We start from the raw sequence: 230,686 nt of genomic DNA on the forward strand, positions 1-230,686 counted from the left end.
CTATAGCCCCGGAGAACCATGGTTTGAAAAAATGGTACTCAGTCAGCAGGAACAAATACAGAAAAAGCATCGCCGAGAATTAGGCTGGTTTATTCTAAGCGCTATGTTGATCCTGAGCGCCGTAATTTTTACCTTGGTGGAAGTGCCTCAGCTGTTCATAATTCTTCAAGTGGCTGCAGTAGCGGTGACGGTAATATACAGTTATAAAGGAGCCCGGAAGCAGGTGGATGGCAGATGAATAGCGATTTGACACAAACAGAGACGGTTTTAATGCTTATTTTTGTTCCAGCTATTCTGCTGTCTCAAAGTATTTTTCTTTTTACAAATGCCCGCAAACACGGCCATAATTATTGGCTATGGGGAATTCTTGGATTAATTCAGGCTCCCGTCCCACTGCTCGTTTATTTGATCTTTGCACGGAAAATTCTTCGGAGGGACTCCGATGAACTTTAATGATGAGTCAAAATTTAGAAAAATTAGAATTGACATGACTGCTTGTATGGTGATACCCTTACAAAAGGGAATGGAAAATTAATCTAAATAGGAGGGTTACTGTTATGAACATTGTCAAAATTGCAAGATACGAAAAACTTAATAAACGTAACCTGTCCTTTAAACGATACTGAGTTTTTAATTGTTTTTACTCTGTTCATTCAAAGGCACCGGTTGCGTATTTCACGTGACGTGTGCCTTTTTCTGTCTTTATCAGTTGACTTAAGACATATCGCATGCCGCGGTATGTCTTTTTTTGTTTTCAAGATTCCAGGTCTTAAAGACAGGCAGAGAATGAACTTAACTCTTAATCCAGACCCTTGATAATTTGATCCAGAGGAGGAAAAAAGATGGTATGTGTAAATGTGAAAAAATTAGTAAATGGTGAAAAGCTGGAAAGCGGTTAGTGAAGATTATTGAATAGAAAGGGAGTGTTGGAATGTTATCGGTTTTATCGAAGTTAAGCTGGTTTTTTAAAGAAAACTGGAAGCGTTACAGCGTTGCGATCTCCTTATTGATTTTTGCCGGAGTACTGGATGTGCTTCCGCCAAAGATTGTGGGAATGGCAATCGATTCAATTCAGCTCGGAACGATGACTCAAACCGTCATCTGGAAATATCTAGGCGGACTGTTGCTTGTTACGGTCATATCCTATCTGATCACTTATGTATGGATGTATCAGTTATTTGGCGGGGCATTCCTGATTGAAAGGAAACTCAGGAGCCGCTTTATGAAGCATCTTTTAAAAATGGCTCCGGCATTTTTTGAAAAGAACAGGACCGGTGACTTGATGGCTAGGGCGACAAATGATTTGAAAGCAATATCAGTCACAGCCGGTTTTGGAATCCTGACGATAGTGGACTCAACCTTTTTTATGCTGACGATCCTATTCATGATGGGATTTTTCATCAGCTGGGAGCTCACGCTTGTTTCCATTATCCCTCTGCCGATTATGGCAGTTATGATCAACATTTACGGAAAAAAGATTCATGCGAAATTCACTGCTGCCCAGGATGCTTTTGGGGAGTTGAATGACAGGGTGCTTGAATCGGTTTCAGGAGTGAGAGTCATTCGAGCCTATGTACAGGAAAAGGCGGATGAAGGACGGTTCCATGAACTGACGGAGGATGTATACAGCAAGAATATCGAGGTAGCAAAAATTGATTCCTTGTTCGAGCCGACGATTAAGATTCTTGTAGGTTTAAGCTATTTGATCGGCTTAGGATATGGCGCATATTTAGTATTCCAGCAGAAACTGACTTTGGGTGAGCTAGTCAGCTTTAACGTTTATCTTGGGATGCTCATCTGGCCAATGTTCGCAATCGGAGAGCTTATAAACGTCATGCAGCGCGGTAATGCTTCATTGGACCGCCTGAACGAAACTTTGGCTTATAAAGAGGATGTTGCCGATCCAGTAAAGCCTGTTGAAGGCAACGAGCCTGAATACATTCAGATGTCAGATCTGACCTTTAAGTATCCCTCATCAAAGGTCAATAATCTCGATAATATAAAACTGCATTTAAATCGCGGCGAAACGCTCGGGATTGTCGGCAAGACAGGAAGCGGGAAGACCACTTTAATCAAACAGCTGCTAAGGGAGTACCCTGAGGGCAGCGGAAATCTCCTCGTTTCAGGAGTGCCAATCCAGGAACATAGCCTGAGGCAGACACGCAGCTGGATGGGATATGTTCCCCAAGAGAACATTCTTTTCTCCAGGACTGTAAAAGAGAATATCCTGTTCGGCAACCCATTAGCGACAGATCAGGAGCTCCAGGAAATTATTGATCATGCAGCTTTCCGTAAGGACCTTGAGCTGCTCCCTGAAGGCCTGGAGACACTAGTTGGCGAGAAAGGTGTAGCACTGTCGGGCGGGCAAAAGCAGCGGATTTCGATTGCCCGCGCATTAATCAAGGATCCTGAAATATTGATTCTTGATGACTCACTGTCAGCGGTAGACGCGAAGACCGAGAAAAAAATCATTGATAATATCCGCAGGGAGCGGAACGCAAAAACAACGATCATTACGACACACAGAATGTCTGCAGTTGAGCATGCTGATCAAATTGTCGTCCTTGAAGACGGCCAAATCGTTGAGGAAGGTACGCATCAGCAATTAATGGCTCAGAACGGCTGGTACTGTGAGCAATATATCAGGCAGCAGGCTGAAGCAGTCGAAGAGGAGGTGCACTCCATATGAGTACTGGAAAAAGATTGTTTCAATATGCTTTAAATTATAAAAAAATCATCATCATTGCCTTGGCGATGCTAACGGTAGCCGTTGTCGCAGATCTGGCAGGTCCGTTTATCGCCAAGAAGCTGATTGATGATCATATATTGGGAATTGAATCGGTATGGTATGAAACCGAACCTGGAACGGAATCAGTTGAATATAAAGGCAGCTATTACTCAAAGAATGGATTGGCTGAAGATGCTCAGACTGATGAAGCAGCAAGGATTTTTCAAGTAGGCCGAAATTTCGTGTTCGTAAAGGGTCAGATTGAGTTCGATGGAAAACGCAGCTATGAAAATGGGGTTTTATCGATTAACAAAGGCTCCCAGGCTGCCCAATATGAAGCTGAGGTACTTTCTGGAGATGATTTGCTTGATTTTTACAAACCTGAAATTCCGAACATCTTTAAGCTTCTTGCATTTTACTTTGGGTTGCTGGTGATTGCTTCAATCTTCCAGTATGGGCAGAAATTTTACTTGCAAAAATCAGCGAATCGAATTATCCAAAAGCTGCGCGAGGATGTGTTCAGGCAGATCCAGCGGCTTCCAATCCAGTATTTCGATAATCTTCCGGCCGGGAAGGTTGTTGCCCGTATTACAAATGACACAGAGGCAATCCGTGAATTATATGTAACCGTACTCTCGACATTCTTTACGAGTTTAATCTATATTACTGGTATTTATATTGCTCTATTTATTTTAAATGCGAAGCTTGCGGCCATTTGCTTGGTGTTATTGCCAATCCTGTTTATTTGGGCGAAGCTTTACCGCAAATACGCATCTAAATACAACCATGTTATTCGTTCGCGTGTCAGTGACATAAATGGCATGATCAACGAATCAATCCAGGGTATGAGCATTATCCAGGCTTTCAGCAGGGAAAAGGAAACAAAGCAGGAATTTGAAACTCTTAATAATGAGCATTTCACATTCCAAAATAAATTATTGAATCTTAATTCAACGACTTCGCATAACCTTGTCCAGGTATTGAGAAACCTTGTATTTGTAGCCTTCATCTGGTACTTTGGGGCGCAGGCCATGCAGCCGTCTTCGGTGATTTCCTTAGGGGTACTTTACGCATTTGTTGATTATATCAACCGCTTGTTTAATCCAATCCAGGGAATCGTCAATCAGCTTGCAAACCTGGAACAGGCACTTGTTGCGGGAGAGCGGGTATTTAATCTTATGGATGAGGTGGGAATCGACGTTTCTGAGAAGGAGATTCCACGCTACAAAGGGAACGTCATTTTTGATCATGTTTCCTTCGGATATAAAGAAGGAGAATACGTACTCAAGGATCTATGCTTTGAAGCGAAGCAAGGTGAGACGGTCGCATTAGTCGGCCATACGGGCTCTGGTAAAAGCTCGATCATGAATCTGCTATTCAGGTTTTATGATCCACAAGAAGGCAAAATCCTCATCGATGGGATGGATATTGCCGAGATGCCGAGACAAACGCTTCGTAAGCATATGGGGATTGTCCTCCAAGATCCTTTTTTGTTCACAGGGACGATTGCCTCCAATGTCAGCCTCGATCATCCTGAAATTTCAAGGGAAACTGTCGAAAAGGCACTTGCAAGCGTTGGAGCTGACCGGGTGCTGAAAAATCTCGAAAAGGGCTTCGATGAGCCAGTGATCGAAAAGGGAAGCACATTATCAAGCGGACAGCGGCAGCTCGTTTCTTTTGCAAGGGCACTTGCGTTCGATCCAGCCATATTGATTCTCGATGAAGCGACGTCCAGCATCGACACTGAAACAGAAACGATTATCCAGGAAGCCATGGATATCCTTAAAGAAGGAAGAACCACCTTTATCATTGCCCACAGGCTATCCACTATCCGGAATGCTGACCAGATTCTCGTTCTCGACCGCGGCCGTATCGTGGAAAAGGGCAATCATGACCAATTGATGGAACTGAAAGGAAAGTACTATCAAATGTATCAGCTTCAGCTTGGAAACAAGGTGAAGGCAGGATAGTGAAATTTGCCGCACTCACTTGGTTGGGTGCGGCGTTTTTATTAATCAGCTGAAGAAGACTAGTGTAATGGCCCCCCATCCATATTCACATCATTGTCACAAAAAGTTACGAATTCTCTTTCTGGATTTCTGTGATCATGTGGTAATTTAAAAATAAATGAACAATATCAATCAGGGGGGATAAACATGGAGGACTTAACGGTAACATTAAGCATCGCAAGCATCATGATCCTGGGCTATTATATTGGTTATGCAATTTACCATAAGGCATAACGATCAGCGATAAGAGAAATAATGAATGGCGGAAGCAGTTCACATACTGCTTCCGCTTTTTAAATGTATAAGAAAGTATAAAATTCACTTCGAGAAATGTCCAGCTCCAGCGCCTAGCCCCTCGAGTCACTTGTCTAGTTTCGCCTCCTAGAAACTCCGAAACTTCAACTCCGCCGGCAGAAGCAAAAAGCGCTTCTTTGTCGGAGTCTCCAGTTTCTGCGTTTCTGGGCAGTCGGCTACACATTTCGGTTTCGGTCCGCCCAATGAAGTCAAAGAACGACTTCACCGGTCGGCCCTTCGACAGACACGATGTCTTAGTGCCGACGTTGCCACAGGACGTGGCGGTTTTAGTCGGCCAGCGCTTGTCGGGGCTGACCAAGGCGCTTGCGCTTTTCTTAATGCACTTTTCTGGGAAAAGAACAGAAAAAACGTTATCCTAAAGGCGGAAATGTTTTAAAAGTTTTGATAAGTATAATAATGAGGTTGAGGAGGGATCGTTTTGTCAGATTATCGTATTGAAAAAGACACAATTGGTGAAATCGAAGTACCATCAGATAAATATTGGGGAGCACAAACCCAGAGGAGCAAGCAGAATTTTAAGATTGGTACCGAAAAAATGCCGCTTGAGGTCATCTATGCTTTTGCGGAAGTCAAGAAGGCTGCTGCGAGAGTGAACGCAAATGCAGGCAAGCTGCCTGAGGCAAAAGGAAAGGCAATCGAGGCTGCTTGTGACGAAATCCTTGAAGGCAAATTTGACGCTCATTTTCCGCTTGTTGTCTGGCAGACAGGCAGCGGAACTCAATCCAATATGAATGTTAATGAAGTGGTCGCTAGAAGAGCGAATGAATTGTTGGAACAATGGAAGTCAGACGAAAAGGTTCATCCTAATGATGATGTGAACATGTCACAGAGCTCGAATGATACGTTCCCAACCGCAATGCATATTGCCGCTGTAAAAGAAGTGACAGGCGCAGTCCTGCCTGCACTTGAATTATTTAGAAATACATTAAGGAAAAAAGAACAAGATTTTAATAATGTGATAAAAATAGGCAGGACACATCTGCAGGATGCAACTCCATTGACTTTGGGGCAGGAGATCAGTGGCTGGAGGGCGATGCTTGACAAGAATGCACGCATGATTTCTGAAGGGCTGAAGTATGTCCGTGATTTAGCAATTGGCGGAACAGCTGTAGGGACAGGAATCAATGCTTCCAAAGATTTTGGCATCCAAATGGCAAAGCAGCTTTCTGAACAAACGAATGAGACATTCCATTCGGCACCAAATAAGTTCCAGGCATTGACATCACACGACGAACTCGTATTTTTGCATGGAGCCCTTAAAGCATTGGCAGCAGATTTATTGAAAATTGCAAACGATGTCAGGTGGCTTGCAAGCGGACCAAGGAGCGGAATTGGAGAACTATCCATTCCTGCTAACGAACCGGGAAGCTCCATTATGCCAGGGAAAGTCAACCCAACTCAAAGTGAAGCTCTTACAATGGTAGCGACACAGGTATTTGGCAACGATGCCACGATTGGTTTTGCGGCGAGCCAGGGCAATTTTGAATTGAATGTATTTAAACCGGTCATCATTTATAACTTTCTTCAAAGTGCCAGGCTGTTAGCAGATGGAATGAGGTCGTTCAATGACAACTGTGCAGAAGGAATCGAAGCGAATCTTGAAGTGATTGCAGGGCATGTGGAACGGTCACTGATGCTTGTTACAGCATTGAATCCGCATATTGGCTATGAAAAAGCAGCACAGATTGCCAAGCAAGCCTTTAAGGAAAATTTGACTTTGAAAGAAGCAGCTATAAAAAGCGGTTATTTGTCATCAGAGGAATACGATGAATGGGTCAAACCGGAGAATATGATATAACAGTTTGGATGACATATACCAGTAAACAAATTAAGAGGCCCCCTTTATGAAAGGGGGCCAAAGCCATTCTATTTTATTGTTTACTGCAATTTAGCGTTGGAAACCGCCAAGTTGTTGCTCAGCCATTTGCACAAGGCGCTTAGTGATTTCTCCACCAACTGAACCGTTAGCGCGTGAAGTAGTTTCTCCACCAAGCTGTACGCCAAATTCTGTTGCGATTTCGTACTTCATTTGATCAAGAGCTTGTTGAACACCAGGAACGACTAATTGATTAGAGTTGTTGCTTCTAGCCATTATTGTTTCCTCCTTCGTGTTTATCAAAGTTGTATTTTTGGGTTAGTTTGGAATTGAACCAATCATGACTGCTGTCATGCCGCCTGGTTTAACCCATGTAAGGAAGAGTTGGCTGGGTTAGCCGGAGTTGCACCGGCGCGCACGATTTGCTGCCTTCTAAGGCTTAACCCAATGTTCAGTTGCCTGGTGTTAACGGTTTTAGTTGCTGCTTGTGTTGCTGCGTTGTTTTTGTTGCTGTTTTATTAATAACTAGTATGTTTTGTTTGAAAAAGTTTATTCGTGTCTAATATCAGGTAATTAATTCCAATATTTATCACCGGATAATGAACTTTTAACTACAAAGGCTTGTTCTTGTAAATTGCGACCTGAGAAAGGTCGGGTACATGGATTTCCTAAATAGATGATTTCGTAACCATTAACCTTTTTAGATTATGAATAGATCTTCCAACATAAACTATCGATAGCAGAATGCAGAAAGGACTGAAGGAAATGGGGATGTGCCCGCTTTGCAACGGATTCAGCAGCCTTTCTCCTGCTTGTCCCGATTGTGGTCGAAGCATGGAGAACAAAGGCAGAGAAGCAGACTATTATGATGATTACAGCCCGTATATGCCCATAGACCAAATGAAGCTTGAAGATGGATATCCGGCTGATTTTGCAAAAGAGGAGTGCCCGCATCTTTTCAAATGTTCCCATTGCGGAAACGGCAAAGTATTTTTGATAAAAGAATAGGCTCTGGAAAATGGAAAAAGCAACCCCAGCATAAAGTTGGGGTTGCTTTTATAAATGTCCTATTATGGACGAATTCTAGATTCTGTATCTGCATCAAAGAAGTGAACCTTGTTCATGTCAAATGCTAGTTCAATGACCTGGCCTGGAGTAACATCAGTGCGGGAATCAACACGTGCCACGAAGTCCTGGCCTTCGAATTGTGAATAAATCATTGTTTCAGCACCTGTAAGTTCAGATACTTCTACAGTTGCTTTTACAGTTGCGCCTTGAGATGCATCAATGAAAACTGGCTCATCATGAAGGTCTTCTGGTCTTACACCCATGATGATATCTTTTCCGACATAACCTTGAGAGCGAAGAACTTTCATTTTTCCTTCAGGAATTGCGATTGATGATTTATTAACGGTGAATTTGCCTTCTTCAAGTTTCCCAGTAAAGAAGTTCATAGAAGGTGATCCGATGAAACCGCCAACGAAGACGTTTTCTGGATTTTCGTAAACTTCTTTCGGAGCTCCAACCTGCTGGATAATTCCATCCTTCATGACTACAAGACGTGTCGCCATTGTCATTGCTTCAGTCTGGTCATGCGTAACATAAATCGTTGTTGTGTTCAAACGGCGGTGAAGCTTTGCAATTTCAGCACGCATTTGTACACGAAGCTTTGCATCAAGGTTTGATAAAGGTTCGTCCATCAAGAATACCTTAGCATCACGTACGATAGCGCGGCCCAAAGCAACACGCTGGCGCTGTCCGCCAGAAAGTGCCTTTGGCTTACGGTCTAAGTAAGGCTCAAGACCAAGGATTTTAGCTGCCTCTTTAACTCGGCGTTCGATCTCGTCCTTAGGGAACTTGCGGAGCTTCAATCCGAAAGCCATGTTATCATATACAGTCATATGAGGATAAAGCGCGTAGTTCTGGAAAACCATCGCGATATCGCGATCTTTAGGAGGAACGTCATTCACGCGCTTTCCATCGATATAGAAATCGCCTTTAGAAATTTCTTCTAGTCCGGCAATCATACGTAGAGTAGTGGATTTACCGCAGCCAGATGGTCCAACGAAAACGATGAATTCTTTGTCCTGGATATGAAGGTTGAAATCTTCTACTGCTGTTACTTTGTTATCATAAATTTTATAAATGTGATCTAATTTTAACTCGGCCATTTTTTAAAGCCTCCCTGAGTGTTTGTCTACAATACACAGTTTAGCGGAAAGGCTTACAAACAATCATCGGCAGGATGCACAAAAATAATGTAAGCCCTTTTATGCAATGTGTTCAAATGGCCTTGTTTAACAGAGCCTTTTGTTAAAATATCATAGTTTACCGCATTTCTTCATAAAGGCAGGCAAGGTAGACCATTACAGCAGTGTCGAAATCTTTTAATTGAACGCCGGTTTTTTCCATAAACTTGTCCATCCTATATTGCAATGTATTGCGGTGGACATAAAGTTTTTTTGCAGCAAGGGAAGCATTTGAATTGCTTTCCAGAAATACTTTGATGGTGGACATCAATTCTCTGTCTTCTTCAAAGGCTTCAAGTACAGAAGTCTCAAGGATTGCTTTAAGCTCTGCCGGCATAGTTGAAGCAAGCAAGATCGGGAATATTTTTTCAAAAGTATATACATGAGTCCTGGTATTGTGATTCATAGCTTGCGTGAATAGCTGCTTTTCAATCGTGAAAAATTCTCGAAGCTTTGCAGTGGGTTTATTGAACTTACCCATATAAAAAGACAATTTAATAAAAAAGTCACTTTCAAATGTGGAAGATATGGATTCAAGCTCATCCGCTGTTTCTGAAACTTCTTTTCTTTCTTCTACCAAAAATCCATATGAATCCTGCAGCCAGATGACGATATAATCGGGGAAAAAACCATGCAATGCTTCGGAGATTTCCTCATGGTCCATCTCCTTTGTGTGAAATTGGAACTGGATGAACCTTACTTCATCTGAGTTGGTTAAAGGGAGATTTCCCTCGTGAAAAAGGAACTGGTGCCAATTACGAGCAGCACCGGATAGACCGGATTTATTTTTCTCTTCAACAAAATGAAAAAGAATGCTTAGAAGTTCATGCTGACTGGCGGACAAATCTGTTTTAGGGATGCCGAACCAAAGTGTGTCATCCTGATTTTCCTTAAACCAATAGTAATTTGATGAATCATCAGCTGGGGGAAAATCCTGCGTGACAGAATTCGGGAAATGGGCTAATATTTTATTAATCATATAAGTATCCTCAGGTTTAAATTGATAAAAGATGAATTTTCTTTTATTATAACAGGAGTAGTGATCAATTGTTAAATAGCCATTGAGCTGTTTCTGGTAGAAAAAAGGAAAAAATATTGGTATAATAGATACAATACGGGGTACCGTAAGAGGAAGAGGTGTACAAAAATGGAATACACAGCAGAAATGAAAAATCGCTTAAAGCGTTTAGAAGGCCAAGTGCGTGGAGTTATCCGGATGATGGAAGAAGAAAACCATTGTAAGGACGTTGTAACCCAACTGTCAGCAGTTCGATCTGCAGTTGACCGTGCAATTGGATTTATCGTTGCAAAGAATCTTGAATCTTGTATTACTGAAGCAGCAAACGAAGGCAAAGATGCCGATGAAGCTATAAAAGAAGCAGTAAACATGATTGTAAAAAGCAGATAAGACACCAGCATCCTGAGGATGCGGTGTCTTTTTTTTGTCCGGATGAGAGAAGAACATACCCTATACATTTGGAGGGTCTTCAGGATACAAGTCACAGCTTTCCTCGATATTGGCCGCACTCTCCACACGGAAAACGTGTCCTCCGGCCATCCCTTCATTGATCATCCGGTCGACATCGACATATGCCTTGTCCCGTCCTTCATGTTGTAAATCATCTGCGAACTGTTTATCACGTGGGTCTTTCATAAGGACCTCCTTCTAGCTTTTACGGTTAGAATTCCGAAAAGTCAGGATAAACATACATCATCTGCAGCAACTTATTTATCATATACATGGAACAGCATAAGCTCATGGATTTGGGCCTTTAAGGCGTCCGCAGACTCCCCCGGTGGAATACTGGAAGTCCATTCAATTTCCCCATTTGGATGGTAAATGCCTGTGTATTTCTGCTTCTTGAAATAAAATGAGAAATGCCAGCCAGGCATCTCCTTATTCTCAAACAATGGTTTGAACTGAAAGTGTGTAATCACAAATAATCCCCCTGAAAAATTCCTTGTAGCTCTATTATATAATACCAGCAATACAATAGCGCACAAAAGCATCACCGCAGCGGGGGTCTGACCCCCACCGATTCACCGCGTTACAGTGATGGGGGTCAGACCCCCGCTGGTTTACCGCGTTACAGCGGAGGGGAATTGAAGCTTGTTTTGCGGAAGAAGAGGTTAACGAGTGCGGTGATGCGTTTTTGTTCTATGTGGGGTTCGTCGAAGCTCATTGGTTTGGAGTTTACTTCATATATTACGTATTCACCACTTTCGGAAATCCCAGCGTCAAGGGAGAATTCCCCAAAGTAGCCGAGTTCATCTGTTAGCAGCTGTCCAATTTGTTTAACTGCCCATGAAAAGAATTGATCATGTTTTTCGTTTCTGAGATTCATATAGGGCAGTATAACTCCTCCATTTGGCAGGTGAGTCGTCAAGTCCTGCTTCTGGGACTGACGGATCCCAATCCCGGTTACTTCATAGCCTTCCGGTCCATCATGGGCATGAACCCTGAAATCAAACCTTTTGCCGTCAATTGCGGCAGCGGAAATTTCCTTTTGGGCGATATATTCATGCTTAATTAGCTGCCGGCCTTTCACTTTCCAGAATTCCTTCATGCTTGGATAAATATGCTGGTAAGAATGGCTTAAAAATTCAATTTTTCCGCCACTGCACTCCCGGATACGAAAGATGCCAATGCCTTTTGAGGATGATGCTGGCTTCAAATAGAGTCCAGGATGCTTTTCAAGAAATGCTGCTAATTGGATCATCGATTTAATAGCGATGCTTTCTGGCATTAAATCCCGCAATTGTGAATGCCTTGAAAATAAGGAGTACAACTTATTCTTATTAATAAAAGCTGGATTAAAAAAAGGAATTCCCAGGGCAGAAAGGTATTTAACGGCGTCAGTGAATGCAGGCTGCTGCTCTGCATGGCGGAAAGGAATCCGGTTGAAAACAAGGTGGGGCAGGGGAGTCTTGATTGGGATCCACTTCTGCTGATCAGGTAAATAAGTGACGCCTGTGATTGCATCCTTTGCCAGTGTTTCAGAAGGAAAGATAACAACCATTCCATTCCTACTTGAAACTTCAGCCTGGAGGGCGTGAAATAAGGGTCCATTGCCTGACAGAGCCAGTTTCTTGCTCATGGCAGTCATAATGCCAATCAATGGCCCGGCGTTCCCATTCAAGTTATTTAAAAGAAAACGGTGGCTATTTTCTGGCAGGGAGCCTGATGAAGCAGGAACCTTCATTTTATTAAAGCCAAAGCTGATATTCTCTTCAGCTCTGGCTTCATGTGTCCACTCCTTTGATTCTGAATTAAAGCGGAGAATCATTTGAAAATTTCCTCTGGGGCCGTTATTGCTTTCTCAGCCAGGAAAATGCCGAATGAAAGAGACAGCTTGCGTGTCAGCAAATCAAAGTTCTTCAGCTTTGGATGCTTAAAAATGGATCTGCCAGGCTTTGAATTCGCCTCAAAGAGCCATACCTTACCGGATTTATCAATCCCGAGGTCAAAGCCGATTTCCCCGATGATTCCTTCCATATTCTTTTCCAAAATCGAACTAAGAAGCAGGGACGCCTCAGCCAGCCTCTTTTCATATATCTCTCGTTCTTCTTTATTTTCAAATAGTTCATCAAGAGATTTTACGACCCCGCCATTGTTTACATGTGTAGTGACGCTTCCTTGACCGGCAATTTTTGCGGCGATGGCGGCTACCTGCCACTGTCCGTATTCATCCTTATTTGTATGGACCCGAAAATCGATCAGCCGTTTCTCAGATCTGAGCAGGCTTATTCCCTGCTGAACGATCATGTGCGAAAGATTTCGTTTATGAAAAACCTTTTTCATCAACTTTTCAAGGCTGTCAAATTTCGTTAATTTGTTTATGCCTTCCTGATCGCGATACCGGCAATAATAGTCTCCAGTCAGTTTATCAAACAGAATTTGATGGATTCCGAGGCCAAGACTGCCATTTGCAGGTTTCACATATACATTGCCATAGTTTGAGAGCATGCGTTCAATGATCGAAAAAGAAGAGAATTGATGGGTTTCAGGCAGATATTCAACCGCTCTTTCATCTTGCTGCAGTCTCTCGAACACATCAAGCTTGCTGAAGAAACCTGGATTATACCAGGGAATCAAATAATCAGTCTGCATTCTCGCCTTCAAGCTGCGAAGCTGAGACATTCTTTCAGTCCTCCGGTTTGGCAAACGGTCGTAAACAACGTTAGGGAAGGGAATCTTCATTGTCTTCCAGCCATCATCTACAAAAAAATAGCCATTAATCAATCCATTTTCCCACTCAATATGCTCTTCACCAAAGACGAAGGGAAGGGCTCCAACCATTTTGTTGACGGAAAGGAGCTTTGCAAAGAACATCGATCTTTCCCCAATGGGCCGTAATGGATAAGGTGTAAAACCCGAGGTAAGGATTCCGATTAACGGCCCGATGAACAGAGTTTGCTGGTCGATAAACACATGCAAGGGAGAAGTAAGGGCTGGCATGGATAATTCCTTCTGGATATCATTGCTCAATACGATAACATTTCGACCCTTTGGGTGAGGAGCGCACGTAACATCCAGCACTTTATTTCCGAATGCGACCTTACTGATGTTTTTACCGTTAGGCAGATCATCCGGGATAAAAACAATTTGCTTGGAATGATGGATGATCTCAATTGGATATCGTTTTCTCATGAGTGCTGTTCCTCTCTTTCTGTCAGATTCTTATTAAGAAAATAGGCATAATCTAACGGAGCTTTATAAAGAATTTCCTTCATTTCCGGATTTGTTGCTGCTATTATTTTTCTTCCAGGCTTTGAATTTGTATCAAGCACCCACAGGGCAAGATCCTGCGAAAGGCCGATATCTACTCCAAGCTCAAAAAGTTTTGGGAAAGAGGCTTCAAGGATTTCGGGAAGTTTGGATAGGATGTCATCAAGTTCATGTAAAATGAATTTTTTTGTCTTGATGCTGAGCGATTCTGCAAAGTCATCGAAAGCTAAAATCTCACCGCCAGCGCTTAAGTTAGAGATAATGCCGGCTTCGCTTCCACGGCGGATTCCTTTTCCTCTTACTGTCCATGTACCTGTCATATCCTTTTGCAAGAGGATCCTGATGTCGAATGGGCAGTTTTGCGAATCTGTCAATGCAAGATAAGGCTGCATAAGATATTCCTTCTTGTTGAACAGACGGTTCAGCCAATCCTCTGTTTCACTCTCGGTTTGAAAATATTTCTGTACCATTTTCCCGCTGAAATCGGCTGCGGCAATGAATTCGCGGCCATCTTTTTCTATGCTGTAAATCCCTGAGCCGCCGGAACCAAATGCGGGCTTAAGAATGGATTTTTTCCATTTTTTCAGCTGGCTGACCACCATTTTTCCGTCTGTCGCTTTAAAGGTTTCAGGAATATACGGAGAGAGGCTGGATGTCGACAATGCCTCATAAATCGCCCACTTATTTGGAAGGCCGCTTCCGAGGAAGGTTTTATCCGACCGGCTCTTCAGCCATCTGACAATAGCCATTGATTGTTTGGAAAGAAGGTCATCGGAATAAAAACAACGGTCATATAAAATTTCGGGAATAGGGAACTCTTCCTTGACCCATTTATCTTGTTTATTGTCAAAGCGTTCTCCTATTGCCAATTGGCTTAAGGGTTGGATGCTCGTGGGAGCAAACCTGTAGCAGGTAAAAAGAGAAGGGTTCGCTTGCCGGGCAATCTCTGTAAAATAAGAAAGCTCACTATTTAAGTTCAGTGACATCATTCCAAATGAAATCATACTCATACTCCTCCTGGACTTTAAGATTTAAAAAGTCCATAGCAATGTTCAATGATGGCTTTCGTCGAGGGCCGGATTTTCGTTCCGCGCTCTTCAAAATTTTTAGAAGGCTTAGAATTGGCTTCGATTAGCCAAAGGTTTCCTTTAATATCGATTCCAATATCAATCCCGAGCTCTGCGGTCAACCCTTCGGCATGCTGACTGATGGCTTCAGCAGTTTCAAGAGCCAGTTCTTTCATCAGCGCAAGCTGCTGTCTTGCCTGTTCCTTGCCAAATATCAAAGATAGAGTGTGGGCTGGACGCATTACCTCGCCGCCCCTTGCGATATTTGAAACAAAGTAATGTTCAGCTGATACCCTTGCGACGATGGATGTGACCTTCCAGAAATGCTGATCATTTTTATGGCATAGGACCCGGAAGTCCATTCTTCTCCCATTTAGTTCAGAAAGCTGAATCCCCTGTTGGATAATGTACTGCTGCTTTTCCACTCTGTTGGATAAAGCTCGGGCTAAACTTTTAACCTTTGTGAATGCAGAGAGTTCTTTTGGCTGCACAGGAGAAAAAGAAGCATGGATAAGGCCATCATCTTTTACCAGCCGGATTATTTGGCGGCCCTGGCTTCCATGCACAGGTTTTATATATAGCTCATCATGTTGGTTTAGCATATTTTCTAGTACCGGTTCCGTAAACAAATGTGTTTCTGGAATATAAGGATGCAAGTGCTCTTCCTTCATTAAAAATTCATGAATTTCCCATTTTGAAAGAAAACGGTGATTAAATATACTTATTCCCAGTGAGTCCAATTTATTTAAAAATCCCTTAAATCCCTTGCTATATTCCGTACGCCGTGAAGAAATCCGATTGTAGATCACATTTGGGAAGGGAAGAGATCCTTTTTTCCAATCATCCTCATCGTCATCATAATAAAATCCCTCAACTCCTTCATCAGAAAAGCCTTTAAGTGAAAAGACATAAAAGCTTCCTCCCAGCTCGGATACCTCCTGATGAAGCTCTTCGCAGAAAGAGTGGACTTTGCCGAAGTCTGGTCCATGTTCTTCTTTTATTTCAGTCAGCAAAGCGATGACAGGGCTCATTTTTTGGCCTTGGTTTTTTGCTGGCGTCATAGATTCTCCTCAATTTCTGTGAGGCTCTTTTCATAAAAAATGCAGCATTGCTTTCCGCTGCTTCATCATGATCCGCATTGCGAAAACAGCCTCCTTTAAAATAGGCAAACACACATAATGCATATTATGAATATGGTCAGTTAATGGTGATTTTTAGGGGTGAATAAGCAAGATTCCCGGGATTTCGAACTTCTCGCAATTGATTGCATAGTTTGTTATAGTGTAGTGGAGCGTTTAACGTAGAAGGAGTGATTTAAATGGCAGTGAATACTTACGATGCAGCCTATGATTTAGAAAAGGCAATCAGGAACAGTGCAGAATATACGAACTTGAAAAATCTTTATGATGCAGTGAACAGCGATGAATCAGCAAGAAAAATGTTTGAAAGCTTCCGCAATATTCAAATGCAGCTTCAGGAAAAACAAATGATGGGTCAGGAAATTACCCAAGAAGAAGTGGAACAGGCTCAAAAGACAGTTGCATTAGTGCAGCAGCACGAAAAAATTTCTCAGCTGATGGAAGCGGAACAAAGGATGAGCATGGTTATTGCTGAACTTAACCAGATCATCATGAAGCCTTTGGAAGAGCTTTATGGCAACCCAAACCAGCAATAAATAGAATGAATGAACAGGCTCCCGGCAGAAGTGCCGGGAGTTTTTTGTGCAGGATTAAAGATTCACTTCGATATTTGTCCAGCTCCAGCGCTTGTCGGACTTGCACAGGATGTGCTGACGGCGGCGTTGCCACAGTACGTGGCAACGCCGCCGTTCCTTTTATAAGGCGCTTACGCTTTTCTATTTTAAACCAGCAAGAAAATCATGCATCTTGCATTTGTTCTATTCCTTCGGTTTCTATCATACAAGTTAAATAAGGACAAAAACACCGAAGAAATGGGGGCATACAAATGTTATACCGTCTTCTCGCGCTTAACGTAGATGGCACGATTCTTCAATCAAATGGAAGGCTCCATAAATCAACCAGAGATGCAATCGAATACGTACAGCAAAAAGGAGTCTATGTGACTCTAGTGACTTCCAGGAGTTTTCCATCTGCTAAAAAGGTGGCAAAAGCGCTGAAAATAAATTCCCTGCTTGTAACTCATTTAGGATCCTACATTTCTGCTGACCTGCGAAGTGAACCGCTTCTAGCAAAACGAATCCCGGAGGATGTTACCTTCCAGCTAGTCAGATTCCTGGAAAGCTTTCCTTGTCAAATCCGCATTGTGCACGAAAAATTTTCGCTGGCAAACAAATATAAACTGAATCATAATTTGCTGGCAAAAACGGTGTTCACTACTGGTGACCCAATTTTTTATTCTCAGCAATTTACGGATTCAATCAGTGAAACATTAGTAAGCGAACCAATCTCTCCTCCGAAAATCGAAGTCTATTTCGAATACGAAGAGGACTTGACCGATGCCCAAAAGGCGATTAAGGGAATGTTCTCTGAAGTTTCGCTCTCAAAATTGAACGACTATAGGCTTGATGTAATGCCTGAGGGCGTTTCTAAATTAAGCGGCCTAATCCATCTCGGCGAACACCTTGGCATCCCGTTAAAAGAAATGGTGGCAATCGGTGATGGTGAGGATGATATGGAAATGATCGAGGCATGCGGACTCGGGGTTGCAATGAATAATGCACCTGTCGAGGTGAAAAAAGCGGCAGATTGGGTAACACGATCCAATAACCAGCATGGTGTAAGCTATATGGTGAAGGAACATTTCCGCAAACAGCAGCCGATTGAATTTCTTCGTAAAATGAACATAATAAAGATGTAACATAGGAAAGCATGCCTTGATTTGAGCATAGGGCATGCTTCTTTTTATATTCAAAACCTTAATTATTTGAATAATCACATAGGAAACTCAGCCTAATCAAATAAATTGGTAGCTTTTGTACTGTCTTGACCTATTAAACAAGATTCTATTACACTAAGTGAAGCATGTTTAACGAAAAGGTGATCATAAATGAAAATTTATATAATAGGAATTGAGGATGACAGGTTTCAACGCCCTTTATCTTTGATTGCGAATTTATTCTTTGAAGAATCTGATGTGACTTTAGGAGAAGCTGAAACAGATGCAGACGCTAAAATCCAGTTTGCAGTAACATACGGTAATCTCTCATCAGTTAAAGCATCTTTGACAACGCGGGAAGGGGCAGTATTTTTAGCGGATGCGGAAAAAGAAATCCCTGAGGGACTATGTGAAAAGGAAGCATTCAAGCTGCTGAAAAATGTAGTGTCCAGAGCTTATTTAACAGTTCTTCAGGATTGGACTGGGATCGTCCAAAAATGGGGAATTCTCACCGGGGTAAGACCGACAAAGCTTTTGCATAAGAAGCTGCATGAAGGGATAGAACAGCAAGCTGCCCACCACGAGCTAAAAGAACAATATCTTATTTCCAATGAAAAAATCGAACTCATGCAGCAAATCGTAGACCGCCAGCTCTCCGTCATTCCTGATTTTTACGATCTGAAAAATGAGGTCAGCATTTATATCGGAATCCCATTCTGCCCAACGAAATGTGCATATTGTACATTCCCGGCATATGCAATTAACGGCAGGCAGGGGTCGGTTGATTCATTCCTGGGCGGACTTCACTATGAAATAAGGAAGATTGGCGACTGGCTGAAGGGAAATAATATCAAAATTACGACAGTCTATTATGGAGGCGGTACTCCGACCTCAATTACCGCAGAAGAAATGGATATGCTTTATGAAGAGGTCCACGCATCCTTCCCGGATGTGGGGGAAATCAGGGAAGTTACCGTAGAAGCGGGGCGCCCTGACACGATCACACCTGAGAAATTGGAAGTGCTGAAGAAATGGAATATTGACCGCATCAGCATCAATCCGCAGTCATACATCCAGGAAACATTAAAGGCAATTGGACGCCACCACACCGTGGAAGAAACAGTCGAGAAGTTTCACCTGGCACGCGAAATGGGAATGAACAATATCAATATGGACTTGATCATCGGCCTGCCAGGCGAAGGGACGAAAGAGTTTGCCCATACCCTGGCAGAATCAGAAAAGTTGATGCCCGAGTCATTGACTGTCCACACTCTTTCATTTAAAAGAGCTTCTGAAATGACAAAAAATAAAAACAAATATAAAGTAGCAGACCGAAGTGAAATTGAAAAGATGATGGGAATGGCGGAAGCCTGGACAAAGCAGCATAACTATGTTCCATATTATCTATACCGCCAGAAAAATATTCTTGGCAACCTTGAGAATGTTGGATATTCCTTACCTGGGCAGGAAAGCCTGTACAACATCATTATCATGGAAGAGCAGCAGACGATTATCGGCCTGGGCTGCGGTGCATCAAGCAAATTCATCGATCCAGAGACCGGCGTCATCACCCAATTTTCAAATCCAAAAGATCCGAAGTCCTATAATGACAGCTTCGCAGAATACGCAGATAAAAAAATCGAGATCCTTGATTCATTGTTTAATAAGGCTTTGTTGTAGACCACAGTTTCATCAGCCGGAATCAGAGAGATGAATACCCATGCTCCCGACATTATCGGGAGCATTTTTATTTTCGCATAGTGTGTTGGTATTGAAGGATTGGGAAAAGATCAGTGGGGCCTTTCTTTCTGTCTGAAATACTACTATACGGCAATAATATGTCGATACATGTAAAAGGGACAAAATATGCTAATCACACATTTCCACTCGTATAGGTATTTAAGTATGTTGTGATTAAAAAATCAAAATAATTAGAAAAATAGTTTTTAAATATAGTTTTTCCCTATATAATAGAATGTGAATTGAAGTAATTTTAGGAGGGGTTGCAGGGTGACGATTGAATCTTCCACTGAAACTGTCAAGCTGATGATTGATGGCCGGGTAGCGGTTCTCGAGCTAAACAGACCAGAGGCACTGAATGCGCTTGATGTTGAAATGATTAGGGGAGTCAGCGCCAATTTAAAAGAAATCTGTAAATCAGATGAAGTTGACATCGTCGTGATAAAGGGAGCCGGGCGTGCGTTTTCTGCTGGCGGGGATATTAAGACGATGCTTTCGAATACAAATGAAAGCGATTTCTACCACGTAATGGATTATATTCATGACTTGATTGTAACCTTGTACAGCATGCCAAAAGTGACTGTAAGCGCGATTACTGGTGCTGCTGCCGGACTTGGTTTCAGTCTCGCACTAGCTACGGATTACATAATTGCCGAGCCATCAAGTAAAATCGCAATGAATTTCATAGGGATTGGATTGATTCCTGACGGCGGAGGACACTTTTTCATGGAAGAACGTCTCGGGGAATCCAAGGCAAAGCAGCTGATATGGGACGGAAAGACACTCTCCGCGAATGAAGCATATCGACTTGGCCTGGTTGATGAGGTTCCGGATGGGGATTTTACTGGGGCAGTCGAAGCAAAGGTACAGGAATGGCTTGGTAAACCGATTCAGGCAATGATCAAAACGAAAAAAATTCTTGCCGAGAAAAACAGGCCATCATTATTGAAAATTCTTGAACTTGAAAAATATGGCCAGTATAAAATGCGTCAGACCGAGGATCACCAAGAAGGAATCAAAGCATTTTTGGAAAAAAGGAAACCCGACTTCAAGGGGAAATAAGAGGTTCTCAGATAAAGTGGGATTACTTAAAATAAATAAAATAGCATATGACCAAAAAAGCAAAGAGGAATGATTCCTCTTTGCTTTTTTTAGCTAACTTATGGACGGAATAAAATCAGTTTTCCTCTTGGAGATGTGCAGCGGTGTGTTTTTTCGCTCAGATTTTTTTCTTCAAGCATTCTTGTGCCCATTTCTTTTGCTTCGTCATCGTTTGCTGCCTGGAAGGACTCGTCGATCAATTTTTCTCCATTTGGTTCAAAGGCTGTCAGCTTGTAAGTTTCCATAACAATTCCCCTTTGTTAAAAGATTCAGATGATTTACTATTATTTTTGCATAATTTTTTTAATTATGCAAAATAAAATACACCTGAAAATATGAAACTATTTCCATTCATTTGACGTAATAAGTTATGGGAAAAGGAGGAGAATACAAAGAGATTCGGCGGATTCACTGCAGTAAACAGTCTGTCACTTACTATACCAGAAAAAGAAATGTTCGGATTCCTTGGTGCAAACGGAGCGGGGAAGACAACAACTTTCAGGATGATCCTTGGACTGCTTGATGCATCTGAAGGCAAGATTACGTGGGACGGATCGCCGATAAATTATAGCACGAGCAGCATGATCGGCTATTTACCGGAAGAAAGAGGATTATATCCGAAGCTAAAAGTACGCGACCAAATCGTCTATCTTGCAAGGTTGAGAGGAATGCAAAAGCAAGCAGCGTTACAAGAGCTGGAATATTGGCTGAATCGTTTCAAGGTTCCTGAGTACGCGGATAAAAAGGTAGAAGAGCTGTCCAAAGGGAACCAGCAAAAAATCCAATTCATTGCAGCCGTCATTCATAAACCAAAGCTCTTGATCCTTGATGAACCGTTCAGCGGCCTGGATCCTGTGAATGTGGAACTGTTAAAAGAGGCGGTGGTTGGACTGAAAAATGCAGGAACAACTATCGTGTTTGCAAGCCATAGGATGGAGCATGTAGAGGAAATGTGCGAGCACATTTGTATCATGCATAAAGGCAGCCCTGTTGTGCATGGTTCCTTAAAGGAAATTAAACGTTCCTTTGGGAAAAAGAATTTAGTGATTCATGCTGATTTTGAAACAGCTTTCCTTAAAGATTTTCCAGGCGTGACGAAAGCGAAGCAGACTACGGAGGGAATCCATCTGCAAATTGAGGGAGAGCAAATTGCTGAAGGAGTTTTACAGGAAATCGTCGGCAAGGGGTTTATCCGCAAATTCGTCTTAGAGGAACCTAGCTTGAATGATATTTTTATAGAAAAAGTAGGTGATTCTTATGAATAACTTTTTCATCATATTATTCCATACCTATTTGAGCAAATTGAAAACGAAATCTTTTCTTGTGACGACAATCATTACAGCTGTCATCATGCTGGCTTTAACCAATATGACGAACATTATAGATTTTTTCAATAAAGATGGATCAGTCGAAAAAATAGCAGTAATCGATGAAACGGGGCAGGTCTTTGTGCCGCTGAAAGAGCAGATGAAGGCGGCAGATAATGATATTGTCCTTGAAGAATATAAAGGAAATGCAAATCAGGCAAAAAAAGCAGTCGAGGATGGGAGCTTTAAAGGGTTGCTGGAGATATCGCTTAACAAGGAAGGTCTCCCAGCTGCTTCTTATAAAGCAATGAGCATTGCAGATTCTGCAATTGCTGCAGATCTTCAGGCATCTCTGCAGCAAATCAAAACGATGATGGCCTCAACCCAGATTAACATCGCTCCGGAGCAGCTTGAAAAATTATATGCACCAGTCGATTTTGAAAAATCTGCGATAGAAAAAGGCGCGAAGACAGAAGAGGAACTGAACCAGGCAAGGGGTCTTGTATATGTACTGTTGTTCATCATTTATTTTGCTGTCATTTTGTATGCGAATATGATTGCAATGGAAGTTGCAACCGAAAAGTCTTCCCGTGTGATGGAAATCCTCATTTCCAGTGTTTCGCCAATCAAGCAAATGTTCGCGAAGATTATTGGTGTCGGTCTCTTAAGCTTAACTCAGCTGGCGGTTCTCCTGCTTGTTGGGTACTTTTCAATCAAACAAAATCTCGAAACCATGAAAGGCGGCTTCTTTGATTTCTTTGGTTTTGAAAATGTTCCTGCCAGCACCATCGCATATGCTGTCATCTTTTTTATCTTAGGGTATTTCCTTTATGCTACCATGGCGGCATTCCTTGGGTCCCTTGTCAGCCGGATTGAGGACGTTCAGCAAATGATCACACCGATGACCTTGCTGGTTGTGGCCGGTTTCATGATGGCTATGTTTGGCTTGGGCCAACCGGAGGCTCCGTTTATAAAATATACTTCCTTCATACCGTTCTTCTCACCAATGCTTATGTTCTTGCGTGTAGGTATGCTGAATATCCCATTCTGGGAAGTTGCCTTGTCCATTGCAATCCTTGTCGCAACAATCGGTTTCTTAGCTGTATTTGGAGCAAGGGTTTACCGTGGCGGAGTTCTCATGTATGGAAAATCCAATTCCTTTAAGGATATTAAAAAGGCGCTGCAGCTGACGAAAAATGAATAAATATGTAAAAGAAAATCCGCAATTCCAAGAATTGCGGATTTCTTATAGAAGGAACTAGCATATGGATTGTTGAATAGAAACTCTATATAAATGAAGGAGTGTGATTGTGATGAGGCAGATCATTGCCCTTGGCGGTGGAGGTTTTTCAATGGAGCCAGACAACCCCTTGCTGGATTTGTATATTTTAGCTCAAACAAAAAAACAAAGTCCGAAAGTGTGTTTTGTTCCAACTGCAAGCGGGGATTCTGAAAATTATATTTCGAGGTTTTATAATTCCTTTGAGTCACATAATTGTGTACCATCCCATTTGTCATTATTCAGTCCGCCTTCACGGGATTTAGAAGACTTTGTCATGGATAAAGATGTCATTTACGTTGGTGGCGGCAATACCAAAAACCTTATTGCCCTCTGGAAGGATTGGAGTCTTGACATCATCCTCAAAAAAGCATGGCAGGACGGGATTATGATGTCGGGAATTAGTGCTGGCTCGATCTGCTGGTTTGAAGCAGGCGTTACTGACTCCTTTGGCGATGGGCTTGAGCCTTTAAAAAGCCTTGGATTTTTAAAAGGAAGCAATTGTCCTCATTATGATGGTGAGGAAGACCGCCGGCCAACATACCAGCGATTGGTTTCTGCTGGACAGCTTCCTGGGGGTTTCGCTGCAGATGACGGAGCGGCTTTACATTTTATCGACGGTGAACTTTCCAAGGCCGTAAGTTCAAGGCGAGATGCAAAGGCTTATCAGGTGCAACTAAAAGAGGGAAGTATAAAAGAAGAGGCATTGTTTACAGAGTATCTTGGATAGCTTACAGAGAATGGCTGCAGCCCAAATAAACGGAGCTGCAGCTTTTTTTCTAAACAAGGCGATAAGAACGTGCATTCGTATTTTTAGAGTGTTAAAATAAATAGGTAAAGATTGTTTGTGTAAATTTAATCGTTTTAATTTATAGACATAATTTACAAGAAAAAGTAAAATGCTTAGACGAAAAATGGACTGGAAAGGAAATTTCTTATGAAACAGATCAAGTTTTTACATACTGCTGATCTTCATCTTGATAGTCCGATGGTGGGACTGAGGCATCTGCCGAAAGCCATTTTTCATCGGCTTCAGGAAAGTACCTTTAAAGCATTAAAAAATATAACGGATGCTGCTATCAAACACGAGGTGGATTTTGTAGTGATAGCTGGCGATCTGTATGACAGTGAAGACAGAAGCATCCGTGCACAGGCTGTATTAAGGAATGAAATGAACAGATTGGCGGAAAAAGGGGTAAAAGTATATGCCATCCATGGAAACCATGATCACCTTGGGGGCCATTCGGTTGAAATTGAATTTCCTGATAATGTTTTCTTTTTCAAAGACCAATTTTCAATGGCGCCATTTAGTAAAATGGATGGTACGCGGGTCCATTTGTATGGCTTCAGTTATCCTGAACGGCATGTCATGGAGAGATGGATAGAGAAGTATGAAAGGATTGCTGGTGCGGATTTTCATATCGGATTGCTGCACGGCAACAATGAGGGAGCAAGTGAGCATGGAAATTATGCTCCTTTCCGCTTATCCGAACTTTTGGACAAGGGCTACGATTACTGGGCACTCGGTCATATCCATAAAAGAGCAATATTAGCTGAATATCCTTATGTTGTGTATCCTGGTAATCCGCAAGGACGTAACAGGAAAGAACAGGGAGACAAAGGTGCATATATAGTAAGCCTGACTGAAAGCGGTTCTGAAGTGTCATTTGTTGAAACGGCTGACGTCATATGGGAAGAAATCATGATAGATGGAAAGAATGCGGAAAGCTTCAATGATGTTTATCAGCAATGTCTTTCTTCACTGGATGAAAAAAGAAAAGAAGGGAAAGGCGTTCTCCTGGCAATCCACATTGAACATCTTGATCATGGCTTAATGGAAGTGAAGGACAAGATTGATAGCGGCGAACTGCTCGAACTTTTACAGGATGAAGAAAAAGAGGAGGAATCCTTTGTCTGGGTTCACAGGCTTGCCTATAAAGAACAAATCGCTGCCAACCGTGGTGAGCTTTTAAAGCAAAGTGATTTTTACCAGGATCTGTTCGATACGATTGAAAAGTATGAGGACATGAGTGATGCGCTATCTCCTTTATTCCAGCACAGCCAGGCGCGAAGACATCTTTCAGGACTGGAAGAAAGTGAAAAGGAGCAGCTTGTGCTGGATGCAGAAAAAATTCTGCTTCAATTGCTGATGAAGAATTAAGGGAAGGAGGAAGCGAAATGCGAATCATCGATTTACATATCTATGGGTATGGCAAGCTGGAAAATTATCAAATTACTTCAATGGATCGATTTCATGTATTCTATGGCGAAAATGAAGCAGGTAAGTCCACGATTATGTCGTTTATACATAGCATCCTTTTTGGCTTTCCGGCCCGACAAAGCACTGAATTGCGCTATGAACCAAAAAATCATTCCAAATATGGCGGCAAGATAAAAGCTTTTTTTCCTGAGAAGGGAATTGCAGTAATCGAGAGAGTAAAGGGCAAGGCGGCAGGCGATGTTACAGTGTCGCTCGAGGATGGAACGGTCGGCGGTGAAGAGCTGCTGAAAGATCTGATGCAAAGAATGGATAAAAGCATTTACCAGGCAATCTTCTCCTTCAATGTCCATGGACTGCAGAATATCCAGGCTATAAAGGGAGAAGAGCTTGGAAAGTATTTATTTTCCGCAGGTACACTGGGTACAGATAAGCTGTTTAATGCTGAAACCGCATTGCTAAAAGAAATGGAGATCCGATTCAAACCCAGTGGGAAGAAACCTTTAATAAATGAAAAGCTGAAAGAGATAAAGGAAGTACAGTCAGCCTTAAAACAGGCAGAATATCAGAATGAGCGCTATTCTGAGCTATTAAGCGAGAAAGAAGCGATTGAAAGGAAAATAGCGCAGCTTGAGACAGAAATAATAGAATGCGAGCAAAGAAACGCTAAGCTGAAAGAATACAAACGAAATGAGCAAATGGTGATCGAGGAAGCTGCTTTGCAAAGAAAGCTTGAAGAGTATGGGCCAGTTAATTTTCCGGAAGACGGGCTGCTCCGCTATGAGAAGATTGATCAGCAGCTTAAGCCAATCGAGGCAAGAATGTTATGGATCAAGGAAAAAATGATGACTCTTATAAATGAAGCAGAGTCATCAAAACCTGATTCTGCATTACTCGAGCAGGAAACCGAGATTGAATCCATACTCGAACGTCTGCCTTTACTTGACCAGTTAAAGCAGGAAAAACGGCTACTTGAATGGAAAATTGAGGAGCTTACGGAAGAAATCAGTCAAATAAATGATAATTTATACACTGATTTCAATGAAGAAACGATTCAAGGAATAAATACAAGTGTTTTTATAAAAGAGGAATTCGAGAACATCCAGCGTAGCCAGCAAAGATTAACAGACAAAAGGCTGGAGCTTGAATCTGGGTTTGAAGAAGAAAAAAACGCCCTCGTTGAATTGGAGGGTACCCTGTCAGCGGTGGAGAATGAACTCTTGCCAGAAGCGAAGAGGGTTCAGTTAACAGAAGAGTTGGCGGTTCTCGAGAACAAACAGCAGATCCAGCTTGAATTAAGTCAGGTGAAAGATCAGATACTGGCCCATAAAAACAGAGTGAAAAATGAAGAGATTATAAGGACGAGCCAGAAGAAAAAAGATCGCTACCAGCTTCTGCTGTTTGGAGTTATTTTTCTTAGCATCTTGTTATGGGGGGCCATCAACAGCCAATGGCTGCTGTCAGCAGTTGGAATAACGGGATTGTTATTCCTCCTTATCATTCATTTCAAACCTGAGGCCCATAAGGTCACAGCATCTGGAGATGAAATTCTTACCGAGCTTTTAAACCGAGAGCGAACTTTGACAGAGATGCTGAACAAGCAGCCCGATGGTCATCATTTTTCTATAAAAAGCCAGCTTCTCAAGGATGAGGAACTGAGACACCGCCATCGTGAATTGCTCGTGAAGATCGAGCAGCAGCAGATGAGATATGAAAAAGTCATCGAGCAATTTGAAAGATGGGAAATGGAAGAAGCTGGATTTAAAGTTAAAAAAACAGCATTAATCGAACAGCTGGGATTAAGTTCAGCCTCCGGACACGGAAAGTTATTCGATGCATATCAATTAGTCGAGAAGCAAAAACAAAATTTCCGCGAAAGAAAGAGAACAGAGGAAAAGCTGCAATCTATATCAGGGACTTTAGAGGAGTTTGAAAAAGCCCTTAAAATGTTGGGAGAACGTTTCCTGCAGAGTGCTAATATGTCTACTATCGAGACGGCAGCTTTAATGAAAAAGAAATTGCGGGAAGCCATCGACCTAAAAGCAAAATATCATGAACTTACCGTGAAATTGGATGAGCTTGAAGAGGAAGTTGCTGTGCTTGAAAAGGATCAGCAGGTACTTACAGAAGAGAAGCTGAGCTTGTTTGCCCAGGCTAAAGCCGATGATGAGGATGAGTTCCGCATCCAGGCTAAAAAGCATGAACAAATGAAAAGTTGGTCAGTAAGACTGGCTGATGTGAATCACCAGCTGGCGGTATCTGGCATAACTTCTCAAGATAGGGAACAGATATTAACTGGTAATGCACTTGAGGACCAGATTAGTGAAAATGTTCAGCTGACTGAACAGCGCAAGAAAGAGTTATCCTCTCAATTTGACAGTCTTGCCAATGTCAAACATAGCATGAATGTACTGGAGGAAGGCGGACTTTACAGTGAATTGCTACATAAATACAAACAAATGAAGCATGATTTTGTAGAGGATGCAAAAGAATGGGCAAAGTATGCGATTGCCAGGGATTTGCTTTCGAGGACAATCAATCGCTTTAAAGACGAGCGGATGCCTAGGATGCTCGCGCAAGCTGAAAGCTTCCTTTCTGTTTTGACAGACGGAAGCTATGTAAGGATCATTCCTCAGTTATCAGGGAGCGGTTTTTTAATTGAGAGAAATGACCATATCCTTTTTGAAGCGAATGAACTCAGTCAAGCAACTGCAGAACAAGTTTATGTAGCGGTCAGGCTTGCCTTGGCCTCCGTCCATTATGATCGATATCCATTTCCGATTATTATTGACGACAGCTTTGTTAATTTCGATCATAAAAGAACTGAGCGTATTATTGGTTTACTTAGGGAAATGCCCAATAATCAAATCCTGTTCTTCACGTGCCATCGTCACTTGCTTGATTATTTTAAGAATGATGAGATTCTGAATTTGGAAGAAAAAAGTCCAAACATAGTTTAGAAATGCCATGTTTTGAGTATCAGAGACTATAGACTCTGTATGTTATAATGTTGCAGAGAGGAGAGGTCGGTTAGAGATGAATAAAGGTATATTAAATCATGAAACAGGTGACCAGGTAGAGTTGTTTTTGCTCATAAAGCACTCGTCAAAGGGAATTGCCAGCAATGGAAAACCATTTTTGACACTCATCCTGCAGGATCAAAGCGGGGAGATTGAAGCAAAGCTTTGGGATGTGTCCGAAGGAGATGAAAGCATCTACTCCGCCGAAAATATCGTGAAAGTATTAGGAGATATTCAGAATTACCGAGGCCGTAATCAATTAAAAATAAGGCAAATCCGGCCTGCTTCTGCAGCTGACTCTGTTAAACTTTCTGATTTCCTTGAAACAGCCCCAGTCAGCCAGGATGAAATGTCCAGTAAGCTTACACAATATATTTTTGACATGAAAAATCCCAATATCCAGCGCATCACAAGACATTTATTAAAAAAGCATCAACAAGCATTCATGGAATACCCGGCTGCCACTAAAAATCATCATGAATTTGTTTCAGGGCTGGCGTACCATGTAGTTTCGATGCTGGACCTTGCTAAGTCGATAGCGTCCCTGTATCCAAGCCTGGATAAAGACCTTTTATATGCAGGAGTCATCCTTCATGATTTAGGAAAAGTTTTCGAGCTCTCTGGGCCGATTTCAACAACTTATACCGTGGAAGGAAATCTGCTTGGGCACATTTCCATCATGGTCACTGAGATAGGCAAAGCAGCTGACGAGTTGGGTATTGCTGGAGAAGAAGTTGTGATCCTGCAGCATATGGTTTTATCCCATCACGGCAAAGCTGAATGGGGAAGCCCAAAACCACCGCTGATTAAAGAAGCAGAAATTCTGCATTATATTGATAACCTGGATGCAAAAATGAACATGCTTGACCGTGCACTTGCACGAGTAAAGCCTGGAGAATTTTCAGAAAGAGTATTCGCGCTCGATAACCGTTCATTTTATAAGCCAGTGTTCCATAAATAAGCAAATTAAAAAAGCCTTCCATTGGAATGGCTTTTTTTGTATGCTCTGTTAAAGCTGAATGTTGATTTTTAATACCCTTTAGATTCTAGTGGAAGGCTTCCGAAAATGCTAACTCCCATTTTCATCGTGTGTGGGCAAATCCGAGGAAGCTATTCAGTGTCCTGCGGCCTCAGCGCCAGCCTCGTGAAAAAGCGAAGTGCATTTACCGAAAATCAACAGCCTTGTTAACGGAGCCTTTTTGTATGTAATATAGGATCAAATAATTTTTTCTTGAAATGGCATATTTACTAGCCTGATACATATTTATACAGTAAGAGTCAATTTGGACAACCTGTAAATAATGGAGGGTGTAAAAAATGTCAATTCCAATTTGGGTAATAGCGGTCGCAGCAGGTATCGTATTCAGTGCTTTTATGGCGGTGAAAACAGGGAAGGAAGAAAGGGAAAAAGAATTGGAAAGCATTGAACGTGAAGGCGAGCTTTATATGAAGAGGCTTGAACAAGAAAGAGAACAGCGAGAAAAATCGCTTGAAGCATAAAAGAACGCTGGCTCCATATTTGGAGCCAGCGTTCTTTTTAATTGATCAAATATGACGATCTGATTTTCGTTATTGCTGAGTTGGTGCTTCTGGGAATTCAGCGGCACCTTTAAGATCTTTATCCTTTATTTCAACATCAGCAGCTTTAAGCTCACGCTTCATGACTTCTTGAATTTTATTAGCGTCTACCTGGGCAAGCTTAAGATCATATTCCAACTTGTCCTTCATTTTATCGTACGATTCTTTTTCTTTCTTTTCTGTTACTTTAATGATGTGGTAGCCAAACTGTGATTTTACAGGTTCGCTGACCTGGCCAGCTTCAAGTTTGTAAGCTGCTTCTTCAAATGCAGGATCCATTTTTCCAGGGCCGAAGAATCCAAGGTCGCCGCCATTAGCAGCAGAACCAGGATCTTGTGAATATTCTTTAGCAAGATCTTCAAACTTCGCTCCGCCATCAAGCTTTTTCTTTACTTCCTGTGCAGTCTTTTCATCTTTAACTAGAATGTGGCTAGCTTTGATTTCAGGTTTGTAGTTTTCATAACTCTTTTTTACGTCTTTTTCAGATACTTTAACGTCTTTTAGTGCTGCTTTTTCCATGAGCATTTGGTCTTTAAGAACTTTCTTTAATTCATTCTCATCTTTAAGCTGGTTCTGTTGAAGAACTAATTCAAAGTTATCTCCAAGCTCTTTTTTCAATTCAGCAACCTTTGCGTCTACCTCTTTATCAGTTACTTTATAGTTTTTAGCAAGTACTTTTTGGTACAACAACTCCTGTAGTGCCTGCTCTCCGTACTTATCCTTCATTGATTCATAAAGCTCATCTTTTGTAATATTTCCAGCTTTTGTTTCAACGAGTACTTCAGAAGAACTTTCATTATCGCCGTTGCATGCGCTTAATCCAATTACTCCGGCTGCAACCGTGAGGGTAAGTAACAATTTTTTCATGGTGAACAACTCCTAAACAGAAATTTCTAGTGGGCATATCTTAATCCACAAACTCTACTATAACATAATTTCAATTTTCTACAAAAATTATAACCGGGATTTTTTTTACTGCGTCCTGAAACATGGGCAAACATCCAGACCGTCTCCGCACTTGTGCATAGGATGTAGGGAAGAGAAATAAAGGAGGTAATTTTTTATGGGCCAGTGTAATTCGGGATTTGCTTTAATCGTTGTCTTGTTCATTTTGTTGATTATCGTCGGTGCTTCTTTCTGTTAATTAACAAAATGCTAAAAAGCAGGATAACTGCCTAAGCGGAAATAAACTTTGTGAATAAGATATTCTAGACACTTTGGAAGGAGGTGTTAATATGGGTGCAGGTCACGGTAGCGGTTTTGCATTAATTGTCGTGTTATTCATTCTGTTAATCATTGTAGGTGCAGCTTGGCTTTAATTCGTAAATAGAATATGGGGGACAGTCGGCCCCCATATTTTGAAAAGCTGAGTTTATGCCCAGGATTGTAAATTAGGAAGGAGGATTCCCTATGTCAGGAGGACACAGTGGCTTTGGCAGCGGCTTCGCACTAGTTGTTGTCTTGTTCATTCTTTTGATTATCATCGGTGCATCTTGGCTGTAAGCTTGATGCAATCTTAAAAAATAATGGAGGCTGGCACTCGGTAACGAATCTCAGCCATAAATAAAAAGCGGTGAGGGCAGCCTCACCGCTTAATTTATGTTTTCACGCATACAAAACTTCAATAAAAGAAGAAATTAACAAGATTGTAACTAAAATATTGATCGTTCTGAAAATTTTAGCATGTTTGTCTTCTGGAATTTCCTTTTGGATACAGAGGGAGTCGGTTAATTTATTAATAAAGAAAAGGATGGAAAATGCAAAAAGAACAAACACAAACAAAATGGAGATCATCGAAGAATCCCCCCTTATCAATCTTTTTATCTTAAATACAATAACAAATAATTTAAGAAAAAGATAGTTTTTTATCATGCTTGAGTCAGCAAATTCAATATTCTTCAAATAGCTGTCTTGTAATTGCAGCATCAGGTGCACTCGGGTAGTATAAAGTTATAAGAGGATTGAAGGGGAAGGCAAAATGGATTACGGAAAAATCATAGAAAAACTTAATATGCTCGAATTCCATCAAAAATTGCTCTTGAAAATGGTTACTGGCTCAAAGGAACATTTTTACCGGCTGATTATTGAAAGAGGATTAACCCAGCAGGAAGTAGCAAATATTCTTGAGGCTTGTGAGAAAATGAGCATGCAACTGGAAGAACAAAAAGCGGAGGGATTTATGTATTTTCATCCGCTTTATAAGAAGTTTTCAACTGTTGTCCAGCCGAAACTGCAGCCAGAGGAAGTAATCAAAGCTTGTGAGTCACAGGGGTTATTCCTTCCTCTTATGTCGGAGTTAAGAAAGTATATTGGAAATTAAGCGTACTCCTTTTCGGCTGGATCTATTTTCTTGAGTGTGCCATCTGCATCGGTAAATTTGTTGTCTATATTTGAAAAAGACTTTTCGAAGATTTCCATAAAATCATCTCCGTAGATATTTCTGACGATAGCCATAATTTCGATGATATCCGGAAATTTCCCGTAGAGCTCCTTCAAAGGCATGGCGCCAGAAAAGACAGCGTTTTTATCAGGTTCATAGTTTTCCATTAAGGCCAGTAAAATAGCTTCGCCCTGTTCTGTTAACTGGATGTAAGTGTTCCTCTTATCGCTTTCCTTCTTCGAGAACTTTAAATATCCCCGTTCCTCAAGCTTTTTCGAGAAATTGAAGGCTGTGGAAACATGCATAACCCCGAATTTTGCCACATCTGAAATTGATGCTCCATTCAAGTGATAAGCAATCCATAATATATGGTGCTCATTAATATTAAGGTCGAATGGTTTGATCCATTGCTGCCAATCTTTCTCAACCGACTTCCAAAGCGCTTTGCTTAACTGTGCAATTCTCTGGCTAAACATCATTGCTTCTTTCATTGAATAGTTTTTATCTGCCATTCTCATATTCACCTACTTTATTATTCTTTCTATTTTCATTATGCCAATAAAACAAAAATTAATAAAGATATAAATTTACAAAATTTTTTGAATTTGTTAAATTCCATCTAAAGTCGGGTTGTTTTAGAGGAAATTTTTATTTGTCATAATAAAAACGCCATTTGCATAATATATCTTTCTGTATGTAAAAGGAAAATCCTTCCCAGTTGGAAAAAATAATAAATTGGGAAGGATCTTCAGGATTTATTTTGGATTTGAAGCAGCTAGTTCTGTTTCAAGCTCCTTGATTGTTTCTTCAAGCTCCATGACATCTTTCTGAAGCTCATTTTTATTTACTTCAGTATGAAGCTGCCATTTATATATTGCAGTTTTAACATCTGTTACGAATGATTGGATAACTGTTTTCCCTTCCTTAGAAGCATAAGCAACCGAATCCTTCAGCTCTATTGCGGCATCCTTCACATCTTTAATTGAGCCGATAAATTCATCTTTGTTAGCCTTAAGGATTCCCCGTGTTTGATATCCGGGATTGGGGGCTGTAAGAAGGGTAGCTACTCCGGCTGCAACTCCTCCAACCAAGAATCCCATTAATAATGATTTTGTATTCATATTTTTCCACCTCGTTAGTCTTTCTTAATATGTTCTTCAAAAGGATGGAGATTCCTTTTTTCCTCTCTTCTTGTTTATTTAATTTCCTAAAATTGATTAATTAAACCGTTTTGTGCCTCATAGCCTTAAATTAACCGGCATAAAGATAATTAAGGGAATGCGGTTCAGGAAGGAGAGGAGAGGAATGGGGATTTTTATCAGTGTGGTATTTCTCGTCAGCTTTGCTATGTTTGCCGGGGCAATCCATAACCTCCTTGCATTAAATAAACCGAGAATGTATCCTCCAAAGGTGCTGTTGCGAAAAAGAGCACGTTCACTTGCAGGCGGAGGAGCAGTCTTATTATTAATAGGGATTATCTTTTATTCATTTCATTAGAATGTTTATTTGTGCTCATTCATCTATAAAAAACATTCGTAAAAGAACCAATCATCGCAAAACAATAGGGAAGGGATCTTAATAAAGAATTTAAGATAACAACGATAAATAAATAAAGCCCCTGTTCTGTTGGGAACAGGGGCTTTTCACATTAATTTACTTCTGCAAGTTTAGCTCTCTTGAAAATGCTTGTGGCAACTGGATAAAGGATCGCCATGAATACTGTATTGAATGCCGCTGCTGGAAGCACTACCGCTGCAAATAATGCGGTGAACGGTCCAGGAAGTCCAACCAGATAGTAGGCAGAACCAAGGAAAACGATTCCGGAAACAATGGTGCCTACGGCTGTTAAGGCAGCTACAGTATAAATAGAAGTTTGATAACGTTTCATCAACAACAGGATTCCGAAAAAGACAAACGCTGTTACAGGTTTATCGATTATGTTTGGAACCATGCCGCCAGGGAAAGTAGTTGTCAATCCAGATATAAGTCCAGTCACAGCTCCAACTAATAAAACACTTTTTTTGTCAGGGAATAAAATAATTCCCAGGAACATCATGGTGAGCATCATATCCGGCTTCATTCCTAGGAAAAAACCAGGCACAATCGCGTGCAAAACTGCCCCCATTCCCACTAAAAGTGACAATGCTACAAGATTCTTCGTATTCAATTCTCATCTCTCCTCTGCTATTCTAGCTAACTAGTACTTCTCCTGCAGTGCTCTCGTGCCTGCAGCGAAAAGCTTGGTACAATTATAACACAAATGCAATTACAGTAAAGCAAAAAGATAATTCACCACTTTAAAGCGCTGGGGGTCAGACCCCCAGTGAGGTAATGCGTTAATGTGTCATAAGTGGCGATAGGCTAATTTCTTTGTCTGAAGCTGTTCATGAAGTTTGCCAATTTTTCTACATGGTCGAGTGGGACAGCGTTATAAATAGACGCGCGGCAGCCGCCTACAGACCGGTGTCCGGCGAGTCCGATAAATCCTGTTTCAGCCGCTTCATGCAGGAAGGAAGTTGTTAAATCATCATTTTCTAAAGTGAAAGTGACATTCATAAGAGAACGGCTGTCTTTTTCAGCATGGCCTTTATAAAATCCATCACTATTGTCTATGGCATCGTATAGCAGTCCGGCTTTCTTCTTGTTCAGTTTTTCAAGCTCGGTCACTCCTCCTAAAGATTCCGCCCATTCAAGGACTAGCATCAGAAAGTAAACAGACAAAGTTGGCGGAGTGTTATAAAGTGACTTTGAAGTAGCGTGAACCTGATAATTCAGCATGGCAGGCAGGTTCTTGCCGGAACGCTTCAGCAGATCTTTATGGATAATGACGACAGTGACACCTGATGGACCAAGATTTTTCTGTGCACCGGCATAAATCAGCCCATAGGATGAAATCGTAAGTGGCCTGCTCAGTATATCACTGGACATATCCGCGATAAGCGGTACTGACAAACCGTCAGGAATGGAATGCCACTGTGTTCCAAAAATTGTATTGTTCGTAGTAATGTGCAAATAAGCAGCATCGTCTTTTAAGTTGATTTCATGAATAGTGGGGATTGATTTGTAGCTTTTTTCCTTTGAAGAGGCTGCCACTTCAGCTTTTCCAATTTTCAGTGCTTCTTCGTATGCTTTTTCTGACCATGTCCCCGTAAGGACATAGTCCGCCGTACTCCCGCTTTCAAGAAGATTCATCGGAATCATGGAAAACTGCAGGCTGGCACCTCCCTGTAAAAATAGGATTTCATAATCAGCAGGAATGTCTAAAAGCTTGCTAAGCAATTTTTTAGTGCGGTCATTGATCTCTTCAAATTCTTTGCTGCGGTGGCTTAATTCCATGACTGCCATGCCGCTGCCCTGGTAATTCATCATCTCCTTTTCTGCCTTAGCCAATACAGCTTCAGGCAATGCAGCAGGTCCAGCATTAAAGTTAAATGCACGCTTCAACTTAATCCCCCCAAATTCAAAATACGGTACTTCACTAAAGAGTTAAAGTTATACTCATGCTACCAGAAATAGAATCAGATTTCTAATGTTTTCAGAAAAATTAAAATAAAATGCATGAATGCTAATTTTGGCTATTGCAGCACAAAATCACCATGGTTGAGGAAATGAGCAGCAAGGAAGACTGTTGAAGCAAAAATTGGTTTCATCTCAGGGGAAATAAGCAACAACGAAAAGGCTAGAGAAGCAGGGAATTGATTTGACCGAGGAAAAAATAATCATCAAAGAAGGTTCTTGGTCAAAGGGAGTTGAAAAAGAAAAAACTTCCGCAAAGCGGAAGTTTAGATGTTGCTGTTAATTTCAGCAGCGATTTTCTTGTAATCGTCAGAAGTATATTCTTCCTGATGAGTCTTCCAGACAGCCCCAAAACCATCGCCTTTTCCATAGCGTGGAATCAAATGCATGTGGAAGTGAAAGACAGATTGCCCGGCAGCTTCACCATTATTTTGGAGTACATTCAATCCAATTGGATCATAAGCGGCTTTGATAGCATTTGCCACTTTTGGTACGGCGGAGAATACATTAGCTGCAATTTCATCACTTAAGGCAAATACGTTTTCTTTATGTACTTTGGGAATGACTAGCGTATGTCCCTTTGTTACCTGACTGATATCAAGGAAGGCGAGTACATTTTCATCCTCATATACCTTAGCCGAAGGAATTTCTCCATTGATAATTTTGCAAAAAATACAATCACTCATCATATTCATCCTTCCTAAATAATAAATGGTTCCTGCTCGAGCACTTAGCCGCTTGCGTCTGTCCAAACTAACATGCGGCTTATCAAGTTTCTCAAGTTTTTCGGACATGTTTATGGTATTTTATCATATTTTGCCAAAGAATTTAAAGAAATGGCGTTGTAAAAGCTCACTATTGTTATAAAACCTGTTGATTGTAGTGGAAGGCGCGTACTCCTACGAAAATGTTAACGCATTTCCATCGTGCGTGGACTGTTTCGAGGAAGCTATTCAGTGTCCTGCGGACGCAGCTGGACAGGTGAGACCCCACAGAGCCTGCAACGAGGAGGCTCAGCGCCAGCCCCGCGGAAAGCGAAGCGCCTGGAACGAAAATCAACAGCATTGTTTAACAGAGCAAAAAAATAAGAAGGACAGGATCCGCATGGAATCCTGTCCCTGAAGGGGAACTAACTACTGTTCATTTACGTTCTCAGCAGGCATACCTTTGATAAACACCTCATTTAAAATTCAATTTGAATTTAGATAAATGATGGGTTATTCAATACCTGGTTCAATCGGACCATCCCCTGTCTGCTTTAGTAGGTTTCACAACTTATAAAGCGGAGAAGTGATCTGCGACACACACCTCATTTCAAAATGTGGAGTGATGTTACTGAACGGCTGGGTTAACATTTACGTAGCGCAATGCAACCATCCCCTTATTTGAACGTTGAAATCAGTGTGTTTTATAAATCGAACAATATGTCTTTTACAGACACCTCATTTCGATTGATTACTTGTTGCCCCTTCAAAGATTATGATGCCCGGATTAACAGGGAATATGCAAAAAAAGTTTTAAGAAATGTTGCAGGTTTTCCTAAACCTTTTGGATTTGTTAAAATATATGTACAGGAAATACGATTGGAAGGGCGTTTGCGATGTCATTATTGGAAATCAATCAGGTAACCGGGGGATATACTAGGAATCCGGTTTTAAAAAATGTAAGCTTTACGGTGAATCCAAACGAAATTGTGGGATTGATCGGACTGAACGGAGCGGGGAAAAGTACAACGATTAAACATGTAATCGGTCTTATGGAGCCGCACCAGGGTGACATTAAGATAAATGGAAAAACGTTCATTGAAAATCGAGAGGAATACAGAAGACAATTTACGTTCGTTCCAGAGACACCCATTCTATACGATGAGTTGACTTTAGAAGAACATCTTAAAATGACTGCAATGGCCTACGGACTTGAGGAAAAAGTATACAAACAGCGAATCGAAGCACTTTTGAAAGAATTTAGAATGAGCAAGAGGCTTAAATGGTTTCCTGCTCATTTCTCAAAAGGCATGAAACAAAAGGTAATGATCATGTGCGCATTCCTTGTTCAGCCATCTCTTTATATAGTAGATGAACCTTTTGTAGGCCTTGACCCGCTTGGAATTCAGTCTCTACTTGATCTAATGAATCGAATGAAAGAAAGCGGTGCAGGCATTTTGATGTCCACCCACATCCTGGCAACTGCGGAAAGATATTGTGACCGTTTTGTCATTCTCCATAATGGTGAGGTGAGGGCGTTGGGAACACTCGATGAGCTGCGCGGCCAATTTTCCATGCCAGGTGCCACGTTGGACGACCTGTATATCCAGCTGACGAAGGAAGAAGACTATGTTTAATCCGCAGACTTTATGGCAGGAACGCTTCACCTCATTCACAAAAGAGACGGGAAGTTATCTACGGTATATTTTTAATGGACACCTTGTAGTGGTCCTTCTGTTTCTGATTGGATCGGCAGCATTTTATTATCAAGAGTGGATTAAGACTCTAGAGCAAGACTTTCCGGCAGCTTGGATTATGGCTATTGTGCTGGCTGTAGTACTCACCTACAGTCCAATCCAGACATTTTTGACAGAGGCTGATAAGATTTTCTTGCTGCCGCTTGAAACACGGCTTGCGGATTATTTTAAAAAATCGATCGTGTTTAGCCTTAGTTTACAGTCCTATCTATTACTGATTATTCTCGCTGTACTCATGCCGCTGCATGTAAAAGTCCATGGAGCCAGCTTTAAATCCTTTTTCATTCTGTTAGGTATACTTGTACTTCTAAAATGGATCAATTTACTGATTCGATGGCGAGTGCAATATAATATTGAGAAAAGCGTGAAAATCACAGATAGCCTGGTACGCTTCTGTATCAATGCTGTTCTCTTGTACTTCATCTTTTCAGGGGCACAGTTGATTTTCGCAGCCATTCCTGCCATTATGCTGATCTTGCTATATGTTTACTACAAAAAACAGACGAGCAGCAAGGGGCTGAAGTGGGAACAGCTGATAGAAGATGAAGAAAGACGGATGAATTCCTTTTACCGGCTTGCGAATTTATTTACAGATGTCCCTAAATTGAGGGATCGTACAAAACGACGCAGATGGCTGGACTGGCTGTTCAAGACAATTCCATATCGACAGGATTTGACCTTCAGCCATCTTTATTTAAGGACCTTTGCAAGGGGTGGGGATTATTTTGGTTTGCTCGTTCGGCTGACTGCAATTGGCGGAGCGGCGCTTTACTTTTTCACATACGGCCCGGGTCAAATATTAATTGCCATCCTATTCTTATACTTAACAGGCTTTCAGCTTCTTCCATTATGGAGTCATCATCAAAATAAGCTATGGATTAATTTGTATCCAGTACCGGAAGCAGCCAGGAAAAAATCATTTACCAGTTTGTTGATGAAAATAATGATTTTTCAATCTGCAGTTTTTGCAGGAATTGTTCTGCTTAAAGGTGAAGGGCTGTTTGGGGCTATAATATTAGCTGCTGGTAGTGCTTTTTCAATATTCTTTGTCTTTGTTTACATTCAAAGCAAGCTGCTTAAGGCTTAGCCTGCCTGCGGTTCTTTATAAAAATTAGGTAGCTTTTTTAAAAGGGTAAAATCAAATAACATACTAACTCAAAATCCATTTCATTCATGCATCGGCACTTATGAAATGGATTTTTTTTGAAACTATTTATTATTTCAGGCGTAGAATCAACTAGGGGGTAGTAACGTTGAATGAATATGAGCTGAAGGTGTACGAAGATGTACTCGAGTGGAAACGGAAATTAAAAAGACGTTCAGGTTTTATAGCGCGTGCTTCAAAGAAAGCACAAACTAAAGTCAACCAGATGATTCCGGAAAAAGTCCATTACATTCTCACAGAAAGCATTAAAAATATGGTGAAGGCAACGCTCGCTGGCTCAAATATCACCACAAAAAAACAGCAGGGGGCAGGTCTGACACTGGCAGAAAAGGATGGACTTCTCCAGAAAAGGCTGGCTGGATTTCGAAAAACAGCTGCTGTTGAAGGGGCTGGTACGGGTGCTGGTGGTATTTTGCTGGGAATGGCGGACTTTCCTCTGCTTTTATCGATTAAAATGAAATTTTTGTTTGATGCAGCATCTATATATGGTTATGATCCATCAACATATGAAGAAAGATTGTTCATTCTCTATGTATTCCAGCTAGCCTTCTCAAGTGATGAAAAACGAAAGGAAACACTTGAGAGGATTGAAAACTGGGAGGAAAAGAAAGCTCAGCTCGTTGAAGTCGATTGGCAGGAGTTCCAGCAGGAGTACAGAGATTATATTGATTTGGTAAAAATGCTGCAAATGATTCCTGGCATCGGGGCTGTAGTAGGTGCCTATGCCAATTATAATCTTCTTGATCAACTTGGAGAAACCGCGATGAATGCCTATCGATTGAGGATATTAAAAACACCCCCGCAGATGTAACGTGCAGGGGTGTTTGCATTTAGGCCAAAGTTTCGTGCTTTTCCTGGCGAGCTTTTTCATATGTTTGGTAGTGAATCGCAGCAGAGCATAATGTCTTAGCTGCAATCAACATGGCTTTTTCATCAAAATCGAACATTGGATGATGATGAGGGTAGGCTTCATCTGTATGCGGTTTTGCTCCGGTGAAGAAGAAGGTGCCTTTTACATGCTGCAAATAGTAGGCAAAGTCTTCACCGCCCATTTGCGGTTCCGTTTCTTCAATTTTTTTCACCTCAGGCACCTTGGAAGCACAATCAATCAGGAATTCGGTTTCCGCAGCATGGTTTACAACTGGAGGATAGCCTCTGTGAAAGACGTAATCATAGGAACAGTCCATTGAGAGGCACGTTCCGTTGATGATTTTTTCTATTTCAGCCGCGATGAACTCTCTGGTACTTTCATTAAAACTCCGGACTGTACCAATGAGCTTTGCTTTATCGGCAATCACGTTAAAAGCATTGTCAGCCATGAAGGAGCCAACGCTTACAACTGCAGAATCAACAGGGTTTACACGTCTGCTCACGATTTGCTGAAGATTCGTCACTAGTTGCGAACCAGCAAGGATGGCATCTTTCGTTTTATGCGGCTGGGCACCATGTCCGCCTTTGCCCTGGATGGCGATTTCGAATCGGTCAGCTGCAGCCATGATTGGCCCAATTCGGTATTGAATTGTTCCAGTCGTTTCTGTAGCCCATAAATGTGTGCCAAAAATAACATCTACACCTTCCAGGCAGCCATCCTCAATCATTGAAATAGCCCCTCCAGGAGCATATTCCTCAGCATGCTGATGAATCATTACATATGTACCATGCAGGTTTTCCCGAGACTCGTGCAGAACTTTGGCGAGCACCAATAATGCGGCAGTATGTCCATCATGGCCACATGCATGCATCACACCTGGAACGAGTGACTTGTAAGGGACATCCTTTTCGTCTTGAATTGGCAATGCATCAAAGTCAGCTCTTAGTGCTACAGTTTTCCCGGGCTTTGAGCCATGAATCTTAGCAACGACTCCGTTCCCTCCGACATTTCCGCGTACTTCAACGCCCAGTTTTTCGTAGTAAGATTGAATATAGTTTGCTGTGTTCACTTCCTGAAAAGACAATTCTGGATGCTGGTGCATAAAGCGGCGGATTTCCACCATTTCAGGATATAAATTCTCGATTTGGCTAAACAGCTGATCCTGCACTTGATTCATCTCCTCCACGTAAAAAAAAGTTATTTGATAATTTAAATAATTATAGCATTTATATCATCTTAATATAAAGCTATTCACTCATTCAGCAAAAAGAAGCTTCCCGATTGGAAGCTTCATATATAAACAGAGTCACTTGACTCCAGTATTTTAAATGAGGAACATCGCAACAATGGTGGTAACGATCAGGCCAATGGTGACCGGAAGCAGGTTCCTTCTGGCTAATTCAAATGGATCGACCCCGCAAATAGCTGCTGCAGGAATCAGGGCCCATGGGACGAGGGTGCCTCCGCCAACCCATATGGCAGCAATTTGGCCTAGAGCTGTAAGGGTCGCAGCTCCTGCACCTATTGCAGTCGAGAAAATGGAGGCAACAGATCCGGCGAGTGAAATCCCGGAGAAACCAGAACCATCAAGTCCCGTGATCGCGCCGACAGCAGTCAGTGTAACAGCCCCCACTTCAGCGTTCAATGGAACGATGTGAGCTAAAGCCACTCCTAAATCATTTACGATCCCTTGTGAAGTTTTAGGGAGAAATTCTCCAATGATTTTGGTAAATCCGGAATCTCCAAGATAGAAGAAGGCAGCAATCGGAATGACGGGTCCAAAAACCTTGAAGCCAAATTGGAACCCCTCAATAAGATAGCTAGTGGTTTTTTCAAGGCCATTGTTTTTGTGGGCTGCAAGCGAAATGAGCAGCAGGATGAAAATGGACGTACCTCCAATAAGTGCAGTGGCGTCACCTCCTTGAAGGTCGAGGATGGACATAGCTGCTACATCTGCAGCAAACAGTAGTGGGATCAGCAATGCGAAAAACTTTTTGGCGCCAGCAGAAAGCAGATTAGGATCACTTGTATTTACAATCTCTGATTCTATTGTTTCTCCACTCTTGAGTTTGCCGTTCTTCATATCTCTTTTTAATAAATAGAAAGCTGTAATGGTGGTCACCACACCCATTACAATAACGAGCGGGATACTTGCTTGCACGACAGAGCCGACCGGAATGCCAGCTGCATCGGCAGTCAATTTTGGTGCAGCCTGGATGACGAAATCGCCGGAAAGCGCTATGCCATGACCGAATAGGTTCATTGCAACGGCTACACCGAGTGCGGGCAGACCAACCCTTACTGCTACTGGCAGCAGGACCGCACCCATTAAGGCAACAGCAGGTGATGGCCAGAAAAACCAGGAAATCACCATCATTAAAATACCAATCGTCCAATAAGCAAGTGCAGGTGTCCGAATCAGTTTGGCGAAAGGTGAGATCATCGCATCGTTTATTCCTGTCACCGTCAATGTGCGGCTCATGGCCACAATAATCGAAATGACAAGAATAGTGGGCAATAGCTCGGTTATTGCATATATGAAGCTATTGAAAATACTGCTAACCGATCCGCTTAAGGATCCTGTCGCAACAACGGCTAATAAAAAAATTCCGATGATGGATATGAATGATGTATCTCGTTTCATGACCATAAATCCAATGATCAAGAAAATAAATAAAACATATATCCAATGAAGTGCTGTTAACTCTATAGCCATACAACCATTCTCCTTTCTCAGTATAAGTAATGGAATTTGCCTCTCTTCTTAATGGGCAAATTCCCTAATTGAGTACTACAGGATATGATGAACAATTAAAGTTGTGAGAAGGATGGAATATTATTTTTTTTCAGTCTCTAGACGGAGGACAACACTGTCTCAGGCGGGGCGAAAAACAGCCATTCATCCTTTAAAATAAAGAATGAGTTTTGATTATTTGAGTTTAACAGGGAGCCAAAATAAAAAGGAAAAGAGGGATTTTTTCCTTCGAAAAAGAATAAGAGATTAGGATAGGAAGAAAGAAGGGAATGCAGTTGCAAAATCGTTCAATGAATCAGGTGGCGTTTGCCGTATTATTATCTGGTCTAGGTATTATTCTTTTATTGGTTAATATTGGTGTCATTTCCTTGGAAATAAAAGAGCTATTTGTCGTTTCCTATCCTTTTGTATTGTTTGTGTACGGCTGTGTTGAATTAATAAATTCCCTGATGCGTAAAAAACGGCATTTTGGCTGGAGTTCATTTCTTCTTATTTTTTCTGGGCTGCTGATTCTCGATCGATTAGGTATGTTAGCATTCCAATTTCTTGATGTTTGGAAGCTGTGGCCAGTATTGTTGACCTATTTTGGAATTAGTATGCTTTTTAATAAGAACAAAATGAAAGTCAGTTTTAATACAGATTTTCCTTTAGAAAAAGAGGATGAAGATACTGCGGGGTATCATGATTCTGCTTCTATAAAAAGAATCAAGGGAATATCGGTTGGGGATGTAAATTTCAAGAAGCAAAACTGGGCAGTAGAGCCAATCGATTTGTTCAATATGGTCGGGGATTATTTTATGGATTTCAGCAAGGGATTCATACCTGAAAAGGAAACACCAGTCAAAGTGAAGGGCTGGATTGGTGATGTAAAAATGATCATTCCAGAAGATGTCCCGGTAATGATCTATGCTGCTGTGAACGTTGGAGAATGCAAGGTTTTTGATTATGCACCAGATCAAATAAAACATGTGATCACATATAAGTCCGATAACTATGATGAAGCTGTAAGGAAATTGAAAATAACCGTAGAGCTCAAGGTAGGGTCGATTCGAATTGACCGGGTATAGGAGGAAGAATATGAAGCAAATGTCCAGTATCCGGTTTTGGTTTATCCAGACTTTTTTGATGATGGCCTTCATCTCTTCACTCGTTCTTTTTATAGGAATGCAAATCTACTTATATATAGAACCACATAGCGGACTGACAACAAAAATGACTTTTTGGCTGTGGCTTTATTGTTTCATTATATTGGCTTCTGCCGGTCTGTACTTCGGACTTAGAGGAAGTTATTTAATTAAAGGCAGGCTTGGGGATATCTTATTATTCGTCACGACACTTCGAAGAGGGAAATTCAGTGAAAGAATTATTACCTATGAAAAGGATGAAATAGGATTAATCTCTGAAGAGCTCAATCAGCTATCGGAACATTTTCAAGAACAGGTTCAATCTCTGCAGAGACTTGCCGAGGAGAAAACAGAGCTTTCACAAACAGCTAGGGCGGCTGCAATTATGGAAGAAAGACAGCGCCTTGCAAGGGATCTTCATGATGTAGTAAGCCAGCAGCTGTTTGCGCTAAGTATGATGTCTTCAGCCTCACTGCGATTATTTGAACAAAATCCGGAGAAGGCAAAGCAGCAATTGGAGCAAATATCAGAGATTGCAGTTAAAGCTCAGGGAGAAATGCGTGCTTTGCTCCTCCATTTACGGCCAGTCCAATTGAGTGGGGAGAGTCTTTGCGATGGCATTGTCAAGCTGATTCAGGAGCTTAAGCAAAAAACAAGCCTGAATTTTGAAGCAAGCGTCGATGAAATTGAAAATCTATCCAAAGCTGGAGAAGAGCATATTTTTCGGATTGTGCAGGAAGCTCTTTCAAACATTCTTAGGCATGCAGATGCCTCTAAGGTAAAGCTGGTACTGTCTGAAGAAGATCGCTATATTCATTTATTCATTGGCGACAATGGGAAAGGTTTTAACATCCATAACGAACGGATGGCGTCTTATGGGTTAAAGACAATGCGAGAACGATGTGAACAAATCGGCGGTACATATAACATCAGGTCAAAAGAAAAAGAAGGAACATATATTGATATTCGGATACCGGCTATGAGGAGGGAAGAGTAGTGGGGAAAATAAGAGTTGCTGTAGTAGATGATCATGAGATGGTGCGCAAAGGCATATTATCCTATTTAGCGACAGAACCGGAAATCGAGATTGTCGGGGAAGCAGACAGCGGCAAAAAAGCCGTAGCACTTGTAAAAGAAACATTGCCGGATGTAGTATTAATGGATCTCTTAATGGAAAGTGGTACTGGTATCGACGCGACGAGGGAAATCTTGAGCTTCTGCCCTGAATGCAAAGTCATCATCATTACAAGCTTTTATGACGACGAGCAGGTCTTTCCAGCCATTGAAGCTGGTGCTTTCAGTTATATGCTGAAAACTGCTACAGCGGCTGAAATTATCAGCGCGATTGAGAAAGCTGCAAAAGGTGAACCTGTGATTGAGCCAAAGGTAGCGAACCGGATGATGAACAGGCTAAGAAGCCAGGATCGAAAACCACACAGTGAACTGACAGAACGCGAGCTTGATGTGCTGAAGTGTATTGGAGAAGGGATGACAAACCAGCAAATCAGTGAAGAACTTTATATAGGAGTAAAAACCGTAAAGACTCATGTCTCAAATATACTTGGTAAACTAGGGATTTCAGACAGAACACAGGCTGCCGTATATGCGAATAGGAATGGGTTAGTGAAGAATCCATAGTAAATGGGAGGCAGCTTACGCCTCCCATTTACTATTCTCCAATATAATACTTCGAGACATACGAAGCGCTTTCGAAAATGTGCGGTTTTGCGTTATCGATGCCGGCTTCTGTTCCGCGGTTTTTGTGAGCATGATCATATGCCTTCGATTTTTGCCAATTTTCGAATGCTCCTTCATTTTCCCATACAGTTAAAATAATATAAGTATTAGATGACACTGGGCGAAGGACACGAATGGCTTTAAAACCTGGTTCGTTCTCAATCAGCCTCGGCCTGTTTAAAAAGCGGTTCTCGAATAGAGGGCGTCCTTCGTCAGTAACCGGTATATTGTTGAAAACGGAGAAACCAGGCTGGTCAAGTGAACCAGCGGTATCAATCACTTCATATTTTCTTGGCTCATTGAACAAGCTTGCTCCATTTGTCTCGTGGACAAGGATGGCTGATTCACTATTGTTCATTAAAACAAGAGTCTCTTCAGGATGCTGCTCTTTCAATTTCGTCAAATAATCTGCTGTGCCAGAAGCTATATACACATTCATCTTTTTTCACCTCATTAATAAAATACATTCAATATTGTAATTATACTAATTTGAAGGAACTAAACCTAATTATGAATGCTTTTTTAAATTTGGCTCCGTTATAGCTAAAAGTTGTCATTTAAACTCTGTTGATTGTAGTGGTAGGGCGCGTAGAATCCTCCGGGCGTAGCTGGTCAGGTGAGACCCCGCAGGAGTGAAAGTGACGAGGAGGCTCAGCGCCCCGCGGAAAGCGAAGCGCCTGGAACGAAAATCAACAGCCTTGTTTAACAGAGCCTTAAATTTATCTTTATTAAAATGGTCTGTTGACTTCAGCTCCAATCAACAGATGCTTGAAATCAACAGCAGAATATAAAAAAACGAACATATTAATAACCTAAAACAATAAATTCGTCAATTTTTCGACATTTTCGAGCGTCTTCTATGAAATTGGCTATTAAAAAGGATATAGTGTATATAGCGAAAAAATGGTGTTTTTTATTTTAATCTATTTATATTACAATGGAAGACAGACATTACTGAAAGGTGGACTTCCCCTAATGAGCAAAACAATCAACGATACATTTCTAAAAGCAGCCAGAGGAGAGCAAACAGATTATGTTCCTGTCTGGTATATGAGGCAGGCTGGCAGATCACAGCCTGAATATAGAGCAATCAAAGAAAAGTATTCACTATTTGAAATCACACACCAGCCTGAGCTTTGCGCTTATGTTACGCGGCTGCCAGTTGAACAATATGGCGTGGACGCGGCGATTCTTTATAAGGATATCATGACACCTCTTCCTGCTATGGGAGTAGATGTAGAAATTAAAACAGGAATAGGTCCAGTTATTGCTAACCCGGTCACATCACTTGCTGATGTTGAAAATTTAGGCCAAATCAATCCTGAATCAGATATTCCTTACGTTCTCGATACCATCAAGCTGCTAACACAGGAACAATTATCTGTACCTTTGATTGGTTTCTCAGGTGCTCCGTTTACATTAGCAAGCTATATGATTGAAGGCGGTCCTTCGAAGAATTATAACAAGACAAAAGCTTTCATGTACGCACAGCCTGAAGCTTGGTTCGCTCTAATGGACAAGCTAGGCGATATGGTGATTACATATGTGAAATCCCAAATCAAAGCAGGGGTAAAAGCAATCCAGATCTTTGATTCATGGGTAGGTGCGCTTAACGTCCATGATTATCGCACATTTATTAAACCAGTAATGAACAGGATTTTCTCCTCTTTAAAGGAAGAAAATGTACCTCTTATCATGTTTGGGGTAGGTGCAAGTCATCTCGCTTTAGAGTGGAATGACCTTCCGCTTGATGTAGTAGGTCTTGATTGGCGTTTACAAATTAGCGAAGCCCGTGAGCTTGGAATCCAGAAAACAGTCATGGGAAATCTTGATCCTGCAATTCTGCTTGCTCCATGGGAAGTAATTGAAGAAAGAGCAAAAGCAATCCTAGATCAGGGAATGACACAGCCTGGCTATATTTTTAACCTCGGACATGGAGTTTTCCCTTCAGTGAACCCAGAGACGTTGAAAAAGTTGACCGCTTTTGTACATGAGTATTCTGCCTCAAAGCTTAGCAGATAGGCTCATGTCTGCTGCAGAGCATTGCAATTGGTAAAATAGTCTTGTTTTTGGCAGAATAAAAGCTTAGAGACAGTAAAAAGAGGTGCAATCATGACAAAGAAAAAGATGGGTTTGCTAGTTATGGCATATGGAACACCCTACAAAGAAGAAGATATTGAACGATACTATACACATATTCGCCACGGCAGGACGCCGTCGCCTGAGATGCTTGAAGATTTGCGTGATCGCTATGAAGCAATCGGGGGCATTTCACCTCTTGCGAAAATTACGATTGAGCAAGGTGAGAAGCTTGAGCAGCATTTAAACAGTTTACAGGATGAGATTGAATTTAAAATGTATCTTGGCCTCAAGCATATCGAGCCTTTTATCGAGGACGCAGTCAAGCAAATGCATGAAGATGGCATAGAAGAGGCTGTAAGCATCGTGTTGGCTCCCCACTTCTCAACATTCAGCGTGAAATCATACAATGGACGAGCAAAGGAAGAAGCTTCAAAGCTTGGTGGACCGGAAATCGTATCTGTCGAGAGCTGGTATGACGAGCCTAAATTTATTAAATACTGGTCTGACCGTGTGGAGAAAACATTCGTCGACATGCCTGCAGATGAGCGTGAAAATGCAGTATTGATTGTTTCTGCCCACAGTCTTCCGGAGAAAATCCTTCAGATGGGCGATCCATACCCGGATCAGCTGCAAAAGACTGCAGACATGATTGCCCAAAAAGCAAATGTTAAGAACTACGAGGTAGGCTGGCAGAGTGCTGGGAATACTCCTGAACCCTGGCTTGGGCCTGATGTGCAGGATCTTACCCGGGATCTGGCCGAAGCACATGATTATAAAGCATTTGTTTATGTGCCTGCGGGATTTGTATCCGACCATCTGGAAGTCCTGTATGACAACGATTACGAATGTAAAAAAGTCACGGACGAAATCGGAGCTAGCTATTACAGGCCTCCAATGCCGAACGCAGAGCCTGAATTTATTGACGCGATGGCAGATGTGATTTTAAAGAAGCTGTCTACTTCACGCTAATACTATAAAAAGAAGGCGATTTACCGTGACAGAAATGAAAAAAGTCGTAATTGTCGGAGGCGGCATAACTGGTCTGACTGCTGCGTATTATTTGCAAAAGCATGCCCGGGAAAGCCAGCTTCCCCTTGATGTAAAGTTAGTCGAAGCCTCGCACCGAGTCGGCGGAAAAATGCAGACCTATCTTAAAGATGGCTTTGTCATTGAAAGGGGCCCTGATTCTTTTCTTGAAAGGAAGGCGAGTGCAGGTCGGCTGGTTCGCGAAGTTGGACTGGGCGATCAGCTTGTTAACAACAGCACAGGGAAATCCTATGTTTTGGTTAAGGACAAGCTTCACCCTATGCCTGGCGGCGCTGTTATGGGAATCCCGACTCAAATCGCTCCTTTCATTACAACAGGCCTATTTTCATGGCCAGGAAAGTTCAGAGCAGCGGGAGACTTTTTTATGCCTCCTTCCAAGGTCCAAGGTGACCAGTCATTAGGCGAGTTTTTCCGTCGCAGACTTGGTGATGAAGTTGTAGAAAATCTGATTGAGCCTTTGCTTTCAGGGATATACGCAGGAGATATTGATAACATGAGTCTTTTATCAACATTCCCTCAGTTTTACCAAGTGGAGCAAAAATACGGCAGTCTGATTCTTGGTACAAGGAAAACCACTCCTTCTCCAAAAAAGAAAACAGCTGGAGACGGGCAGGAAAAGAAAAAAGGAATGTTCCTGACAGTGAAAACTGGGCTGCAATCCTTCGTCGACGCGATAGAAGCGAAACTTGAACCAGGTTCAGTTTTAAAGGGCATCAGGGTTGATAAAGTCAGCAAGCAGGATAATGGCTACCGTTTGAGATTGAGCAGCGGAGAAACACTTGATGCAGACAGCATCCTCGTTTCGGCGCCACATGAAGCTGCCTTGCATATGTTTTCAGATCATGACCATATATTTGAGCCGTTTCGTGATATGCCATCAACCTCAGTGGCTACTGTAGCAATGGCGTTCCCTGAGAGTGTGATTAAGGAAGACATCGATGGAACAGGATTTGTTGTCTCAAGGAACAGTGATTATACGATTACAGCCTGTACGTGGACACACAAGAAGTGGCCTCATACAACTCCTGAAGGAAAGGTCTTGCTCCGGCTGTATGTTGGCAGACCGGGAGACGAAGCAGTCGTTGAACTTTCCGATGATGAAATCATCAAAATCGCCCTTGACGATTTAAACAAAACCATGGATATTCAGGCACAACCTGATTTTGCGGTCGTATCCCGCTGGAAAGAAGCGATGCCGCAGTATACAGTTGGCCACAAGAGAAGAGTAGAAAAACTGAAAATCGATCTTGAAAATGAGCTTCCAGGTGTTTTTATAGGAGGCAGCTCCTATGAAGGTGTTGGTCTTCCAGACTGCATTGACCAGGGTGAAGCAGCTATAGAAAAAATACTGAAATTTTTAAAACTTGGATCTTAAAAACCCTTTTAGGGTTTTTTCTTTTTGGCTGTTTTCGTAAACATTGCTGTTTTTTGAGGCTGTTCATGAGCATTCGTATGTAAAAAGTGGAGTGAATGGTTCTCGGAGCGCTTCTTATGCTTATTCTTTTTACGATTTTTGTTCATTCAGGTACTCAAGAGGTCTTATTGGTTTCACCTTTTACCATTTTTTGTGCTATTCAGGTACCCAAGAGGCCATATTGGAGTCCTATTTTACCATTTTTTGTGCTATTCAGGTAACCAAGACGTCTTTTCGGAGCCCACTTATTCCAGTTTTTGCTCCTTAAGTTATCCAACAGGCCATCTGTCCCGCTGGAGCCTAGCACTTACCGCTCTAGTCATCGATTTGTTTATAAATAAAACAGCAAGTACCTCCTTTTTTGAACTTGTTCACGAATCAAAATGGCTTTTATTTCACGCTCATAACTATGGAAATCAATAGAAACCTAAAACTCCACAAGCTAAGAAACAAAACAACTATATTTATGTTGTAAAGCAAAATCATTTGTGATAAAGTATCTATTGAACGAATTGACCAATTCTCTCATTTGGTCATTTTTAATTCGTAGAGAGGTGTAATCATGGCAATCGACCGAAAACAGCAAATCATTGATTCAGCATCCAACTCATTTTCTCTCTATGGCTATAAGGCTACAACCATTGACCAGGTTGCCAAAATGGCCAATGTTGGAAAAGGAACGATATATACCTTTTTCAAGAACAAGGAGGAACTTTTCGATGAGATCGTGAACAGGCTCATCAAGGAAATGAAGCGGGTTGCAGACGAATCAGTAGATCCGTCTCATTCATTTTACGAAAACGTTCATCGGGCGTTGTATAAGCTCCTTGAGTTCCGTAAAGAACACCAGTTGACGATCAAGCTTTCGCAGGAAGCGAGAGATCTAGGGACACCGGCAGTATTGGAAGTGATGGCAAAAATGGAAACAGCCATTATCAACTATATTAAGGATAAGGTCATACTGGCTGTTCAAAAAAAGGAGATTAAAGAGTGCGATCCTGAAATGACGGCGTTTATCATGATGAAACTCTATATTGCCTTAATATTTGACTGGGAGAAAAAACACAAACCGCTTGAAAAGGAAGACATCTCACAGCTGTTTGAGTTTTACATTTTCAAAGGATTGTCTATATAGGATAGTCCTTGTTTTATGGAGTCAATTGACCAAATGAACAAAATGGTCATTTATTACAAAAGGGAGGACAACTATGAAAAACAAACTATTAAAACAGGAATTTTTAGCGATACTTCGCAATAAGAAGCTGCTAATCCCAATTTTAGCTGTGATTTTTATCCCGGTTCTATACAGCGGAATGTTCCTCTGGGCGTTTTGGGATCCTTATGAACATCTTTCTGATTTGCCAGTTGCTATTGTCAATGAGGATTCAGGTGCAATGATCGAAGGAGAAAAATTGGAGCTTGGGGATAATTTAGTTGAGAAACTGCAGGAAAGCAAAGACTTTAGTTTTGATTTTGTAGATAAAGCAGACGGGGAAAAAGGGTTAAAAGAGCAAGAGTATTATATGCTCATTAAAATTCCGGAAAATTTCTCCGAAAATGCTACTACATTGCTGGACGACACGCCAAAAAAACTTGAACTCATTTACATGCCGAATGAAAGCTTTAACTTTCTTTCTGCTCAAATTGGTGAAACGGCAGCAGAAAGAATTAAGGCCTCTGTATCTGAGAAGGTGTCTGAAACCTATGCAGAAACAATGTTTGATAAAATAGGTGATCTGGCTGACGGATTGGACAAAGCAAGTGAAGGCGCATCAGAATTAAAGGATGGTGCAGGGGAATTAAAGAATGGTTCAAATGAACTCTATGAAAATCTATCTCTTCTTGCCGGGAAATCTGTTGAGTTCAACAACGGCATGCTTTCAGCGAAGTCAGGTGTCAAAGAGGTTGCTAATGGAGCAAACTCCCTTGCATCCGGACTGGGACAGCTGGAAGATGGGCATAAGAAGCTAGAAGCCGCATCTGGAGAAATCCTTTCGGGTGAAAAAGAATTGTCTGCAGGTGCATCAAAGTTAGCTGCCGGTTTACAGCAAGCAAACAGCAAGCTTCCTGCGATGGAAGACGGCACATCTAAGCTTAAACAGGGTTCTGAGCAGCTGTCGCAAAATATGCAAGCCTGGAAAAAGGGCTCAGATAATGCTGCTGCAGGAGCAAATGAGCTGCACTCTGGCATTCAGGAGCTGCAGAAACAAATGCAAATGATGCAGCCGCTTTTAGCTGAATATCCAGATAAGCAGAAACAGCTTGCAGAAGCATTGCAAAAATTGGAAGCAGGAAGTGCCCAGCTTGCTCAAGGCACAGGTACTCTTTCAGAATCAGCTGGTGCCCTTGCAGGTGGAGCACAGCAGCTAAATGGCGGTCTGGGTCAATTATCTCAGGGGCAATCACAGTTGCGTAAAGGCTTTGAAGAACTTTCATCAGGAGGAGCCCAGCTTGAAAATGGAGCGAATAAACTAGCTGCTGGTCAGGAACAGTTTAATTCTGGAATGAGCATGTTTGGTGAAAAGCTTGCCGAGGCTAAAGCTGGTTCAGAAAAACTTGCAGCTGGTTCGACCAAACTTGCTGGGGGAATGGATCAGCTTGCAACAGGATCATCTGCAATGGCAGATGGAGCTGGTAAGCTGTCATCTGGTGCCGAGAGACTTGCTGAAGGGAACGGGAAAGTAGCAGAAGGTACAACGGAACTCGCGGATAAGCTTAAAGAAGGTGCAGAAAAAGCGAAAGTCAACCCTTCGGATGATACGTATAATATGCTTGCAGCACCTGTTAAACTGGAGAATGAGAAAATTAACCAAGTTCCAAACTATGGCACAGGTTTCGCACCTTACTTTTTATCTTTAGGACTTTTCGTCGGTGCATTGCTGCTGTCAATCGTCTTTCCGCTAAGAGAACCTGCAGGTGTGCCATCAAGCGGCTTCAGCTGGTTCAGAAGTAAGTTTGTGATTTTAGCTGGAATTGGGGTTATTCAGGCATTGATTGCTGATGCCATATTGCTTGAAGGCTTGGGTCTGGAGGTTAAAAGCCTTCCACTGTTCCTGATCTTTTCTATAATAACAAGTTTGACATTTATCACCCTTGTTCAATTCCTTGTTACTATATTGGGGGATCCTGGACGATTTGTGGCAATTGTCATCTTAATACTTCAGCTTACAACAAGTGCGGGTACATTCCCTTTGGAATTGATACCAGGATTCTTGCAGAAGTTTAATGCATTCTTGCCAATGACGTATTCAGTACAAGGTTTCAAATCCGTCATTTCAAGCGGGGATCTAAGCTTTATGTGGCAAAATGCTGAAATCCTCGGAGCATATATTGTAGCATTATCGATTGGAACGTGGATATACTTCCAACTTATGCATAAGAGGCGCTTTGCCGTTTCTGCAGAAAAGTAGACGTTTTTATAGCAATTAAAAAAGGCCAGCCGTTCAAAATGAACGAGCTGGCCTTTCATTTGCTGTCAAAACTCTGAAAGGGATTGTATTACACCGAAAAAACATAGGTGAAATATAGTTTTATCGTTTCCCAGGATGCATGCATCCATCGCACTTGTTTCCATAACATTCGTGCTGTTCTTTTATTGGTTCTCCACACTCCATGCATTGTTTCTGAGGTAAATTTCGAAAGAATTCAACGATATTTTCAATCATGCTGTTCGCCTCCAATATTTAAAGTGTTTTGATACAGTGGTGATGTTATTTAAATTGTATTATAACAGATTGGAATCGTCAATGATTGTTTTCTGAAAAATACCGTTTAAATGAAAAAATGGGCAAAATGAAGTATAGTGAAATCAAACATGGGATTAAAGGAGGAATATCTTTGAAGCTCACAATAGTAGGGTGCTGGGGCGGATACCCTAAGGTTAACGAGGCAAGCACGGGGTATTTTTTGGAGCATGATGGCTTTAAGCTTATGATAGATTTTGGCAGCGGGGTCCTCGCGAAGCTGCAAAACTTTGTACAGCCGGAAGAGCTGGACGCGCTTGTACTGTCGCACTATCATCCTGATCATGTAGCGGATATAGGTGTGCTGCAGCACGCAAGACTTATTCAGGGGTTTTTAGGTAAAAAATCGCCGCTGCTGCCAATATACGGCCATACACAGGACAAGCAGGAATTCGCAAAGCTTACATATAAAAACATCACAAAAGGTGTAGCTTTTGACCCTGAGAAAAAGCTCGAAATTGGTCCTTTTACAATAACCTTCTTGACCGCGGTTCACCCTGTACCATGCTATGCAATGAGAATTGAAGCAGGTGGGAAAGTTCTTGTTTACACGGCCGACACCTCTTACAAGGAAGAATTCATTTCCTTTGCGTCAGGGGCAGATTTGCTGCTTTCAGAGTGTAATTTTTATGGCAGCCAGGATGGCAAGGGAGCAGGGCATATGAACAGTTACGATAATGGAAGGCTTGCTCAGGAAGCAGGGGTTAAACAGCTCATTCTGACCCACCTCCCTCATTACGGTGAGCTGGAACAACTTGTTAATGAAGCATTGACCATATATCAAGGTCCAATATCACTGGCAAAAGAAGGACTGGAATTCACATTATAAAAGGAGAATCAACGATGCTATTTATCGATAATAAGGGAATAACAGATCCAAGAATTAACTTGGCGATAGAAGAATACGCCTTGAAAAATCTCGATATAAACGAAACATATCTTTTATTTTATATAAACGAGCCGTCCATCATCATCGGCAAAAACCAGAACACGATCGAAGAAATCAATACAGAGTATGTCGAGAAGAATGGCATTCACGTTGTCCGCCGGCTATCAGGCGGTGGAGCTGTATATCATGATTTAGGTAACCTGAATTTCAGCTTCATTACGAAGGATGACGGTGAGAGCTTTCATAACTTCAGGAAGTTTACAGAGCCAGTCGTCAATGCATTGAGAAAATTAGGTGTGGACGCTGAATTAAGCGGCAGGAATGACCTTCTCGCCGAAGGAAGAAAAATTTCAGGAAATGCCCAGTTCTCTACAAGGGGACGAATGTTCAGCCACGGAACCTTATTATTCGATTCAGAAATCGAGAGTGTTGTTTCAGCCCTTAACGTGAAAAAAGATAAAATCGAATCAAAAGGCATTAAATCCATTCGGAGCCGTGTGGCAAACATTTCTGAGTTTCTTTCTGAAACAGTGACAATTGAAGAGTTCCGCAGTCTTCTATTAAAAAATATTTTTGAAGAGATGGAGGAAATTCCGGAGTATGTCCTAACAGAAGAGGACTGGGAGAATATCCATGAACTTTCAAAAGAAAGATATCAGAACTGGGACTGGAATTATGGAAAGTCACCAAAATTCAATCTTCAGCATTCTCATCGTTTCCCTGTCGGCCAAATCGATGTGCGCTTTGAGGTGAACAAAGGAATCATTGAAAACTGCAAAATATATGGGGATTTCTTTGGTGTCGGCGATGTGGGCGAAATTGAGGATAAGCTCACAGGCCAAAAATATGAGAAATCACAAATAGCGGCAGCTTTAGAAGAGATCGATATAAAACATTATTTCGGAAATATTTCTAAGGAAGATTTTATTAACTTAATTTATTAGCAGGTCGTAACGCGATGTCTTTGACACCGCGTTTTTTAATTATTTTTAGTTAGATTGCTGAAAATGTCAGCACATTTTTCTTGAATACATAATTTTCTTTCAATATAATATATTTAGAAAACTTTTTACAAGTTTGGTGATAGTACATCACCACAAAGGGGGAAGGGAGTTAATGAATCTTTCATCACAGCTTCATCACACTGCCTCTGTGCTTGGCGAAAAGCCAGCATATTTTTTCATGGATAAGGCAAGTACATATGCTGAACTCGATGCCACTGTTACCAAGTTTGCTTCGGGCCTTGAAAAATTAGGGGTGAAAAAAGGCGATCATATCGCACTGCTGTTAGGAAACTCTCCACATTTTATCATCAGCTTGTACGGAGCTCTCCGGCTCGGTGCAACAGTCATTCCCATCAATCCTATTTATACTGCAGATGAAATTGGTTATATACTGAACAACGGGGATGTTAAAGCCGTTATTGGACTGGATCTGATGCTCCCTTTGGCTGAAAAAATGCATCAGCACCTGCCAAAGGTAGAAAATTTCATCATTTGCGAAACTGGCCAGAGCCAAATGTCAGAAGAAGAAATATCCAAGTTGTCATTAGGGTCAAAAATGAAACCGTTTACACATGTCGTCGCTTCTGGTGATCAAGGATATAAAGGGCCAGAGCTTAATGAAGACGATGTCGCCATCATTCTTTATACCTCTGGAACAACAGGAAAACCAAAGGGTGCCATGCTTACACACAAGAACCTTTACAGCAATGCGAAAGATGTAAGCGATTACCTGGAAATGAATGAAGATGATCGCGTCATTACTGCGTTGCCAATGTTCCATGTATTTTGTTTGACAGTTGCCTTGAATGCACCATTAATGAATGGAGGAACCTTGTTAATCGTTCCTCGCTTCAGTCCTGCAGAGGTTTTTAGAATCGCAAAGAAATATGAGGCAAGTGTATTTGCTGGTGTACCAACGATGTACAATTTCCTATTCCAGTATCCTGAAGGAAGCCCGGATGATTTAAAATCTTTGAGACTGTGCATTTCTGGGGGAGCATCACTTCCTGTAGCATTGCTGCATAACTTCGAAAGAAAATTCAACGTGATGGTCTCCGAAGGGTATGGACTGTCTGAAGCTTCACCAGTGACATGTTTCAATCCTCTTGACCGCCCTCGCAAGGCTGGTTCGATTGGCACTTCGATTATTAATGTAGAAAACAAGGTAGTAAATGAACTAGGGGAAGAAGTTGCTCCTGGCGAAGTTGGCGAATTGATTGTTCGTGGACCCAATGTTATGGCAGGATACTACAAAATGCCTGAAGAGACGGCTGCAACAATCAAGGATGGCTGGCTTTTTACTGGCGACCTTGCACGCATGGACGACGAAGGCTATTTTTATATCGTCGACCGCAAAAAAGATATGATCATTGTCGGTGGGTATAATGTGTATCCTCGTGAAGTCGAAGAAGCATTGTATAACCATCCTGATGTTGTCGAGGTTGCCGTTCTTGGGGTACCTGACCCTAATTTGGGTGAAGCAGTCAGATGCTACGTTGTCAGCAAGAATCCAGACCTGACAGAAGACCAGCTGCTCGAATATTGCCGTGAGCATATGGCTAAATACAAAGTGCCAAGTGCAATCGAGTTCCTGGAAGAACTCCCTAAGAATACAACCGGCAAAATTTTAAGAAGAGCATTGAAAAATCAAGTTTTACAGGGTAAATAAATTTGAAAGAGGCAGGCTTCCTAGCTGGCCTCTTTTTTAAAGAGGATTTTTTTATATTTATCAAGAATGAGAATTAAGGAAGGAGTGGTGTAATTTGAAAAATATCCATTTTGAATTAAAAGGATATACAGCGATTGTTACTTTAAATCGCCCTGATGCACTCAACGCATTTGATTATGAGACCCTGGAAGAACTTCAAAAGACAGTTGAAGAAATCAGGACTAGCCTTAAAGCAAGAGTGATTATTTTTACCGGTGCCGGCGAGAAAGCATTCAGTGTGGGAGCGGATCTAAAAGAGCGCAGGACTTTGGCTCAGGAAGATGTAAAGCGGAATATTTATAAAATTGGTGAAGTATTCACTGCAATTGACCAGCTGCCGCAGCCTACCATCGCAGCAATCAATGGATTCGCGTTTGGAGGAGGTATGGAACTAGCCCTTGCGTGTGATTTCCGTATTGCCGCTGCAGGGACTCTCATGGGTTTGACAGAAACAAGTCTGGGCATTATTCCAGGCGCAGGCGGGACACAGCGTCTGCCAAGGCTAGTCGGCCAGGCAAAAGCCTTAGAATTGATTTTGACTGCCCGCCGAATTAGCGCTCAGGAAGCATTGCAATTTGGGCTTGTCACCTCTGTAGCAGAAAAGGAAAACTTGCTGGATGAATGCTTTAAATGGGCAGAAATGATGCACGCAAATGGGCCGGTTGCATTACAACAGGCAAAATTCGCTATCAAGCAAGGGATGAATGCTGATTTACAGACTGGATTGCAAATTGAACGAAAAGCGTATGAAGTGACGATTCCAACTGAAGACCGCCTTGAGGCTTTAGCTGCTTTTAGTGAGAAGAGGAAGCCAGTTTTTAAAGGAAAGTGATGAAACACGGCTTTGGCCGTGTTTTTTGTTTCGGGTAAAGAAATACTTTTCCATGCTAATGGAAGTATGTATAATATATTTTAATGGTGTAAAGGATTTTAAATTGAATAAAAGTATAATAGTTTCTGAGGGAGGGGAGCGAGTGGAAAGTACATTAGCAGTTAAGCAGGCAACGGAGTTTAAAAAAGGAATCCAATCAGGCATCAGCATTGCGATAGGCTATATGCCGATTGCGCTTACCTTCGGTTTGATTGCCAAGACGACAGGATTATCATTGGGTGAAACATTGATGATGAGTCTTCTAGTGTTTGCAGGTGCAGCTCAATACATATCATTAAGCCTTCTGGCGCAGGGAATTGGGATTTTCGAAATTGTCCTTACTACTTTTATAGTAAATATCCGTCATTTTCTTATGTCTGCCTCACTGAACGAAAAGGCGGACGAAGACAGTATCCCTGCGAGAATGGCCTATTCATTCGGCATTACCGATGAAACCTTTTCGGTGGCTGCGACTCGCGAAGGGACTGTAAATGCAGGATACATGTTCGGTTTGAACCTTACCGCATATTCAAGCTGGGTAATCTTTTCAGGATTGGGTTTCCTTATAGGTACAGGGCTGCCGCAAACCCTGCAGGAAAGCATGTCGGTTGCTCTTTATGCAATGTTTGTCGGACTTTTAGTGCCGTCGATGAAGAAGAATGTGAAGGTTGTTTTTCTAGCCGTTCTGGCGGCGTGCTTCAACTCCATTTTCACCATGACTGAATTGATGTCCACAGGCTGGGCAATTGTATTGGCTACCCTGCTGTCTGCAATTCTAGTAGAAATAGTGGAAACAGTTAAGCTTGGCAGGAGGGCAGATGCAGATGAGTAGAGAGATGATGATCATGATTATCGGCATGGCGGTCGTAACCTACCTTCCAAGAATGCTGCCGTTTGTCATGTTCAAAGGGAAGGAACTTCCGCCATTTTTACAGGGAGTATTGAAAAATGTTCCCTATGCCACGCTAGGTGCCTTGATTTTCCCGGCGATACTTTTTATCCAGGAAGATATCTGGTACGGTGTCATCGGAGCAGCATCTGCGTTTATTGCCGCTTACCTGGGTGCAAATGTAATCGTCGTAGTTATCGGCTCTATTTCCGTTTTGACTCTATATTCTTATTTTTTCTAGATCTGCTTTGTTGCAGGTCTATTTTTTTGTTTTTTGACAGGTTTAAGCTAATTCAGCCGGCAAGGATTTCATATTAAAGACCGTATTCTATTAAACATCTTTCCTCGAAGATCTTGCGGCACTTTTGTAGGTAACTAGGATTCTTGCGAAAACTCTAGTGAATTTTACGAAACTCCCCAAAATTTTGTGAACTTGAATATCTGGGCAGTACTTTTTGATGATGGTTAAACCACAAAAAAACACGCGAAAAAAACGAAATGTTGACAAGGTCAGAGAATACATTATAATTAACTTTATTAATTCCGACTAAACTTATTTGTTTTATTTGATTGGGGTGATTTAATTGTTCATTTCTATAAATAATGTTCATAAACAATACGCAGATAAAGATAATCACCAGATTGATATTTTGAAAGGTATTGATCTTGGAGTAAATAAAGGTGAATTTGTTTCAATTCTTGGTCCTTCTGGCTGCGGGAAATCTACACTTCTTTCGATTGTTGCCGGGCTGACACCAGCAACCAGCGGAGAAATTCTGATCGATGGAAAGCAGGTAGAAAAGCCAGGGAAGGATAGGGGAATGGTTTTTCAGCAGGCGGCTTTGTTTCCATGGCTGAATGTGCTTGAGAATGTCATTTTTCCATTTAAAAGAGAACTTCCAAAAAAACAGGCAGAAGCACAAGCAAAAAAATATCTGCAAATGGTCCAGCTAGGAAACTATACAGGGCATTATCCACACGAGCTGTCTGGCGGGATGCAGCAGCGTGTCGCGATCGCCAGAGCACTTGCGATGAATCCGGATATTCTCTTGATGGATGAACCGTTTGGCGCGCTTGATGAACAGACGCGTACTCGGCTCCATGACCAGTTAGAGACAATCTGGACAGAAACGCAAAAAACAATTTTATTTGTAACCCACAGCATCTCTGAATCCATCAAACTATCAGACCGGATTATTGTGATGGGGACGAAGCCTGGTATCATCCTTCAGGATATTAAAGTGGACATCCCAAGGCCGCGTCATCAGCACAAAAAAGCAATGGTGGAGCTGGAAGAATACATCATGGGATTCCTGAAGAAGGAAATCGACAAAGTGGTCAGAGAGGAACTTGCACATGAATCCAACCATTAAAAGAATCATATTTTTCGCAGCAATCATCGCATTTTGGTATACCGGTTCAAAACTGGAGTGGTGGCTGCCAATTATTTTGCCGTCTCCGGAAAAAGTGCTTGAGGCGTTAGTGACTGGATTCCAGGATAAGACATTGGTATACGATTTGGTCGCCAGTTTTAAACGTCTGGCAATTGGGCTCGGGATATCTCTTGTGATTGGATCAGCACTGGGAGTCCTGCTCGCGAGATCGAAATCAGCTGATGAGACAATAGGTACTGTCGTGCTTGCACTTCAAAGCGTGCCAAGTATCGTCTGGCTGCCACTGGCCATCATGTGGTTCGGCATGAATGAAAAAGCCGTTATATTCGTTGTTGTACTTGGAGGAACATTTGTGATGACTCTCAATCTCAGGATGGGCATCAAGAATGTTTCACCACTATATATAAAAGCAGCCAGGACAATGGGGTCCACCGGCTGGGATTTATTTCGAAGAGTTATTTTTCCTGCATCTATTCCATATGCAGTTACAGGCGCAAGGCTAGCATGGGCTTTTGCCTGGCGCGCGCTGATGGCAGGTGAGCTTTTGAGCACCGGACCGGGGCTTGGCTACACGCTTCGCTATGCTTCGGATTTCGGAAACATGGCTCTGGTAATTGGTGTCATGATCATCATTGGGGTTATTGGAACAATTGTAGACCAGATCATTTTCCAGCGTATCGAAAAATCTGTGCTTCAACGCTGGGGACTGGAATCATAAAAATAAGGGGGAAATCTTATGAAAAAAGCTATTTTAGCAGTAACATTCTTGTTCACTTTTGCGATGCTGCTCTCAGGATGCGGTTCAGGCGGGGCATCGAAAACATCGGCTGGCAAAGAAAAAATCGTCATTGGCTACTTTCCGAACATCAATCATGTGCCTGCGATGGTCGCAAAGGATAAAGGTTTTTATCAGCAGCAGCTTGGCGACGGCACTACAATCGAGTATAAAACTTTCGCTGAAGGCGGCTCGTTCATGACGGCGCTTAAAACCGGCGAAATTGATGCGGGACTTGTAGGTCCTGCTCCTGCGATGAACAATTATACAACAGGCGCTGATGTGAAAATCATCGCTGGAGCGTCGACTGGCGGCACGGTCGTTTTAGCAAGAAAAGGAGTCAGCATCGACTCTGTTGAAGACTTTGCGGGTAAAACATTCATTACTCCAGGCGTTGGCTGCACACATGACGTTCAATATGAAACATATCTTGAGGAAGCAGGCATTACATCGGAGCGCATCGGCGGAACGATGAAGCATCTTACAGGACAGCCTGCACAATATGCTGCCATGCTGAAATCAGGAAAAATCGACATCGCTGTAGCTCCTGAACCATGGGCAGCTGTGATTGAAAAACAAACCGGAGCAGAAGTAGTTATAGGCTGGGATGAAGTAGCATATGGCGAAACACTGCCAGCTTCTGTCATGGTCACTTCAGGTAAAATGATTAAGGAAAACCCTGAAACGGTTCAAAAAATTATTGATGCTCATAAGCAAGCCGTCAAATTCATTAATGAACATCCTGAGGAAGCACAGCAAATCACAATTAAAGACATCAAAGAAACAACAAAACAGGAGCTTGAATCGGACGTAGTAAAGCTAGCCTGGGAGCGAATTGGCTTCACTTATGAAGTAGATGAGAAAACAATCCAGGAATTCTCGGATTCCTCATATGCCTTAAAATTCTTAAAGGATAAACCAGACTTTAAGGCATTGATCGATAAAACTTTTATCAATTAGTCTGTTAAGGTCACGTCTAATTTTTAGCACCTGTTGATTGGAGCGGAGGGCACTCGACTCCTGCGGGCTCACCTGACGCCCCGCGGAAAGCGAGTGACCGGAGCGGAAATCAACAGACTAATTTAACATCACCATTAATAAATTTATTGAGGGTACCAAGATGTTGCATCTTGGTACCCTTTTTCTATGTACGGTTAAATCCGACAATAACTTGTTCTATTTTTAAAGCAGCGGACTAAAATAGTTATTGAAGGGTTGTACGTAAAGGGGGAATAGCTATGGCGAGAAAAATGGGCTTTTATGGAGTAATCGCCTATGTGCTCTACGGATTTGCGGTATACTGGTACCTTTTTTATTTTGCAGATACAAATCTTCCATTTGAATTTGAAGGCTCCCGGGCAGATCCGGCGACTTTTCTGAATGGCAGGGAATTGATGCTCAGCGAGGAATATTCAAAAATCAGGAACTTATTATTCTTTCTTTCTACACCATTTGAATGGCTGTTTTACTTTTTGATTTTGCTATTAGGTCTCTCCATGGCCTTTAAAAAATGGGGAGAACAAACATCCAAGAATAAATACGGCCAAACGGCCATCTACTTGATCTGGCTTTCGTTCTTTGCGTTCGTGGCAACATTCCCGCTTAGCTATATCAGCTTTACACTTTCAAAGACCTATAATATTTCAACCCAGACTTTTGCTTCGTGGATGAAGGATGAATTGATCGATTTCTGGATCAATTATGCAATGATGTTCGTAATCGTTGTGGTCCTGTACTGGCTGATGAATAAAAGCAAAAGGTTCTGGTGGCTGTTCGCATGGCTGCTGTCAGTGCCGTTCACACTTTTCATTATGTTCCTCCAGCCGGTCGTGATTGATCCGCTGTATAACGACTTTTACCCGCTAAAAAACAAGGAGCTCGAAACGAAAATCCTTGATCTTGCAGAGCAGGCGAACATCCCGGCGCAGCATGTGTTTGAAGTGAATATGGCTGAAAAAACGAATGCTCTTAATGCATATGTTACTGGTATCGGTTCTAATTCCCGCATCGTCCTGTGGGATACGACCCTGAATCGGCTGAATGATGACCAAATTCTGTTCATCATGGCACATGAAATGGCCCACTATGTAGAAAAACATATATATATCGGTATTGGCGGATATCTGCTCCTATCTCTCTTCGGCCTGTATGCTGTTTCACGATTGATGAAATGGGCAATCGCGCGCTGGGGGCGAGAATTTAAAATTACGGATCCCGGTGATCTCAAATCGCTGCCACTCTTCCTTATGTTCCTGTCGATGATGATGTTTGCAGCAAGCCCGGTTTCAAACCTTGTTTCACGCTATCAGGAAACTCGCGCTGATAAATATGCGATTGAAATGACTGATAATACAGACGCAGCGATTTCATCCTTCCAAGAGCTGACAAAAGCAGGGCTTAGCCAGGTTAATCCTCCATTTATGGTGAAGATTTTCAGGTACGGACACCCGACTATGCTTGAAAGAATATCCCGTCTTGAGGATTATGAAGTGCAAAAGCGGAATGAACAAGAGTGAAGATGAAACAAAACAGCCCCTGAAAGAAATTTTCAGGGGCTGTTTTGTATTGAAGGATGTGTTAAAGGACAAAGTTGGTTATAGCACATGTTGATTGGAGCGGAAAATCAACAGCAAAGTTTAACACAGCCTTATTGTAAAATAATAAAAACCCCCTTTATGGGGGATTTCACTCATCTACGTTCCAAATTGTTTGTTAAGATCCTTCAACTCTTCTGTTAGGGTTAGAAATAAAATTTGGTCACGTTCATCTATTGCTTTATCGATTTTAGACAGCAATTTTTCTTTTTTCGTGTTTAATTGGATTTCAGAAATTAGCATGTCAACATACAGGTCCAGAACAAAAGATTCCTTGGCTTTTATGCGTTTCATCACACTGGCCTTCATGATTTCAGAATACGATTTTTCTTTCACTGACCTCACCTCTTAGACCTTTTTTATATTATATGGAGGAAAGAAAAGATAATCAACTAAATTTTTATAATTTTTAGAAAATTTTTCTCGCGTCATTAATTGTGGCTAAAAAAGGAATTTTTTCTAAGAGGAAAGAAAATTTTAGCCATTATGCTACAATAGGGTATATGGTATTTTAGGAGATGAAGGAATGACAATCAACCAAAAGAATTTAGTAGAAGAGTACGAAATAAATCCTTTTACAATGATCATTCTCCCTGAAGAATACGGAAGCAAGACATACAGCAAGGTAATAGAATTGGAAGAGGAGTATTTGTCTCCATTCAGGCCGATTGAAATCGTGAAAAAAAGCTGTAAATATTTTGGGTCCAGTTATGAAGGGAGAAAAGAAGGAACCCGGCAGCTGACAGGGATTACCCATAAAATCCCCATCATTATTGACCCCATAAGCTCCATTTATTTTATGCCCACAAATTCACCTGCAAATCCTGACTGTATATGGGTGTCACACGAACATGTTTTATTCCATAAAAAGGTGGATTCCCATAGCACACAGGTTATCTTCAGAAATAAAAAATCCATTACCTTGCCAGTATCTCACCATTCATTTGAAAACCAGCTTCTGCGAACATCCTTGCTGCGCACAAAATTTATGCAGCGGATGAAAGAAACTGAACGGAAAGCCCTTTACTTGCTTCATGGTTCGAAATACGGCGAGTTGCAAGGCTATCATCATGCCAGTTTGGTAAGTGAGGTTTTCAAGGACAATTAATAAATATTTAATGTTTTTGGGATTCACCGGCATTTTTTAGTTTCCTCGAAAAGGTGCGAGTATGATATACGGAAACAGCAAGCAGTGCGTCATTTGCCTGCTGCTAATAAAGACTGTAAGAAGCAATAGCCTATTTATATAAGATGAAAATTAGGGGAATCCGATGATCAGCCGGATTCCCTTTAGCTTTTTTCCAGGGGAGGATCGGCTTGTTTGAAGCGCTTGAATAAATAATAAAGCATCAATTCCTGGACCTTGTTGCGGATGCGGGGATTAAAATAATTGTGGTGTTCTTCGTAGCCTTGATAAATGAAAAGGAACATCGTAAATGCATCATCACGCTTTACTTCCTCAACCTTAAGGTTATGCTTTTTTAAATAGCTTTTTACTTTAGCGAGTTCTTTCTGGACTGCCTTCATTGTTTCTTCAATTAGCTCCAAATAGGGCTTCTTTAATTTGAATGGACTTTTTTCAACGACAGAAAGATCCCGGTTCAGCACGACAAGCACCATCGGCAAATAAATGGCCTGTTCCATGATATCGCGTTCTTGTTCAGGAATCCTTGTCATTTTGCTTTGCTCCTTTTTGAATAAAATAGAACGTTTGTTCGTTATAATCGTACTGGATTTTTTAGCGGATTTCAAGAGTGTAAAAAAAATTTCCTGTTCCTTATCATAATTTCCAAACGATATATAAAAATTTCAAGGTACTGATCCATTCATTTAAAGTGTAAAAGAATTTTTATTAAGAAGAAGGAAATATATTTCTGTTATCGAAATAAAGATAGATAAATAAATTATTTGGGAAGGGTGGCTGCTTAGATGGGAGAAAAAAGATTTCTCAAAGCAGAAGATTTATACGAATTGAAGTCCGTAACAGATCCTCAACTTTCACCTGATGGCAGGAAGTGTGTATTTGTTCAGACAGAGATGGTGGAAAAAAAGAATGACTATGTGTCTAATTTATACATAATCGATATTGAAAAAGGCGGAGAAGCGAAGCAATGGACATATGGGGAGTACCGAAACCATTCACCTAGATGGTCACCTGACGGATCACAGATTGCGTTCGTTTCCAATAGAGCAGGGAAAAATCAAGTTTATGTTCTCGATGCAGCTGGTGGAGAGGCAAGGCAAGCCACCAGCTTAAAAAATGGTGCAAGCGGGCCTGTATGGTCACCAGATGGTTCTAAACTAGCCTGTTCTGTTTTCCTCAAACCAGAAGAAGATTTACTGGAGAAGGAAGAAGAGAAGAAGGATGAAAAGAAACTCGAGCCTTTTGTGGCAGAGGAAATGAAGTATAAGTCAGATGCTGCGGGTTTCTGGGATGGAAAGTATAAGCAGACAGCAATTATAAGTCTTGTGGATGGCAAAGCAGAGCTCATTACAAAGAGAGAAGCAGACTACCACCTGCAGTGCTGGTCACCTGACGGCAAAATAATTGTACTGTCAGCGGATGAAACGGCAGAGCGCGATTTTTCATTTAAAAGCGATTTATTGCTGGTGGAGGTGGAAACTGGCAAAACCACAAAAATAACGAATGGTAAAGGATACTATGGCAGTGCCGCTTTTTCACCTGATGGAAAATACCTTGGTTATATCGGCCATGAAAGAGAGTTTGAAAATGCAACCCTGCCTCAATTGTGGGTACAAGAATTAGCAACAGGCAATATCCAATGCATCACCGAGAATATGGATATCCTTGTAGGAGATGCAGTTGCAGCGGATTTTCAGCAAGGTGCATACAGCCCAGCCTTTTTATGGGGAGAAGACAGCGAGAGTTTTTATTTCCTTGCAAGCGATCAGGGCAATACGGTCCTCTATTTTGGGAATTTAGCTGGTGAAATTTATCCTGCCTTGCTGGATCAGCAGCATGTATATGGATATACACTTGATCGAAAAAATCAAAGAATCGTGGCTGCAATCAGCAATCCGGTTCTGCCAGGTGAGCTATTCCAGCTAGAGGTAACAACAGGAGATATGAAGCAGCTCACTTCAGTGAATGAAAAGTTCCTTGATGAAGTTACCCTATCGAAGCCTGAGCCAATTTCGTTTGCTGCGGGTGACGGAACTCCGCTTCATGGCTGGATCATGAAGCCGGCTCGCAGTGAAGATGGAAAGAAATATCCTCTTATTTTGGAAATACACGGCGGACCACACGCTCTCTATGCAAATACTTATTTTAATGAATTCCAGGTTCTTGCTTCAGAAGGATTCGGAGTTCTCTACATCAATCCGCGCGGAAGCCATGGGTACGGGCAGCAATTTGTTAATGCCGTCCGCGGCGATTATGGCGGCGGAGATTACCAGGATGTAATGGATGCAGTTGACTATGTGCTGGAAAATTATGATTTCATTGACAGTGAAAGACTTGGTGTAACCGGTGGAAGCTATGGCGGCTTCATGACAAACTGGATTGTCGGCCATACGGACCGATTCAAAGCTGCCGTCACCCAACGTTCAATCTCGAATTGGATTAGTTTTTATGGGGTAAGCGACATCGGATACTATTTTACAGAGTGGCAAATAAAAGCAGATCTAAATGATATTGATACATTATGGAAGCATTCACCACTTGCATATGCTGATAAAATTAATACTCCTTTATTGATCCTTCACAGCGAAAAAGATTACCGCTGCCCGATTGAGCAGGCGGAACAGCTGTTTATCGCATTGAAGAGACAGGGGAAGAAAACAAAATTCATCCGCTTCCCTGAATCAAACCACGAACTGTCCAGAAGCGGAAAGCCGAACCTGAGGCTTAACCGATTAGCCTATATAGTTGAATGGTTCAATGACCATCTAAAGTAATCGATAAGGACCCGAGCCCAAAATAATAAAAAACGACTCTGTTAAAGCTGAATGCTGATTATTATAACCTGTTGATTGTAGTGGAAGGCGCGCAGACTCCTGCGGGCGCAGCTGGACAGGTGAGACCCCGCAGGAGCGAAGCGACGAGGAGGCTCAGCGCCAGCCCCGCGGAAAGCGAAGCGCCTGGAACGAAAATCAACAGACTTGTTTAACAGGGCCTATACGTTTGAAACCCACAGTCATCCTTACTGTGGGTTTTATTTTTTTGAAATTTTCTTCGGAGAAGTTTAAGGTTATAGAGAAAGAAGGAAAATAAGATCATCAGTAACTATTTTAGAAAAAAATAAGTCAGTTAAATTAAAATCTATTTTTGGAAGGAATTTTAACATGAGATATGAAAGAACCCAGCGTAATAAAAAGAAGAAAAGAATCAGATGGTCAGGGGTCTTTTTCTTGCTGTTTCTTCTCATTGGTGCTTTGGCTGTCTATTCTTATTTTCAATATAGAGCAGGTGTAAGTGATTCAGCCAAGACAGCGGAGCAAAATAAGCAGGAATATGAATTCAATGGTAAACGAGACCAAAATGGCGCCACCAATATTCTCTTGCTTGGCAGCGATGCCAGAGGTAAAGAGAAGTCGCGTGCAGATACAATTATGATTGCAAGCTATAATCCGGATAAGGGCACCTATAAGCTGACGTCCATTATGAGGGATACGTATATCAGCATTCCGGGCTATGGTGACAATAAGATTAATGCCGCATTTGCTTTAGGCGGACCTGAATTGCTTAGGCAAACTATTAAGGAGAACTTCGATATTGATCTCCAGTACTATGCAATCGTCGATTTTGAAGGATTTGTCCGTGTGGTGGATGAAGCTTTCCCAGACGGTGTTGAAGTAAACGTTGAAAAGAGGATGTCAGAAAACATTGGAGTCACTCTAGAGCCAGGATTACAGAAGCTAGATGGGAAGCATTTATTAGGTTATGTGCGGTTCCGTCATGATGCAGTCGGAGATTTTGGGCGTGTAGAACGTCAGCAAAGCGTCATAAAGGAAGTGGGCAAACAGTTCGCCAGCTTTCAAACTCTGCCTAAGCTTCCGAAGCTTGTTGGTGTAGTAATGCCATTTGTGAATACAAATATGGATACAGGGGACATCCTGTTTATGGGAAAAGGTTTCCTATCAAAGGACAATCGTAATATCGATACGATGAGAATCCCGGTTGAAGGATCTTACGAAAATCAAAGAGTTGAGGGTGCAGGTGCCGTACTGGCGATCAACCTTGAAGAAAACAGGCAAGCGCTTCAGGAATTTTTAGCAAAATAAATGTATGATGTTAGAAAGTTCTCATTCATTCGTTTGAGGTGTACAATAATTTCAATGAGGTATTTATGAAATAAGATTGTTTGGTGAAGCTCTGCAGTGATGGAAAGCAAGCCAAAGAATGAATGGCATAAGGCTGAGCTTTTTTAGCCTGCAGAGCTATTGGACAAGGAGACTTCAATGGATTTTGAATTATTAAAAGAATGGTTTACAATCGAAAATATTATGGACCTTCTCAGGCAATATCGGTCATTTGGACCTATCCCTGGAATATTGCTCCCAATGCTGGAAGCATTTCTTCCTTTTTTGCCATTGTTTTTATTTGTCATGGCCAATGCGAATGCTTTTGGCCTTTGGCTCGGTTTTCTATTTTCCTGGATTGGCGCGGTGCTGGGTGCTCTGATTGTCTTTTTGATTTTTAGGAATTATGGACAGGGTCGGGCACTGCGCTTTTTACAGCGTCATTCAAAGGTTCAAAAGGGGATGAACTGGATTGAGCGCCATGGGTTTGGCCCGATTTTCCTCATGCTATGCTTTCCGTTCACGCCATCTGCTCTCGTAAATATTGTTGCGGGCCTGTCAAAAATAAGCATGGCTCAGTATATGCTGGCCGTTATCGCTGGCAAGATGGTGATGATTTTCACGATAAGTTTTGTCGGATATGACCTGCGCTCTTTAATCACAAACCCATTCAGGACTGCCGTTGTCCTTGTAATCATCGCTATTCTCTGGTATATCGGGAAAAGAATTGAGGTGAAAATGAATATGAGTGTGGGAAAAGATGATAAAGTACGATAATCAAATCCGTTTTTTTAGAAGTGCCTGAAGCGGAAATCTACAGAATAATTTGAAACGAGTATAATCATAGATAACTGTTTTCTGTAAATAATCTCGTTCCCCTATATTTTCGTATAGGTCTTTATAAAGTTATTTGATAGCAAAAATAAAGTAAGTTCCTTTCCAAGTAATAGTAAAGGCATAGGGAAACAGGAGTTAAAGAAAAACAGCAAATGATGGTGGTGAGGAAGCGTATGAAAGAGAGCGTTAAAAAAGAGGGAATCGAGTGGATCAAAGCTTTTGCTTTGGGGATTATCATTTTCGCATTTATCAGGATTTTCTTTTTTTCAAATTATGTAGTCGAAGGGGAATCAATGCTTCCGACCCTGGAGGAAGGCAATAAGGTTGTGGTCAATAAATTCGGAGATGATGTTGATGAACTTGAACGTTTTGACGTCATTGTCTTTCATGCAAATGAAAAAGAAGACTTTGTAAAGCGAGTCATTGGCCTTCCGGGAGAGAAAATTGAATACCGGGAGGATCGGCTGTATGTCGATGGAAAGAAGGTATACGAACCCTTCTTGAAGCAGTACAGGGAAGAATCACTTGGCGGCTATCTAACGGGGGACTTTACGCTGGAAGACTTGACAGGCGTGAAAAGAGTGCCGGAAGGAAAGCTTTTTGTCCTTGGTGATAACAGGCTAGGCAGCTGGGACAGCAGACAATTTGGGTTCATTTCTGTAGATCAGGTTGTAGGGAAGGTTAATTTGCGGTACTGGCCCCTGGAAGAGATGGCCGTAACATTTTAATAAAATCTTTTCTGCTTTTAGAAAAGACTGGAAAAATAAAATGGAAGGACTCGGCAGATTTCGAGTCTTTTTTTATTCCCCTTATGTTAGAATAGTATTAATTTTAAGAAAACGAGGCGGAGATTATATGCAGGGGACATTGCCATTAATCAAAACAAAGCTGATTGTTCCTACCCTACAGGAGCAATGGATTCGTCGCGCGAAATTTTCGAAAAAAATGAAAGCGATTACTGAAAAACCACTGACGATCATTCAGGCTGGTGCCGGCTATGGAAAAAGCACCGCATTAGCAATGTTTGTCAAGGATGAAAACCAAACCTGCTGCTGGTATACGATCTCCTCATCGGATGATGATATTCTTCCATTCCTTTCTTACCTGACTGCCTCCATTCAAACGGTCTTTCCTGCCTTCGGCAATGAACTGTCTTCTTACATAAAAAATATGGATCGATACATAAGAGAAGAAGAACTAAGCATGCTTTGCTCCATCTTCATCAATGAAATCCTGCAAATTGAAGAACCAATCACCGTTATTCTGGATGACTTTCATGCGATTGAGCATTCCTATCATATCAATATTTGGATTGAAAAGCTGCTGGAGCATATCCCGGGACATTTACACCTGGTACTATCCACAAGAACAAAGCCGGGATGGAAAATCCTCGCTAAAATGAAAGTGAAAAATGAACTGAATGAGCTTTCAAAAACAGATTTGGTTTTTGGCAAAGACGAAATCGAGTTATTATTATCCGAATATTATGAGCTTGAAATTACGGATGATCAAATTGAACATCTTTATAACATAACGGAAGGATGGGTAATTGCTGTAGGAATGATCGCGCAGCAAATCCCGCATTTGCAAAGTCTGGATCAACTCTTTACAGAGCCTTCAAAATCGCTGGAGGATTTATTCCATTACCTTGTGCACGAGGTGTTCTCGAAACAGCCGCCGATGATCCAGCAATTTCTGGAGCAAACCTGCATCTTTGAAGAAATCAGTCCAGATGTATGCGATAGCGTTCTTGGATTGAATGGCTCATTACAGATGCTTCAGCAGCTGACCGCGAAAAATTTGTTCATCCATCAGGTTGGAGATAATCAATTCCGTTACCATGCCTTGTTTCGGGAATTTCTGGAGGACAGGCTCATGCTCAGCCAGCCAGAGAATTATCGAAGACTGATGCTGAACAGCGCCCGTTATTTTGAAAAAAATGGACAGTGGGAAGAGGCTTTATTTTGCTATGAAAAAATCGGGCAATATGATGCAGCCGCTGCCATCATGGATGAGCAGGGCATGCAGCTGCTGGAAAGGGGAAAGCTCAAAAACTTGAATGAGCGTCTTTCTAAAATTCCTCAGCAGGAAAAAATGCGCTACTGCACCCTGCTATTCTTGGAAGGGGAAGTATATCGCTATCGGTCCCTATATAAACAAGCTGAAACAAGCTATGACCTGGCTATCGAAACGGCCGACAAAACCGGTGATATGGAATGGAAAAGCAAGGCGCTTGAAGGGAAGGCCAAAATATATCTTGATACGATTCAGCCTTTAAAAGCAGAGCGTATCCTCGCGCAAGCAATTGAACTTCGTGAAAAGGCATTGCCAGAAGGATCAGCAGAGGAAACTGGCAGGCTTTACCGGATGCTTGCAGAAAATCTGATAAATTCTGGCCAGGCATTGAAAGCTGAAAGATGGATTGAGCGTGCAAGGGCAATTGGGGTCCCGATTGAGGATGGCAATCTTGAAGCAAGACTTTACTTGAGAACAGGCCGTTTTGAGGAAATGCGAAGAATTTTGGCGTCAGTGAAGGAAGTTCATCACTCAGTTGATAAGCAGCTTCTGCCACAATCACATAGGGAGACAGACCTGCTATTGGCTTTGATCGAGGCGTTTACAGGCAATGGGCTCCAGGCAAAAGCATTATCTCAATCAGGAATACAGCATGGTATCAAAGTCCAAGCTCCATTTGTAGAAGCCTGCGGATGGATCAGGATGGGCCATGCTGTCCAGTTGATTGATCAATATGATTTGCAGCTCGCAGAAAAGTGCTATGAAACGGCGCTTGAGATTATGGGACGGTTAAATATGGAGAGGGGAAAAGCAGAACCTTTAATGGGTCTGTGCATTCTCTATGGAAGCAGGCGCGAATATGAACGTGCGGCTGAGGCGGGCAGGAAGGCGCTGCTTGAAACCGAACAGGTAAAAGACACCTGGCTGTCTTCGTTGATTACGCTTTGTATGGCAATAGCTGCGATTCATAATAACAAGTTCCAGGAGGCACGGGAGGAACTGCGAAAAGCAGAGGAACTTTTTGGCCAGTGCGGGGATGAATTTGGGAAAATGCTTTTGTCGTTTTGGAAATCTTTTTACTTCTATATGTTAAAAGAAGAGGACGGATTCAAGTCTGCCTTCACGAAATTTTTAAAATTGATGAAATCAGGTGAATATGAATTTTTCATCAAAAAAAGGACAACTTTTGGCCCGAGGGACCTGCAAGTTTTTGCTCCAATGCTGATCGATGCTGTGAAACAGTCACTTATGCCGTCGTATGCTGAAAAGCTGCTGGAGGATATGAACCTGCCCCGTTTAAGCGCGCATCCAGGCTATTCATTGAAGGTTCAGGCGCTAGGCCAATTCAGAGTTTGGCTCGGAGACCGGGAAGTGGAGGACAGAGATTGGCAAAGAGGTAAAGCAAAAGAATTGTTTCAGTTATTCTTGACGAAGCGCAGCCAATTTCTTATGAAGGAAGACATCTTCCAGATTCTATGGCCGGAACATCTTGAAAAGAATGCAGACAGAGATTTCAAAGTTGCCTTAAATGCTTTGAATAATGTACTGGAGCCTGCCCGCAAAGCAAGGTCTGCCCCATTCTTTATCATTAGGGAAGGAACTGGATATGGCATTAATCCTCAGGCGGTACTCGATTTGGATTCACAATTATTTGAAGAATGGGCAGAGGCAGGATTAGAGGAAATAAATTTAGAAAAATCAATAGAAGATCTTGAAAGAGCATTGTTTTTGTATAACGGAGACTTCTTGCCGGAAAGAAGGTACGAGGACTGGTGCATCAATGAACGTGAACGACTTCTCGTATACTTTTTGCGAAGTGCAGAGAAACTGGCGCAGTTGAATGTAAGAATGGAAAACTATGATTCTGCGATTCACTGGTGCCAGAAAATCCTTCATAAAGACCGGACATGGGAAGAAGCGTACCGACTATTGATGTTTTGCTATTACCGTAAAAACAATCGCCCTCAGGCAATCAAATGGTACAAGAAATGCTGCGAGGTCCTTGAGCAGGAATTAGGCGTGACGCCGCTTGAGCCCACCAGGCATATGTATGACATGATTATTCAGGGCAATAATGTCTAGAAAGGAATGACGATATTGGAAAAAAGACAAATTCATAGTTCATTAAAAGTGTTGGTAGTTTCAGATATTGAAAGAGCAAAGAACTACTATTCCGAGGTGATAGGCTGTGAAGTGACAGACTGGTGGGTGCTGAGAGATGGCTTTACGGGACTTGCAATAAAGCTGTTCGAGGCCCGGGATCCAAAAGATGTCAAGCCAAATCCTCCCTCAGCAGGAATGGAACATGGTATTGACCTGTATTGCTATGCAGAGAATTGGCAGGCACTGGATGAGCTTTACAGCGAGTTCAAAGCTAAAGGAGCAAAGATTGTCATTGAGCCATGGGTGGATGAAAGCAATGGCCCATGGAAGGAGTTTGCCCTCACAGACCTAGATGGATATTGCATCGCTTTTGGAGGTACAGACGGGAACTAATCTTTGTTTAGACAACTGTCACTATTCGATTAAAGTAGCTTTTGATGATCAGCCATCGTGCAGGATATGTCTCTGCAAAATCGTCAATTGAGTTCCTTGAATACATCAGCAGACAATCCAACTGTCTTTTATGAAGTCTTAAATCATAAAGAAGTGCGTGCGGGATGGTGTAATGGGTGTATAGCTGATATGGATTTAATTTAACTGGCTCCATGCGGGCTGCTTCAATGTAATTCAGCAATGCCTGCTTCTGGATTTCGATACTTTCTTCACGTGAAAAATCATTTATATGAATCTGCTCATTTATATAATAGATCCCCTTCATAAAATAAATCCCCTCCCAGGCTTTTGGCAACTAAGTACAGTTATTGCCATTTTCATGGGAGGGGATACTTTATTATTCTATATTTTCTGCCAGTGATATCTGCAATAGTTTTAATGCTTCTCTTTTTGAGAGCGGAGCCAGGGTATGATTGTTAACAAAATCGATCGTAAACTCAGGATTGGTTTTACCATATTCTCTTAATGCCCAGCCAATTGCTTTATTAATGAAAAACTCCTTTGATCCCAATGATCTTTCAATGATAGAAGAAAGCAAATCCTCATTTGTTTTCTCCTTATATCCCAGTTGAAATAATATAGCCGAACGGATCAACCAGACATTTCCTGACTCAAGCCAGGTATCAATTGTTCCAAGTTTCTCAGGATACATGGAAAAATACTTCCCTGCATGGTGTTTAGCAATATGGTCTACAGTATCCCACCAGGATTTTGTGGTAATCATGAATTCAATCATACCGAGATCGCTTGTCCGTATGTTTTTAATCATTTTATCCATGATGTAAAGTCCGGCCATCTGCATTTCTCTTTCCTCAAACGACCATAAAGCTTTGATTGTCTCCACTAATTCATCTTGGTCAGGGAGACCGTTCTTTCCGATGTATTCTTTAACTAAACCTCTTGAAAGAGGAGCGCGCAAACCGAAGAATTCAAACTGGTATCGCATATATTTGCTCAGCCTTACAGCCTCCTCTTCGTTTCTATGCTCTTGCAAGACAAGTCTCAGTTTTTCTTCATATCCAGTCCCCGTCACGTAAATACCTCCGCTTATTAATTATGTCCTTATTATATTTCATCCGCCTTCTAAGGTTAAGAGGATTATGTTTTTAGGGATGTAACTCATTTGTAACTTCCTTTTTTTAAGATGAAGTCAAAGCTTGGTGAGCTTTTAGTTAACCATTTTAAAGGGGGAAAGGATATGAAAGCTTCAAAACGGAATTTTGCTTTATCTTTTATGCTGATTTTAGTTCTGCTGTTCGCGAGTGCCTGCTCTGGATCATCGGGGACAGAGAAAACAGCCGGTTCAGGTGAAAAGGATAAAAAAGAGGAACCAAAGAATACTGAACCAATCAAAATTGGTGTTCTTGCCTCTCAGACAGGCGGCCTGGAGGCATACGGAAAACAAACTCTTCGCGGCTTCGAGCTTGGGCTTGAATATGCGACAAATGGCACGAACGAAGTTGCTGGCCGCAAAATCGAATTCATTGTGGAAGATACTGAAACAAAACCAGAAGTAGCAGTCCAAAAAGCGACAAAGCTTCTTGAAGAAGATGAAGTGGATTTCCTTGTCGGATCTTCTAGTTCGGGTGATACATTGGCCGTGCTGCCCCTGGCGGAAGAATATGAAAAAATCATGGTTGTCGAGCCTGCCGTTGCAGACAGCATCACTGGCTCTGAATTCAATGAATACATTTTCCGTACTGCACGTAATTCTTCGCAAGATGCAGTAGCAGGTGCTGCGGCAATTGCAAAAAAAGGCGTGAAAATCGCAACGCTGGCTCCTGATTACTCATTTGGACGTGATGGAGTCGCAGCATTTAAGGAAGCTGCGGAAAAATTGGGTGCTGAAATCGTTCATGAAGAATATGCAGATCCTGCTGCTACAGATTTTACTTCTAATATTCAAAAAATCATTGACCAGAAGCCTGATTACCTATTTGTCGTTTGGGCTGGGGCTAACTCTCCTTGGAACCAGATTGCTGACATGAAGGTACAGGAAAAAGGCATCAAGATTTCAACAGGTGCTCCTGATATCGCAGCTCTTGCAACAATGCAGCCGCTAGTAGGCATGGAAGGCTTCACGGTTTACTACCACGACCTTCCTCAAAATGACATTAACAAATGGCTTGTTGATGAGCATAAAAAGCGCTTCAACGGCGAGCTTCCTGACTTATTCACTCCGGGTGGTATGAGTGCGGCGATCGCGATTGTCGAAGCTCTTAAGAAAACAGAGGGTGACACAGATTCCAAGAAATTGATCAAAACAATGGAAGGCATGAGCTTTGAATCTCCAAAAGGCAAGATGACATTCCGTGCAGAAGACCATCAGGCACTTCAACCCCTATACGCTATCAAGCTTGAAAAGAAGGATGGAGTGGACTATCCAGTACCTGTCCTGATTCGTGAGCTTTCACCGGAAGAAACGGCTCCTCCAATCCGCAACTAAACACTCATAATGAACTTCGGGACTTTTCACCGGAGTTCATTATGCTTTTATTTTATAAGGGTGGTGAATAAAGTGGCTGCAATTTTAGAAACAAAAGACTTGAGTATCACGTTTGGAGGGCATACGGCAGTCGACTCTGTCAGTATCTCGGTCCCGCAAAATCATTTCAAATCCATTATTGGTCCGAACGGGGCGGGCAAGACGACTTTCTTTAACTTGCTGAGCGGGCAGCTTATGCCAACAAAAGGACAGGTCATGTATAAAGGCAGCGAAATCACGAAGCTTTCCCCAACGAAAAGGACGAGAGCAGGAATCGGGCGGTCCTTCCAGATCACCAATGTATTCCCTAATTTGACAGTGATGGAAAATGTCCGCCTGGCGGTCCAGTCACATGCCGGAGTCCGCTACCAGATGATCAGGCATTTCAAAGCGTTCAATAAATTTGAAGAGGAAGCAGCAGAGTGGCTGAAGCTTGTTTTACTTGAAGACAAAAAGGATGCCCTGGCAAGGAACCTTGCCCACGGTGAAAAAAGGAAGCTGGAAATCGCGATGCTTCTTGCCTTGAATACGGAAGTACTGCTCCTTGATGAACCGACTGCAGGGATGTCGCTCGAAGAAGTACCGGCCATTCTGGAAGTCATCCGCAAAATTAAACAAAGAGGCGACCGCACCATCATCTTGATCGAACACAAAATGGATATGATCATGGACCTATCAGATTCCATTATGGTGCTATTCAACGGGACCCTGCTTGCTGATGGCACTCCTGATGAAATCATGAAAAATGAAACAGTCCAGTCTGCTTATTTAGGAGGTTTGCATAGTGAGCACGCTGCTAAAACTTGACCAGGTTGAAACATATATCGGCCAGTACCATATCCTTCAAGGCGTCTCCTTTGAAGTGCCAAAGGGTGAAGTAACGGTCCTGCTGGGAAGGAACGGTGCCGGAAAAACGACTACTTTAAGGACGATCATGGGCTTGAACCAGGCATCAAAAGGCTTAATTCAATACAAAGGTGAAGAAATAAAGGGCTTGCCAACCTATACGATTGCCAATAAAGGCATCGGCTATGTTCCCGAGGATCAGGGGATTTTTGCTGAATTAACGGTTGAAGAGAATATGAAAGTGGCTGTTAAAAAGGATAATGATGAAACCCGCCAAAGGCTTGATTATATTCTTGAGCTGTTTCCAGATCTGAAACGGTTTTGGAAAAAGCCCGGCGGTCTCCTGAGCGGCGGGCAGAAGCAGATGCTGTCCATCGCACGTGCTTATGTCAACGACAATGAGCTGCTCTTGATTGATGAACCAAGCAAAGGGCTTGCGCCGATCGTCGTTGAAAAGGTGATGGAATCCATTCAGCAAATGAAGGAAAAGACAACGATCATTCTGGTAGAACAAAACTTCATGATGGCCAGTACAATTGGCGACAGCTTTTACATTGTCGATGATGGCCGGACTGTTTCAAATGGGCCTATGAAAATCCTGCGTGAAGATGAAGAAATGAGAAGGAAATATCTCGGGATTGCTTAGGAAGGGAGGAAGAAATAGTGGATGTCCTTATTAGTTTAAGTCTTAATGGCCTTGCGACAGGAATGCTGATCTTTCTGCTGGCTGCAGGCCTGACCTTGATTTTCGGCTTGATGGATGTGCTGAATTTTGCCCATGGCGGACTGTTTGCCTGGGGAGCCTACAGTGGCATCTGGATCTACACCTCGACGGGAAGCTTTCTTATCGGCATTCTCGGCGCCATTTTAACAGGTATGATTCTTGGGATCATTACGGAACGCTGGATCATTAAACCTGTTTATGGAAATCATGTACAGCAGATTTTAATCACGCTCGGCTTGATGCTGGTATTATCTGAAATGTTAAAAGTAGTCTGGGGACCAAACCAGATCTCTGCTGCTACACCTGATTATCTTTCAGGAAGCTGGGAGGTTGGCAATGTCATTATTATTAAATATCGTGCATTTATCATAGCAGTAGGATTTGCGGTATTCCTGGCAGTGCAATTCCTGCTTAAAAAGACAAAAATCGGTTTGGTCGTTCGCGCAGGTGTCATGAACAAGGAAATGGTCCAATCACTTGGAATCAACATCCAAAGGGTCTTCATGTTTGTGTTCATGATCGGGGCAGGCATGGCGGCACTTGGCGGAATGCTTCTCGGACCATATTCTGGCGTCATTCATGCAGATATGGGCATGGAATTTGCCATCCTCGCGTTCATCGTTGTGGTCATCGGCGGGATGGGCAGCTTCTCTGGATCGGTTATGGCAGCTATTTTAGTCGGCTTGTCAGGTTCCTTCATGGCTTATTATGTGCCTGATCTTGCTCTTGCTGCAAATATGCTGCTGATGGCCGTAGTGCTAATCTTCAGGCCTCAGGGCTTGTTCGGGGCAAAGGGGTGAGTTGCAGTGACAAAAATGCTTTCTAACCGTATGAATATTTTTTATCTGATCATCGCTGTGTTTTTAGCCGTACTACCGTTTGTCTATGATTCACGAAGCATGCTGATTCTGCTTTCCCAGGTGTTCATTTTTGCTGTGCTGGCGATGAGCTATGACATCCTGCTCGGCTATACTGGCATTGTCTCGTTTGGCCATGCGATGTTCTTCGGAATCGGTGCTTACACGGTCGGTGTATTCATGAAACGATTCGAGCCAGAAACAAGCTATTTCCTGCTTGCTGTTCTTGTGACGATTTTATTGACCGCCCTGGTAAGTTATTTTGTCGGCCTGCTGACATTAAGACTTAAGAGCCACTTCTATGCGATGCTGACAATGGCGTTTGCAGGCTTGTTCCTGGTGCTCGCTGAAAAATGGCGGACTGTCACTTACGGCAATGATGGTTTCACCTTCAGGGTACCGGACTTCTTAAAAGACCGTACTGAATTTTATCTGATTTGCCTTGCCTCGATGGTGATTGTTTTTATCCTCCTCAGAAGATTTACCAATTCGCCTCTAGGAAGGGTATTGCAGGCAATCAGAGAGAATGAGCAGCGCACTGAATCGCTTGGCTACAGTGTTCTGCAGTATAAAATCATTGCGAGTGTCGTTTCGGGTGTACTAGCTGGAATCGCTGGGATTTTATATGCGGTGTCACTCAGATTTGTAAATACCAGTGTATTTACGATGGATATTACGCTTGACGCATTGTTAATGACAATCATTGGCGGAGTCGGAACGCTGGTTGGCGCGATCATCGGTGCGGGCATAATTGAGTTCTCGCATCACTGGCTGACCGAGCTGGCAAAGGTCCACTGGATTTTTGAAAGATGGATTATTTTCTTTGGCATCATTTATATTCTCGCAGTCATGTTCTTCCCGATGGGTATCGTTGGTTCCTTGCAAAAGCTGAAGTTCAGCCGGAAAAAGAAGGAGGCTGTCCCGGTTAAATCAGAAGCTGTAAGCCAGGGCGACTCATGATGGAGATGAAGCAGGTCACATCATTCGTGCTCCGTTTCCAGCTGGCGGACATCGAAATGGACAGCGGCAAAAAATGCTGGAGAGTGAAAGTCACCCATGTCCAGGATGAAAAAGAAGCATTGTTTGATTCCATGGAATCGGCAATGGAGTTTATTAAAAAGATTGTTGGAGAAGGATAGATTCGCTGGATAGAAAGTGCTGAAGGGCTTTTTAAAAAGATACAAAGGAGAACAAAGGCTTATTGATGTTCCAATAAGAGCCATTGGAACAATGAAATGGAGAAAAAAGCTTTCTTGATGTTCCAATAAGGGTCATTGGAACAATGATAGGAAGAAAAAAGCTTTTGTGATGTTCCAATAAGGGTCATTGGAACAATGAAATGGAGAAAAAAGCTTTTGTGATGTTCCAATACGGGTCATTGGAACAATGAGGGGGAGAAAAAAGCTTTTGTGATGTTCCAATAAGGGTCATTGGAACAATGAAATGGAGAAAAAAGCTTTTGTGATGTTCCAATACGGGTCATTGGAACAATGAGGGGGAGAAAAAAGCTTTTGTGATGTTCCAACAAGGGCCATTGGAACAATGATAGGAAAAAAAAAGCTTTCTTGATGTTCCAATAAGTGTCATTGGAACAATGATGGAGAGAAAAAAGCTTTTGTGATGTTCCAATAAGGGTCATTGGAACAATGATAGGAAGAAAAAGGCTTTCTTGATGTTCCAACAAGGGCCATTGGAACAATGATAGGAAGAAAAAAGCTTTTGTGATGTTCCAATGAGGGTCATAGGAACAATGATAGGAAGAAAAAAGCTTTCTTGATGTTGCAACAAGAGTCATTGGAAAAAAGAAGGGGAGAAATTGACACTCCTAATGTGCCAATAAGATTTAAAGTTTAGGCAGTAACACCCAACATTTTTTTTCATTCAAAATGAAGTAAGCTAGCAATGACACTCCATCTTAGACAGTGTCCACTATTTTCACGGGGGGAAGAGCAGTGCAAATAGGAATTGTAAGTACGGGGATCTATCTTCCCGAAACATATATATCAGGTGCGGAAATTGCAAAATTGGCAGGAATTCCAGAAGCAGTTGTGGAAGAGAAAATGGGAATCAAGAAAAAGCCTGTTCCGGGACCGGAGGACCATACTTGTGAAATGGGAATCAAGGCAGCGAGAATCGCAATGGAGAAAGCAGCCATTGACCCATTAGACATAGACCTGGTCATCTATATTGGCGAGGAATACAAGGAGTATCCTTTATGGACAGCAGGCATCAAGCTTCAGGAAGAAATCGGCGCTAAAAATGCTTGGGCCTTTGATACCGCTTTAAGGTGCGGGACGACGGTGATGGCCTTAAAATTGGCTAAAGGGATGATGCTCTCGGATCCTGAAATCAATACAGTGCTGCTTGCTGGCGGCTACCGAAACGGCGACTTCATAAATTATGAGAATCCAAGGACACGGTTCATGTATAACCTTGGCGCCGGAGGAGGGGCAATTTTATTAAAAAAAGGCCACGGAGAGAACCTCCTGCTTGAAACAGAAATGATTACAGATGGTTCTTTTTCCGAGGATGTGGTCGTCGTTGCAGGCGGAACGAAAAACCCGATTTCTGCTGAAAATCTTGAACGTGGATTGTACCAGCTTGATGTATTGGATCCTCAAGGGATGAAAGAGCGCTTGGAGCAAAAGTCGATGGTTAACTTCCTGAAGGTGATAAGGGGATCTGTTGAAAAGAGTGGATTTTCTGAAGGAGAAATCGCTTATATAGGGATGCTTCATATGAAAAGGTCAGCACACGACTATGTTTTGCGCGAGCTTGGCTTAGAAGACTCGAAATCTATTTATCTGGAAGAGTATGGCCATATCGGCCAGATTGATCAGATTCTGTCGCTGGAGTTAGCCGAAAGTTCAGGAAAGCTGAGGGACGGCGATATTGCAGTTCTTGTCAGTGCCGGAATTGGCTATGCATGGGGAGCAACAACCATACGCTGGGGAAAGGGTGAGTAGCAATGGAAAAAACGGAAGCTCAGGCAGTCGAAATGAAAAAGGTGGATTTGCAAAACGGAGAGACAATCGCATACCGGGAACGGGAAGGCGGCGTGAAAAACGTCTTGTTGATTCACGGAAACATGACTTCATCAAAGCACTGGGATTTGCTGATTGAAAAGTTGGATCCTGCTTATAAAATTTACGCACTCGACATGAGAGGTTTTGGTGAATCAAGCTACCACAAACCAAATATGTCGATCAAGGATTTTTCGGATGATGTAAAATTGTTTGTCGATGAGATTGGCTTGAAGGATTTTTCAATCATAGGATGGTCCACGGGCGGGGCTGTTGGGATGCAATTTGCTGCCGATTATCCTGGTTATTGTGAGAAGCTTATCTTGCTTGCATCTGCCTCAACCCGCGGCTATCCTTTTTTTGGCACTAGCCCGGAAGGTCTGCCGGATGTTAATAATCGGATAGCCTTTTTTGAAGATGTAAAAACGGACGTTGGCAAGACAGTCGCGGTCCAAACTGCGTACGACCAGCAGAATAGAGAGTTTTTAAAGGCGATGTGGAATATGCTGATCTACACGAATCGCCAGCCGGATGAAGAGCATTATGAAGAATATGTTGACGATATGCTGACACAGCGCAATCTAGCGGAAATCTATCATTCTCTCAATACTTTTAACATTAGTGCCGTAAATAACGGGCTAACGGAAGGTACGAATCAGGTGAAGGACATCCAGATACCTGTCCTTGTGCTGCGGGGTGACCGTGATTTGGTCGTCACACAGCGGATGACAGAAGAGATTGTCGAGGATTTTGAAGGCCGTGCCACATTTGTGGAATTAAAGGATTGCGGACATTCCCCGCTGGTGGATGATTTAGCGCAGCTTCAACAGCATATCGAAGAATTTTTAGCAGAATAGGAAGGTGAGCTTATGAGATTGAAAGATAAGGTTGCGATCATTACAGGAGCTGCTAATGGGATTGGGCTGGCAGCGGCGAAGACCTTTGCAAAAGAAGGAGCAAAAGTGGCATTAGCAGACTTTGATGAGGCAACAGGAACACAGCGGGCAGCTGAGCTGTCTGACGAAGGATACGAGGTCGCATTTTTTCAGGTGAACGTTGCGGACAAAAGCAGTGTGGATGCCATGGTTCAAAACGTTCTTGGCCAGTTTGGGAAAATTGATATCCTGGTCAATAATGCTGGCATTACAAGAGATGGCATGCTGCACAAGCTGGCGGTGGAAGACTTCCAGAAGGTCGTCGACGTAAACCTGACCGGGGTATTCAATTGTGCCCAGGCAGTAGTTCCTGCATTGGTCCAGCAAGGCTCAGGCAAAATCATTAATACCTCTTCCGTTTCAGGGGTATATGGCAATGTTGGACAGACCAACTATGCTGCAACAAAAGCCGGTGTAGTCGGGATGACCAAAACATGGGCAAAGGAACTCGGCCGCAAGGGAATAAACGTAAATGCAGTAGCCCCGGGGTTTATCGAAACCGGTATGACCGCCAAAGTTCCGGAAAAAGTGCTGGATCAAATGAAGATGATGGTTCCGTTAGGAAGACTGGGTTTGCCTGAAGACATCGCGAACGCTTATCTATTCCTTGCTTCAGAGGAATCCAATTATGTAAACGGAACAACCCTTCATGTAGATGGCGGGATTATGATGTAGATGGTGAAAAAGCGCACTCGTGGCGCTTTTTTTTTTTGGGATGTGGAGGGATGAATTAGGTTCAACTGGTATTAAAAGGTGAGGATACAATCGTTCCAACTCATTTTAAAGGAGGTACATCTGCTCAACCGGCGAAAAAAATCAATACAACCGTAGAAAAAACTGCTTCAACCGTTGATAAAAGTGCCGCGACCGTTAATAAAAGTGCTGCAACCGTTAATAAGTGCCTCAACCTTTGAAAAAGTCATTTCACCTAGAAAAATTGTATCCTCACAACTAAAATAAGTGTTTTAAAGGGTACAGAATGATATAAAATCCCCATAATATCAATAATTTTTCCCGCTAATCTTGAATCTTTTACAAAATGACACAATTACAAACTGAAATTCAAGTAATTAAATACAGCCGTTTCTGAATTCCAAAAAACCTGTTCAAATCCAAAAACTTATTATGGATAATTTTTATAAGATTAACTTTCTATTAAAAGTGGTAAATGATATTAAAAAAGAATGAGGTGCTCTACATGGAGGAACAAAAACAAACTTACTACTTTAACATAGAAAGCGGCGAGGTATTGGATCAGCCTGCTGAGCCCGAGGGCCATTTTACCCTTATTGCCACTGGGGAGGAAATTAAAGATTTTCGTGAGTACCTGGTTGAGAACTACAAGGCGGATTGGGAAACCTTCGGAAATGCTCATGTTCCTTTCAGAGACCCTGATCGTGAAAATGCGGAATATGATATGACAATGAAGGAAATTTATGCAATGGTTTACAAGCTTGGTGATGCTGAGGCGAAGAACCATGTTAGAAATATGGGCATATTGGATGAACAGCAGCTGAATAGATAATGAAACTAGAAGCCACAGCCCCGTGCTGTGACTTTACTTATAAAGTTTAATCCAATTAAAAACACCTTCACCAATTCCATTCATTCAATCACTCTCTGTCCGTTTGTAACTAACCTGTAACTCTTCTTTTCTAAAATGAATTTATCATGAACGAGAGAGGGAGATTGCGGTGAGGTGGGAGCTCGATTGGCTGGAAACGAGAGCGAGAATGACACCGGCGGCTCAAGCAATTGGTGAGGCTGAATCGGATCGTGCCTGGACCTTTAGGGAGGTCAATGATCGGGCAAAAGCTATTGCCATGTGGCTGCAGGAAAAAGGTGTCCAAAAGGGAGACAGGGTTGCGCTGCTCGCGCCAAACGGAATCAGTTACTTTGATTTGCTGTTTGCCTGTGGCAAGATCGGCGCTATTTTCGTGCCGCTTAATTGGAGATTGTCCGTCGATGAACTTACTTATATAATTAGTGATTCGGATCCGCAGTTTCTTGCGTTCCATTCCAACTTTACCAATGAGGTTACGATGATATGGCAGCATGAGGAGCGCAGCCTTCCGATAGATGGAATACAGTATGAGTTGTTGATTGACCAATACGCTGGCCGTCTGAACAATTCAAAGTTTCAGAACATCGGAGTGGACGAGGAAGACCCGCTGGCGATGATCTATACTGGCGGAACGACCGGAAAACCGAAAGGGGCAGTCCTGTCACACCGGGCGATCATTTGGAATGGGATTTCCACGATTACCAGCTGGAACCTGACGAATGAAGACAAGACGGTGACTTATTTGCCGTTGTTCCATACAGGCGGACTTAACGCGCTTTCGATTCCTATACTGATGGCTGGTGGACAAATGATTATTGCGAGGGAATTTGTCCCGGAACAAGCCATTGAAAATTTAATAAAATTCAAGTGTACAATCGTCCTGTTTGTACCGACAATGTATCATATGCTCGTGAAATCCGAACTCTTTTACAAAGCTGAGTTCAAGGATATGAAAGTATTTTTGTCAGGGGGTGCGCCTTGTCCGCTAGATATCTACGAGACTTTCAAGCGGAAGAGGATGGCGTTCAAGGAAGGCTACGGCTTGACGGAAGCTGGGCCAAATAACTTTTTTATTGATCCGGAAGAGGCTGAAGTAAAACGAGGGTCTGTCGGCAAGCCGATGCTCTTTCATGATGTCAGAATCATAAACGAAGAAGGCTTTGAAACAATTCCCGGCGAGGTCGGGGAACTGGCGATAAAAGGGAATCACGCTTTTTCCTACTATTGGAATAATAAAGAAGCAACGGAAGACACATTAAGAGATGGCTGGTTATATACTGGTGACCTGGCTAAAAAGGATGAGGACGGCTATTTCTATATTGTCGGCCGGAAAAAAGAAATGATCATTACCGGCGGAGAAAATGTTTTTCCGCTTGAAATCGAGCACTGGCTATGTTCACATCCATCGATTCAGGAGGCAGCTATAATTGGGATGCCCGATGATAAATGGGGTGAGGTTGTCACAGCCTTTATTGTACGTGAGGAGAAAAGCGACCTTGAAGAGGCAGAGGTCAAAGATTATTGCAGACAAAAACTCGGCGGCTACAAAGTCCCAAAGCATATCCATTTCATTGCTCAAATGCCAAAAACACATGTTGGTAAAATCGATAAGAAACTGCTGAAAAGTAATGCCTTGGCTAAAAACGCTGAAAAGCAGAAACCTGTCATTTAAATCTGATTCCGGAATATATTTGGAATTTCCGGAATATATGGCCGTTATTTCGGAATAAATTAAAAAATTCCGGAATATATGGGGTGAGTTTCGGAATATATCCGTAGAGTTCGGAATATCCAACCGAAACAGCATTTCGATAGACGGATAGGTCGGCAGTTAAATGAAAAGGCATTTCAATTGGCATCAGCTGATTGAAATGCCTTTTCTTCTTTTATGAAAAAGCACAGGACGATGTTAAATAAAAACAATGATGATAGCAGCAGCATGACCCCTTTGAATGATAACAGAGCTGCCACTAGCGGTGCGAGGCTTGCACCGCTCAATAGGATGAAAGAATAGAGCGAAAGTGCTTTGGCCCGCTGTCTGCTGCCATAAAAACCAATCAAGGTTATGGCTGTCGGTATCACAAGTGAGATGGAGGAAACGAAAAAAATGGAAAAAACGACTAAGTGAAGCGTGGAATGAAGCAACAGCAGAAGGAACGCACTTGTGGCACCAATTGCCAGGCCGACAATCAATGTCCGCAATTCTCCCCATCGATCCATCATTTTCCCGGTAAAAAGCGATAAGGAAGCACCAATCAAGCCAACTAACCGGATCATCATCAGGTCAGAGGGCGGGCCGGCAAAGGACCTGCCGATTGAATCGTAAAATGCAATGATTGAAAATAGAAGCGAAAACGTAATGATATAGCATTTCAATAAGCGCGAATCGGATAATAAGTTGAAAAAAACCCTCCATAGCGGTCTGCTTTCCACTTCTTGTCTTGGAGATTCTTTTAGCAAAAAGAAACCAATCACAAACAGGACAAAATAGACACCAGAGAAAAATAGATAAACACTGTTCCAGGAATACAGACTTGCAAGAAAAGCGCTGGCGACCTGTCCGAAGATGCCGGCGATTAAAAAGCCTGTATTGATCAAAACGACAAGAATTGTCCTTTGTTTGAAGGTGAATAAATCATAAGTATAAGCGAATGCGACAGAAGCAAAGGTTGCAAGAGTCAGTCCCTGCAGCGAGCGAGTAACCCAGAGGCTGATCGAGCCGGTGGAAAAGCCGACAGCAAGAGTTGTCAGCGCAGATGCCAACAGTCCATAGACGAGGATTTTCCTGCGGCCAGTAAAGTCAGAAACCGGTCCAAAGGAAAGAAGCCCGCATGCATAGAAAAAGGTAAACAACCCGCCAGCTAAGACGACGTGGGATTCATCAATGGCAAGATTGTCCGCCAGGATGGAATAGATCGGGATTAACGTATAAATATTGCTTGCAACCATAATTGCACTTATCGTAAGAAGGATAGACACTTTTTGAAAAAAGGTAATGGATTTCATCATGATCACCTGCCAACATTACTATATGCTTTTGCCCATCGGATTGCAGGTTGTTTGGGAAAAATTAACGGACTCTTTGCTTCCAAAACAAGGGGGAAAAAAGGTATAATTAAATTATATACAGAACAATTGTTTGGCAGCAGGAATACATTCAAAGGCGCATGAATCGAAGCGCCTTTTTCAATTTTTATATAAAGAAAATTTCTATGCTATCATCAGCTTAAGAGACTTTTATTTTCATAGGGAGAAAGGGGAAGTCAGATGTCTGTACGTTTGGTATTAGGGCGCTCAGGGAGCGGGAAAACCGAGCTGATCATTCAGGAAATTAAGGACAGGCTTATTGCTGATCCGCAGGGAGACCCAGTCATCTATCTTGTTCCTGAACAAATGTCGTTCTTGTCAGAATATCGGTTATCAACCGATCCAGAGCTCGGGGGAATGATCAGGGCGCAGGTGTACAGCTTTCCTCGTCTTGCCTGGAGGGTGCTTCAGGAAACAGGCGGTTTTACACGCCAGCATTTGGATAGTGTCGGAATCAGCATGATGATCCGCAAGATAATTGAGGATAAGAAAGATGAACTGAAGATCTTTCAAAAAGCAGCTGACAAAAATGGCTTTGTCCAGCAAATGGAACAAATGCTGATCGAGTTTAAGCGTTATGCAGTCAAGCCGGAAGAGCTGGCCGGAAAAATGGCAGGTCATTCTGATGCCAATAAGGCACTTGGCGATAAAATCCATGACTTGGAACTTGTTTACAGGCAATTTGAAGATGAACTTTTTGGCAAATACATTGACTCAGAGGATTACTTTAGGCTCCTTGCCGAAAAAGTGCCTGCATCTGAGTATTTAAAGAATGCAGAAGTATATATAGATGGTTTTTACAGTTTCACTCCGCTTGAACTGATGATTATTGATCAATTAATTGGTACATGTAAAAGGGTAACCGTCACCTTGCCAGTTGATGAGAATTATAAAGATGGACAGCCAGATGAGCTGGACTTGTTCAGGGTTACCGGTGAAACATGTCATAACTTGCATGAATTAATCAAGACAAAAGGCTATGTCCTGGAAGAAGAAGTTATTTTGACAGAACAGAAGCGATGGCATGAGGAGTCTTTGAAGCATCTCGAGAAGGAATTTGATTCCAGGCCAGCCACAAGGTTTAACGGCGAGGCGGCGATCCATATTGCCCAGGCAGCCAACAGAAGGGCAGAAATGGAAGGTGTAGCCCGGAAAATTCGCGGACTTGCAAGAGAAAAAGGCTATCGATACCGGGATATCGCTGTACTTATGAGAGGAAACGAATATCGGGAAGTGCTCGAAACGATTTTCGATGACTATGGACTTCCTTACTTTATCGACCAGAAAAGAAATATGCTGAACCATCCGCTGGTTGAGCTTGTTCGTTCAAGTCTGGAAACGGTTTTAGGGAACTGGCGTTATGAACCGATTTTCAGGGCGGTTAAAACGGACCTGTTATTTCCGTCTGGAGCAGATATTCATAAAATGCGCGAACAGATGGACGTGCTTGAGAACTATGTTCTTGCGTATGGAATACAGGGTGAAAAATGGACGAAAAAGGATCGATGGAAATACAGGCGGATCAGAGGCCTTGAATATGACGGTGCTGTACAGACTGATGCTGAAAAGCAGACTGAACAGGAGCTAAATGACCTGAGGTTGCTGATAACAGCGCCGCTGATGAGGATGGCCCGGAGACTGAAGAGAGCTGACACCGGACGTAAACTGTCTGAAGCGGTGTATTTGTTCATGGAGGAGCTTGATATTCCAGCTAAGCTTGAACTATGGAGGATGGCTTCTGAACAGGAAGGAAGGCTCGTCGAAGCAAGGGAGCATGAACAGGCGTGGAATGCTGTTATTGACCTGCTCGATCAGTTTGTGGAAATGCTCGGAGACAGCAAGGTTGCCCCTAAGCAGTTCGTCACAATCCTTGATGCTGGTTTTGAATCACTGAAGTTTTCACTGATTCCTCCAGCGATTGACCAGGTTCTTGTCGCTGACATTGAAAAAACGAGGCTTGCCGATATCAAGGTGGCGTTTGTCATTGGTGTTAACGAAGGCGTCCTTCCTGCCAAGATGTCCGAAGATGGCATATTTGGCGATGATGACCGCGATCTTCTGCATTCAAAGGGAGTTAAGCTTGCTCCGGGAAGCCGGACGAAATTGCTCGATGAGAATTTCATTGCCTATAAGGCATTTGTTACGCCATCAGAGCTTCTTTATATCAGCTATCCAATTGCCAATGAAGAAGGAAAAGCTCTAATGCCATCCTCTTTTATCAAGAGGATCTCAGACCTTTTCCCTGAGCATCAAAATCACTACTTTATGCCTGACCCTTCGGAATTGCCGGAGCAGGAACAGCTTGAATACGCGGCGGGAGAAAATGTGGCATTATCTTACCTGACTTCCCAGCTGCAGCTTAAAAAGCGGAATTACCCTGTCTACGATTTCTGGTGGGATGTATACGATTATTATATGAACGACCATCGCTGGGCGGATACTGCCCGTAAAGTTCTCTCCAGTCTCTTTTATGAAAACAGGACGAAGCAGCTTTCCGAAGATGTCACCAAGGAGCTGTATGGAGAGCAAATTGAAGCGAGCGTATCCAGGATGGAGCTTTTCAATAGCTGTCCATTCTCGCACTATGTCCAGCATGGACTGAAGCTTCGCGACAGACAGATTTTCAGGCTCGAGGCACCGGATATCGGAGACTTGTTCCATGCAGCATTGAAGGAAATTGCCGAAACGGTCATGGAGCAAAACCTTAGCTGGGCAAGCCTTACAAGAGTACAGGCTGAAGCACTCGCCAGGGATGCGGTTCAGAAGCTGGCGCCGAAATTACAGAACGAGATTCTTCTGAGCTCGAACAGGCACCATTATATCAAGCAAAAGCTGCAAAATATCATTAGCCGCGCTTCACTCGTGTTAAGTGAGCATGCAAAAGTCAGCGGGTTCTCCCCTGTTGGGCTGGAGCTTGGCTTTGGCCGTCAGGGAAAGCTGCCACCGCTTGCGTTTTCACTGAAGAATGGCACAAGGATGGAACTGATGGGCCGTATCGACCGTGTCGATAAAGCTGAGGATGACCATGGTGTGTATCTAAGGGTTGTCGACTATAAATCGAGCGTGAAGGATGTCAATTTGACCGAAGTTTATTATGGAGTGGCATTGCAAATGCTCACCTATCTGGACATCATCATCACCCACTCGCCATTATTGGTGGGAAGGCCGGCAGACCCGGCTGGAGTCCTTTACTTTCATGTCCATAATCCAATTGTCAATGCTTCTAAAATGCTGACTCTTGATGAAATTGAAGAAGAAATTCTAAAGCGTTTTAAAATGAATGGTTTGCTGCTTAACGATGAAAATGTCATCAGGCTGATGGATAAAAGCATTGATACAGGCAGCTCCCAAATCATTTCGGCTGGGTTTAAAAAGGACGGAAGCCTTCTGAAAAGCTCGAAGGTTGCGAGCAAAGAAGACTTTGATCATTTGAGGCAGTTTGTACGTAATAAGTATGTTGAAACAGGAAACGGAATCGTCAGCGGGATTGTTGATGTTTCTCCATATAAGCTCAAAGACCGCGCACCGTGTACATTCTGTTCATTTAAGCCTGTCTGCCAGTTTGACCAGACAGTGGAATCCAATGAGTTCAGGAAGCTTCCAGTTATCAAAAAGGAAGATTTGCTTGAAGCATTGCGACAGGATGATAGCCTGAAGGTGAATGATGGTCTTATATTAAATACCGAAAGATTAGAAGATATAAAGAAACAAGATATTCTTGCATCAATTGGGGAGGAGGAAGAGGATCTTGGTTAATATGAATATACCGCCAGTACCGGAAGGAGCAACCTGGACGGAAGACCAGTGGAAGGCGATTATGGCATCTGGACAGGATATCCTGGTTGCAGCTGCGGCTGGATCTGGAAAAACAGCTGTTTTAGTTGAGCGGATCATCAAAAAAATTACATCCGACAACGATCCGATTGATGTAGACGAGTTGCTCGTTGTTACGTTCACCAATGCTTCAGCCGCGGAAATGCGCCATAGAATTGGCGAGGCTTTGGAGAAAGCGATTGACGCCAATCCAAGTTCGAGTCATTTAAAAACGCAGCTAAGCCTGCTGAATCGTGCTTCCATTTCAACACTACATTCCTTTTGCCTTGATGTAATCAGAAAGTATTATTATCTGATTGATGTTGATCCTGGCTTCAGGATTGCGGATGAGACCGAGGGGCAGCTTTTACGAGACGAAGTAATAGAGGATTTGTTCGAAGAAGAATACGGAAAGGCAGACAATCAGCCGTTTTTCAACCTCGTTGATGCGTTCACTAATGACCGTAGTGACGAAGGATTGAAGGATATTATTGCAGACCTTTTTGATTTTTCCAGGTCCAACCCCTCACCCGATGTGTATCTCGATTCGATCGTTTCTATGTATGATGCTGCAGGCAGCTCGTCAATAGAGGATCTGCCATTTATGAAGGTTCTCATGAACGATATCGAGCTTCAGCTTCAGGGAGCAAAGCAGCTTCTTGAACAAGGATTGGAGATTGCAAGAATGCCAGGGGGCCCTGCACCGAGAGCTGTTAATTTTACAGATGATCTGCATGTGGTTGATACGTTATTGAAGGCGAAAGACCTTTCATGGTCTGAGCTTTATGACGCGATGCAGCTGGCTAAATTTGACCGGGCTAAGACATGCAAGGGTGATGATTATGATAAGCAGCTGGTGGACAAGGCTGGAAAGCTTAGGGACAGGGCGAAGAAAATCGTTCAGGATATGAAAAGCGAATTATTTGCAAGGAAGCCTGAGAGCTTCCAGAAGGACATGCAGGAAATGAAACCATTGATCGCTGTCCTGATTGATCTGGTAAAGGAATTTTCGCGCCGTTTTGGAGAAGTGAAGCAGGAACGCGGACTTGTCGATTTTTCCGATCTTGAGCACTATACTTTGGATATCCTAACTGCACAGCCTGATACAGAGAGCGCAGAGCCAATCGTTGCGGCTGTTCCATCAGAAGCAGCACTTGCATATCGCAGAAAATTCAAGGAAGTGCTAGTGGATGAGTATCAGGATACCAATATGGTACAGGAAGCGATCCTCCAGTTGGTGACATCAGATGGTGAAGAGTCAGGAAACATGTTCATGGTAGGTGATGTGAAGCAGTCAATTTACCGCTTCCGCCTTGCTGAGCCGAACTTGTTTTTAGGTAAATACAACAGATTCACTGAAGATGGAGAGCAGACTGGCTTGAAAATTGACCTGGCCAAAAACTTCAGGAGCCGTGCTGAAGTCCTAGACGGCACCAATTATCTTTTCAAGCAGATCATGGGCATCAAGGTTGGCGAGATTCATTACGATGAAAATGCCGAACTCAAAAAGGGAGCTCCCTACACTGAGGATGAGTCATACCCTGTTGAACTTCTTCTGATTGATAAAGGTGATGCCGGTTCAGCTGAAAGCGAAGCAGCAGAAGAAAATGAAGCAGCTTCGACGGAATTTGACGCGGATGACCTAGAACAATCACAGCTGGAAGCAAGACTCATGGCGAAGCATATAAAAGAGATGGTTGAGGAGCGCAGGGGTGTCTATAATCCCAAGACTAAGACTTCTAAGCCTGTGAATTACCGGGACATTGTTATCCTGCTCCGCTCAATGACATGGGCTCCGCAAATCATGGAGGAGTTTAAGCAGCAAGGTATTCCGATTTACGCTAATCTATCGACTGGTTATTTCCAGGCGACAGAAGTGGCGATTATGCTTTCACTTTTAAAAGTGATTGACAACCCATATCAGGATATACCGCTTGCCGCTGTACTCAGGTCTCCGATTGTTGGCTTGAATGAAGAGGAACTGGCAGTCATTAGGATCAGCCAGAAGCGAGGAACATTCTATGAGGCGTTGACAACTTTTTGCCAAAAAGAACCAGCAGCCGAACATGAGAGCTTGCATGAAAAGACAAGAAGTTTCTTTGAACGTTTAAAGAACTGGAGAACAGCAGCCCGGCAAGGATCTGTTTCCGATTTAATCTGGCAGCTTTACAGAGAAACCAGATTTTTTAATTTTGCCGGAGGAATGCCAGGCGGGAAGCAGCGCCAGGCAAACCTGCGCGCGCTTTACGACAGGGCAAGGCAATACGAAGCAACAACCTTCCGGGGGCTGTTCCGCTTTTTGCGCTTCATTGAACGGATGCGTGAACGCGGTGATGACCTTGGTGCAGCCAGGGCGCTTGGGGAGCAGGAGGACGTTGTCCGGATCATGACGATCCACAGCAGCAAGGGCCTTGAGTTTCCAGTTGTATTCGTCGCCGGTTTGGCGAGGAATTTCAACACGATGGACTTGAAGAAATTTTACATGCTTGATAAGGAATTTGGCTTTGCCGCTAAATATATAAATCCTGAAAAACGTATTTCTTACCCTTCGCTCCCTCAGCTTGCATTTAGGCGTAAGCACAAGATGGAAATGCTCGCTGAAGAAATGAGGGTGCTTTACGTTGCTTTGACCAGGGCAAAGGAAAAGCTTTATTTAATCAGTTCTGTAAAGGATGCTGAAAAAACAATCAGCAAATGGCAGGATGAAGCAAGCCATCCTGAATGGCTCCTTAATGAATATCTAAGAGCGTCAGCGTCAGGCTATATTGACTGGATCGGCCCAGCGCTCATCCGTCATAGGGATTGTGATTCATTAAGAGGCAGCGAAGCAAGTACAATGGCTGGAGATAAAATCAGCGGCCATCCATCACGCTGGAAAATCGAAACGATAACCGCTGAGGAAGTGGCAACCTATGCTGATGAGAAGACTGAAGAGCATGAAAGCTTGATGGACATGGTAGCAGAAGGGAAGCCGGTAAAGATCGATTCTGCTTTATCAGAAGAGGTACGCAATCAGCTTTCATGGAATTATCATTTCAGGGAAGCAGCGACACACCGTTCGAAGCAATCCGTCACAGAACTCAAACGAAATCATGAAACAAGGGATGAAGAAAGCGGCACCCAAATGATCCGCCGTTTTACAAAGCCAATCCTGAACAGGCCAAGATTCATGCAGGAAAAGAAATTAACACCTGCAGAACGCGGTACTGCGATGCATATGGTCATGCAGCATATCGACCTTACCAAACCTGTTAACGACCTTACACTCGATCTGCAGCTGGAAAAAATGGTAGAGTGTGAGCTTCTTTTCCCAGAACAAAGAGAGGCTATCGAGAAAAAATGGATTCTTGCCTTTTTCGAAACGGAAATTGGCAGGCGACTATTGAATGCTCAGAAAGTAAGCAGAGAAGTGCCGTTTTATCTTGCACTGCCAGCAAATGAAGTGTACCCTGACTGGCAAGGGGAAAATGAGCCGATTTTTATCCAGGGAGTCGTCGATTGCATTTTCCAGGACGATAAAGGGACGGTGCTGCTCGACTTCAAGACAGACGGCATCCATGACCGCTACAAAGGCGGCTTCGACCAGGCAAAATCTATATTAGAAGAACGATATCGCATTCAAATCAGCTTATATGCGAAAGCGATCGAACAAGTATGGAAACAGCCAGTAAATGAGAAATATTTATATTTCTTCGATGGCGGCCATCTTTTAGAGCTTGAATAGGAATAATATATGTATTACGGCGTTCCTCCGTAAAAAATAGTAAAAACCGGTCTGATGCGTACAATAATCCAGACCGGTTTTTTGTTTTCGGAAAGGAGAATCAAATGGCAAAACAAAAGCAGATGGGGAAATGTGAACTTTGCTGCAGAGATGATGTGGAAGTAACAATCCACCACTTGACACCTAAAGAACTGGGCGGGACTTTTATGCCGACGGCAAAACTCTGCATTCCTTGCCATAAACAGATTCATGCACTGTTTACGAATGAGGAGCTTGCTGCCAGCTTGAATACCATTGAGCTGCTCCGCATGCACCCGGATATACATAAGTTTTTAAAATGGATAAAAAAGCAGCCTTCAACAAGGCTGCCTAAAATTTCAAAATCAAATGGGCGAAAACATAAAAAGCGTTAGTTATTTCCCACTGTCGGCTGGTCAAAAAGGTTAGCGTCAAGAACATTACTGGAACTTATGCCGTTATTGGTGACGATTAATCCGCCTGTATTGAATCCGCCCTGGCCTGCTGTTGTCTTGGAGTTGCTTTTTGGTGAGATAAACAGGGAGTCGCCGAACTGTACAGTGCCGCCGCTGACAGTAACAATTTGAACAGGACCTATAATTGCTGGCATTTAAAACATCCTTTTCTTCTTGTATATTTACGTTCAGATCGTAAACTTTGTTGCTTTAATACTCCACTTAATATTCCGCGCAAAGGATAGCCATCTTTTTAGAAAAGAGCCTTTTCATAAAACAAGATCGGTGCAACCTTTATCTATCCATATGATTGATATAGTTGTTTAGTTCTTCCCGTGGCAATAACTGACGGATATGCTTTACCCTGGCTTCCATTGAAATATGGCAGCTGTTTCCTAGGTGGACAACAGAGGAAGAGGCGGCGCCAATAATCTCGATATTCCTTACTTTCAGAACTGGGTTGAGATTTTGGGTTGAACTAGTGAAGATTTCATCGACAGGAGTGAATGGGATTGCCTCAGAGAAAATGGAAAAGGCTGAGAAACTCCCTTCGTTATCATAAAAAATTTCCGCCTCTCGCTGGACTGCTATCGCTTTTGAATTGGCCTGGATTTGCTGGGAATCGCCGATTTGAAAAATGGATGAAAAGATAATCGAATCGACTTTTATGCGATCGACACATGCTGTTCTTTGAAACATATCGTCACTCCACTGAAAGCGGAACAAATGGTCCGATGACCAGCGATTCTGCTGGAGTATCAAATGTTGCTGCCAGCTGGATTATTTCCGCATCCCCGACCATCAGCAAAGAGGAGCTTGATACACCTATAACCCTGATGTCGCCGACGCAGATGTCCCGGTTATATACTTGAAAATTCATTATGAACTTCCTTCCTTTACATTGTCAGGCAGATTTTTCAGGAATAGGAATACTCCGTTCTGGATTTCCTGTTTAAGCAGCTCAATCACATTTGCATTGATCTCAGGGCTTAATTCTTCTCCCCGATTGGTGGAGGAAAGTTCTTTTAAGTGATAAGCTACTCTGCCAGACAACTGTTTTTTAATATCATCTTTAATAAATGTAAAATATGAATCATCAACGGCTATTCCCAGATTGGTTTGTGCATCACGATAAATCTGCTCGAGGTCAGTTTCTAAATATTGATACAGTGTGTTTTCAAGCTCGATTGTCCGCTTGAATAACTGTTTAGGAGGAATCGGTACGTTCATGGCTTTCTGATCGACAGAAAAATCGTCGATTTCGTTCAGATCTGTTGGATTCAAGCCAATATTCAATGTTCCTTCTAGTGTTTCAACCTTCAACTGGTCAAATTTATACTCGATATTTCCGATTTGAACCGGAGGTCTTTCTTTAAGGCTTGCAATTTCCTGTTGCATATCCAAGACCATTTTCTCCAACTTGCCTATTTTTTTGCTTTGATGCTCCACAAATACATGCAGCCTTTTTATATATTGATAGAATTCCGCATCCAAACGAATCACCTCGAATCAAACCAGTTTATTTGTAAAAGGCTCTTTTCGTAATCTTTGTTGCTTTCTCAACAAAAGTAAAAACCGGCGCCTCGGTTTTTACGAGATTAATTAGAATTTAGTTCAGAATTCTCCTTCTTAAAGAGCCCCGATAACTTTAAAAATGCGGATACAAGTACTTGTTCGAAAAGCAACAATCAATGCGAAAACAGCCTTTTATAAATACTGATCCCAGTTATCAACTTTCTCGTACAGGGGCCTGTAAAGGTACAGCAGGTGTACCAAGCAAATCTGAGCTGCTAATAACACCCGGGTGCTGCGCCTGTGGTGCCGGTCCGGTAAAACCTCCTGTATTGTACAGATAAGAAGCAGGCTTGATAATTCCGGCGCTTCCAATTTGCAGAACAGAGGAATTGGTGATTCCATCAATTTTTAAAAGGTTGATGTGAATCGATTGTTGTATATAGAAATTCATCCTGATCCCCCGCATTAAGCATTTAAATAATTTCCCTGATCCACGCCATCTTGATCAAAGGTATTCGTAGAGCTTTGATTATTATATAGAGTCAATCCATCTCCGGTATTGAATGAGCCAGCACCTGAAAATGTTTTTGCGCTGGAAACCGGACTGATTCTGTAAACATCGCCAATATTGAAAACAGCGCTGTTGCCCAGAGAGACTACCTGTACGACTCCGACGATTGCCGGCATGAGCAACACCCTTTCCTGGATTTCTTTATATCGTATGTGCCTAGGTAAAGATTGTGATTAAAATGCCCATATTAGATCCTGGAAAAGGGTGTTATACAACAGACAAAAAGTTATATAACAGAAAAGCGGATGTGTTAATATATTTATATATTTAGAATTTTAATTTTATTCTCGGGAGGTAAGAATATGAATGTTCCATTGCTTTTAAACGAGTTCTTAGACCGCGCAGTTTCGCTTTACGGTGACAAAAAGGCAATTTTTTCAGAGGACAGGTCGTTTACATATGCCGAACTGAATGAAAGAGTGAACAGGCTATCGGACGGGCTTCGGAAGCTTGGAGCGGGAAAGGGTGACAGAATCGCTTATCTGGCGCCAAACTCAATCGAAATGCTTGAAGGCTTTTATGGTGTGTTCCAGATAGGCGGGGTGATGGTTCCATTAAACATACGCCTGAAGCCGGAAGATTATTTGTTTATTTTGAATCACAGTGAATCGAAGATATTATTTGTTGACCAGGATTTATACCATTTGGTCCAGCCAATCAAAGACCAGCTGCAAACTGTGGAGCACATCATCATCCATTATAAAGAAGAAAACGTGAAGGATCTGGGTTACGATGAATGGCTTGCCGAGCAATCTCCAGGAACTTTTACACGTGAGGAGCTTGATGAAAATGATGTCTGCAGCCTTCTATATACAAGTGGAACGACTGGGAATCCAAAAGGTGTAATGCTGACACACCGGAACAATTACCTTCATGCTCTCAGCACCATGCACCATTTAAGGGTGAGTGATGAAGATGTGCTCCTTCATGTTCTGCCGATGTTCCATGTAAATGGCTGGGGGTCACCGTTTTATTATACGGCGAATGGAGCTTCACAGATTTGCCTGCGCAAAACAACTCCTGAAACTATTTTTAACGCATTGGCAAACAACAAGGTTAGCGTAATGCATATGGCTCCGACCGTGCTGAATTCACTTCTCCAGTTCTATGAAAAAAATGTGCCAAGCATTGAACAGTCTGTCCGCGTTGTGATCGCAGGATCTGCACCGCCACCAGCATTCGTGACCAGGGTGGAAAAAGAACTGGGATGGGAATTCATCCAGGTATATGGGATGACGGAATCCTCCCCGTTAAGCACAATTTCAACTGTAAGGTCACATCTTAAGCAGCTGCCATTACATGAACAGTACCGGATGAAAGCGAAAGCTGGAATTTCAATGATTACCTGCAAGGTAAAAGTCGTGAATGATTTCGGGGAAGAGGTCGCACATGACGGCACGGAGATTGGTGAAGTAATCACCAGAAGCAATGGTGTCATGAAAGGCTACTGGAAAAATGAAGAAGCAACGATGGAAACCATCCGCAATGGCTGGCTTCACACAGGCGATATGGCAACGGTCGATCAGTACGGAAACATTGATATCGTCGACCGTAAAAAAGACGTGATCATCAGCGGCGGTGAAAATATTTCATCCATTGAAGTTGAAGGAGTATTATATGATCATCCTGCAGTTCTTGAAGCAGCAGTCATTGCCGTGCCGCATGAAAAATGGGGTGAGACCCCACATGCTTATGTAGTGCTAAGAGAAAACGAGAAGGCTGCCGAGGAGGATCTTGTTGCTTTCTCACGTGAAAAACTTGCCCATTTTAAAGCCATTACAGGAGTTACCTTTGTAAAAGAACTGCCGAAGACAGCATCCGGCAAAATCCAAAAGGTTCATTTGAGAAATGAATATTGGGAAGTGAAAGGCAAGAGTGGAAGGCTTGAAAATTAATAGGTTTACAAGGATTGCTCTAAAAGCTGAGCAGTCCTTCTTTTTGTTTTGGCATGCAGGGTTTTGTATGATATACATAGAATAGATGTAAACTTTTGGATGGAATGAGGGGAAGTATGGAGTTAAAAGCTCAGCCTGCGGGAAACAGGATTGTTTCAATTGACAGGATGAGAGGATTTTCATTATTAGGAATTTTCCTGGTGAATATGATTTCCTTTCATTCGCCATATTTTTATATCGATCCTGAAAAGTGGTGGCATGGAACACTTAATTTATTTACCTACAGGTTCATAGATATTTTTGTGCAGGCAAGCTTCTATCCCTTGTTTGCGATGCTGTTTGGATATGGCCTGGTTATTTTGCGGGAACGTACTCTTGAGAAGGGGGTTCGCTTTAACCTGCTTGCCATAAGGAGACTTTCGATTCTATTATTCATGGGATTGATTCATGCTTTCTTAATTTGGGAGGGTGATATTTTAATTACCTATGCTGTATGTGGTTTTGTCTTTCTCCTTTTCATTGGCTGGGATGCAAGAAGATTGCTATTGTCCGGATTAATATTGTATGTAGTTCCAAACTTGCTGCTGCTGTGCTTACTTGGCATGTCAATGGTTGCAAGTCCAGATGAGCCGTTTACTATGTATAACAAAGAAGCGGCAAACCAGGCGCTGATTGCCTATCAAACTGGCAGTTTCACTGAAGTTACCGAGCAAAGGATGACAGAATGGTTTAAAAATAATGATTTGATGGGATTCATTTTTTACCTTATCACGATTCTTCCTTTATTTATGATTGGTGCTGGAGCAGCAAAACTCAGGTTATTTGAAAATGTGGAAAGCAAGCGGCATATGATGGCCTATTCTGCCATAGCACTGACTATAACTGGGGTGCTCATAAAATCACTGCCATTCCTTAAAGGCAGAACCTTGATGACTGATTACGCCCAGGATGCTTTTGGTGGTGCAATGCTCGCAATGGCGTATGCACTCATCATGGCACTTGCCTCGGAGAAAAGAATTTTGGATGCAGTCCTTGCTCCACTGGAGGCAGCAGGCAGGCTTTCCATCAGCAATTATTTATTTCAATCAATCGTCGCTACGCTGATTTTTTACAGTTATGGGTTTGGTTATTATGGGAAGGTTTCCATTTTTGCAGGCTCAGCCCTCGCTTTGAGTATTTACGCTTTTCAGCTAGCCGCCAGCACCTGGTATATAAAGAGGTATTATTATGGGCCGGTGGAATGGATATGGAGGAGCGCCACGTATATGAAGACTCAGCGGTTTAAAAAGGAAAATGCCTCATGAAAAAAGTGATAATAATTGGAAGCGGTGGTGCGGGAAAATCCACTCTTGCACGGAAGCTTGGAGATGTGCATAAAAAAGCACCCGCTATAATCGAGTCATTAAAACAGTACAAGGAGCAGGGAAAAATAATTTTTCATTTTACTGCTCCTGCTGAAACCGAAGCATTTATCTCAGCATTAGCTAAAAAAGGAAAATAAGGGGGACCAAACATGAAATTCAGTACTTTTAAAAATGAAACAGGAATTTTTATCGGTATTGTCAATGAAGGAGAAAATCGTATTCTTCCACTGGTTGAAGCGGCGGGAAGAATTGGTGGGGCAGTCTCGTTGCCAGAATCGATGCTGGAGGCCATTGCACTCGGTGACTCGTTTTATGAGGAAGCAAGGAAGGTCGTCGATTGGGTAAATGAAAATAACCTTGAAGAGGAACTTTATACACCGATTGAATCTGTAACCTTACTCGCACCGATTCCAAAGCCAGCGAAAAATATTTTCTGTGTCGGAAAGAATTATGCGGAGCACGCGATTGAGATGGGAAGCAAGGATGATATTCCGGAGCATGTCATGGTGTTCACAAAAGCTCCAACATCTGTCATTGGCCACAAAGCAACAATCCTTGATCATAAGGAAGTGACTGAGCAGTTGGATTATGAAGGTGAGCTTGCTGTAGTCATCGGTAAGCAGGGGATAGGAATTAAACGGGAAGACGCGCTCGATTATGTCTTCGGATATACGATCATAAATGATGTAACAGCAAGAGACCTGCAGGCGCGCCATAAGCAATTTTTCATTGGGAAGAGTCTTGACACTACCTGCCCGATGGGACCATGGATTGTCCATAAGTCAGCAATCGGGAATCCGAACAATCTTAATATCCAAACGCTGGTGAATGGAGAAGTCAGGCAGGATTCAAACACGGAAAATTTCATCTTTCCGGTCGAAGAAATCATTTCAGTCCTGTCACAGGGCATGACGCTGGAGCCTGGAGATATCATCGCTACCGGAACGCCAGCGGGAGTGGGCAAAGGCTTTAAACCTCCACGCTTCCTCAAATCAGGGGATTCGATTGAAGTTTCTGTTGAAGGAATCGGTACATTGAGCAATGTTGTCCAAGGCTAACTTTCTTACAGGCTGTCAATTAGTCATATCAACACGTTATATTTAGGATTTTCCCTTTGTATATGGTATGATATTTTAGAATTTGACGATAGGAGGACGTGTAAAATGATACATGCCCATATGACTGCTTGGTTTTTAGCGCTTATTTTATTTTTTGTTTCAATAGGTCTACATAAAAGCGGTAAAGAAAAAGGCTCAAAGATTGTCCACATGATTCTAAGGGTGGTTTACCTGCTGATTCTATTGACCGGCTTTATGCTCTTGTTCAGCATCAACATTACTATTATGTACGTGTTGAAGGCAGCAGTAGGGCTTTGGGTTATTTCCATGCTGGAAATGATCTTGATCCGTACGAAGAAGAACGAAAAAGCTTCAATTTTATGGATCCAGTTCGTTGTTGCATTGCTTCTTGTATTATATTTGGGATTATCGCTTCCACTTGGAACAGACTTGTTCTAATAATCGATTTTGTCGAAAAAAGCTGCTGATAAGTTGGCAGCTTTTTCTTTTTTTGTCATATCTTCGCCCATTGAAATATGGTATTTTAAGAGATAGGGATATTGGAGAAATAAGATTATTGGAGATTGCAATGGCTACGACAAAAAGCTGCGTTTATCAAAACGAAGAACAACTTAATAGCTACATCGAGAGAAATTCATTGCTAGACTGCCCAAATTTGCTTGTGCAAATTTTTTTCAGGCAGGAAGATGAACAAGCTTTTCAAGCTCTGCAGGATTTGATAAAGGTTAGGCTTCCTCAGGCTGCAATAATGAACTGCGAAGCGGGCGAAAATTTGCCTGTAGAAAAACAAATTGTTGTTTCCTTTACCATGTTTAGTAAGCAAGAACTGGAATTAATTTTATTAAAACAAAATCAATATACAACTTTGACCACTTTAGTTGAAACCTCACAACAAGATATTCTCCATCTGAATGAAAGTTTGAAAATTTCCGAGCAATATTATCGGTCGCTGTTCGACAACAATGGCGACTTTGTTTATTCAACTGATTTAAATGGGAACTTCACAAGCGTCAACCAATCGTTTTTAAAAACATTCGGTTTCAGTGAAGCTGAGCTTATTGGCAAACCGGCATTGAGTTTTATCAACCAGGAAGATGTTCCGCGAGCTAAAATGCATTTCGTCCAGGCTTTAAGGGGAAGGGACCAGACTTATACAATCGAAATCCCAATTAAGAGCGGAGAAACGCAGATTTTTCAGGTGAAAAATATTCCGATTACAGTTAATGGTAAATGTGTCGGAACATATGGGATCGGGCGGAATATAACCGATCAGAAAAAAACAGAAGAAAAAATAATCCAGCTCGCCTACTATGATCATGATACCGGCTTGCCGAACAGGATGAGGTTCACCGAACAGCTTGAGGAAAGGCTCCGCCGGGCCAAGAAAAAAAGGAACTCCTCGCAGTGCTTGTAATAGATATTGATCGTTTCAAAATCATCAACGACAGTCTCGGGCATTACGCTGGAGATATTGTCCTGAAGGAAATAGCAGCCAGGATTCAGAATTACCTTCCGAAAGGATCGTATTTGGGAAGATTCAGCGGCGATAAATTTACCCTGCTTCTTACAAAGAATGTGAGCATTGAACAGACTACCAGGTTAGCTATTGATCTGCAAAAAATCATCTCAAAACCATTGTATTACCAGAACCAGGAATTCATCGTCACCGCAAGCATCGGAATAAGTTCATTCCCTGGGGACGGACTGGATGAGAATATTTTATTGAAGAATGCTGATATTGCGATGAACCGTTCAAAAAATCAAGGCGGAAATAAGATTACGTTTTTTTCGACAGGGATGAACGACCAGGCAATCATTCGCCTTGAATTGGAAAGCTACCTGAGAAAGGCACTCCAAAAGAATGAGTTTTATTTATGCTATCAGCCGTTAATGGATTTGAAATCAGGGGAAATTACTTGCACAGAAGCGCTGATCCGCTGGCAGCATCCACACCTTGGATTGGTTTCACCTTCACAATTCATCCCGCTGGCTGAAGAAACGGGATTGATTGAGGAAATTGGAGCTTGGGTGCTGACAACCGCATGCATCCAGACAAAAGAATGGCAAGGCTCAGGATATCCAAAGCTGGGGGTCTCGGTAAATGTGTCAGCCCACCAATTTCAACAGCATGCATTTATCGGACAGGTGATTAAAGCACTCGAGATATCCCAGCTTGAACCAGAGTATCTATCACTAGAGCTGACAGAAAGCGCGATGCTGAAGGACATAGCCTATAGCATTTCGGTTATGAAGGCATTGCAGGATTTAGGGGTGAAAGTTTCAATTGATGACTTTGGCACAGGTTATTCCTCATTAAGCTATTTGCGAAATCTGCCGATAGATACATTGAAAATTGACCAGTCTTTTATTAATAATCTTCATGATGATCCTTCTGACATTGCAATCGTCAAAGCAATCATCACAATGGGCCAGGGCCTTGACGTGAAAATTGTGGCAGAAGGCGTTGAAACCCATGAACAAATGAATATTCTGCGAGATATGGACTGTCATTATGCTCAGGGATACTATATCCAAAAACCGCTTGAATCTGCGGATTTTGAAACAGGCTTCCGTACCGCTGAAAGTGTTATCTATTCTTCCTAATGACAGAGAAAGCCTGCACATTGTGTGCAGGCTTTCTTTGCGTTTTAACTCTGGCAACTGTTGAGTTTCATCCTCGATTCGTTTTTTATGAGATTTTTTCGATGACAGCCCGTTTGCCATTGTTCATGGTGATTTCAAACCGGTCATTGTGTTTTTCATGATAATCGAAATGATGCTGAACACTGCAAATCAACTCTTCATTGTCCAGGATTAAGAAATTCACACCTGACTTCCCGTTTTCATTATCGAGGAAAGTCAGATGGTTATAACAATAAATGCAGTCATAGATCGAAAAATTGAGGGAATTCAATGTGTTGATAAATTGGATGAATGCCTCATCATTTAACTCATCTAACAGCCTCTCAAAGGAATAAATCAGCTGTTTCCTGATTCTGATCACTTCCTGGTCCTGCAAGTAAAATTGTTCATTCCCAGTTTGGATACAGACATTGTCTAATAAAAAGCCCTTGCACCATTTATTGTTGCGCAGAACCTCAACTTCCTGATGGACGAATTCTTCAACCAGTGCAGCCTCTTCTGTTTCATCATCAAAAAAAACCCACTGATTATTGATATATTCTACTGTCCCGTTGTTAAAAGCCCTGGGCTGGAATTCAATAAGATTGGTTCGTTGCTGTCGGTTCATCTGGATCCTCCGTAATTTAGCGCAGATTAATGGGCAGACGACTCCTATATAAAGCTGTTCGAAACAGCAATAGGAAAAGGCGATTAATTGCCCGTAAAGGTCCGATTGGTTCATCTATCCATTCAAAGGAAGAATACTATTCCCTGATGAAAGATTAACTTTATCGCTCACCATCTTTGTAGACAGATTTTGGTGAATTTATAACATGATTTAAAAAGATAGGTAAATTAACCAGTTGCCATGTATTTGCATAAGATGAGTAATGCTTAAGCAATCCTTAGACTTCGGAAAGGATAATTGGCTTAAACACCATCGAGAAAAGTTCCGCTGAAAGGATGATAAAAATGTGTGGAATAACCGGTTGGGTAGACTATAGAAAAAATTTGGAATCAGAGCGAGAAACCATGGCAAAAATGGCGGAAACTTTAAGTAAAAGAGGTCCCGACGATACAAATGTGTGGACTTCCAAACATGCAGCACTCGGACATAAAAGGCTTGTGGTTGTGGACCCTGAAGGCGGAAAACAGCCAATGACAAGATCAAAGGATGAAAACCGGTATACGATTTGCTATAACGGAGAGCTATACAATACAGAAGACCTTAGAAAAGCGCTGTTATTGATAGGATATTCTTTTAACGGCCATTCTGATACAGAGGTTTTACTCACTTCTTACATGGAATGGAAGGAAAATTGCCTGGAACATTTAAACGGGATTTTCGCATTCGCCGTTTGGGACCAGCAGGAGGAAAAGCTTTTCATTGGCCGGGACCGACTTGGAGTCAAGCCGCTATTTTTCCGTGAGACAGCGTCCGGTCTTATGTTTGCTTCTGAGCAAAAGGCTCTGCTGGCACATCCTGAAGTAAAGGCAGAGGTAGACAGAGAGGGGCTTTGCGAAGTTTTCGGGCTTGGACCGTCGCGTTCACCTGGAGCAGGGATTTTCAAAAATATGAAGGAGCTACGGCCTGGCCACGGTCTTATTTTTTCGAAAAATGGGCTTAAGACTTGGAGATACTGGAATGTCAAAAGTGAAGTCCATACAGACACTCTTGATGAGACCTCAGAAAAGGTAAGGGATTTGTTCACCGATGCTGTGACACGCCAGCTCGTTTCAGATGTTCCGCTTTGCACCTTTCTTTCAGGCGGTTTGGATTCAAGTGCGATTACCGCGATTGCTGCAAACCGCTATAAAACAGAAGGAAAGGGCAGCCTGCATACTTACTCGATTGATTACGAAGGAAATGATCTGTATTTCAAGGAAAATGAATTTCAGCCAAACGCGGATGCATTCTGGATCAATAAAATGTCCGAAACCTTCCAGACTACCCATCATAGCAGCATCATTACCCAGCATGACCTGGCTGGATATTTAACTGAAGCAGTCCATGTCCGTGACCTGCCTGGGATGGCAGATATTGATTCTTCACTTCTATGGTTTTGCCGGGAGATCAAACAAGATTTCACTGTAAGTCTGTCAGGGGAATGTGCCGATGAAATCTTTGGAGGATACCCTTGGTTCCACAGGCAAGAAGATTTAAACAGGCCAGGATTCCCCTGGATGAGATCGATTAATGAACGTCAAAATATGCTAAGGGATCACTGGCGGAAAAAACTGAATCTTGAAGACTATATGATGGGTAAATATTCGGAAACCATTGCAGAGGTGCCAGTATTGGATGGAGAACGGCCAGAGGATGCGAAGCGGCGCCAATTATTCTATCTGAATATCATTTGGTTCATGACGACATTGCTTGATCGTAAGGATCGGATGAGTATGGGGGCAAGTCTTGAAGTGAGGGTGCCATTTGCTGATCACCGTCTTGTTGAATATGTATGGAATATCCCTTGGGAAATGAAAATGCATGGCAACAGGGAAAAAGGCATTTTGAGGAAAGCACTCGAAGGAGTACTGCCAGATGAAGTATTATACCGTAAGAAAAGTCCTTACCCAAAAACGCATCATCCAGGGTATACCCAGGCTGTTCAAAGCATGCTTTCAGAGTTCATGGCTGATCCCAACAGTGCGCTCCACGAATTTTTCAATAAGAGCACATTAAGAGCCATGATTGAAACAGAAGGAGCATCCTTCAAGGTTCCATGGTTCGGCCAGCTGATGACAGGACCTCAGCTACTGGCACAGCTTGCACAGATTCATATTTGGTTTAGGGATTATAATATTAATATCGCAGACTAAAAAAGCAAGCCCTTAGATGGGGCTTGCTTAAATCATTTTTCAGCATAGACAGGCTTCGTTTCAGGGACAAATGACTTCTTAACCCAGACCTTTGATTTCCAGCGCCAGAGCATAAACAGCCCGCGAAGCCATTCATCGGCTATGAAGGCGATCCAGATGCCGACAAGGCCTAGTTCAAGATAGATTCCAAGGAAGTAAGAAAGTGTCACGCTGACTCCCCACATCGACAGAATTCCCATATAGACAGGGAATTTCACATCGCCTGCTGCACGAAGTGAGCTGATGAGGACTAGGTTGAACGACCTTCCTGGTTCCAAAATGATAGTTAACAGGATCAGAGTGGTTCCGACCTCTATGATACTCATATTTTCGGTGAAGATTCCTAGCAGGTCCTTAGCAAAAATAGAAACGACACCCGCTGCTGCGATTGAAATCATAATCGCCAGCTTCAAACTTTTGAGAGCACGCTTATAAGCATTATCAATTTCTTTGGCGCCTACCATATGGCCAATCAGAATCTGGGTGCCCTGGCTTATGGCAATGCTGAAGAGGAACACGAACATCATGACATTCTGTGTATATACCTTGGTGGTCAATGCCTGGGTGCCGAGAGTTGCGATAAAATACGTAATCAGCATTTGCGACCCATTGTAGCTTAGGTGCTCCCCTGCAGAAGGGATACCGATATTAAGAAGATTCTTAAGATGATTTTTTGGAAAACGGAACAGCATTGACATCGGCAGTGTGCCAGGGATTCTTCTCATCATCACATAAAAGGCAGCGATTAATCCAATGATCCTGCTGACAGAAGTCGAAATGGCCACACCCTCAACGCCAAGGACAGGAATTCCGAACGTACCGAAAATGAATATATAGTTCCCGATGACATTCAGGATGTTCATTCCGATCGTTACGTACATGATATCGCGCGTATATCCATAGCTGCGGACAATACTGCCTACTGTCATAATCAGTGATTGTATAAAAGAAAAACCGCCGACAATCCTTAAATAGGCGTTTGCCTCATCAAATAATTCTGGCGGAAGGTCCATTAATCTCAGCAATGGCTCACTAAAGATGAACACCCCTGCACTAAGCAGTAATCCAAATACTAGATTTGTCCCTATGGAGACTACAGAAACTTCACGTGCCTGGTCATCTCTTTTTGCCCCAAGGTTCTGGGCAACCAATATGGCTGTTCCGGTAGCGATGAATCCGAACATAACAATAACCATTGAAAGAATCTGATTGGAAACCCCGACAGCAGCAACTGAATTGTCCGAATACTGGGATAGCATCAGCGTATCCGCATTTCCCATCAGCATATAAAGCATAATTTCAATAAATAAAGGCCAGGTTATAGCGAACAATGATAATTTAGCAGTTTTTTTCATTTGATATGCATCTCCAAGTTGTAATTCCTTAATTATACAGACTATGGGAGTAATTTGAAGTGAAATATTTTATTTTTTTAGGGAATGATTTTCTAGCTTATCAGAATAAATTTCCCTAAACCGATAGATAAATGAAAGAATCCGGTGAATTTTGCTGAAAATCTTAATTTCTCGATAGTGAATTTGAGACTATGTAATGACAAAAGATAATTTCCTGATGAAACCTGCAGTTAATTCGCAAGAATCAAGCTAAGTGCCGCGAGAATAAAGGTCAATTCCGCAAGAATCAGGCTATGTCCTGCGATAATTACAGGTCAATTTTGCAAAAATCAAGTTAAATCCCGCGAGAATGCAGGTCAATTCCGCGAAAATCATGCTCAATTCCGCAAGAATTTGTCGAAATCCAGCAACTTGGATAAAAAGTAACTTTAAGTATAAAACTCCAATCCACGCCTGACCAACAATCTGGCTGAACGCTACGCACTACCGGCTAGAGACAGGCCCCCCAGTTTAATAGCGTTGCAGTCCGATTCAATTTCGCGAAGTTGAGTTTACATACGGCAACTAGGAAATAAAATAAGTTATAGTGAAAAATTTTTCATGGCTTAAATTAAACAGCAATCATGACCTGAAGTCTCTTATTCAACATTTAAGGGATTAAAATTAAAATAAACCCCTCTTCCGAAATATCGAAAGAGGGGTGTGTACTGCTAGAATTGGAATAATGCAAATCCACTGCCAGCAATCGTAGCAGCCAAGTCATCACTTTCTGCAGCGTATTCTTCACCAGTATAGATATTAGTGATCTTTTTACCTTTTAAATTAAATGGAAGAGGGTAGCTTGCTTCTTCGCTGCTCATGTTAACAACAACTAAGATTGTTGTTGCTCCATCTGATTTTGTATAAGCGAAGCAGCTTTCATGGTAATCGGATGGAATGAAATGCAATTCGCCTTCATTGGCTAAAAGCGGATTTTCTTTGCGAAGCTGAATCATCTTCTGGACATGGCTGAACATGTCTTTGTTCTGTTCCTCTTCATTCCACTTCATGCACTCGCGACAGCCTGGATCCTGAGCACCGCTCATGCCGATTTCATCGCCATAATAGATACAAGGAGTTCCAATGAATGAGAGCAGAACGGTAAAGATTTGTTTTACTTTATCAATATCTCCGCCGCATTCGGTCAGGATGCGTGGTGTATCGTGGCTGCCAATCAGGTTGAAGGCAACTTCATTGACGTTTTTCGGATACATATGGTTGACTGCAGTCATATTTTCAATGAATTCTTTTACCGAAATTTTGTTGCGGGCAAATAAATTCAAAATATTAGTCGTAAAAGGATAGTTCATGACCGCATCGAATTGGTCGCCGCGCAGCCAAGGCATGGAGTCATGCCAGATTTCACCCAGGATGTACAGTTCAGGCTTGATTGCTTTAACCTCTGTACGGAATTTCCTCCAAAAAGAATGATCCACCTCATTGGCAACATCAAGTCTCCAGCCATCAATATCGAATTCGCGGACCCAATAGCGCCCGACCTCCAATAAATACTCGATGACTTCAGGATTCTCGGTGTTCAATTTTGGCATTGATTTTTCAAAAGCAAACGTATCATAATTTGGCCGCGGCTCCATTACAAGCGGGAATTCGCGAGTGTGGAACCAGTCTTTGTAAGGAGAATTCTCTCCTTTTTCCAGAACATCCTGGAACTGAGGGAAGTAGAATCCGCTGTGGTTGAAAACAGCATCTAGCATGACTTTAATTCCGTGTTCATGGCAAACCTTGATCAGTCGCTTCAAGGTCTCTTTGTCGCCGAATTGAGGGTCCAATTCCATATAAGCAATTGTGTCATATTTATGGTTCGAATGAGCTTTGAAAATAGGCGTAAAATAAATACCGGTAATTCCGAGGCTTGCGAGGTAGTCAATATGCTGGATTACTCCTTCAATATCTCCGCCAAAGAAATTATCTCTTTCAGGTGGAGCACTTCCCCAAGGTAATGCGCCTTCTGGATCGATTGATGGGTCACCATTTCCAAAACGTTCAGGGAAAATTTGATACCAAACGGTGTCTTTAACCCAGGAAGGAGCACGGAATACATCAATGTTATTTAAATAAGGAAAAGCGTAATAATAACCTGTATCATCAACTGGTGCTTCATCATAGAAGCCTTTTTCAGTCAAACAAACGGATTCATTTCCGTCATTTAAAATGAATCCGTAACGCATTCTGCGGTATGGAGGCTTGATGGAGACAAACCAATAATCAAACAGCTGGTCAGACCCACTCTTGACCATTGGAACGGTATTTGTATTCCATTTATTATCTGACCAGTCATAAGGATCCCCGTTAAGAAGGGAAACTTCTTTTATATCTTCTTTTTTTGTGCGGATTCGGATATGTAGCTCTTCATTAGTGCAAGCGTATGCATAATTGTCTTTGGGACGGTGATAAATAGCTTCTTTTAACAAAAGGGAACCATTCCTTTCTTTTTTAAATCAAGGTTAAAACAAGGGTAGAACACCGATTTTGAAATGTCAATTATAAAAAAGCTGATTCACAAAAAATTAACGAAAGATGCTGATTGGGAAAAAATTTTTTAAAAACTAGTTGTCAAACTCGGCTAAGTCTTTATAATAAGAAGTAGGTTGTGCAATCGTTTTCATAGACTTGCAAACAACATTACAAACGTTTGCACAGTAATTGGGCGTTCTGCGCAATTAAAAAAGTATAAACATTTTTAGGAGGGGTATACACATGAAAAAGGCATTATCGATTTTCATGATGCTGATCTTGATGGTTGGCGCTCTTGCTGCTTGTGGACCTAAAGAAGAAGAGAAGACAGGTTCTGACAATGGCGAGAAGAAAACAGAAGATGCTTCTAAACCAGAGAAGCTTGTAGTTTGGGAAGATAAAGATAAGTCTGGCTGGCTTGAAAAGGTAGCTGCTGACTTCGAAAAAGAAAACGGTATCAAAATTGAGTTCAAAGAAGTAGAAATGGCTACAAAAATGAAAGAACAGCTACGTCTTGATGGTCCTGCTGGAACTGGCCCGGACATCATCACATTACCGCATGACCAGATCGGTGAACTTGCTGTTCAAGGGCACATTGCTGAACTTAATGTAAGTGACGATGTTAAAAAGACTTTCTCTGAGTCTTCTATCGCTGCACAAACTTTCGATGGTAAATTATACGGACTTCCAAAGTCTGCTGAAACTCCAGTGTTTATCTATAACAAAGCTCTTATGACTGAAGTTCCTGCTACAATGGAAGATTTATACGAATTCGCAAAAGCTAACACTAAAGATGGCAAGTACGGTTTCCTAGCTCTTTGGGATAACTTCTACTTCGCTCACGCACCAATCGCTGGTAACGGCGGATATGTGTTTGGGGATAAAGACGGAGCTCTTAACCCGCAAGATCTTGGCTTGAACAACGAAGGTGCTGTAAAAGGTACTGAGTATATCCAGAAGTGGTATGCTGAAAAGCTTTTCCCTAACGGAATCGTTGGTGAAAACGGCGGATCTGCTATGGATGGACTATTCAATGAAGGTAAAGTTGCATCTGTAATGAACGGACCATGGGCATTCGGCGGCATGAAAGATGCTGGCATCGATTTCGGTGTTGCACCATTCCCTAAATTCGCTGATGGCACTCCAATGAAAACTTTCATGGGAGTTAAAGGATGGCATGTATCTTCTTACTCTAAGAACCAAGAATGGGCAACTAAGTTCATTGAATTCATGACTAACGATGAAAATGCTAAATACCGTTTCGAACAAACTGCTGAAGTACCTACAAACGTTGCATTAGTTGACGATCCAGCTATTGCTGAAAACGAAGGTGCTAAAGCTGTTGCTCTTCAAACTCAAGATGCAGTTCCAATGCCAAACATTCCTGAAATGGGAGAAGTTTGGGGACCAATGGCAAGCGCATTGCAAACTGTTGTAACAGGCAAAGCTGAGCCAAAAGCTGCACTTGATGGTGCTGTGAAGCAAATCGAGCAGAACATCAAGCAAAACCACTCTAAATAATATAGTATACAGCAGTACCTCCCAAGGGGAGGTACTGCTGTATTTTACAAGTGAAAATACCAATTTGGTCCATTAAGAGAAAAGTCACAAAGTTTCCGAAAAGTGCATTAAAAAAGTCTTTCATTGAGCAAACGTTTGCGCTAAAATAGATTTATATTATCAGATGCTTCATGAGAGTGAAAACAGATAGAAACTGAGCATATATATAAATGTATTCGTTCTCATAAAGCATCTGATGCTTTTTAAAAACATAGAAAGAGAAAGGGGAATATAGGATGAAAGAGCAATCCTATCAAACCAACCACCGCAGAATAGCAACAGCCCTTTCGATCGTTCCAGGGCTTGGACAGCTGTACAACAAACAATATTTAAAAGGGATCATTTTTCTTATTTTAACAGGGGCATTCTTCGGAGTTTTCTCTGACCTGCTAAACATGGGATTGTGGGGGATTTTTACACTTGGTGAACAAACACCTCGTGACCATTCAATCTTCTTGCTTGTAAAAGGGATACTGGCTGTCATTGTCCTCGTTTTTGGAATCGGTTTCTATCTATTTAACTTGAATGATGCATATAAGACCGGTTTAAAAAGGGACATGGGCTTAAATCTTAGTACCCTGAAGGAGCAATACAATAACCTTGTGGACAATGGATTCCCATATCTGATTATGTCACCAGGATTCCTCTTGCTCATTTTCGTTGTTGTATTTCCAATCATATTTGTGGTCTTGCTTGCCTTTACAAACTATGACCTTTACCATTCTCCGCCTGCGAAGCTCGTAGACTGGGTAGGTCTTAAGAACTTTTTCGACCTGTTCCAATTGGAATCATGGCGTCAAACATTTTTCTCCGTACTTTCTTGGACTATCATCTGGACATTTGTTGCAACAACATTCCAGGTTGCACTTGGTATGTTCCTGGCGATCCTTGTTAATCAAAAGGATGTAAAAGGGAAAGCAATCATCCGGACTGTGTTCATTCTTCCCTGGGCAGTTCCAGCATTCGTTTCCATTCTTGTCTTTGCTGGGATGTTCAATGAATCATTCGGTGCCATCAACCGTGATATCCTTGGATTCTTTGGAATTGATCCAATTCCTTGGATGACTGAAGCAATGTATACAAAAATCGCATTGATCTTGATCCAGACATGGCTTGGATTCCCGTTCATTTTTGCAATGACGACAGGCGTACTCCAATCCATCCCTGAAGAACTTTATGAAGCAGCAACTGTGGATGGAGCAACAAACTTCCAAAAGTTCAAAAGCATTACATTGCCGCTCGTTCTATTTGCGACAGCGCCAATCCTGATTACCCAATATACTTTTAACTTCAATAACTTTAATATAATTTATCTCTTTAATGGCGGGGGTCCTGCAGTTCCAGGCGGAAACGCCGGAGGAACGGATATCCTGATTTCGTGGATTTACAAACTCACCATGACATCTGCACAATATTCTAAAGCTGCCGCTATCACCATGCTGTTGTCACTGATCGTTATCGGTGTAGCTTTATGGCAGTTCAAGAGAACGAAATCATTCCAAGAAGAGGATATGATGTAATATGAGTATAAAAAGACAGAAGTATATCAGATTGACACTAACGTATCTTGTGATTTTGGCAATGTTTGCGATCATTATCTATCCTCTTCTTTGGATTGTTGGTTCTTCCTTCAATCCAGGGCAGAGTTTATCGGGTTCAAACATCATCCCTGAAAATGCAACGCTGTCTCATTATAAAGAGCTATTCGACACTAGTAAGAGCAACTATTTATACTGGTACTGGAACTCACTGAAGGTAAGCGTCTTGACAATGGTATTCACTGTAATTTTGGTCAGCTTGACTGCTTATTCTTTCTCACGCTACCGTTTCATTGGACGTAAAAACAGTTTGATGACGTTCTTGATTCTGCAAATGATTCCTAACTTTGCAGCATTGATTGCAATTTTCATTTTAGCGTTGCTTACAGGCTTATTGGATTCTCATATTGGTTTGATCCTTGTATACGTCGGCGGAGCCATTCCTATGAATACCTGGCTGATGAAGGGGTATCTTGACACAATTCCGAAGGAGCTTGATGAGTCAGCGAAAATGGATGGCGCAGGCCATTTAAGAATCTTTTTCCAAATTGTTATGCCGCTTGCGACACCAATCATTGCAGTCATTGCATTGTTCTCATTCATCGCTCCATTTGGCGACTTTATCCTTGCTACTGTGTTGTTAAGGACAGAAAGCAAGTATACTTTGGCTGTAGGATTATACGATTTGGTAGCAAAGCAATTCGGTGCGGAATTCACCACTTTCGCGGCTGGTGCTGTTTTAATTGCAGTTCCCATCGCACTATTGTTCCTGTCATTCCAGAAATACTTTGTATCAGGTTTGACGGCTGGCGGAACAAAAGGATAATCTATTAGGGCACACACTTTTAAGCAAAGGCCATATTTGGCCTTTGCTTAAATTATGAGGAGGAACAAGGATGAAAAAAAGATTAACAACCTTCATCTTATTTATGTTTCTTCTTTTTTCCGCCCTACCTGTAGGAGCCGTTGAAAAAGAAGGACGCAAGTGGCAGGATGAAACAATCTACTTTTTAATGGTGGACCGTTTTAATAACGGTGACAATAGTAATGATTTCGACGTGGATATGCAGGATCCAAAAGCGTACCATGGTGGAGACTTTCAAGGGATTATCGATCGACTGGATTACATAAAAGATATGGGTTTCACCGCTATCTGGCTGACACCAGTTTTTGATAATGCCGATAAAGGCTACCATGGTTATTGGATCAAAGATTTCTATAAGACAGAAGAACATTTTGGAAGCGTTGACAAGTTCAAAGAACTAGTAAAGGAAGCCCATAAGCGTGACATCAAGATTATCCTTGATTTTGTCGTTAACCATGTGGCTCCTGATCATGAATGGGTTAATGATCCAGCTAAGAAAAACTGGTTCCATGAGAAGCAGGATATTATTGACTGGAACGACCAGAACCAGATGGAAAATAACTGGCTGTATGGTTTGCCTGACCTGGCACAGGAAAATCCGGAAACGAGAAAATATTTGCTTGATGCAGCGAAGTGGTGGATTGAAGAAACAGATATCGATGGTTACAGGCTCGATACAGTCCGCCATGTTCCAGTTGATTTTTGGTCAGAGTTTTCGAAGGAAGTAAAAAGTGTCAAGAAAGATTTCTATTTAATTGGGGAGGTGTGGTCATCCGATCCGAATTACATTGCGAAATATGACAAGGCAGGTATAGACGGTTTTGTCGATTACCCGTTGAATGACCATCTCCGAACGGCGTTTGCAAAGCCTGACCAGACTTTGGACTGGCTTTTTACAACCGCAAAAAGAAACGAAGTAATCTATGAAAATCCTGAACTGATGGGTAACTTCATGGATAATCATGATACAGCGAGGTTTACACAGGACGCTGTCCAGAACAGGCAGCATCCGGGTACAAGATGGAAAATGGCTTTATCTTATTTGTATACGGCTCCGGGAATTCCAATTGTTTATTATGGAAGTGAAATTGCCATGAATGGCGGGGATGACCCAGACAATCGCAGGCAAATGAGCTTTAGAGCAGATAAAGAGTTAATCGATTACATCACCAAAATTGGCGAACTTCGAAACCAGCTGCCATCGCTGACGCGCGGTGATTTTGAAATGCTATATGAAAAGAAAGGCATGGCTGTATTTAAGCGTACTTATAAAGACGAAACCTCAGTCATTGCGATCAATAATACATCCAATACTCAGAATATCACCCTGACAGCAGACCAACTTGCAGATGACAAGGAGTTAAGAGGCCTGCTTGCAAATGACTTAGTCAGAAGCAAGGATGGAGAATACAAGCTGTCAATCGATCGTGAAAAAGCTGAGATTTACGTACTGGCAGAAAAGACTGGATTGAATATTCCGTATATGGTTGCGATGGGCACTGTATATGCAGCCTTCATTATCTTCTTTTTTATGCTATTAAGAAGGGCGAGAAGGAAGAACTCCTAAAAATAAGGAGGTTTAAGCAAAATGCTAGAGGATACAAGTTTTGCAATCCGCCCTGATCAAGGGATGAACGAAGAAAAAAACCCTTTTCAAGACATAGGCAATGCAAAAAATATCAGTAAGACAGAGAATGAAATTAAGATTTCTGCTGATAATGGAGAACTTGCCGTCGTATTTTACAGGGATGACATCGTCAGGTTTGTATTCCAGCCTTTAAAAGAAGTAATGCTGGACAGCAGTCCTGCGATAGTGCTGGCACCAGAAAAAAGCGAAGTAAAGCTAAACGATGAAAAAAATGCATTCAGATTGGAAGCACCAAAATTAACGGTACTTATAACAAAAACACCGATCAGAATTACGGTTATGGATTCACAAAGGCGGGTCCTATTCGAGCAAAAGGAAAAAGGCATTGGTTTTAAGCCAACTGGTGAAGTAATTTGTCATAGCACCCGTAACCATGAAGATCATTATTATGGTCTTGGTGAGAAAACCGGCTATCTCGATAAGCGCGGCGAAAAGCTGACGATGTGGAATACAGATGTATATGCTCCTCATAACCCGGAAACCGATGCGTTATATCAATCCCATCCATACTTCATGGTATTGAGGAATGGGGCAGCCCAGGGGATCCATTTTGACAATACTTTCAAATCTACTTTCGACTTCCGTTCCGAAGCAGATGTGTATTCATTTGGTGCTGAAGGAGGAATCGTTGATTTTTATGTAATGGCCGGTCCTGGACCCAAAGATGTCCTAGAGCAATATACAGCGTTAACGGGCAGGGCGCCGATTCCGCCGAAATGGGCAATCGGCTATCACCAGTCAAGGTACAGCTATGAATCAGAACAAGAGGTGCGCGAGCTGGCAGCGATTTTCAAAGAGAAGGAAATTCCTTTGGATGCCGTTTATCTTGATATCCATTACATGAACGGATACAGAGTCTTTACGTTTGACCGAGAAAGATTCCCTGAACCAGAAAATCTTGTACGTGATTTAAAAGAACAAGGCATCAGGATCATTCCAATAGTTGATCCTGGTGTCAAGGAAGATCCTGAGTATCCCATTTACCAGGAGGGCATATACGGAGACCATTTCTGTAAATACATTGAAGGCAGCCTCTATTTTGGGGATGTCTGGCCTGGCAATAGTGCATTTCCTGATTTCACGAGCAGCAAAGCACGTGAATGGTGGGGCGAAAAGCATAAATATTATACTGATCTGGGCATCGAAGGAATTTGGAACGATATGAATGAGCCATCTGTTTTCAACGAGTCAAAAACCATGGATCTGAAAGTTATGCACAATAATGACGGCAATCCTAAGACACATCGTGAACTCCATAATGTATACGGTTTGTTAATGGGCGAGGCAACATATGACGGAATGAAAAAGCAGCTTGGCGGCAAGCGTCCATTTTTGCTGACCAGGTCAGGATTTTCAGGTGTCCAGAGATATGCGGCTGTTTGGACGGGTGATAATCGCAGTTTCTGGGAGCACTTGCAATTATCAATTCCAATGGTAATGAACCTGGGCTTGTCAGGTATTCCATTTGCAGGACCGGATGTAGGCGGCTTTGCGCATGATTCGAACGGAGAGCTTTTGGCAAGGTGGAGCCAGGTTGGCGCTTTCACGCCATATTTTCGGAATCACAGTGCCATTGGAACACTTCGCCAGGAGCCATGGTCATTCGGTGAAAAATATGAACAAATCATAAAAAAATATATCGAGCTTCGCTATCAATGGCTGCCTCAGCTTTATACTCTATTTGCCGAAGCTTGGCAAAAAGGTTTACCAGTGATGAGACCGTTAATGCTCGAATATCCAGAAGACGAAAATACATTCAATCTTTCCGATCAGTTCATGCTTGGGAACAATATCATCGTAGCCCCAATCATGCAGCCATCAGCTGAACATCGTGCTGTGTATCTTCCCGAAGGTGAGTGGGTTGATTACTGGACTGACGAAGTGTATGCTGGCGGAAATCACCATTTAGTCCATGCTCCACTTGAAGTTTTGCCGATTTTTATTAAAAAAGGCACGGTCATTGCATTAGGTGAAGTGAGGCATTCAACTGCAGCAGCAGACTCAAAAAGAATCTTACATTACTACTATCAGCCAGATAGTACTTCAACCTTCAAAATGTATGATGATGACGGTACAACTTTTGCTTATGAGAGCGGTGAGTATTGCCTGAAAACTTTTGAGATCAAGGCTATGAATAGAGAGATTTCTTTAAAGATTTCAACCGAGGGAAGATATGAGCCTGAGTGGCAGGAAGTCGATATCATCCTTCACGATGCGCCAGAACTTACCACCGTTGATGTTAATGGGGAAATGAAGAACGTCGAAAAAAATACGGAAAAAACCTGTACAATTCATTTATAATAAAGATAAGGATTTTTTCTGGCCAGAGGGAGGGGATCTTATGGCTGTCACAATAAAAGATGTTGCAAAGGTTGCCAATGTTGCACCTTCAACTGTCTCGCGTGTAATCGCCAACAGTCCAAGAATTAGCGAAAAAACGAAAGAAAGAGTCAGAGAGGTAATGGACCAGCTTGGGTATCATCCAAACTTTATTGCCAGAAGCCTTGCAAGCCAATCGACACGGGCAATCGGGCTGGTTATGCCTAGCTCTACAGATGTCGTTTTCCAAAATCCATTCTTTCCGACTGTATTGTCCGGCTTAAGTGAGGGCGCACATTCAAAGCAATACGCCTTGCATATGACAACAGGGAAAACAGAAGATGAAATATTCGACGGGGTCGTTGCGATGGTCCAGGGAGGAAGAGTGGATGGAGTCGTCCTCCTCTATTCTAAGGTTGAGGACAGAGTCATTGCCTACCTAAGGGAGAGGGATTTTCCGTTTGTAGTAATCGGCAAACCCTTTAAGGATGACGAGAATATCAGCTATGTCGATAACGATAACTTTAAGGCAGGCAAAGAAGTTACAGAGCATTTAATCCAGCTTGGCCATGACCGGATAGGCTTTATCGGTGGTAACCTTGATTTAGTCGTTACCGTTGAACGATTGTTAGGTTATGAAAAAGCTTTGAGGAACTCTGGAATATCCCTTATCGATGAGTATATCGTCAATGACGAGTTCCTGCGAGAAAGCGGGCAGGATGCTGTTAAGGTATTGCTGTCGCTAGAGAAGCCGCCAACCGCGATGGTCGTTGCCGATGATCTGATGGCACTGGGAGTATTGAATAAATTAGATGAATTGGGCATTTCTGTCCCTGATGATATTTCGATTGTCAGCTTTAACAATGTATTGATAGCCGAAATGGCTCGTCCACCGTTAACATCGGTAGACATTAATATTTTTGACCTTGGATATCAGGCGACCAAAAGCCTGATCCAAAAGATTGAAAATCCAGGTGAACCGATAAAAAGGATTATCGTTCCATTTAAAATCGTACCGAGATTTTCATGCGGGCAACCTAAAGACCATAAGCAAATATCTGTGTAACAAAGAAGCAAAGCAGCGATGCTTTGCTTCTTTTATTACAGTTTCACTTTTACCCGTTTACGATTGTGCCGCCGTTAACATGGATCGTTTGACCGCTGACATATGTGGAGTCATCACTTGCCAGATAGACGTAGGCAGGTGCAAGTTCATATGGCTGGCCAGCGCGTCCCATTGGAGCGTTCGTCCCAAATTTAGCCACTTCCTCTGCTGTGAAGGTGGAGGGAATTAGCGGTGTCCAGATAGGGCCAGGTGCAACGCTGTTAACACGGATGCCCTTAGAGGCAAGTGACATGGCTAGGGATCGAGTAAATGTTACAATCGCCCCTTTAGTCGCAGAGTAGTCAATTAATGTCTCATGGCCTTTATAAGCTGTTATGGATGATGTATTAATAATGGTACTTCCGTTCTGAAGGTTAGGAAGTACAGCCTTAGTTAAATAAAACATCGAAAAAATATTGGTCTGGAATGTTTTCTCAAGCTGAGCTGCCGAGATGTCTAAAAGGCTTTTCTGCGGATGCTGCTCAGCTGCATTATTGACAAGGATATCAATCTTCCCGAATTCATCGATTGTTTTCTTGGCGGCTTCATTACAGAATGATTCATCTCCCACATCCCCAGCAATCAACAGGCATTTGCGGCCTTCTGCTTCAATAAGCTCCTTTGTCGTTTGTGCATCATTATTCTCTTCAAGGTACACGATGGCCACATCGGCACCTTCCTTGGCAAAGTAAATCGCCACAGATTTCCCGATTCCGCTGTCGCCCCCTGTGATTAAGGCTACTTTGTCCGTTAATTTTCCTGAACCCTTATAATTGTCATCAACTGATTTTGGTTCTGGTTTCATTTCTGGTTCAGTGCCCGGCTGATGGTTCTGATGTTGCGGCGGGAATCCTTGTTTGTTAAATTCATTTGGCATAATTAAATTCACTCCTGGTTTTTAGTTTCAACACTTATTAAATTCCTTTAAAATCCAGAGAAAAAACATGGAAATTAATTCATTAGGGAATGAAGGAGCCAAAAGGTGTTCGGAATATACTCTTTCCGAACACCTTTTTGGTCACATTCTTCTATTTTGGTTAGAGGTGAGATGGGGCTGTTGATTTCCGTTCCAGGCGCTTCGCTTTCCGCGGGGCGTCAGGTGAGCCTCCTCGTCGCTTTGCTCCTGCGGGGTCTCACCTTGGCCGCTGCGCCCGCAGGAGTCTTCGCGCCTTCCACTCCAATCAACAGGAATTCAAGACTTAATGTGGACGGATAAATAATGAAGAATTTCTTGAGAATTTCCACACATTTTAATACAGACTAAGGGCTCCCAAGTAAGGGGGCCCTTGCATTTTACATAGTGGTTTTCTTGAAAATAGAATATGTCTTGTATCCGCCTGTCAGGTTCTTAACCTTGAAGCCATTTTGCTGCAGGATACGGGATGCAAGGTATCCTCTTAGTCCAACCTGGCAAGTGATCAGGATCGTTTCATCCTTTGGAAGCTCGTCAAGGCGGCCGCGAAGATCATCAAGCGGAATGTTTTTTGAACCTTCAATTTTTCCAGCTGCATGTTCTTTTTCAGTTCGGACGTCAATCATGATTGCGCCGTCCTTGATTAAATCATCAACATCATAATGCTGGACAGTTTCAATTGTGCCATCCACAATGTTGGATGCTACATAACCGGCCATGTTCACAGGGTCTTTAGCAGAAGAGAATGGCGGTGCATATGCAAGCTCAAGCTCTTGAAGATCGTACACACTCAAACCGCCCTTGATGGCAGTTGCGATAACATCGATACGCTTATCAATGCCATCTTTCCCGACTGCCTGCGCACCATAGATTTTGCCAGTTTCTTTATCAAAAATGACTTTAAGAGACATTTGCTCGGCGCCTGGGTAGTAGCCAGCGTGTGACATTGGGTGGATATGAACAGCTTCATACGGAATATCAAGTCTTCTCAATAGCTTTTCACTGTTACCAGTTGTTGCAGCGGTCAATTCGAAAACCTTAACAATGGAAGTGCCGAGCGTACCAGGGTAGGCAATCTTACGTCCATTGATATGGTGACCGACTATATGCGCCTGGCGGTTAGCAGGCCATGCAAGCGGGATCATAGTTGGCTGACCATTGATAAAGTCAATGACCTCGATTGCGTCACCCATGGCATAAATAGACTCATCAGAAGTCTGAAGGTATTCGTTCACTTTTATGCCGCCGCGCTCTCCAACTTCTAGTCCAGCTTCAAGTGCAAGCTTATTTTCTGGACGTACACCAATTGAAAGGATGATCAATTCTGCATCAAGCACCTTACCGCTCTCAAGAACAACCTTAGTACCATTTTCCTGGACATCGGTAATGCCATCTCCAAGTATTAATTCCACACCATTTTTTCTTAACTCATCCTCAACAATCGCAGCCATTTCAGGATCGACCGGTCCCATGACCTGTGGCAATTTTTCAACGAGGGTAACATTCACGCCTGCATGGACTAGGTTCTCTGCCATTTCCAATCCGATGAAGCCGCCTCCGATGACGACTGCGTTCTTTGGATTGTTTTCCTCAAGGTATTTCTTGATTTTATCCATATCCGGAATGTTTCTTAATGTGAAAACATTGTTGCTCTTCAGGCCTTCGATTGGAGGAACGATTGGTTTTGCACCTGGTGATAAAACAAGGACATGATAGCTTTCAGTGTATTCCTCACCAGTTTGAACATGCTTCACAGAAACAGTCTTATCTTCACGGTTAATAGCTGTAACTTCAGAAAAATTACGGATATCCAAATTGTAACGCGCATTCATTCCTTCGACTGTCTGAAGCAATAATTTATTTCTATCTTCGATCACGTCGCTTATATGGTATGGAAGACCGCAGTTTGCAAAAGAAATGAATTCTCCTCTTTCAAATAAAACGATTTCAGCTTGCTCATCTAATCTTCTAAGTTTAGTTGCTGTGGTTGCCCCACCTGCTACGCCGCCAACAATTATGATTTTTTTCCCCATTTTATTATCATCCTTTCGGTTGGAAAGTTTATTTTTATACCCATACTGGTATATTAACTCGAGATTAACGGAAAACCAATAGTGCTTTGTGAAGGATTTGTGAAAGTTTTAGCTTGATTAAAACAAAAAGCAGACAAATGTCACAAAGAGCTATATATTTTAATACTAACTGATAAAGAAAAGGAAATTGTCTAGGGTTTGTGAAAGAATGATGAAGGGCTTTAGTATAAGTATGTTAAAGGTAATGGTTGATTTTGCAGCGCTGTTGATTGAAGCAGCAGGGTTCCTCGAGCGGAATTCAACAGTCGTATTCAACACAGCAAAGGACAGAGTTAATTAAAAAAACAGCGGACAATGTCAATGTCCGCTGATGTTTTCATCCTATTTAGTTTTAACATTTAGCTTAACGATAATTCACGAATTGCACGTCAACAGTTAGATCGGCTTCTCTGACTGCAGCAATGATTTTCTGCAAGTCGTCACGATTTTTCCCAGTTACGCGAACCTGGTCATCTTGTACCTGGCTCTTTACCTTTACTCCACTATTTTTAATGATCGTGTTAATCTTCTTCGCGTTTTCCTTGTCAATTCCCTGGACAAGCTTTGCTCTTTGGCGGACAGTTCCCCCTGAAGCACGCTCAACTTTTCCGTAATCAAGATTCTTCACAGGAATCCCGCGCTTAATCATTTTGCTGAATAGCACATCCTTTAGCTGGTCAAGCTTAAATTCATCATCGGACACAAGAACAAGCTCTTCCTTATCCAGTGAAATATCGCTCTTACTTCCTTTAAAATCATAACGAGTCTGTATTTCCTTCATTGCAATAGTAATCGCATTGGTGACTTCAGTCATTTCAACTTTGGATACAATATCAAATGAGCTCTCTTTAGACATAACTACCTCCAGAAAAACATTTTAATTATGTCTCCATTATAGTAAAATATAGCAGTTCAAACAACTTTGCGTAAATAGGGTATACTTATGTAAAAAGTTTAATGATAAAAATATACTTCGAAAATAAGTAAATCTCTGCAACCGTGAGAGATTAATATCAATAAACATTCTTATGAAAAATTTTAATGCAGGAGGAAATATATGTCCTTGAATGATTATACAGGCCAGACATTGGAGCTGACTGTGGCAAGAATTGCTGAATATGGATACTTTTTAACCGATGGGGAAGAAGATGTGCTTCTCCACTCCAATGATACAGATCAAACATTTGACGAAGGTGATGTAGTACAAGTCTTTCTTTTTGTGGACTCAAGAGGAAGGCTTACCGCAACTACCACTATACCTAAGGTTTCCGTAGGAACTTACGACTGGGTGCCGGTTGTAGACGTAAAAGACGGTATTGGAGTTTTCCTTGATATCGGCATAAGCAAAGATATATTGCTTGGCGAGGAAGATTTGCCGGTTGTAAAATCGGTTTGGCCGCAAAAAGGGGACTTGCTCTATATCACCCTTCGTGTGAACCGGAACAACATGATTTACGCACGTATGGCTACAGATCCTGTCATCCAGGATATCTCCATCAAAGCAACCATGAGCGATTTCAATAAAAACGTCCATGGTTATATTTACCGTACTGCAAGGGTTGGAAGCTGGATTATTACCGCAGAAGGCTTCAAAGGCTTCATCCATGAATCACAGCGCCGGACAGAACCACGCATCGGTGAAAAGGTAGAAGGAAGGATCATCGATGTAAAAGAAGATGGTTCGGTCAACATCTCATTTCTGCCGCGCAAGCAAGAAGCGCTAGATGAAGATTCCCAAAGAGTAATGGATTATTTAGAGCTGCGTAATGGCGCCATGCCATATCATGATAAGAGCATGGCTGAAGACATTCAGGAGCGTTTTGGAATGAGCAAAGGCTCTTTCAAACGAGCTCTTGGAAGGCTTATGAAAGAAGATAAGATCTATCAGGAAGATAACTGGACATATAAAAAACAAAAATAGAGCCGGATGGCTCTATTTTTTATACCCTTATATATGGTCTGTTTTCTTTGAATACTCATTCTTACCTGCTTTGCGGTTCTTCTCTCGCATCATATTCTTTTCATGGCGAAGGGCATTGTTGTCCTTTGCCTTTTTATCGTTATCGGAAGTATGCGGCATACATAAAAACTCCTTTCAGATTTAGGATTCATTTTATTTTTCCTAAAACCTGAAAGGAGTATGTAAGATTATGATGGCTGTTTATTTAAAAAGAAAATGGCAAGGGTACCTGGTCCTGTGTGTGAGCCTACCGCCGCTCCAATCGAAGTAATCACAACATCTTTCGGATTTAGTTCCTGAATAATCATATCTTTCATTTCCGTTGCAGTTTCCTCGTCATCCGCATTGCTTATTCCGACAATCTGGTTTTCAAGGCCGTCACCGCGTTCTTTCATCAGCTCAACGATTCTTCTATGTAATTTCTTTTTTCCGCGGAGCTTTTCGATTGGCACAAGCTTCCCGTCTTCAACATTCAATAATGGTTTGATGTTGAGAAGTCCGCCAACAAATGCAGAGGCTTTCGAAACGCGTCCACCCTTCGCAAGATGGTCAAGATCATCTACAGAAAATAGATGTTCCATATGCTGGCTGCGGAAATGGATATCCTTCAAGATGTATTCCTTTGAAAAATTCTCGTTCGCCATCCTTGCTGCCTCCATAACCAAAAGGCCTTGTCCGAGCGAAGCACATTTTGAATCAATGATTGTTAAATTCAGGTCAGGATATTCTTCCTTCACCTGCTCAGCAATCATTACAGCTGTCTGGTATGTTCCTGATAATTCAGAAGAAAATGCTATGTATATACCTTCTTGGTTATTTTTAGCTAATTCAGTAAACACTTCTTTAAAACCTGCAGGGGAAGCCTGTGAGGTTTTAGGAAGATTGCCAGCACGAATGGCATCGTACACTTGTTTAGGCTGAATTGTTTTAAGGTCCTCGTATTCAGTACCGTCAATTTGGACCTTTAAAGGAAATAGTATGACCCCATTTTCTTCATAAAAATGGAATGGCAAATCACATGCACTGTCAGCCATGATTTTTACTGACATAAACCTTTCACCTGCTTTCAACCTTAATATGATAATAGTTTATCGGTAATATCATAAAAAGACAATTAAATGTAGTGATTTTCGGCAAAATAGGGGTAGAGGAATAACAGAAAAAATAAAGGGGGATTTTCATGGTCTGGATGGAAACGAAAAAAATCATCATCGTAGTGATTGGTGCATTGCTTAATGCGATGTCACTAAACTTTTTCTTAATCCCGGCAAATGTTTATGCAAGCGGCTTTACAGGAATTGCACAGCTCGTATCAAGCATTCTGGGTGAATACGCACCATTTAATATTTCGACAGGGGTTCTTCTCTTGCTCTTGAATATACCAGTGACCATCCTCGGATGGATGAAAGTAGGGAGATCGTTTACCCTGTATAGTTTTATTTCTGTGGTCCTTTCCTCCTTTTTCCTGGAAGTTCTTCCGGTAAAAGAAGTTTCAACAGATATTTTACTGAACGCCGTTTTTGGCGGAGTGATAGCCGCTTTTGGTGTAGGGCTTACGTTGAAATGGGGAGCGTCAACAGGGGGGATGGACATTATTGCCATGGTCCTTTCCCGTATGAATGACCGTCCCGTTGGTACATATTTCTTTACGTTAAACGGCATCATTATATTGACAGCAGGATATATTTTTGGCTGGGAAAATGCTCTTTATACTTTAGTGGCTTTATATGTATCGACTCGTGTCATTGATGCAATCCATACTCGCCATGAAAAATTGACAGCCATGATCATTACAAAAAAATCAGATGAATTAAAGAAAGCCATTCACGATAAATTAGTACGAGGCATTACATTACTGCCTGCTAAAGGAGCTTTCTCAGGCGAACAAAAAGAAATGCTTATTATCGTCATAACAAGATATGAGATGTACGACCTTGAGAGAATTATCAAGGATGTCGATCCGCAAGCCTTTACGAATATTGTCCAGACGACGGGAATATTCGGGTTTTTCAGAAAGGAGTAACTTTAGAGAAGGAGTGTAAGTGAATGAGGAAAATCAGCTTGCTTATCATGTTGCTTTTGATTGCCGTGGCGCCAGCACTTGCTATTGGAGAGGAAAAACAAACAGTTAACCAGAGTGATTTCAATTTTTTTATTGACCCTGTGGCAGGACCGGAAATGGCGGAGTTTGAATTGTATTTAAGGAATGATGGAAATGAACCAATTTCGTTCGAGTTTCCTACATCTCAGAAATATGAAATCACAGTAGTCAATGAAAACAAGAAAAAGGTGTATCAATACTCAGATGGAAAAGCCTTTGCACAGGCATTTGAAACATTGACACTGCAGCCTCAGCAAAGCATCAAATGGAGAGAGACTTGGGATTATACAACTGAAGGGACAAGAGTGAAAGAAGGCGACTATACCGTCGCAGCAAAGCTCAAAGCGGTCAGTCTAGACGGCAGGCCAATATCCGTTCAAAGAATGCTTACTGATACAAAAAAAATGTATGTTCCTGGAGAGAACCCTGTATTTAAGGGAGTGCAGGCAGAAGGGAGTAAGGGGGATTATAAAATAACCGGAGAAGCAAGACCAACGAGCGGTAAGTTTTACTACACTGTTGAGGATGGCCATAATGAACTGATAAGTGAAGCTGAAATAGTTCCAGGATCAAAATATCCGCAATGGAAGCCCTTTGAGATCGGTGTGTCCATCTCCATGGAAAAGCTGCCTCAAAACGGCTCAGTCATTTTGAATCTTTATGAACGAAGCAAAGATGGTAAGATCATTCACGCTTACCCTGTCCTATTGGAGAGATTCAACAACAATAAATAGAAGGCCCTTGGTACACCGGTTGGGCCCGGTGGGAGAAAATGTTGTATAAAACACATTTGAGAATTTACAATTGCCTTTTTAGGTAAGTAAGAGGTGTTATTGGTACCGTCTTTTTCAAAATTATGTTTATTTAGGGAGTCAAGAGGGCTTGTTGGCGTATTCTTTTTCCAATTTATGTTTATTTAGAGACCCAAGAGGTCTTATTGGCGCCGCTTTTTTCCAATTTATGTTTATTTTGAGACCCAAGAGGTCTTTTTGGCGTCGTTTTTTTCCAATTTATGTTTATTTTGAAATCCAAGAGTCCTTATAGATGCCCTCTTTTTCCAATTTATGTTCATTCAGGAAAGCAAGAGGCCTTATTGGCAAACTCTTTTTCCATTTTTTGTTTTTTTACAAGTATCCAAGGGCGGGCCTTATTGGTGGATCAATTTAAGGTGTCCTTTTTATAGTCCACATTATGAAGTACCATAGGAGACTCGACCCTCAGCGGAAAGCGAACATTTCGTCGAGGAAGTCGACTGATATCTCTCATGAGCAAACCATGGCGCCTGGATGATGAAAAAGATCTCTAGATCGGATCAAACCATCTCTAACATGCCCACAGGAGTCCTGCACTTATCTCTCTAGTCATCGATTTGTTAATAAAAGTTTAAAAAGAAAAGCTGGCGGAAAATAATCCGCCAGCTTTTCTTTTACTTGCTTTCAATCGAATTCAGCTCGTCCTGAAATGACCGAAGCTGCTCTTTTTCAGCCATAGTCGTGTTGGCATAGGCTGATGACAGAGCGTTTTTAGCGGTAGAGATCGCCGATGTCTGTTCCGCAGGCTGTGCTGTTTTTGCTAATTGTACAGCATTTCTTGCTTCCTGAAAAAGCCTGTTTCCCATTTATATTCCTCCTAACGAGGACTCTTTAACATTGGCCATTTTTTGCGCTTCAGCTTCGGCATATGTGGTGTGGTAAGGGATTCGTTGACTATGCTTGGAAACAGTATCTGCACCTTGCTGAACAAAACGTTTGGATTTATTGCTTTTACCCATCGTTTACCCCTCCATATACGAGCGAATTGAAACAGGCTCTAAGCCGCTTCAAGACTAGTATGCTCCTTAAGGAATCGAATCAATCGAAAACCAGTTTGAAGGTGCAAATTGGCAGCGGCAATTTAAGGTCAGGGTAATACTTCTATATTAAAGGGCTTTTAAATTTAGAAGATCGTTCAAGTAAACACCGATTCCATCTTCTTCGTTTGTAAGGGTGATATCATTTGCGATATTTTTCACCACGTCAATCGCATTGCCCATAGCTATCCCGCGTCCTGCGTATTCAAGCATTTCTAAATCATTGTCTTCATCCCCGAAAGCAATGATCCTATCAGCAGGGATTTGGAAATAATCAGAAGCTTTCTTTAAGCCTACAGCTTTATTCAAACCGTATTTAACAATTTCAACAACATGGAATGGAGCAGCCCAGCTTCTGTGATCAATGACTTCAGCATGCACCTCAGTTAAGTGTGCACGAATTTTTTTTACATCTTCTTCTTCAGAATGGATCAGCATACTTGTAGGGGATGTCTTTAAGTATCTTCTAAGGTCTCCAGTTGTGATATTCGGATTCCCCAAATTGAATATATCCATCAATTTTTCATCGTGGTAATGAACGTATACATCGTCAATTACCTCAGCGATGATATTGTGGTATTTAAAATCATCAAGCGCTTCAACGATATCCTTCGCCACATCAATTGACAGAGGGGAATGGTGTACACCCCACTTTGTATCAAGCGGATGATGGATGAAAGCTCCATTGAAGTTTACGATCGGTGTATCAAGTTCAAGCTCATGGTAGTACATTTCACTTGAACGGAATGGCCTTCCCGTAGCAATCATGACAATATGGCCAGCATCACGCGCTTTTTGGATTACTCGTTTATTTGTTTCGGAAATTCTTTTATCGTCTGTTAGTAAAGTACCGTCTAGGTCTAATGCGATTAAATGTTTTTCAGCCATAAAAACTCCTTCTTCCAACTGTTTTAGATACTTATTCCAGTGCCTGGCCGGATTTTCTCCGGCCACGCTCACTCAGGCGCTAACACTTTTCTTAATGATATGCGTTTGAGTGGCTCTTTTTTCTTAAGAGTTCTACAATACATATATTGGATTGGTTATAAATTTATCTTATAACCACTATGCTAACCATTTTACATATAAATTGTAAAAAAATCATTTTTCTAATTTTACAGAGCGGTAAATTCGCTTTAAGGATAACTGCAGAATTTCCGTTCAAGCATATCCAGGGGGGTTCAACGTTGATTTTAGTGGAAAAAAAACGCATTAAAGATATTCCCGTTCTCCATATAGTAAAACAAAAGCAATTTTCAGACAGAATACCTTTGATTATTTTTCTTCATGGCTTTACAAGCACGAAGGAAAGGAATATGCATGCAGCATACCTTTTTGCTGAAAAAGGCTTCAGGGTCGTGATGCCGGAAGCAAAATACCATGGGGAGCGAGCAAAGGGATTCTGTGAGATGGAGCTTGGCTTCCGTTTTTGGGAAATTGTCCTTACCTCAATTGAAGAGCTTTCAATTATTAAGGACAACCTAGCTGAAGAAGGTCTAGTGGATCCAACGAGAATCGGAGTTGCCGGAACATCCATGGGAGCCATCACAACACTTGGTGCCTTAGCGAAATATGATTGGATAAAAGCCGCAGTCAGCTTGATGGGCAATCCGTCGTATGAACAATTTGCACTCTGGCAGCTGAATGAAATGGAAAAACGAAATGTTGAGTTAGGCATATCCAAAGATGAAATTTCGGCATTATTAAATCAGCTTAAACAATATGATTTGAGCCTTCAGCCGGAAAAATTAAATAAGCGTCCCGTGTTGTTCTGGCATGGAAAGCTGGATAAAGTGGTACCGTATCATAGTGCATATCATTTTTATGAGCAAAACAGGAAAAGCTACGAAGGTACATCAGGAGTGTTTGAATTCATAACAGATGAAAAGGCAGGCCACGCAGTTTCGAACGCAGGCGTTGTCGCAGCGGCGAACTGGTTTGAAAAGCATATATAATTGCCTTTACACTTTAAATGAATCTGAATCATTGTTATGATAGAAATAGGCTGTTTTCCCATAGGATTTTGTTTTCTGTAACAGGCTTTTTTAGCTTACTTAACGTTTTTTGGACGCTTTTCGACAAGCTCCTGGCCCAGTAATATAAAAGCAGCAAAATTTTACGAAAAGAGCTTAGTACAAGCATTGCAAAGGAGTGTTCACCAATGGATCAAGATTTAAAAGATAGCATTATGGGTGCGCTTGAAATGGTCGTTGACCCTGAACTTGGCGTCGATATCGTTAATTTAGGGCTCGTATATGATGTTGATTTGAACGATGCTGGCCTGGCAACTGTAACAATGACCTTGACTTCGATGGGTTGCCCTCTTGCCGGCACAATCGTCGAACAAGTAAAGCTGGCACTCGCAGACCTTCCTGAGATAAAAGAAACAGAAGTAAATATCGTGTTCAACCCGCCTTGGTCAAAGGACAGGATGTCACGCTACGCGAAAATCGCGCTTGGTGTCAGAGACTAAGACTCAAGTTTAAAATGCATGTTAAAAAAGCAGCAGGGAGCTCCCTTGCTGCTTTTTTGCATTCATGAATGCCTGAGCGATAACAACTCAAAGGTGAAAAATCACATCGAGTTGTTATGAGAGGGGTTCCGAAGACAACTCTCAGATGAAAAATCACATCGAGTTGTTATGAGAGGGGTTCCGAAGACAACTCATAGGTGAAAAATCGGAACGAGTTGTTATGAGAGGGGTTCCGAAGACAACTCACAGGTGAAAAATCGGAGCAAGTTGTTATGAGAGGGGTTCCGAAGACAACTCATAGGTGAAAAATCAGAACGAGTTGTTAAGAGAATGATTCCGATAACAATTCAAAGGCCGAAATCTCAACGAATTGGTATGAGAGGTGTTCCGCTAACATTTCAAAGGTGAAAATCGCAACGTGTTTTTTTGGAAGTCTCCACAGGTCTGTCAGTCACAAAATTGTCATACAAAACATCAACTCAGCCGCTTTTAAGTGAGGTAGTTCACTTAATCAAGTTGCAAATACTTCTATACTTCTTTTATAGAGAAGTACTGAAGGAGGCGCCAAATGATGTTTTCAAGAGATTTTAACAAAAACCCATTCATTGTAATTTGGGAACTGACCAGAGCTTGTCAGCTGAAATGCCTTCACTGCCGTGCTGAGGCACAATATAGAAGAGATCCGCGTGAATTGTCCTTTGAGGAAGGCAAAGCGCTGATTGATCAAATATACGAAATGAATAATCCAATGCTTGTTTTTACTGGTGGAGACCCTCTAATGAGAGAGGACGTTTTTGATATCGCAGCTTATGCGGTTAAAAAAGGTGTCCGTGTTTCAATGACGCCAAGTGCAACGCCGAATGTTACGAAGGAAGCGATCGAAAAAGCCAAAGATGTAGGATTGTCACGCTGGGCATTCAGTATTGACGGTCCAAATGCTGAAGTTCATGACCATTTCAGAGGAACAGCAGGGTCATTTGATTTAACTATGGAAAGAATCAAGTACTTGCATGAACTGGAAATACCTATTCAAATTAATACCGTTATATCACGCTATAATATTGATTATTTAGATGAAATGGCAAAAATGGTTGAGGAACTGGATTGTGTTTTGTGGAGTGTGTTTTTCTTGGTGCCTACAGGGCGGGGGCAGGAAAAAGACATGATTTCACCTGTTGAGCACGAGAAGGTATTTACCTGGCTGTATGATTTAAGCAAACGAGTGAAGTTCGATATAAAAACAACAGCTGCCCAGCATTACCGCAGGGTCGTAATCCAGCAAAAAATGCGGGAAGCAAAAGACCATACAGAAGAAATCGATTATCTCACTGCATTGACCAAAGAAGGACTGACAGGTTCGATTGATGGCCTTGGCAGGGCGCCAAAAGGGGTCAATGACGGAAATGGCTTTGTATTTATCTCTCATACTGGGGACGTCTATCCTAGCGGCCTTTTGCCAGTAAAAGCTGGTAACGTCAGGGAGCAGCCGCTTGCTGAAATATACAGGGATTCCCCTGTTTTCAAGTCATTAAGGAATCCAGATGAATACAAAGGGAAATGCGGAGTATGTGAATTCAGGCATGTTTGTGGCGGATCCCGTTCACGCGCCTATGCTATGACCGGAGACTATCTGGAAAGTGAACCATTCTGCGTTTACATTCCTAAAGCCCTGAGAAAACAGAAACAAAGTTAGATAAGAGCTCCTGCGTCATGTCTAAGGAGCTTAGTCAATAGGCTGTGTTAAGGTTATTGTTGATTTTGAATCTTTGTAGCAGAAATAAGACCCATCCATTAAAAAAAACGAGTGAAGCTAGAAGCCTCACTCGTTTTCTTATTCAAATTGTAAATGAATATCAATCTATACTGCAAAACACTGCCGGACAGTTTTCACAGCCGATTTCCTGACGTAAATAGTCAACGTCGTGTACAAGGATTTTCCCTTTTTTGATTGAAATGATTTCTTCACGCTTAAGCTCATTCAGGATTCGATTCGTGCTTTCACGAGAAGTGCCGCAGAAGTTCGCCAGCTCCTGGTTTGTTAACGGAAGGTCGATGAGGATGCCATTATCTTTTTGCAAACCGTAACTGTTTGTCATACGAATCAGTGTCGAGAACAATGCACCTTTTTTTCCGTTCAGTACAAGGTCGCGGAACTTCGTTTGTGTTTTGCGGAAATGGTCGCTCATCCATTTCATGAATTCGAATGCAAGCGATGGATTCTGGAATATTTCCTTTTCAATGACATCTTTTCTGATGGCTGCAATCTTGGCATCTTCTATGATAAGGGCACTAAGAAGATATTTTGGAGCATCCGTAAATAAAGTCAATTCGCCGCAAATATCGTTTTCTCCGCAAATTCTAAGGGCGAGCTCACGGCCATCTTGTGTGACCTTACTGATTTGGACCTTACCTCCGAGAATCAAATAAAGTTCCTCTGCTTCCATGCCTTCCTGGAACAGATATGATCCCTTTTTAACTTGGATCGTCCTGTCAGCAAACTGGAGCAATTCTTTGATTTCAATCGAATGAGTTACTTTATGTGCATGTAGCATGGTCATCACCCTTTTCATTTTTTGAGAGGTAAAACTAATGTCTGGCTCACGTGTCAAAGTATTTATTGTCACAATAATAACACCGGCATAGTGTTAACTAAATACAGGAACGGTAAGTGTCAAAATGTCGTCACATTCTAGGACCTTTTTGTTCACATTTTCGAAACAAATTGCTCTAATTTTATTATATCGATTAACAAAGGCAGATAATTTACATGTTTGAAGACATCTGTGACGGTTTATTGAACATAGAAATAGGTGTGAAGTTCGTCACATCTAAAAGCTTGTGAATTTTTTACGATTTACCCATAGAAAGCTGCTATGACAATTTCAAAGCCATTAGGGAAATAAATTAGTAAGCTCAAAGGGGAGAAAAAATAATGAAAACACAAAAAGTTCAGCTTCCATTGCAAACACTCAGTCTTATAGCGGGGTTCATGGTATGGGTAATCTTATCCTCATTAATGCCATTTATAAAAGAGGATATTAAAATGTCTGCAAACCAGATTGCTATGGCGACAGCAATTCCTGTTGTTCTAGGTTCTGTATTAAGGATTCCTATTGGATACTGGACAAACAAGTATGGTGCCCGGAAATTATTCTTTATCAGCTTTACATTGCTGCTTTTCCCAGTCTATTTCATCAGTCTTGCTGATTCGTATACGGATTTGCTGATTGGCGGATTGTTTGCAGGAATCGGTGGAGCTGTTTTCTCAGTAGGTGTTACATCACTGCCAAAATATTATCCTAAAGAACGCCACGGCTTCGTCAACGGTATTTATGGAGTTGGTAACCTGGGGACTGCGATCTCAACTTTCTCAGCTCCAGTTCTCGCCTCCCAGTTCGGATGGCAGACAACGGTCAAGTTGTATTTGATCCTGGTGCTTTCCTTTGCATTGCTGAACTTCGTGCTTGGGGATAAGAAGGAACCTAAAGTAGTCACTCCTCTAGGAGAACAAATAAAGAGCGTCTATAAAAATCAAAAGCTATGGGCATTGAGCTTATTTTACTTCCTGACCTTTGGATCTTTTGTAGCCTTTACAATCTATTTGCCTAATTTCCTTGTCACCCATTTTGATCTTGAAAAAGTGGATGCTGGCCTAAGGACAGCTGGCTTTATCGCACTTGCAACATTTTTCAGGCCGATTGGAGGATGGCTGGGAGATAAATTCAATTCTTTCATCATTTTGATGTTTGTTTTTGCCGGTTTGACGATTTCAGGAATCTTGCTATCATTCATGCCATCTCTGACACTTTATACGATCGGCTGCCTGGCAGTAGCCATCTGTGCAGGAATAGGAAATGGAACAATCTTCAAGCTTGTCCCGCTCTATTTTTCCAAACAGGCAGGAATCGTGAATGGTATCGTTTCTGCAATGGGAGGATTGGGAGGCTTCTTCCCTCCGCTGATGCTCGCATTCTTGTTCAACCTGACTGGACACTATGCAATTGGATTCATGGCATTATCACAAATAGCACTGGCAAGCTTGATCATCGTATTCTGGATGTATTACCAGGACAAATTAAGCCTGGCAAAAAATATCATTGACCATACGATTGAAGGTGTCATGATCACGGATGTAAAAGGAAATATCGAACAAGTCAATCCAGCCTTCACTACGGTGACAGGCTATACCCCGGAAGAAATTATCGGGAAGAATCCGCGCATTCTTCGTTCAGGTGAGCATGAAGAGGACTTCTACAATGATATGTGGCAAGCGATCAAAGAGAATGGCTTCTGGCAGGGAGAAATCTGGAACAAGAAAAAGAATGGCACGATTTATCCTGAGTGGCTGACAATCAGTCCTGTAAAAAATGAAGCAGGAGAAATAAAGAATTTTGTCGGCATGTTCAGTGAGCTAACTGTGAAAAACAAATAATAAAGCTCGTTTAAAAACTGCATTAAATGGCTTAATGCAGTTTTTTCCATTCCCTATAAATTGACAACATCATGACAATTAAGGGTAAAAAACACTACCCAGGCAGTTTTTATGTTGTAATATATATATATAAAGAAAATCTACTATTTAAATAGAGGACTAATAATGTTAGTGTGAGAATATTAGATGAATTGCATTTGTAGCTGATACCGATCACTTATCCTACTTCTCTAATTGGAGTTGACGCATATGGTAAAAAACATAATCAAAGACCAGTTAAATAGACCACTTCGAGATTTGCGTATTTCAGTAATAGATCGCTGCAATTTCCGCTGCCAGTACTGCATGCCTGCAGAAATATTCGGGCCAGACTTTGCTTTTTTACCTAAAAGTGAGCTTTTGACTTATGAAGAAATTGAACGAGTGGCAAAATTGTTCATTGAACTTGGGGTTGAAAAAATCAGGCTTACTGGCGGAGAGCCTCTGCTTCGGAAGGATCTCCCGATTCTCGTCCAAAAACTGAATGAGATTGAGGGCCTAAAAGATATTGCCTTAACGACAAACGGAGTTCTACTGCCAAAATATGCAAAGCAGTTGAGAGCTGCTGGGCTGAAGAGAGTCAATGTCAGCCTCGACAGCTTGAAGGATGAGCTTTTTGGAGAAATCAACGGCCGCAATGTGGGCGTTGGCCCTGTGCTCGAAGGCATAAAAGCAGCTAAAGAAGCTGGCTTAGGTGTGAAAATCAATACTGTCATTAAAAAAGGGCTCAATGATTCTGAAATTCTCCCTATGGCTGAATTCTGCAAAAAGGAAGGCATTGAGTTACGCTACATCGAATTCATGGATGTTGGCAGCACCAATGGCTGGAAAATGGATGATGTCATCACAAAGAAGCAAATGTTTGACATTATAAGCGAGCATTATGAATTGGAGAGAGTAGACCCTGATTATTACGGGGAAGTTGCAAAGAAATACCGCTACAAAGGTACTGATATCAATGTAGGATTCATTTCATCGGTTTCAGAGTCCTTCTGTTCAAACTGCACAAGATCGCGTCTATCAGCAAACGGACAATTGTTCACTTGCCTCTTCAATGGAAATGGCCATGATATCCGTGATTTCATGCGAGATGGTGCTACTGATGAAGAACTTCGGGCACGCATAACAGATATCTGGAACCATCGTACGGACAGATACTCTGATGAACGGACAGCGGAAACAGTTGCAAACAGAAAGAAAATTGAAATGTCTTATATAGGCGGCTAAGACTCCTTCGGGGGTCTTTTTCTTTTTATACGGGGATTATTGTTTGTGGTAATAGCTATCTGGCAAAGGAAAATCTCTTTATGTGCCATATGATGTCTCATAGGACAAAGTCCTTCATAAGCCATTTGAAGTCATAAGCCTTAATTGAATAAATTAATCCGCATCCGCTTTTCTCAAAGCTAATAATGGGCATACTATGTTTCCAAACAACCTGACTATGGGTATATACAGAATCTAATATATCTTATTTATGATTTGGAGAATGCCTGAATGCTTAAAAGAAGAATAGAATTTTTATTTGTATTTATTTTGATTGCCTGCATTTATATCGTTTTTTTTACTGACTTAAGCCAAATAGTCAAGAGTGGAGCTATAATCGTTTATGCCATCATTATCTTAATCAGCATCTATTCGCTGGTGCTGGAAAACCGATCTGCTCAGCACACACTGATGTGGATGTATGTCTTGATCCTATTTCCTGTCGTAGGTTATTTCTTTTACTTGTTTTCCGGACAGCTATACTTAAAGGGTTATTTATACAAAAGTAAGCGAACTCGGGATCGGGATGAATGGGAAAAAATAATGAGAAAGGAAGAGTCCCGTGACTTATCCTTCTTGATCGATAGTCAGCAATGCTTTGCACAGTATGCCAAGAATGCATCGTTCACACCCATTACTACAGGATCAAAAGCAAAGATCCTTAAAAATGGGGACGAAACTTTTTCGGAAATTAAGAAGAAGCTGAAGGAAGCTGAAAAATTTATTCACATTGAATATTATATTTTCAGGTCTGACCGGCTGGGACAAGAAATCATTGAGATTCTTATAGAAAAAGCGCAGCAGGGAGTTGAAGTACTGTTCATGTTCGATGCGGCCGGCAGCATGAAATTTGCCGCAAAAGACCTGAAGGAAATGTTAGATGCCGGAATCAAAGCACAGCCATTTTCTCCACTAAAGTATGGATTTTTCAATCAGAAATTCAACTTCCGAAATCACCGGAAAATTGTGATCATTGATGGTGAAATTGGTTTTGTAGGTGGCTTGAACGTCGGTGTAGAATACCTTGGCGAGGACGAAAACTTTGGGTTCTGGCGTGACACCCATATGGTGCTGACGGGTGAAGCAGTATATACACTTCACAACGTGTTCCTGCTCGACTGGGAATATGTCAGCGGAGAGAGAGTTATTGAGAATTATCCTGCCGTTAAAAATCAGGATAATGAAGATGTACTGGATGGCGCGATCCAGGTTGTAGCGAGCGGACCTGATACCCAACAAGGAATCATGAGCGATTTTTATTATACAATGATGTCGTGTGCAACAAAGTCCATTTGGATAGCGACGCCATATTTCGTTCCAGATGAGGCGATCCGCACTGCACTAAGAGTTGCGGCTGCAAAGGGAATAGAAGTTAGGATCATGGTTCCTGAAATCAATGACAGCTACTTGACTCAGTACGCTAGCCGATCTTATTTTTCGGAATTATTAAGGAGCGGTGCAGAAATCTATTCTTATAAGAAAGGCTTTCTGCATCAAAAGGTGATTATCGTAGATGGAAATATTGCGTCTATAGGAACAGCAAATATGGATATGAGGAGCTTCCACCTGAACTTTGAGGTGAATGTTTTCCTTTTTGGCACAAGCTCGATCAGGGATCTTGTCGCCCATTATGAAGAAGATATGCTTGAATCAGAAAAAATCAGTCCAGTTCAATATTATAAACGTGGTTTTATGGAAAGATCGAAGGAGTCTTTTGCAAGGCTTTTTTCGGGAGTGTTATAGGAAAAGACCTCATCACATCCTGATGAGGTCTTTTCACAATTAGGCAATATACCGCGGGAACAAGATATTGTTTTCGAGATGCACGTGCATGAATGTATGTGCTTCAAGTGCTTCCAGCCGCTTGTATACTAAACGATAAGTTCCGCAAGCATCAATAGGCGGAGTGAAATCGGATGTTATTTCGCGCAATTCTTTAAGGATTGAGCCTGCATGATCATGTTCTTTTTCAAGTTCAGTGATTTCAGAAATCATCTCTTTGCGCTTATCGGTGGCGGCTGAATCCAGCTGCAGCAGCATCGGGAACACTGTTGCCTCTTCCTTGGCGGTATGCTCAAGTAATTCCTTTTTAAACTCATAAAAGAGTTCATATACCTTTAAAAGTTCTTCATGACGATCTCCATGTACCTTTGAAACCTTGGTTACATATGGGCTAAGCAGGGTAAGCTCTTCCTGGAGTTCGCGATGATATTTATTTTTAATATGGTCAATCAGGATTTCAGAATCAGTTTCTGTCCAAACCTCCATATTATCTGCAGTTCCGTTATGTTTTTTATATAGATCTTCAAGCTCCACCATGATCGTCGAAACATTAAGGTTCTGTTCGGCAGCTGCTTCTGCTAGTGGGCGATTGCCGCCACAGCAAAAATCGAGACGGTTCTTCTTGAATAAATCACTTGATTGAGGGAACAAATTAACAATATCTTTAACTAATGAATTTTGATTAAAAGGCATTTTCATGTAAAAAACCTCCATATATTTATTATTACTGTTTCCAAACTCATCATATAGGAATTGGATTAACTACCTGGTGATGTGCATCACACTTCACAAAAAATCTACATATTTATAGGGAATTTTAAAAGTGTATACTGTGAGGTTTGTTATATTTTCATTTTTCCATTACTCTTATAATGAAAAGCGTAATGTTTAGGCCTTTTAAATAAAGCTGTTGATTTTCGTTCCAGGCGCTTCGCTTTCCGCGGGGCTGGCGCTGAGCCTCCTCGTCGCTTCACTCCTGCGGGGTCTCACCTGACCAGCTAAGCCCGCAGGAGTCTTCGCGACTTCCACTACAATCAACAGGTTTCATACAACAACATTGAACTTTAATAGAACCAATGTTAAAAAACTTTTTTCACAATGTTTTGTAGTAAGTACACTTAGATGATTAATGGCACTTATTTTTAGGACTTTTAAGTTCCTGTTAAGTAAAATACAAGCTACACGAAAGAGCCAAGATAAGTTTTAACCTGCAATAGGAGCTGATTATATATGTTAGAGAAAAGAAACCCTATTCCAATTGGAGAGGCTGTAAAGAGAGTAATGGAGCATAAGAAAAATGGCTCTACTGAGTACGTTTCGATTAATGAAAGCTACGGTCGCTATCTGTCTGAGGATCTAAAAGCAACAAGTGACGTTCCGCATTTTGACAGGGCACCGTATGATGGATATGCTATACGTTCGATTGACACACAGAATGCTTCTCAATCCCAGGCCGTTGAGTTTGAGGTCGTTGACCATATTGGAGCAGGCATGCTAACTGATAAAGAGCTTGGGCCCTTTCAGGCAGTGAGAATCATGACAGGAGCGCAAATGCCAGTTGGTGCTGATGCGGTTGTCATGTTTGAATTGACAAAAGAAGTCGAGCGAGACGGAAAAAAGTATATGGAAACAAAGCGCAAGCATAAGAAAGGTGATAATGTCTCCTACCGTGGCGAAGATGCAAAGGAGGGGGAAGTGCTTGTCAAAAAAGGCACTTTTATCAACCCAGGGATCCAGGCAATGCTAGCGACATTCGGATATGCAAAAGTGCCTGTGGCAAAAAAACCTGTGATAGGGCTTTATGCAACAGGAACCGAGCTTCTGGAGGTTGATGAACCTCTAGAGCCTGGAAAAATCCGAAATAGCAATTCCTATATGATCTCGGCTCAAATCCTGCGTGCAGGAGCAGAAGTGAAATACTTTGGACAGCTGCCTGATGATTTCGATACATGCTTCGAAGCGGTCAGTAAGGCAATTGAAGAAGTGGATTTATTCATCACCACTGGTGGTGTTTCTGTGGGAGATTATGATTATCTGCCTGAAATTTATGCCAAGATCGGTGCCGAGGTTCTTTTCAATAAAGTAGCGATGAGACCAGGAAGCGTTACAACAGTAGCTCAGATGGACGGAAAGCTGTTATTTGGACTATCTGGAAATCCATCTGCCTGTTATGTAGGCTTTGAACTGTTTGCGCGCCCAATTATCAGGACAATGCTATTTTCCCAGCTGCCGCATTTAAGAAAGGAATTAGCCATTCTTGACGCTAATTTCCCAAAAGCAAATCCGTTCACAAGGTTTGTCAGAAGCGCATTGACAATCCAGGATGGAAAGCTCGTTGTAACTCCGAGCGGTCTCGATAAGTCAAATATCATCATGAGTTTAGCAGGCGCGAACTCGCTGATGATCCTTCCTGGCGGCACAAGAGGCTTTGAGCAGGGGATGGAAGTTGATGTTCTTATGCTCGAAGATCACACAGGCAGTGAGTGGCCTTGGTAAAACCGATCATTTTCCAGATTGCAGGATATCAGGACAGCGGCAAGACGACATTAAGTCTAAAGCTGATAGAACATTTATCTGCATCCGGGCTGAAAATTGCTACTATCAAGCACCATGGTCACGGCGGTAAGCCAGAGGTGGATGAAACAAAGGATTCAGGGCGCCATATTGCAGCAGGTGCAACTGTCTCCCTCGTTGAAGGAGACGGCAGGATCCTTATCCAGGCAGAACAAAAACAGTGGTCTCTTTTGGAAGAAATCGAGATGCTTTCTTTCTTTAAACCTGAAGTGATTCTAATTGAAGGATACAAAAACGAGAAGTATCCAAAGGCAGTCATTCTAAGAGACAAGGGAGATCTCGAGCTTCTTGACATACTGCCTGGTATTAAAGTCATTTTTTATCGTGATGCAAGTATGGCAAGGCATCTCATAGACCAAGACATCCCATCATTTGATACGAGTGATGAATCTGGTTTTACCTGGCTAACCAATTATATTAAAGCCGATTTCACATAGATTATGAAATGTAACTTTATGTAACAGCGTAAAACATTCAATATGATACAGAGAGACTGAACCTTTTTGGTTCAGCTTTTTTTGTGTTCGCAGGAAAACAAGAAGAACATTTTTTTTGACAGTTCAATGACATTCGATAAATGGAAAAGTGATATGTGATAAGCTTCACTTATTTGATGTTGAAATTACTCTATATTTAAGTCAGGAAAGAACAAGGGAGTGTTGATTCATGAAGTTATTTATGCCAAAACAGCACGGAGCCTGGGCTATGTTGATCATCCCTTTCTGGCTGGGAGCAGCGGCAAGTGAAGTAATCTGGCAGCATGTCCCGTTTTTCATAGGCTGGGTATTATTATATTTAGCAACATATCCACTGTTATTGATGTTTAAAAAGAAGAAAATTCCCTTTTATCGCAAGTGGGTTCTTATTTATATGATTCCAGCCCTGGTGTTTTTGATGATTCCGTTATTTACAACGCCATCTATTGCTTATTTTGGATTTTCGATGATTCCATTCTTCATCCTCAATGCTTATTTTTCAGCAAAAAATAAAGATCGGGCACTAATGAATGACCTCAGTGCAATTATTGTCTTTTCGATAGCTGGGCTGGCCAGCAGTTATCTGCCTGGCGCTGTGATTAACGAAAAAGCAGTCCTTGTATTTGCAGCTTCCATTTTATTTTTTACAGGCAGTACACTATATGTAAAAACGATGATTCGTGAAAAGAAGAATCATAGCTTTAAATGGATATCATGGACCTATCATCTCCTTGTACCTGCTTTATGGCTGGCTGCAGGAGAGGAGGCTGTTGCAGTGGCAGCAGTCCCAAGCTTAATTAGGGCGATTGTATTATTTGGAAAACCAGTATCCGTTACGAAAGTAGGTATTTATGAAATAATAAATGCTGGATTGTTTTTCACTATCATGATGTTTTCATTTTAAATAGAAAAGCAGAAGCTGCCTGGAAATGCTGGCAGCTTCTGCTTTTTTGCTTTGGCTCTGTTAAACTTGTCTGTTGATTTCCGCTCCAGGCACTCGCTTTCCGCGGGGCGTCAGGTGAGCCTCCTCGCCGCTTCGCTCCTGCGGGGTCTCACCTTGGCCGCTAATCCCGCAGGAGTCGAGTGCCCTCCGCTCCAATCAACAGGTGTTAAAATCAGCAATGTCTTTTAAAATAGCCTTGCCTAAAAATATCAATAAAAACTATACATAAATAACATCATTATTCAATATTACAAACTTCAACAGGGCAGCTTTCACAGTCTATTTCTCTTTTGAGCCGATTCAATGCATGAACAGTGATGTAGCCCTTATCAATGGAAATGCTATTATTTCTTCTTAACTCGCTCAGCAGTCGGTTGACTACCTCCCGGGATGTGCCGCAAAAATTGGCGAGCTCCTGGTTTGTCAAGGAAACATCGATTTTTATTCCTTCGTCCGTCACCACACCATAGCTGTTTGCCATCCGTATTAATGTCGAATATAAAGCACCTTTCTTTCCATGCAGAACAAGGTCCCGAAACCTTGTTTGTGATTTTCGGTGCTGTAATGAAAGCCATTTTACCAATTCCAGCGCGAGCGCATTATCCTTCGCAATTTCATTCTCCAGATTATCCTTCTGGATTACTGCGACAGTTCCACTCTCGGAGGCTTTCGCAGTAAGTAAATGGCTTGATGCAGGGCTGAACAATGATAGCTCTCCAACCAATTCACCGGCTGAGCACATTCTGATTGTCAGTTCACGACCGTCAGCAACCATCTTGCTGATCTGGAATTTGCCGCTTTGAATAATATACAGCTCACTTGCGTTATTTCCTTCCTCAAAAAGAAATGAGCCTTTTTCAATTTTTTTGATCCTGTGAACCTTTTCGAATACTTTATTCAGCTTTGGTGACATGATTGTTGCAGCCTGCATGTTAATACCACCTCATGTACGGCAGGTCATTTATACTCCTGTCCGTATAAATAATTAATATAATTATATTGTAAAGCATATTAAGCCAGCAATAAAATTGCGAATTGTTCACATATTGTTAATAAATTTGTTGCGTTTTGAAAAGTGAATTCTTATAATAAAAAGAACATAATTAATATTTATAAATATTTTTGGTTATTTATACATTACTGGAAGGAGGAGAAAAGTGAAAGCAGCTATCATCGGTACAACAGGATATGGGGGAGGAGAGTTGATTCGCCTCCTGGCAAATCATCCCCATTTCACAATCCATTCTGTCCACACGACGAGAGATGAAAAACCAGTATCCGAAGAATATCCGCACTTAACAGGAATTTTTGATAAAGTCCTTACAAAAATTGATATTGAAAAAATCGCTGAGGAAGCGGATGTTGTATTTCTGGCAACACCTTCAAAGGTTTCTGGGAAGCTTGTTGATTCATTTTTCGATACCAAAATTAAGATAATTGATTTATCTGGAGATATGAGACTGAAAAAAGGAGATTCATATAAAACCTGGTATGGTCATGATCCGGTAAAGGACTCGATTCTAGCTGAGGCCGTTTATGGTCTAAGTGAATGGCATAAAGATGAGATCAAAGATGCGAGACTTTTGGCGAACCCTGGCTGCTATCCGACTGCAGCGCTTCTGGGGCTTGCACCTGTTCTCGAGGAAAAATTAATTGATCCGTCGAGCATCATTATCGATGCTAAATCAGGTGTGTCGGGTGCTGGAAGATCTCCCTCAATGGGTACGCTATACGCTGAATTGAATGAAAATTTTAAAATTTATAAAGTCAACGAGCATCAGCATATTCCCGAAATTGAACAGCAGCTTAGCAAGTGGAATGGCGGGCAGGTAACGATTACATTCAGCACACACTTAATTCCTATCACAAGAGGGATCATGGCGACCATGTATGTTCAGCTAAGGAATGAAGTTGATACAGAAAGATTGCTAGATTTATATGAACAAACCTATCATGCACACCCGTTTATCAGAATCAGGAAAGCTGGTGTTTTTCCGGCAGTAAAAGAAGTGAAAGGCTCGAATTTTTGTGACATAGGCCTGCACGCGGATCGGCGGACCGGGAGGCTGACAATCGTTTCTGTCATCGATAATTTAATGAAAGGGGCTGCAGGCCAGGCTGTCCAGAATGCCAACCTTATGTTTGGTATTGATGAAACGGCAGGTCTTGGATTGATACCCCTGTACCCATAAAGGAGGATAACATGTACCAGGCATTAACTGACCAGAACTTAATTAAAGAAATGACAGAAGGCGGCATCCTTAGTCCAAAAGGTTTCCTCTGCGGCGGTGTCCATGCGGGACTTCGTTATAACAAGCTTGATTTAGGTATGATTGTGAGCGAAATACCGGGTAATTGTGCGGCTGTATACACTACGAGTCACTTTCAGGCCGCTCCTCTGCTGGTAACACAGGAAAGCATCGCACAGGAAGGTGTTCTCCAGGCGCTCGTTGTCAATAGTGCTTGTGCGAATGCATGTACAGGCGAACAAGGATATCAGGATGCATTAAAGATGAGGTCATTGGCCGCTTTAAAACTAGGTATCCCTGAACATCATGTAGCTGTTGCTTCCACCGGTGTCATCGGTGAATTTTTACAGATGGAAAAAATAGAAGCTGGAATTGACAAGCTCGATTTAGGGAAGTCAGCTGGTGATGCAGAAGCCTTTCAAACAGCAATTCTAACGACGGATACTGTCATGAAGCAATGCTGTTATTCTGCTGTGATTGATGGAAGGACAGTAATTATTGGCGGCGCTGCTAAGGGATCGGGAATGATTCATCCGAACATGGCAACAATGCTTGGTTTTCTGACAACAGATGCAGCGATAGAGAGCGAACATCTTACCTTGGCATTAAAAGAAGTAACGAATACTACCTTTAACCAAATAACGGTAGATGGAGATGTATCAACAAATGATATGGTGCTTGTGCTCGCGAACGGTGCTGCGGGGAATGCTCCGTTAAGCCCTGAGCATCCAGAGTGGCCAGTTTTTCTTGAACTGTTAAAAGAAAGCTGCGCCAGCCTTGCAAAACAAATTGCTAAGGACGGGGAAGGAGCAACGAAATTAATCGAGGTATCTGTAAAAGGCGCGCAGACAAATGAAGATGCCTGTACAATCGCAAAGAAGATTGCCGGCTCAAACCTTGTCAAAACAGCGGTGTATGGTGCAGATGCGAATTGGGGAAGGATTATCGGTGCAATTGGCCAAAGCCAGGCAGCTGTAAATCCAAAAACAGTCGATATCGCTCTTGGCCCAATCAAAATGCTTAAACTCAGCACTCCGATTGCTTTTAACGAGGAAGATGCGAAGGAATACTTAATGAATGATAAAGTGCAAATTTTTGTTGACCTACAAATTGGTGACGGCACTGGCATGGCATGGGGCTGCGACCTTTCATATGATTATGTGAAAATAAATGCAAGTTATCGCACATAAAGGGGCGAATTCTTTGAGGATAATTGTCATTAAATGCGGCGGAAGTGTATTGGATGAGCTGACTGATGATTTTTTTTCTAGCTTAAGAGAGTTGATGGAGAACGGCTTTTCCCCAGTAATTGTCCATGGCGGTGGGCCAGCGATCAACTCAATGCTGGACTTGTTTGGGATAACAGCACAATTCAAAGATGGTTTGCGGGTGACTTGTGAAAAAACAATGGGAATCGTTGAAATGGTTTTATCTGGTCAAACAAACCGGCAGCTTTGTGGAATGCTGATTAAAAATGGCTTCAATGCACTTGGCATTAACGGTAGCGATGGGGATTGCCTCCAGGGAGATTATCTTGATAAAAACGCATTAGGTTATGTCGGGACTATTTCCGAAGTAAACAATGAATTAATCATGATGACAATTGAAAACGGCTATATACCGGTTATCACTCCGATCGCATCTGCCAAAGATGGCTTCAAGCTGAACATCAATGGCGACTATGCCGCGGCCTCCATTGCGAAGGTTTTAAAGGCCGAACGCTGTGCATTTGTAACAAATGTAGAAGGAATTCTTATCGAAGGTGAGATTGTCAGTGACGTGACTGAACAAGAAGTAGAAGACTATATTGCTGATGGCCAAATTTATGGCGGGATGGTGCCTAAGGTGATGTCAGCCTTATCTGCAATGGCTGCCGGGGTAGAAAAAGTAATGATCATTTCTGGCAAAAAGCAATTTTATAAAAATAGCAGCTGGCACGGGACATCGATTGCCGCAAAAGAGAGGGTTTTAAAATGAGCTATTTATTCCCGACTTATCAGAGATGGGAAATCGAGCCTGAAAGAGCATCAGGTGCTTGGATCTATGGAAAGGATGGGTGTGAATACCTTGATTTCACTTCAGGTATCGGTGTATGCAATTTAGGGCATCGACCTGAGTCTGTAGAGACTGCAGTAAAAAAACAGCTGGAATCATTTTGGCATGTTTCTAATCTCTTCCCTCAAAGCATACAAGAAGTAGCAGCGGAAAAACTGGCAGAAGCTGCGGGATTGGATTGTGTATTCTTTGCTAACAGTGGCGCTGAAGCGAATGAAGCAGCAATTAAACTAGCGAGAAAGGCTACAGGGCGAACGAAAATTATTTCCTTCCTGCAATCATTTCACGGCAGGACATTCGCAGGGATGGCTGCAACTGGCCAGGAAAAAATCAAACAGGGATTCGGCAGCATGCTCGAAACATTTGTGCACCTTCAATTCAATGATCTTGAAGCTTTCCAAAACGAAATTGGGCAGGACACAGCAGCGGTCATGATTGAAATTATCCAGGGAGAAGGCGGAATTCACGTCGCTGAGCCCGAGTTCCTTAAAGAAATAGAAAAAGCATGTATGCAAAATGGTGCTTTGCTGATCATTGATGAAATCCAGACAGGAATCGGGCGAACAGGGAAGCCATTTGCGTTTCAGCATTTTGGGATTAAACCAGATATTATCACTGTTGCCAAAGGCCTTGGAAGTGGACTCCCAATTGGAGCTGCCGTTGGAAAAGCTGAGCTGAAGGAATTCTTCGGTCCAGGGAGTCACGGTTCAACATTTGGAGGAAACCCTGTAAGCTCGGCTGCAGCATCTGCGACGATGGAAATCATTTTTAACGATGAATTTTTACTAGGAGCAGCGGCCAAAGGGGAGTTATTATTTGAATTGCTCGATAAAAGACTTGGCCATTTGGAGAGTGTAAATGAAATCAGGGGCCTTGGACTGATGGCAGGAATTGAAATGTCAGCAGAGGTTCAGCCAATCCTGGCTGCTTTAAGAAAATCGGGACTGATTGCGCTGCCAGCTGGAGAGAAAGTGATCCGTTTGCTTCCACCGCTTAATGTAAGTCAGGAAGAGATTGAAAGGGCTGTTCATATAATAGAAGAAACTATAAACATACATTGCATTACAGCGTAAAGGCTGTATATTTTTTAAAAAATAAATGTATAAAAATGAAATTAAATAAATAATTATTCAACTGGAGAGGTGTCAGATGAAAGGATATCTGCAACTGGCTGACGGCAAGACATTTCAGGGTCACTTGCACGGAGAGCTGGCTGAAGAAGGGATTGCAGGAGAGATTGTGTTTTTTACCGGGATGACCGGGTACCAGGAGGTTTTGACAGATCCTTCATATAAAAATCAAATCATTGTTTTTACGTACCCGCTTATCGGCAACTATGGGATAAATGATGAGGACTTTGAGAGCAAGAGACCGCATGCAGCTGGTGTCGTTGTATATGAAGCGGCAAGCTCCGCCTACCATTATGAAGCTAAGCATTCATTCTTGGAATATTTAAAGAAATGGGAAGTACCGGTACTTGAACATGTTGATACAAGAGAACTTGTAAAAAGCATCCGTCAGAATGGCACAATGCCAGCGGTTCTATCAAATAAGCCTGCAGTTGATTTAAGCTGTGACATGATTGCAGGCCTGAAAGTAAAGGAAGTATCATCCATTAAACCTAAAACAATTGGCTCGGGTGATACGCACATTGTTTTGATTGATTATGGTTTTAAGAAATCGATCGCTGAATACTTAGTAAAGCAAAATTGTCTTGTAACAATTGTTCCATATCACTACACCTTTAAACAAATTGCGGCCCTCCAGCCCGATGGCGTTCTATTATCAAATGGGCCTGGAGACCCGAAAGAATTAGCTGGCAAGCTGCCAGAAATAAAAAAAGTGATTGAGTATTATCCAACCTTAGGGATCTGCCTTGGTCATCAGCTGGCAGCGCTTGCGCTTGGTGGGGATACAAAGAAGATGTTATTTGGGCATCGCGGAGCAAACCAGCCTGTTTATGATGTGACAGCAGACAAGGTATTCATGTCATCACAGAACCATAGCTATGCTGTTGATCAGCACAGTATTGCCAAAACAGGGTTGAAGGTACGTTTTTACAATAAAAATGATCAATCAATCGAGGGACTTTACCATGAAAAACTGTCTCTACTGACCGTGCAGTTCCATCCTGAAGCAAGTCCTGGACCAGAGGACAGTACATTTATTTTTGAAGAATTCATCCAAACAGTCAAATACAAAAAGAAGAGAGAAGTCAGCTATGCCTAAAGATACTAGTATTAAATCAGTTTTAGTAATTGGTTCTGGTCCGATTATCATAGGCCAGGCCGCCGAGTTCGACTATGCAGGAACACAGGCCTGCATAGCACTTAAGGAGGAAGGATACAGGGTTATTCTTGTCAACAACAATCCTGCCACAGTTATGACCGACCATGTCTTTGCAGATGCTGTTTACTTTGAGCCAATGACAGTGGAAGGTGTAGAAAAGGTTATAGCACTAGAAAAGCCTGATGGTATCCTAGGAACACTAGGGGGTCAGGCAGGCTTGAATTTGGTGTTCAAGTTGAGTGAGCAAGGAATTCTTGGAAAATACAAGGTAAAAGTGCTTGGAACTTCAGTTGCGAGCATCAAGCAGGGAGAAGATCGAGAGGCTTTTCGCAGTTTGATGCATGAACTGAATGAGCCAGTTCCTGAAAGTGAGGTTGTTCAGCAGGTTGAGGAAGCTATCATATTTGCAGAGAAAATCGGCTTTCCGTTAATTGTCCGCCCTGCATATACGCTCGGAGGCACCGGAGGAGGAATCGCATCCTCAATGGCCGAATTAATATCACTTGTCACCGGCGGGCTGAATGAAAGCCCGATTACTCAATGCCTGATTGAACGGAGCATTGCAGGTTTTAAAGAAGTCGAGTATGAAATGATGCGGGATGCTGCTGGCACATGTATTGCGATTTGCAATATGGAAAATATTGATCCAGTGGGCATCCATACTGGTGATTCAATCGTTGTTGCTCCTTCCCAAACACTGACAGACAGGGAATATCAGATGCTGAGAACATCAGCTGTTAAAATTATATCTGCCTTAGGGATCATTGGCGGCTGCAACATCCAGTTTGCACTTGATCCTGAAAGCAAGAATTATTATTTGATTGAAGTGAACCCAAGGGTAAGCAGGTCTTCAGCACTCGCTTCAAAAGCGACAGGCTACCCAATTGCCAGAATGGCAGCGAAATTAGCTGTTGGCTATAACCTGGCGGAAATCATGAATCCTGTCACCGGTAATACTTATGCAAGCTATGAACCAGCCTTGGACTATGTTGTCGTAAAAATACCGAAATGGCCGTTTGAACAATTTCCCCAAATCGACAGGACATTGGGCACACAGATGAAGGCAACTGGAGAAGCGATGGCTATTGATCGAAGTTTTGAGCGTGCCTTTATTAAAGCAGTCAAATCACTGAATATCAAAACGCTGGATCTTAAGCTTCCTGCCATCTCACAATATACAGTTGGGCAGCTCTTTGATTTGGCAGCAAAACAGACCGACCAGCGGATTTTTGCGCTTCTTGAATTGCTTCGACGTGACGAGGACATTCATTTGCTGCACCAAAAAACAAATATTGATCTATTTTTCCTCGCTAAATTCAAGGCGATGATTGATATGGAAAAGATGATTGAAGGACTAAGCAGCGAACAGGTTACAGCCTCTGAGTTGAGACACATTAAAGAAAAAGGATTCAGCGATGAATTTTTAGCCAAAGAATGGAAGGTTACTGAGGAAAAGATTAGATTACTAAGAAAAAGTCATGGTGTAACACCAGTATATAAAATGGTCGATACATGTGCCGCTGAATTTGAATCTTCTTCAAATTATTTCTATTCCAGTTATTTTGGAGAAAATGAAGCACCTGCCGCAAGCAGCAGACGCAAGGTGTTAGTCATTGGCAGCGGGCCAATCAGCATCGGACAGGGAATTGAATTTGACTATTGCTCCGTACATGGGGTATTTGCCTTAAACGAAGAAGATGTAGAAACAATTATGATAAACAATAATCCGGAAACTGTAAGTACAGACTTTGCAATCTCAGACAGATTGTACTTTGAACCATTGATGATTGAAGATATTTTAAATGTCATCGAGAATGAGGGAATCCAAGAAGTGATCGTCCAGCTCGGCGGACAAACAGCTTTGAACCTGGCAAAGGGGCTTGAAGAAGCAGGTGTCCATCTGCTGGGAACGAGTTCTAAAACAATTGACTTATTTGAAGACCGGAACCAATTTTATCAGCTGCTTGATCAGTTGGATATCCCAAGAGTTAAAGGAGAAACAGCAGCGAATAAAACTGAGCTTCTGAGTGCTGTTGAACAATTGGGTTACCCTGTATTGATTCGTCCTTCTTATGTAATCGGCGGACTGAACATGGTGGTGATCGGTAATCGTCAAGAGCTATGCAATGCCATTGAGGCAGGGAAAATTCAGTATCCAATCCTAGTAGACCAATATCTTGAAGCAAAAGAGGCGGAGCTTGATCTTGCTTCAGATGGAGAACATGTTCTTATTCCAGCAATTATCGAACATATTGAAAAAACGGGTGTGCACTCAGGTGATAGCTTCTGTATGATCCCTGCCCGGAGCTTTTCAGCTGAAACAAAACAGCTGATGGCAGAATACGCAAAGAAAATCGTGACAGAAATTAACTATAAAGGATTAATGAACATCCAATTTATTGTGAATGGAAATGAAGTATTTCTGCTTGAAATCAATCCGCGTTCCAGCAGGACGATGCCAATAGTAAGCAAGATAGCCGGAGTGGAATTAGTGAAAAAAGCGACAAAAATATTGCTCGGGAAATACTTTTTGTCGAAAGACGAATTGCTGCTTGATTCTGATGCTCAGTTTAGTTGTGTAAAACATCCTGTTTTTTCAAACTTTGCTTTGAAGGGACTGGATTCCAAGACAGGTCCACAGATGATTTCCACTGGGGAAGGAATCAGTATCGCCTCATCAACGGAGGAGGCATTGAGCAAAAGTTTCCATTCCATTAATGGAAAACCTCTCAAAGGAGCAATCGCATTTGCAGATAAGTGTGATTTAGTGGAAGTAAGCAATCAATTCGATTCACCTGCTTTGGAAATGGTGGAGTATGATCAATGTGCTGATCACCAAAAAATCGTTGCGTTATTTTGTCCAGGGGAATCAGCTGGAGATACAGCATTAAGGGAATGGGCAATCAAAAACAGAAAAATCGTGCTGACACAAAAAGAGACATTGAAGGCACTTTTAAATAGCTCCTCAATTGAGAGCTGGGAGGTAAAGTCTTTGGGTGCATGGCATATAGAAACCAGTGAGGAAGTGATCGCAAAATGACCACAATTCAGCAGCTAGACGTTGATTTAAAAGGAAAAGATTTATTGACATTGGCAGACTTGGCTTCAGAGGAAATCATTGGCTTGATTGAAAAAGCGGTTGAACTTAAAGAAAAGACATTGAAAAAACAATTTGACCACCCATTGAAAGGCAAAATTCTAGGAATGATTTTCGATAAATCATCCACACGAACAAGAGTGTCATTTGAAGTAGGTATGATCCAGCTTGGCGGCAGTGCGCTTTACCTTAATGGAAATGACCTGCAGCTTGGTCGTGGAGAAACGATCGCTGATACTGCACAGGTGCTTTCTCAATATCTCGATGGCATTATGATCAGAACTTTTTCGCATAGTTCTGTAGAGGAGCTTGCCGAACATGCCGCAATCCCTGTCATTAACGGATTGACCGATCTTTATCATCCATGCCAGGCGCTCGCCGATTTACTGACTGTTTATGAAAAGAAGGGGAAGCTGGCAGGACTGAAGCTCGCTTATATCGGTGATGGCAACAATATGGCTCATTCATTGATGATTGCCTGTACAAAAGTCGGCATGGATGTATCCATTGCTGCACCGAAAGAGTATTTTCCCGACTCTGCTGTAACGGCAAAGTGTGAAAAGTTTGCAGAAATCAGTGGTGCGAAGCTGGTTATAACCGATTCGCCAACAGAAGCTGTAAAGGATGCTGATATCATCTACACAGATGTATGGACCAGTATGGGGCAGGAAGCTGAAAATGAACAAAGGCTTAAAGCTTTTCACGATTATCAGGTAAATGAGGATTTGCTTGATTTGGCAAAAAAGGATTACCTCTTTATGCATTGTCTGCCCGCGCACCGCGGAGAAGAAGTAAGTGCAGAAGTGATTGATGGTCCTCATTCTGTCGTATTCGACCAGGCAGGAAATCGACTGCATGCCCAAAAGGCGCTGCTTGTGGAAATTCTAAAGGATTAACTCGTGATTAACCAATCAAATGATTATAGATTAGGCTAAAAAGAACCGGCTGCAGTAGCAGCCGGTTTTGCTTGTCGAAAAAGATACAGTTCACAGATTAGTTATTGAAAACTTGTTGATTGTAGTGGAAGGCGCGTAGACTCCTCCGAAAATGCTAACACATTTCCATCGTGCGTGGGCAGGTTCGATGAAGCAAATCAATGTCCTGCGGGCTCAAGCTGGACAGGTGAGACCCCGCAGGAGCGAAGTGACGAGGAAGCTCAGCGCCAACCCCGCGGAAAGCGAAGCGCCTGGAACGGAAATCAACAGACCTGTTATACTTCCCACACAAGATGAAAAAACTGAAGACAAGCTCGCTTTAATCGAGTTTGTCTTCAGTCTGAACCGGCTGCAGCATAGCAGCCGGTTTTTAGCGTGAATTATGAAAAGAAAATAACAAGCGCCCCAACTATGAAACAGTAAATAGCAAAATATTTCAGGTTTCCTCGAGCCATAATATTCATGAACCATTTTAATGAAAAATATGATGCGATTAAAGATGCAAAAAATGCGAGCACATATGGAAGCGCCAATTCTTTCAAATAAGGATCTTTCACAATATCCGAAAATCCAAGAATCATTCCACCGACACTGACAGGTATATAAAGCAGGAAGGAATACCTTAATGCTGTTTCCTGTTTCATGCCAAGGCCCATAGCTGCTACGATTGTTGCACCCGACCGGCTTATGCCTGGAATTAGTGCGACTGCCTGAGCAAGTCCGACAATGATAGCATCACGGTAGCTCAGTTCACCATCACTTTTACGGCCCCGCATGTTCCGGATTATCCATAAAGCAAGTCCAGTCACTAAAAGAGTAATGCCTACTGTCTTGATCGATGCCAGGTTATCTTCGATAAAATCTCCGAATAGGATACCAATTACTCCTGCTGGAATGGTGCCGACGATCAAATAAATGATGAACATAAAATCTGATTTTGCTTCCGGGTCTTTGCTTTTAAGGTATGCTAATCCGTTAACAATTAAACGCTTGATGTCATCTTTATAAATTAGCAAAACGGCAAGTAATGACGCTGTATTGGCCAGAAGCGCAAAGCTCATCCCTTGAATTTCAAGACCAAAGAAATGTTCAGCAATCTCGAGGTGTCCGCTGGAGGAAACAGGAATAGGTTCCGTGATGCCCTGGAACAGGCCCAGAAATATGTATTTAATTAAGTCAAAAAGATTTTCCATACCAAATAAAGCTCCTCCAAAATATTTATTTTCTCTTTGGCTCTGTTAACGCTCACTGTTGTTTTTAAAACCTGTTGATTGTAGTGGAAGGCGAAGCGCCTGGAACGAAAATTAACAGCCGTGTGTAACAGAGCCTTCTCTTTAATAATTCAATACAAACTAATGTAACGTATATTTCATGTTAATTAAAGGATAAAGGCCTTCCAGATGTTTTTATAAATACTTTATGGTAATAAGCAGATAATAAAATAGCCGGAATACTTATTTTAAAGGAGGAAGGCAAAATGGGACAGAATCGTCAATTTCGCCCTGGACAAAAGGCGCCAAATAATGGAGTTTATATTGAAATCGGCGAGACAGGAAGCAATGTGAATAATCCCCAGAAGCTTAAGCTCAGTGCAGGAGATCGTTTTCCAGAAACCTCAAACCACAACCGCCTCTGGACTTACCAGAGAAAACCTTGAGGCATCAAAAGTGAAATGATTATCGTAAAGCCATCCAATACGGATGGCTTTACTTATTGGGAATTTTTATTATAATATAATTAAAGGTCAAAAATGGTCAAAGGAGTGGTTGTGTTGGATTTAAACAAAATGACAGAAAGCTTACAAAATGCATTTATATCGGCCCAAACCCTGGCTGTACAACATAACCATCAGGAAGTTGATGATCTGCATGTATTTCTATCCTTGCTTGGACAGGAAAACAATTTAGGTGCAACATTGCTTTCTGGTATGGGCATTGAAATGGGAAAGCTTAACAATGATTTAAAGATAGCATTGGATAAAAAGCCCCAGGTATCCGGCAGTGGTGTGGAACAGGGGAAATTATATATTACGGCAGCACTTCAAAAGGTTTTGGCTCAAGCCGAAAAGGAAATGGCACTGTTAGATGATGAATTTTTATCAGTAGAGCATGTTCTGCTTGCTGCTATCGATACTGCTTCCTCAGAAGCAGGTTCTGTCCTCAGAAAGCTAGGATTATCAAGAGCAAATTTATTACCGAGAATTCAAGAGGTTAGGGGGAACCAGAGAGTGACTTCACAAAATCCAGAGGCTACCTATGAAGTATTAAAGAAATATGGTCGTGATCTTGTAGAAGAAGTCAGAATTGGGAAGGTCGATCCTGTAATCGGCCGTGATGGGGAGATTCGCAATGTCATCCGCATTCTCTCAAGAAAGACGAAGAACAACCCGGTTTTGATCGGCGAGCCCGGTGTAGGTAAGACAGCAATTGTAGAAGGTCTTGCACAGAGAATCGTTCGGAAGGATGTTCCTGAAGGTCTAAAGGATAAGACAATATTTGCACTTGATATGAGTGCCTTGATTGCCGGTGCCAAATTCCGCGGTGAGTTTGAGGAGCGGTTAAAGGCTGTATTGAATGAAGTGAAAAAAAGCGAAGGGAAAATCCTTCTGTTTATTGATGAACTTCATACGATTGTCGGTGCCGGCAAAACGGAAGGTGCAATGGACGCAGGAAATATGTTAAAACCGATGCTCGCCCGCGGGGAGCTCCATTGTATTGGAGCTACGACTCTGGATGAACACCGGAAGTATATTGAAAAGGACCCAGCGCTTGAACGAAGGTTCCAGCAAGTATTAGTACAGGAGCCAGACGTTGAGGATACAGTTTCGATTTTAAGAGGATTGAAGGAAAGATTTGAAATCCACCATGGGGTGAATATCCATGACCGGGCACTTGTTGCGGCAGCGACCTTGTCTGATCGATATATCACCGACCGTTTCCTGCCTGACAAGGCCATTGACCTCGTCGATGAAGCCTGTGCAATGATCCGGACTGAGATTGACTCAATGCCCACTGAGCTTGATGAAGTGACAAGGAGAGTCATGCAGCTTGAAATAGAAGAAGCGGCCCTTACAAAGGAAAAGGATGATGCCAGCCGTGATCGGCTTGAAGGACTTCAGGCAGAACTGGCCAACCTTCGCGAAAAAGCAAATGAAATGAAGGCAAGATGGCTGATGGAAAAGGAAGGAATCCAGAGGGTTCAAGAAAAACGCGAACTTTTGGAAAAGCTTCGCCGTGAACTGGAAAAAGCAGAAAACGATTATGACTTAAACAAGGCTGCTGAATTAAGGCATGGAAGCATTCCTTCTCTTGAAAAAGAACTGAAGGAGCTTGAAACGGAAGTAAGTGCAAATGCTGGAGAAAGACTCCTTAGAGAAGAAGTGACAGAGGAAGAGATAGCGTCCATCGTTGCTCGCTGGACTGGCATTCCGGTCATGAAGCTGGTCGAAGGCGAGAGGGAGAAGCTGCTTAAGCTCGAAAGCGTCCTTCATCAGCGTGTGGTTGGACAGGAGGAAGCTGTATCACTTGTATCAGATGCCGTTCTAAGGGCAAGAGCTGGAATCAAGGATCCAAACAGGCCGATTGGTTCGTTCATTTTCCTAGGACCTACAGGCGTCGGAAAAACAGAGCTAGCCAAAACGCTTGCCCAGTCTTTATTTGACAGTGAGGAACATATTATCCGCATTGATATGTCAGAGTATATGGAAAAGCATGCAGTATCCCGATTGATCGGTGCGCCACCCGGATATGTAGGTTATGAAGAAGGCGGCCAGCTTACAGAAGCTGTAAGAAGGAATCCTTATTCTGTCATCCTGCTTGACGAAATAGAAAAAGCACATCCTGAAGTCTTCAATATCCTGCTACAAATGCTTGATGATGGCCGCATCACGGATTCACAGGGAAGAACAGTAGATTTCAAAAATACAGTTATTATTATGACTTCGAATATTGGTTCTCATTTTCTTTTGGAGCGTCACGAGGGGCAGGAGGAGATTACTTCAGAAACACGAGAGCGGGTCATGAACCAATTACGGAGTCATTTCCGTCCAGAATTTTTAAATCGTGTGGATGAGATCATATTATTTAAACCTCTGTCATTAAAAGAAATTAAATTAATCGTTGAAAAGCTGATTATCACATTGCAGGAGAGGCTGGCTGACCAGCAAGTCCATCTTACCATCAGTGATGAGGCAAAAGAATATCTGGCAGCAAACGGATTTGATCCTGTCTATGGAGCACGCCCACTGAAACGCTTCATCCAAAGAGGTGTCGAAACAAAGCTTGCAAAAGAAATTATTGCTGGAAGGATCAAAGAAAAAAGCTTCGTGGAAATAACCGTGGAAAATGATGAAATACAGCTCCAGGTCAATTAAATGAGTGGCTGGATTTAGAATTAATATAAGCAAAGAGAAAATAAAAAAAGTCATCCCTATGTGGATGACTTTTTTATGTAGTAAACTTAGTGTAGACCATGCTTTTCTTCAGGTTCATTTGGAAGAATGGCAGGAAGAATAAAAATGACGATCGTTACAATAACGGCAAGGATAGTGCCAGCAGTAAAGTCAAATGGTACACCACTCATAGAACCGACTACATAGTTCAACATTTGAACTAAAAGGAATGTCCAGAAAAAAGTCCAAAAATATCGCAAATTTTTCACCTCTTACATTTTTAAATCTTTTCTCATCTTACCATAAGCCATTTCAATTATAAATCAATTTTAATAAAATTAAAAAGCGTTTTCACAAATTAAATTCACCATTTTGATCACCTCTTCACGCAACAGGATGAAAAAGATGGAAAAATGGGCAAACTCCCGTTCAATTCTTATTAAATATCATACTGTATTATGAATAATCTGTAGGAAGGAGTGGGTAGTATGGAGAGCCGGAACTTTAAACTGGATACCGAGTGGAGCATGATTCATTATCCTGAAAAGCCAAACGGTTTCGGTATCCTGGTAGTGGGAGATGAAAGGCATTTTGTGAACAATAAAGGCAGTTTCTGGACGCAGAATGAAGGCAAACGTTCACTGTTGAACATGTGGAAACGTGAGGGATATACCGTGTTTTATTCGAATTTATATGGCAGGCACTGGGGCAGCGAAAAAGCTGTGGATTTGGCAATGAGCCTATGCTGCCATATCATTCGTAATGAGATTCTCAACAACTCTTTCCACGTTGTGGCGGAGGGAATGGGTGCCCTTGTTGCTTTGAAACTGTTCTCTCAGTCTGATATGAAGATCAGGTCACTAGTTTTGATAAATCCAGTTTTCTCTTTAACTGTTCATTTGGAACAGGAAAAAGAGAATAAGTTCTTTTACAAAAAGCTGATTGCTGAACTGGAAAAAGCATACGAAATGGACATATTTCAACTGATGGAGAAGCTGAAAGACGAAGAAGTGGCGTCAAAACTTAAGCCTGGCGTGCCAGTGAAAATCATCCATGTTTTATCTGGAAACAGAGCATATAAGCAATCAAAAATCCTCAAAAATTTATCAGATAAATGGGAGAAAGAAAGACTGCCAGTGTCCATCAGTTATGTACTCCCAGAAAAAAAACTTCAAGTTGGCAGCCAGACAGTCCAGTTTTTCACAAAACATGAGCAAGTCCTATAATTCCCTGCAAATATTTTTCAAATGAGATTCATAGGATACAAAAGAGTATTGCAAGGAGGAATCAAAATGGAAAGAGCAGCTATTCTTGGTGTGTATGATTTTATCGGCTACAGCCTGTGCAAATATATGCTGAATGATGGGGTAGAAATAGCAGGAGTCCATATAGCAAGCAAACATGATAAGTATTTTACCGAAGAAAAGAGAATGGAAATAGGCAGGAATGCCAACTTTTCAGAAATCAGTTTTAAAGAATGGCAAGCTACACGGACAAATGAACATATGATCATTTCATTATATGAGCAATTTAATCAAGATTGGATGATTGAACAATACTTGAATGGCATTATAACCAAACTTGAAAATATGGACTATTCCAATCAGACCCTCATTCTTATCCTGCCTGCACACTTAGCATTGAAACATGAAAAATTAACGGATTCCCAGTTGGAATTGTTGAGATTTATTGAAAAAGTGAATATTTCAATCCTCGAAATTTACTTGCCGACAATATATGGACCCTGGCAGCCTGAAGAATACTTTTTTCAGCAATCCCTAAATTATTTAGAAGGAGAAAGCAGCATTCCAGTGATAGCGAAGTGGGAATGGATACATGACGCACTTTACATTGAAGATGCTGTTGAAACTATTATGGAGTTAGCTGAGTCAGGCAAGGACGGCAAATATTTTTTTGCAAGCGGAAAAACGAATCTTTGGCGCAGTTGTGCAAATGAATTGCTTGGGAAGCAAACAGAGCTTTTACTGAGAAAAGCTGATAGAACTCCAGAAATCAATGAGTTGATCAAAGTGAAGATTTTGAAAAATAATGAGAAAATCAGCATGGGATTAAAAAAGCAGAAGGAGCAATATTTCAGGATCATGGAAAGCAAGGGATAAGTGATTTTAATAAATCACTTTTCATAGCTATACTCCTCGGAGTAAAATGGTAAAAGATTCTTTTATCGGTTCCATTTTAATTTGGCTGGTGCTGTATTGTTATAGGTTTACACTGTGCCGCAAAAAGGAGATGCATCGGATGCTGAAACGTTTCGGGCTCATATTGTTAAGCCTGCTTTTGCTCGGAGGATGCGGACAACCTCTTGCAACAGGGAAGGTAGAGAAGGTTGGCCTGTTAGTGCCTGAAACTATTAATGATCAGGTGTGGGGAACGAAGGGATACAGAGGGCTGCTGCAAATCCAAACCAGCCTGGGGGTTGATGTCTTCTTCAAAGAAGGCATGAATTCTCCTGAGATTGTCGAAGAGGCTGTTAAGGAGTTTGACAGGCAAGGTGTCAATCTCATCTATGGGCATGGAAATGAATTCGCTGCCTATTTTAATAAAATTTCTGGGAAATATCCTGAAATCCATTTCATCAGCTTCAATGGAGATGCCAGAAATGAAAATACGACCAGCCTTAATTTTGACGCTTATGCCATGGGTTTCTTTGGAGGAATGGTTGCGAGTCATATGTCTGAAACAGGAAAAGTGGGGATTGTTGCCGCGTATGAATGGCAGCCTGAAGTGGAAGGATTTTATGATGGGGCGATTTTTGAAAACGGAAATATGAAAGTTGATATCCGTTTTGTAGGGCACTGGGATGACCAAAAAAAAGCTCTAGATGTCCTGGACGATGTATTGGCTAAGGGTTCTGATGTTATTTACCCTGCTGGTGATGGCTTTAATGTGCCAGTGATTGAAAAAGTGAAGGAAAAGGGTTTATATGTAATAGGATACATATCTGACCAATCCGATTTTGGGGAGTCAACCGTTTTGACAAGTACGGTCCAGCATGTAGATGATTTGTATGAATTGACGGCAGAGAAGTTCAATAAGGGAGAGCTTAAATCCGGCAATCTAACCTTCGATTTTCAGGATGGTGTCATCTCACTTGGAAAGTTCAGCCCTAACGTTGATCCTGCTTATCGCAAGAAATTGAATGGGATGATCAATGAGTATAAAGAAACAGGCAAATTACCTAACCAATAATTTTGACTAGAGGAGACAATAATCATGCAAAATAACGACAAAACAATGGAATTTATGCAAATTGCTATGAAATATCTGCCTGAAGCTCAGCAGCAGCTTGAAGCCGCTGGTATTGAGATGACAATGGATAACCTGCAGCCTTTTTTCACACTGTTCACTAAAGTGATGAATGAAGCATATGAGCTTGGGAAAGCCGATGCAGCAAAAGAATAATTTCTATGGAAAATAGCTGAGGCTCATTGCCTCAGCTTTTATTTTTGTCTATGAGGTGATCAAAAAAGGGACGTACTTTACCAAAAAGAGGCTTCAATTCTTTTGCAGACGTAATCAGTGTGTCGACATGATATAGAACTTCACCTAAATCAATCTGGCTGAGCAGGCCGCTTTCAGTTGATTGGCTATCTCTCGCTTTCGTTTCTTCCCCCGTTGAATTCCCAAACATGAAATGACGGAAATCACTATCTGGTTCATTCTCAGCATCAACCGATTGATCCCGCAGGTTTTTGCCATTTTCTCCCAACATAAAATCGAAGGCATCCCGGGTTCGTTCATCCCCCATTGTATTCGCCCCTTTCTATTTAATACTCAGTGTTAGTTTATGAAGTAAATGGTTACATGGACTAGGTCATATGCGGAATTCTTAATTTACAGTTGCAGGATAAGAGCCTTTTCTGATAAAATTAGTACCAAGTCATAATAATTGATAATAATACTTGAGAGATAATAGAAATAAATCAGGTTAAAAAGGAGATGGATCCCATGAATGCAGGGATAATAGGGGTTGGACGGTACTTACCGGATAATATTGTGACAAACCTTGATCTGGAAAAAAGAATGGATACTTCAGATGAGTGGATTCGTTCAAGAACAGGGATTGAAGCAAGAAGGATTGCCGGAGATGATATGGATACGTCCGATATGGCTTATCGTGCCGCTAAAGAAGCAATTGATAAAGCAGGGATTTCGGCAGAGGATATTGATTTGATCCTTGTAGCTACAGTCACTCCTGACCAGCCGTTCCCAACCGTTTCTTGTATGCTCCAGGACCAACTGGGAGCGAAGAAAGCGGCGGCAATGGATTTAAGTGCTGCATGTGCGGGTTTCATGTATGGGATGGTCACAGGGAAACAATTTATTGAAGCAGGTACTTATAAATATGTTTTAATAGTAGGCGTGGAAAAACTTTCTAAAATCACCGACTGGCAGGACCGGAATACCGCTGTGCTATTTGGTGATGGAGCAGGCGCAGTAGTAATGGGCCCTGTAGGAGATGGCAAAGGAGTTCTTTCCTTCGAGCTGGGATCCGACGGTTCAGGTGGCAAGCATCTTTATCAAGAAGAGTATATCGTCATGAATGGCAGGGAAGTATTTAAATTCGCCGTTCGGCAAATGGGAGAAAGCAGCATCAATGTCCTTGAAAAAGCTGGGCTGTCTAAAGAGGATGTTGATTTCCTGATTCCTCATCAGGCAAATATCAGAATAATGGAAGCAGCCCGCCAAAGACTTGAACTGCCGGTTGAAAAAATGTCAAAAACCGTCCATAAATATGGAAATACATCAGCAGCTTCCATCCCTATATCCCTAGCGGAAGAACTTGAAGCAGGAAAAATTAAGGATGGGGATTTAGTTGTCATGGTTGGTTTTGGCGGCGGTCTTACATGGGGAGCAATCGCCATGCGCTGGGGCCAATAATAAGGAAGTAAAAGCTATTCGGATAGATTATTCATAATTAGGCCAGAAAAGCCAGGCCAAATTCAAGCTCTATACAACGACAGAGCCTAGTAAAAGGAGATGTAATGAAGATGGAGAAACGCAGAGTTGTAGTTACCGGTATCGGGGCAGTCACTCCGCTTGGAAATGATGCAGAAACTACTTGGAATAATATTGTTGAAGGTGTCTCAGGAATCGGCCCAGTAACAAGGCTGAATGCAGATGACTTTCCTGCTAAGGTAGCTGCGGAAGTAAAGGAATTCAATGTAGAAAATTTTATTGATAAAAAAGATGCCAGGAAAATGGATCGCTTTACTCATTATGCAGTTGCAGCATCCTTGATGGCAGTAAAAGATTCAGGCCTTGAAATCAATGATGAAAACGCACCTAGGGTCGGGGTTTGGATCGGATCTGGAATAGGCGGAATGGAAACATTTGAGCAGCAGCATGAAACCTTCATGAACAGAGGTTACCGCAGGGTCAGCCCATTCTTCGTGCCGATGATGATCCCAGATATGGCTACAGGACAAGTATCCATCACTCTTGGCGCACGGGGCTTTAACTCTTGTACAGTAACGGCATGTGCAACTGGAACAAACTCGATTGGCGATGCTTTCAAAGTGATCCAGCGCGGTGATGCTGATGTGATGGTATCAGGTGGAGCAGAAGCGCCAATCACCAAAATGTCATTCGCCGGCTTCTGTGCGAACACGGCTCTATCAACGAACCAAGATCCACAAAAGGCAAGCAGGCCATTCGATAAAAATCGTGACGGATTCGTAATGGGTGAAGGAGCCGGTATTGTTGTTCTTGAAGAACTGGAACACGCACTTGCCCGCGGCGCAAAAATTTACGCTGAAATTGTAGGCTATGGAGCAACCGGGGATGCTTATCATATCACCGCACCAGCTCCTGAAGGCGAAGGCGGGGCACGTGCGATGAAAATGGCGCTTGACGATGCCGGACTTGCACCAGAAGAGGTTGGCTATATCAATGCTCATGGAACGAGCACGGAATATAATGATAAATTCGAAACGATGGCAATTAAAGCCGTTTTTGGTAAGCATGCTTATAACCTTGCTGTCAGTTCAACTAAATCAATGACTGGCCACCTGCTCGGAGCAGCAGGAGGGATTGAGGCAATATTCACTGTCCTTGCTTTAAAGGAAGGAATCCTGCCGCCAACAATTAATCTTGAAACTCCAGATTCAGAATGTGACCTGGATTATGTGCCGAATGAAGCACGCAGACTGCAAGTTAATGCTGCAATCAGCAACTCTTTAGGATTTGGCGGACATAACGCAACAATAGCATTTCGTAAATATAACGCATAAAAAGCCGGGGAATCCTATCTCAGACTGTAGACAATATCGATGAAAATCGACTTTGTCTACAGTCTTTTTATTTTGTTTGGACGAGAGATGGGGGATCTTTGAAACCTCCCGCCACCATTCGAACGTAAAAGCTGATTGAATGGTCATAGGAGTGTCTCTTATAACTATTCTTTTCCACATTTTGCTCTTATAGATAACCAAGGGTCTTTATTGGTGACCCTTTTTTCCACTTCTTGGATTTTAAGGTATCCAAGAGTCTTTATTGGCGACATCATTTTCCGTATTTTGTATTTTAAGGTAAATAAGAGTCTTTATTGGTGACCTAATTTTCCACATTTTGTATTTTTAGGTATCCAAGAGTCTTTATTGGTAGTCTCATTTTCCACATTTTGTATTTTTAGGTATCCAATAGTCTTTATTGTTAGCTATATTTTCCACATTTTGTAATTTTAGGTATCCAAGTGCCTTTATTGTGACCTAATTTTCCACATTTTTGTAATTTCTGATAACCAAGGACTTTATTAATGGACCAATATAATAACACCTTCCTATAGTCAACACTCAATCGCGTGTTAAATAGCCGATTGAGCGGTTCTTGAAAATTCACTCAAGATCATTAGCTAGTAAAAATCTGCTGACTTCCACAAAAGATGCTCCTTTTCTGAGGGGAGTTAAGCCTCATGCGCACTTCTATTTCTCCAATTAAGTTTCTTCCTGCAAACGGCCTCTATCCAAAAACCTGTACCTAAAAGCCTATAAAATTTAAATCTCAAGTGCCGCTATTTATAAATTCCTATCAAAAAAGTAATGAAAGAGTAATAAAACGTAACATTATTTAATAATTAATAATTATTAGAATCTTTAACTTTGTTTAAATCTCCAATTTATATCAATTTTAGTTAGATAGGGCGGTGGACAAGAAAAGTGGCAGCTTTATTGGAAATGAAAAATCTAAAAACTTATTTTAAAAGAAATAAAACAGTCATTCCTGCGGTTGACGGAGTTGATTTGGTCATAAATAAAGGCGAAACGGTAGCTTTGGTAGGAGAGTCTGGCTCGGGAAAGAGCATTACCTCACTATCGATCATGAGACTGATTCCAAACCCGCCCGGGGAAATCGTGGACGGGCAGATCAATTTTGAAGGGAAAGATCTTACTAAGCTGAGTGAGGATGAAATGTGCAAAATTCGCGGGAATGATATCTCAATGATCTTCCAGGAGCCCATGACCTCTCTTAATCCAGTCCTTACCATTGGCGAGCAGATAACAGAAGTACTGACTTATCACCAAAATTTGAACAAAACCACGGCGAAGAAAAAGGCAATTGAGATGCTAGAAATGGTTGGTTTCTCCCGGGCGAATGAAATTGTGAATGATTATCCGCATCGTTTATCTGGAGGGATGCGGCAGCGGGTAATGATTGCAATGGCAATGAGCTGCAACCCTAAGCTCCTGATTGCGGACGAGCCAACAACTGCATTGGATGTTACCATCCAGGCTCAAATTTTGGATTTAATGAAGGATTTAAGTAAAAAATTTGATACCTCAATCCTGATTATTACTCATGATTTAGGAGTGGTGTCAGAGGTAGCGGATCGTGTGATTGTTCTATATGCCGGGCAGGTGGTAGAGGAAGCACTTGTTGAAGAATTATTTGAAGAACCTCTTCATCCATATACAGTTGGCCTAATGGGCTCGATTCCATCGATTGATGAAGATCATGCAAGGCTGATCTCAATTGAGGGCAATGTTCCGTCACCAGAAAAACTCCCGCCTGGCTGCCGTTTTGCACCAAGATGCCCCCATGCCTTTAATCGTTGTTATGCTGAAATGCCACAGCTTGAGATTAAAAGCGGAAATCGCTCAGTAAGATGCTTTTTACAAGATGGCAAGGAGGTGAACCAATGATCACAACAAATGAAACTATGACATTTGCCTCACAGTTAAAAACCTCTGAAACTTTACTTGAATTGACGAATCTCAAGAAGCACTTTCCTATTAAATCCGGACTGCTGCAAAAGACTGTTGGTCATATTAAGGCAGTTGATGGAATAAATTTGAGGGTGAACAAGGGTGAAACCTTAGGCATAGTTGGCGAATCAGGATGTGGAAAATCCACTGTTGGAAGAATGATTATCAGACTCTATGAACCTACCGATGGCAAAATCCTTTTTAAAGGGAAGGATATTTCTAATCTCTCTGAATCGGAGCTGCGCAAAGATGTCCGCAAAAATATCCAGATGATCTTTCAGGATCCCTTTGCCTCTCTCAATCCTAGAAAGACATTGAGATCGATCATTCGAGAACCGCTGGATACACATCATCAATACAAAAGCAAGGAAAGAGATGAAAAGGTAGAAGCACTATTAGAGAAGGTTGGCCTGAATGCTTCGTTTATAAACCGTTATCCACATGAATTTTCAGGAGGACAGCGCCAAAGAATTGGAATTGCAAGGGCGCTCGCTCTAAATCCTGATTTGATTATAGCTGATGAAGCAGTATCCGCACTGGATGTTTCGATTCAAGCCCAGATTATCAACCTGATGGAGGACCTTCAGGAGGAATTTGGATTAACCTATATTTTTATTTCCCACGATTTGAGTGTAGTGAGGCACATTAGCGACAGAGTCGGAGTTATGTACCTTGGAAAAATGATGGAACTGGCATCAAAGAAAGATGTATATGCTGAGCCGCTGCATCCTTATACGCAGGCACTCCTTTCTGCTGTGCCTGTACCGAGGAAAAAAGGAGCGCAAAAGCGGGAAAGGATCCTTTTAAAAGGTGAGCTCCCAAGCCCGGCAAATCCACCCAAAGGGTGTGTATTCCATACAAGGTGTCCTGCTGCATTTGACCTTTGCAAGAAAATGAATCCTGACTTCAAAGAAGTCAAAGAAAACCATTTTGTTGCCTGCCACCTATTCAGATAACGGATGGCAGCATGACTTGAAAGGAGGAGATAGGTGCACGGTCTGTTCAAGAAAAACACAAAAATCAATATAGTTTAAGGGGGAAATAATGTGAAATTTAGAAAAGCTTCGTGGTGGTTAATATGCTTGACTCTGATTCTCTCTATATTCCTGACAGCCTGCAATAACGGCGACAAGCCAGCCGATGATTCGCAGGGGAAAGATGGCAAGGACGGAACGAAAGATGAAGAGGTAGCTGAAGGACCGCAAAAGGGCGGGGATTTAATCATTGGTTCAACTGGTGCTCCGACTCTCTTTAACCCTTTATATTCAACAGATACATCAAGTTCTGATATTGAGGGCTTCATCTACGACAGTTTAGTATCTTCTGATACAGAATTCAACCCAACTCTTAGCATGGCAGAAGATATTCAGGCATCAGATGACGGTCTTACTTATACTGCAAAACTGAAAAAGGGCATAAAATGGCATGATGGTGAAGAATTCACTGCTGACGATGTAGTGTTCACGTATAGCATCCCAAAAAATCCTGATTATAATGGGGAACGCGGATCAGCGTTTGAAGCATTGGATAAGGTTACAAAAATTGACGATTACACTGTAGAGTTCAAGCTTAGCAAGAAGGATGCTTCATTCTATCCAGTTTCATTAAGCTATGGCATTTTGCCTGAACATATCCTAAAGGATGTACCTGTTGCTAAATTAGGCGAGCATGAATTCAATACAAAGAGCCCGATTGGAACAGGCCCATTCAAGTTTGTTGAATGGAAAGATGGCGAGTATGTAAAGGTTGAAGCATTCGATGATTATTTTAAGGGTCGGCCAAACCTTGACACGTTAACATACAAAATCGTTCCTGATATGGATGCAATGATTGCACAGATCCAAGCTGGCGATATCCAATTTGCCGCAGGTGTCCCTGGGACAGATATCGAGACTGTAAAATCATTCCCAGGTGTGAAGGTAGAATCGGGATTAGGCCTATCCTACACATATCTTGGCTATAACGAGAAGAATGAACTGTTTAAAGACAAGAAAGTCCGCCAGGCAATCACACATGCCATTGACAGAGAAGCAATTGTTTCGTCTGTAATGAACGGTGACGGTCAGGTTGCTCACGTGCCTGAAAGTCCGCTTTCATGGGCCTATAATGACGATGTGCCAAAATTCGAATATGATGTTGAAAAAGCTAAGTCATTGCTGGCAGAAGCAGGCTGGAAGGATACTGATGGAGACGGAATCCTTGATAAAGATGGTAAGAAGTTCTCCTTCACCGTTAAAACAAACCAGGGAAATAAAGTTCGTGAAGACATCGTAGTTGTTCTTCAGGAACAGCTAAAAGAGGTAGGAATCGAAGCGAAACCTGAAATCGTAGAGTGGAGCGCATTCATTGAGCAAATTTCCGCACCAAACTGGAACTATGACGCGTTAGTACTTGGATGGGCTTTATCAACGTTCCCAGATCAATATGATATTTTCCATACAAGCCAGCAGGCAGAAGGCCTGAACTTTGTCTGGTATTCAAATCCTGAGGCAGATAAGCTGATGGAAGAAGCTAAACAAATCATGGATCAAGAAGAATATAAGAAGGCATATGCTGATATCTATAAAATTATTGCAGAAGACCAGCCGTATTCATTCCTGTACTATCCAAACGTTCACCGTGTAATGCCAGCAAATCTCGAAGGCTATGTATTCAATGCGAGAGACGATTTTTATGAGATTTACAAATGGTGGCTTAAAAAATAAGTTAAAGAGGCACACAACTTAGATAGAAAGGGAAGGAATGTTCTTCCCTTTCTTCCTTATTGAAAATAAGACTATTTTCAGTCATTACCATACATTATTGATTAGGAGCTTATCGTATTTTTCTAATACTTTATCAAGTTCTTATTGAAGGCTTTTTTAAGGCTATGCCAAAAGCTGATTTTTGTTTTGTAACTTTGTTGAATGGAGCAAAAGGCGCGAAACTCTTAGAAAATGGTTACACAATTTCATCGTGCAGTGTTGATTCAAAGAGTTTTTTCTAAGTCCTGCGGGATCAGCGGGACAAGTGAGCATTCCTAGATACCAGTCAACACTATTTTAATAGCAACAATGGTTATGAAAATAGCTTTTAAAAAGATCTTGCCTCAAATAAGAGCGAAAATAGCCTGATAAAAAAGGAGAATTTCCATGCTATCTTATATCACTCGCCGAATATTGATGGCCATTCCATTGCTGTTAGGGATAACGGTTGTCTCCTTTGCCATCATGAAATTGGCACCAGGTGATCCTTCCAGCTTGTTGATGGATCCGACGATCAGTCCGGCAGACAAGGCAAAATTCATGGAGAGATATGGACTCAATGATCCTATCCATATTCAGTATTTTAAGTGGCTCGGTGCTATGCTGCAGGGCGACTTTGGGACATCCCTTATCCGTAAAGGCGTCCCGGTAATAGAAATGATTATGAACAGAATGCCAAATACCATTTTACTGATGGTCGTATCTACCATCCTGGCATTGTTGATCTCCATTCCGTTTGGTGTCATATCTGCAACTAGGCCATATTCAAAGCTTGATTATACAGTTACGGTGACTTCATTCCTGGGAGTAGCGACGCCAAACTTCTTCCTTGGACTAATTTTAATCATGGTATTTGCCGTCCAGATAAATTGGTTCCCGACGGGTGGGGTTGCGACCTTGAATGCTCCTTTTAGTCTCTGGGACCGGCTCCATCATTTGATCATGCCAGCATTTGTTCTTGCAGCCGCTGATATGGCAGGACTGACACGATACACACGATCAAGCATGCTTGAGGTAATCAAGCAGGATTATATCAGGACAGCCAGAGCAAAGGGCTTTAAGGAAAAAAAGGTTATCTATAAACATGGCCTGCGCAATGGACTTATACCAGTGATCACAATCTTTGGGCTGATGATTCCTTCATTCATCGGCGGAGCAGTAATTGTGGAAAAAATCTTTACTTGGCCTGGCATCGGATTGTTATTCGTTGATTCAGCATTTCAGCGGGACTATCCAGTTATTATGGGACTAACGGTGATCTCGGCAGTCTTTGTTGTAATAGGCAATCTGGTCGCTGATATTTTATACGCAATTTTTGATCCTAGGATTGAATACTAAGGGGAGGTACACATGGCACAAACAAACTTAGCTGGAAATACCTCAGGTAATCTTGAATTGCATGGCATCAAGACTCAGCGGGACACAATGATCGGGATTATCACCAGAAAGTTTTTCAAAAATAAACTCGCTGTTATGGGTGCTGTCTTTCTAATCATCATTATTACTGCTGCCATTCTGGCACCGGTCATTGCCCCATACTCACCTTCCAAACAAAACCTGCTACAAAAATTACAGCCGCCAAGCAGTGAGCATTGGCTTGGTACAGATCGTTTCGGAAGGGATACGTTTTCAAGGCTTTTATATGGGGCAAGAGCCTCCTTACTCGTCGGTTTTGCCTCTGTGCTCGGTTCTATTACAATAGGAACCTTCCTTGGTGCAGTGGCCGGCTATGTGGGTGGAATTGTTGACGCGATGATTATGAGATTTGTTGATGTCATCCTATCCATTCCTTCAATATTCCTGTTGATTACATTGGTAACCATTTTCAAGCCAGGCGTTGATAAATTGATCCTGATTTTCGCCTTGCTTGGCTGGACCACTACCGCCAGGCTTGTAAGAGGTGAATTTCTTTCGCTTAGGTCAAGAGAATTCGTCCTTGCTTCAAAAACCATCGGAACGAAAACTCATACAATCATATTCTCTCACATCCTTCCAAATGCGATGGGACCAATCATTGTTTCTGCTACCCTTGCTGTCGGGTATGTCATTCTGGCTGAATCAGGACTCAGCTATCTAGGATTAGGTATACAGCCTCCACACGCAAGCTGGGGGAATATGCTTCAGGATGCGCAGAATTTTACCATTCTATTAAAGTCTTGGTGGTATCCACTTGCTCCAGGTCTGATGATTCTTTTGACTGTCATTTGTTTTAACTTTGTAGGAGATGGACTCAGGGATGCACTTGACCCAAAAATTAATGAGTAGAAGCCAGGAGTCCCCTGGCTTTTTCCTATTAATGAAATTTCATCATAAGAAGAAGCAAGTTGGGAAATTTTTTGTGTAAAAATTTTTTGAACGTTTCCAAGCGTATTTCATAAACTTACAATAAAAAGTCTTTGGAGGGTAACAGATGGGATAATCAGGACGGATCAATGGTTAGAAATGAATTTTGATAATCCAAAAAAGATTTGTGAACGTTTAACGGACCATTTTCCAGGTGAAGTAAACCCGCTAAGAATATACCGATATTTACAGGATTTTGGTATGTACAAGCCGAATCAAAAGAGCAAGAAAACTTATGAAGAGATGAAGTCGCGAAAGCTGTGGGAGAACATAGAGAAAATATACTTGAAGTATAAAAGTAAGTGGAAAGGACCTGAAATACCGATATTTATTTTTCCGATGGACACTTCAAACGGAAGATTAATGAAGGAAGGGAAGGGAAAATCAGGAGTCTCCTTTAAAGATAAGTTGTTTTTATTTTTAACCCCCATCGAGGACCCAAAAGAAATAGAAGCATTATTCGTCCATGAATACCACCATGTATGCCGGATGAACGGCTTGATTAAAGATCCAGCTGAGTACACGCTGCTTGATTCAATCATTCTCGAGGGCCTCGCAGAGCATGCGGTTGCAGAAAATTGCGGCGAAGAATATACCGGCGAGTGGAGCCGGCGATATTCGACAGAAGAATTAGCTAATTTTTGGAAAAAAGATCTTTCAGAAAAACTTTCGATTACAAGAAAAGACAAACTGCACGATCAAATTTTATTTGGAATGGGAAGCAGGCCAAGGCTTTTGGGATATGCAATCGGATATGAAATCATAAAACAATACAAGCAGCAAAAAAACTTTACTGAAAAAGCTTCCTTCAAACTTCCTTCCGATAAATTTACAAAGTTGCTAAATTTTTAACATTTTTTTAATTCGCGAAAACCCCATTGTACAGGGGTTTTTTATTATTTTTGAAAAATAATAAATTTCCCAATTGAAAAAAAAGTATTGCAATTGTAATAAATCTGTAATAACATTTTATTAAAATATATTGAATTTGCAGAATATTTTATTATTTAAAATGTGAGAAGGTGTCCCAAATGAGCAATTATTCAATACATAAAGAAACACCTTTACTAGAGGTGAAAAACCTGGAAACAGCCTTTTCGATTGACGGGCAATACTATAATGCGGTTGATAATGTTTCTTTTCATGTCAAACCACGTCAGATTGTTGGGATTGTTGGCGAATCCGGGTGCGGAAAATCTGTAATGAGTCTTTCGGTTATGCAGCTGCTGCCTAAAGGCGTCGGTAAAATCAGATCCGGTGAAATCCTTTTTGAGGGAACTCATTTAGAACAAATGTCCGAAAAGGAAATGAACAAAATTCGCGGCAAGGATATCTCAATGATATTCCAGGAACCGATGACATCAATGAATCCAGTATTCACGATTGGTTTCCAGCTTCAAGAGGTCCTTTTTAACCACACAAAAATTTCAAAAGCTGAAGCAAGGCAAAAGAGTATCGCGCTACTGAAGAGCGTTGGTATATCCCGACCGGAAAAAATTGTTGATGAATATCCTCACCAGCTTTCTGGAGGTATGAGACAAAGGGTCATGATCGCGATGGCCATTGCCAACCAGCCAAAGCTGTTAATAGCAGATGAGCCAACTACTGCATTGGACGTAACAGTACAAGCCCAGATCCTTGACCTGCTCAAGAGCATCCAGGAAGTAAACGATATGTCAGTCATCCTCATCACTCATGACCTTGGTGTCGTAGCTGAGATGTGCGATGAAGTAATTGTTATGTATGCTGGCAGAATTGTTGAACGTGCAGATGTTGAGACACTTTTCTATAATCCTAAGCATCCTTATACAGAGTTAATGATGGGTGCCATCCCTAAAATGGATGAAGACAAAGAAGAATTAAGCTCAATCAAGGGGATTGTCCCATCTCTTAAGAATATGCCGGCAACCGGTTGCAGATTCGCTAACCGCTGTCCTAAAGCAATGCCGGAATGTACAAGCATTACACCGCTGCTGGGAGAGGTCGAAACGGGACATGACGTGGCGTGCATTCTATATGAAGCAAGTATGCCAAGAGAAGGAGTTAAGGCATAATGAGCAATACGACTTTATTAGATAAAGAGAATTTGCTGGAAATTAAGAATCTGAAAACCTACTATCCTGTGAAAGGCGGCTTCTTCAAACGAACAATTGGGAATGTAAAAGCTGTAGATGATGTTTCATTCGAGATAAAAAAGGGTGAAACATTAGGACTTGTAGGTGAATCAGGCTGCGGCAAATCAACAACCGGCAGAACGATCATCCGCCTGTTGAATGCAACAGATGGTGAAATCTTGTTTGATGGCAAGGACATCACGAAATTAAGAGGGAAGTCGCTGCAAGCCATCCGTCAGGATATCCAAATGGTGTTCCAGGATCCATACGCTTCATTGAATCCAATGCAAATGGTCGGCGATATCGTAGCTGAACCAATCAAAAATTTTAAAAATGTAAGCACGAAGGATTTAAAAGAGGAAGTGTTGGATTTACTGACAAAGGTTGGACTTCCAGAAGATGCTTATTTTAAATATGCTCATGAATTTTCTGGTGGCCAGAGACAGAGGATCGGCATCGCCCGTGCACTTGCCCTGAGGCCAAAGCTAATCATAGCTGATGAGCCGGTGTCCGCACTGGACGTATCAGTACAGTCGCAGGTTCTTAATCTGTTGAAGAAGCTTCAAAAGGAATTTGATTTAACCTTTTTATTCATCGCTCATGACCTAAGTGTCGTTAAGCATATGAGTGACCGGATCGGTGTAATGTACCTCGGCAATATGGTAGAAATTGCTGACCGCAACAGCATGTATGCTGAACCGCTCCACCCATATACTCAGGCTTTGATCTCAGCCATTCCAATGCCGGACCCGCGAAGGAAAAAGGAAAGGATCGTTCTTGAAGGAGATGTTCCAAGTCCGATGAATCCTCCTACAGGATGCCCATTCCATCCGCGCTGCCCAGCCGCGATGGCCGAGTGTTCTCAAGTAAAGCCAGCTTTAAAGGAGGTGAAGCCAGGACATCAGGTTGCTTGCCACCTTTACTAGGGCAATAATTTTTTAAAAAATAAAAAACAAAAATCGGGGGGAAAACCATGAAGAAACCTTTGCTTTGGCTAGCCATGCTAGTACTGGTTTTATCAACATTCCTTGCTGCGTGCAGCGGTGGAGACAAAGAAAAGACAACTACTGAACCAAAAGATGATGACAAAGGAACAACTGCAGAAGGCCAGCCAGAAGATGGCGGCACATTAGTTTACGCTTTAGATTCTGAATTCAAAGGTCTATTAAACTGGAACTTCTACGATGCAGACGGAGACGATGATATCATCGCATTCTTCGACGATGCATTGATCGACTATGATGAAAACCTTAAAGCAGTACCAGGCATCGCTAGCTGGACTACTGATGACAACAAAACTTTCACTTTCACTTTTGAAAAAGGCGTAAAATGGCACAATGGCGAAGAACTTACAGTTAATGACTGGGTATTCGCAATCGAAACAATCGCTACACTTGGTGGAGAACACCAGCGCTGGTCAAACGTTAACACTATCGTAGGTGTTAAAGAATTCAACGAAAAGAAAGCTGACAAGATCTCTGGTCTTGAAGTTGTAGATGACTACACTTTAAAAATCACTTTCGACAAAGCACGTGTTAACAACCTTGAAAACGTTTGGTCTTACCCGCTTTCAAGAAAAGAGTTTGAAGGAATCGCACCTAAAGACATGGCTGCTTCTGAGCAGGTTCGCACTAAGCCTGTAGGAACTGGTCCATTCAAAGTTACTAAAGTTGTCCCTGGTGAATCAGTAGAGCTTACTAGAAATGAAGACTACTGGAGAGGCAAGCCTCACTTAGAGAAAATCATCGTTAAAGTTATCGACAGCTCCCTGACTACTGGAGAACTTAAGAATGGAACTCTTGACATGACTCCATTCCACCCAACAGTACTACCAGAAATCGAAGCATTAGATAACGTTGATGTTGTAAGATTCCCTGGCTTATCTTACTACTATGTTGGTTTCAAATTAGGTAAGTACGATGGCAAGAAAAACGTAATGAACATTGACAAGTATGCTAACAAAGAACTTCGTCAAGCTATGCTATTCGCAATCAACCGTGAAGAGTGGGTAAATGCGTTCTTCAGCGGACTTGGCAAACCACTAGATCGTCCAATCCCATCTGCACACTGGATTGCTGCAGATAACAAAGATATGCCTGTTCAATATTCTTATGACCCTGCAAAGGCTAAAGAACTATTAGACAAAGCTGGTTATGTTGATAAAGACGGTGACGGATTCCGTGAAGATCCTAAGGGTGAAAAATTCGTTGTTAAATTCTCTCACTATGCAACTGGAAACCCTACTTTCGAAGCACGTGCAAAAGCTTTGACTCAGTACTGGGAAGAAGTTGGCTTGAAATCTGAGCTTCAAATGACTGACGTTAACCTTTACTACGATCAAATCGAAAAAGACGATCCAGCTCTAGAAGTATTCTACGGCGGCTGGGGAACTGGCGCTGATCCAGATCCACTACCACTTTGGGGTGTTGAATCTGTATGGAACTACCCTCGCTATGTAAATGAAAAAGCAGAAAAGCTTCTTCAAGATGCTGTAGATATCGAAGTAGTTGGAACTGACACAGAGAAACGTAAAGAGCTTTACTCTGAGTGGCAGAAGATTATGAATGAAGATGTACCAGTATTGCCAATCCTTGAGCTTGAAGAAGCAATCGCTGTTTCTAAGCGTGTACAAGGTGTTAAATTTGATGTATCTGGTGCGAATTCATCTCACGAATGGTGGATTAAGCAATAATTAAGAACCACTTATTCAGTTAAGGAGAATGCATATGCTTAAGTACAGTTTACGACGCATCCTCGGCATGATCCCTATGCTTTTCCTTATCTCTATTGTTGTGTTTTCCCTGGCGAAACTTATGCCAGGGGATTCACTCAGTGGAGAAATTGATCCGAACAATACGGATCCGGCATACATAGCAGAGATGCGCGAGAAGCTCGGATATAATGACCCTATCCACGAGCAATATTTAACATGGATTACGAACTTCATGCAAGGCGAATTTGGAAAGTCTACACGTTATAAGATTCCTGCAAGTGAAATCATCAGTGAACGTTTGCCTAATACTATTTTTCTAGGATTCTCAAGTATTGTCATAACTTATATCCTTGCATTTATTATGGGTATATACTCCGGCCGAAAACCATATTCGCTTGGAGATAATGCGATTAGTACCGCAAACTATATAGGTCTGGCACTTCCAGCGTTTGTCGCAGGGGTGTTCGCGATTTATTTCTTCTCATTCAATCTAGGCTGGTTCCCTTCAAACGGTTCGGTGGATATATCCGCTACAGAAGGAACGGCTGCTTATTGGTTCAGCAGGCTGCACCACGTATTCTTGCCTGCAATTGTATTAGGATTACTAAGTACCGCAAGCTATACGCAGTTTTTGCGTAATGACATTATAGAAAATAGCCGTAAAGATTTTGTGCGTACAGCAAGAGCAAAAGGAACTTCTGAAAGCAAGATTTACAATCAGCATATTTTAAGAAATTCAATGATCCCGCTGATTACTTTCCTTGGATTTGATATTGTGGCATTGGTTGGCGGAGCCATCATCACTGAAACAATCTTCACATATCCAGGTATTGGTCAGTTGTTTTTGAACTCAGTATCCCAGAGAGATTATCCGGTATTGATGACTTTAACAATGATGTTCTCATTCTTGACTTTATTTGGTAACCTGGTTGCCGATATACTTTATGGAGTTGTTGATCCAAGGATCAGGCTTGATTAAGGAGGATGGCTATGGAAATTTCAACAGCAAAAAATACACAGATTAACCTGAAGCCAGAAAAAGGCTTGTCTCCATGGGCCATCGCTCGAAAAAAATTTGTGGCAAACAAATTGGCAATGACAAGCTTGATCTTTTTGATCTTCGTGTCAATCATTTCATTTTTGGCTCCATATATAACGACAATTGACATTACTAAAATTAATATTGGTTCCATGTCACTGCCACCATCGTCTGAACATTGGCTTGGAACAGACAAAAGCGGGCGTGATGTATTCACGAGACTGCTGTATGGCGGCAGGATTTCCTTATTAGTTGGACTCAGTTGTACTTTCTTCGTTATAATGTTCGGTACTGTTGTCGGTTCTATTGCCGGATACTTCGGCGGTATTGTGGACAGTATGTTAATGAGGTTTACAGACTTTGTTCTAAACTTCCCGTTCCTTGTTTTCGTTATCGTTTTAGGTACAATTTTCTATGGAAAGTTAAACGGACTTGTTGTACTGATCATGGTAATCAGCTTGCTTAGCTGGGGCGGTGTTGCGAGGATTGTACGAAGCAAAATCCTGGCTGAGAAGGAGAATGAATACATTCTCGCTGCCATCTCAATTGGCTGTTCTCCTTTCAAGGTTATCACCAAGCATCTATTGCCAAACGTTCTTTCTACTATCATTGTACAGGCAACGATCCTATTCGCTGGAATGATTGTGTCAGAATCGGCATTAAGTTATCTTGGTTTTGGAGTTCCAGCTGAAATCCCAAGCTGGGGAAATATGCTTTCATTCGCAAATGAACCAGACGTATTACAAGGAAAACCGTGGATCTGGATCCCGCCGGCCCTTGCCATTACTCTGACAATCCTCTCCATCAATTTCATTGGTGAAGGATTGAAAGATGCGCTAAATCCAAGATCACGCCGTTAAAAAATCTACCATACAAAGGTAGATTTTTTATTTTGGTTATAAATAGGTTGATCTTTATATTTTCATAAGAGGGGAGAGGTCATAGACTCTTCCTTTTTTTGTGCCATGGTGGGGGAGTTTTAGAGAAACTAACAAATCAGATGCCATTTTAACCTTTGATTCAGGAATAAGAAGAAAATTCCGGAACTGTGAAAGTGAAATTGTTTGGCTAAATATAAGGGAATAATCTGTTATAGCTGAAATATGGGCATCCTTGGATTTGCAGCCGCAATTGTTGCAAAACCATTTTCCATGCTGCCTATTCATGGGTATTGCTAAACAAGAAGGGCATTGGACTCCTGGCTTTATGTCAAAAGGATCAATGGAATATGCTGAGAGGATTTTAGGAAGGAGGGGAGTATGGGATTTTAGAAGTTGTTTGCCAATTTTTTTGATTTCTTTTAATGTTAGGTTTTCATTGGTATATCGTTTCTCAAACTCAATTAACCTTTCATAAAGCTGATCAGAATGTAGTAATCTTCTATTTTTATTTGTGCTGTTTCCATGTGTTTTAATCACTGTTGTGGCGTGTGTCATAACAACTAAGTATTCTAAAGGAATGGATCCCAACTTGTTATCGATCAGCCATTGGGATAAAAGTCGTTTGTGTGTACGAACCTGAGTAATAGGGTCGCGTATTCCTTCCTCTTTGTCGTTAAAAATCCGTAAACATTGTTCCAAGTTAAAATCGAACAAAACAGTTCCTGAAATGTTTTTGGAATCAATAATGAAGGAAGCTTTAGGGGATAGGAGAAGGGTATCAATTTGAAAAAAGTGACCATTTTGCTGAAGTCTAAGATCATTTAGAATCAGGTATTTTTCATTAGGAAGAAAGCCTAATTGATAATCTAATTCCTTTTCGCCACGAATACCTGCAGACATCTTTCTATGGTTTTCCTGAATGAACGAGAATTTTGGATGTGTACTATCAAGCCGTCTTATAATTGCCTCTTCTGCTCTAAATTTAAGTGGTATTTTCCTTTCTTTATAGAACAATTCCTTCCCTCCTTAGTACGATATACCACTACAATTCTATATTTGCTGTTGAATTCCTTTTTAAAGGTTGGATTGTTGGAAAATTGCCATTTTTAAAATGGATAGTCCGAGAGCTATTCCGGAAATTTTTCTTTTTTTCCGGAAATGGCTCAATTTATTCCGGAAAATTAAAATATTTTCCGGAAAATGTATCTTATTTTCCGGAATTCCAATATATATTCCGAAATGACACAATGAAGGCCATTAATTTAAGATCCCCAGTAATGTCTGCCAGCCCTCAATCATATAAATGTAAAAATGGACAGGCAAGGGTGAAAGCTATGTACAACGATTATAATGAGATGGGCAAGAGTAATGGTATATAGATTAATCCTGTTAACCATTGGTTTTGGTATCGCGGTGTCTGGTGGAATCAGTACAATTGCTTATTTAAACATGATTATTGCGGGACATGGTTTTGTTGAGTATTTGAATTTCATCGCTAAAAGGGTGGAGTGCTACATGCTGCCTATAGGAATAGCTGTCATCTGGCTTAGTATATATTGGCCACATCATACCGCTGAAAAATGATCTTCCTAATAAGGAATAATTTTACTTAGTGCTGCCCATACTGATGGACAAACAGTTTCTTGAAGTGAGGGGTTATAATCATGTTGTATCTTCATGATGTCTGGGTAAATTGGTTCGAAGGGGAAGAGAACGGCTATAATGTCTGCCATTTTCATGAATGGCGCAAAGATGACGGGGTTGAGCTACTTGACCAGGTGCCTCTTTTGAAAATTGATCATCTGCTATTTAATTATATTGAGAATGATTTATCAGAGTTGCCTCAACAGCTTCTGGATGACATATACAGAAAGGCGTACTTGAGGAAAAACCATGAGCGCACCCAGCTCGACTACTGTTTTGTCGTTTCTGATGGAACAGGTATCCTCGCAGTTGATACAATTGGCTACAATATTCCCATCCGAAAAAGCCGTTTGATTCCAAGGCAGGAACAGTTAGTATATGAAATGATTGAAAATCAGGATACAATCCAATATGGGTTCAACGACCAAAGCGCCTTGAAGGACTTTCATATTCTGTCTCCCTCGCCTGATCTCATGAAGGGACTGACGCGCAAAGAAAGGCAATTGAAACAATTGCTGTTCATGGCAATGGATCAATTGAATTCATCAAAAAATGTGGCTGAAGTGCGGTACTGGTTCACTGAATGGAAACCAGAGCTATATGAAGAAATCCAGCAGCGTTCGTTCGAAGAAGTGTGGGAGCAGCTATTTGAGGAAACGAAATATGGCTGGTCCGGTAAGCATGAAAAATTCTGCGAAAATATAATAAAGGGCCAGACATTTTTTGAAAAATTATGGGAAATGGAACATGGTCCAAAGGTAAATTAAGGAGCTGATCACCAGCTCCTTTTTTAATGGAGATCAAACATCTGATGAACCCACCTCTTATAAAAATCAAAACAAAGCCTTCATTAAACAAAAAAAAGAAGCCAACCTTAATCAGCTTCTGATTTATGCACTCACGTTATCTTCTTTTCCGGCCAAGACCCATTGCATTCTCCATTTTGCCAAGCATTTTGCTGGCAACACGGTTTGCTTTCTCAGCACCTTGGTCGAGAATTGCATCCAACTCAGGTGAGTCGATAAGCTCATAGTATTTTTTCTGGATGGGCTCAATCACATTAACTACAACCTTTGCCAGGTCGCCCTTAAAATCTCCGTAACCTTTTCCTTCATATTCTTTCTCAATATCAGCAACAGACTTGCCTGACAGGATTGAAAAAATAGAAAGGAGGTTTGAAATTCCAGGCTTATTCTCTTTGTCATACTTCACAATTCCTTCAGAATCAGTCACTGCGCTTTTAATTTTCTTTTCGATCTGTTTTGGATCATCCAGCATGGAGATAAAAGCTTTAGTATTAGGGTCAGATTTGCTCATTTTTTTCAATGGGTCCTGCAAGGACATAACCCTTGCTCCAACCTTGGCAATCCTTACTTCTGGGATTGTAAAAATGTCATTGTATTTTTTATTGAAGCGTTCAGCCAAATCCCTTGTTAATTCAAGATGCTGTTTCTGATCCTCACCCACAGGTACAAGATCCGTCCCATAAAGAAGAATATCCGCTGCCATTAAAGGAGGGTATGTTAATAAACCAGCTGAAACAGCTTCTTTTCCAGTCGATTTATCTTTGAATTGTGTCATTCTTTCAAGCTCTCCGATATAAGCGACACATTGCATCATCCAACCGGCCTGGGCATGTGCCGGAACCTCTGACTGTATGAAGAGTGTAACTTTTTCAGGGTCAATACCAGAGGCAATGTATAAGGCTGCAAGGCTTTTGATATTTTTGCGAAGCTGCAGCTTCTCTTGCGGCACAGTAATCGCGTGCTGGTCAACAATACAGAAATAGCAGTTGTATTCATCCTGCAATTCTGTGAATTGCTTCATGGCACCGATGTAATTGCCTAGAGTAATGGTCCCGCTTGGCTGGATGCCGGAAAAAATCGTTTGCATGTAAATTCCTCCTGTTACTTAAAAAAGTATATAAAAAAGACCATTCATCCCTACATAAAGTAGGGACGAATGGTCCGTGTTGCCACCCTAATTACTCACTAATGAGTCACTCAGCCCATGCCAGATAAAGCATGGTTCCCTTTAACGCAGGGTATACGCCTGGATCTACTTTGGTTCGAAGCAGGGGCTCGAAAGTCCATTCCAAATGCCAGGCTGTTTGTTCGCACCAACCACAAACTCTCTGAAAACCTTGAACATGTGTACTATTCTTTGTCATTGCCTTTAAATACAATTTTATTAACAAGAATTATAATCAATTACGAAATAAGATGCAAGGGACACAAAGGAATTTTTTACAGATAGTAAATAGAAAGCGCCGCAAGCATTAAAACAAAGTCTAAAAGCCCAATAATCAGAATCGGATTCGTATTGATTTTCACCATTTCAGACAGAGGTGTCATTTCATTAATCGATTTGATCTTCACTCCGTCCTCCTTGCCACCAAACACAGTCCTGAAGGAATAGGATATGGCATCAAAGAATCCAGAATTGACTGTAAAAACTAGCAATGAGGTAAAAAGCAGAAAACTTGAAATATAAAAAGAAATATTAATATAGTTGAGTAATGAAAAATTTTTGTAGTAGAGAAGCAAGAGAAGTACTACCAAAACTTGAGAGCCTAAAAAACCTGATAAAATTTTCCCAACACCTTTACTCATTTTACTATTTCTCCCTTAAATTGTTATTTTATAAAAGTGATTTCTCCAGAAATCAGCCGGAAAAAACTCAAATATTACAGCGAGACAAGTATGCGAAACATTGAACAAATGCCTATAAGTCACCATTATAACATATATTTTTTAGGTAATTTATTACTATTGTTTCAATGTTGTAAATTTTTCGCGGAAAAATATTGAACATTTTTTTCAATCTATGTATAATAGGGAATGTAAAAAGTTTTCAGAAAACAACAAAAAAAGAGGGGGCATAACTTTGAAAAAGTCAAAATTTTCATTGCTTTTGGTTCTGACTCTAGTATTCTCTTTATTCCTGTCTGCATGCAGCGGCGGAAAAGATGCTGGAAAAGATACTGAGCCTAAAGACGATGACAGTGCAACACCAGCTGAAAAATCAGATCTACCACAAGAACTAAGAATGTTGGATTCTTCTGAAATCCCAACAATGGACACTGTACTTGCAGAAGGTTCTACTAGCTTCACATACATAAACAACGTAGGTGAAGGTCTATACCGTCTTGGACAGGACCACAAGCCAGTTCCTGCACTTGCTGATGGCGAACCAACAATCAGCGAAGACAAAACTGTTTACACTTTCAAACTTCGTGACTCTAAATGGTCAAACGGAGAGCCTGTAACGGCTAAAGATTTCGTGTATGCTTGGCAGCGCGCAATCGATCCTAAGACTGCTTCTCCATATGGCCCATACATGATGGGTGGCAAAATCAAGGGTGCTGCTGAAATCACTGCACTTGGTGCTGCTAAGAAGCCTTACGATCTTAACACACTTGGAGTTAAAGCTCTTGATGACAAGACTTTAGAAGTAACACTTGATAAGCCAGTAGTATACTGGGCTGACTTATTCGCTTTCCCAACATTCTATCCTCAAAACCAGAAGTTTGTTGAAGAAAAAGGCGAAGCTTTCGCAAGCAATGCTGAAAACTTACTTTACAACGGTCCTTTCAAGATGACTAAGTGGGAAGGTACTGACGCTACTGAGTGGGTACTTGAAAAGAACGAAAACTATTACAATGCTGATCAAGTTAAACTTGAAAAAATCACTGTAAACGTAGTTAAAGATTCTAACTCTGCTGTAAACGCATTCGAAGCTGGCGAAACAGACATGACTGGATTGCTTTCTTCTGATATCGTTCCACAATATGAAGGCGACGACCGCATGCTTAGCTGGATGGAGCCAACTGTATTCTGGATCAAAATGAACCAAAAGAACAAAGCTCTTGCTAACGTAAACATCCGTAAAGCAATTGCAATGGGCTTCAACAAAGAAGACCTTGCTGCAAGCATCCTTAACAACGGATCTGTTGCTGCAAACTATTTCGTACCAAAAGATTTCGTATCTCTAAACGGTGAAGATTTCCGTGAAAAGAACGGCGACATCGTTACTTTCAACGCTGAAGAAGCTAAGAAAGCATGGGAAGCTGGACTTAAGGAACTTGGCGTAGATAAGTTAGAACTTCGCTACCTTGGTGGAGACACTGAAGCAGCTAAGAAAACTGATGCTTATATCAAGAACCAATTAGAAACTAACCTTCCTGGCTTGACTGTCAAGCTTGAAAGTGTTCCTTTCGCAGTACGTCTAGAGCGTGACAACGCAATGGATTATGATCTTCAATTCGCTGGATGGGGTCCTGACTATGGTAACGCGTTATCATTCACTGACCTATGGATCACTGATGGCGGAAGCAACAGAATGGCATACTCTAACCCTAAATATGATCAGTTAATCAAGGATGCTCAAGGCAAACTTGCAACTGATGAAAAAGCTCAATGGGAAGCACAGCAAGAAGCTGAAAGAATCATGCTTGGCGAAGACTTCGGTCTAGCACCAGTTTATCAGCGTGCTGCTAACATCCTATTGAATCCAAATGTTAAAGGTCTTGCGATCTATAACTATGGTCCTGACTACTCATTCCAATGGGTAACAATCGAAGAATAGTAACTATAGCAGTTTCTTATTTCAGAGTGTAATAATTCTGAGGATAGAAAGAGAGTATATCTAGATATACTCTCTTTTTCCCTGTACGGCATTTGTCGAATAATAGGGAAAATTGAAATAATATAGGAGGTGCACACATATGGGTAAATACTTACTTAAGAGATTCTTTTATATGTTTTTAACCCTTTTCATTATTGCGTCCTTGACCTTTTTCTTAATGAAAATCATTCCAGGTACGCCATTCGCTAGTGCTGCAAAAGCTGCCGCCGGCACAGCTGGAAATAATGAAAGCAAAGTATGGATTGGATCAGCCGGTACCTGTACAATATGCCAAGTATATTGGGAACTTGCTGCAGGGTGACCTTGGCATTTCGTTTCAATTTAACAACACACCAGTCACCGATTTGATGTTCAAGCGTTTGGGACCTTCTGCACAGCTTGGCTTCCAGGCAATGCTAGTAGGTACTCTAATAGGACTGGTACTTGGTATTTTTGCGGCAATCAGGCAAAATAGCTGGGTCGATTATAGTTCAACATTTTTGGCAGTATTGGGAAAATCGATCCCTAACTTCGTATTTGCCGGTTTATTGCAGTACTTTATTGGTGTAAAACTAGGCTGGTTCCCTGTCCTATTCTGGAAAGGCCCTGAATACACAGTGCTGCCGACTATTGCATTGTCTATGTTCCCAATCGCAATCGCTGCACGTTTTATGAGAACAGAAATGATTGAAGTAATGGGTTCGGATTATATCATGCTTGCTAAAGCAAAAGGTGCAAGTTTCTTTGAGATTGCATTCAAGCATGCAATGAGAAATGCTTTGATTCCACTGGTAACCGTACTTGGCCCTTTAGCTATTTCAATGATGACTGGTTCACTAGTTGTAGAAAAGATTTTTGCCATCCCGGGACTTGGGGAGCAATTTGTAAAATCGATTACAGTTAATGATTACCCTGTTATTATGGGAACAACCATTTTATTTGCAGCATTATTTGTAATCATCATCCTAGTAGTGGATATTTTATATGGAATCATTGATCCACGCATCAGGCTGTCTGGAGGTAATAAGTAATGGCTGATTTTGAAGCGAAAATTTCACCAGATCGTTTTAGACCGGCGGTTATCGATTCGTCTAAAAGCGAGGAGATCAACAAGCCGAGCTTAACCTTCTGGCAGGATGCTTGGATGCGTGTCCGTAAAAATAAAGCTGCATTGGCAAGTTTGATTGTCATGCTTTTACTTGTAGCAATGGCATTCATTGGTCCACTGATTAGCGGTAAAGAATATGATACCCAAAACGTAAGGCATAACAACTTGCCTCCTCGAATCCAGGGTCTTGAAAATATAAGCTGGCTTCCATTTGACGGTGTAAAGGTCAATAATGCCGGTAAAGAAATCAATATGTATGAAATGAAAAAAGTAAAAGAATATTACTGGTTTGGTACTGACGCACTAGGCCGTGACTTGTTCACACGTGTATGGAAGGGAACGCAAATTTCATTGTATATCGCTTTATTAGCAGCGTTAATCGATATGCTTATCGGTGTTGCCTATGGTGCGATTTCAGGCTTTTATGGAGGCCGACTAGACAATGTCATGCAGCGTATTACTGAAGTATTAGTAGGAATACCGACAATGATTATCGTTATCTTGATGATCCTTGTGCTGAAACCAGGTATTATCTCAATTACGGTCGCCCTAACTATTACAGGCTGGGTCGGTATGGCACGTGTCGTCCGTGCTCAGGTATTGAAATTAAAGGAACAGGAATTTGTGCTTGCTTCAAGAACCTTAGGGGAATCAGATGGGAAAATAATCTCAAAGCACTTGCTTCCAAACCTTGCCGGAGTCATTATCATCAATACAATGTTCACGATTCCAAATGCCATTTTCTTTGAAGCTTTCTTGAGCTTTATCGGTCTGGGATTACAAGATCCGCTAGCTTCTCTTGGTACATTAATTGATGATGGATTTAAAGTCCTTAGACTTCATCCACATGAAATGATCATTCCAGCTATTATCATCAGTATCATCATGATCACATTTAATATGCTGGCAGACGGATTACGTGACGCGCTTGATCCAAAAATGCGCGATTAATAGGGTAGGTGAATAATTATGGAAAATATTTTAGAAGTTAAAGATTTAAATATCTCCTTCCATACATTTGCGGGTGAGGTTCAAGCGATCCGCGGTGTGAATTTTGAACTGAAAAAGGGAGAGACCCTGGCAATCGTAGGTGAGTCGGGCTCTGGAAAATCAGTAACAACTAAAGCGATCATGAGATTATTGCCTCCAGGAAACTCCGAAATTAAAAGTGGCCAGATTCTATTTGACGGCAAGGACTTGACTAAGCTTACTGACAGACAAATGCAAAAGATACGTGGAAAAGATATTTCGATGATTTTCCAGGATCCGATGACATCATTAAACCCAACCATGCAAGTGGGCAAGCAAATTATGGAGCCGCTTATCAAGCATCAAAACATGAGCAAATCCACTGCAAAAGAACGTGCTCTGCAATTGCTTAAGCTTGTTGGTATTCCAAAACCAGAATTGCGGATTAACCAATATCCACACCAATTCTCAGGTGGTATGAGACAAAGGGTTGTAATTGCTATCGCTTTGGCTTGTAATCCTAAGGTGTTAATTGCCGATGAGCCTACAACAGCTCTGGATGTAACAATCCAAGCCCAAATTCTTGAACTTATGAAGGATTTACAGAATAAAATTGATACTTCAATTATTTTTATCACGCACGACCTTGGCGTTGTGGCTAACGTAGCTGACCGTGTGGCGGTTATGTACGGTGGGAAAATTGTTGAAATCGGTACAGTCGATGAAGTTTTCTACAATCCGCAGCATCCTTACACTTGGGGGCTGATCAGTTCAATGCCAAGCCTGGATGCAAAAGAAGAAGAGCTTTATGCAATCCCTGGTACGCCGCCTAACTTGTTGCATCCGCCAAAGGGTGATGCGTTTGCTCCGCGTAATGAATATGCAATGCAAATTGATTTAGAAGAACAGCCTCCAATGTTTAAGGTTTCTGACACACATTATGCTGCTACATGGCTGTTGCACCCAGATGCTCCAAAAGTAGAACCACCGGCAGCTGTAAAGAGCAGAATGCGGAAATTCATAGGCGTGAAATAACTGTAAGAGGAGGACTGGCTTCATGGAAAATAAAGAAAAGCTTCTTGAAATAAAGAATTTGAAGCAATACTTCAATATGGGGCAAGCGAATGAAGTAAAGGCTATAGATGGTATCTCTTTTGATATTTATAAGGGAGAGACACTTGGCTTGGTTGGAGAATCCGGTTGTGGTAAGTCTACAACTGGCAGAACAATTATCAGACTGTATGATGCTACAGACGGAGAAGTAATCTTCAAAGGTGAAAACGTACACGGCAAGAAAAATAAGAAAGACTTAAAGAAATTTAACAGAAGTATGCAAATGATTTTTCAGGATCCATACGCATCATTGAATCCAAGGATGAAGGTTTCTGATGTTATTGCAGAGGGCATTGATATTCATGGTCTCGCAAAAAGTAAACAAGAAAGAATGGAAATGGTCTATAGCTTGCTTGAAACTGTCGGCTTAAATAGAGAACATGCCAACCGTTATCCGCATGAGTTTTCAGGCGGACAAAGGCAGCGCATCGGCATCGCCCGTGCACTTGCTGTACAGCCAGAATTTATTATTGCAGATGAACCTATTTCCGCTCTAGATGTTTCTATCCAGGCACAAGTCGTAAACCTGATGAAGAAACTGCAACGTGAAAAAGGGTTAACATACTTGTTTATTGCACATGATCTTTCAATGGTTAAATATATCAGCGACAGAATTGGAGTAATGTATTTCGGGAAGCTAGTCGAATTAGCTCCTGCAGAAGACCTTTACAACAATCCTCTGCATCCTTATACACAATCGTTACTATCAGCGATTCCGCTTCCAGATCCAGAATCTGAACGCACCCGTCGCCGTAAAACATATGATACAAACATACACCAGTATGCTGATAACGAAGAAGTTAAAATGCGTGAAGTCTCAGCTGGACATTATGTATATTGTTCAGAAAAAGAATTAAAACAATATCAGCAGCAATATGTAAAATAAATTTAACGATCTCATTATTTGAGATCGTTTTTTTTGTTCTAAATATACCTCCCTAGAACGAAAGTAAACGGCCTTGTTTAACAATGTCTATCATTTTACAGGTAGTATATTCCAATTAGAAATATAAGACTATGATATCTAAAAGTGTCGAAAGTGGGTAAAATAGATTCATAGATGAGAATCAAGGATTCATATATTAGAAGAAACGATTGTGCCATATCTAAAAGGAGAGATGATAAGTGCAGATGAAAAAAATAGCAGCAGCAGCGTTATTGGCTGCCTCTTTTTCACAAATGAATGGTGAAGTATTAGCTGCCGAAAAAACGCATAGTACCGCAGAGCAGCCAATAAGGGAACATGAATCATTTATTAGAAAGATTCCCGACCAGATGCCAAGATTTAAATTTGATTCTGGTTTTGAATTTACGTATCCGGATGCTGTAAGGGGAATCTATGTGACAGGACATTCGGCTGGCGGAGAAAAGTTTAACCAACTTATTGATCTTGTTGATAAGACAGATTTAAATGCGATGGTGATTGATATAAAAGACGACCATGGATATCTTACATACAAACCAGAAGAAACTTCAGCATTTAAAGACATAGGAAAACCTTATATCAAAGACCCGAAGAAAATGATAAAGACACTTGAAGAAAAACAAATTTACCCTATTGCCCGAGTTGTAGTATTTAAGGATACTGCTTTGGCGCAAAAAAAACCAGAGTGGTCATATAAAGCAGGGAAAGAAATTTGGAAAAATGGCAGAGGGGAGTCCTTTGTAAATCCTTTTGTAAAAGAGGTTTGGGACTACAATGTCCAAATAGCCATTGAAGCTGCAAAAATGGGTTTTAAAGAAATCCAATTTGACTATGTCCGATTCCCGGAAGGCTTTGAAAACAGAGATGCTTCTCTTGTTTATTCGATGGGGGACTATAAGGACGTAAAAATGGACAATGTTCAAAAACGTGTCAAAGCAGTGACTGACTTTGTCGCGTATGCTCGAAAGGAACTCGAGCCTTATGATGTAAAAGTATCCGTAGATATTTTTGGCTATACAGCGACATTGCCTGAAGCTCCTGGAATCGGACAGAATTTCTCGAAAATTTCGGAAAATGTAGATGTAATATCCTCAATGATTTATCCAAGCCATTGGACTTCTTATTTTGGAATCGCTAAGCCTGATACCGAGCCATACAAGCTTGTTGTCGAATATGCAAAGCTTGAAAAGAGAAAATTAGATGAATTAAAAACCCCGCCAATTTCTCGTCCTTGGCTACAAGACTTTACGGCATCATGGCTTGGCAGCGGGAATTACTTGGTTTACGGAAAGAAGGAAGTCGAAGACCAGATCCGAGCACTCAAGGATCAGGGAATAAATGAATATCTATTATGGAACGCAAGTAATAGATATACTCCAAAAGTGGATTACACTCCTTAACTAAGGGGAAACAAAAATTGAGGGTATGAATTAAATGAAAAAGGCCTTAAATGAGTTACTCACTTAAGGCCTTTTCTTATCATTAGATTATTGTAATATGGATAATGTATAATAAAACCTGGGTAACGAGTTACTTTTTGCCGCCGCCAACGTTTTTCCAGCCTGTTTGCATCCGGGCTGACTGGTCGACAAATTCAGACCTGTTTTTTCCTCCGAAAAATTTTATGCCAATTCCATTGGTAATAACACCAATTGTTGCGGTAATTCCCACTACTAGCACAGTAACGATCGTTAAGTCCATTATGTAATCGCCCATGATAAACCTCCACCTTTTTTTACACAGATCATTTTCATGAAATGTGGAATATATGATTCATGATCCCCACTCATCTTTATTTTAAAAGAATTGCTGGTGTATTAAAAGAACTTTATCAAGAAAAAATATTAGTACTATCTTGATCATGATTATATAAGAAAAGCTGGGTGCTTATCAGGATGAAAAAATCGAAAAGGAGATAAGCCATGCATTGGTATGAAAAATTAAATCAATATTTTCCGATTGAAGAAATGAAATCAAAAGAGCATATGGAAACACTTTTAATGGAACGTCCGGAGATTTACCATAAAGATGAAGGTCCTGGACATGTGTTAATGTATGTCGAAACAGATGACTTTGTCTTTATTGATTATCTTTTTGTTTCTAAGGATACGAGAGGACAGGGGCTAGGCCATAAGCTGATCGAAAAGCTTAAGGAAAAAGGCAAGCCAATAATTCTTGAGGTAGAGCCAGTCAATTATGATGACACAGATACTGAAAAACGATTGCGCTTTTACAAACGGGAAGGATTCGAGCATGCCCGCACGATTGGATACCGCAGACGTTCACTGGCAACAAAGCAGATCAATGAAATGGAAATTCTATATTGGGCACCAGATCACGCTCCTGAAGAGCTAGTGTACGAAGCAATGAAAAAGACGTACAATATGATTCACACATATAAAGATAAAAAGTTTTATGGAGAGTCATATCAGCCAGTCGATGAAGTATTGACACTTGAAGAGAAGCGCAATGATTTGCTGCAGGATATATAGGTAAAAGTTTTAAAGGTTTCTGTAGTATTTCCTCCCGTATTATAAATTGAACTTTTTTGAATTGAACCTAAATTTAAAAAAGTGGAATATACGTTTGAAAAATTTCGATAAATTAGACGCATCCATGTGTATCATATATGGATGCGTTTTCATTTTGGCTGCCCAATTGAGAAAATAATTTTTTCAAAAAAATGTTTAGCTTCTTTTGAAAAGGGTAAATATAAATAAATTAATAATAACCGACAAAATCAGCTAGAATAATACGAATATTTTTATAGATAGCAATATGAAGGGTGATGAAAAAAATATAAATTTAATGAAACTTTTTTCATTTAAGTTCGTTATATATATATAAGGCTAGAATCCTTACATAATTACCCGGAATATTTTTTTAAAAGGGATACCTTTTATTTAATCCTTGGTGTATAATATTCAATATGAATTATAAAATTATACTTATTATTATTTAAGAATTTTCTAGCTTAAATAACGCAAATATAAGTAAATCTAAGGGAGTGTGAATTACCAATGGTCACTTTATACACTTCACCAAGTTGTACCTCTTGCAGAAAAGCAAAATCATGGCTTGAAGAACATGAGATTCCATATTCGGAAAGAAACATTTTTTCAGAGCCATTATCTATTGATGAAATAAAAGAAATTCTTCGTATGACTGAAGATGGAACGGATGAAATTATTTCGACTCGTTCAAAGACTTTCCAAAAGCTTGATGTGAATTTGGAAACGATGCCTCTACAAGAATTGTTTGAACTTATTAAAGAAAATCCAGGATTGCTGCGCCGCCCAATCATCATTGATGAAAAGCGCCTGCAGGTTGGATATAATGAAGATGAAATACGCAGATTCCTTCCAAGGAAAGTACGTACTTTCCAGTTAAGAGAAGCACAGCGACTAGTCAACTAATACAAAGTCTCCCTTTTTGGGGGGCTTTTTTTGTTGATTAGAGATTTATAAAATAATCAAATTGAGATTTTTTAAGTTTATTTTTTATGTGTTTAAATCAAAAGTGATTTTCAGGGTGAATTCATAATACATTTTAAGTTAAATAGGTGCATGAGAAGAGGTTGGATAAAGACTGATCACTCAAAGGGAGCAAGCTGTTAAATTGAAATCCAAGCATATTTCTGATAAAATGTAAAGAATACTTTAATTTAATGAGATATTAGCCTTTTATAAAAATGGGTGTATATTTTGTTTCCAAATTGGCTTAATATAACATAAAATAAGAGTACAAGATCGTTATTTCTGTTTACCTTCCCTTTATAAAAACAAGGTGATTTAGACTCATTTATTAAGGGTAAAAGATAAAGACCAACAGCTTTTTGGGGGTATTTAGTCCCTTCAAATCTTTGCCTGGAAGGGAGAGAAAGCGAATGGAAATCGAACGTATTAATGAAAATACGGTTAAGTTTTATATTTCATACATGGATATAGAGGAGCGTGGATTTGACCGGGAAGAAATCTGGTATAACCGCGATCGCAGTGAAGAACTTTTCTGGGAAATGATGGATGAAGTCCATGCAGAGGAAGAATTTACGGTTGAAGGTCCTTTATGGATTCAGGTTCAAGCTCTTGAAAAAGGACTTGAAGTGCTAGTTACAAAAGCACAACTGTCTAAGGAAGGCCACAAGTTTGAGCTTCCGCTTCCAAATGATAAGCTTAAGGATCTGCCTGTCGATGAACGAATCGAAGAATTATTGGATCATCAATTCAATTCAAAAGATATCGATGATGAGGATGTTGACTTAGAGGACGATCTTGAATTCATGCTCCATTTCAAAGATCTCGAAGACATCATTGCCCTGTCGAAAAGGCCGGGAATCGATAAAATAAAAACAAGCTTGTTTAGTCTTTCTGACAAGTATTATTTATACATTGAATTTCCTGAACAGGATTTTTCTGACGAAGAGGAAATTGATAATATGTTGAGTGTTCTTCTAGAATACGGTCTGGAGTCGAATGTTACGATCCATCGCCTCGAGGAATACGGTAACAAGATTATCGGAGAAGATGTATTTAGTGTAATAAGGAAGCATTTCAGTTAAACAGAAAGCCGATTTCAGAAATGAAATCGGTTTTTTTGATAAAATGGTTCTATAATAAATCCTAGTATTATTAAATTTCTAGAAAGATTGCATAGGCAGATATCAGCATTGATTAGAAGCCTAAAACCATCCTGGAAATGAGTCTCGATAAACGGTACTTATTCTGAAATCGGAATAGCAACTTACAGTTTGATTACAGGCGATATACTTCCTTTGAATCCATTTCATTAATAGAACCGTATATATATCCAGAGCCTTCGTATATTGCAGGTAATTGGACTTAGTTGCGGGGAAATCAAGAGAATACAGGTGAATACCATGAAGAACACAGTCCGTATTTTATTATTTGTCACATTACTTGCAGGAGTTTACTATATATTTTACGAAAAAATGGACGCTGCTTACCTAGGTTATATAAGTATTTTCATGACTCTCACAGTAATATTTATAAGCTTTGTCATTTTCCTTGAAAATCGCCATCCATCCCAAACATTAACCTGGCTGATTGTGCTTGGCGGATTCCCGCTCGTAGGATTTATTTTTTATTTATTATTCGGCCGTAATTATCGGAAAGAAAAAATGTTCCGGAAAAAGTACTTTCTCGATAAACAAACATTCCTAAAAATTGAAGGAGAAGCGGAAAGGGCAAATGAAAAGAGGATGCAGGAGATGGAAGAGGATCATCGGAGGTTATTCACGCTTGCACAGAAGCTTGGGAACAGCCCAATTTCGTTTTCGACCTCTACCAAAGTGCTGACCAATGGTGACGAAACCTTTAGTTCTATCCTTGAACATTTAAGAAAGGCAACCCACCATATTCATATGGAATATTACATTGTCCGTCATGACCAAATCGGGGAAGAAATAAAGGAAGTATTGATTGAGAAAGCCAAGCAAGGCGTAAATGTCCGCTTTCTATATGACTCTGTCGGTTCATGGCAGCTTTCAAAGAAATACGTGAAAGATTTGATTAATGCCGGAGTAGAAATGGTCGAATTCGGGCCAGTTCGGCTTCCCTTTTTAAATAGTAAATTCAATTTCAGGAACCATCGAAAAATCATTGTTATAGACGGTTCCATTGGTTTCGTTGGCGGACTGAATATCGGTGATGAATATCTAGGAAGGGACAAGGGGTTCGGATTTTGGCGGGATACCCATATGATCGTGAGCGGAGAGGCTGTGCGCAGTCTTCAGCTTATCTTTTTACAGGACTGGTTTTATATGACAAATAATAGTCTGTTAACATCGGAATATCTATCGCCTAGCTTAGAGAAAAATACACACGGAGGAGTCCAATTGATTGCCGGTGGTCCTGATAATGAATGGAGTGTCATCAAAAACATTTTCTTCTCAATGATCTCATCTGCAGATAAATCTGTATGGATTGCATCCCCTTACTTTATTCCTGATGAGGATATTTTCTCAGCCATTAAGGTTGCCGCTCTCAGCGGGCTGGATGTCAGGCTGTTAGTTCCGCAGCGGCCAGATAAAAGAATCGTCTTCTTTGCATCAAGATCCTATTTCCCGGAATTGCTCGAAGCTGGCGTGAAGATTTATGAATACAATAAAGGTTTTATGCATAGTAAAATTGTCATTGTTGATGGCCAACTAGCTTCAATTGGCACCTCAAATATGGACATGAGAAGCTTCCATTTGAACTTCGAAGTCAATGCATTTCTTTATAAAACATCCAGTACCGAGAAGCTTGTGAAGGAATATGAAAATGATCTAATGGATTCAAATGAAATCGAATTAGTTGATTTTAATAATCGCCATATCGGTTACAGACTGCTCGAATCTACATCGAGACTGTTGTCGCCAATGCTGTAGCAGATTCGGATAAACTCCGGGTCTGTTTTTTTGGGCTGTTCTAGTAATAATGTATGCTTTTTGAACAAGGACTTGTATCCGCATTTTTACAGGGGGCTAGACTCTTTTCGAGGAGAATCTGAATTATATTCACAACAAAATTTACGAAAAGAGCCTTTTTCAAAAAGAGGATTTCAAGCTGCTTTATCGAATATAAAAGGAGAAAGGAGGCGCAATCAATGTGCTTGTAGCAAATAGAAAAAATGGAGCAAGGCTGTCCATGGGGGATCAATGGGACAAAAAGGAGCTAATTTCCCTAAGATCCAAGGAAAAATTCCATTGTCCAGAATGCAAAGAGGAAGTTATCCTGAAGCTTGGCAGCAAAAAGATCTGGCATTTTTCTCATCTCTCTGGCAGCAGCTGCGAACACCAGTATGAAAGAGAGTCCAACTACCACCTTGCAGGGAAGCTTCAACTTTATAACTGGCTGAAGAAGCAAGGAATCAATGCAGAGCTTGAGAAATTTGATCCATCAGCCAGACAAAAGCCCGATATTGCATTCGACTGGCAGGGGAAGAAGTACGCGATTGAATACCAGTGTTCTATTATTCCAGAAGAAATTTTCATCAAAAGAACAGCCAGGTATTTTGAAAATGGGTATATCCCAATCTGGATTGCTGCGGGAAATCTTGTTAAACGAACTGGAACAAAAGCAGTGTCCTTAAATAATTTCCTCTATTTATTCATCCGGCGCCCTCGTCAAACCTGGAATATCCCTGCTTATTGTCCGATATCAGGCCAATTCATCGACCTGAAAGGTGCCATTCCTATTTCCTCACGAAAGACAATTACCCAGCTTGAAATACATTCTATCGATAAAGTTCCTGTAAATCATCTGATAAGCCCTATTAATAAAAGCTATCCCGTTCTTGATTCCTGGAAATCTGAACTGCAAAAATTCAAGTCGCGTTATACAATGTATCCCGGTTCCTATCAAAATCATTTTCTTCAGCTACTCTACCGCAACTATCTAAATCTCCAGAATCTCCCTTGCGAAATAGGGCTTCCTGTTTTTTCTGCTCCTTATATAGAAACCCCGGCCCTAATCTGGCAGACTTATCTGTATCTTGATATATTCCGGTATTTAAAAAAAGGCGATCTAATTAGCTTGGCGAAAGTCCATAATGCTTTTAACAACCGTTTAAAACGCGGGCAAATTAAGTGGAGGAGCCTTCCTGTGGCGGGAAAAGGTAGTTATTCTCAGGTGGTTTCTGAATATATCCAGCTCCTTACTAAAATTTCAGTTTTAACCCAAATAAGTGATTCTTTATTTAAACTAAATAGAGAGTTGAAAATTTTTGATTCCATTGATCAGCAAAGAGCGGACGAAGCCTATTTTTACAAAAGGTATGGAAATATTATTGAAGCTCCTTTTTTACAGCAAGCTATGGTTAAAGGGCAATGAATGCTTTTATAAGTTCTGTTCATTTGAAGGGAAGGCACGAGAAACTTAGAAAATGTCTACCGCATTTTCTTCGTGCCTGGACCCATCCGAGGTTAAAAAGAGCCATATAAAAAAATGTGTTTTAGGATTTTGGTTTCATGTAACATGAAAAGTTCGTCAGCTGCGTAAAATAAGGAAGTTAAGAATTGGGTAAATAGAAATCAGAAAACTTTATATCATAATTTCATTCTCTAGAAGGAAAAGAGAAATTTTTATCGAATTTATGATATTAGAAAAGTTTTTCGAATTCCGAAATGTTGTTAGGAGGATCAATATGTCGAATGAATCTGCAGTAAAGAAGTTGCCGCCAAGGAATGAAGTAGCCACTGAGGATACGTGGAGACTTGAGGATATTTTTGCAAATGATGAAGTGTGGGAAAAAGAGTTTAATGAAGTGAAAAGCCTGCTTCCAGGAGTTCAGGAATACCAGGGTAAATTAGGTGAAAGTGCGGACCAGCTTTACAATGCTCTCCAATTGCAGGATAAGCTGCTTGAAAGATTGGGAAGGTTGTATACATATGCACATATGAGATATGACCAGGATACTACGAATTCTTTTTACCAGGGTTTTGATGACCGGATCAAAAACTTATACTCCCAGGCAGGAAGTGCGCTGGCTTTTATAGTTCCTGAAATCCTGGCTGTAGACGAACAAAAAATTAAAAGCTTCCTTGCTGAAAAAGAGGAAATGAAACTTTATGAGCATGCTTTAGAGGAAATCAACCTTCAGCGTCCGCACGTATTATCTGCCGAACAAGAAGCACTGCTTGCCGAAGCATCAGAAGTAATGAGCTCACCATCTAATACTTTCGGAATGCTTAATAATGCTGATCTTGAGTTCCCGTCAATCAAGGATGAGAATGGGGAAGAAGTAGAAATCACTCACGGCCGCTATATCCGTTTCCTCGAAAGTGAGGACCGCAGGGTTCGTGAGGATGCATTCAAGGCAGTATATAAGACATACGGAAGCTTCAAAAATACTTTTGCAAGCACGTTAAGCGGCAATATTAAGAAGGATAATTTTAATGCCAGGGTGCGTAAGTATGATTCCGCAAGGCATGCTGCACTTGCTGCAAATAATATTCCTGAAAGTGTCTATGAAAACCTTGTAAACACTGTAAATGACAATCTGCATCTGCTGCATCGATATGTAAAGCTTCGCCGCAAGGTTCTAGGACTGGAGAAGCTTCATATGTACGATCTTTTCACCCCGCTTGTCAAGAACGTGAAAATGGAAATTCCATATGCAGAAGCAAAGGATTACGTGTTAAAGGGCTTAGCTCCTCTAGGTGAAGAATATAATAATGTCCTGAAAGAAGGATTCGAAAACCGCTGGGTCGATGTACATGAAAATAAGGGAAAGCGGAGCGGAGCCTATTCATCGGGTGCTTATGGAACAAATCCGTATATCCTTATGAACTGGCAAGATAACGTAAATAACCTATTCACGTTAGCACATGAATTTGGCCATTCAGTCCATAGCTATTACACAAGGAAGACGCAGCCATATCCATACGGCAGCTACTCCATCTTTGTTGCCGAAGTAGCGTCCACGTGCAATGAAGCTTTGCTTAATGACTATATGCTCAAAACAATTGATGATGAGCAGAAACGTCTGTATTTGCTGAATCATTACCTTGAAGGCTTCAGAGGAACTGTGTTCAGACAGACAATGTTTGCCGAATTTGAGCATATGATCCACAAGAAGGCACAGAACAACGAAGCATTGACGGCTGACTCCCTGACAAAGGATTACTATGAGCTTAATAAGAAGTATTTTGGAGATGAGGACATTGAGATTGATGAAGAAATCGGTCTTGAATGGTCAAGGATTCCGCACTTCTATTACAACTATTATGTTTATCAATACGCTACAGGTTTCAGTGCTGCCACCGCTTTAAGCAAACAGATTCTTGAAGAAGGACAGCCGGCAGTTGAACGCTATATCGATTTCTTAAAGGCAGGAAGCTCTGATTACCCAATCGAAGTCCTGAAAAAAGCTGGTGTCGATATGACTAGCTCAAAGCCAATAGAAGAAGCTCTAAAAGTGTTTGAAGAAAAATTAAATGAAATGGAAAAAATGCTTTCCTAAAATAACAAAACCGGCCGTAGCAATACGGCCGGTTTTGTTTGGCTCAGCTAAAATCCCTTAAAACTTTTACGATTATTCAAATACAGCATCAATATAAATAATGAGAAAAAGAGGAGGGGGGAAGTGAAATACAAAGGTATGATATGCATCAGGCCTCCAATATGGAGGATAAAAGAAAAAAGAATGAAAAATGTGATAAGAGAAAATACGAATTTATCCATAATGCTTGCCTCCGAAAGATCAGCTGTTTGTTAAATGTGTATGCCATTTTCAAGTAAATCATGAATCGTATTTGACAATATTGTGAAATAACACACAAGTATCTTGAGATAGGGAAAGGGGTATGGTATATTAATATCGTGAAGTTGATCACAAGCAAACATTTACCCCTTTGTTTGACCGTGAAAAATTTCTCCCATCCCCTTTGTTCGTATAATATAGAGAAAGGCCTTGCAGTTGGAGAGCTGCAAGGCCTTTTTCCGGTTGTATGGCTTGAACCATTCATAAAAATAACCGTGCAATCTAATGCACGGTTACCCTTCCTGTTCCTGGTATCTCCAAAACATTCCGTATTTAGCTGGGATTTGTTCGACTTTTTGCTTTAGCAGGAGCTTCTTCATTTCCTTCTCTGCTTGGGCTACTGTCAGATCGTAAACAACAGCTACTTCCTTTGAGGCCACCATTTTGTATTGCTTTAAAAAAGTTTCAAGGGATGGAGGCTGAGCTGGTTCTGGCTTTTCAGACAGCATTTCCTCTAAAATCTGGACGTATACCTCATATGGATATAGCCCGGTGATTTTAATGCCTTCCTCTTCAATATTCGAATTGAAAAAGACTAGAGTAGGGATTTCCTGGACATCCATTTCATTCGTTATCTTTAAATCACATTGAAATGCCTTTGCGGCAGTCTCTGAATGGATATCAGTCACGAACTCTTCCACGTCAAGACCAACATTGCGTGCGCAGTTCTTCAACACGTCAAAATTGGAGACATTTTGTTTTTCTAAAAACAATACTTCCTGAAGCTTGCGTAAAAATCCAATGCCCTTCTTCTTTCCTTGAAGCTCAGCTGACTTAATGGCGATTGATGCCAAGTATGGGGATGATACAGGATTTTCAAACCACAAGTTCCCATCACAGCTCATCCCTGTTCTGCTTGCTGTTTTTTCCCAGAGCTCTGCAATTGTTTCGTAGCGTTTCTTCCTGCCCATGTTCAGAGTGGCAAGCCTGCCGCTCAAAATATGACGGATGGAAAAATACTTTCCGTATTCGATTTGAAGCTTTTTGATGATTGGTTCAAGAGCCCAGCATTCAGGGCAAAGAGGATCAACGAACATATATATTTCGAGTGGCTTCTTATCCAATCCAGAGCAAAACTCTGAGGGATCATAGCTCAATATATTCTCTCTGTTGAGTTTCATGTGCTTTCACCGGTCTCGTCATCTGGTGTATTGATCATGTGCTGGGCAGTAAGGTATAGGCGTGCGTAAAAATCCTCCCTGACTGGCCCCTCAAGCCCCACTTCATCCATCGCTTCGTTCATGCACGCAAGCCAGGCGTTTGCCCGTTTAGGTGTTACTTCAAAAGGCAGGTGCCTTGCGCGGAGCATTGGGTGGCCATGCTCGCTTGTATATAAAGGCGGCCCCCCTAAATATTGTGTCAAAAACTGCTTCTGCTTGCGTGCAGTTTCAGAAAGATCATCAGGGAATATAGGAGCAAGATCAGGATGCATTCCTACCCGGTGGTAAAAAGTGTCGACCAGCCGGTGAAGTGTTCCTTCGCCAATGGCTTCGAATGGTAAGGTCTTATTCTCAACCATATTGATAACTCCTTTAAAATAGATTTTGGAAATTTCATTCAGCTTCCATAGTTATGCTATTTATTGTAGCAATGCTATATTTATATCTCAAACAAATAGCCTTGTAATCAGTTTTTTTTACAGTGTATCCGCTTTACTAATGTACACAAAAAGGCCGTCTGTTACCACTGACAGACGGTCGAAAGCGATGGGAATATCATCCATAGTAAGTGCTGGTTATTTTTTTCACGTAATTTTGAGTTTCTTTAAAAGGGGGAATGCCGCCATATTTATCGACATTTCCAGGGCCTGCATTATATGCGGCAAGAGCAAGCTCTACGTTATTGTCGTACTTGTCCATCATTTGGCGCAAGTATTTACTGCCAGCAAGAATATTTTCCGCTGGGTCAAAGATATTTTTTACCCCCAGGCTTCTGGCGGTTCCCGGCATCAGCTGCATTAACCCTGATGCACCTGCTGAGCTGATTGCATTCGGGTTGAAATTCGATTCCTTTTGTATCACAGACTTGATCAGCTTGGCAGGAAGATTGAAAGCAGCCGCAGCTTGATCAACTATTTCATCAAAATTATGATTCTTCCCAGACAGTTTGGTTAGCTGAATAGGCGGAAGCATTTGCCCGATACTTACTTTATTCATACCAAAGGAGTTAACTGCAGTTTCCGTACTGCCGAATAAATCTTCTAAACGAGCTGCCGTTGCGCCTAGGGCATCATTTTCTTCTGTAAGAAGCCCAGTCAGCATTTCCTGGAACAGAGTGTTGCCGGATGGGGCAGTAGTGCTGCTGAAGTTCTGTAATGCTTGTAATTCAAGCGTGACTTTTAACTGGTCAACGTTCATGATCAATTCTCCTGCCTGGTTTTACTCATTTAAAAGATTGTATATGAATTAAAATTCATCAAAATTGATTACCTACTAGCTCTATCGCTTAGCCGCTTGGGTTATAAGCCTTCCCGCTTTCGGTTGTAAAACCTTTTAATTTTATTATCGGTCGTTCTCACAGGGATGTTAAGTTCATCAAGCAATCCTGAGAAAATCTTAAAACCTTCACTTTCATCCGTTACTTCATATTCTAGCTCATAATCCTCAGTATTTAAATAGTAACTATGGTCTAGTACAAGCAGTCCGCCCTTGTAATCAAATTCTGCACGGTCAGTGGTCAATGAGCCGAAGTACTCCAAGGTATCTGCATCGTCAATCATATTGGTAATTGCGTCCTGCACTTCACCTTCAAGAATTTTTCCTGTTTTTAATATATACTCAGCCTGCCCTGGGTTAAGAAATTGATTGGTCTCAAGCAATCCTTGTTCAGCAGGCTGTTTCAACGTCATTTCAAACTGAGTACCTTTTTCCCGGATCCTTAATGCAGAGCCTTTGGCTTTCAATGAAAAGGATGGGGTATCGAAATAATGGTTAACCTGCTTTTTAAATTTTGTCAGATCTATGTTGAAGTGCTTTATTAGCCGAAGGAATTCGTCATTCGTCAGCATATTTTTAAATTCTATTTCAATGTTCTGGCTCACTTTGTCCCGCCCCTTCGAAATTTATTGTTCTTATTATCTCGTTTATCAGCTTTCGCTTCAATCCTTAGTAGAAATTGCCTCTATATGATAAAATAAAAAAGATTATGGAGGTTGAAAAAATGAGCGAAAGAATTATGATTACCAATGCAATTATTGAAAATAATGAGCTGATGCTCAGCACTGATTCAAAAGCAAATATTGCTGATTTAACAGCAACAGGGCAAATGCTAGTTGACTCTGATCAATTATCTTTTATTTATATCGTTGAAAAGGATGAAGGATATCAATATATCTCAATTCCATATGAAACCTGGAATGTGATCCATGAAGGTCTTGGCAGCGGGATGGAAGCTAATCTTGCCGCAGGCGGACATAAGCTTAAATTACAAGGATTCAGCGAGGAAATGGAATATTTAATCTCGAATATTAAAGGGAATAGCAATTATGGAGAGGAAATGGTCGCGAAAGTGGAACAGGTTTTTGCCGCACCCTCCGCTTAGGCTTTCGTGAATAGAACCGGATGAGGTGACTGATGTGAAACACTGGGATCAATTTTTAGAACCTTATAAACACGCTGTTGAAGAATTGAAAATAAAGTTAAAAGGCATAAGAAGCCAATATGAATTGCAATCCGACCATTCCCCGATTGAATTTGTCACAGGAAGGGTAAAGCCTATTGCAAGTATCCTCGATAAAGCCAACCAAAAAAGAATTTCATTAGAAAAGCTTGAAACGGAAATGCAGGATATTGCTGGTCTGAGAATTATGTGCCAATTTGTTGATGACATTAAAACGGTAGTTGAACTCTTAAGGATCAGGAATGACTTTGAAATTGTCGAGGAGCGGGATTACATATCTCATAAAAAAGCAAGCGGCTACCGTTCCTACCATGTAGTGATCCGATATCCGGTACAGACAATCAGAGGAGAAAGAAAAATTCTTGCAGAAATCCAAATTCGCACACTTGCGATGAATTTCTGGGCAACTGTTGAGCATTCCTTGAACTATAAGTACAAAGGACTTTTTCCCGAAGATATTAAAATCAGGCTGCAGCGAGCAGCAGAAGCAGCGTTCCGCCTTGATGAAGAAATGTCAACAATCAGAGGAGAAATCCAGGAAGCACAGGCTTTCTTTACAAGGAAAAAAGAAATGCAGCAGGATGGGAAGAAATAGACTAAAACCGATATGCGGGGGTGTTTGGACTCATGAAATTTGCGATTACTTCAAAAGGGGATTCCCGGTCAAATACATTGATGCATAAAATGAGGACCTATCTTTTAGACTTTGATCTTATTTATGATGAAGACCAGCCAGATATTTGCATCTCGGTTGGAGGAGACGGCACACTATTGTACGCGTTCCATCGTTACAGCAGCAGACTGGATAAAACAGCTTTCATCGGAGTACATACAGGGCATCTAGGTTTTTATGCCGACTGGGTTCCTGAGGAAATAGAGAAATTGGTGATTGCGGTAGCGAAAACTCCTTACCAGGTGATCGAATATCCCTTGCTTGAGGTAATCATCAGGTACCAGCATGGCGGCAGGGAAACTAGATATTTGGCGCTGAATGAATCAACAGTTAAATCCGTGGAAGGTACACTGGTCATGGACGTTGAGATCAGGGGACAGCACTTTGAACGCTTTCGCGGCGATGGACTTTGCGTATCAACACCATCCGGAAGTACTGCATACAACAAAGCATTAGGCGGGGCAATCCTGCATCCCTCACTGCGCGCGATTCAGGTTGCCGAGATGGCTTCCATCAATAACAGGGTATTCAGGACTGTAGGATCTCCGTTAATTTTGCCAGACCATCATACATGCACACTCAAACCAGTCAACAGGCCAGATTTCCAGGTGACTGTAGATCATTTGACGCTCCTGCACAAGGATGTTAAATCAATCCAGTTCCGTGTGGCAGATGAAAAAATCCGCTTTGCAAGATTCAGACCTTTTCCATTTTGGAAGCGTGTCAGTGATTCGTTTATATCTGACAGCAATTAGATTTGAAGAAGCAAAATGAATATATAAATGGAGAATGGAGCAGCCGATATGGCGAATAACTTCAGCCTTGAATGGACAGCAGAAGCTCCAGACCAAGGTAAATTGCTAAAGGAATTTCTTAAAGAAAAGGAAATTTCAAGGGCGGCACTTACAGATATTAAGTTCAAAGGCGGGTTTATATCGGTAAACGGCCAAGAGGTGAATGTCAGGTATAAGGTTAATTGCGATGATGTTGTCCGAGTATTTTTTCCTGTCGAGGTTCCTTCAATTGGACTGAAGGGAGAAGATTCCCCGATTTCCATTGTCTACGAGGATGAATTTATCCTGATTGTAAATAAACCGGCAGAAATGAATACAATTCCATCCAGAGAACATCCAACCGGCAGCCTTGCAAATGCACTCATTGGTTATTATGAGAAGAACGGAATCGCGGCAACCACCCACATTGTCACAAGACTCGACAGGGATACATCAGGCCTGGTACTGATTGCTAAGCACAGCCATATCCATCATTTATTCAGTAAGCAGCAGCGGGCAGGCGATGTAAAGCGTACCTATGAAGCATTTGCAGAAGGAAGGTTCTTACTGGATGAAGGGCGGATTGAAAAGCCGATTGCCAGAAAAAGTGACAGCATCATTGAACGTGAAGTCCATCCGGATGGGCAATATGCCTGTACTTTATATGAAGTCCTACAAAGGTATGATGAATTCACTCATATCCGTCTTCGATTATTGACGGGACGAACACATCAAATCAGGGTCCATATGGCTCATATAGGTCATCCTCTCCTTGGAGACAGTCTTTATGGAGGAAAGAGAAATTTGATCGAGAGACAAGCACTCCACTGCAGGGAAATTAAATTTTCACATCCCGTTTTACAGAAAGAAATACATTTAACGTCTAATCTTCCTATTGATATGAAAAAAATGATATAAAAGGCAAACCGTAATATGGTTTGTCTTTTTTTATGTAATTCATCCCATCTTTTTCACAGATATTTCATTCTATATTTCCCTTGGAATTTCAAATGATAAAGAGGTAGTAAATGAAATCTCAGGGAGGAAAGATCAATTGAACATCTATAAACATGGAAAATTAATTGCTGTATCGGCCATAATGCTTTTAGGTCTGTCTGCATGTAATAACAATAATGATGAAGCACTTGATTTAAGAGATAACAAAATGACTACCATGAATAACAATGGTACAGGGTACTGGGACAATGATACGAAAAGATTGAGAGGTCAGAACGGCAGGAGTGAAACGAGCGCTGTTAGAAAGCCAGATCAAAATGGCGGGAATGGTACAAGCGAAATATTGCAGATGCCGAATGGGTATTTAACAGTAGACCCGAATTCATACAGCACGGGAATACCTAGCACAAGGTACCCGCATACAGAAATGAACAGAGAGGGAAGGTTGACCTACGAAGACTGGCAGCGTCAACGTGCAAATCAACCATTATCACAGGACCAGTCGTTATTGCAGCCGCCTACTGGAACTCGGCAAGCACCTGAACAGGGAATAACACCGACCCCTGATCAAGGTCCACTGCAAGCACCAAACGAAGGAACTGCTCCAACTGAGCAAGGAGCAGCACCAGCTCCAAACCAGGAGACAGCCCCACAGCAGAAAACCGCTCCAACACCAAGCGGAACAGAAATCAGTGCATTTGAGTCGAGAGTTATTGATTTAACAAATGAGCAGCGCAGGAAAAATGGCCTGCAAAATCTTCAGCCAGACACTGCGTTAAGCAATGTTGCTCAGAAAAAATCAGAAGATATGCAGGCGAAAAATTACTTTTCGCACACTAGCCCTACTTATGGGTCGCCTTTCGATATGATGAGGGATTTTGGAGTAACATATAGCTCTGCAGGTGAAAATATTGCTATGGGCCAGCAAAGTGCTGAAGAAGTGGTCAACGCTTGGATGAACAGTGAAGGTCACAGGAAAAATATTTTAAGTCCAAATTTCACCCATATTGGTGTTGGGCACACAGGAACCGGGAATTACTGGACGCAGATGTTCATCGGAAAATAATAAGCATAATGTAGAAAAGCTAACCATTTCTTTTAATGGTTAGCTTTTCTACATTATGGGTAATTATTCTATCTCACGAAATTTTTCTGCTGCAAAAGGCATGGAAGAAGGAACCGAAACTAGTCTCATCTCTGGATATCTTAATGCGGTCAGGAGTCCGCCGAAAACGGCCCCTGTATCAATGTTATAAGTATTATTGATAATTCTTGGCTCCTTGACTGGAGTATGACCATAGACAACAGTCGCTTTCCCCTGGTATTCCTTTGCCCAGTCGCGCCTGACAGGTGTACCGTCAGGATTCGTTTGGCCAGTGATATCCCCGTAGAGGACAAAGGTCTTGACCTTCGAATTATTTTTGCCGATATAATCCTCCCGAATACCGGCATGTGCGATCACCAAATGGCCTTCATCGAGAACATGATATAAAGGGGAGGAATCATATAATTCAAGAAACATCTCGCGAAAAGAACTTTGGTCTTTTTCATTCAAAGATGTAAATTCAGCTACAGTAGTTTCGAGACCATGAGTTGTCTGTACTTTATTCCCAAGCAAGAATCGATACAGCTTGTTGCAATGGTTTCCAGGCACATAATAAGCAAGGCCGTGCTGAATAACCAGCTTCCAGACAATCTCGGAGACCTTCAAGGATTCCGGTCCTCTGTCTGTTAAATCTCCAACAAAAGCAAGCTTCCGGCCTTCTGGGTGAATGGGTATTCCCGAACTCCAACCATAACCTAATTCCCTTGTGAGATGTTCAAACTCAGCATAACAGCCGTGTATATCCCCAATTATATCTAGTTTCATCATCCAGTTCCTCTCGCGATATTTTATTATTATTGTTTCCGCAGACTCACAAAAAGAATAGTCCTTTTTACAATTAAGTTTTCCAAGGTGAGTTCTTATTCTGACAAAAAAATTGCAAGCAGTAAGATTACTGCTTATTAAAGGGAATGTTAAAAAGAGACCCATTGTGTAAACTTCTTTTTTATTTCAATCCGCATTTGTGCTCATCACTTTTCAGAAGAATCCTGAATAAGAAAAAAGTTTTGCTGGATGCAAAGCAAAATAGTTTACAGAAGAGGCTTATAAAAGACAAAGAAATCGAGAAATGCTAGTATAATGAAATGTACTGAATAAGAAAGGGGGTAAGGTGGATGGCTGAGGAACGACAAGAATCAGCATCAAAGCAGCAAATTAACACTGAACTGCTGATGGAAGCACTTTACTCTGAAAAAATTGATGATTTCCGAGATGAATTTCTGGAGCTGCACCCTTATGACCAGGCTGCATTCTTTGGTGAATTGGATGATGATACCCGCACGAAGGTTTATAATTTCCTTTCACCTGAAGAAATGGCTGAGCTCTTTGAGAACCTAGAAGCAGATGACGAAGATTTTAAAGACGTGCTGGCGCAAATGAATCCGAATTATGCCGCTGACATGCTATCAAATATGTATGCTGATGATGCAGTCGATGTCCTTAATGAGCTTGACAAGGATCAGGTGGCCAGCTATTTAACCATTATGGATGAGGACGCGGCACAGGAAATAAAAGATTTGCTTCATTATGAAGAGTACACAGCCGGCAGTATCATGACGACAGAATTCATTGCGATTTCAGCCAATCAGACGGTCAGGTCCGCCATGTATATTCTTAAGAACGAAGCTCCTCAAGCAGAAACGATTTATTATTTGTTTGTGATTGACGATGAGAAGCGTTTAGCAGGTGTCATTTCCCTGCGTGACCTAATCGTGGCCGATGACGATACGATGATTTCCGAAATTATGAATGAACGTGTAGTCTCCGTATCTGTGGGCGAGGACCAAGAGGAAGTCGCGCGCATGATGAGGGATTATAATTTCCTTGCTTTGCCAGTTGTAGACTTTCAAAATCACCTGCTAGGTATTATCACAGTCGATGATATTATCGATGTTATGGAAGAAGAAGCATCTGATGACTATTCCAAATTAGCCGGGATCGCCGATCTTGATACAATGGACCGGAATCCATTTTCTGCAGCCAAAAAGCGCCTGCCATGGCTGATCATCCTGCTGTTCCTGGGGATGTTCACAGCTAGCCTGATTGGAAGGTTTGAGGAGACGCTCAATAAGGTCTCGATCTTGGCGGTTTTTATACCGCTCATTGCGGGAATGGCAGGCAATACGGGTACCCAGGCACTTGCGGTTGCCGTCAGGGGGATTGCTACAGGTGACCTTGAGAAAGAAAGTAAGTGGCATATTATTGTCAGGGAAGCTGGCACCGGGTTGATCACTGGAGCAATATGCGGAGTATTAGTAACCTTTGTCGTTTACTTCTGGCATGGAGAGTTTTATCTCGGCGCTCTTGTCGGAATCTCGATCTTTATTACACTTATCATTGCCACACTGGCTGGTTCGTTGGTTCCTTTGCTTATGCACCGGCTGAAAATCGACCCTGCGGTTGCGTCAGGTCCATTCATTACGACTATAAATGATATCATAAGCATTTTAATTTATTTTGGAATCGCAACTGCTTTTATGAGTTATCTTACAAAATAGAGGAGGGATGTGGATGGAACAGCATGCTTCGATTACCTCTCTCGTAATCGTAATCATCGTTGCATTTATTACACCAATATTGCTTCACCGTTTGAAATTAAGCTTTATTCCTGTTGTCGTTGCTGAAATCATCATGGGCCTGATTATTGGTAAAAGCGGCTTTAATATTGTCCATGAGGATGCATGGCTTAGTACACTGTCAACGTTAGGCTTCCTATTCTTAATGTTCCTAAGCGGATTGGAAATTGATTTTACCGCTTTTTCTGGCGGTAAGAAAAATAAGGTTATGGCGAACGGCAAGAAAGAACCAAATACATTTGTCGTGTCAACGATTATCTTTGTCGGCATATTCGTTGCTTCATTAGGTCTATCATATTTATTTGTTCTTGCTGGGTTTATTGAAAACGTCTTTTTAATGACATTGATTATCTCCACTATTTCACTTGGAGTTGTTGTGCCTACATTGAAGGATGCGCATTTAATGAAGACAAACATTGGCCAGATCATCTTGCTGATCGCAGTAATAGCTGACCTGGCAACCATGATTTTGCTTGCTGTCTTTGTCTCTATCTATGATGGCGGAGCTGGGAATACTTGGCTGTTGCTGATCCTTTTTGCTGCTGGGGTTGCTCTATATTTCGTCGGGAAAATCTTCAAGAACCGCACGTTCATTAACGCACTTTCCACTGGAACAACACAAATTGGAACAAGAGCTGTTTTTGCATTGATTATACTGCTTGTGGCAATTTCTGAAACGGTTGGTGCCGAAAATATTCTTGGTGCATTCCTTGCTGGAGTGCTTGTATCATTGCTGGCTCCTGACCAGGAAATGGTGCACAAACTTGATTCCTTCGGCTATGGTTTCTTGATCCCTATTTTCTTCGTAATGGTTGGGGTTGGCCTGGATATTTGGTCCATGTTGAGCGAAAAGAAGCTTCTTATGTTAATTCCGCTACTGTTGTTAGCACTATTTGTTTCAAAAATGCTGCCAGTTTATCTTTTGAAGAAATGGTATGATACCAAGACTGTATTGGCATCAGGATTCTTGCTGACGTCCACTTTGTCATTGGTCATTGCAGCGGCAACGATTGGTGAGAGGATGGAAATGATCACACCGCAAATGAGCGGGACATTGATCCTTGTAGCGGTAATCTCTAGTGTCTTGACTCCGATCATGTTCAAAAAACTTTTCCCACAGACAACTGGAGAGGAGAAAAAAGTCAAAGTTGCCTTCATCGGTGCCAATCAGATGACACTTCCTGTTTCCCGCGATTTAAAATCATCCTTGTATGAACCGGTCTTGTATCATATTAAACAGGAAAAAGCGGAAAAACAGTTTGCAGAAACTGTGTTTGAAATTATTGAGATCGATAATTACGAAATTGAAACGCTCGAGAAAAATAATGTTTATGATGCTGATATTGCCGTGATTTCGACAGGTGATGCAGACTTGAATGCAACGATAGCTGTCAGCGCGAAGGAAAAAGGGATCGACCGTGTCATCGCCAGGATTGAAAGCCCAGATCTGGCTGAGAAGGCTCAGGAAGAGGGAATCGAAGTTTTCTCTGTCCTGCGTTCAACTGAATCCCTGCTACGGGCGATGATTGAATCACCTGGGGTCATGAGCATCCTGACGAACCAGGAAAATTCCCTGCATGAAATCCGCATGCTTAATGATCACTTTGATGGCATGAGTATAAGGCGCTTTCCGTTTACCGGCGATGTAATTTTTGTCCGGATACTGCGTGAGAATGAATCAATCGTACCTCATGGTGATACAGAATTAAGACTAAATGACCGATTGATTGTGACCGGATCAAAGGAATATGTGGATGAACTAAAAAGAGAGCTTGAGTTTTGTTTTTGGTGCTAGAATCGCTAGCTCAAGGCTATCCTCCAGAGAACTGGGCATAATTCTAACTGAAGTTGAAAAACCAAAACCCGCTTTTTAGCGGGTTTTCCTTTTCAAATAAAAATATATAGTGTAATATTAGCACTAGGTACTAATAACTTGTATTAACAGGGGGATTTTTTTAACATGACTCTTTCATTGAACGGTAAAACATATGTAGTTATGGGTGTAGCCAATAAACGCAGCATCGCATGGGGAATTGCTCAATCACTTCACAACGCGGGAGCAAATCTAATTTTCACCTATGCTGGGGAACGTCTTGAGAAAAGTGTTCGTGAGCTTGCAGAATCTCTCGACAAAAACTATTTAGTTCTGCCATGTGATGTCACGAGCGATGAGGATGTTGCAAAGTGCTTCAGTGAAATTAAAGAGGCAACGGGTTCAATTTCTGGTGTTGCCCACTGTATCGCTTTTGCCAATAAGGAAGAACTGCAAGGGGACTATATGAATGTAACACGTGATGGTTTCTTGCTTGCACACAACATTAGTGCATATTCCCTTACAGCTGTGGCCAAGGAAGCAAAAGAATTAATGGCAGAAGGCGGGAGTATCGTGACGCTTACTTACCTAGGTGGAGAACGCGCGATCCCGAACTACAATGTTATGGGTGTTGCTAAGGCTTCACTTGATGCAAGTGTCCGTTATCTTGCAGCTGATTTAGGCAAGAACAATATCCGTGTGAATTCAATTTCTGCGGGCCCTATCCGTACACTATCAGCAAAAGGAGTCAGCGACTTTAATTCAATCTTAAACCAAATTGAAGAAAAAGCACCTTTGCGCAGAAATACAACTCCTGAGGAAGTTGGCGATACTGCACTATTCTTATTCAGCGATTTGTCACGCGGCATCACAGGTGAAAATATCCACGTTGACTCTGGATTCCATATTCTTTAATAACAGGATGATTCATAGAGGAACCTGCAGATTGCTGCAGGTTTTTTTGTGATTTTTTTTATTAGAATACGTCGTTTAGGTGTTGTTTTACTAAAAATAATCAATTCTTTCATTAGAAAACTGGCTTCCAAGTGGGTTTCTCTGGTGCGGCACTGATTGATTGCGATTAAGCACAGATAATGGGCAGATGCATAAATATAGGGAGAGGTAAGTTTTTGGAGGTGCCGCCTAAAATGAGAAAAAAACGCGATCGAAAGCCAATCCCAATGTTTTATATCAACCAGCCGGACATAAATATGCCTGAACCGAAAATGCAAAAAAGTTACTTATTAAAAGACGATGATTCCGAAATCCAAAATCCAGGTATGGCAGATATGGAAAATCCGACAAGAGAAAAGCAAAATGATATTACGCAAGAAATTACGTTAAGTGTAGATTCACATAGTGATGATACTGAAACTGAACCTGAACCTCTTCAAGAAAATAATAAAAGGCAATTCAATGAATTAACTCTGGATGAAAAAATAAAACATCTAATGAGAGTTCCTGCATCGATTGCAAAAGTCAAATATGAGTTTATAACCAAAGAAACTTCGTACAAAGGATTTTTCTTAGCTATGAAAAACGGAGTACTGATGATACATTCCTTGAGTCCGAGGAAGAAGAGTGTGAGTATTCTTGAAGAAGATTTAATGGATATAAAAAGGGTCGGATTATAAAAAAGGCTTACCATTAAGGTAAGCCGATTTCCTTCCTGTATTGAATTAAGATTCTCCTGGAAGGCTTGAAAGTGGCATTGCTGCTACTGGGTCTAAGCAAGTTACTGCACAGAAGCAATCTAGGTCGACTGTTAAACAGATTCCAGTTCTGAAAAATTCGTTTCTTGCTCCACCAGTCTGAATTTGATCGCATGGATTATCGAATCCTTCTCCTTCGTCGCCACGTGTGACAAGCAACTCGATCTTCGCGCAGCAGTTGTCATCTACAGATGTTACACGGAAGAAAAATGATCTGAAGCAATCCAGTCTTTGTGGTCCGCCGCCGTTAGGCCTGATCCGGGCTCCGAATCCTTCGAATGGTACGCAATCACCGCAATATAGAATTAGAGGAATAGTATCTAAACCGTTTGTTGGCGATTGAGCACCTGCCAATAACTCTCTAATGGATTTATGGCAGCTGACATCACACTCGTTGTCAACATCTACTTCATCCTGAGCATCTGCTACCGCTCTTAGTACTTCACATACGCAGCTGTCGCTTACATGGTTTTTACCTTTGCAACCCATAACAAGTTCATCTCCTTTTAGTTGATATGACCTATTGTCCTTAATAGAATATGAAACGCCCGTCTAATGGTGTGGGTGTTTGTCTATTTTAAGTACAAAAAATGATGACATGAGCGGACAGGCTTGTGCCTATACATAGGCATTTGCAGTGCATATGCTGAAATGATTCTATAGCATTAGGTGGTGAGAAAGCATGGACAGTTGGCTCGATTTATGCCTTTTGGTTTTTGCTAGCTTTCGATTGACCAGGCTGGTTGTCTACGATACAATCACTGAATTTCTCAGGGCTCCCTTTCATGATACTGTAGTTGAACAACTGGAAAATGGAGAAACGGAAACATATATAGAAATAAAAGGATCTGGAATAAGATACTGGATTGGGGAGTTACTAAGCTGCCACTGGTGTTCGGGATTTTGGTGTACGGCAATCATTTATGCTGCTTACGAATTTTATCCTCACTTATCGATGCCCCTTATCTCAATCTTGGCCATAGCCGGAATAGCATCGATTATCCAGCAATGGCTTGTTAAAGATGAGTAAATTGGTGAGTCCGTCCAGAACATTTAAGGACAAATTTCATAATATGAAATATGGACTCTTTCAACAAAGGGGTTGTAAAGATGAATAAAAAACGGAAAAGTACAGATAGCCAGCCAGTTGCAAATAATAACGATACTAACCGTACCGTGAATAATCGCCGTCGGAAGAAAGGCGGCTGCGGGTGCGGAAAGAGGAGAAATCAAGCATAAGTTGAAATAGAGTCTGCCATATCAAATGGCAGGCTTTTTTTTGACGATGTCGACTACTGATCCGACAAGTCGGATTTCAATGAAGATCGTTTTCCATCCACAGACATATTTAGTCGTACATACACCTCATGATAATCATTTACATTACATGGAAATAATCCCCTCAACAAAAATTTCATAAATTTTCATTTGTACGCGGAAAATAATTTTAACCAATAAGATGCTGTACAGGAAGGGATCAAAATGAAAATATATCAGGCAGGAAAAGCTATTGCAGTGTTCATGTTGCTTGCCAGCATCACTGCTGGGTGTTCCCTCGGGGATACTTCTCACAAAAGCAGGACATCGATGATCCAATCAGTAAATCCAGATGCGGGAGCGACGAATGATCTGGATGTGAAGAATGTAAAGATAGCTGATAGGGTTAAAAAGGATATCCAATCACTTGATGAGATTTATGATGTAGCCGTCATAAAAGGGAAAAAGGATACATTGGTCGCATACAAGGTCAAGCACATGAAACGTTTTGGCATGAAACGCATCGAAAAAGCAATCAATAAAAAGCTGGAAGAAAACTATCCAGATGAAGACTTCATTGTTTCAAGCGACTTCAAAATTTTCATTGAAGCGGTTGAATTGAGTGAGAAGATGAAGGACCCGTCATATCCGGAAGAAAAGGCCGAAAAACAGTTACAGCGGATTATATCATTGAAAAAAGAAATGACATAAGGAAGGATGGGCGAGATGGGGGATAAAAAAAAGCAAAAGCTGACACCTCAGCAGCAACAATATCAGCAGCTTGAACAAAAGCACGAACTGAAGCGGCCCGTTGTGAAAAACTGTATTAAAGCTTTTTTTGTCGGGGGTACAATCTGCTTGATTGGCCAAGCTGTCACCTATTTTTATATTTATTTCTTTAACTTTACTGAACAAACAGCAGGGAACCCAACTGTCGCCACGATGATTTTCTTTTCAATGATTCTGACAGGATTGGGTGTATATGATCATATCGGTCAATTTGCTGGGGCAGGCAGTGCTGTTCCAGTAACAGGTTTTGGGAACTCAGTCATTTCGGCCGCAATCGAACATCGTACTGAAGGCTTTGTCCTAGGTGTTGGAGGAAATATGTTCAAACTGGCAGGAACAGTTATCCTCTTTGGAGTCTTTTCTGCATTTATTGTCGCGCTTGTGAAAACGCTGCTGACGATGATGGGGGTGTTGTAAATGTTGATTGGAAGGCAATCATGGCAGTTTGCTAATCGCCCTGTCATCGAATCGTGGGCTGCTTCGGGAGGCCCTTTTGAAGCAGAAGGAAAGCTAGCAGCTGATTTTGATATTCTTCATGATGACCTATGGATGGGACAGGACTCTTATGAAAAGGCCCATAGACATCTGCTTGAAGAAGCAATCAATGCAGCCCTTCAGAAAGCGAATTTAACTAAAGAGGATATGCACTTCATGCTTGCTGGTGATTTAATTAACCAAATCACTCCTTCAAGTTTTGCTGCCAGGACAATGCAAATACCGTATTTCGGACTTTTTGGAGCCTGCTCTACCTCAATGGAAGGATTGGCACTTGCCTCTTTTATCGTGAATTACCAGGGAGCAAAAAAGACGATTACTGGAGCATCCAGCCACAATTCAGCAGTCGAGAAGCAATTCCGTTACCCAACCGAATATGGAGGACAAAAGCCTCCAACTGCACAGTGGACGGTAACCGGTGCGGGTGCTGCTGTTTTGACAGACAATCCAGATAAAAATGGCAAACTTGTAACAACTTCTGCGACGATTGGAAAGGTCGTTGATATGGGACTTTCCGATCCCTTCAATATGGGTGGGGCAATGGCTCCGGCCGCGGCAGATACTCTTATCAATCATTTCAAGGATCTCAATATTGAACCAAGTCATTACGATTTAATTGTCACTGGAGACCTGGGACGCATCGGTCAGGAAACAACTTTTGAGTTATTACAGCAATCTGGATTAAATGTAGCAAGAGAACAATTCCAGGATTGCGGTCTGCTGATCTACAATGACGATCAGCCAGTCCAATCAGGAGGCAGCGGTGCTGGCTGTTCAGCTTCTGTCTTGTATGGCCACTTGCTGAATCAGATGCAAAAGGGTGTCTACCGAAAAATTCTTGTTTGTGCGACAGGAGCTTTATTATCGCCATTATCCTTTCAGCAAAAGGAAAGTATCCCATGTATTGCCCATGCAGTGTCAATCGAGATGATTTAGAAAAGGAGGAATCGCCTTGCTAGCAATGTTTTTCTGGGCCTTTGTTATTGGAGGACTTATTTGTGTTTTTGGCCAGCTGTTGTTTGATGTTGCGAAACTGACGCCTGGGCATACAATGAGTCTGTTAGTCGTCATCGGAGCGGTAATGGACGGGTTCGGCTTGTACGAACCATTGATTGATTTCGCAGGAGCAGGGGCTACCATTCCAATCACAAGCTTTGGAAATGCGCTCGTACATGGAGCACTTCAGGAAGCTGAGCAGCATGGCTTGGTTGGTGTACTGACAGGCATGTTTGAAATAACCAGCTCTGGAATATCTGCAGCCGTCATTTTTGGATTTATTGGCGCACTGATTTTTAAGCCAAAAGGCTGAATCCATTTTCCCGACTCGATCGTGTTTAATAAATCCGTTTGCCGTCAAATTAATAGCTCGCCCACACAGATATGGGATACTCACATATATTGATAATGAGTCAATAACAAGTGAGGTGAAGAAAAATGGGCTACGGTTGCGGCTGGGGCGGCGGTTATGGCGGATATGGATATGGCGGTGGCTATAACGGTTCTACCTTTATATTGATCGTCGTTTTGTTCATTTTGTTAATTATTGTAGGAGCAAGTTTCTACAACTAATGGAAACATCGGGGGGAGCCGTTTAAACAAGAACGGCTCTTTTCTCTAGCCTCTTTTTGAACTTTACTCTTTGTTCCCTGAAGGAACATAAAAGTGGACACCAATAAGGCCACTTGGTTACTCAAAAGAACTAAAAGATGGAAAAAGCCAACACCAATAGGGCCTCTTGGTTACTCGAAAGAACTAAAATATGGAAAAAGCGGACACCAATAAGGCCTCTTGGTTACTCGAAAGAACTAAAATATGGAAAAAGTGGGCACCAATAAGGACTCTTTGTTACCTGAAAGTACTAATAAATGGAAAAAAAGACGCCAATAATGCTTCTCAGTTGCCTGAAAGAACAAAATGGGTCACTATTAAGGCCCCTTGGTTATTCGAAGAACAAATATTGAAAAAAGAATGGATTGTAGAAGCCCATCCGAGTACCATTCAATTCGTTTTTATATACGCGAAAGCTTTGAGAAGACTTAAAGACCATTAGCAATAATCGTTCGGAAAACAGCCTTTCTTTAAAATCCTTCATAATAAACATTGATGAAGATCCTCCTTCTGCTACTCTTTTCCGCTTTTTCACCATTTCCTGATTCCTTCATAGTATAGAGTAGGCTAATGAAGGAGGCGTGATTTTGATATGGATAATAATTTCTTCAAGAACATAGAAAAAAAGACAGGCGTCAATATGAAGGATGTATTTGAGCTTGCGAATTCATTGCAAAATGCGAATTTTAAAGATGAGAAAACGGTAAGAGGCGTGATCCGCCGTGTATCCCAAATTGCGAATAAGCCGGTTAATCAGGAAATGGAAGACAAAATTGTTGAATCAATCGTAAAAGATGGAAAGCAGCTTGATTTTGGGCAAATTTCCAAAATGATCAACAAAAAATAATTCTAAATGCAAATCAGGACCTGAGGATTAAACTCCCAGGTCCTGATTTGGCATTTTTCTTTTTAAATTTGAAAGGAATCGAGAAGGATTGGCCTTTCGTCCCCGTCTTCTTTGTGGAACGGAGATAAATAGGTTTCTTTGTGCACGAGTTACTGCTACATAAAGCAGGCGTCTTTCTTCTTCAAGTGGCTGTGGATCTCCATTTCGATAGGAATCTAAAGCATACTCATGCGGAATGCTTCCGTCAACTGTGCCAATAATATAGACATTCTCATATTCCAAACCCTTTGACCGGTGGATTGTACTAAGGGTAACAGCGTCTGAGATGTTTTTACTGCTTCGTTTTATCTCTGCATTCATAGCTGTCATATGGTCTGCATGCTCAATAAACTCAGTGACAGTTTTAAAATGGCGGGCTGCCACTTTCATATCGCGGATGTCATCCGATCCCTTTTCGAGCTGATTGCCTTCGTTTCCGCGCTTTTTAATAAAATCCTGATACCCAAGGTCCTTCTCAACGATATCGATAGCTGTTACAGGAGGTAAGGACGAGAGGGAGCGGACTATCGGTATAAGCTTCTTGAGTTTTTGCTCCTGAAATGCAAATCCTGTTTTTACATGTGCGAGTGCCTCAAGCATCGAACAATCATTAAGGATGCTGTTTGCCTGAAGATCCCTGAAAATGGATTGCTTCATGAATAGGGATGGAAGAATATTCTTAACTGCTTCTGAATCATCAGTGTTCAAGCTCAATCTCAAAAAAGAAAGCATTCCTTTTACCATGAATCGTTCATAAAAGGATTCAATATCCTGATCTACTCGAAATGGCAGACTCGAATTGGCCAGCCTTTCAAATACAGCTCTGCTGCTGGCATTTGTTCGGAACAGGATAGCAAAGTCGCTTGGGCGTGCACCTTTTTCAATCCGCTCCTGGATATCGGTGAGGATCATAGTCGCCTCTTCCTCCTCGTCGTATGGATGGAAGAGTACGGGTGGGCATTCACCTGAAAACTGGGCCTTCATCTCTTTATCATGGCGAGTGATGTTTGCCGAGATGACTGTATTTGCTGTCTCGACGATTTCATGTGGAGACCGGTAATTTTGATTCAAAACAATTAATTTTGTATTTTTAAAGTCATCCCTGAACGTGAACAAATAGGCCGGATCACTGCCGCGGAAAGAATATATTGATTGGTCGTCATCACCAACTGCACAGACATTGCCTGTTTTGCTAGAAAGCATTTTTACCAATTCATACTGAACCTTATTAATATCCTGGAATTCATCGATCAAAAAATACTGGAAACGACTTTGATAGTTTTCTAGTATATCAGGATTCTTCTTGAAGAGTTGATAACATCCTAACAGCATGTCATCAAAGTCGAACATATTCTGTTTTTCTTTCACAGATTCATAGTCTTTGTATAAGAGAGCGACTTTTTCTTCCCAAGGTGATTCAGGCTTAACCTGATCAGGTGTGAGCATCGTATTTTTCCACAGTCCGATTTGCTGGATGGCGAGGTCATATGCAAATTCTTTTTCATCGAGTTGAAGCTTCCTGCCTGCCTCTTTTAAAATTTGTTCCCGCTGCCAATCCTTTTTTATCAGTTTGTCTGAGGACCATTTTTCACGTTCATGGAAGCAAAGGATCCTGTAGAAAATACTATGGAAAGTACCGGCAACGAGCTGATTAACCCTTGCAGGTGACATGCCGGGATACAGAGTGATTCGTTTTTTCATTTCAGAAGCTGCCTTGGCTGTGAATGTCACAAGCATTATCGAACCTGGGGCAATTTGTTTTTCTTCAAGCATGAATGCTGTCCTTGCTGTCAGCACCCTTGTCTTGCCGCTTCCTGCACCGGCCAGTATCAGTAATGGTCCCTCTGTATGGATAATCGCCTGTTCCTGGTTTCCATCAAATTGAGTACCAGCTTCTTTCAATTGCTTTAAATAATGTAGAGTAACTCCAGGTTCAGCTGGGGGGATGGGTGTGAAAGGTGATGGAATCTTAATTTCCCGAGGAGCGATAAAATGTTGATCTTTATCTTTATCTGCTTCTGCAGTAATCGATCTTGATTTAGGGATGCGAAATCCATTCTTTTCGATGTATTCAATTTTTTCCGTTGCATTTGCTGGCTGTAGGGATGGAATGACTAAGTCCTTGCAGCCTTCCTTCTTTGAAAGATGATGATAGAAATGAGGCTTGTCCTGAATCCCTAAATAAAGGCGGACAGAATCCCCACATACAGAACATGTAAGCATGCCTTTTTTACCGTCATCATAGAGCTTCTGGTAGTCTTCACGATTATACTGTTCAAGGCTGATGATCTGTTGGTTGTATATAGCCATCTTCATGTTTCATCCTCATTTCCGTCCAAAAATAGCACAATCTTTATCATAACAGAATAAGATTTTTAACAAAAGGCTGTTTTCGCTTAGAATGTTGATTTGCCGTATATGAAGATAAGATGAAAGAACTTGTTTGCTTGTTCTGCTGCTTATGATTTTATCAAAAGTTAAAAAAGCAGGTTTACTACGGACAGAAAAAGGGGAAATCTTCAGAAAGATATAGTGAGAGTAAATATCATCTATCAAAAAAATTTGCTTGGGGGAAATTATAATGGGATATATTCTTCCGGTAACGAATTATCAATATATACAATATGCAGAACGAGAAGTAGGGCTGGATTACGATCCATTCCAAATTGGGAAAGTATCAAGAATCCGCAAAGAAGATCCTGTGCAAAAAGGGCAGGATGAGCTGATTGCCAGGACACCTATGGAAAAAGAAATGGAACAACAGCCAGTAGCACGCATGCAAAAGGCTGCGCCGGAATTTAACTATGCCAGAACCGGCCCAATTTATAAAAAAAGAGTGAATCCTGTATTGGTCAGCCAGACATATGCTGAACTTACTGGAAAAGGAAAGTACTACAGCGAGTCTATTTAACTCAGCGGTAGTGCTTTTTTTTGCAATAAAATACCCCTTTCATCGAAAGGGGCTTTTGGTTATTTAGATTGTTTTTTTCATCGTCTTATGCGGAATGCCTGCATCAAGGAATTCTTCCGAAACCGTTTCATAGCCAAGTCTGCTGTAAAACGGTATAGCATGTGTCTGTGCGTTTAATTTTAAAGTAGTAATGCCTTGTGTCTTAGCATACTCTTCAATTTTATTCATGACAGCGACCCCGGAACCTGTTTTGCGATTTTCCTTTAAAACACAAATTCGTTCCACTTTACCAATTCCGTCTAAAACTCTGAATCTTCCTGCGCCTGCCGCTTTTCCTTCATTATATAAAACAAAGTGTACAGCTTCGGATTCATGCTGGTCGATTTCCTCTTCTTCAGGTACGTTTTGTTCGTCGACAAACACCGTACGGCGAACATCAAAGGCATCTGCTAATTCTTGTTCTGTTTCTACGATTCTAACTTCCACTTATCATTATTCCTTTCCAAGACGAAATGTTTCATAAACTGTCCATGAACCGTTTTCAAGCTGGTACAGCAAGTGGATTCGGTCGGCTGTATCTTCGAAATTAATATCATTCATTCTTAATGAACCATAAACATCAGAATGCTCATCATCTGACATCTTTTGTCCAATCGTAATATGAGGAACAAAATTGTATTCCTGATCCCCTTCGAAAGCAGTTTTAAGTTCAATATGGAGTTTTTCTAATTCTTCAGGTGAGTCCACTTTTAAATAAATAACATTATTTACAGGCTTAAAAGAACCAATTTTGTTGATCTTGATCTCAACAGGACCAAAATTCCTTGCAATCGTATAGATTTTATTTGCAATCTCCTTGATTTCTTCCTCGGTTGCCTCGAATGCAGCCTTCAGGGTCAAATGAGGCGGAATTAATGCGTAATGCGGGTCATAGCGTCTTCTTAATGAATTTGCATAATCCTGTACTTTTTTCGATGGAAAAATGACAATACCAAATTTCATCTCAATACCCCCGTTTCAAATGTGTGGTGTTATATAAATTAATGAAGTAAACGAATTAATGATTTGCCATTCATTATAACAAATTTTCTAAATATATAATATAAAGAAACATTTATTATATTATGTCCTATTAAAATCATGAAAACATCATTTTGATTGCTCTTTTTAGGTCAGGCTGCCAGTAGGTCCATGTGTGATCACCGGCAAATTCATCATAAAAATAAGAGTAACCCTTTTCCTTGAATATTTTAGATAGTTTCCTGTTTGGAGTTAGGAAATCCTTTTCGCTCGATGAGGTAGTTTTGACTACTGTTTCTTTTTCCCCGACAGTATGATAGACATTCAACAGGTAAGGCTCATTGAAGTTTAACGCAGCAGACAATACGTGTTCATTCACATATGGAGACTGCAGCAGCACTTTGCCGAACGTATGCGGATACTGCATGGCGGCGAGCAGTGAAACCGTTGCTGCCAGTGAATCACCAATCAATGCACGTCCCATTCCCATTTGGTATGTAGGGAATTCCTGATCCAGGTAAGGGACCAGTTCATGCGCAAGAAACCGTATATAGGCTTGATGCTGTTCACCATCAGGGTGATATTTTCTTCTGCGGTCCTCAACAGATTGATAGGGGATGCCTACGATGATGACGTTTTCAATTTCTTTTTTGCCTAAAAGTTCATCAGCAATACGCCCGATTCTTCCAAGCTGGAAATAATCGCGTCCATCCTGAGCAATCAGCAATGAGTATTTATATAAAGGAGAATAATTAGCTGGCAAATACACCAATATTGTCATTTCTTCTCCTAATTCCTTGCTTTGCAGTGTAATCTCTTGAATTTTGCCAATAGGAAAATCCATTTCAAAACCTCCAAATCCATCAGTCTGCTATGTATTCTTCTTATCATCACGATTTTAGCATATGTATTTATAAAAAGCCTATCTGGCAAACTATTTATTAGGGGAAAGATACTACTTAACTGGTTAGAAAGCAAGTAAGAAGTTTGACAATTGTGTGAAGTCTTATGTTAAGATTATGGTGAGTAATTATAGAATAATAAGGGGGAAATCTGATGAAAAAAAGAAAGTTTCTTTTGTTCACCACATTTATGTTGGCGCTTTCTTTGGTGCTATCGGCTTGTGGAGGCGGCTCTGATGAAAAGGGCGGCGACGGAAAATCAGCAGAAAAACCAAAATTCATGAGTATCCTTACTGGCGGGACAGGTGGTACATACTTCCCGTTAGGCGGCGCATTTGCTAAAATCGTTTCCGATGCGACTGGCATTGACACAAATGCAGAAACAACTGGTGCATCTGCGGAGAATATGCAGAGCATTAAGGATAACAAAGGTGAGATTGCTTTCACACAAACAGACATCGCTTCTTATGCAACAGAAGGGAAGCTAATGTTTGATGGTAATAAAATTGACAACATCAAAGCGATCGGTACACTGTACCCTGAAACCATTCAAATTGTCACAACTGAAAAATCGGGAATCAAAACTGTTGAAGATCTAAAAGGCAAAAAAGTTTCAATCGGTGCACCAGGTTCTGGTACTGCTGCGAATGCTGAGCAAATTCTTGAAGCTTACGGAATGTCTCTCGATGATATCCAAAAGCAGGATTTGAGCTTCGATGAGTCAGTAAGTGGAATTAAAGATGGCAATATTGACGCTGCGTTCGTTACGGCTGGACATCCAACTGCTGCTGTAGAAGAACTGTCGGCAACTGAAAAAGTTGTAATCGTTCCTGTGGATGCGGATAAGGCTGATAAGCTTATCGAAAAATACCCATACTATACAAAAGAGGAAGTTCCAAGCGGAACATACAAAATCGGCTCAGGAGTTCCAACTGTTGCTGTCCAGGCAATGCTTGTTGTAAAAGCGGATCTTCCAGATGAAGTAGTCTATGATATCACAAAGGCAATTTTCGAAAATCTTGACAAGGTACAGCATGCTAAAGCGAAGCAAATCAAGGCTGAAAATGCTTTAAATGGCGTTGGCATTGACGTCCACCCAGGTGCTAAAAAGTACTTTGATGAAAAAGGAATTAAAGCAGCGGAGTAATAGATTGACCATGACCGGACATAGTCCTTTTGGGGACTGTGCCCGGTCAATTCATATTCAGGATGGTTCAGCACTCCGGTGAGATCTCCGAAAGCATTTGACCGAAACTCTCACGGTCTTTTTTGTTGACAGCTAATTCTACATACTTAAATTAAGGCTTTAAGTTTAATCATTGGACAGGCGAGGGAGAATTATATGAAATTAATAAAGAGAAACAAATTCTTCGTTCTGTTACTCCTCATCTTTTTGACCATAATCGCAATGTACATACCATATAAGCAAGCTCTTGTTTTTGTTCTGCCGGAACGAGATGAAATAGTCTGCTATGTACCAATGTCAGCAGGGGATACATTCAAGATAAAATATACACATTCCATCCATCTAACGGATGTAATAGAAAGCTATCAAATAACAAAACATAATGAAATACGCCAATATGAATTGGAATATGAAGACTTTGGGATCGGTATGCCGTCTGAAGCTGCTGAAGGCGAACATTTTGAAATGAAGGATGGCAAATACTATATAAAAAATATGAACAGAACTTTTGAGAATTTCCTCCTTCGGGTCGGAAAGGTCCGAGCAAATCACACTTTTATCCAGGGGGATGTATCCTTTCCATTATCCAGGGCTATCGAACCAGGGGCGAGGGTAAGGATACAGGTAAAAAAATTAATATTATTCAACAAATGGAAGGAGTGAATATCCTTGAGCACAAACCATGAAACGCTTTCGCAGGAAGAACAGCAGGAGCTACTGGAAAAATATGATCCGGAAGCAGCATCAAGGAAACTTAAAGGCATAATGGGAATAATCGCTTTTGTATTATTGCTATCATTCTCACTGTTCCAGCTTTATACATCTATTTTTGGTATCTTGACAGCACAGCTGCAAAGATCAATCCATTTAGGCTTTGCGCTAGCATTGATTTTCATTTTATTTCCTGCACGAAAGAAAGACCGTATCAGTCATAAAGTTGCCTGGTACGATATCATTTTGGCTATTATAGCAATTGCTGTTGGAGCTTATTGGCCATTAATGATCGATGAACTTGTTAACAGGGTTGGCAGACTTACACCAATGGATTTTTATATTGGACTTGCTGCTATCCTACTCGTATTAGAGGCCACAAGAAGAACAGTTGGCCTGCCAATCACGATTATTGCCGTATTATTCATGGGGTATGCCCTATACGGACCTTACATGCCGGGCTTCCTGGCACATAGAGGCTTGGAACTTGAAAGTTTAATTCAGACTATGTTCTTTACAACTGAAGGGATCCTGGGAACACCATTAGGAGTTTCCTCCACGTTTATCTTCTTGTTTCTACTGTTTGGAGCATTCCTAGTTAAAACAGGCGTTGGTCAATACTTTAATGACCTGGCTGTTTCCATTGCGGGTAAAAGAGTAGGCGGCCCTGCTAAAGTAGCGATTTTCTCAAGTGCACTTCAGGGAACAATCAGTGGAAGTTCTGTAGCGAACGTAGTAACATCTGGTTCCTTTACGATTCCGATGATGAAAAAACTCGGTTACCGCAAAGAGTTTGCCGGTGCTGTTGAAGCAGCGGCATCAACCGGCGGCCAGCTGATGCCTCCAATCATGGGAGCTGCTGCATTCCTGATGGTAGAATTCATTGGCGGAGGAATTACTTATTGGGATATTGCAAAAGCAGCAGCAATTCCTGCCCTGCTTTATTTTACCGGGATTTGGATTATGACCCACTTTGAGGCGAAAAGGGTTGGCCTTCGTGGCTTGAGAGATGAAGAAATGCCGAACCGAAAAGAAGTACTGGCAAAAATTTATTTGCTGCTGCCGATTTTGGCTGTCATTATCCTTATGGTAAGCGGAATGAGTGTCATGAGAGCTGCCCTTTGGAGCATTGTCATCACAGTACTTGTAAGTGCAATCAAGAAAGAAACGCGTATCGGATTCAGAGATATGATTGATGCACTGGTGGATGGGGCACGTACTGCACTTGGAGTGGCGGCGGCAACTGCTGCTGCAGGTATTATTGTCGGTGTCGTAACCAAAACGGGTCTAGGCTTAAAACTTGCTAACGGTCTTCTTGATCTTGCAGGAGGACATTTGCTGCTTACCCTGGCGTTTACGATGGTTGCTTCACTCGTACTAGGAATGGGGTCTCCTACGACAGCAAACTATGTCATTACTTCAACGATTGCGGCTCCAGCGATTATCCTTCTAGGAGTACCTGATTTGTCTGCACACTTGTTTGTGTTCTATTTCGGGATTATCGCTGATATAACTCCACCAGTGGCACTTGCTGCCTTTGCTGCGGCTGGTGTTTCAGGAGGAGAGCCAATCAAGACAGGTGTCAATTCGTCTAAACTGGCAATTGCTGCATTTATCATTCCTTACATGTTCGTATTGTCACCAGAATTGTTAATGATTGATACGACGTGGTATTACTTAATCTGGGTAGTATTCACTGCGCTCGCTGGAATGCTGTTAATTGGTGCTGGAATTATTGGATTCTGGCTGAGGAAGTTGTTCTGGTATGAGAGAATAATCGGTGTAGTAAGCGGTTTGATGCTAATCTATCCTGAAAAAATTTCCGATATTATCGGTCTCGGTTCGTTCATACTCATTATCGCTCTTCAATTATTGATTAAGCGAGACGATACACCTGAACCACGCCCTGCAAGCTGATTTCACGAAGAAGTCCTCATTTTGGGGGCTTCTTTTTTTAGCTTGTTTTTAAGTACTTGTGTTTTTCTGGCATAACGGAAAGAATATTCTCTAACCTGAACATGCGGTTATCATTGCGCAGGAAACAAAATGCTTTGAAATAGCTTCCGTACAGTTCTTTCACAACGATTTTTCGATGTGTGATTTCGTTGTTTGCCGAAATATAGATCATCTCGACTGGCTGATTCGTTTTAAGTGACTTTAAAAGAAGGTTATTCATCTTCCTCACTCCTTTATTTTCTATTTTTATTATACCCAAACGTTTGTTCTTTATTCAATAAAACAAGAACTAATGTTCGGACATTTTTAAGGAGATAATGGTATAATTTTATAAAAATGGAGGTTATTATTATGGAAAGCGAATTACTGAGAATATTTGATGAACAAGGAAAGGAAATTGGCACAGCACCAAGGTCTATAGTGCATATGGAAGGACATTGGCATGAGACCTTTCATTGCTGGTTTACTGAGAGGATAGCAGGAGAGGATTTTATTTATTTTCAAATCCGCAGTTCTGTTAAAAAGGATTATCCCAATCTATTGGATATCACTGCTGCTGGCCATCTTTTAGCAAATGAAGATACAGTTGATGGTTTAAGGGAGGTTAAGGAAGAGCTAGGAATAGACATTGGGATGGATGAGTTATTTTTCGTTGGTACAATCAAGGCTTCACTTGTTAGTTCAAATTTTATCGATAAAGAAATGTGTCATGTGTATGTGTATAACAAACATGTCCCTTTTGAAAAATACAGCCTGCAAAAAGAGGAAGTCTCAGGAATAATAAGGACCAGCCTGGATCTTTTTGAAAAGCTCTGGTTTGGAGAAGTGATGGAATTGGAGGCAGAGGGTTTTACACTAAACCCCGATGGACAAAAGCAACCTATGGTTATGAAGGTAGTAAAAGATCAATTTGTCCCGCATGAGGATGAATATATTAATAGTGTAATCAAAGCAATAAGGGAGATTTAGAGGGGGATGCAGAATGAAAATGATGTTTCATTACAATTGGGCAGTTCGGGATGATTGGTATAAGTGGTGTGAAGGAGTTAATGAGGAAGAGCTGCTCGCTTCCCGGACAGGAGGAGTGGGGGGTATATTACAGACCCTTTTTCATATTATTGACGTGGAATGGAGCTGGATTCGCTTGCTTCAGGGAAAAGATGATTTTCAGGAGAACTTTGAGCTTTATAATACCTTGGATAAGGTGATAGAATTGGATGCAAAATTTAAAGCTGAGGTAAAAGAGTTCGTTCTTGCCTGGAATGATGAGATGGAAAACCGAATCTTACAGCTTCCACAATCAGATGGCAGCACGGTTACCTTCACCTGGGGTGAGATTATGAGACATACCCTTGCACATGAAATTCACCACATTGGGCAAATTTCAGTATGGGCAAGGGAGATTGGAATACAGCCAGTAACAGCGAATTTCATCGGGCGCGGACTTTTTCAAAACGAAAAGGTTTAGTGCGTTTTTAATCGACTAAAATCAATTAAGCCGTCAACTAACTTAATGCGAATTGATTAGCGGATCGATAAGTCTGATTAGGAAAATTATATTGACATTAGAATCATTCCATTATATATTAATAAATGTCCTCGCTAATAAGGACAAACAGAATAACGATTCCTTAGCTCAGCTGGGAGAGCGCTACCTTGACAGGGTAGAGGTCGCTGGTTCGAACCCAGTAGGAATCATACTTGAGAAGCGTGAATCCCTAAAAAAGGGATTCGCGTTTTTTTATATAAGAATTTTCATCTAGTCTGATATTTGATAACTATAAGATATTTTTATTTTCCTAGACGAATCAAAAAACTTTCTATATAGTAGAATTGACAATTGGAGAATTGGAAATGTAGGGGAGCCGGTGGTGCCGGCTGAGAAAGTGTCCAAAGATGCTGACCCTTTAACCTGATCTGGTTAGTACCAGCGTAGGGAACATCTTCTGATAGACGTTTTTCGTTTATTATGGATTTTTTCATGCGCTTGGGATTCCCCGAGCGCATTTTTATGTTTCATTCAAGCCTTCCTTTCCACCTTCATTGTCAAGTAAATACAGGAAGAGGGAGAATCATGAAGAAATTATTATTGTTGTTTTTCGGATTTTTATTCATATGGAGTCTTGCCGGCTGTTCATCGGATGAACCGACAGCCAGGGAAAAGGATTCATTGAAAAAGGTTTCGATCGTGCTTGACTGGACTCCGAATACGAATCATACGGGAATCTATGTAGCAAAGGAAAAAGGATACTTCAAGAAGCATGGACTGGATGTAGAAATTCTTTTACCAGGTGAAGCGGGAGCTGATCAGCTGGTCGCATCAGGGAAGGCAGAGTTTGGTGTAAGTTATCAGGAAGGAATTACTCAGGCCAGGATACAGGGAATTCCACTCGTATCGCTGGCAGCTGTTATCCAGCATAACACATCAGGCTTTGCATCACCGAAAGCTAAAAATATTGTTTCGCCAAAGGACTTTGCAGGCAAAACGTATGGAGGATGGGGATCACCCATTGAAAAAGAAGTGATCAGTTCATTAATGAAACAGGAAAATGCTGATGTAGAAAATGTGAAGATTGTTAATATGGGGGATTCAGACTTCTTCACAGCGGTGAAACGAGATATTGATTTTGCCTGGATTTATTATGGTTGGACTGGTGTAGAAGCAGAGCTGAGAAATGAACCAATCAATATGGTGTACTTAACAGACTATTCGAACAAGCTTGATTATTATACACCTGTCATAAGCACAAATGAAAAGATGGTCAAGAATGATCCGGAAACCATTAAGGCGTTCATGGAGGCATTAACTGAGGGATACCAATTTGCAATCGATCAACCGTCCGAAAGTGCTGATATCCTGATCAAGGCCGTACCTGATCTGGACGAAGATCTCGTTAAGAAAAGCCAGGAATGGCTTTCTCCAAAGTATCAGGATGATGCAGATCGCTGGGGAGAACAAAAACTGGAGGTTTGGAAGAATTACAGTGAATGGATGTTTGAAAATGGTCTTCTGGAGAAGGAATTGGATGCTGAAAAAGCCTTTACAAATGAGTTTTTACCAGAATAGGGAGGGAATGAAAAATGGCGGATGCACTTGTAAGTGTACAAATTATCCCAAAGGCTTCTTCAACAGAGGAAGTTATTCGTTTGGTAGATGAGGCAATAAGTATTATTGATCAAAATGGAGTGAAATATGAAGTCCATCCTCTGGAAACAACGATGGAAGGTGAGCTTGAAACACTCTTATCGGTGATTGCTGAGATGAATAAAAAAATGGTTGATTTGGGTTCTCCTAACGTTATCTCACAGGTGAAAATCCTGTATCAGCCAACTGGAATCACAATGAATACACTGACGGAGAAGTACCGCTAATGAAGTCAATCTGGAATAAGGGCTGGAGACCATCTTTGGTTCTCCTCCTTTTCTTTATGTTTTGGGAAGGGATAACCCATTTTATGGAGATTCCTCAATGGCTGTTACCCGCCCCCTCTGTCATAGTAAAAGAAGCAATGGAGAGTTATTCATTATTTTTACCCGATATAGGTGCAACACTGGAATTGGCAATTGCCGGGCTTTTGCTCGGGGCAGCGTTTGGTTTCCTGATTGCGGTGATGCTTCACTTAGTTCCTGCACTTCAGAATGCTTTTTATCCATTATTAATTTTATCTCAAAATGTACCCATTATCGTTCTGGC

Annotated in this window: 222 protein-coding genes, 1 tRNA gene, 1 pseudogene, 1 riboswitch and 1 other annotated feature (2 of these 226 cut by a window edge); of the genes and pseudogenes, 159 read left to right on the top strand and 65 right to left on the bottom strand. The window is 41.5% G+C overall.

The features are described from left to right. From AABM38_RS06025 to fumC, 5 genes are all read left to right on the top strand, one after another. Positions 1–238: the 3' portion of a YxlC family protein gene (locus AABM38_RS06025; RefSeq protein WP_423409582.1), read on the top strand. Its footprint begins 110 nt before the window's first position; only the last 238 of its 348 coding nucleotides appear in the window; the start codon falls outside the window, past its left edge; its stop codon occupies positions 236–238. After that, positions 235–453 (top strand): sigma-Y antisigma factor component, encoded by a 219-nt coding sequence (locus tag AABM38_RS06030; RefSeq protein ID WP_423409583.1) that lies wholly within the window; start codon positions 235–237, stop codon positions 451–453. The genes AABM38_RS06025 and AABM38_RS06030 overlap by 4 nt, the downstream gene beginning before the upstream one ends. 478 nt (positions 454–931) lie before the next feature. Further along, the gene (locus tag AABM38_RS06035) at positions 932–2,689 is read left to right on the top strand and encodes an ABC transporter ATP-binding protein (protein ID WP_423409584.1); all 1,758 of its coding nucleotides are present in this window, start codon (positions 932–934) and stop codon (positions 2,687–2,689) included. Beyond that, positions 2,686–4,698, top strand: coding sequence for an ABC transporter ATP-binding protein (locus tag AABM38_RS06040; RefSeq protein WP_423409585.1), 2,013 nt, complete (start codon positions 2,686–2,688; stop codon positions 4,696–4,698). The genes AABM38_RS06035 and AABM38_RS06040 overlap by 4 nt, the downstream gene beginning before the upstream one ends. 772 nt (positions 4,699–5,470) lie before the next feature. Beyond that, positions 5,471–6,850 (top strand): class II fumarate hydratase, encoded by a 1,380-nt coding sequence (gene fumC, locus AABM38_RS06045; RefSeq protein WP_423409586.1) that lies wholly within the window; start codon positions 5,471–5,473, stop codon positions 6,848–6,850. 90 nt (positions 6,851–6,940) lie between these two features. Here fumC and AABM38_RS06050 read toward each other — a convergent pair whose 3' ends face one another. Next, entirely contained in the window at positions 6,941–7,144 is a 204-nt protein-coding gene (locus tag AABM38_RS06050; protein WP_207499032.1) for a small, acid-soluble spore protein, alpha/beta type, read from the bottom strand. A 489-nt stretch (positions 7,145–7,633) separates the two neighbouring features. Here AABM38_RS06050 and AABM38_RS06055 point away from each other — a divergent pair, with 489 nt between their 5' ends. After that, entirely contained in the window at positions 7,634–7,876 is a 243-nt protein-coding gene (locus tag AABM38_RS06055; protein ID WP_423410670.1) for a hypothetical protein, read from the top strand. A gap of 62 nt (positions 7,877–7,938) precedes the next feature. Here AABM38_RS06055 and AABM38_RS06060 read toward each other — a convergent pair whose 3' ends face one another. Together AABM38_RS06060 and AABM38_RS06065 are read right to left on the bottom strand one after the other, a co-directional pair. Beyond that, positions 7,939–9,039: an ABC transporter ATP-binding protein gene (locus AABM38_RS06060; protein WP_423409587.1), complete on the bottom strand. Its 1,101-nt coding sequence runs from the start codon at positions 9,037–9,039 to the stop codon at positions 7,939–7,941. A gap of 157 nt (positions 9,040–9,196) precedes the next feature. After that, on the bottom strand, positions 9,197–10,096 hold the full coding sequence (locus AABM38_RS06065; protein ID WP_423409588.1) for a PucR family transcriptional regulator: 900 nt from the start codon (positions 10,094–10,096) through the stop codon (positions 9,197–9,199). Between the two features lie 168 nt (positions 10,097–10,264). Here AABM38_RS06065 and AABM38_RS06070 point away from each other — a divergent pair, with 168 nt between their 5' ends. Further along, positions 10,265–10,525, top strand: a complete 261-nt coding sequence (locus AABM38_RS06070; protein WP_335378276.1) for a metal-sensitive transcriptional regulator — start codon at positions 10,265–10,267, stop codon at positions 10,523–10,525. Positions 10,526–10,585: 60 nt separating this feature from the next. Here AABM38_RS06070 and AABM38_RS06075 read toward each other — a convergent pair whose 3' ends face one another. The 6 genes from AABM38_RS06075 to AABM38_RS06100 all read right to left on the bottom strand — a co-directional run bounded on the left by AABM38_RS06075 (position 10,586) and on the right by AABM38_RS06100 (position 15,974). Continuing rightward, positions 10,586–10,771, bottom strand: coding sequence for a hypothetical protein (locus AABM38_RS06075; RefSeq protein ID WP_423409589.1), 186 nt, complete (start codon positions 10,769–10,771; stop codon positions 10,586–10,588). 71 nt (positions 10,772–10,842) lie between these two features. Next, the gene (locus tag AABM38_RS06080) at positions 10,843–11,055 is read right to left on the bottom strand and encodes a YheE family protein (RefSeq protein ID WP_423409590.1); all 213 of its coding nucleotides are present in this window, start codon (positions 11,053–11,055) and stop codon (positions 10,843–10,845) included. 149 nt (positions 11,056–11,204) lie between these two features. After that, entirely contained in the window at positions 11,205–12,404 is a 1,200-nt protein-coding gene (locus tag AABM38_RS06085) for a YheC/YheD family protein (protein ID WP_423409591.1), read from the bottom strand. Beyond that, entirely contained in the window at positions 12,401–13,768 is a 1,368-nt protein-coding gene (locus AABM38_RS06090) for a YheC/YheD family protein (protein ID WP_423409592.1), read from the bottom strand. The genes AABM38_RS06085 and AABM38_RS06090 overlap by 4 nt, the downstream gene beginning before the upstream one ends. Further along, positions 13,765–14,850 carry a YheC/YheD family protein gene (locus AABM38_RS06095; protein ID WP_423409593.1) on the bottom strand — a complete coding sequence of 362 codons (1,086 nt, stop codon included), beginning with the start codon at positions 14,848–14,850 and terminating at the stop codon, positions 13,765–13,767. Before AABM38_RS06095 ends, AABM38_RS06090 begins: the two co-directional genes overlap by 4 nt. A gap of 20 nt (positions 14,851–14,870) precedes the next feature. Next, positions 14,871–15,974 carry a YheC/YheD family protein gene (locus AABM38_RS06100; protein ID WP_423409594.1) on the bottom strand — a complete coding sequence of 368 codons (1,104 nt, stop codon included), beginning with the start codon at positions 15,972–15,974 and terminating at the stop codon, positions 14,871–14,873. A gap of 257 nt (positions 15,975–16,231) precedes the next feature. Between AABM38_RS06100 and AABM38_RS06105 the strand changes: the two genes are divergently transcribed. The 4 genes from AABM38_RS06105 (at position 16,232) to AABM38_RS06120 (ending at position 20,571) form a co-directional block, all read left to right on the top strand. After that, positions 16,232–16,588: a YlbF family regulator gene (locus AABM38_RS06105; RefSeq protein WP_335378283.1), complete on the top strand. Its 357-nt coding sequence runs from the start codon at positions 16,232–16,234 to the stop codon at positions 16,586–16,588. A gap of 290 nt (positions 16,589–16,878) precedes the next feature. Continuing rightward, complete coding sequence (locus tag AABM38_RS06110; RefSeq protein WP_423409595.1) at positions 16,879–17,751, top strand: Cof-type HAD-IIB family hydrolase; 873 nt, start codon at positions 16,879–16,881, stop codon at positions 17,749–17,751. 189 nt (positions 17,752–17,940) lie between these two features. Beyond that, a complete protein-coding gene (locus AABM38_RS06115; protein WP_423409596.1) occupies positions 17,941–19,449 on the top strand; it encodes a coproporphyrinogen III oxidase in 1,509 nt (502 codons plus the stop codon). 330 nt (positions 19,450–19,779) lie between these two features. Continuing rightward, positions 19,780–20,571, top strand: a complete 792-nt coding sequence (locus AABM38_RS06120; protein ID WP_423409597.1) for an enoyl-CoA hydratase — start codon at positions 19,780–19,782, stop codon at positions 20,569–20,571. A 98-nt stretch (positions 20,572–20,669) separates the two neighbouring features. Here the strand turns inward: AABM38_RS06120 and AABM38_RS06125 are convergent, their stop codons facing one another. Then, a complete protein-coding gene (locus tag AABM38_RS06125; RefSeq protein ID WP_423409598.1) occupies positions 20,670–20,855 on the bottom strand; it encodes a YhzD family protein in 186 nt (61 codons plus the stop codon). A gap of 180 nt (positions 20,856–21,035) precedes the next feature. On the opposite strand from AABM38_RS06125, the gene AABM38_RS06130 reads away from it, so the two are divergent. From AABM38_RS06130 to AABM38_RS06160, 7 genes are all read left to right on the top strand, one after another. Continuing rightward, entirely contained in the window at positions 21,036–21,875 is an 840-nt protein-coding gene (locus AABM38_RS06130; RefSeq protein ID WP_423410671.1) for an ABC transporter ATP-binding protein, read from the top strand. Next, positions 21,868–23,121 carry an ABC transporter permease gene (locus AABM38_RS06135; RefSeq protein ID WP_423409599.1) on the top strand — a complete coding sequence of 418 codons (1,254 nt, stop codon included), beginning with the start codon at positions 21,868–21,870 and terminating at the stop codon, positions 23,119–23,121. Before AABM38_RS06130 ends, AABM38_RS06135 begins: the two co-directional genes overlap by 8 nt. A gap of 109 nt (positions 23,122–23,230) precedes the next feature. Then, positions 23,231–23,926 carry a Type 1 glutamine amidotransferase-like domain-containing protein gene (locus tag AABM38_RS06140; RefSeq protein WP_423410672.1) on the top strand — a complete coding sequence of 232 codons (696 nt, stop codon included), beginning with the start codon at positions 23,231–23,233 and terminating at the stop codon, positions 23,924–23,926. Positions 23,927–24,133: 207 nt separating this feature from the next. Then, positions 24,134–25,357: a metallophosphoesterase family protein gene (locus AABM38_RS06145; protein ID WP_423409600.1), complete on the top strand. Its 1,224-nt coding sequence runs from the start codon at positions 24,134–24,136 to the stop codon at positions 25,355–25,357. Positions 25,358–25,374: 17 nt separating this feature from the next. Beyond that, positions 25,375–28,374 (top strand): AAA family ATPase, encoded by a 3,000-nt coding sequence (locus AABM38_RS06150; protein ID WP_423409601.1) that lies wholly within the window; start codon positions 25,375–25,377, stop codon positions 28,372–28,374. 76 nt (positions 28,375–28,450) lie between these two features. After that, positions 28,451–29,395 carry a 3'-5' exoribonuclease YhaM gene (gene yhaM, locus AABM38_RS06155; RefSeq protein ID WP_423409602.1) on the top strand — a complete coding sequence of 315 codons (945 nt, stop codon included), beginning with the start codon at positions 28,451–28,453 and terminating at the stop codon, positions 29,393–29,395. 356 nt (positions 29,396–29,751) lie between these two features. Next, the gene (locus AABM38_RS06160) at positions 29,752–29,934 is read left to right on the top strand and encodes a sporulation YhaL family protein (protein WP_335378293.1); all 183 of its coding nucleotides are present in this window, start codon (positions 29,752–29,754) and stop codon (positions 29,932–29,934) included. A 69-nt stretch (positions 29,935–30,003) separates the two neighbouring features. On the opposite strand, the gene AABM38_RS06165 is transcribed toward AABM38_RS06160, so the two are convergent. Next, positions 30,004–30,879 carry a peptidylprolyl isomerase gene (locus AABM38_RS06165; RefSeq protein ID WP_423409603.1) on the bottom strand — a complete coding sequence of 292 codons (876 nt, stop codon included), beginning with the start codon at positions 30,877–30,879 and terminating at the stop codon, positions 30,004–30,006. 196 nt (positions 30,880–31,075) lie between these two features. Here AABM38_RS06165 and AABM38_RS06170 point away from each other — a divergent pair, with 196 nt between their 5' ends. The 3 genes from AABM38_RS06170 to AABM38_RS06180 all read left to right on the top strand — a co-directional run bounded on the left by AABM38_RS06170 (position 31,076) and on the right by AABM38_RS06180 (position 31,515). Then, positions 31,076–31,156, top strand: coding sequence for a YjcZ family sporulation protein (locus AABM38_RS06170; RefSeq protein WP_207499173.1), 81 nt, complete (start codon positions 31,076–31,078; stop codon positions 31,154–31,156). A gap of 91 nt (positions 31,157–31,247) precedes the next feature. Further along, positions 31,248–31,331: a YjcZ family sporulation protein gene (locus tag AABM38_RS06175; RefSeq protein ID WP_423410673.1), complete on the top strand. Its 84-nt coding sequence runs from the start codon at positions 31,248–31,250 to the stop codon at positions 31,329–31,331. A gap of 91 nt (positions 31,332–31,422) precedes the next feature. Continuing rightward, the gene (locus AABM38_RS06180; protein WP_251477109.1) at positions 31,423–31,515 is read left to right on the top strand and encodes a YjcZ family sporulation protein; all 93 of its coding nucleotides are present in this window, start codon (positions 31,423–31,425) and stop codon (positions 31,513–31,515) included. Between the two features lie 102 nt (positions 31,516–31,617). On the opposite strand, the gene AABM38_RS06185 is transcribed toward AABM38_RS06180, so the two are convergent. Next, positions 31,618–31,806 (bottom strand): hypothetical protein, encoded by a 189-nt coding sequence (locus AABM38_RS06185; RefSeq protein ID WP_423409604.1) that lies wholly within the window; start codon positions 31,804–31,806, stop codon positions 31,618–31,620. A 184-nt stretch (positions 31,807–31,990) separates the two neighbouring features. On the opposite strand from AABM38_RS06185, the gene AABM38_RS06190 reads away from it, so the two are divergent. After that, entirely contained in the window at positions 31,991–32,332 is a 342-nt protein-coding gene (locus AABM38_RS06190) for a DUF1878 family protein (RefSeq protein WP_423409605.1), read from the top strand. Here the strand turns inward: AABM38_RS06190 and AABM38_RS06195 are convergent. Together AABM38_RS06195 and AABM38_RS06200 are read right to left on the bottom strand one after the other, a co-directional pair. Then, positions 32,329–32,904, bottom strand: coding sequence for an HTH-type transcriptional regulator Hpr (locus AABM38_RS06195; RefSeq protein ID WP_423409606.1), 576 nt, complete (start codon positions 32,902–32,904; stop codon positions 32,329–32,331). The two genes, AABM38_RS06190 and AABM38_RS06195, sit on opposite strands and share 4 nt — an antisense overlap. Positions 32,905–33,147: 243 nt before the next feature. Next, complete coding sequence (locus tag AABM38_RS06200; protein WP_423409607.1) at positions 33,148–33,513, bottom strand: YtxH domain-containing protein; 366 nt, start codon at positions 33,511–33,513, stop codon at positions 33,148–33,150. Between the two features lie 184 nt (positions 33,514–33,697). Between AABM38_RS06200 and AABM38_RS06205 the strand changes: the two genes are divergently transcribed. Further along, the gene (locus tag AABM38_RS06205; RefSeq protein ID WP_423409608.1) at positions 33,698–33,889 is read left to right on the top strand and encodes a hypothetical protein; all 192 of its coding nucleotides are present in this window, start codon (positions 33,698–33,700) and stop codon (positions 33,887–33,889) included. Between the two features lie 151 nt (positions 33,890–34,040). Here the strand turns inward: AABM38_RS06205 and AABM38_RS06210 are convergent, their stop codons facing one another. From AABM38_RS06210 to AABM38_RS06220, 3 genes are all read right to left on the bottom strand, one after another. Then, positions 34,041–34,559, bottom strand: a complete 519-nt coding sequence (locus tag AABM38_RS06210) for a tryptophan transporter (RefSeq protein ID WP_423409609.1) — start codon at positions 34,557–34,559, stop codon at positions 34,041–34,043. 194 nt (positions 34,560–34,753) lie between these two features. Then, positions 34,754–35,836 (bottom strand): 3-phosphoserine/phosphohydroxythreonine transaminase, encoded by a 1,083-nt coding sequence (serC, locus tag AABM38_RS06215; protein ID WP_423409610.1) that lies wholly within the window; start codon positions 35,834–35,836, stop codon positions 34,754–34,756. A gap of 338 nt (positions 35,837–36,174) precedes the next feature. Then, on the bottom strand, positions 36,175–36,594 hold the full coding sequence (locus AABM38_RS06220; protein WP_423410674.1) for an HIT family protein: 420 nt from the start codon (positions 36,592–36,594) through the stop codon (positions 36,175–36,177). Positions 36,595–37,508: 914 nt separating this feature from the next. Here AABM38_RS06220 and AABM38_RS06225 point away from each other — a divergent pair. The 3 genes from AABM38_RS06225 to AABM38_RS06235 all read left to right on the top strand — a co-directional run bounded on the left by AABM38_RS06225 (position 37,509) and on the right by AABM38_RS06235 (position 40,345). Further along, a complete protein-coding gene (locus AABM38_RS06225) occupies positions 37,509–38,249 on the top strand; it encodes an ABC transporter ATP-binding protein (RefSeq protein WP_423409611.1) in 741 nt (246 codons plus the stop codon). Beyond that, on the top strand, positions 38,242–39,456 hold the full coding sequence (locus AABM38_RS06230; protein WP_423409612.1) for an ABC transporter permease: 1,215 nt from the start codon (positions 38,242–38,244) through the stop codon (positions 39,454–39,456). The genes AABM38_RS06225 and AABM38_RS06230 overlap by 8 nt, the downstream gene beginning before the upstream one ends. 166 nt (positions 39,457–39,622) lie before the next feature. Continuing rightward, a complete protein-coding gene (locus AABM38_RS06235) occupies positions 39,623–40,345 on the top strand; it encodes an EcsC family protein (protein ID WP_423409613.1) in 723 nt (240 codons plus the stop codon). A gap of 19 nt (positions 40,346–40,364) precedes the next feature. On the opposite strand, the gene AABM38_RS06240 is transcribed toward AABM38_RS06235, so the two are convergent. Next, entirely contained in the window at positions 40,365–41,528 is a 1,164-nt protein-coding gene (locus AABM38_RS06240; protein ID WP_423410675.1) for a M20 family metallopeptidase, read from the bottom strand. A gap of 201 nt (positions 41,529–41,729) precedes the next feature. Further along, positions 41,730–43,121: a hypothetical protein gene (locus tag AABM38_RS06245; protein WP_423409614.1), complete on the bottom strand. Its 1,392-nt coding sequence runs from the start codon at positions 43,119–43,121 to the stop codon at positions 41,730–41,732. 308 nt (positions 43,122–43,429) lie between these two features. Here AABM38_RS06245 and liaF point away from each other — a divergent pair, with 308 nt between their 5' ends. The 3 genes from liaF to AABM38_RS06260 are packed head-to-tail and all read left to right on the top strand — an operon-like array spanning position 43,430 to position 45,922. Beyond that, complete coding sequence (liaF, locus tag AABM38_RS06250; protein WP_423409615.1) at positions 43,430–44,227, top strand: cell wall-active antibiotics response protein LiaF; 798 nt, start codon at positions 43,430–43,432, stop codon at positions 44,225–44,227. 10 nt (positions 44,228–44,237) lie between these two features. Further along, positions 44,238–45,281: a sensor histidine kinase gene (locus AABM38_RS06255; RefSeq protein ID WP_423409616.1), complete on the top strand. Its 1,044-nt coding sequence runs from the start codon at positions 44,238–44,240 to the stop codon at positions 45,279–45,281. 38 nt (positions 45,282–45,319) lie between these two features. Next, entirely contained in the window at positions 45,320–45,922 is a 603-nt protein-coding gene (locus AABM38_RS06260) for a LuxR C-terminal-related transcriptional regulator (protein WP_423410676.1), read from the top strand. A gap of 31 nt (positions 45,923–45,953) precedes the next feature. On the opposite strand, the gene AABM38_RS06265 is transcribed toward AABM38_RS06260, so the two are convergent. Continuing rightward, entirely contained in the window at positions 45,954–46,460 is a 507-nt protein-coding gene (locus AABM38_RS06265; protein WP_423409617.1) for an antibiotic biosynthesis monooxygenase family protein, read from the bottom strand. A gap of 536 nt (positions 46,461–46,996) precedes the next feature. Between AABM38_RS06265 and hemE the strand changes: the two genes are divergently transcribed. The 5 genes from hemE (at position 46,997) to AABM38_RS06290 (ending at position 53,974) form a co-directional block, all read left to right on the top strand. After that, positions 46,997–48,043, top strand: a complete 1,047-nt coding sequence (gene hemE / locus AABM38_RS06270; protein WP_423409618.1) for a uroporphyrinogen decarboxylase — start codon at positions 46,997–46,999, stop codon at positions 48,041–48,043. 90 nt (positions 48,044–48,133) lie between these two features. Beyond that, positions 48,134–49,072 carry a ferrochelatase gene (gene hemH / locus AABM38_RS06275; protein WP_423409619.1) on the top strand — a complete coding sequence of 313 codons (939 nt, stop codon included), beginning with the start codon at positions 48,134–48,136 and terminating at the stop codon, positions 49,070–49,072. Between the two features lie 34 nt (positions 49,073–49,106). After that, entirely contained in the window at positions 49,107–50,525 is a 1,419-nt protein-coding gene (gene hemY / locus AABM38_RS06280) for a protoporphyrinogen oxidase (RefSeq protein WP_423410677.1), read from the top strand. 601 nt (positions 50,526–51,126) lie between these two features. After that, the gene (locus AABM38_RS06285; RefSeq protein WP_423409620.1) at positions 51,127–51,699 is read left to right on the top strand and encodes a TetR/AcrR family transcriptional regulator; all 573 of its coding nucleotides are present in this window, start codon (positions 51,127–51,129) and stop codon (positions 51,697–51,699) included. Between the two features lie 73 nt (positions 51,700–51,772). Beyond that, positions 51,773–53,974 carry a YhgE/Pip family protein gene (locus tag AABM38_RS06290; protein ID WP_423409621.1) on the top strand — a complete coding sequence of 734 codons (2,202 nt, stop codon included), beginning with the start codon at positions 51,773–51,775 and terminating at the stop codon, positions 53,972–53,974. Between the two features lie 120 nt (positions 53,975–54,094). Here AABM38_RS06290 and yhfH read toward each other — a convergent pair whose 3' ends face one another. Next, on the bottom strand, positions 54,095–54,229 hold the full coding sequence (yhfH, locus tag AABM38_RS06295) for a protein YhfH (RefSeq protein WP_423409622.1): 135 nt from the start codon (positions 54,227–54,229) through the stop codon (positions 54,095–54,097). A gap of 172 nt (positions 54,230–54,401) precedes the next feature. Between yhfH and AABM38_RS06300 the strand changes: the two genes are divergently transcribed. The 10 genes from AABM38_RS06300 (at position 54,402) to AABM38_RS06345 (ending at position 64,353) form a co-directional block, all read left to right on the top strand. Then, positions 54,402–55,136, top strand: coding sequence for an MBL fold metallo-hydrolase (locus AABM38_RS06300; protein ID WP_423409623.1), 735 nt, complete (start codon positions 54,402–54,404; stop codon positions 55,134–55,136). A 14-nt stretch (positions 55,137–55,150) separates the two neighbouring features. Continuing rightward, entirely contained in the window at positions 55,151–56,140 is a 990-nt protein-coding gene (locus tag AABM38_RS06305; protein WP_423409624.1) for a lipoate--protein ligase, read from the top strand. A 172-nt stretch (positions 56,141–56,312) separates the two neighbouring features. Next, positions 56,313–57,869: a fatty acid--CoA ligase family protein gene (locus AABM38_RS06310; protein ID WP_423409625.1), complete on the top strand. Its 1,557-nt coding sequence runs from the start codon at positions 56,313–56,315 to the stop codon at positions 57,867–57,869. Positions 57,870–57,963: 94 nt separating this feature from the next. Next, positions 57,964–58,740, top strand: coding sequence for an enoyl-CoA hydratase-related protein (locus AABM38_RS06315; RefSeq protein WP_423409626.1), 777 nt, complete (start codon positions 57,964–57,966; stop codon positions 58,738–58,740). A gap of 142 nt (positions 58,741–58,882) precedes the next feature. Then, positions 58,883–59,611, top strand: coding sequence for an AzlC family ABC transporter permease (locus AABM38_RS06320; RefSeq protein WP_423409627.1), 729 nt, complete (start codon positions 58,883–58,885; stop codon positions 59,609–59,611). Beyond that, positions 59,604–59,909, top strand: a complete 306-nt coding sequence (locus tag AABM38_RS06325; RefSeq protein WP_335378321.1) for an AzlD domain-containing protein — start codon at positions 59,604–59,606, stop codon at positions 59,907–59,909. Before AABM38_RS06320 ends, AABM38_RS06325 begins: the two co-directional genes overlap by 8 nt. A gap of 343 nt (positions 59,910–60,252) precedes the next feature. Next, entirely contained in the window at positions 60,253–61,041 is a 789-nt protein-coding gene (locus AABM38_RS06330) for an ABC transporter ATP-binding protein (protein ID WP_423409628.1), read from the top strand. Then, positions 61,025–61,780: an ABC transporter permease gene (locus tag AABM38_RS06335; RefSeq protein WP_423409629.1), complete on the top strand. Its 756-nt coding sequence runs from the start codon at positions 61,025–61,027 to the stop codon at positions 61,778–61,780. Before AABM38_RS06330 ends, AABM38_RS06335 begins: the two co-directional genes overlap by 17 nt. Before the next feature lie 18 nt (positions 61,781–61,798). Next, positions 61,799–62,797 (top strand): ABC transporter substrate-binding protein, encoded by a 999-nt coding sequence (locus AABM38_RS06340; protein WP_423409630.1) that lies wholly within the window; start codon positions 61,799–61,801, stop codon positions 62,795–62,797. A gap of 278 nt (positions 62,798–63,075) precedes the next feature. Next, positions 63,076–64,353: a M48 family metallopeptidase gene (locus AABM38_RS06345; RefSeq protein ID WP_423409631.1), complete on the top strand. Its 1,278-nt coding sequence runs from the start codon at positions 63,076–63,078 to the stop codon at positions 64,351–64,353. 177 nt (positions 64,354–64,530) lie between these two features. On the opposite strand, the gene AABM38_RS06350 is transcribed toward AABM38_RS06345, so the two are convergent. Continuing rightward, positions 64,531–64,767 carry an IDEAL domain-containing protein gene (locus tag AABM38_RS06350; protein ID WP_335378326.1) on the bottom strand — a complete coding sequence of 79 codons (237 nt, stop codon included), beginning with the start codon at positions 64,765–64,767 and terminating at the stop codon, positions 64,531–64,533. A gap of 190 nt (positions 64,768–64,957) precedes the next feature. Here AABM38_RS06350 and AABM38_RS06355 point away from each other — a divergent pair, with 190 nt between their 5' ends. Continuing rightward, the gene (locus tag AABM38_RS06355; protein WP_423409632.1) at positions 64,958–65,539 is read left to right on the top strand and encodes a competence protein ComK; all 582 of its coding nucleotides are present in this window, start codon (positions 64,958–64,960) and stop codon (positions 65,537–65,539) included. A 182-nt stretch (positions 65,540–65,721) separates the two neighbouring features. On the opposite strand, the gene AABM38_RS06360 is transcribed toward AABM38_RS06355, so the two are convergent. Next, the gene (locus AABM38_RS06360; RefSeq protein ID WP_335378328.1) at positions 65,722–66,108 is read right to left on the bottom strand and encodes a hypothetical protein; all 387 of its coding nucleotides are present in this window, start codon (positions 66,106–66,108) and stop codon (positions 65,722–65,724) included. Positions 66,109–66,360: 252 nt separating this feature from the next. On the opposite strand from AABM38_RS06360, the gene AABM38_RS06365 reads away from it, so the two are divergent. The 6 genes from AABM38_RS06365 to AABM38_RS06390 all read left to right on the top strand — a co-directional run bounded on the left by AABM38_RS06365 (position 66,361) and on the right by AABM38_RS06390 (position 75,042). Then, positions 66,361–68,349: a S9 family peptidase gene (locus AABM38_RS06365; protein ID WP_423409633.1), complete on the top strand. Its 1,989-nt coding sequence runs from the start codon at positions 66,361–66,363 to the stop codon at positions 68,347–68,349. A 387-nt stretch (positions 68,350–68,736) separates the two neighbouring features. After that, entirely contained in the window at positions 68,737–69,675 is a 939-nt protein-coding gene (locus AABM38_RS06370; RefSeq protein ID WP_423409634.1) for an LCP family protein, read from the top strand. Positions 69,676–69,852: 177 nt separating this feature from the next. Beyond that, positions 69,853–70,470, top strand: a complete 618-nt coding sequence (locus AABM38_RS06375; RefSeq protein WP_423409635.1) for a TVP38/TMEM64 family protein — start codon at positions 69,853–69,855, stop codon at positions 70,468–70,470. Positions 70,471–70,703: 233 nt separating this feature from the next. Further along, entirely contained in the window at positions 70,704–71,258 is a 555-nt protein-coding gene (gene lepB / locus AABM38_RS06380; RefSeq protein ID WP_423409636.1) for a signal peptidase I, read from the top strand. A gap of 127 nt (positions 71,259–71,385) precedes the next feature. Then, positions 71,386–74,628 carry a BTAD domain-containing putative transcriptional regulator gene (locus tag AABM38_RS06385; protein ID WP_423409637.1) on the top strand — a complete coding sequence of 1,081 codons (3,243 nt, stop codon included), beginning with the start codon at positions 71,386–71,388 and terminating at the stop codon, positions 74,626–74,628. A gap of 15 nt (positions 74,629–74,643) precedes the next feature. After that, the gene (locus tag AABM38_RS06390; RefSeq protein ID WP_423409638.1) at positions 74,644–75,042 is read left to right on the top strand and encodes a VOC family protein; all 399 of its coding nucleotides are present in this window, start codon (positions 74,644–74,646) and stop codon (positions 75,040–75,042) included. A gap of 7 nt (positions 75,043–75,049) precedes the next feature. Here AABM38_RS06390 and AABM38_RS06395 read toward each other — a convergent pair whose 3' ends face one another. Together AABM38_RS06395 and AABM38_RS06400 are read right to left on the bottom strand one after the other, a co-directional pair. After that, positions 75,050–75,367, bottom strand: coding sequence for a hypothetical protein (locus AABM38_RS06395; protein WP_423409639.1), 318 nt, complete (start codon positions 75,365–75,367; stop codon positions 75,050–75,052). Between the two features lie 72 nt (positions 75,368–75,439). Further along, on the bottom strand, positions 75,440–76,135 hold the full coding sequence (locus AABM38_RS06400) for a DNA alkylation repair protein (RefSeq protein WP_423409640.1): 696 nt from the start codon (positions 76,133–76,135) through the stop codon (positions 75,440–75,442). Positions 76,136–76,300: 165 nt separating this feature from the next. Here AABM38_RS06400 and AABM38_RS06405 point away from each other — a divergent pair, with 165 nt between their 5' ends. The 11 genes from AABM38_RS06405 (at position 76,301) to AABM38_RS06455 (ending at position 87,208) form a co-directional block, all read left to right on the top strand. Continuing rightward, complete coding sequence (locus AABM38_RS06405; protein ID WP_423409641.1) at positions 76,301–77,548, top strand: substrate-binding domain-containing protein; 1,248 nt, start codon at positions 76,301–76,303, stop codon at positions 77,546–77,548. 72 nt (positions 77,549–77,620) lie between these two features. After that, entirely contained in the window at positions 77,621–78,394 is a 774-nt protein-coding gene (locus AABM38_RS06410) for an ABC transporter ATP-binding protein (protein WP_423409642.1), read from the top strand. Continuing rightward, positions 78,372–79,079, top strand: a complete 708-nt coding sequence (locus AABM38_RS06415) for an ABC transporter ATP-binding protein (RefSeq protein ID WP_423409643.1) — start codon at positions 78,372–78,374, stop codon at positions 79,077–79,079. Before AABM38_RS06410 ends, AABM38_RS06415 begins: the two co-directional genes overlap by 23 nt. A gap of 62 nt (positions 79,080–79,141) precedes the next feature. After that, positions 79,142–79,957: a branched-chain amino acid ABC transporter permease gene (locus AABM38_RS06420; protein ID WP_423410678.1), complete on the top strand. Its 816-nt coding sequence runs from the start codon at positions 79,142–79,144 to the stop codon at positions 79,955–79,957. Between the two features lie 15 nt (positions 79,958–79,972). Then, positions 79,973–80,974: a branched-chain amino acid ABC transporter permease gene (locus AABM38_RS06425; protein WP_423410679.1), complete on the top strand. Its 1,002-nt coding sequence runs from the start codon at positions 79,973–79,975 to the stop codon at positions 80,972–80,974. Next, a complete protein-coding gene (locus tag AABM38_RS06430; RefSeq protein WP_423409644.1) occupies positions 80,971–81,153 on the top strand; it encodes a hypothetical protein in 183 nt (60 codons plus the stop codon). The genes AABM38_RS06425 and AABM38_RS06430 overlap by 4 nt, the downstream gene beginning before the upstream one ends. A gap of 813 nt (positions 81,154–81,966) precedes the next feature. After that, complete coding sequence (locus AABM38_RS06435) at positions 81,967–82,980, top strand: 3-oxoacyl-ACP synthase (protein ID WP_423409645.1); 1,014 nt, start codon at positions 81,967–81,969, stop codon at positions 82,978–82,980. A 2-nt stretch (positions 82,981–82,982) separates the two neighbouring features. After that, positions 82,983–83,894 (top strand): alpha/beta fold hydrolase, encoded by a 912-nt coding sequence (locus tag AABM38_RS06440; protein ID WP_423409646.1) that lies wholly within the window; start codon positions 82,983–82,985, stop codon positions 83,892–83,894. A gap of 12 nt (positions 83,895–83,906) precedes the next feature. After that, on the top strand, positions 83,907–84,647 hold the full coding sequence (gene fabG, locus AABM38_RS06445) for a 3-oxoacyl-ACP reductase FabG (protein ID WP_423409647.1): 741 nt from the start codon (positions 83,907–83,909) through the stop codon (positions 84,645–84,647). A gap of 523 nt (positions 84,648–85,170) precedes the next feature. Beyond that, positions 85,171–85,497 (top strand): hydrolase, encoded by a 327-nt coding sequence (locus AABM38_RS06450; RefSeq protein ID WP_423409648.1) that lies wholly within the window; start codon positions 85,171–85,173, stop codon positions 85,495–85,497. 169 nt (positions 85,498–85,666) lie between these two features. Further along, the gene (locus AABM38_RS06455; protein WP_423409649.1) at positions 85,667–87,208 is read left to right on the top strand and encodes a class I adenylate-forming enzyme family protein; all 1,542 of its coding nucleotides are present in this window, start codon (positions 85,667–85,669) and stop codon (positions 87,206–87,208) included. Between the two features lie 176 nt (positions 87,209–87,384). Here AABM38_RS06455 and AABM38_RS06460 read toward each other — a convergent pair whose 3' ends face one another. Further along, a complete protein-coding gene (locus AABM38_RS06460; protein ID WP_423409650.1) occupies positions 87,385–88,545 on the bottom strand; it encodes an MFS transporter in 1,161 nt (386 codons plus the stop codon). A gap of 258 nt (positions 88,546–88,803) precedes the next feature. On the opposite strand from AABM38_RS06460, the gene addB reads away from it, so the two are divergent. The 3 genes from addB to AABM38_RS06475 all read left to right on the top strand — a co-directional run bounded on the left by addB (position 88,804) and on the right by AABM38_RS06475 (position 96,573). Further along, entirely contained in the window at positions 88,804–92,379 is a 3,576-nt protein-coding gene (gene addB, locus AABM38_RS06465; RefSeq protein ID WP_423409651.1) for a helicase-exonuclease AddAB subunit AddB, read from the top strand. 1 nt (position 92,380) lies between these two features. Then, a complete protein-coding gene (gene addA, locus AABM38_RS06470) occupies positions 92,381–96,160 on the top strand; it encodes a helicase-exonuclease AddAB subunit AddA (protein WP_423410680.1) in 3,780 nt (1,259 codons plus the stop codon). A gap of 104 nt (positions 96,161–96,264) precedes the next feature. After that, positions 96,265–96,573, top strand: coding sequence for an HNH endonuclease (locus AABM38_RS06475; protein WP_423409652.1), 309 nt, complete (start codon positions 96,265–96,267; stop codon positions 96,571–96,573). Here the strand turns inward: AABM38_RS06475 and AABM38_RS06480 are convergent. From AABM38_RS06480 to AABM38_RS06505, 6 genes are all read right to left on the bottom strand, one after another. Beyond that, a complete protein-coding gene (locus tag AABM38_RS06480; RefSeq protein WP_423409653.1) occupies positions 96,570–96,788 on the bottom strand; it encodes a spore germination protein in 219 nt (72 codons plus the stop codon). The genes AABM38_RS06475 and AABM38_RS06480 overlap by 4 nt on opposite strands. A gap of 139 nt (positions 96,789–96,927) precedes the next feature. Beyond that, positions 96,928–97,332 carry a spore germination protein GerPE gene (locus AABM38_RS06485; protein ID WP_423409654.1) on the bottom strand — a complete coding sequence of 135 codons (405 nt, stop codon included), beginning with the start codon at positions 97,330–97,332 and terminating at the stop codon, positions 96,928–96,930. Between the two features lie 4 nt (positions 97,333–97,336). After that, on the bottom strand, positions 97,337–97,513 hold the full coding sequence (locus AABM38_RS06490; RefSeq protein WP_335378352.1) for a spore gernimation protein GerPD: 177 nt from the start codon (positions 97,511–97,513) through the stop codon (positions 97,337–97,339). Then, on the bottom strand, positions 97,513–98,043 hold the full coding sequence (gene gerPC / locus AABM38_RS06495) for a spore germination protein GerPC (protein WP_423410681.1): 531 nt from the start codon (positions 98,041–98,043) through the stop codon (positions 97,513–97,515). The genes AABM38_RS06490 and gerPC overlap by 1 nt, the downstream gene beginning before the upstream one ends. 319 nt (positions 98,044–98,362) lie before the next feature. Beyond that, positions 98,363–98,599, bottom strand: coding sequence for a spore germination protein GerPB (locus AABM38_RS06500; protein ID WP_423409655.1), 237 nt, complete (start codon positions 98,597–98,599; stop codon positions 98,363–98,365). 14 nt (positions 98,600–98,613) lie between these two features. Next, positions 98,614–98,835, bottom strand: coding sequence for a spore germination protein (locus AABM38_RS06505; RefSeq protein WP_423409656.1), 222 nt, complete (start codon positions 98,833–98,835; stop codon positions 98,614–98,616). 186 nt (positions 98,836–99,021) lie between these two features. Between AABM38_RS06505 and AABM38_RS06510 the strand changes: the two genes are divergently transcribed. The 7 genes from AABM38_RS06510 (at position 99,022) to AABM38_RS06540 (ending at position 105,661) form a co-directional block, all read left to right on the top strand. After that, on the top strand, positions 99,022–100,614 hold the full coding sequence (locus AABM38_RS06510; RefSeq protein WP_423409657.1) for a long-chain-fatty-acid--CoA ligase: 1,593 nt from the start codon (positions 99,022–99,024) through the stop codon (positions 100,612–100,614). A gap of 116 nt (positions 100,615–100,730) precedes the next feature. Next, a complete protein-coding gene (locus AABM38_RS06515) occupies positions 100,731–101,918 on the top strand; it encodes a DUF418 domain-containing protein (RefSeq protein WP_423409658.1) in 1,188 nt (395 codons plus the stop codon). Next, complete coding sequence (locus AABM38_RS06520) at positions 101,915–102,115, top strand: hypothetical protein (protein WP_423409659.1); 201 nt, start codon at positions 101,915–101,917, stop codon at positions 102,113–102,115. The genes AABM38_RS06515 and AABM38_RS06520 overlap by 4 nt, the downstream gene beginning before the upstream one ends. Before the next feature lie 12 nt (positions 102,116–102,127). Beyond that, entirely contained in the window at positions 102,128–103,036 is a 909-nt protein-coding gene (locus AABM38_RS06525) for a fumarylacetoacetate hydrolase family protein (RefSeq protein ID WP_423409660.1), read from the top strand. 105 nt (positions 103,037–103,141) lie between these two features. Next, complete coding sequence (locus AABM38_RS06530; protein ID WP_335378360.1) at positions 103,142–103,495, top strand: YisL family protein; 354 nt, start codon at positions 103,142–103,144, stop codon at positions 103,493–103,495. A gap of 130 nt (positions 103,496–103,625) precedes the next feature. Next, positions 103,626–104,471, top strand: a complete 846-nt coding sequence (locus tag AABM38_RS06535) for a PAS domain S-box protein (protein WP_423409661.1) — start codon at positions 103,626–103,628, stop codon at positions 104,469–104,471. After that, a complete protein-coding gene (locus AABM38_RS06540) occupies positions 104,462–105,661 on the top strand; it encodes a putative bifunctional diguanylate cyclase/phosphodiesterase (protein ID WP_423409662.1) in 1,200 nt (399 codons plus the stop codon). Before AABM38_RS06535 ends, AABM38_RS06540 begins: the two co-directional genes overlap by 10 nt. An 85-nt stretch (positions 105,662–105,746) precedes the next feature. Here the strand turns inward: AABM38_RS06540 and AABM38_RS06545 are convergent, their stop codons facing one another. After that, entirely contained in the window at positions 105,747–106,307 is a 561-nt protein-coding gene (locus tag AABM38_RS06545) for a DUF2777 domain-containing protein (protein ID WP_423409663.1), read from the bottom strand. Between the two features lie 344 nt (positions 106,308–106,651). Between AABM38_RS06545 and asnB the strand changes: the two genes are divergently transcribed. Further along, complete coding sequence (gene asnB / locus AABM38_RS06550) at positions 106,652–108,499, top strand: asparagine synthase (glutamine-hydrolyzing) (protein WP_423409664.1); 1,848 nt, start codon at positions 106,652–106,654, stop codon at positions 108,497–108,499. Positions 108,500–108,531: 32 nt separating this feature from the next. On the opposite strand, the gene AABM38_RS06555 is transcribed toward asnB, so the two are convergent. Beyond that, the gene (locus tag AABM38_RS06555) at positions 108,532–109,893 is read right to left on the bottom strand and encodes an MATE family efflux transporter (RefSeq protein WP_423409665.1); all 1,362 of its coding nucleotides are present in this window, start codon (positions 109,891–109,893) and stop codon (positions 108,532–108,534) included. 710 nt (positions 109,894–110,603) lie between these two features. Next, entirely contained in the window at positions 110,604–112,364 is a 1,761-nt protein-coding gene (locus AABM38_RS06560) for an alpha-glycosidase (RefSeq protein ID WP_423409666.1), read from the bottom strand. Positions 112,365–112,650: 286 nt separating this feature from the next. Between AABM38_RS06560 and AABM38_RS06565 the strand changes: the two genes are divergently transcribed. The 6 genes from AABM38_RS06565 to AABM38_RS06590 all read left to right on the top strand — a co-directional run bounded on the left by AABM38_RS06565 (position 112,651) and on the right by AABM38_RS06590 (position 121,403). Further along, entirely contained in the window at positions 112,651–113,928 is a 1,278-nt protein-coding gene (locus AABM38_RS06565; protein WP_423409667.1) for a sugar ABC transporter substrate-binding protein, read from the top strand. A 275-nt stretch (positions 113,929–114,203) separates the two neighbouring features. Further along, on the top strand, positions 114,204–115,487 hold the full coding sequence (locus tag AABM38_RS06570; protein ID WP_423409668.1) for an ABC transporter permease subunit: 1,284 nt from the start codon (positions 114,204–114,206) through the stop codon (positions 115,485–115,487). Between the two features lies 1 nt (position 115,488). Next, complete coding sequence (locus tag AABM38_RS06575; RefSeq protein ID WP_423409669.1) at positions 115,489–116,331, top strand: sugar ABC transporter permease; 843 nt, start codon at positions 115,489–115,491, stop codon at positions 116,329–116,331. A gap of 70 nt (positions 116,332–116,401) precedes the next feature. Continuing rightward, positions 116,402–117,937 carry an alpha-amylase family glycosyl hydrolase gene (locus AABM38_RS06580; protein WP_423409670.1) on the top strand — a complete coding sequence of 512 codons (1,536 nt, stop codon included), beginning with the start codon at positions 116,402–116,404 and terminating at the stop codon, positions 117,935–117,937. 21 nt (positions 117,938–117,958) lie between these two features. Next, positions 117,959–120,319 (top strand): glycoside hydrolase family 31 protein, encoded by a 2,361-nt coding sequence (locus AABM38_RS06585; RefSeq protein ID WP_423409671.1) that lies wholly within the window; start codon positions 117,959–117,961, stop codon positions 120,317–120,319. Positions 120,320–120,359: 40 nt separating this feature from the next. Then, positions 120,360–121,403: a LacI family DNA-binding transcriptional regulator gene (locus AABM38_RS06590; RefSeq protein WP_423409672.1), complete on the top strand. Its 1,044-nt coding sequence runs from the start codon at positions 120,360–120,362 to the stop codon at positions 121,401–121,403. A 49-nt stretch (positions 121,404–121,452) separates the two neighbouring features. Here AABM38_RS06590 and AABM38_RS06595 read toward each other — a convergent pair whose 3' ends face one another. Continuing rightward, complete coding sequence (locus AABM38_RS06595) at positions 121,453–122,319, bottom strand: SDR family oxidoreductase (protein ID WP_423409673.1); 867 nt, start codon at positions 122,317–122,319, stop codon at positions 121,453–121,455. A gap of 416 nt (positions 122,320–122,735) precedes the next feature. Next, complete coding sequence (locus AABM38_RS06600) at positions 122,736–124,388, bottom strand: CoA-disulfide reductase (protein ID WP_423409674.1); 1,653 nt, start codon at positions 124,386–124,388, stop codon at positions 122,736–122,738. A gap of 208 nt (positions 124,389–124,596) precedes the next feature. Between AABM38_RS06600 and AABM38_RS06605 the strand changes: the two genes are divergently transcribed. Next, positions 124,597–124,728, top strand: a complete 132-nt coding sequence (locus tag AABM38_RS06605) for a hypothetical protein (RefSeq protein WP_423409675.1) — start codon at positions 124,597–124,599, stop codon at positions 124,726–124,728. Between the two features lie 63 nt (positions 124,729–124,791). On the opposite strand, the gene AABM38_RS06610 is transcribed toward AABM38_RS06605, so the two are convergent. After that, a complete protein-coding gene (locus AABM38_RS06610) occupies positions 124,792–125,283 on the bottom strand; it encodes a YajQ family cyclic di-GMP-binding protein (RefSeq protein ID WP_335378375.1) in 492 nt (163 codons plus the stop codon). A gap of 201 nt (positions 125,284–125,484) precedes the next feature. Between AABM38_RS06610 and AABM38_RS06615 the strand changes: the two genes are divergently transcribed. Beyond that, positions 125,485–126,348, top strand: a complete 864-nt coding sequence (locus tag AABM38_RS06615; RefSeq protein WP_423409676.1) for a CvfB family protein — start codon at positions 125,485–125,487, stop codon at positions 126,346–126,348. Positions 126,349–126,375: 27 nt separating this feature from the next. Here the strand turns inward: AABM38_RS06615 and AABM38_RS06620 are convergent, their stop codons facing one another. Together AABM38_RS06620 and AABM38_RS06625 are read right to left on the bottom strand one after the other, a co-directional pair. After that, complete coding sequence (locus AABM38_RS06620) at positions 126,376–126,507, bottom strand: DUF3941 domain-containing protein (protein ID WP_207498922.1); 132 nt, start codon at positions 126,505–126,507, stop codon at positions 126,376–126,378. 68 nt (positions 126,508–126,575) lie between these two features. Further along, positions 126,576–127,436 (bottom strand): DegV family protein, encoded by an 861-nt coding sequence (locus tag AABM38_RS06625; RefSeq protein ID WP_423409677.1) that lies wholly within the window; start codon positions 127,434–127,436, stop codon positions 126,576–126,578. 131 nt (positions 127,437–127,567) lie between these two features. Between AABM38_RS06625 and AABM38_RS06630 the strand changes: the two genes are divergently transcribed. Further along, the gene (locus AABM38_RS06630; protein WP_423409678.1) at positions 127,568–128,410 is read left to right on the top strand and encodes a YitT family protein; all 843 of its coding nucleotides are present in this window, start codon (positions 127,568–127,570) and stop codon (positions 128,408–128,410) included. 23 nt (positions 128,411–128,433) lie between these two features. After that, positions 128,434–129,222 carry a BsuPI-related putative proteinase inhibitor gene (locus AABM38_RS06635; protein ID WP_423409679.1) on the top strand — a complete coding sequence of 263 codons (789 nt, stop codon included), beginning with the start codon at positions 128,434–128,436 and terminating at the stop codon, positions 129,220–129,222. 692 nt (positions 129,223–129,914) lie between these two features. Here the strand turns inward: AABM38_RS06635 and AABM38_RS06640 are convergent. The 3 genes from AABM38_RS06640 to AABM38_RS06650 all read right to left on the bottom strand — a co-directional run bounded on the left by AABM38_RS06640 (position 129,915) and on the right by AABM38_RS06650 (position 131,225). Then, on the bottom strand, positions 129,915–130,106 hold the full coding sequence (locus tag AABM38_RS06640; protein WP_423409680.1) for a DUF3813 domain-containing protein: 192 nt from the start codon (positions 130,104–130,106) through the stop codon (positions 129,915–129,917). Next, a complete protein-coding gene (locus tag AABM38_RS06645) occupies positions 130,107–130,259 on the bottom strand; it encodes a hypothetical protein (RefSeq protein WP_335430027.1) in 153 nt (50 codons plus the stop codon). Between the two features lie 147 nt (positions 130,260–130,406). After that, on the bottom strand, positions 130,407–131,225 hold the full coding sequence (locus tag AABM38_RS06650) for a Cof-type HAD-IIB family hydrolase (RefSeq protein WP_423409681.1): 819 nt from the start codon (positions 131,223–131,225) through the stop codon (positions 130,407–130,409). A 308-nt stretch (positions 131,226–131,533) separates the two neighbouring features. Between AABM38_RS06650 and AABM38_RS06655 the strand changes: the two genes are divergently transcribed. From AABM38_RS06655 to AABM38_RS06665, 3 genes are all read left to right on the top strand, one after another. Further along, positions 131,534–132,292, top strand: a complete 759-nt coding sequence (locus AABM38_RS06655; protein WP_423410682.1) for a prolyl oligopeptidase family serine peptidase — start codon at positions 131,534–131,536, stop codon at positions 132,290–132,292. A gap of 206 nt (positions 132,293–132,498) precedes the next feature. After that, entirely contained in the window at positions 132,499–132,810 is a 312-nt protein-coding gene (locus AABM38_RS06660; RefSeq protein ID WP_423409682.1) for a metal-sulfur cluster assembly factor, read from the top strand. Positions 132,811–133,378: 568 nt separating this feature from the next. Further along, positions 133,379–134,503, top strand: coding sequence for a TIGR04053 family radical SAM/SPASM domain-containing protein (locus AABM38_RS06665; RefSeq protein ID WP_423409683.1), 1,125 nt, complete (start codon positions 133,379–133,381; stop codon positions 134,501–134,503). A 160-nt stretch (positions 134,504–134,663) separates the two neighbouring features. Here the strand turns inward: AABM38_RS06665 and AABM38_RS06670 are convergent, their stop codons facing one another. Next, positions 134,664–135,362: a Crp/Fnr family transcriptional regulator gene (locus tag AABM38_RS06670; protein ID WP_335378386.1), complete on the bottom strand. Its 699-nt coding sequence runs from the start codon at positions 135,360–135,362 to the stop codon at positions 134,664–134,666. Positions 135,363–135,742: 380 nt separating this feature from the next. Between AABM38_RS06670 and AABM38_RS06675 the strand changes: the two genes are divergently transcribed. From AABM38_RS06675 to cls (AABM38_RS06685), 3 genes are all read left to right on the top strand, one after another. Continuing rightward, a complete protein-coding gene (locus AABM38_RS06675) occupies positions 135,743–137,242 on the top strand; it encodes a nitrate/nitrite transporter (RefSeq protein ID WP_423409684.1) in 1,500 nt (499 codons plus the stop codon). Positions 137,243–137,491: 249 nt separating this feature from the next. After that, positions 137,492–138,508, top strand: a complete 1,017-nt coding sequence (gene moaA / locus AABM38_RS06680; protein WP_423409685.1) for a GTP 3',8-cyclase MoaA — start codon at positions 137,492–137,494, stop codon at positions 138,506–138,508. Between the two features lie 270 nt (positions 138,509–138,778). Next, entirely contained in the window at positions 138,779–140,290 is a 1,512-nt protein-coding gene (gene cls / locus AABM38_RS06685; protein ID WP_423409686.1) for a cardiolipin synthase, read from the top strand. Positions 140,291–140,329: 39 nt separating this feature from the next. On the opposite strand, the gene ric is transcribed toward cls (AABM38_RS06685), so the two are convergent. Beyond that, positions 140,330–141,028 (bottom strand): iron-sulfur cluster repair di-iron protein, encoded by a 699-nt coding sequence (gene ric / locus AABM38_RS06690; protein WP_423409687.1) that lies wholly within the window; start codon positions 141,026–141,028, stop codon positions 140,330–140,332. A gap of 531 nt (positions 141,029–141,559) precedes the next feature. Between ric and glp the strand changes: the two genes are divergently transcribed. From glp to AABM38_RS06705, 3 genes are all read left to right on the top strand, one after another. Continuing rightward, positions 141,560–142,825, top strand: coding sequence for a gephyrin-like molybdotransferase Glp (gene glp, locus AABM38_RS06695; RefSeq protein WP_423409688.1), 1,266 nt, complete (start codon positions 141,560–141,562; stop codon positions 142,823–142,825). Then, entirely contained in the window at positions 142,813–143,340 is a 528-nt protein-coding gene (gene mobB, locus AABM38_RS06700) for a molybdopterin-guanine dinucleotide biosynthesis protein B (RefSeq protein WP_423409689.1), read from the top strand. Before glp ends, mobB begins: the two co-directional genes overlap by 13 nt. Before the next feature lie 229 nt (positions 143,341–143,569). Continuing rightward, entirely contained in the window at positions 143,570–144,283 is a 714-nt protein-coding gene (locus AABM38_RS06705; RefSeq protein ID WP_423409690.1) for a YwiC-like family protein, read from the top strand. A 277-nt stretch (positions 144,284–144,560) separates the two neighbouring features. Here AABM38_RS06705 and AABM38_RS06710 read toward each other — a convergent pair whose 3' ends face one another. Then, positions 144,561–145,253, bottom strand: coding sequence for a Crp/Fnr family transcriptional regulator (locus AABM38_RS06710; RefSeq protein WP_423409691.1), 693 nt, complete (start codon positions 145,251–145,253; stop codon positions 144,561–144,563). A 226-nt stretch (positions 145,254–145,479) separates the two neighbouring features. Here AABM38_RS06710 and argC point away from each other — a divergent pair, with 226 nt between their 5' ends. The 7 genes from argC to argF all read left to right on the top strand — a co-directional run bounded on the left by argC (position 145,480) and on the right by argF (position 154,908). After that, a complete protein-coding gene (argC, locus tag AABM38_RS06715) occupies positions 145,480–146,514 on the top strand; it encodes an N-acetyl-gamma-glutamyl-phosphate reductase (RefSeq protein ID WP_423409692.1) in 1,035 nt (344 codons plus the stop codon). An 11-nt stretch (positions 146,515–146,525) separates the two neighbouring features. Then, positions 146,526–147,761, top strand: coding sequence for a bifunctional ornithine acetyltransferase/N-acetylglutamate synthase (gene argJ / locus AABM38_RS06720; protein WP_423409693.1), 1,236 nt, complete (start codon positions 146,526–146,528; stop codon positions 147,759–147,761). Positions 147,762–147,774: 13 nt separating this feature from the next. After that, complete coding sequence (gene argB / locus AABM38_RS06725; protein ID WP_423409694.1) at positions 147,775–148,548, top strand: acetylglutamate kinase; 774 nt, start codon at positions 147,775–147,777, stop codon at positions 148,546–148,548. After that, positions 148,545–149,699, top strand: a complete 1,155-nt coding sequence (locus AABM38_RS06730) for an acetylornithine transaminase (RefSeq protein WP_423409695.1) — start codon at positions 148,545–148,547, stop codon at positions 149,697–149,699. The genes argB and AABM38_RS06730 overlap by 4 nt, the downstream gene beginning before the upstream one ends. A gap of 76 nt (positions 149,700–149,775) precedes the next feature. After that, positions 149,776–150,855, top strand: a complete 1,080-nt coding sequence (locus tag AABM38_RS06735) for a carbamoyl phosphate synthase small subunit (protein ID WP_423409696.1) — start codon at positions 149,776–149,778, stop codon at positions 150,853–150,855. Beyond that, positions 150,848–153,955 carry a carbamoyl phosphate synthase large subunit gene (locus tag AABM38_RS06740; protein ID WP_423409697.1) on the top strand — a complete coding sequence of 1,036 codons (3,108 nt, stop codon included), beginning with the start codon at positions 150,848–150,850 and terminating at the stop codon, positions 153,953–153,955. The genes AABM38_RS06735 and AABM38_RS06740 overlap by 8 nt, the downstream gene beginning before the upstream one ends. Next, positions 153,952–154,908, top strand: coding sequence for an ornithine carbamoyltransferase (argF, locus tag AABM38_RS06745; RefSeq protein WP_423409698.1), 957 nt, complete (start codon positions 153,952–153,954; stop codon positions 154,906–154,908). The genes AABM38_RS06740 and argF overlap by 4 nt, the downstream gene beginning before the upstream one ends. Positions 154,909–155,327: 419 nt before the next feature. Here argF and AABM38_RS06750 read toward each other — a convergent pair whose 3' ends face one another. Next, a complete protein-coding gene (locus AABM38_RS06750) occupies positions 155,328–156,140 on the bottom strand; it encodes an undecaprenyl-diphosphate phosphatase (protein ID WP_423409699.1) in 813 nt (270 codons plus the stop codon). A gap of 284 nt (positions 156,141–156,424) precedes the next feature. Between AABM38_RS06750 and AABM38_RS06755 the strand changes: the two genes are divergently transcribed. Both AABM38_RS06755 and clpB read left to right on the top strand, forming a co-directional pair. After that, on the top strand, positions 156,425–156,604 hold the full coding sequence (locus AABM38_RS06755) for a YjzC family protein (RefSeq protein ID WP_251477395.1): 180 nt from the start codon (positions 156,425–156,427) through the stop codon (positions 156,602–156,604). Positions 156,605–156,718: 114 nt separating this feature from the next. Further along, positions 156,719–159,319 (top strand): ATP-dependent chaperone ClpB, encoded by a 2,601-nt coding sequence (gene clpB, locus AABM38_RS06760; protein ID WP_423409700.1) that lies wholly within the window; start codon positions 156,719–156,721, stop codon positions 159,317–159,319. A gap of 86 nt (positions 159,320–159,405) precedes the next feature. On the opposite strand, the gene AABM38_RS06765 is transcribed toward clpB, so the two are convergent. Further along, complete coding sequence (locus AABM38_RS06765; protein ID WP_335376741.1) at positions 159,406–159,597, bottom strand: YjzD family protein; 192 nt, start codon at positions 159,595–159,597, stop codon at positions 159,406–159,408. Positions 159,598–159,825: 228 nt separating this feature from the next. Here AABM38_RS06765 and AABM38_RS06770 point away from each other — a divergent pair, with 228 nt between their 5' ends. From AABM38_RS06770 to AABM38_RS06785, 4 genes are all read left to right on the top strand, one after another. Further along, positions 159,826–160,563 carry a hydrolase gene (locus AABM38_RS06770; protein WP_423409701.1) on the top strand — a complete coding sequence of 246 codons (738 nt, stop codon included), beginning with the start codon at positions 159,826–159,828 and terminating at the stop codon, positions 160,561–160,563. 66 nt (positions 160,564–160,629) lie between these two features. Continuing rightward, positions 160,630–161,457, top strand: a complete 828-nt coding sequence (locus AABM38_RS06775) for a hypothetical protein (protein WP_423409702.1) — start codon at positions 160,630–160,632, stop codon at positions 161,455–161,457. 139 nt (positions 161,458–161,596) lie between these two features. Then, complete coding sequence (locus tag AABM38_RS06780; RefSeq protein ID WP_423409703.1) at positions 161,597–162,547, top strand: BMP family ABC transporter substrate-binding protein; 951 nt, start codon at positions 161,597–161,599, stop codon at positions 162,545–162,547. Between the two features lie 24 nt (positions 162,548–162,571). After that, a complete protein-coding gene (locus AABM38_RS06785; protein WP_423409704.1) occupies positions 162,572–162,760 on the top strand; it encodes a ComZ family protein in 189 nt (62 codons plus the stop codon). 31 nt (positions 162,761–162,791) lie between these two features. On the opposite strand, the gene AABM38_RS06790 is transcribed toward AABM38_RS06785, so the two are convergent. Then, complete coding sequence (locus AABM38_RS06790) at positions 162,792–163,106, bottom strand: hypothetical protein (RefSeq protein ID WP_423409705.1); 315 nt, start codon at positions 163,104–163,106, stop codon at positions 162,792–162,794. A gap of 200 nt (positions 163,107–163,306) precedes the next feature. Between AABM38_RS06790 and AABM38_RS06795 the strand changes: the two genes are divergently transcribed. The 13 genes from AABM38_RS06795 (at position 163,307) to opp4C (AABM38_RS06855) (ending at position 179,375) form a co-directional block, all read left to right on the top strand. Continuing rightward, positions 163,307–164,239, top strand: coding sequence for a beta-ketoacyl-ACP synthase III (locus AABM38_RS06795; RefSeq protein WP_423409706.1), 933 nt, complete (start codon positions 163,307–163,309; stop codon positions 164,237–164,239). Between the two features lie 110 nt (positions 164,240–164,349). Beyond that, positions 164,350–165,591, top strand: a complete 1,242-nt coding sequence (gene fabF, locus AABM38_RS06800) for a beta-ketoacyl-ACP synthase II (protein WP_423409707.1) — start codon at positions 164,350–164,352, stop codon at positions 165,589–165,591. A gap of 924 nt (positions 165,592–166,515) precedes the next feature. Continuing rightward, positions 166,516–167,499: an ABC transporter ATP-binding protein gene (locus AABM38_RS06805; protein WP_423409708.1), complete on the top strand. Its 984-nt coding sequence runs from the start codon at positions 166,516–166,518 to the stop codon at positions 167,497–167,499. A 17-nt stretch (positions 167,500–167,516) separates the two neighbouring features. Continuing rightward, positions 167,517–168,518 carry an ABC transporter ATP-binding protein gene (locus AABM38_RS06810; protein WP_423410683.1) on the top strand — a complete coding sequence of 334 codons (1,002 nt, stop codon included), beginning with the start codon at positions 167,517–167,519 and terminating at the stop codon, positions 168,516–168,518. 90 nt (positions 168,519–168,608) lie between these two features. Next, positions 168,609–170,267: a peptide-binding protein gene (locus AABM38_RS06815; RefSeq protein WP_423409709.1), complete on the top strand. Its 1,659-nt coding sequence runs from the start codon at positions 168,609–168,611 to the stop codon at positions 170,265–170,267. A gap of 426 nt (positions 170,268–170,693) precedes the next feature. Further along, positions 170,694–171,644 (top strand): ABC transporter permease, encoded by a 951-nt coding sequence (locus AABM38_RS06820; RefSeq protein WP_423409710.1) that lies wholly within the window; start codon positions 170,694–170,696, stop codon positions 171,642–171,644. A gap of 87 nt (positions 171,645–171,731) precedes the next feature. After that, positions 171,732–172,571: an oligopeptide ABC transporter permease gene (gene opp4C / locus AABM38_RS06825; protein WP_423410684.1), complete on the top strand. Its 840-nt coding sequence runs from the start codon at positions 171,732–171,734 to the stop codon at positions 172,569–172,571. A gap of 177 nt (positions 172,572–172,748) precedes the next feature. Beyond that, positions 172,749–173,501 (top strand): DUF2268 domain-containing protein, encoded by a 753-nt coding sequence (locus tag AABM38_RS06830; RefSeq protein WP_423409711.1) that lies wholly within the window; start codon positions 172,749–172,751, stop codon positions 173,499–173,501. A 179-nt stretch (positions 173,502–173,680) separates the two neighbouring features. Next, positions 173,681–174,703, top strand: a complete 1,023-nt coding sequence (locus AABM38_RS06835) for an ABC transporter ATP-binding protein (RefSeq protein ID WP_423409712.1) — start codon at positions 173,681–173,683, stop codon at positions 174,701–174,703. Further along, entirely contained in the window at positions 174,703–175,689 is a 987-nt protein-coding gene (locus AABM38_RS06840; RefSeq protein WP_423409713.1) for an ABC transporter ATP-binding protein, read from the top strand. The genes AABM38_RS06835 and AABM38_RS06840 overlap by 1 nt, the downstream gene beginning before the upstream one ends. A gap of 47 nt (positions 175,690–175,736) precedes the next feature. Then, complete coding sequence (gene opp4A / locus AABM38_RS06845; protein ID WP_423409714.1) at positions 175,737–177,455, top strand: oligopeptide ABC transporter substrate-binding protein; 1,719 nt, start codon at positions 175,737–175,739, stop codon at positions 177,453–177,455. Between the two features lie 34 nt (positions 177,456–177,489). Next, positions 177,490–178,455: an oligopeptide ABC transporter permease gene (gene opp4B, locus AABM38_RS06850; RefSeq protein WP_423409715.1), complete on the top strand. Its 966-nt coding sequence runs from the start codon at positions 177,490–177,492 to the stop codon at positions 178,453–178,455. Between the two features lie 11 nt (positions 178,456–178,466). After that, entirely contained in the window at positions 178,467–179,375 is a 909-nt protein-coding gene (gene opp4C / locus AABM38_RS06855) for an oligopeptide ABC transporter permease (protein ID WP_423409716.1), read from the top strand. A 54-nt stretch (positions 179,376–179,429) separates the two neighbouring features. Here the strand turns inward: opp4C (AABM38_RS06855) and AABM38_RS06860 are convergent, their stop codons facing one another. Beyond that, entirely contained in the window at positions 179,430–180,410 is a 981-nt protein-coding gene (locus AABM38_RS06860; RefSeq protein ID WP_423409717.1) for a nuclease-related domain-containing protein, read from the bottom strand. Between the two features lie 354 nt (positions 180,411–180,764). Here AABM38_RS06860 and AABM38_RS06865 point away from each other — a divergent pair, with 354 nt between their 5' ends. Both AABM38_RS06865 and AABM38_RS06870 read left to right on the top strand, forming a co-directional pair. Beyond that, positions 180,765–180,980 (top strand): hypothetical protein, encoded by a 216-nt coding sequence (locus AABM38_RS06865; protein ID WP_423409718.1) that lies wholly within the window; start codon positions 180,765–180,767, stop codon positions 180,978–180,980. An 80-nt stretch (positions 180,981–181,060) separates the two neighbouring features. Further along, complete coding sequence (locus tag AABM38_RS06870; RefSeq protein ID WP_423409719.1) at positions 181,061–181,807, top strand: YjbA family protein; 747 nt, start codon at positions 181,061–181,063, stop codon at positions 181,805–181,807. Positions 181,808–181,943: 136 nt separating this feature from the next. Here AABM38_RS06870 and trpS read toward each other — a convergent pair whose 3' ends face one another. Together trpS and AABM38_RS06880 are read right to left on the bottom strand one after the other, a co-directional pair. Beyond that, positions 181,944–182,933 carry a tryptophan--tRNA ligase gene (gene trpS / locus AABM38_RS06875; RefSeq protein ID WP_423409720.1) on the bottom strand — a complete coding sequence of 330 codons (990 nt, stop codon included), beginning with the start codon at positions 182,931–182,933 and terminating at the stop codon, positions 181,944–181,946. Between the two features lie 58 nt (positions 182,934–182,991). Beyond that, positions 182,992–183,219 (bottom strand) — a binding site (T-box leader). Positions 183,220–183,286: 67 nt separating this feature from the next. Further along, a complete protein-coding gene (locus tag AABM38_RS06880; protein WP_423409721.1) occupies positions 183,287–183,652 on the bottom strand; it encodes a DUF3899 domain-containing protein in 366 nt (121 codons plus the stop codon). A gap of 274 nt (positions 183,653–183,926) precedes the next feature. Between AABM38_RS06880 and AABM38_RS06885 the strand changes: the two genes are divergently transcribed. The 6 genes and pseudogenes from AABM38_RS06885 (at position 183,927) to AABM38_RS06910 (ending at position 191,181) form a co-directional block, all read left to right on the top strand. Further along, complete coding sequence (locus AABM38_RS06885; protein WP_423409722.1) at positions 183,927–185,627, top strand: peptide ABC transporter substrate-binding protein; 1,701 nt, start codon at positions 183,927–183,929, stop codon at positions 185,625–185,627. Between the two features lie 139 nt (positions 185,628–185,766). Next, positions 185,767–186,697, top strand: a pseudogene (gene opp3b, locus AABM38_RS06890) (oligopeptide ABC transporter permease). Further along, positions 186,697–187,725, top strand: coding sequence for an oligopeptide ABC transporter permease (opp3C, locus tag AABM38_RS06895; protein ID WP_335376765.1), 1,029 nt, complete (start codon positions 186,697–186,699; stop codon positions 187,723–187,725). The pseudogene opp3b and the gene opp3C overlap by 1 nt, the downstream one beginning before the upstream one ends. Before the next feature lie 18 nt (positions 187,726–187,743). Continuing rightward, the gene (locus AABM38_RS06900; protein WP_335376766.1) at positions 187,744–188,778 is read left to right on the top strand and encodes an ABC transporter ATP-binding protein; all 1,035 of its coding nucleotides are present in this window, start codon (positions 187,744–187,746) and stop codon (positions 188,776–188,778) included. Between the two features lie 22 nt (positions 188,779–188,800). Then, the gene (locus tag AABM38_RS06905) at positions 188,801–189,742 is read left to right on the top strand and encodes an ABC transporter ATP-binding protein (protein WP_423409723.1); all 942 of its coding nucleotides are present in this window, start codon (positions 188,801–188,803) and stop codon (positions 189,740–189,742) included. 293 nt (positions 189,743–190,035) lie between these two features. Continuing rightward, positions 190,036–191,181, top strand: a complete 1,146-nt coding sequence (locus AABM38_RS06910; RefSeq protein WP_423410685.1) for a putative glycoside hydrolase — start codon at positions 190,036–190,038, stop codon at positions 191,179–191,181. Positions 191,182–191,311: 130 nt separating this feature from the next. Here the strand turns inward: AABM38_RS06910 and AABM38_RS06915 are convergent, their stop codons facing one another. Next, positions 191,312–191,497 carry a hypothetical protein gene (locus AABM38_RS06915; protein ID WP_423409724.1) on the bottom strand — a complete coding sequence of 62 codons (186 nt, stop codon included), beginning with the start codon at positions 191,495–191,497 and terminating at the stop codon, positions 191,312–191,314. A 206-nt stretch (positions 191,498–191,703) separates the two neighbouring features. Here AABM38_RS06915 and AABM38_RS06920 point away from each other — a divergent pair, with 206 nt between their 5' ends. The 7 genes from AABM38_RS06920 (at position 191,704) to AABM38_RS06950 (ending at position 199,999) form a co-directional block, all read left to right on the top strand. Continuing rightward, a complete protein-coding gene (locus AABM38_RS06920; RefSeq protein ID WP_423409725.1) occupies positions 191,704–192,273 on the top strand; it encodes a GNAT family N-acetyltransferase in 570 nt (189 codons plus the stop codon). 528 nt (positions 192,274–192,801) lie between these two features. Further along, the gene (gene spxA / locus AABM38_RS06925) at positions 192,802–193,197 is read left to right on the top strand and encodes a transcriptional regulator SpxA (protein WP_335376770.1); all 396 of its coding nucleotides are present in this window, start codon (positions 192,802–192,804) and stop codon (positions 193,195–193,197) included. Between the two features lie 470 nt (positions 193,198–193,667). Next, positions 193,668–194,339 carry an adaptor protein MecA gene (mecA, locus tag AABM38_RS06930; RefSeq protein WP_423409726.1) on the top strand — a complete coding sequence of 224 codons (672 nt, stop codon included), beginning with the start codon at positions 193,668–193,670 and terminating at the stop codon, positions 194,337–194,339. A 318-nt stretch (positions 194,340–194,657) separates the two neighbouring features. Next, positions 194,658–196,169 carry a cardiolipin synthase gene (gene cls, locus AABM38_RS06935; RefSeq protein ID WP_423409727.1) on the top strand — a complete coding sequence of 504 codons (1,512 nt, stop codon included), beginning with the start codon at positions 194,658–194,660 and terminating at the stop codon, positions 196,167–196,169. A 220-nt stretch (positions 196,170–196,389) separates the two neighbouring features. Further along, a complete protein-coding gene (locus AABM38_RS06940) occupies positions 196,390–197,613 on the top strand; it encodes a competence protein CoiA (RefSeq protein WP_423409728.1) in 1,224 nt (407 codons plus the stop codon). Between the two features lie 313 nt (positions 197,614–197,926). Continuing rightward, positions 197,927–199,744: an oligoendopeptidase F gene (pepF, locus tag AABM38_RS06945; RefSeq protein WP_423409729.1), complete on the top strand. Its 1,818-nt coding sequence runs from the start codon at positions 197,927–197,929 to the stop codon at positions 199,742–199,744. A 123-nt stretch (positions 199,745–199,867) separates the two neighbouring features. Then, positions 199,868–199,999, top strand: a complete 132-nt coding sequence (locus AABM38_RS06950) for a hypothetical protein (RefSeq protein WP_423409730.1) — start codon at positions 199,868–199,870, stop codon at positions 199,997–199,999. Between the two features lie 278 nt (positions 200,000–200,277). On the opposite strand, the gene AABM38_RS06955 is transcribed toward AABM38_RS06950, so the two are convergent. The 4 genes from AABM38_RS06955 to AABM38_RS06970 all read right to left on the bottom strand — a co-directional run bounded on the left by AABM38_RS06955 (position 200,278) and on the right by AABM38_RS06970 (position 203,084). Beyond that, positions 200,278–201,165 (bottom strand): ClpXP adapter SpxH family protein, encoded by an 888-nt coding sequence (locus AABM38_RS06955; protein WP_423409731.1) that lies wholly within the window; start codon positions 201,163–201,165, stop codon positions 200,278–200,280. Continuing rightward, positions 201,162–201,563, bottom strand: a complete 402-nt coding sequence (locus AABM38_RS06960) for a globin (protein WP_423409732.1) — start codon at positions 201,561–201,563, stop codon at positions 201,162–201,164. Before AABM38_RS06960 ends, AABM38_RS06955 begins: the two co-directional genes overlap by 4 nt. Before the next feature lie 196 nt (positions 201,564–201,759). After that, positions 201,760–202,401, bottom strand: a complete 642-nt coding sequence (locus AABM38_RS06965) for a lytic transglycosylase domain-containing protein (RefSeq protein ID WP_423409733.1) — start codon at positions 202,399–202,401, stop codon at positions 201,760–201,762. Positions 202,402–202,502: 101 nt separating this feature from the next. Then, positions 202,503–203,084: a CYTH domain-containing protein gene (locus AABM38_RS06970; protein ID WP_423409734.1), complete on the bottom strand. Its 582-nt coding sequence runs from the start codon at positions 203,082–203,084 to the stop codon at positions 202,503–202,505. 119 nt (positions 203,085–203,203) lie between these two features. On the opposite strand from AABM38_RS06970, the gene AABM38_RS06975 reads away from it, so the two are divergent. The 5 genes from AABM38_RS06975 (at position 203,204) to AABM38_RS06995 (ending at position 207,131) form a co-directional block, all read left to right on the top strand. Next, positions 203,204–203,584: a hypothetical protein gene (locus AABM38_RS06975; RefSeq protein ID WP_423409735.1), complete on the top strand. Its 381-nt coding sequence runs from the start codon at positions 203,204–203,206 to the stop codon at positions 203,582–203,584. Between the two features lie 34 nt (positions 203,585–203,618). Next, the gene (locus AABM38_RS06980) at positions 203,619–204,257 is read left to right on the top strand and encodes a GTP pyrophosphokinase (protein WP_423409736.1); all 639 of its coding nucleotides are present in this window, start codon (positions 203,619–203,621) and stop codon (positions 204,255–204,257) included. A 32-nt stretch (positions 204,258–204,289) separates the two neighbouring features. Next, complete coding sequence (locus tag AABM38_RS06985) at positions 204,290–205,090, top strand: NAD kinase (protein WP_335376781.1); 801 nt, start codon at positions 204,290–204,292, stop codon at positions 205,088–205,090. Between the two features lie 48 nt (positions 205,091–205,138). Then, complete coding sequence (locus AABM38_RS06990) at positions 205,139–206,026, top strand: RluA family pseudouridine synthase (protein WP_423409737.1); 888 nt, start codon at positions 205,139–205,141, stop codon at positions 206,024–206,026. Positions 206,027–206,162: 136 nt separating this feature from the next. Then, complete coding sequence (locus AABM38_RS06995) at positions 206,163–207,131, top strand: CAP domain-containing protein (protein WP_423409738.1); 969 nt, start codon at positions 206,163–206,165, stop codon at positions 207,129–207,131. A 63-nt stretch (positions 207,132–207,194) separates the two neighbouring features. Here AABM38_RS06995 and prpE read toward each other — a convergent pair whose 3' ends face one another. Next, positions 207,195–207,935 (bottom strand): bis(5'-nucleosyl)-tetraphosphatase PrpE, encoded by a 741-nt coding sequence (gene prpE / locus AABM38_RS07000; RefSeq protein WP_423410686.1) that lies wholly within the window; start codon positions 207,933–207,935, stop codon positions 207,195–207,197. A 407-nt stretch (positions 207,936–208,342) separates the two neighbouring features. Here prpE and mgtE point away from each other — a divergent pair, with 407 nt between their 5' ends. The 4 genes from mgtE (at position 208,343) to AABM38_RS07020 (ending at position 213,193) form a co-directional block, all read left to right on the top strand. Beyond that, positions 208,343–209,668 carry a magnesium transporter gene (gene mgtE / locus AABM38_RS07005; protein ID WP_423410687.1) on the top strand — a complete coding sequence of 442 codons (1,326 nt, stop codon included), beginning with the start codon at positions 208,343–208,345 and terminating at the stop codon, positions 209,666–209,668. A gap of 13 nt (positions 209,669–209,681) precedes the next feature. After that, positions 209,682–211,541 (top strand): monovalent cation:proton antiporter family protein, encoded by a 1,860-nt coding sequence (locus AABM38_RS07010; protein WP_423409739.1) that lies wholly within the window; start codon positions 209,682–209,684, stop codon positions 211,539–211,541. A 165-nt stretch (positions 211,542–211,706) separates the two neighbouring features. Continuing rightward, the gene (gene fabI, locus AABM38_RS07015) at positions 211,707–212,474 is read left to right on the top strand and encodes an enoyl-ACP reductase FabI (protein ID WP_335376786.1); all 768 of its coding nucleotides are present in this window, start codon (positions 211,707–211,709) and stop codon (positions 212,472–212,474) included. A gap of 233 nt (positions 212,475–212,707) precedes the next feature. Continuing rightward, complete coding sequence (locus AABM38_RS07020) at positions 212,708–213,193, top strand: CotO family spore coat protein (protein ID WP_423409740.1); 486 nt, start codon at positions 212,708–212,710, stop codon at positions 213,191–213,193. A gap of 45 nt (positions 213,194–213,238) precedes the next feature. Here AABM38_RS07020 and AABM38_RS07025 read toward each other — a convergent pair whose 3' ends face one another. Beyond that, on the bottom strand, positions 213,239–213,760 hold the full coding sequence (locus AABM38_RS07025; RefSeq protein ID WP_423409741.1) for a CotY/CotZ family spore coat protein: 522 nt from the start codon (positions 213,758–213,760) through the stop codon (positions 213,239–213,241). A gap of 193 nt (positions 213,761–213,953) precedes the next feature. Here AABM38_RS07025 and AABM38_RS07030 point away from each other — a divergent pair, with 193 nt between their 5' ends. From AABM38_RS07030 to AABM38_RS07055, 6 genes are all read left to right on the top strand, one after another. Beyond that, positions 213,954–214,301 carry a DUF1360 domain-containing protein gene (locus AABM38_RS07030; RefSeq protein ID WP_423409742.1) on the top strand — a complete coding sequence of 116 codons (348 nt, stop codon included), beginning with the start codon at positions 213,954–213,956 and terminating at the stop codon, positions 214,299–214,301. A 452-nt stretch (positions 214,302–214,753) separates the two neighbouring features. Beyond that, complete coding sequence (locus AABM38_RS07035) at positions 214,754–215,239, top strand: YhcN/YlaJ family sporulation lipoprotein (protein ID WP_423409743.1); 486 nt, start codon at positions 214,754–214,756, stop codon at positions 215,237–215,239. 15 nt (positions 215,240–215,254) lie between these two features. Beyond that, positions 215,255–215,734: a stage V sporulation protein AC gene (gene spoVAC, locus AABM38_RS07040; RefSeq protein WP_207498840.1), complete on the top strand. Its 480-nt coding sequence runs from the start codon at positions 215,255–215,257 to the stop codon at positions 215,732–215,734. Next, positions 215,735–216,748, top strand: a complete 1,014-nt coding sequence (spoVAD, locus tag AABM38_RS07045) for a stage V sporulation protein AD (RefSeq protein ID WP_423409744.1) — start codon at positions 215,735–215,737, stop codon at positions 216,746–216,748. Between the two features lie 16 nt (positions 216,749–216,764). Next, positions 216,765–217,121, top strand: a complete 357-nt coding sequence (gene spoVAE / locus AABM38_RS07050) for a stage V sporulation protein AE (RefSeq protein WP_335376792.1) — start codon at positions 216,765–216,767, stop codon at positions 217,119–217,121. A gap of 125 nt (positions 217,122–217,246) precedes the next feature. Then, positions 217,247–217,381: a YjcZ family sporulation protein gene (locus AABM38_RS07055; RefSeq protein ID WP_423409745.1), complete on the top strand. Its 135-nt coding sequence runs from the start codon at positions 217,247–217,249 to the stop codon at positions 217,379–217,381. 370 nt (positions 217,382–217,751) lie between these two features. Here AABM38_RS07055 and AABM38_RS07060 read toward each other — a convergent pair whose 3' ends face one another. Further along, the gene (locus AABM38_RS07060) at positions 217,752–217,913 is read right to left on the bottom strand and encodes a hypothetical protein (protein WP_423409746.1); all 162 of its coding nucleotides are present in this window, start codon (positions 217,911–217,913) and stop codon (positions 217,752–217,754) included. Between the two features lie 99 nt (positions 217,914–218,012). Between AABM38_RS07060 and AABM38_RS07065 the strand changes: the two genes are divergently transcribed. Then, complete coding sequence (locus AABM38_RS07065) at positions 218,013–218,267, top strand: stage VI sporulation protein F (RefSeq protein ID WP_335376794.1); 255 nt, start codon at positions 218,013–218,015, stop codon at positions 218,265–218,267. A gap of 27 nt (positions 218,268–218,294) precedes the next feature. On the opposite strand, the gene AABM38_RS07070 is transcribed toward AABM38_RS07065, so the two are convergent. Further along, the gene (locus AABM38_RS07070) at positions 218,295–220,622 is read right to left on the bottom strand and encodes an ATP-dependent helicase (protein ID WP_423409747.1); all 2,328 of its coding nucleotides are present in this window, start codon (positions 220,620–220,622) and stop codon (positions 218,295–218,297) included. Between the two features lie 265 nt (positions 220,623–220,887). Between AABM38_RS07070 and AABM38_RS07075 the strand changes: the two genes are divergently transcribed. Next, a complete protein-coding gene (locus tag AABM38_RS07075) occupies positions 220,888–221,217 on the top strand; it encodes a hypothetical protein (protein WP_423409748.1) in 330 nt (109 codons plus the stop codon). A 63-nt stretch (positions 221,218–221,280) separates the two neighbouring features. On the opposite strand, the gene AABM38_RS07080 is transcribed toward AABM38_RS07075, so the two are convergent. The 3 genes from AABM38_RS07080 to AABM38_RS07090 form a co-directional block, all read right to left on the bottom strand. Beyond that, positions 221,281–221,703 (bottom strand): GNAT family N-acetyltransferase, encoded by a 423-nt coding sequence (locus AABM38_RS07080; RefSeq protein WP_423409749.1) that lies wholly within the window; start codon positions 221,701–221,703, stop codon positions 221,281–221,283. A gap of 6 nt (positions 221,704–221,709) precedes the next feature. Next, positions 221,710–222,219, bottom strand: coding sequence for a YjcG family protein (locus AABM38_RS07085; protein ID WP_423409750.1), 510 nt, complete (start codon positions 222,217–222,219; stop codon positions 221,710–221,712). Positions 222,220–222,355: 136 nt separating this feature from the next. Beyond that, positions 222,356–223,081, bottom strand: coding sequence for an alpha/beta hydrolase (locus tag AABM38_RS07090; RefSeq protein ID WP_423409751.1), 726 nt, complete (start codon positions 223,079–223,081; stop codon positions 222,356–222,358). A gap of 212 nt (positions 223,082–223,293) precedes the next feature. Between AABM38_RS07090 and AABM38_RS07095 the strand changes: the two genes are divergently transcribed. From AABM38_RS07095 to AABM38_RS07105, 3 genes are all read left to right on the top strand, one after another. Beyond that, positions 223,294–224,286, top strand: coding sequence for a TAXI family TRAP transporter solute-binding subunit (locus AABM38_RS07095; RefSeq protein WP_423409752.1), 993 nt, complete (start codon positions 223,294–223,296; stop codon positions 224,284–224,286). 195 nt (positions 224,287–224,481) lie between these two features. Then, a complete protein-coding gene (locus AABM38_RS07100) occupies positions 224,482–224,988 on the top strand; it encodes a DUF1850 domain-containing protein (RefSeq protein ID WP_423409753.1) in 507 nt (168 codons plus the stop codon). Between the two features lie 6 nt (positions 224,989–224,994). Then, positions 224,995–226,953 carry a TRAP transporter permease gene (locus AABM38_RS07105; protein WP_423409754.1) on the top strand — a complete coding sequence of 653 codons (1,959 nt, stop codon included), beginning with the start codon at positions 224,995–224,997 and terminating at the stop codon, positions 226,951–226,953. A gap of 37 nt (positions 226,954–226,990) precedes the next feature. Here AABM38_RS07105 and AABM38_RS07110 read toward each other — a convergent pair whose 3' ends face one another. Further along, positions 226,991–227,212 (bottom strand): hypothetical protein, encoded by a 222-nt coding sequence (locus tag AABM38_RS07110; protein ID WP_423409755.1) that lies wholly within the window; start codon positions 227,210–227,212, stop codon positions 226,991–226,993. Between the two features lie 131 nt (positions 227,213–227,343). Between AABM38_RS07110 and AABM38_RS07115 the strand changes: the two genes are divergently transcribed. From AABM38_RS07115 to AABM38_RS07140, 6 genes are all read left to right on the top strand, one after another. Then, complete coding sequence (locus AABM38_RS07115; RefSeq protein WP_423409756.1) at positions 227,344–227,961, top strand: NUDIX hydrolase; 618 nt, start codon at positions 227,344–227,346, stop codon at positions 227,959–227,961. Between the two features lie 13 nt (positions 227,962–227,974). After that, positions 227,975–228,460, top strand: coding sequence for a DinB family protein (locus AABM38_RS07120; RefSeq protein ID WP_423409757.1), 486 nt, complete (start codon positions 227,975–227,977; stop codon positions 228,458–228,460). Between the two features lie 157 nt (positions 228,461–228,617). Beyond that, positions 228,618–228,690, top strand: a tRNA-Val gene (locus AABM38_RS07125). A 150-nt stretch (positions 228,691–228,840) separates the two neighbouring features. Further along, a riboswitch (TPP riboswitch) is annotated at positions 228,841–228,948 on the top strand. 118 nt (positions 228,949–229,066) lie between these two features. After that, a complete protein-coding gene (locus AABM38_RS07130) occupies positions 229,067–230,059 on the top strand; it encodes an ABC transporter substrate-binding protein (RefSeq protein ID WP_423409758.1) in 993 nt (330 codons plus the stop codon). 14 nt (positions 230,060–230,073) lie between these two features. Beyond that, the gene (locus tag AABM38_RS07135; protein WP_423409759.1) at positions 230,074–230,364 is read left to right on the top strand and encodes a thiamine-binding protein; all 291 of its coding nucleotides are present in this window, start codon (positions 230,074–230,076) and stop codon (positions 230,362–230,364) included. Beyond that, positions 230,364–230,686 carry the start of an ABC transporter permease gene (locus AABM38_RS07140; protein WP_423409760.1) on the top strand. Its footprint extends 439 nt past the window's final position, so only the first 323 of its 762 coding nucleotides appear in the window; it begins with the start codon at positions 230,364–230,366; its stop codon lies off the right edge, out of view. Before AABM38_RS07135 ends, AABM38_RS07140 begins: the two co-directional genes overlap by 1 nt.

This window comes from Heyndrickxia sp. MSNUG, from assembly GCF_049532715.1.
Taxonomy (GTDB): Bacteria; Bacillota; Bacilli; order Bacillales; family Cytobacillaceae; genus Mesobacillus.

Bases quoted from the DNA above. Each gene is read 5' to 3' on its own strand.
- glp (WP_423409688.1), top strand. From the start codon at position 141,560: ATGTTAGAGAAAAGAAACCCTATTCCAATTGGAGAGGCTGTAAAGAGA.
- AABM38_RS06030 (WP_423409583.1), top strand. From the start codon at position 235: ATGAATAGCGATTTGACACAAACAGAGACGGTTTTAATGCTTATTTTT.
- AABM38_RS06915 (WP_423409724.1), bottom strand. From the start codon at position 191,497: ATGGGCGATTACATAATGGACTTAACGATCGTTACTGTGCTAGTAGTG.
- AABM38_RS06195 (WP_423409606.1), bottom strand. From the start codon at position 32,904: ATGGCAGATAAAAACTATTCAATGAAAGAAGCAATGATGTTTAGCCAG.
- AABM38_RS07010 (WP_423409739.1), top strand. From the start codon at position 209,682: ATGGAACAGCATGCTTCGATTACCTCTCTCGTAATCGTAATCATCGTT.
- AABM38_RS06795 (WP_423409706.1), top strand. From the start codon at position 163,307: ATGAATGCAGGGATAATAGGGGTTGGACGGTACTTACCGGATAATATT.
- AABM38_RS06440 (WP_423409646.1), top strand. From the start codon at position 82,983: ATGGAAAAAACGGAAGCTCAGGCAGTCGAAATGAAAAAGGTGGATTTG.
- lepB (WP_423409636.1), top strand. From the start codon at position 70,704: ATGAAAGAGAGCGTTAAAAAAGAGGGAATCGAGTGGATCAAAGCTTTT.
- AABM38_RS06490 (WP_335378352.1), bottom strand. From the start codon at position 97,513: ATGAATTTTCAAGTATATAACCGGGACATCTGCGTCGGCGACATCAGG.
- AABM38_RS06735 (WP_423409696.1), top strand. From the start codon at position 149,776: ATGAAAGGATATCTGCAACTGGCTGACGGCAAGACATTTCAGGGTCAC.
- AABM38_RS06305 (WP_423409624.1), top strand. From the start codon at position 55,151: ATGCTATTTATCGATAATAAGGGAATAACAGATCCAAGAATTAACTTG.
- AABM38_RS06310 (WP_423409625.1), top strand. From the start codon at position 56,313: ATGAATCTTTCATCACAGCTTCATCACACTGCCTCTGTGCTTGGCGAA.
- asnB (WP_423409664.1), top strand. From the start codon at position 106,652: ATGTGTGGAATAACCGGTTGGGTAGACTATAGAAAAAATTTGGAATCA.
- AABM38_RS06645 (WP_335430027.1), bottom strand. From the start codon at position 130,259: ATGGGTAAAAGCAATAAATCCAAACGTTTTGTTCAGCAAGGTGCAGAT.
- AABM38_RS06290 (WP_423409621.1), top strand. From the start codon at position 51,773: ATGAAAAACAAACTATTAAAACAGGAATTTTTAGCGATACTTCGCAAT.
- AABM38_RS06405 (WP_423409641.1), top strand. From the start codon at position 76,301: ATGAAAGCTTCAAAACGGAATTTTGCTTTATCTTTTATGCTGATTTTA.
- AABM38_RS06580 (WP_423409670.1), top strand. From the start codon at position 116,402: ATGAAAAAAAGATTAACAACCTTCATCTTATTTATGTTTCTTCTTTTT.
- AABM38_RS06255 (WP_423409616.1), top strand. From the start codon at position 44,238: ATGAAGCAAATGTCCAGTATCCGGTTTTGGTTTATCCAGACTTTTTTG.
- AABM38_RS06105 (WP_335378283.1), top strand. From the start codon at position 16,232: ATGGCAGTGAATACTTACGATGCAGCCTATGATTTAGAAAAGGCAATC.
- AABM38_RS06775 (WP_423409702.1), top strand. From the start codon at position 160,630: ATGGAAAGAGCAGCTATTCTTGGTGTGTATGATTTTATCGGCTACAGC.
- AABM38_RS06820 (WP_423409710.1), top strand. From the start codon at position 170,694: ATGCTATCTTATATCACTCGCCGAATATTGATGGCCATTCCATTGCTG.
- opp4C (WP_423409716.1), top strand. From the start codon at position 178,467: ATGGAAATTTCAACAGCAAAAAATACACAGATTAACCTGAAGCCAGAA.
- AABM38_RS06880 (WP_423409721.1), bottom strand. From the start codon at position 183,652: ATGAGTAAAGGTGTTGGGAAAATTTTATCAGGTTTTTTAGGCTCTCAA.
- AABM38_RS06955 (WP_423409731.1), bottom strand. From the start codon at position 201,165: ATGAAACTCAACAGAGAGAATATATTGAGCTATGATCCCTCAGAGTTT.
- AABM38_RS07085 (WP_423409750.1), bottom strand. From the start codon at position 222,219: ATGAAATTTGGTATTGTCATTTTTCCATCGAAAAAAGTACAGGATTAT.
- AABM38_RS06740 (WP_423409697.1), top strand. From the start codon at position 150,848: ATGCCTAAAGATACTAGTATTAAATCAGTTTTAGTAATTGGTTCTGGT.
- AABM38_RS06040 (WP_423409585.1), top strand. From the start codon at position 2,686: ATGAGTACTGGAAAAAGATTGTTTCAATATGCTTTAAATTATAAAAAA.
- AABM38_RS06870 (WP_423409719.1), top strand. From the start codon at position 181,061: ATGTTGTATCTTCATGATGTCTGGGTAAATTGGTTCGAAGGGGAAGAG.
- trpS (WP_423409720.1), bottom strand. From the start codon at position 182,933: ATGCAAACGATTTTTTCCGGCATCCAGCCAAGCGGGACCATTACTCTA.
- cls (WP_423409686.1), top strand. From the start codon at position 138,779: ATGCTTAAAAGAAGAATAGAATTTTTATTTGTATTTATTTTGATTGCC.
- addB (WP_423409651.1), top strand. From the start codon at position 88,804: ATGTCTGTACGTTTGGTATTAGGGCGCTCAGGGAGCGGGAAAACCGAG.
- AABM38_RS06245 (WP_423409614.1), bottom strand. From the start codon at position 43,121: ATGGCTATAGAGTTAACAGCACTTCATTGGATATATGTTTTATTTATT.
- AABM38_RS06055 (WP_423410670.1), top strand. From the start codon at position 7,634: ATGGGGATGTGCCCGCTTTGCAACGGATTCAGCAGCCTTTCTCCTGCT.
- AABM38_RS06570 (WP_423409668.1), top strand. From the start codon at position 114,204: ATGAAAGAGCAATCCTATCAAACCAACCACCGCAGAATAGCAACAGCC.
- AABM38_RS06190 (WP_423409605.1), top strand. From the start codon at position 31,991: ATGGATTACGGAAAAATCATAGAAAAACTTAATATGCTCGAATTCCAT.
- AABM38_RS06425 (WP_423410679.1), top strand. From the start codon at position 79,973: ATGCTTTCTAACCGTATGAATATTTTTTATCTGATCATCGCTGTGTTT.
- AABM38_RS06905 (WP_423409723.1), top strand. From the start codon at position 188,801: ATGGAAAATAAAGAAAAGCTTCTTGAAATAAAGAATTTGAAGCAATAC.
- AABM38_RS06355 (WP_423409632.1), top strand. From the start codon at position 64,958: ATGACAATCAACCAAAAGAATTTAGTAGAAGAGTACGAAATAAATCCT.
- AABM38_RS06565 (WP_423409667.1), top strand. From the start codon at position 112,651: ATGAAAAAGGCATTATCGATTTTCATGATGCTGATCTTGATGGTTGGC.
- AABM38_RS06150 (WP_423409601.1), top strand. From the start codon at position 25,375: ATGCGAATCATCGATTTACATATCTATGGGTATGGCAAGCTGGAAAAT.
- AABM38_RS06595 (WP_423409673.1), bottom strand. From the start codon at position 122,319: ATGCCAAATGAATTTAACAAACAAGGATTCCCGCCGCAACATCAGAAC.
- AABM38_RS07100 (WP_423409753.1), top strand. From the start codon at position 224,482: ATGAAATTAATAAAGAGAAACAAATTCTTCGTTCTGTTACTCCTCATC.
- AABM38_RS06960 (WP_423409732.1), bottom strand. From the start codon at position 201,563: ATGGTTGAGAATAAGACCTTACCATTCGAAGCCATTGGCGAAGGAACA.
- AABM38_RS06520 (WP_423409659.1), top strand. From the start codon at position 101,915: ATGAAAAAAGTGATAATAATTGGAAGCGGTGGTGCGGGAAAATCCACT.
- AABM38_RS07135 (WP_423409759.1), top strand. From the start codon at position 230,074: ATGGCGGATGCACTTGTAAGTGTACAAATTATCCCAAAGGCTTCTTCA.
- AABM38_RS06710 (WP_423409691.1), bottom strand. From the start codon at position 145,253: ATGCAGGCTGCAACAATCATGTCACCAAAGCTGAATAAAGTATTCGAA.
- AABM38_RS06515 (WP_423409658.1), top strand. From the start codon at position 100,731: ATGGAGTTAAAAGCTCAGCCTGCGGGAAACAGGATTGTTTCAATTGAC.
- AABM38_RS07025 (WP_423409741.1), bottom strand. From the start codon at position 213,760: ATGGGTTGCAAAGGTAAAAACCATGTAAGCGACAGCTGCGTATGTGAA.
- AABM38_RS06225 (WP_423409611.1), top strand. From the start codon at position 37,509: ATGTCATTATTGGAAATCAATCAGGTAACCGGGGGATATACTAGGAAT.
- AABM38_RS06485 (WP_423409654.1), bottom strand. From the start codon at position 97,332: ATGTTTCAAAGAACAGCATGTGTCGATCGCATAAAAGTCGATTCGATT.
- AABM38_RS06075 (WP_423409589.1), bottom strand. From the start codon at position 10,771: ATGAAAGACCCACGTGATAAACAGTTCGCAGATGATTTACAACATGAA.
- gerPC (WP_423410681.1), bottom strand. From the start codon at position 98,043: ATGGTCTTGGATATGCAACAGGAAATTGCAAGCCTTAAAGAAAGACCT.
- AABM38_RS06345 (WP_423409631.1), top strand. From the start codon at position 63,076: ATGGCGAGAAAAATGGGCTTTTATGGAGTAATCGCCTATGTGCTCTAC.
- AABM38_RS06090 (WP_423409592.1), bottom strand. From the start codon at position 13,768: ATGAGAAAACGATATCCAATTGAGATCATCCATCATTCCAAGCAAATT.
- AABM38_RS06375 (WP_423409635.1), top strand. From the start codon at position 69,853: ATGGATTTTGAATTATTAAAAGAATGGTTTACAATCGAAAATATTATG.
- AABM38_RS06175 (WP_423410673.1), top strand. From the start codon at position 31,248: ATGGGTGCAGGTCACGGTAGCGGTTTTGCATTAATTGTCGTGTTATTC.
- AABM38_RS06500 (WP_423409655.1), bottom strand. From the start codon at position 98,599: ATGAATTTCTATATACAACAATCGATTCACATCAACCTTTTAAAAATT.
- hemY (WP_423410677.1), top strand. From the start codon at position 49,107: ATGAAAAAAGTCGTAATTGTCGGAGGCGGCATAACTGGTCTGACTGCT.
- addA (WP_423410680.1), top strand. From the start codon at position 92,381: ATGAATATACCGCCAGTACCGGAAGGAGCAACCTGGACGGAAGACCAG.
- AABM38_RS06525 (WP_423409660.1), top strand. From the start codon at position 102,128: ATGAAATTCAGTACTTTTAAAAATGAAACAGGAATTTTTATCGGTATT.
- AABM38_RS06230 (WP_423409612.1), top strand. From the start codon at position 38,242: ATGTTTAATCCGCAGACTTTATGGCAGGAACGCTTCACCTCATTCACA.
- AABM38_RS06475 (WP_423409652.1), top strand. From the start codon at position 96,265: ATGGCAAAACAAAAGCAGATGGGGAAATGTGAACTTTGCTGCAGAGAT.
- AABM38_RS06135 (WP_423409599.1), top strand. From the start codon at position 21,868: ATGAATAACTTTTTCATCATATTATTCCATACCTATTTGAGCAAATTG.
- AABM38_RS06630 (WP_423409678.1), top strand. From the start codon at position 127,568: ATGGTCTGGATGGAAACGAAAAAAATCATCATCGTAGTGATTGGTGCA.
- hemE (WP_423409618.1), top strand. From the start codon at position 46,997: ATGAGCAAAACAATCAACGATACATTTCTAAAAGCAGCCAGAGGAGAG.
- AABM38_RS06650 (WP_423409681.1), bottom strand. From the start codon at position 131,225: ATGGCTGAAAAACATTTAATCGCATTAGACCTAGACGGTACTTTACTA.
- AABM38_RS06635 (WP_423409679.1), top strand. From the start codon at position 128,434: ATGAGGAAAATCAGCTTGCTTATCATGTTGCTTTTGATTGCCGTGGCG.
- AABM38_RS06160 (WP_335378293.1), top strand. From the start codon at position 29,752: ATGTCAATTCCAATTTGGGTAATAGCGGTCGCAGCAGGTATCGTATTC.
- AABM38_RS06705 (WP_423409690.1), top strand. From the start codon at position 143,570: ATGAAGTTATTTATGCCAAAACAGCACGGAGCCTGGGCTATGTTGATC.
- AABM38_RS06430 (WP_423409644.1), top strand. From the start codon at position 80,971: ATGATGGAGATGAAGCAGGTCACATCATTCGTGCTCCGTTTCCAGCTG.
- AABM38_RS07115 (WP_423409756.1), top strand. From the start codon at position 227,344: ATGGAAAGCGAATTACTGAGAATATTTGATGAACAAGGAAAGGAAATT.
- yhfH (WP_423409622.1), bottom strand. From the start codon at position 54,229: ATGATTGAAAATATCGTTGAATTCTTTCGAAATTTACCTCAGAAACAA.
- AABM38_RS06140 (WP_423410672.1), top strand. From the start codon at position 23,231: ATGAGGCAGATCATTGCCCTTGGCGGTGGAGGTTTTTCAATGGAGCCA.
- AABM38_RS06555 (WP_423409665.1), bottom strand. From the start codon at position 109,893: ATGAAAAAAACTGCTAAATTATCATTGTTCGCTATAACCTGGCCTTTA.
- AABM38_RS06505 (WP_423409656.1), bottom strand. From the start codon at position 98,835: ATGCCGGCAATCGTCGGAGTCGTACAGGTAGTCTCTCTGGGCAACAGC.
- AABM38_RS06840 (WP_423409713.1), top strand. From the start codon at position 174,703: ATGAGCAATACGACTTTATTAGATAAAGAGAATTTGCTGGAAATTAAG.
- AABM38_RS06340 (WP_423409630.1), top strand. From the start codon at position 61,799: ATGAAAAAAGCTATTTTAGCAGTAACATTCTTGTTCACTTTTGCGATG.
- liaF (WP_423409615.1), top strand. From the start codon at position 43,430: ATGCAGTTGCAAAATCGTTCAATGAATCAGGTGGCGTTTGCCGTATTA.
- AABM38_RS06180 (WP_251477109.1), top strand. From the start codon at position 31,423: ATGTCAGGAGGACACAGTGGCTTTGGCAGCGGCTTCGCACTAGTTGTT.
- AABM38_RS07095 (WP_423409752.1), top strand. From the start codon at position 223,294: ATGAAAAAAAGAAAGTTTCTTTTGTTCACCACATTTATGTTGGCGCTT.
- AABM38_RS06920 (WP_423409725.1), top strand. From the start codon at position 191,704: ATGCATTGGTATGAAAAATTAAATCAATATTTTCCGATTGAAGAAATG.
- AABM38_RS06830 (WP_423409711.1), top strand. From the start codon at position 172,749: ATGAATTTTGATAATCCAAAAAAGATTTGTGAACGTTTAACGGACCAT.
- AABM38_RS06185 (WP_423409604.1), bottom strand. From the start codon at position 31,806: ATGATCTCCATTTTGTTTGTGTTTGTTCTTTTTGCATTTTCCATCCTT.
- AABM38_RS06610 (WP_335378375.1), bottom strand. From the start codon at position 125,283: ATGTCTAAAGAGAGCTCATTTGATATTGTATCCAAAGTTGAAATGACT.
- AABM38_RS06660 (WP_423409682.1), top strand. From the start codon at position 132,499: ATGGATCAAGATTTAAAAGATAGCATTATGGGTGCGCTTGAAATGGTC.
- AABM38_RS06460 (WP_423409650.1), bottom strand. From the start codon at position 88,545: ATGATGAAATCCATTACCTTTTTTCAAAAAGTGTCTATCCTTCTTACG.
- fabI (WP_335376786.1), top strand. From the start codon at position 211,707: ATGACTCTTTCATTGAACGGTAAAACATATGTAGTTATGGGTGTAGCC.
- AABM38_RS06060 (WP_423409587.1), bottom strand. From the start codon at position 9,039: ATGGCCGAGTTAAAATTAGATCACATTTATAAAATTTATGATAACAAA.
- opp4A (WP_423409714.1), top strand. From the start codon at position 175,737: ATGAAGAAACCTTTGCTTTGGCTAGCCATGCTAGTACTGGTTTTATCA.
- AABM38_RS06095 (WP_423409593.1), bottom strand. From the start codon at position 14,850: ATGATTTCATTTGGAATGATGTCACTGAACTTAAATAGTGAGCTTTCT.
- AABM38_RS07090 (WP_423409751.1), bottom strand. From the start codon at position 223,081: ATGGATTTTCCTATTGGCAAAATTCAAGAGATTACACTGCAAAGCAAG.
- AABM38_RS06585 (WP_423409671.1), top strand. From the start codon at position 117,959: ATGCTAGAGGATACAAGTTTTGCAATCCGCCCTGATCAAGGGATGAAC.
- AABM38_RS06370 (WP_423409634.1), top strand. From the start codon at position 68,737: ATGAGATATGAAAGAACCCAGCGTAATAAAAAGAAGAAAAGAATCAGA.
- AABM38_RS06420 (WP_423410678.1), top strand. From the start codon at position 79,142: ATGCTGATCTTTCTGCTGGCTGCAGGCCTGACCTTGATTTTCGGCTTG.
- AABM38_RS06510 (WP_423409657.1), top strand. From the start codon at position 99,022: ATGAATGTTCCATTGCTTTTAAACGAGTTCTTAGACCGCGCAGTTTCG.
- AABM38_RS06200 (WP_423409607.1), bottom strand. From the start codon at position 33,513: ATGAATACAAAATCATTATTAATGGGATTCTTGGTTGGAGGAGTTGCA.
- AABM38_RS06675 (WP_423409684.1), top strand. From the start codon at position 135,743: ATGAAAACACAAAAAGTTCAGCTTCCATTGCAAACACTCAGTCTTATA.
- AABM38_RS06750 (WP_423409699.1), bottom strand. From the start codon at position 156,140: ATGGAAAATCTTTTTGACTTAATTAAATACATATTTCTGGGCCTGTTC.
- AABM38_RS06865 (WP_423409718.1), top strand. From the start codon at position 180,765: ATGGTATATAGATTAATCCTGTTAACCATTGGTTTTGGTATCGCGGTG.
- AABM38_RS06640 (WP_423409680.1), bottom strand. From the start codon at position 130,106: ATGGGAAACAGGCTTTTTCAGGAAGCAAGAAATGCTGTACAATTAGCA.
- AABM38_RS06900 (WP_335376766.1), top strand. From the start codon at position 187,744: ATGGAAAATATTTTAGAAGTTAAAGATTTAAATATCTCCTTCCATACA.
- AABM38_RS06145 (WP_423409600.1), top strand. From the start codon at position 24,134: ATGAAACAGATCAAGTTTTTACATACTGCTGATCTTCATCTTGATAGT.
- AABM38_RS06070 (WP_335378276.1), top strand. From the start codon at position 10,265: ATGGAATACACAGCAGAAATGAAAAATCGCTTAAAGCGTTTAGAAGGC.
- AABM38_RS06110 (WP_423409595.1), top strand. From the start codon at position 16,879: ATGTTATACCGTCTTCTCGCGCTTAACGTAGATGGCACGATTCTTCAA.
- AABM38_RS06730 (WP_423409695.1), top strand. From the start codon at position 148,545: ATGAGCTATTTATTCCCGACTTATCAGAGATGGGAAATCGAGCCTGAA.
- AABM38_RS06240 (WP_423410675.1), bottom strand. From the start codon at position 41,528: ATGGTGGAAATCCGCCGCTTTATGCACCAGCATCCAGAATTGTCTTTT.
- ric (WP_423409687.1), bottom strand. From the start codon at position 141,028: ATGAAAATGCCTTTTAATCAAAATTCATTAGTTAAAGATATTGTTAAT.
- AABM38_RS06835 (WP_423409712.1), top strand. From the start codon at position 173,681: ATGAGCAATTATTCAATACATAAAGAAACACCTTTACTAGAGGTGAAA.
- AABM38_RS06755 (WP_251477395.1), top strand. From the start codon at position 156,425: ATGGGACAGAATCGTCAATTTCGCCCTGGACAAAAGGCGCCAAATAAT.
- AABM38_RS07070 (WP_423409747.1), bottom strand. From the start codon at position 220,622: ATGAAGATGGCTATATACAACCAACAGATCATCAGCCTTGAACAGTAT.
- fabF (WP_423409707.1), top strand. From the start codon at position 164,350: ATGGAGAAACGCAGAGTTGTAGTTACCGGTATCGGGGCAGTCACTCCG.
- AABM38_RS06260 (WP_423410676.1), top strand. From the start codon at position 45,320: ATGGTGCGCAAAGGCATATTATCCTATTTAGCGACAGAACCGGAAATC.
- AABM38_RS07130 (WP_423409758.1), top strand. From the start codon at position 229,067: ATGAAGAAATTATTATTGTTGTTTTTCGGATTTTTATTCATATGGAGT.
- AABM38_RS07065 (WP_335376794.1), top strand. From the start codon at position 218,013: ATGGATAATAATTTCTTCAAGAACATAGAAAAAAAGACAGGCGTCAAT.
- AABM38_RS06360 (WP_335378328.1), bottom strand. From the start codon at position 66,108: ATGACAAGGATTCCTGAACAAGAACGCGATATCATGGAACAGGCCATT.
- AABM38_RS06575 (WP_423409669.1), top strand. From the start codon at position 115,489: ATGAGTATAAAAAGACAGAAGTATATCAGATTGACACTAACGTATCTT.
- AABM38_RS06395 (WP_423409639.1), bottom strand. From the start codon at position 75,367: ATGAAGGGGATCTATTATATAAATGAGCAGATTCATATAAATGATTTT.
- AABM38_RS06910 (WP_423410685.1), top strand. From the start codon at position 190,036: ATGAATGGTGAAGTATTAGCTGCCGAAAAAACGCATAGTACCGCAGAG.
- argF (WP_423409698.1), top strand. From the start codon at position 153,952: ATGACCACAATTCAGCAGCTAGACGTTGATTTAAAAGGAAAAGATTTA.
- AABM38_RS06165 (WP_423409603.1), bottom strand. From the start codon at position 30,879: ATGAAAAAATTGTTACTTACCCTCACGGTTGCAGCCGGAGTAATTGGA.
- AABM38_RS06780 (WP_423409703.1), top strand. From the start codon at position 161,597: ATGCTGAAACGTTTCGGGCTCATATTGTTAAGCCTGCTTTTGCTCGGA.
- argJ (WP_423409693.1), top strand. From the start codon at position 146,526: ATGTACCAGGCATTAACTGACCAGAACTTAATTAAAGAAATGACAGAA.
- AABM38_RS06115 (WP_423409596.1), top strand. From the start codon at position 17,941: ATGAAAATTTATATAATAGGAATTGAGGATGACAGGTTTCAACGCCCT.
- AABM38_RS06615 (WP_423409676.1), top strand. From the start codon at position 125,485: ATGTCCTTGAATGATTATACAGGCCAGACATTGGAGCTGACTGTGGCA.
- AABM38_RS06335 (WP_423409629.1), top strand. From the start codon at position 61,025: ATGAATCCAACCATTAAAAGAATCATATTTTTCGCAGCAATCATCGCA.
- AABM38_RS07060 (WP_423409746.1), bottom strand. From the start codon at position 217,913: ATGTTTATTATGAAGGATTTTAAAGAAAGGCTGTTTTCCGAACGATTA.
- AABM38_RS06450 (WP_423409648.1), top strand. From the start codon at position 85,171: ATGGAGGAACAAAAACAAACTTACTACTTTAACATAGAAAGCGGCGAG.
- AABM38_RS06035 (WP_423409584.1), top strand. From the start codon at position 932: ATGTTATCGGTTTTATCGAAGTTAAGCTGGTTTTTTAAAGAAAACTGG.
- AABM38_RS07055 (WP_423409745.1), top strand. From the start codon at position 217,247: ATGGGCTACGGTTGCGGCTGGGGCGGCGGTTATGGCGGATATGGATAT.
- AABM38_RS07030 (WP_423409742.1), top strand. From the start codon at position 213,954: ATGGACAGTTGGCTCGATTTATGCCTTTTGGTTTTTGCTAGCTTTCGA.
- AABM38_RS06365 (WP_423409633.1), top strand. From the start codon at position 66,361: ATGGGAGAAAAAAGATTTCTCAAAGCAGAAGATTTATACGAATTGAAG.
- AABM38_RS06385 (WP_423409637.1), top strand. From the start codon at position 71,386: ATGCAGGGGACATTGCCATTAATCAAAACAAAGCTGATTGTTCCTACC.
- AABM38_RS06625 (WP_423409677.1), bottom strand. From the start codon at position 127,436: ATGTCAGTAAAAATCATGGCTGACAGTGCATGTGATTTGCCATTCCAT.
- AABM38_RS07120 (WP_423409757.1), top strand. From the start codon at position 227,975: ATGAAAATGATGTTTCATTACAATTGGGCAGTTCGGGATGATTGGTAT.
- AABM38_RS06665 (WP_423409683.1), top strand. From the start codon at position 133,379: ATGATGTTTTCAAGAGATTTTAACAAAAACCCATTCATTGTAATTTGG.
- AABM38_RS06100 (WP_423409594.1), bottom strand. From the start codon at position 15,974: ATGACGCCAGCAAAAAACCAAGGCCAAAAAATGAGCCCTGTCATCGCT.
- AABM38_RS06965 (WP_423409733.1), bottom strand. From the start codon at position 202,401: ATGAACGTTGACCAGTTAAAAGTCACGCTTGAATTACAAGCATTACAG.
- prpE (WP_423410686.1), bottom strand. From the start codon at position 207,935: ATGAAACTAGATATAATTGGGGATATACACGGCTGTTATGCTGAGTTT.
- opp4C (WP_423410684.1), top strand. From the start codon at position 171,732: ATGATCGGGATTATCACCAGAAAGTTTTTCAAAAATAAACTCGCTGTT.
- AABM38_RS06785 (WP_423409704.1), top strand. From the start codon at position 162,572: ATGCAAAATAACGACAAAACAATGGAATTTATGCAAATTGCTATGAAA.
- AABM38_RS07035 (WP_423409743.1), top strand. From the start codon at position 214,754: ATGAAAATATATCAGGCAGGAAAAGCTATTGCAGTGTTCATGTTGCTT.
- AABM38_RS06265 (WP_423409617.1), bottom strand. From the start codon at position 46,460: ATGAATGTGTATATAGCTTCTGGCACAGCAGATTATTTGACGAAATTG.
- AABM38_RS06125 (WP_423409598.1), bottom strand. From the start codon at position 20,855: ATGGAAACTTACAAGCTGACAGCCTTTGAACCAAATGGAGAAAAATTG.
- mgtE (WP_423410687.1), top strand. From the start codon at position 208,343: ATGGAAGCACTTTACTCTGAAAAAATTGATGATTTCCGAGATGAATTT.
- opp3C (WP_335376765.1), top strand. From the start codon at position 186,697: ATGGCTGATTTTGAAGCGAAAATTTCACCAGATCGTTTTAGACCGGCG.
- AABM38_RS06220 (WP_423410674.1), bottom strand. From the start codon at position 36,594: ATGAGTGATTGTATTTTTTGCAAAATTATCAATGGAGAAATTCCTTCG.
- AABM38_RS07020 (WP_423409740.1), top strand. From the start codon at position 212,708: ATGAGAAAAAAACGCGATCGAAAGCCAATCCCAATGTTTTATATCAAC.
- AABM38_RS06620 (WP_207498922.1), bottom strand. From the start codon at position 126,507: ATGCCGCATACTTCCGATAACGATAAAAAGGCAAAGGACAACAATGCC.
- AABM38_RS06810 (WP_423410683.1), top strand. From the start codon at position 167,517: ATGACATTTGCCTCACAGTTAAAAACCTCTGAAACTTTACTTGAATTG.
- AABM38_RS06545 (WP_423409663.1), bottom strand. From the start codon at position 106,307: ATGAACCGACAGCAACGAACCAATCTTATTGAATTCCAGCCCAGGGCT.
- opp4B (WP_423409715.1), top strand. From the start codon at position 177,490: ATGCTTAAGTACAGTTTACGACGCATCCTCGGCATGATCCCTATGCTT.
- pepF (WP_423409729.1), top strand. From the start codon at position 197,927: ATGTCGAATGAATCTGCAGTAAAGAAGTTGCCGCCAAGGAATGAAGTA.
- AABM38_RS06285 (WP_423409620.1), top strand. From the start codon at position 51,127: ATGGCAATCGACCGAAAACAGCAAATCATTGATTCAGCATCCAACTCA.
- AABM38_RS06600 (WP_423409674.1), bottom strand. From the start codon at position 124,388: ATGGGGAAAAAAATCATAATTGTTGGCGGCGTAGCAGGTGGGGCAACC.
- mecA (WP_423409726.1), top strand. From the start codon at position 193,668: ATGGAAATCGAACGTATTAATGAAAATACGGTTAAGTTTTATATTTCA.
- fabG (WP_423409647.1), top strand. From the start codon at position 83,907: ATGAGATTGAAAGATAAGGTTGCGATCATTACAGGAGCTGCTAATGGG.
- spxA (WP_335376770.1), top strand. From the start codon at position 192,802: ATGGTCACTTTATACACTTCACCAAGTTGTACCTCTTGCAGAAAAGCA.
- AABM38_RS06605 (WP_423409675.1), top strand. From the start codon at position 124,597: ATGATGAAGGGCTTTAGTATAAGTATGTTAAAGGTAATGGTTGATTTT.
- AABM38_RS06770 (WP_423409701.1), top strand. From the start codon at position 159,826: ATGGAGAGCCGGAACTTTAAACTGGATACCGAGTGGAGCATGATTCAT.
- yhaM (WP_423409602.1), top strand. From the start codon at position 28,451: ATGAATAAAGGTATATTAAATCATGAAACAGGTGACCAGGTAGAGTTG.
- AABM38_RS06480 (WP_423409653.1), bottom strand. From the start codon at position 96,788: ATGCCAGCAATTATAGGTCCTGTTCAAATTGTTACTGTCAGCGGCGGC.
- AABM38_RS06975 (WP_423409735.1), top strand. From the start codon at position 203,204: ATGAGCGAAAGAATTATGATTACCAATGCAATTATTGAAAATAATGAG.
- AABM38_RS06085 (WP_423409591.1), bottom strand. From the start codon at position 12,404: ATGATTCTCCGCTTTAATTCAGAATCAAAGGAGTGGACACATGAAGCC.
- AABM38_RS06790 (WP_423409705.1), bottom strand. From the start codon at position 163,106: ATGGGGGATGAACGAACCCGGGATGCCTTCGATTTTATGTTGGGAGAA.
- AABM38_RS06990 (WP_423409737.1), top strand. From the start codon at position 205,139: ATGGCGAATAACTTCAGCCTTGAATGGACAGCAGAAGCTCCAGACCAA.
- AABM38_RS07110 (WP_423409755.1), bottom strand. From the start codon at position 227,212: ATGAATAACCTTCTTTTAAAGTCACTTAAAACGAATCAGCCAGTCGAG.
- AABM38_RS06670 (WP_335378386.1), bottom strand. From the start codon at position 135,362: ATGCTACATGCACATAAAGTAACTCATTCGATTGAAATCAAAGAATTG.
- AABM38_RS06530 (WP_335378360.1), top strand. From the start codon at position 103,142: ATGATACATGCCCATATGACTGCTTGGTTTTTAGCGCTTATTTTATTT.
- AABM38_RS06065 (WP_423409588.1), bottom strand. From the start codon at position 10,096: ATGATTAATAAAATATTAGCCCATTTCCCGAATTCTGTCACGCAGGAT.
- moaA (WP_423409685.1), top strand. From the start codon at position 137,492: ATGGTAAAAAACATAATCAAAGACCAGTTAAATAGACCACTTCGAGAT.
- hemH (WP_423409619.1), top strand. From the start codon at position 48,134: ATGACAAAGAAAAAGATGGGTTTGCTAGTTATGGCATATGGAACACCC.
- AABM38_RS06050 (WP_207499032.1), bottom strand. From the start codon at position 7,144: ATGGCTAGAAGCAACAACTCTAATCAATTAGTCGTTCCTGGTGTTCAA.
- AABM38_RS07075 (WP_423409748.1), top strand. From the start codon at position 220,888: ATGGGATATATTCTTCCGGTAACGAATTATCAATATATACAATATGCA.
- AABM38_RS06590 (WP_423409672.1), top strand. From the start codon at position 120,360: ATGGCTGTCACAATAAAAGATGTTGCAAAGGTTGCCAATGTTGCACCT.
- AABM38_RS06325 (WP_335378321.1), top strand. From the start codon at position 59,604: ATGAGTAGAGAGATGATGATCATGATTATCGGCATGGCGGTCGTAACC.
- spoVAC (WP_207498840.1), top strand. From the start codon at position 215,255: ATGGGGGATAAAAAAAAGCAAAAGCTGACACCTCAGCAGCAACAATAT.
- AABM38_RS06535 (WP_423409661.1), top strand. From the start codon at position 103,626: ATGGCTACGACAAAAAGCTGCGTTTATCAAAACGAAGAACAACTTAAT.
- AABM38_RS06985 (WP_335376781.1), top strand. From the start codon at position 204,290: ATGAAATTTGCGATTACTTCAAAAGGGGATTCCCGGTCAAATACATTG.
- spoVAD (WP_423409744.1), top strand. From the start codon at position 215,735: ATGTTGATTGGAAGGCAATCATGGCAGTTTGCTAATCGCCCTGTCATC.
- AABM38_RS06170 (WP_207499173.1), top strand. From the start codon at position 31,076: ATGGGCCAGTGTAATTCGGGATTTGCTTTAATCGTTGTCTTGTTCATT.
- AABM38_RS06205 (WP_423409608.1), top strand. From the start codon at position 33,698: ATGGGGATTTTTATCAGTGTGGTATTTCTCGTCAGCTTTGCTATGTTT.
- cls (WP_423409727.1), top strand. From the start codon at position 194,658: ATGAAGAACACAGTCCGTATTTTATTATTTGTCACATTACTTGCAGGA.